The sequence below is a fragment of the Sphingomonas arantia genome (assembly GCF_042682045.1).
Classification (GTDB): Bacteria; Pseudomonadota; Alphaproteobacteria; order Sphingomonadales; family Sphingomonadaceae; genus Sphingomonas_R; species Sphingomonas_R arantia.
On record NZ_JBHUGS010000002.1, the window covers coordinates 1 to 227,860 of the forward strand.

194 protein-coding genes, 1 tRNA gene, 4 pseudogenes, 1 riboswitch and 1 other annotated feature (1 of these 201 cut by a window edge) are annotated in these 227,860 nt (G+C 67.9%); of the genes and pseudogenes, 81 read left to right on the forward strand and 118 right to left on the reverse strand.

Going from position 1 to position 227,860, the window contains the following annotated elements; genetic code table 11:
* Positions 1-6 precede the first annotated feature (6 nt).
* The 4 genes and pseudogenes from ACFSGX_RS05815 to ACFSGX_RS05830 all read left to right on the forward strand — a co-directional run bounded on the left by ACFSGX_RS05815 (position 7) and on the right by ACFSGX_RS05830 (position 3,974).
* Positions 7-83 (forward strand) — tRNA-Met (locus tag ACFSGX_RS05815).
* Between the two features lie 405 nt (positions 84-488).
* Positions 489-1,620, forward strand: a pseudogene (locus tag ACFSGX_RS05820) (IS3 family transposase); the annotation flags it as partial.
* Positions 715-831: a sequence feature (AL1L pseudoknot), on the forward strand. (Overlaps the previous pseudogene by 117 nt.)
* A gap of 3 nt (positions 1,621-1,623) precedes the next feature.
* Positions 1,624-2,196, forward strand: a pseudogene (lgt, locus tag ACFSGX_RS05825) (prolipoprotein diacylglyceryl transferase); the annotation flags it as partial.
* A complete protein-coding gene (locus tag ACFSGX_RS05830; RefSeq protein WP_380928266.1) occupies positions 2,193-3,974 on the forward strand; it encodes a chloride channel protein in 1,782 nt (593 codons plus the stop codon). The pseudogene lgt and the gene ACFSGX_RS05830, both read left to right, overlap by 4 nt.
* Before the next feature lie 24 nt (positions 3,975-3,998).
* Here ACFSGX_RS05830 and ACFSGX_RS05835 read toward each other — a convergent pair whose 3' ends face one another.
* Both ACFSGX_RS05835 and ACFSGX_RS05840 read right to left on the reverse strand, forming a co-directional pair.
* On the reverse strand, positions 3,999-4,994 hold the full coding sequence (locus ACFSGX_RS05835) for a serine hydrolase (RefSeq protein ID WP_380928268.1): 996 nt from the start codon (positions 4,992-4,994) through the stop codon (positions 3,999-4,001).
* 289 nt (positions 4,995-5,283) lie between these two features.
* A complete protein-coding gene (locus tag ACFSGX_RS05840; protein ID WP_380928270.1) occupies positions 5,284-6,585 on the reverse strand; it encodes an SLC13 family permease in 1,302 nt (433 codons plus the stop codon).
* Between the two features lie 94 nt (positions 6,586-6,679).
* Here ACFSGX_RS05840 and ACFSGX_RS05845 point away from each other — a divergent pair, with 94 nt between their 5' ends.
* On the forward strand, positions 6,680-7,588 hold the full coding sequence (locus tag ACFSGX_RS05845) for a hypothetical protein (protein ID WP_380928271.1): 909 nt from the start codon (positions 6,680-6,682) through the stop codon (positions 7,586-7,588).
* 90 nt (positions 7,589-7,678) lie between these two features.
* On the opposite strand, the gene ACFSGX_RS05850 is transcribed toward ACFSGX_RS05845, so the two are convergent.
* The gene (locus ACFSGX_RS05850) at positions 7,679-9,025 is read right to left on the reverse strand and encodes a mechanosensitive ion channel family protein (RefSeq protein WP_380928273.1); all 1,347 of its coding nucleotides are present in this window, start codon (positions 9,023-9,025) and stop codon (positions 7,679-7,681) included.
* 147 nt (positions 9,026-9,172) lie between these two features.
* On the reverse strand, positions 9,173-10,426 hold the full coding sequence (locus tag ACFSGX_RS05855) for a DUF2254 domain-containing protein (RefSeq protein WP_380928274.1): 1,254 nt from the start codon (positions 10,424-10,426) through the stop codon (positions 9,173-9,175).
* Positions 10,427-10,536: 110 nt separating this feature from the next.
* Here ACFSGX_RS05855 and ACFSGX_RS05860 point away from each other — a divergent pair, with 110 nt between their 5' ends.
* Positions 10,537-12,000 (forward strand): phospholipase D-like domain-containing protein, encoded by a 1,464-nt coding sequence (locus ACFSGX_RS05860; RefSeq protein WP_380928276.1) that lies wholly within the window; start codon positions 10,537-10,539, stop codon positions 11,998-12,000.
* A 235-nt stretch (positions 12,001-12,235) separates the two neighbouring features.
* Entirely contained in the window at positions 12,236-12,346 is a 111-nt protein-coding gene (locus ACFSGX_RS05865) for a hypothetical protein (protein ID WP_380929984.1), read from the forward strand.
* Positions 12,347-12,558: 212 nt separating this feature from the next.
* Here the strand turns inward: ACFSGX_RS05865 and ACFSGX_RS05870 are convergent, their stop codons facing one another.
* On the reverse strand, positions 12,559-12,864 hold the full coding sequence (locus ACFSGX_RS05870) for a hypothetical protein (RefSeq protein ID WP_380928278.1): 306 nt from the start codon (positions 12,862-12,864) through the stop codon (positions 12,559-12,561).
* Positions 12,865-12,894: 30 nt separating this feature from the next.
* On the opposite strand from ACFSGX_RS05870, the gene ACFSGX_RS05875 reads away from it, so the two are divergent.
* Positions 12,895-13,863 carry a glutathione S-transferase family protein gene (locus tag ACFSGX_RS05875; protein WP_380928280.1) on the forward strand — a complete coding sequence of 323 codons (969 nt, stop codon included), beginning with the start codon at positions 12,895-12,897 and terminating at the stop codon, positions 13,861-13,863.
* A 145-nt stretch (positions 13,864-14,008) separates the two neighbouring features.
* On the opposite strand, the gene ACFSGX_RS05880 is transcribed toward ACFSGX_RS05875, so the two are convergent.
* The 3 genes from ACFSGX_RS05880 to ACFSGX_RS05890 are packed head-to-tail and all read right to left on the reverse strand — an operon-like array spanning position 14,009 to position 17,981.
* Positions 14,009-16,225 (reverse strand): molybdopterin cofactor-binding domain-containing protein, encoded by a 2,217-nt coding sequence (locus ACFSGX_RS05880; RefSeq protein ID WP_380928282.1) that lies wholly within the window; start codon positions 16,223-16,225, stop codon positions 14,009-14,011.
* Positions 16,222-16,713, reverse strand: coding sequence for a (2Fe-2S)-binding protein (locus ACFSGX_RS05885; RefSeq protein WP_380928283.1), 492 nt, complete (start codon positions 16,711-16,713; stop codon positions 16,222-16,224). Before ACFSGX_RS05885 ends, ACFSGX_RS05880 begins: the two co-directional genes overlap by 4 nt.
* Positions 16,710-17,981, reverse strand: a complete 1,272-nt coding sequence (locus tag ACFSGX_RS05890) for a cytochrome c (protein WP_380928285.1) — start codon at positions 17,979-17,981, stop codon at positions 16,710-16,712. Before ACFSGX_RS05890 ends, ACFSGX_RS05885 begins: the two co-directional genes overlap by 4 nt.
* A gap of 844 nt (positions 17,982-18,825) precedes the next feature.
* On the opposite strand from ACFSGX_RS05890, the gene crtY reads away from it, so the two are divergent.
* Positions 18,826-19,992: a lycopene beta-cyclase CrtY gene (gene crtY, locus ACFSGX_RS05895; RefSeq protein ID WP_380928287.1), complete on the forward strand. Its 1,167-nt coding sequence runs from the start codon at positions 18,826-18,828 to the stop codon at positions 19,990-19,992.
* Here crtY and ACFSGX_RS05900 read toward each other — a convergent pair.
* Positions 19,982-20,116: a DUF1993 family protein gene (locus ACFSGX_RS05900; protein ID WP_380928288.1), complete on the reverse strand. Its 135-nt coding sequence runs from the start codon at positions 20,114-20,116 to the stop codon at positions 19,982-19,984. The two genes, crtY and ACFSGX_RS05900, sit on opposite strands and share 11 nt — an antisense overlap.
* 134 nt (positions 20,117-20,250) lie before the next feature.
* Here ACFSGX_RS05900 and ACFSGX_RS05905 point away from each other — a divergent pair, with 134 nt between their 5' ends.
* The 3 genes and pseudogenes from ACFSGX_RS05905 to ACFSGX_RS05915 form a co-directional block, all read left to right on the forward strand.
* Complete coding sequence (locus ACFSGX_RS05905; protein ID WP_380928290.1) at positions 20,251-20,877, forward strand: LemA family protein; 627 nt, start codon at positions 20,251-20,253, stop codon at positions 20,875-20,877.
* An 11-nt stretch (positions 20,878-20,888) separates the two neighbouring features.
* Positions 20,889-22,619, forward strand: a complete 1,731-nt coding sequence (locus ACFSGX_RS05910) for a M48 family metallopeptidase (protein WP_380928291.1) — start codon at positions 20,889-20,891, stop codon at positions 22,617-22,619.
* 129 nt (positions 22,620-22,748) lie between these two features.
* A pseudogene (locus tag ACFSGX_RS05915) lies at positions 22,749-23,114 on the forward strand (RNA 3'-terminal phosphate cyclase); the annotation flags it as partial.
* A gap of 92 nt (positions 23,115-23,206) precedes the next feature.
* On the opposite strand, the gene ACFSGX_RS05920 reads toward ACFSGX_RS05915, so the two are convergent.
* The gene (locus ACFSGX_RS05920) at positions 23,207-23,530 is read right to left on the reverse strand and encodes a metalloregulator ArsR/SmtB family transcription factor (RefSeq protein ID WP_380928293.1); all 324 of its coding nucleotides are present in this window, start codon (positions 23,528-23,530) and stop codon (positions 23,207-23,209) included.
* Between the two features lie 89 nt (positions 23,531-23,619).
* On the opposite strand from ACFSGX_RS05920, the gene ACFSGX_RS05925 reads away from it, so the two are divergent.
* The gene (locus ACFSGX_RS05925) at positions 23,620-24,582 is read left to right on the forward strand and encodes an acyl-CoA desaturase (RefSeq protein ID WP_380928295.1); all 963 of its coding nucleotides are present in this window, start codon (positions 23,620-23,622) and stop codon (positions 24,580-24,582) included.
* Between the two features lie 4 nt (positions 24,583-24,586).
* Positions 24,587-25,942 (forward strand): SRPBCC family protein, encoded by a 1,356-nt coding sequence (locus ACFSGX_RS05930; RefSeq protein WP_380928297.1) that lies wholly within the window; start codon positions 24,587-24,589, stop codon positions 25,940-25,942.
* 64 nt (positions 25,943-26,006) lie between these two features.
* Here the strand turns inward: ACFSGX_RS05930 and ACFSGX_RS05935 are convergent, their stop codons facing one another.
* The 7 genes from ACFSGX_RS05935 to ACFSGX_RS05965 form a co-directional block, all read right to left on the reverse strand.
* Complete coding sequence (locus ACFSGX_RS05935) at positions 26,007-27,806, reverse strand: OFA family MFS transporter (protein WP_380928299.1); 1,800 nt, start codon at positions 27,804-27,806, stop codon at positions 26,007-26,009.
* Between the two features lie 112 nt (positions 27,807-27,918).
* Entirely contained in the window at positions 27,919-28,254 is a 336-nt protein-coding gene (locus ACFSGX_RS05940) for a TfoX/Sxy family protein (protein WP_380928301.1), read from the reverse strand.
* 173 nt (positions 28,255-28,427) lie between these two features.
* Positions 28,428-28,928, reverse strand: a complete 501-nt coding sequence (locus tag ACFSGX_RS05945; protein WP_380928302.1) for a Rid family hydrolase — start codon at positions 28,926-28,928, stop codon at positions 28,428-28,430.
* 64 nt (positions 28,929-28,992) lie between these two features.
* Positions 28,993-31,560 carry a TonB-dependent receptor plug domain-containing protein gene (locus tag ACFSGX_RS05950; protein WP_380928303.1) on the reverse strand — a complete coding sequence of 856 codons (2,568 nt, stop codon included), beginning with the start codon at positions 31,558-31,560 and terminating at the stop codon, positions 28,993-28,995.
* Between the two features lie 251 nt (positions 31,561-31,811).
* Positions 31,812-33,350, reverse strand: coding sequence for a flavin monoamine oxidase family protein (locus ACFSGX_RS05955; protein ID WP_380928305.1), 1,539 nt, complete (start codon positions 33,348-33,350; stop codon positions 31,812-31,814).
* A gap of 439 nt (positions 33,351-33,789) precedes the next feature.
* On the reverse strand, positions 33,790-35,259 hold the full coding sequence (locus ACFSGX_RS05960; RefSeq protein ID WP_380928306.1) for a nitrilase-related carbon-nitrogen hydrolase: 1,470 nt from the start codon (positions 35,257-35,259) through the stop codon (positions 33,790-33,792).
* Between the two features lie 274 nt (positions 35,260-35,533).
* Entirely contained in the window at positions 35,534-35,668 is a 135-nt protein-coding gene (locus ACFSGX_RS05965) for a hypothetical protein (protein ID WP_380928308.1), read from the reverse strand.
* Positions 35,669-35,788: 120 nt separating this feature from the next.
* On the opposite strand from ACFSGX_RS05965, the gene ACFSGX_RS05970 reads away from it, so the two are divergent.
* The 3 genes from ACFSGX_RS05970 to ACFSGX_RS05980 all read left to right on the forward strand — a co-directional run bounded on the left by ACFSGX_RS05970 (position 35,789) and on the right by ACFSGX_RS05980 (position 37,207).
* Positions 35,789-36,061, forward strand: coding sequence for a PadR family transcriptional regulator (locus ACFSGX_RS05970; protein ID WP_380928309.1), 273 nt, complete (start codon positions 35,789-35,791; stop codon positions 36,059-36,061).
* Entirely contained in the window at positions 36,058-36,699 is a 642-nt protein-coding gene (locus tag ACFSGX_RS05975) for a hypothetical protein (RefSeq protein ID WP_380928311.1), read from the forward strand. The genes ACFSGX_RS05970 and ACFSGX_RS05975 overlap by 4 nt, the downstream gene beginning before the upstream one ends.
* A gap of 118 nt (positions 36,700-36,817) precedes the next feature.
* Positions 36,818-37,207 (forward strand): hypothetical protein, encoded by a 390-nt coding sequence (locus ACFSGX_RS05980; protein ID WP_380928313.1) that lies wholly within the window; start codon positions 36,818-36,820, stop codon positions 37,205-37,207.
* 371 nt (positions 37,208-37,578) lie between these two features.
* Here ACFSGX_RS05980 and ACFSGX_RS05985 read toward each other — a convergent pair whose 3' ends face one another.
* Positions 37,579-39,666, reverse strand: coding sequence for a TonB-dependent siderophore receptor (locus ACFSGX_RS05985; RefSeq protein ID WP_380928315.1), 2,088 nt, complete (start codon positions 39,664-39,666; stop codon positions 37,579-37,581).
* A gap of 526 nt (positions 39,667-40,192) precedes the next feature.
* Between ACFSGX_RS05985 and ACFSGX_RS05990 the strand changes: the two genes are divergently transcribed.
* Complete coding sequence (locus ACFSGX_RS05990) at positions 40,193-40,609, forward strand: hypothetical protein (RefSeq protein ID WP_380928317.1); 417 nt, start codon at positions 40,193-40,195, stop codon at positions 40,607-40,609.
* Positions 40,610-40,641: 32 nt separating this feature from the next.
* Here the strand turns inward: ACFSGX_RS05990 and ACFSGX_RS05995 are convergent, their stop codons facing one another.
* Positions 40,642-41,778, reverse strand: coding sequence for a sensor histidine kinase (locus ACFSGX_RS05995; protein ID WP_380928318.1), 1,137 nt, complete (start codon positions 41,776-41,778; stop codon positions 40,642-40,644).
* A gap of 22 nt (positions 41,779-41,800) precedes the next feature.
* Positions 41,801-43,099: a sigma-54-dependent transcriptional regulator gene (locus ACFSGX_RS06000; RefSeq protein ID WP_380928320.1), complete on the reverse strand. Its 1,299-nt coding sequence runs from the start codon at positions 43,097-43,099 to the stop codon at positions 41,801-41,803.
* 50 nt (positions 43,100-43,149) lie between these two features.
* On the opposite strand from ACFSGX_RS06000, the gene ACFSGX_RS06005 reads away from it, so the two are divergent.
* The 8 genes from ACFSGX_RS06005 to ACFSGX_RS06040 all read left to right on the forward strand — a co-directional run bounded on the left by ACFSGX_RS06005 (position 43,150) and on the right by ACFSGX_RS06040 (position 53,623).
* Positions 43,150-44,433 carry an efflux RND transporter periplasmic adaptor subunit gene (locus ACFSGX_RS06005; RefSeq protein WP_380928322.1) on the forward strand — a complete coding sequence of 428 codons (1,284 nt, stop codon included), beginning with the start codon at positions 43,150-43,152 and terminating at the stop codon, positions 44,431-44,433.
* Between the two features lie 11 nt (positions 44,434-44,444).
* Positions 44,445-45,125 carry an ABC transporter ATP-binding protein gene (locus tag ACFSGX_RS06010; protein ID WP_380928324.1) on the forward strand — a complete coding sequence of 227 codons (681 nt, stop codon included), beginning with the start codon at positions 44,445-44,447 and terminating at the stop codon, positions 45,123-45,125.
* 14 nt (positions 45,126-45,139) lie between these two features.
* A complete protein-coding gene (locus ACFSGX_RS06015; protein WP_380928326.1) occupies positions 45,140-47,563 on the forward strand; it encodes an FtsX-like permease family protein in 2,424 nt (807 codons plus the stop codon).
* Positions 47,556-48,800: a TolC family outer membrane protein gene (locus ACFSGX_RS06020; protein ID WP_380928328.1), complete on the forward strand. Its 1,245-nt coding sequence runs from the start codon at positions 47,556-47,558 to the stop codon at positions 48,798-48,800. Before ACFSGX_RS06015 ends, ACFSGX_RS06020 begins: the two co-directional genes overlap by 8 nt.
* A gap of 110 nt (positions 48,801-48,910) precedes the next feature.
* Complete coding sequence (locus ACFSGX_RS06025; protein WP_380928329.1) at positions 48,911-50,356, forward strand: DUF1593 domain-containing protein; 1,446 nt, start codon at positions 48,911-48,913, stop codon at positions 50,354-50,356.
* Between the two features lie 240 nt (positions 50,357-50,596).
* Positions 50,597-51,808, forward strand: coding sequence for a D-mannonate dehydratase ManD (gene manD / locus ACFSGX_RS06030; protein ID WP_380928330.1), 1,212 nt, complete (start codon positions 50,597-50,599; stop codon positions 51,806-51,808).
* Positions 51,809-51,831: 23 nt separating this feature from the next.
* Complete coding sequence (locus ACFSGX_RS06035) at positions 51,832-53,097, forward strand: MFS transporter (RefSeq protein ID WP_380929985.1); 1,266 nt, start codon at positions 51,832-51,834, stop codon at positions 53,095-53,097.
* 295 nt (positions 53,098-53,392) lie between these two features.
* The gene (locus ACFSGX_RS06040) at positions 53,393-53,623 is read left to right on the forward strand and encodes a hypothetical protein (protein ID WP_380928331.1); all 231 of its coding nucleotides are present in this window, start codon (positions 53,393-53,395) and stop codon (positions 53,621-53,623) included.
* Positions 53,624-53,798: 175 nt separating this feature from the next.
* On the opposite strand, the gene ACFSGX_RS06045 is transcribed toward ACFSGX_RS06040, so the two are convergent.
* Positions 53,799-57,041, reverse strand: coding sequence for a TonB-dependent receptor (locus ACFSGX_RS06045; protein ID WP_380928332.1), 3,243 nt, complete (start codon positions 57,039-57,041; stop codon positions 53,799-53,801).
* Positions 57,042-57,269: 228 nt separating this feature from the next.
* On the opposite strand from ACFSGX_RS06045, the gene ACFSGX_RS06050 reads away from it, so the two are divergent.
* Both ACFSGX_RS06050 and galB read left to right on the forward strand, forming a co-directional pair.
* Positions 57,270-58,025, forward strand: a complete 756-nt coding sequence (locus ACFSGX_RS06050) for a FadR/GntR family transcriptional regulator (protein WP_380928333.1) — start codon at positions 57,270-57,272, stop codon at positions 58,023-58,025.
* A 105-nt stretch (positions 58,026-58,130) separates the two neighbouring features.
* Positions 58,131-60,863 carry a beta-galactosidase GalB gene (gene galB, locus ACFSGX_RS06055; RefSeq protein ID WP_380928335.1) on the forward strand — a complete coding sequence of 911 codons (2,733 nt, stop codon included), beginning with the start codon at positions 58,131-58,133 and terminating at the stop codon, positions 60,861-60,863.
* An 81-nt stretch (positions 60,864-60,944) separates the two neighbouring features.
* Here the strand turns inward: galB and ACFSGX_RS06060 are convergent, their stop codons facing one another.
* Positions 60,945-62,822: an ABC transporter ATP-binding protein gene (locus ACFSGX_RS06060; RefSeq protein ID WP_380928336.1), complete on the reverse strand. Its 1,878-nt coding sequence runs from the start codon at positions 62,820-62,822 to the stop codon at positions 60,945-60,947.
* A gap of 110 nt (positions 62,823-62,932) precedes the next feature.
* Positions 62,933-63,895, reverse strand: coding sequence for a glycerophosphodiester phosphodiesterase family protein (locus ACFSGX_RS06065; protein ID WP_380928337.1), 963 nt, complete (start codon positions 63,893-63,895; stop codon positions 62,933-62,935).
* Between the two features lie 219 nt (positions 63,896-64,114).
* On the opposite strand from ACFSGX_RS06065, the gene ACFSGX_RS06070 reads away from it, so the two are divergent.
* Positions 64,115-66,676, forward strand: coding sequence for a TonB-dependent receptor (locus ACFSGX_RS06070; protein ID WP_380928338.1), 2,562 nt, complete (start codon positions 64,115-64,117; stop codon positions 66,674-66,676).
* A gap of 60 nt (positions 66,677-66,736) precedes the next feature.
* On the opposite strand, the gene ACFSGX_RS06075 is transcribed toward ACFSGX_RS06070, so the two are convergent.
* On the reverse strand, positions 66,737-67,840 hold the full coding sequence (locus ACFSGX_RS06075; protein WP_380928340.1) for an aldo/keto reductase: 1,104 nt from the start codon (positions 67,838-67,840) through the stop codon (positions 66,737-66,739).
* A gap of 95 nt (positions 67,841-67,935) precedes the next feature.
* On the opposite strand from ACFSGX_RS06075, the gene ACFSGX_RS06080 reads away from it, so the two are divergent.
* Complete coding sequence (locus ACFSGX_RS06080; protein WP_380928342.1) at positions 67,936-68,823, forward strand: LysR family transcriptional regulator; 888 nt, start codon at positions 67,936-67,938, stop codon at positions 68,821-68,823.
* 368 nt (positions 68,824-69,191) lie between these two features.
* Here the strand turns inward: ACFSGX_RS06080 and ACFSGX_RS06085 are convergent, their stop codons facing one another.
* On the reverse strand, positions 69,192-69,545 hold the full coding sequence (locus ACFSGX_RS06085; RefSeq protein WP_380928343.1) for a hypothetical protein: 354 nt from the start codon (positions 69,543-69,545) through the stop codon (positions 69,192-69,194).
* 280 nt (positions 69,546-69,825) lie between these two features.
* Here ACFSGX_RS06085 and ACFSGX_RS06090 point away from each other — a divergent pair, with 280 nt between their 5' ends.
* The gene (locus ACFSGX_RS06090) at positions 69,826-71,151 is read left to right on the forward strand and encodes a hypothetical protein (RefSeq protein ID WP_380928344.1); all 1,326 of its coding nucleotides are present in this window, start codon (positions 69,826-69,828) and stop codon (positions 71,149-71,151) included.
* A 39-nt stretch (positions 71,152-71,190) separates the two neighbouring features.
* Here ACFSGX_RS06090 and ACFSGX_RS06095 read toward each other — a convergent pair whose 3' ends face one another.
* From ACFSGX_RS06095 to ACFSGX_RS06110, 4 genes are read right to left on the reverse strand one after another with little or no spacing between them, the layout of a single operon-like run.
* On the reverse strand, positions 71,191-72,126 hold the full coding sequence (locus ACFSGX_RS06095; RefSeq protein ID WP_380928346.1) for a glycosyltransferase family 2 protein: 936 nt from the start codon (positions 72,124-72,126) through the stop codon (positions 71,191-71,193).
* Positions 72,123-73,055: a polysaccharide pyruvyl transferase family protein gene (locus ACFSGX_RS06100; RefSeq protein ID WP_380928347.1), complete on the reverse strand. Its 933-nt coding sequence runs from the start codon at positions 73,053-73,055 to the stop codon at positions 72,123-72,125. The genes ACFSGX_RS06095 and ACFSGX_RS06100 overlap by 4 nt, the downstream gene beginning before the upstream one ends.
* The gene (locus ACFSGX_RS06105) at positions 73,052-74,125 is read right to left on the reverse strand and encodes a glycosyltransferase (RefSeq protein ID WP_380928349.1); all 1,074 of its coding nucleotides are present in this window, start codon (positions 74,123-74,125) and stop codon (positions 73,052-73,054) included. Before ACFSGX_RS06105 ends, ACFSGX_RS06100 begins: the two co-directional genes overlap by 4 nt.
* Positions 74,122-75,051, reverse strand: coding sequence for a galactosyltransferase-related protein (locus tag ACFSGX_RS06110; RefSeq protein ID WP_380928350.1), 930 nt, complete (start codon positions 75,049-75,051; stop codon positions 74,122-74,124). Before ACFSGX_RS06110 ends, ACFSGX_RS06105 begins: the two co-directional genes overlap by 4 nt.
* A 155-nt stretch (positions 75,052-75,206) precedes the next feature.
* On the opposite strand from ACFSGX_RS06110, the gene ACFSGX_RS06115 reads away from it, so the two are divergent.
* Both ACFSGX_RS06115 and ACFSGX_RS06120 read left to right on the forward strand, forming a co-directional pair.
* Entirely contained in the window at positions 75,207-75,788 is a 582-nt protein-coding gene (locus ACFSGX_RS06115) for a class I SAM-dependent methyltransferase (RefSeq protein ID WP_380928352.1), read from the forward strand.
* Between the two features lie 103 nt (positions 75,789-75,891).
* The gene (locus ACFSGX_RS06120; protein WP_380928354.1) at positions 75,892-76,590 is read left to right on the forward strand and encodes a GNAT family N-acetyltransferase; all 699 of its coding nucleotides are present in this window, start codon (positions 75,892-75,894) and stop codon (positions 76,588-76,590) included.
* 79 nt (positions 76,591-76,669) lie between these two features.
* On the opposite strand, the gene ACFSGX_RS06125 is transcribed toward ACFSGX_RS06120, so the two are convergent.
* A complete protein-coding gene (locus ACFSGX_RS06125) occupies positions 76,670-78,199 on the reverse strand; it encodes an amino acid permease (protein ID WP_380928355.1) in 1,530 nt (509 codons plus the stop codon).
* Positions 78,200-78,439: 240 nt separating this feature from the next.
* Here ACFSGX_RS06125 and ACFSGX_RS06130 point away from each other — a divergent pair, with 240 nt between their 5' ends.
* A complete protein-coding gene (locus ACFSGX_RS06130; RefSeq protein ID WP_380928356.1) occupies positions 78,440-79,279 on the forward strand; it encodes a sulfotransferase family protein in 840 nt (279 codons plus the stop codon).
* 99 nt (positions 79,280-79,378) lie between these two features.
* Positions 79,379-80,206 (forward strand): outer membrane protein, encoded by an 828-nt coding sequence (locus tag ACFSGX_RS06135; RefSeq protein ID WP_380928358.1) that lies wholly within the window; start codon positions 79,379-79,381, stop codon positions 80,204-80,206.
* Positions 80,207-80,326: 120 nt separating this feature from the next.
* Here ACFSGX_RS06135 and ACFSGX_RS06140 read toward each other — a convergent pair whose 3' ends face one another.
* From ACFSGX_RS06140 to ACFSGX_RS06150, 3 genes are read right to left on the reverse strand one after another with little or no spacing between them, the layout of a single operon-like run.
* Entirely contained in the window at positions 80,327-81,760 is a 1,434-nt protein-coding gene (locus ACFSGX_RS06140) for a TolC family protein (RefSeq protein ID WP_380928359.1), read from the reverse strand.
* A 2-nt stretch (positions 81,761-81,762) separates the two neighbouring features.
* Positions 81,763-82,845 carry an efflux RND transporter periplasmic adaptor subunit gene (locus ACFSGX_RS06145; protein WP_380928361.1) on the reverse strand — a complete coding sequence of 361 codons (1,083 nt, stop codon included), beginning with the start codon at positions 82,843-82,845 and terminating at the stop codon, positions 81,763-81,765.
* Complete coding sequence (locus ACFSGX_RS06150) at positions 82,829-84,526, reverse strand: ABC transporter transmembrane domain-containing protein (RefSeq protein ID WP_380928363.1); 1,698 nt, start codon at positions 84,524-84,526, stop codon at positions 82,829-82,831. The genes ACFSGX_RS06145 and ACFSGX_RS06150 overlap by 17 nt, the downstream gene beginning before the upstream one ends.
* A gap of 146 nt (positions 84,527-84,672) precedes the next feature.
* Here ACFSGX_RS06150 and ACFSGX_RS06155 point away from each other — a divergent pair, with 146 nt between their 5' ends.
* Entirely contained in the window at positions 84,673-85,593 is a 921-nt protein-coding gene (locus tag ACFSGX_RS06155; RefSeq protein WP_380928365.1) for a hydrogen peroxide-inducible genes activator, read from the forward strand.
* 76 nt (positions 85,594-85,669) lie between these two features.
* On the opposite strand, the gene ACFSGX_RS06160 is transcribed toward ACFSGX_RS06155, so the two are convergent.
* Both ACFSGX_RS06160 and ACFSGX_RS06165 read right to left on the reverse strand, forming a co-directional pair.
* Positions 85,670-88,309 (reverse strand): glycoside hydrolase family 3 protein, encoded by a 2,640-nt coding sequence (locus ACFSGX_RS06160; RefSeq protein ID WP_380928367.1) that lies wholly within the window; start codon positions 88,307-88,309, stop codon positions 85,670-85,672.
* Between the two features lie 187 nt (positions 88,310-88,496).
* A complete protein-coding gene (locus ACFSGX_RS06165) occupies positions 88,497-88,973 on the reverse strand; it encodes a hypothetical protein (RefSeq protein WP_380928369.1) in 477 nt (158 codons plus the stop codon).
* Between the two features lie 68 nt (positions 88,974-89,041).
* Between ACFSGX_RS06165 and ACFSGX_RS06170 the strand changes: the two genes are divergently transcribed.
* The gene (locus ACFSGX_RS06170) at positions 89,042-89,392 is read left to right on the forward strand and encodes an SDR family oxidoreductase (RefSeq protein ID WP_380928370.1); all 351 of its coding nucleotides are present in this window, start codon (positions 89,042-89,044) and stop codon (positions 89,390-89,392) included.
* 29 nt (positions 89,393-89,421) lie between these two features.
* Here ACFSGX_RS06170 and ACFSGX_RS06175 read toward each other — a convergent pair whose 3' ends face one another.
* The 5 genes from ACFSGX_RS06175 to ACFSGX_RS06195 form a co-directional block, all read right to left on the reverse strand.
* The gene (locus ACFSGX_RS06175) at positions 89,422-91,065 is read right to left on the reverse strand and encodes an FAD-dependent oxidoreductase (protein WP_380928372.1); all 1,644 of its coding nucleotides are present in this window, start codon (positions 91,063-91,065) and stop codon (positions 89,422-89,424) included.
* Between the two features lie 55 nt (positions 91,066-91,120).
* Positions 91,121-94,093 (reverse strand): TonB-dependent receptor, encoded by a 2,973-nt coding sequence (locus ACFSGX_RS06180; RefSeq protein WP_380928374.1) that lies wholly within the window; start codon positions 94,091-94,093, stop codon positions 91,121-91,123.
* 78 nt (positions 94,094-94,171) lie between these two features.
* Positions 94,172-95,113, reverse strand: coding sequence for a FecR family protein (locus ACFSGX_RS06185; protein ID WP_380928376.1), 942 nt, complete (start codon positions 95,111-95,113; stop codon positions 94,172-94,174).
* Positions 95,097-95,654, reverse strand: a complete 558-nt coding sequence (locus ACFSGX_RS06190; protein WP_380928377.1) for an RNA polymerase sigma factor — start codon at positions 95,652-95,654, stop codon at positions 95,097-95,099. Before ACFSGX_RS06190 ends, ACFSGX_RS06185 begins: the two co-directional genes overlap by 17 nt.
* 164 nt (positions 95,655-95,818) lie before the next feature.
* Positions 95,819-97,180 (reverse strand): glycoside hydrolase 5 family protein, encoded by a 1,362-nt coding sequence (locus ACFSGX_RS06195; RefSeq protein WP_380928379.1) that lies wholly within the window; start codon positions 97,178-97,180, stop codon positions 95,819-95,821.
* A 178-nt stretch (positions 97,181-97,358) separates the two neighbouring features.
* Between ACFSGX_RS06195 and ACFSGX_RS06200 the strand changes: the two genes are divergently transcribed.
* A complete protein-coding gene (locus ACFSGX_RS06200; protein ID WP_380928380.1) occupies positions 97,359-99,680 on the forward strand; it encodes a GH92 family glycosyl hydrolase in 2,322 nt (773 codons plus the stop codon).
* Positions 99,681-99,802: 122 nt separating this feature from the next.
* Here the strand turns inward: ACFSGX_RS06200 and ACFSGX_RS06205 are convergent, their stop codons facing one another.
* The 8 genes from ACFSGX_RS06205 to ACFSGX_RS06240 form a co-directional block, all read right to left on the reverse strand.
* A complete protein-coding gene (locus ACFSGX_RS06205) occupies positions 99,803-101,287 on the reverse strand; it encodes a CehA/McbA family metallohydrolase (RefSeq protein ID WP_380928382.1) in 1,485 nt (494 codons plus the stop codon).
* A complete protein-coding gene (locus tag ACFSGX_RS06210) occupies positions 101,287-102,387 on the reverse strand; it encodes a Ca2+-dependent phosphoinositide-specific phospholipase C (protein ID WP_380928384.1) in 1,101 nt (366 codons plus the stop codon). The genes ACFSGX_RS06205 and ACFSGX_RS06210 overlap by 1 nt, the downstream gene beginning before the upstream one ends.
* Complete coding sequence (locus ACFSGX_RS06215; protein ID WP_380928386.1) at positions 102,384-105,419, reverse strand: TonB-dependent receptor; 3,036 nt, start codon at positions 105,417-105,419, stop codon at positions 102,384-102,386. Before ACFSGX_RS06215 ends, ACFSGX_RS06210 begins: the two co-directional genes overlap by 4 nt.
* 85 nt (positions 105,420-105,504) lie before the next feature.
* Positions 105,505-106,089 carry an RNA polymerase sigma factor gene (locus ACFSGX_RS06220; protein ID WP_380928388.1) on the reverse strand — a complete coding sequence of 195 codons (585 nt, stop codon included), beginning with the start codon at positions 106,087-106,089 and terminating at the stop codon, positions 105,505-105,507.
* A 144-nt stretch (positions 106,090-106,233) separates the two neighbouring features.
* A complete protein-coding gene (locus ACFSGX_RS06225; RefSeq protein ID WP_380928390.1) occupies positions 106,234-106,611 on the reverse strand; it encodes a hypothetical protein in 378 nt (125 codons plus the stop codon).
* 222 nt (positions 106,612-106,833) lie between these two features.
* Positions 106,834-108,882, reverse strand: coding sequence for an MGH1-like glycoside hydrolase domain-containing protein (locus ACFSGX_RS06230; protein ID WP_380928391.1), 2,049 nt, complete (start codon positions 108,880-108,882; stop codon positions 106,834-106,836).
* A gap of 25 nt (positions 108,883-108,907) precedes the next feature.
* Complete coding sequence (locus ACFSGX_RS06235; protein WP_380928392.1) at positions 108,908-110,290, reverse strand: glycoside hydrolase family 43 protein; 1,383 nt, start codon at positions 110,288-110,290, stop codon at positions 108,908-108,910.
* A gap of 24 nt (positions 110,291-110,314) precedes the next feature.
* The gene (locus tag ACFSGX_RS06240; protein WP_380928394.1) at positions 110,315-113,221 is read right to left on the reverse strand and encodes a TIM-barrel domain-containing protein; all 2,907 of its coding nucleotides are present in this window, start codon (positions 113,219-113,221) and stop codon (positions 110,315-110,317) included.
* Positions 113,222-113,298: 77 nt separating this feature from the next.
* Between ACFSGX_RS06240 and ACFSGX_RS06245 the strand changes: the two genes are divergently transcribed.
* Positions 113,299-114,351, forward strand: a complete 1,053-nt coding sequence (locus tag ACFSGX_RS06245) for a LacI family DNA-binding transcriptional regulator (protein WP_380928396.1) — start codon at positions 113,299-113,301, stop codon at positions 114,349-114,351.
* 13 nt (positions 114,352-114,364) lie between these two features.
* Here ACFSGX_RS06245 and ACFSGX_RS06250 read toward each other — a convergent pair whose 3' ends face one another.
* Entirely contained in the window at positions 114,365-115,126 is a 762-nt protein-coding gene (locus ACFSGX_RS06250; RefSeq protein ID WP_157177442.1) for an ABC transporter permease, read from the reverse strand.
* Positions 115,123-116,052 carry an ABC transporter ATP-binding protein gene (locus ACFSGX_RS06255; RefSeq protein ID WP_380928398.1) on the reverse strand — a complete coding sequence of 310 codons (930 nt, stop codon included), beginning with the start codon at positions 116,050-116,052 and terminating at the stop codon, positions 115,123-115,125. The genes ACFSGX_RS06250 and ACFSGX_RS06255 overlap by 4 nt, the downstream gene beginning before the upstream one ends.
* Before the next feature lie 113 nt (positions 116,053-116,165).
* On the opposite strand from ACFSGX_RS06255, the gene ACFSGX_RS06260 reads away from it, so the two are divergent.
* Both ACFSGX_RS06260 and ACFSGX_RS06265 read left to right on the forward strand, forming a co-directional pair.
* Positions 116,166-116,396: a hypothetical protein gene (locus ACFSGX_RS06260; RefSeq protein WP_380928400.1), complete on the forward strand. Its 231-nt coding sequence runs from the start codon at positions 116,166-116,168 to the stop codon at positions 116,394-116,396.
* A gap of 80 nt (positions 116,397-116,476) precedes the next feature.
* Positions 116,477-116,995, forward strand: coding sequence for a TspO/MBR family protein (locus ACFSGX_RS06265; protein ID WP_380928402.1), 519 nt, complete (start codon positions 116,477-116,479; stop codon positions 116,993-116,995).
* Between the two features lie 33 nt (positions 116,996-117,028).
* Here the strand turns inward: ACFSGX_RS06265 and ACFSGX_RS06270 are convergent, their stop codons facing one another.
* The 5 genes from ACFSGX_RS06270 to ACFSGX_RS06290 all read right to left on the reverse strand — a co-directional run bounded on the left by ACFSGX_RS06270 (position 117,029) and on the right by ACFSGX_RS06290 (position 124,287).
* On the reverse strand, positions 117,029-118,144 hold the full coding sequence (locus ACFSGX_RS06270; protein WP_380928403.1) for an aldose epimerase family protein: 1,116 nt from the start codon (positions 118,142-118,144) through the stop codon (positions 117,029-117,031).
* A gap of 95 nt (positions 118,145-118,239) precedes the next feature.
* Positions 118,240-119,274 carry an NAD-dependent epimerase/dehydratase family protein gene (locus ACFSGX_RS06275; protein WP_380928405.1) on the reverse strand — a complete coding sequence of 345 codons (1,035 nt, stop codon included), beginning with the start codon at positions 119,272-119,274 and terminating at the stop codon, positions 118,240-118,242.
* Positions 119,275-119,343: 69 nt separating this feature from the next.
* Entirely contained in the window at positions 119,344-120,627 is a 1,284-nt protein-coding gene (locus ACFSGX_RS06280) for a family 1 glycosylhydrolase (protein WP_380928407.1), read from the reverse strand.
* 80 nt (positions 120,628-120,707) lie between these two features.
* Positions 120,708-121,799, reverse strand: coding sequence for a sensor histidine kinase (locus tag ACFSGX_RS06285; RefSeq protein WP_380928409.1), 1,092 nt, complete (start codon positions 121,797-121,799; stop codon positions 120,708-120,710).
* A 25-nt stretch (positions 121,800-121,824) separates the two neighbouring features.
* Complete coding sequence (locus tag ACFSGX_RS06290) at positions 121,825-124,287, reverse strand: TonB-dependent receptor (protein ID WP_380928411.1); 2,463 nt, start codon at positions 124,285-124,287, stop codon at positions 121,825-121,827.
* Between the two features lie 465 nt (positions 124,288-124,752).
* On the opposite strand from ACFSGX_RS06290, the gene ACFSGX_RS06295 reads away from it, so the two are divergent.
* The gene (locus ACFSGX_RS06295) at positions 124,753-125,004 is read left to right on the forward strand and encodes a DUF3253 domain-containing protein (RefSeq protein ID WP_380928413.1); all 252 of its coding nucleotides are present in this window, start codon (positions 124,753-124,755) and stop codon (positions 125,002-125,004) included.
* A gap of 13 nt (positions 125,005-125,017) precedes the next feature.
* Here the strand turns inward: ACFSGX_RS06295 and ACFSGX_RS06300 are convergent, their stop codons facing one another.
* Genes ACFSGX_RS06300 through ACFSGX_RS06310 form a run of 3 tightly spaced genes read right to left on the reverse strand, consistent with a single transcriptional unit; the run spans position 125,018 to position 126,479 of the window.
* Complete coding sequence (locus ACFSGX_RS06300) at positions 125,018-125,443, reverse strand: DUF1636 domain-containing protein (protein ID WP_380928415.1); 426 nt, start codon at positions 125,441-125,443, stop codon at positions 125,018-125,020.
* Positions 125,425-126,153 carry a CbtA family protein gene (locus ACFSGX_RS06305; RefSeq protein WP_380928417.1) on the reverse strand — a complete coding sequence of 243 codons (729 nt, stop codon included), beginning with the start codon at positions 126,151-126,153 and terminating at the stop codon, positions 125,425-125,427. Before ACFSGX_RS06305 ends, ACFSGX_RS06300 begins: the two co-directional genes overlap by 19 nt.
* A gap of 11 nt (positions 126,154-126,164) precedes the next feature.
* Positions 126,165-126,479, reverse strand: coding sequence for a CbtB domain-containing protein (locus tag ACFSGX_RS06310; RefSeq protein WP_380928419.1), 315 nt, complete (start codon positions 126,477-126,479; stop codon positions 126,165-126,167).
* Positions 126,480-126,583: 104 nt separating this feature from the next.
* On the opposite strand from ACFSGX_RS06310, the gene ACFSGX_RS06315 reads away from it, so the two are divergent.
* Positions 126,584-127,132, forward strand: a complete 549-nt coding sequence (locus tag ACFSGX_RS06315) for a histidine phosphatase family protein (protein ID WP_380928420.1) — start codon at positions 126,584-126,586, stop codon at positions 127,130-127,132.
* 80 nt (positions 127,133-127,212) lie between these two features.
* On the opposite strand, the gene bluB is transcribed toward ACFSGX_RS06315, so the two are convergent.
* The 7 genes from bluB to cbiE are packed head-to-tail and all read right to left on the reverse strand — an operon-like array spanning position 127,213 to position 132,996.
* Positions 127,213-127,857 carry a 5,6-dimethylbenzimidazole synthase gene (bluB, locus tag ACFSGX_RS06320; RefSeq protein WP_380928421.1) on the reverse strand — a complete coding sequence of 215 codons (645 nt, stop codon included), beginning with the start codon at positions 127,855-127,857 and terminating at the stop codon, positions 127,213-127,215.
* Positions 127,854-128,612, reverse strand: a complete 759-nt coding sequence (cobF, locus tag ACFSGX_RS06325) for a precorrin-6A synthase (deacetylating) (protein WP_380928423.1) — start codon at positions 128,610-128,612, stop codon at positions 127,854-127,856. The genes bluB and cobF overlap by 4 nt, the downstream gene beginning before the upstream one ends.
* Entirely contained in the window at positions 128,609-129,331 is a 723-nt protein-coding gene (gene cobA / locus ACFSGX_RS06330; RefSeq protein WP_380928424.1) for a uroporphyrinogen-III C-methyltransferase, read from the reverse strand. The genes cobF and cobA overlap by 4 nt, the downstream gene beginning before the upstream one ends.
* Positions 129,328-130,641, reverse strand: coding sequence for a cobyrinate a,c-diamide synthase (locus tag ACFSGX_RS06335; RefSeq protein ID WP_380928425.1), 1,314 nt, complete (start codon positions 130,639-130,641; stop codon positions 129,328-129,330). Before ACFSGX_RS06335 ends, cobA begins: the two co-directional genes overlap by 4 nt.
* Positions 130,638-131,432: a precorrin-4 C(11)-methyltransferase gene (gene cobM, locus ACFSGX_RS06340; RefSeq protein ID WP_380928426.1), complete on the reverse strand. Its 795-nt coding sequence runs from the start codon at positions 131,430-131,432 to the stop codon at positions 130,638-130,640. The genes ACFSGX_RS06335 and cobM overlap by 4 nt, the downstream gene beginning before the upstream one ends.
* Positions 131,429-131,785, reverse strand: coding sequence for a cobalamin biosynthesis protein (locus tag ACFSGX_RS06345; protein WP_380928428.1), 357 nt, complete (start codon positions 131,783-131,785; stop codon positions 131,429-131,431). Before ACFSGX_RS06345 ends, cobM begins: the two co-directional genes overlap by 4 nt.
* Before the next feature lie 8 nt (positions 131,786-131,793).
* Entirely contained in the window at positions 131,794-132,996 is a 1,203-nt protein-coding gene (cbiE, locus tag ACFSGX_RS06350) for a precorrin-6y C5,15-methyltransferase (decarboxylating) subunit CbiE (protein ID WP_380928429.1), read from the reverse strand.
* On the opposite strand from cbiE, the gene ACFSGX_RS06355 reads away from it, so the two are divergent.
* Positions 132,995-133,744 (forward strand): cobalt-precorrin-6A reductase, encoded by a 750-nt coding sequence (locus tag ACFSGX_RS06355; RefSeq protein WP_380928431.1) that lies wholly within the window; start codon positions 132,995-132,997, stop codon positions 133,742-133,744. The two genes, cbiE and ACFSGX_RS06355, sit on opposite strands and share 2 nt — an antisense overlap.
* On the opposite strand, the gene cobJ is transcribed toward ACFSGX_RS06355, so the two are convergent.
* The 6 genes and pseudogenes from cobJ to cobW form a co-directional block, all read right to left on the reverse strand.
* Positions 133,720-134,472 carry a precorrin-3B C(17)-methyltransferase gene (cobJ, locus tag ACFSGX_RS06360; protein WP_380928433.1) on the reverse strand — a complete coding sequence of 251 codons (753 nt, stop codon included), beginning with the start codon at positions 134,470-134,472 and terminating at the stop codon, positions 133,720-133,722. The two genes, ACFSGX_RS06355 and cobJ, sit on opposite strands and share 25 nt — an antisense overlap.
* A complete protein-coding gene (cobI, locus tag ACFSGX_RS06365; RefSeq protein ID WP_380928435.1) occupies positions 134,469-135,209 on the reverse strand; it encodes a precorrin-2 C(20)-methyltransferase in 741 nt (246 codons plus the stop codon). Before cobI ends, cobJ begins: the two co-directional genes overlap by 4 nt.
* Positions 135,206-135,835, reverse strand: coding sequence for a precorrin-8X methylmutase (locus tag ACFSGX_RS06370; protein WP_380929986.1), 630 nt, complete (start codon positions 135,833-135,835; stop codon positions 135,206-135,208). Before ACFSGX_RS06370 ends, cobI begins: the two co-directional genes overlap by 4 nt.
* 891 nt (positions 135,836-136,726) lie before the next feature.
* A pseudogene (locus tag ACFSGX_RS06375) lies at positions 136,727-136,945 on the reverse strand (cobalamin biosynthesis protein CobG); the annotation flags it as partial.
* Entirely contained in the window at positions 136,942-140,211 is a 3,270-nt protein-coding gene (gene cobN / locus ACFSGX_RS06380) for a cobaltochelatase subunit CobN (RefSeq protein ID WP_380929988.1), read from the reverse strand. The gene cobN and the pseudogene ACFSGX_RS06375, both read right to left, overlap by 4 nt.
* A 7-nt stretch (positions 140,212-140,218) precedes the next feature.
* Positions 140,219-141,268 (reverse strand): cobalamin biosynthesis protein CobW, encoded by a 1,050-nt coding sequence (gene cobW / locus ACFSGX_RS06385; RefSeq protein WP_380928437.1) that lies wholly within the window; start codon positions 141,266-141,268, stop codon positions 140,219-140,221.
* Between the two features lie 174 nt (positions 141,269-141,442).
* Positions 141,443-141,670: riboswitch (cobalamin riboswitch) on the reverse strand.
* A 269-nt stretch (positions 141,671-141,939) separates the two neighbouring features.
* Between cobW and ACFSGX_RS06390 the strand changes: the two genes are divergently transcribed.
* From ACFSGX_RS06390 to ACFSGX_RS06400, 3 genes are read left to right on the forward strand one after another with little or no spacing between them, the layout of a single operon-like run.
* The gene (locus ACFSGX_RS06390) at positions 141,940-145,221 is read left to right on the forward strand and encodes a TonB-dependent receptor domain-containing protein (RefSeq protein WP_380928439.1); all 3,282 of its coding nucleotides are present in this window, start codon (positions 141,940-141,942) and stop codon (positions 145,219-145,221) included.
* Positions 145,222-145,253: 32 nt separating this feature from the next.
* Positions 145,254-147,392, forward strand: coding sequence for a S9 family peptidase (locus ACFSGX_RS06395; protein ID WP_380928440.1), 2,139 nt, complete (start codon positions 145,254-145,256; stop codon positions 147,390-147,392).
* A 47-nt stretch (positions 147,393-147,439) separates the two neighbouring features.
* Positions 147,440-147,835, forward strand: coding sequence for a DUF4174 domain-containing protein (locus tag ACFSGX_RS06400; RefSeq protein ID WP_380928442.1), 396 nt, complete (start codon positions 147,440-147,442; stop codon positions 147,833-147,835).
* Between the two features lie 28 nt (positions 147,836-147,863).
* Here the strand turns inward: ACFSGX_RS06400 and ACFSGX_RS06405 are convergent, their stop codons facing one another.
* The 3 genes from ACFSGX_RS06405 to ACFSGX_RS06415 all read right to left on the reverse strand — a co-directional run bounded on the left by ACFSGX_RS06405 (position 147,864) and on the right by ACFSGX_RS06415 (position 150,391).
* Positions 147,864-149,177 (reverse strand): metal-dependent hydrolase family protein, encoded by a 1,314-nt coding sequence (locus tag ACFSGX_RS06405; RefSeq protein WP_380928443.1) that lies wholly within the window; start codon positions 149,175-149,177, stop codon positions 147,864-147,866.
* Between the two features lie 97 nt (positions 149,178-149,274).
* Entirely contained in the window at positions 149,275-149,862 is a 588-nt protein-coding gene (locus tag ACFSGX_RS06410; RefSeq protein ID WP_380928445.1) for a hypothetical protein, read from the reverse strand.
* 94 nt (positions 149,863-149,956) lie between these two features.
* Positions 149,957-150,391 carry a hypothetical protein gene (locus ACFSGX_RS06415; RefSeq protein WP_157177470.1) on the reverse strand — a complete coding sequence of 145 codons (435 nt, stop codon included), beginning with the start codon at positions 150,389-150,391 and terminating at the stop codon, positions 149,957-149,959.
* Positions 150,392-150,560: 169 nt separating this feature from the next.
* Between ACFSGX_RS06415 and creD the strand changes: the two genes are divergently transcribed.
* Together creD and ACFSGX_RS06425 are read left to right on the forward strand one after the other, a co-directional pair.
* Positions 150,561-151,928: a cell envelope integrity protein CreD gene (gene creD / locus ACFSGX_RS06420; protein ID WP_380928447.1), complete on the forward strand. Its 1,368-nt coding sequence runs from the start codon at positions 150,561-150,563 to the stop codon at positions 151,926-151,928.
* Entirely contained in the window at positions 151,921-152,325 is a 405-nt protein-coding gene (locus tag ACFSGX_RS06425; protein ID WP_380928448.1) for a hypothetical protein, read from the forward strand. The genes creD and ACFSGX_RS06425 overlap by 8 nt, the downstream gene beginning before the upstream one ends.
* 67 nt (positions 152,326-152,392) lie before the next feature.
* On the opposite strand, the gene ACFSGX_RS06430 is transcribed toward ACFSGX_RS06425, so the two are convergent.
* Entirely contained in the window at positions 152,393-153,334 is a 942-nt protein-coding gene (locus ACFSGX_RS06430) for an aspartyl protease family protein (RefSeq protein ID WP_380928449.1), read from the reverse strand.
* 174 nt (positions 153,335-153,508) lie between these two features.
* Here ACFSGX_RS06430 and ACFSGX_RS06435 point away from each other — a divergent pair, with 174 nt between their 5' ends.
* Positions 153,509-154,378, forward strand: coding sequence for an ABC transporter substrate-binding protein (locus ACFSGX_RS06435; protein ID WP_380928451.1), 870 nt, complete (start codon positions 153,509-153,511; stop codon positions 154,376-154,378).
* A gap of 19 nt (positions 154,379-154,397) precedes the next feature.
* Here the strand turns inward: ACFSGX_RS06435 and ACFSGX_RS06440 are convergent, their stop codons facing one another.
* The 5 genes from ACFSGX_RS06440 to ACFSGX_RS06460 all read right to left on the reverse strand — a co-directional run bounded on the left by ACFSGX_RS06440 (position 154,398) and on the right by ACFSGX_RS06460 (position 159,261).
* Complete coding sequence (locus ACFSGX_RS06440) at positions 154,398-155,168, reverse strand: TylF/MycF/NovP-related O-methyltransferase (protein WP_380928452.1); 771 nt, start codon at positions 155,166-155,168, stop codon at positions 154,398-154,400.
* 76 nt (positions 155,169-155,244) lie between these two features.
* Positions 155,245-156,870: an alpha,alpha-trehalase TreF gene (gene treF / locus ACFSGX_RS06445; RefSeq protein WP_380928454.1), complete on the reverse strand. Its 1,626-nt coding sequence runs from the start codon at positions 156,868-156,870 to the stop codon at positions 155,245-155,247.
* Entirely contained in the window at positions 156,867-158,162 is a 1,296-nt protein-coding gene (locus ACFSGX_RS06450; protein ID WP_380928456.1) for an MFS transporter, read from the reverse strand. The genes treF and ACFSGX_RS06450 overlap by 4 nt, the downstream gene beginning before the upstream one ends.
* Positions 158,163-158,374: 212 nt before the next feature.
* Positions 158,375-158,827: an SMI1/KNR4 family protein gene (locus tag ACFSGX_RS06455; RefSeq protein ID WP_380928458.1), complete on the reverse strand. Its 453-nt coding sequence runs from the start codon at positions 158,825-158,827 to the stop codon at positions 158,375-158,377.
* A 128-nt stretch (positions 158,828-158,955) separates the two neighbouring features.
* Positions 158,956-159,261, reverse strand: a complete 306-nt coding sequence (locus ACFSGX_RS06460) for a BA14K family protein (protein ID WP_380928460.1) — start codon at positions 159,259-159,261, stop codon at positions 158,956-158,958.
* A gap of 200 nt (positions 159,262-159,461) precedes the next feature.
* On the opposite strand from ACFSGX_RS06460, the gene ACFSGX_RS06465 reads away from it, so the two are divergent.
* The 6 genes from ACFSGX_RS06465 (at position 159,462) to ACFSGX_RS06490 (ending at position 164,988) form a co-directional block, all read left to right on the forward strand.
* Entirely contained in the window at positions 159,462-160,190 is a 729-nt protein-coding gene (locus ACFSGX_RS06465; RefSeq protein ID WP_380928462.1) for a response regulator, read from the forward strand.
* Entirely contained in the window at positions 160,190-161,515 is a 1,326-nt protein-coding gene (locus ACFSGX_RS06470) for an ATP-binding protein (protein ID WP_380928464.1), read from the forward strand. The genes ACFSGX_RS06465 and ACFSGX_RS06470 overlap by 1 nt, the downstream gene beginning before the upstream one ends.
* 169 nt (positions 161,516-161,684) lie before the next feature.
* On the forward strand, positions 161,685-161,813 hold the full coding sequence (locus tag ACFSGX_RS06475) for a hypothetical protein (protein ID WP_380928466.1): 129 nt from the start codon (positions 161,685-161,687) through the stop codon (positions 161,811-161,813).
* A 75-nt stretch (positions 161,814-161,888) separates the two neighbouring features.
* On the forward strand, positions 161,889-162,248 hold the full coding sequence (locus ACFSGX_RS06480; RefSeq protein WP_380928468.1) for a hypothetical protein: 360 nt from the start codon (positions 161,889-161,891) through the stop codon (positions 162,246-162,248).
* Positions 162,249-162,330: 82 nt separating this feature from the next.
* Entirely contained in the window at positions 162,331-163,326 is a 996-nt protein-coding gene (gene rsgA, locus ACFSGX_RS06485) for a ribosome small subunit-dependent GTPase A (RefSeq protein WP_380928469.1), read from the forward strand.
* Positions 163,327-163,410: 84 nt separating this feature from the next.
* Positions 163,411-164,988, forward strand: coding sequence for a Na+/H+ antiporter (locus ACFSGX_RS06490; protein WP_380928471.1), 1,578 nt, complete (start codon positions 163,411-163,413; stop codon positions 164,986-164,988).
* A gap of 6 nt (positions 164,989-164,994) precedes the next feature.
* Here ACFSGX_RS06490 and ACFSGX_RS06495 read toward each other — a convergent pair whose 3' ends face one another.
* Both ACFSGX_RS06495 and ACFSGX_RS06500 read right to left on the reverse strand, forming a co-directional pair.
* Positions 164,995-166,833 (reverse strand): putative bifunctional diguanylate cyclase/phosphodiesterase, encoded by a 1,839-nt coding sequence (locus tag ACFSGX_RS06495; RefSeq protein ID WP_380928473.1) that lies wholly within the window; start codon positions 166,831-166,833, stop codon positions 164,995-164,997.
* A gap of 132 nt (positions 166,834-166,965) precedes the next feature.
* A complete protein-coding gene (locus ACFSGX_RS06500) occupies positions 166,966-168,438 on the reverse strand; it encodes a PAS domain S-box protein (protein WP_380928474.1) in 1,473 nt (490 codons plus the stop codon).
* 173 nt (positions 168,439-168,611) lie between these two features.
* Between ACFSGX_RS06500 and ACFSGX_RS06505 the strand changes: the two genes are divergently transcribed.
* Complete coding sequence (locus ACFSGX_RS06505) at positions 168,612-168,881, forward strand: GlsB/YeaQ/YmgE family stress response membrane protein (RefSeq protein ID WP_380928476.1); 270 nt, start codon at positions 168,612-168,614, stop codon at positions 168,879-168,881.
* A gap of 12 nt (positions 168,882-168,893) precedes the next feature.
* Here ACFSGX_RS06505 and ACFSGX_RS06510 read toward each other — a convergent pair whose 3' ends face one another.
* Positions 168,894-169,727, reverse strand: coding sequence for an alpha/beta hydrolase family protein (locus ACFSGX_RS06510; RefSeq protein ID WP_380928478.1), 834 nt, complete (start codon positions 169,725-169,727; stop codon positions 168,894-168,896).
* The gene (locus tag ACFSGX_RS06515; protein WP_380928480.1) at positions 169,727-170,653 is read right to left on the reverse strand and encodes an L-lactate dehydrogenase; all 927 of its coding nucleotides are present in this window, start codon (positions 170,651-170,653) and stop codon (positions 169,727-169,729) included. Before ACFSGX_RS06515 ends, ACFSGX_RS06510 begins: the two co-directional genes overlap by 1 nt.
* A gap of 3 nt (positions 170,654-170,656) precedes the next feature.
* Between ACFSGX_RS06515 and ACFSGX_RS06520 the strand changes: the two genes are divergently transcribed.
* The 3 genes from ACFSGX_RS06520 to ACFSGX_RS06530 all read left to right on the forward strand — a co-directional run bounded on the left by ACFSGX_RS06520 (position 170,657) and on the right by ACFSGX_RS06530 (position 173,401).
* Positions 170,657-170,821, forward strand: coding sequence for a hypothetical protein (locus ACFSGX_RS06520; protein ID WP_380928482.1), 165 nt, complete (start codon positions 170,657-170,659; stop codon positions 170,819-170,821).
* Between the two features lie 64 nt (positions 170,822-170,885).
* Complete coding sequence (locus tag ACFSGX_RS06525) at positions 170,886-172,388, forward strand: MFS transporter (protein ID WP_380928483.1); 1,503 nt, start codon at positions 170,886-170,888, stop codon at positions 172,386-172,388.
* Positions 172,385-173,401, forward strand: coding sequence for a serine hydrolase domain-containing protein (locus ACFSGX_RS06530; RefSeq protein ID WP_380928484.1), 1,017 nt, complete (start codon positions 172,385-172,387; stop codon positions 173,399-173,401). Before ACFSGX_RS06525 ends, ACFSGX_RS06530 begins: the two co-directional genes overlap by 4 nt.
* 13 nt (positions 173,402-173,414) lie before the next feature.
* Here ACFSGX_RS06530 and dacB read toward each other — a convergent pair whose 3' ends face one another.
* The 7 genes from dacB to ACFSGX_RS06565 all read right to left on the reverse strand — a co-directional run bounded on the left by dacB (position 173,415) and on the right by ACFSGX_RS06565 (position 183,202).
* Positions 173,415-174,824 carry a D-alanyl-D-alanine carboxypeptidase/D-alanyl-D-alanine endopeptidase gene (gene dacB, locus ACFSGX_RS06535; RefSeq protein ID WP_380929990.1) on the reverse strand — a complete coding sequence of 470 codons (1,410 nt, stop codon included), beginning with the start codon at positions 174,822-174,824 and terminating at the stop codon, positions 173,415-173,417.
* Positions 174,824-175,708, reverse strand: a complete 885-nt coding sequence (locus ACFSGX_RS06540) for a LysR family transcriptional regulator (RefSeq protein ID WP_380928485.1) — start codon at positions 175,706-175,708, stop codon at positions 174,824-174,826. Before ACFSGX_RS06540 ends, dacB begins: the two co-directional genes overlap by 1 nt.
* On the reverse strand, positions 175,705-176,955 hold the full coding sequence (locus ACFSGX_RS06545; protein ID WP_380928487.1) for a dicarboxylate/amino acid:cation symporter: 1,251 nt from the start codon (positions 176,953-176,955) through the stop codon (positions 175,705-175,707). The genes ACFSGX_RS06540 and ACFSGX_RS06545 overlap by 4 nt, the downstream gene beginning before the upstream one ends.
* A complete protein-coding gene (dgcA, locus tag ACFSGX_RS06550) occupies positions 176,952-177,944 on the reverse strand; it encodes an N-acetyl-D-Glu racemase DgcA (RefSeq protein WP_380928489.1) in 993 nt (330 codons plus the stop codon). Before dgcA ends, ACFSGX_RS06545 begins: the two co-directional genes overlap by 4 nt.
* Positions 177,902-178,939: an N-acetyltransferase DgcN gene (gene dgcN, locus ACFSGX_RS06555; RefSeq protein WP_380928491.1), complete on the reverse strand. Its 1,038-nt coding sequence runs from the start codon at positions 178,937-178,939 to the stop codon at positions 177,902-177,904. Before dgcN ends, dgcA begins: the two co-directional genes overlap by 43 nt.
* Positions 178,940-179,267: 328 nt before the next feature.
* A complete protein-coding gene (locus ACFSGX_RS06560) occupies positions 179,268-180,848 on the reverse strand; it encodes an N-acyl-D-amino-acid deacylase family protein (RefSeq protein ID WP_380928493.1) in 1,581 nt (526 codons plus the stop codon).
* Entirely contained in the window at positions 180,845-183,202 is a 2,358-nt protein-coding gene (locus ACFSGX_RS06565; protein ID WP_380928494.1) for a penicillin acylase family protein, read from the reverse strand. The genes ACFSGX_RS06560 and ACFSGX_RS06565 overlap by 4 nt, the downstream gene beginning before the upstream one ends.
* A 311-nt stretch (positions 183,203-183,513) precedes the next feature.
* Here ACFSGX_RS06565 and ACFSGX_RS06570 point away from each other — a divergent pair, with 311 nt between their 5' ends.
* Positions 183,514-186,474, forward strand: a complete 2,961-nt coding sequence (locus ACFSGX_RS06570; RefSeq protein WP_380928495.1) for a TonB-dependent receptor plug domain-containing protein — start codon at positions 183,514-183,516, stop codon at positions 186,472-186,474.
* Between the two features lie 153 nt (positions 186,475-186,627).
* On the opposite strand, the gene ACFSGX_RS06575 is transcribed toward ACFSGX_RS06570, so the two are convergent.
* From ACFSGX_RS06575 to ACFSGX_RS06585, 3 genes are all read right to left on the reverse strand, one after another.
* On the reverse strand, positions 186,628-187,356 hold the full coding sequence (locus ACFSGX_RS06575; RefSeq protein ID WP_380929992.1) for a GntR family transcriptional regulator: 729 nt from the start codon (positions 187,354-187,356) through the stop codon (positions 186,628-186,630).
* 5 nt (positions 187,357-187,361) lie between these two features.
* Positions 187,362-188,249 carry an N-acetylmuramic acid 6-phosphate etherase gene (locus tag ACFSGX_RS06580; RefSeq protein WP_380928496.1) on the reverse strand — a complete coding sequence of 296 codons (888 nt, stop codon included), beginning with the start codon at positions 188,247-188,249 and terminating at the stop codon, positions 187,362-187,364.
* A gap of 85 nt (positions 188,250-188,334) precedes the next feature.
* Entirely contained in the window at positions 188,335-189,291 is a 957-nt protein-coding gene (locus ACFSGX_RS06585) for a protein phosphatase 2C domain-containing protein (protein ID WP_380928498.1), read from the reverse strand.
* Positions 189,292-189,348: 57 nt separating this feature from the next.
* On the opposite strand from ACFSGX_RS06585, the gene ACFSGX_RS06590 reads away from it, so the two are divergent.
* The 5 genes from ACFSGX_RS06590 to ACFSGX_RS06610 are packed head-to-tail and all read left to right on the forward strand — an operon-like array spanning position 189,349 to position 195,199.
* Complete coding sequence (locus tag ACFSGX_RS06590; RefSeq protein ID WP_380928500.1) at positions 189,349-190,404, forward strand: SIS domain-containing protein; 1,056 nt, start codon at positions 189,349-189,351, stop codon at positions 190,402-190,404.
* Complete coding sequence (gene nagA, locus ACFSGX_RS06595; protein WP_380928502.1) at positions 190,401-191,549, forward strand: N-acetylglucosamine-6-phosphate deacetylase; 1,149 nt, start codon at positions 190,401-190,403, stop codon at positions 191,547-191,549. Before ACFSGX_RS06590 ends, nagA begins: the two co-directional genes overlap by 4 nt.
* Positions 191,546-192,619 carry a beta-N-acetylglucosaminidase domain-containing protein gene (locus ACFSGX_RS06600; RefSeq protein ID WP_380928503.1) on the forward strand — a complete coding sequence of 358 codons (1,074 nt, stop codon included), beginning with the start codon at positions 191,546-191,548 and terminating at the stop codon, positions 192,617-192,619. Before nagA ends, ACFSGX_RS06600 begins: the two co-directional genes overlap by 4 nt.
* A gap of 1 nt (position 192,620) precedes the next feature.
* On the forward strand, positions 192,621-194,336 hold the full coding sequence (dld, locus tag ACFSGX_RS06605; RefSeq protein ID WP_380928505.1) for a D-lactate dehydrogenase: 1,716 nt from the start codon (positions 192,621-192,623) through the stop codon (positions 194,334-194,336).
* Positions 194,333-195,199, forward strand: a complete 867-nt coding sequence (locus ACFSGX_RS06610; RefSeq protein WP_380928507.1) for a glucosamine kinase nucleotide-binding domain-containing protein — start codon at positions 194,333-194,335, stop codon at positions 195,197-195,199. Before dld ends, ACFSGX_RS06610 begins: the two co-directional genes overlap by 4 nt.
* Before the next feature lie 320 nt (positions 195,200-195,519).
* Here ACFSGX_RS06610 and ACFSGX_RS06615 read toward each other — a convergent pair whose 3' ends face one another.
* Positions 195,520-197,832 carry a glycoside hydrolase family 3 C-terminal domain-containing protein gene (locus tag ACFSGX_RS06615; protein WP_380928509.1) on the reverse strand — a complete coding sequence of 771 codons (2,313 nt, stop codon included), beginning with the start codon at positions 197,830-197,832 and terminating at the stop codon, positions 195,520-195,522.
* Positions 197,833-197,915: 83 nt separating this feature from the next.
* Positions 197,916-200,336 (reverse strand): zinc-dependent metalloprotease, encoded by a 2,421-nt coding sequence (locus ACFSGX_RS06620; protein WP_380928511.1) that lies wholly within the window; start codon positions 200,334-200,336, stop codon positions 197,916-197,918.
* A 149-nt stretch (positions 200,337-200,485) separates the two neighbouring features.
* Here ACFSGX_RS06620 and ACFSGX_RS06625 point away from each other — a divergent pair, with 149 nt between their 5' ends.
* On the forward strand, positions 200,486-201,454 hold the full coding sequence (locus tag ACFSGX_RS06625) for a hypothetical protein (protein ID WP_380928513.1): 969 nt from the start codon (positions 200,486-200,488) through the stop codon (positions 201,452-201,454).
* A 6-nt stretch (positions 201,455-201,460) separates the two neighbouring features.
* Here the strand turns inward: ACFSGX_RS06625 and ACFSGX_RS06630 are convergent, their stop codons facing one another.
* Genes ACFSGX_RS06630 through ACFSGX_RS06645 form a run of 4 tightly spaced genes read right to left on the reverse strand, consistent with a single transcriptional unit; the run spans position 201,461 to position 203,254 of the window.
* Complete coding sequence (locus ACFSGX_RS06630) at positions 201,461-201,928, reverse strand: hypothetical protein (protein ID WP_380928515.1); 468 nt, start codon at positions 201,926-201,928, stop codon at positions 201,461-201,463.
* A complete protein-coding gene (locus ACFSGX_RS06635; RefSeq protein WP_380928516.1) occupies positions 201,925-202,566 on the reverse strand; it encodes an HD domain-containing protein in 642 nt (213 codons plus the stop codon). The genes ACFSGX_RS06630 and ACFSGX_RS06635 overlap by 4 nt, the downstream gene beginning before the upstream one ends.
* Positions 202,567-202,597: 31 nt before the next feature.
* On the reverse strand, positions 202,598-202,993 hold the full coding sequence (locus ACFSGX_RS06640; protein WP_380928518.1) for a hypothetical protein: 396 nt from the start codon (positions 202,991-202,993) through the stop codon (positions 202,598-202,600).
* Positions 202,994-202,999: 6 nt separating this feature from the next.
* The gene (locus tag ACFSGX_RS06645; RefSeq protein WP_380928520.1) at positions 203,000-203,254 is read right to left on the reverse strand and encodes a hypothetical protein; all 255 of its coding nucleotides are present in this window, start codon (positions 203,252-203,254) and stop codon (positions 203,000-203,002) included.
* Between the two features lie 99 nt (positions 203,255-203,353).
* Here ACFSGX_RS06645 and ACFSGX_RS06650 point away from each other — a divergent pair, with 99 nt between their 5' ends.
* Complete coding sequence (locus ACFSGX_RS06650; RefSeq protein WP_380928521.1) at positions 203,354-203,758, forward strand: hypothetical protein; 405 nt, start codon at positions 203,354-203,356, stop codon at positions 203,756-203,758.
* Between the two features lie 15 nt (positions 203,759-203,773).
* Here the strand turns inward: ACFSGX_RS06650 and ACFSGX_RS06655 are convergent, their stop codons facing one another.
* Positions 203,774-204,586, reverse strand: coding sequence for a hypothetical protein (locus ACFSGX_RS06655; RefSeq protein WP_380928523.1), 813 nt, complete (start codon positions 204,584-204,586; stop codon positions 203,774-203,776).
* Positions 204,587-204,786: 200 nt separating this feature from the next.
* Between ACFSGX_RS06655 and ACFSGX_RS06660 the strand changes: the two genes are divergently transcribed.
* A complete protein-coding gene (locus ACFSGX_RS06660) occupies positions 204,787-205,482 on the forward strand; it encodes a hypothetical protein (RefSeq protein ID WP_380928524.1) in 696 nt (231 codons plus the stop codon).
* On the forward strand, positions 205,479-206,060 hold the full coding sequence (locus tag ACFSGX_RS06665; RefSeq protein WP_380928525.1) for an SH3 domain-containing protein: 582 nt from the start codon (positions 205,479-205,481) through the stop codon (positions 206,058-206,060). Before ACFSGX_RS06660 ends, ACFSGX_RS06665 begins: the two co-directional genes overlap by 4 nt.
* Before the next feature lie 9 nt (positions 206,061-206,069).
* Here the strand turns inward: ACFSGX_RS06665 and ACFSGX_RS06670 are convergent, their stop codons facing one another.
* A complete protein-coding gene (locus ACFSGX_RS06670; RefSeq protein WP_380928527.1) occupies positions 206,070-206,765 on the reverse strand; it encodes a hypothetical protein in 696 nt (231 codons plus the stop codon).
* 98 nt (positions 206,766-206,863) lie between these two features.
* Here ACFSGX_RS06670 and ACFSGX_RS06675 point away from each other — a divergent pair, with 98 nt between their 5' ends.
* Positions 206,864-207,478 carry a WG repeat-containing protein gene (locus ACFSGX_RS06675; RefSeq protein ID WP_380928529.1) on the forward strand — a complete coding sequence of 205 codons (615 nt, stop codon included), beginning with the start codon at positions 206,864-206,866 and terminating at the stop codon, positions 207,476-207,478.
* Between the two features lie 19 nt (positions 207,479-207,497).
* Here ACFSGX_RS06675 and ACFSGX_RS06680 read toward each other — a convergent pair whose 3' ends face one another.
* From ACFSGX_RS06680 to ACFSGX_RS06690, 3 genes are all read right to left on the reverse strand, one after another.
* Positions 207,498-208,328 carry a hypothetical protein gene (locus tag ACFSGX_RS06680; RefSeq protein ID WP_380928531.1) on the reverse strand — a complete coding sequence of 277 codons (831 nt, stop codon included), beginning with the start codon at positions 208,326-208,328 and terminating at the stop codon, positions 207,498-207,500.
* Entirely contained in the window at positions 208,328-208,732 is a 405-nt protein-coding gene (locus tag ACFSGX_RS06685) for a hypothetical protein (RefSeq protein WP_380928532.1), read from the reverse strand. The genes ACFSGX_RS06680 and ACFSGX_RS06685 overlap by 1 nt, the downstream gene beginning before the upstream one ends.
* An 82-nt stretch (positions 208,733-208,814) precedes the next feature.
* Positions 208,815-209,264 (reverse strand): hypothetical protein, encoded by a 450-nt coding sequence (locus ACFSGX_RS06690; protein ID WP_380928534.1) that lies wholly within the window; start codon positions 209,262-209,264, stop codon positions 208,815-208,817.
* Between the two features lie 277 nt (positions 209,265-209,541).
* On the opposite strand from ACFSGX_RS06690, the gene ACFSGX_RS06695 reads away from it, so the two are divergent.
* A complete protein-coding gene (locus ACFSGX_RS06695; protein ID WP_380928536.1) occupies positions 209,542-209,886 on the forward strand; it encodes a hypothetical protein in 345 nt (114 codons plus the stop codon).
* A 132-nt stretch (positions 209,887-210,018) separates the two neighbouring features.
* Here the strand turns inward: ACFSGX_RS06695 and ACFSGX_RS06700 are convergent, their stop codons facing one another.
* From ACFSGX_RS06700 to radC, 5 genes are all read right to left on the reverse strand, one after another.
* Positions 210,019-210,300, reverse strand: coding sequence for a hypothetical protein (locus ACFSGX_RS06700; protein ID WP_380928538.1), 282 nt, complete (start codon positions 210,298-210,300; stop codon positions 210,019-210,021).
* On the reverse strand, positions 210,300-211,064 hold the full coding sequence (locus ACFSGX_RS17735; RefSeq protein ID WP_465270295.1) for a glycoside hydrolase family 130 protein: 765 nt from the start codon (positions 211,062-211,064) through the stop codon (positions 210,300-210,302). Before ACFSGX_RS17735 ends, ACFSGX_RS06700 begins: the two co-directional genes overlap by 1 nt.
* A 45-nt stretch (positions 211,065-211,109) precedes the next feature.
* Positions 211,110-211,595, reverse strand: coding sequence for a hypothetical protein (locus ACFSGX_RS17740; RefSeq protein ID WP_465270296.1), 486 nt, complete (start codon positions 211,593-211,595; stop codon positions 211,110-211,112).
* A 39-nt stretch (positions 211,596-211,634) separates the two neighbouring features.
* On the reverse strand, positions 211,635-211,841 hold the full coding sequence (locus ACFSGX_RS06710; protein ID WP_380928540.1) for a hypervirulence associated TUDOR domain-containing protein: 207 nt from the start codon (positions 211,839-211,841) through the stop codon (positions 211,635-211,637).
* Between the two features lie 72 nt (positions 211,842-211,913).
* Positions 211,914-212,639 (reverse strand): RadC family protein, encoded by a 726-nt coding sequence (gene radC / locus ACFSGX_RS06715; protein ID WP_380928541.1) that lies wholly within the window; start codon positions 212,637-212,639, stop codon positions 211,914-211,916.
* A 75-nt stretch (positions 212,640-212,714) separates the two neighbouring features.
* Here radC and ACFSGX_RS06720 point away from each other — a divergent pair, with 75 nt between their 5' ends.
* The 8 genes from ACFSGX_RS06720 (at position 212,715) to ACFSGX_RS06755 (ending at position 219,181) form a co-directional block, all read left to right on the forward strand.
* Positions 212,715-215,852, forward strand: a complete 3,138-nt coding sequence (locus tag ACFSGX_RS06720) for an intermembrane phospholipid transport YdbH family protein (protein ID WP_380928543.1) — start codon at positions 212,715-212,717, stop codon at positions 215,850-215,852.
* Complete coding sequence (locus ACFSGX_RS06725; protein ID WP_380928544.1) at positions 215,849-216,055, forward strand: YnbE family lipoprotein; 207 nt, start codon at positions 215,849-215,851, stop codon at positions 216,053-216,055. Before ACFSGX_RS06720 ends, ACFSGX_RS06725 begins: the two co-directional genes overlap by 4 nt.
* A gap of 1 nt (position 216,056) precedes the next feature.
* On the forward strand, positions 216,057-216,443 hold the full coding sequence (locus ACFSGX_RS06730) for a YdbL family probable chaperone protein (protein ID WP_380928545.1): 387 nt from the start codon (positions 216,057-216,059) through the stop codon (positions 216,441-216,443).
* 149 nt (positions 216,444-216,592) lie between these two features.
* The gene (locus tag ACFSGX_RS06735; RefSeq protein WP_157177172.1) at positions 216,593-216,910 is read left to right on the forward strand and encodes an AtpZ/AtpI family protein; all 318 of its coding nucleotides are present in this window, start codon (positions 216,593-216,595) and stop codon (positions 216,908-216,910) included.
* 36 nt (positions 216,911-216,946) lie between these two features.
* Positions 216,947-217,720 (forward strand): F0F1 ATP synthase subunit A, encoded by a 774-nt coding sequence (locus ACFSGX_RS06740; RefSeq protein WP_184075084.1) that lies wholly within the window; start codon positions 216,947-216,949, stop codon positions 217,718-217,720.
* Between the two features lie 43 nt (positions 217,721-217,763).
* Complete coding sequence (locus tag ACFSGX_RS06745; RefSeq protein WP_076069450.1) at positions 217,764-217,991, forward strand: F0F1 ATP synthase subunit C; 228 nt, start codon at positions 217,764-217,766, stop codon at positions 217,989-217,991.
* A 61-nt stretch (positions 217,992-218,052) separates the two neighbouring features.
* Positions 218,053-218,544, forward strand: a complete 492-nt coding sequence (locus ACFSGX_RS06750) for a F0F1 ATP synthase subunit B family protein (RefSeq protein ID WP_380928546.1) — start codon at positions 218,053-218,055, stop codon at positions 218,542-218,544.
* A gap of 16 nt (positions 218,545-218,560) precedes the next feature.
* The gene (locus ACFSGX_RS06755) at positions 218,561-219,181 is read left to right on the forward strand and encodes a F0F1 ATP synthase subunit B family protein (RefSeq protein ID WP_380928548.1); all 621 of its coding nucleotides are present in this window, start codon (positions 218,561-218,563) and stop codon (positions 219,179-219,181) included.
* A gap of 162 nt (positions 219,182-219,343) precedes the next feature.
* Here the strand turns inward: ACFSGX_RS06755 and ACFSGX_RS06760 are convergent, their stop codons facing one another.
* The 4 genes from ACFSGX_RS06760 to paoA all read right to left on the reverse strand — a co-directional run bounded on the left by ACFSGX_RS06760 (position 219,344) and on the right by paoA (position 223,655).
* A complete protein-coding gene (locus ACFSGX_RS06760) occupies positions 219,344-219,583 on the reverse strand; it encodes a hypothetical protein (RefSeq protein WP_380928549.1) in 240 nt (79 codons plus the stop codon).
* A 288-nt stretch (positions 219,584-219,871) separates the two neighbouring features.
* Positions 219,872-222,064, reverse strand: coding sequence for an aldehyde oxidoreductase molybdenum-binding subunit PaoC (paoC, locus tag ACFSGX_RS06765; protein WP_380928551.1), 2,193 nt, complete (start codon positions 222,062-222,064; stop codon positions 219,872-219,874).
* 2 nt (positions 222,065-222,066) lie between these two features.
* A complete protein-coding gene (locus tag ACFSGX_RS06770) occupies positions 222,067-223,017 on the reverse strand; it encodes an FAD binding domain-containing protein (protein ID WP_380928553.1) in 951 nt (316 codons plus the stop codon).
* Positions 223,014-223,655: an aldehyde dehydrogenase iron-sulfur subunit PaoA gene (paoA, locus tag ACFSGX_RS06775; RefSeq protein ID WP_380928554.1), complete on the reverse strand. Its 642-nt coding sequence runs from the start codon at positions 223,653-223,655 to the stop codon at positions 223,014-223,016. The genes ACFSGX_RS06770 and paoA overlap by 4 nt, the downstream gene beginning before the upstream one ends.
* 151 nt (positions 223,656-223,806) lie before the next feature.
* On the opposite strand from paoA, the gene ACFSGX_RS06780 reads away from it, so the two are divergent.
* Complete coding sequence (locus ACFSGX_RS06780) at positions 223,807-224,202, forward strand: potassium channel family protein (RefSeq protein WP_380928556.1); 396 nt, start codon at positions 223,807-223,809, stop codon at positions 224,200-224,202.
* A gap of 1 nt (position 224,203) precedes the next feature.
* On the opposite strand, the gene ACFSGX_RS06785 is transcribed toward ACFSGX_RS06780, so the two are convergent.
* The 4 genes from ACFSGX_RS06785 to ACFSGX_RS06800 all read right to left on the reverse strand — a co-directional run.
* Positions 224,204-225,013: a TrmH family RNA methyltransferase gene (locus ACFSGX_RS06785; protein WP_380928558.1), complete on the reverse strand. Its 810-nt coding sequence runs from the start codon at positions 225,011-225,013 to the stop codon at positions 224,204-224,206.
* Positions 225,006-225,935 (reverse strand): oxygen-dependent tRNA uridine(34) hydroxylase TrhO, encoded by a 930-nt coding sequence (trhO, locus tag ACFSGX_RS06790; RefSeq protein WP_380928560.1) that lies wholly within the window; start codon positions 225,933-225,935, stop codon positions 225,006-225,008. The genes ACFSGX_RS06785 and trhO overlap by 8 nt, the downstream gene beginning before the upstream one ends.
* A gap of 235 nt (positions 225,936-226,170) precedes the next feature.
* A complete protein-coding gene (locus ACFSGX_RS06795; protein ID WP_380928562.1) occupies positions 226,171-226,365 on the reverse strand; it encodes a YbdD/YjiX family protein in 195 nt (64 codons plus the stop codon).
* A protein-coding gene (locus ACFSGX_RS06800) for a carbon starvation CstA family protein (protein WP_380928564.1) crosses the window boundary here: on the reverse strand, positions 226,362-227,860 show its 3' portion. Its footprint extends 553 nt past the window's final position; the window shows 1,499 of its 2,052 coding nt (coding positions 554-2,052); its start codon lies off the right edge, out of view; its stop codon occupies positions 226,362-226,364. The genes ACFSGX_RS06795 and ACFSGX_RS06800 overlap by 4 nt, the downstream gene beginning before the upstream one ends.

The following is a 227,860-nucleotide window of genomic DNA, read 5'->3' on the forward strand; positions in this document are numbered from 1 at the left end:
CCTCATCGCGGGGTGGAGCAGCCCGGTAGCTCGTCAGGCTCATAACCTGAAGGTCACAGGTTCAAATCCTGTCCCCGCAACCAAATATATGGAACAACCCTTGCCGCTAACGCGGCGGGGTGTTTCTACGTTCTGAGCATATCGCAACAGTTTTTCGGACTAGGCTAGGATGTCGGCGCTGGTGGCGCCGTCAGTCGGATCGGTATTAATCGTCATCCTTGTCCACCAAGCCACGGATGGTGGCGACCGCCTCGCCGCGCACGGCCTCGTCGTTCAGCGTCTCGCGCCTCGCGCAGTCGGCCGATCTTCTACTCGAACCTGCGCAGGAGCGCGCGATGGGGGATGACGTCGGCCTTGATCGGCCTCGCCCGCGCGGCAATCTGAACCGCGCCGGGTTTGTCGGAGGCTCTAACTCCTGAGAAGGTGGAGCCATAACAAGCAAGACGACGAACAAGTTTGCGCCCGAAGTCCGCGAGCGGCCGGTACGGATGGTTTTCGATCACGAGCGTAATCGCCCGTCCAGATGGGCGACCGTGGTATCAATTGCCGAGATGATCGGGTGCGTTCCGTAGACGCTGCATGAGTGGGTAAAGAAGGCCGAAGTCGATAGCGGCAAGCGTGGCGGTGTCCTGACCGAGGTGGCCGACAAGGTGGAGGCGCTGGAACGCGAGGTCGGCGAACTGCGGCAAGCCAACGAGATCTGCGCAAGGCGTCGGCATATTTCGCGGAGGCGGAGCCCGACCGCCCGTTCCGGAGATGATCGCTTTCATTGACGATCACCGCGATGCCTATGGGGTCGAGCAGATCTGCCGTGTCCTACCGATCGCCCCATCCACCTACTACGGGCACGTCGCGCAGCGACAGTATCCATCGCGTCTGTCGGCACGGGCGCGTGAAGATCTGATCCTCAAGCCCGAGATCGCTCGCGTGTTCGCGGAGACCTTTGCGGTCTACGACGTGCGGAAGGTATGGCAGCAGATGATGCGGGAGGGCTTGGTGATCGCCCGTTGCACCGTCGAATGGCTGATGCATGAGATGGGCTTGGCAGGCGTGATCCGGGGCAAGCCGGTGCGTACGACCATCAGCGACAAGGCGGCACCGTGCCCGCGCGATCACGTCAATCGCCAGTTCTTCGCGCCGGCGCCGAACAGGCTTTGGGTGTCGGACCTCCCCTATGTCGCGACCTGCGCTGGGTTCGTCTACGTCGCCTTTGTCATCGACACATACGCTAGACGGATCCTAGGCTGGCGCGCCAGCAGGACGGCGCACGCCAGCTTCGTCCTGGATGCGCTCGAACAGGCGCTCCACGATCGCCGTCCGACCCATCGGGGTGGCCTGATCCATCATAGCGACCGTGGGTCGCGATACGTGTCCATCAAGTACACCGAGCCCCCGGCCGAGGCCGGCATCGAGCCATTGGTCGGCAGTGTCGGCGACAGCTACGACAACGCTTTGGCCAAGGCCGAGGTCATCCATCGGCGCGGCCCCTGGCGCAGCTTTGAAGCCGTCGAGTACGGCACACTCGAATGGGTCGACTGGTTCAACCATCTTCGGCTGATCGAGCCCATCGGCAACATCCCGCCCGCCGAAGCCCAAGATCGATATTATGCTGCCGCGGACACCCCCCTTGAGGTTTTCAAGCTATGGGACGGGGGCATGTCGTTTCACGGCGGCGCTGCTGGCGTCTCGATCGCGCTCATCGTCTTTGCGCGCAGGCATGGCCTCGATTGGCTGCGGGTCCACGACTACGTCGCTTGCACCGTGCTGATAGGACTGTTTTTCGGTCGGCTCGCCAATTTCGTCAACGGCGAGCTGTGGGGCAAACCGACCGACGCCCCGTGGGGTATCGTATTTCCGGGTAGCCAAGACGGGATCGCGCGCCATCCCAGCCAGCTCTACGAGGCGGGTCTCGAAGGGCTCGCGCTTTTCGGAATCCTGGCGCTCCTGTTCTGGTGCACCGAGGCGCGCGCCCGTCGAGGAATGCTCGTCGGCACGTTTCTCGTTGGTTACGGCGTTGCCCGGTTCACCGTGGAATTCTTCCGCGAGCCTGATGCTCAGCTTGTCCGGTTCGCTGCGCAGACCGGGCTGCATATGGGGCAGTGGCTGACGATCCCGATGATTGCCGGCGGACTGTACCTGGTGGCAACGGCGCGCGGCCGCATATCACCATCGTCGCTGGCGCCCAGCGCGTCATGACAGTCCCCTGGCCAGGTGCATCGGCGTTCCGTTCGTCGTCGACACGGGCCCGCGTTGTGGCGCGCGATTTCCGTGGCTGGCTGCGCGCGAGCGAGGCGTCGTTCATCGCGCTGGCGATCGTCGTCGGTGCGTTTGCCGGACTGCTCAGCGTCATCGTCGGTGCGCTCGCTCGAACGCTTCAGCATGTCCTCTTCGCCCTCCCGCCCGACACACGGCTCAGCGGGATCGGTCGGCTGGAGTTCTCCAGCCTGATCGTGCTGCCGCTCGGTGGCCTGGTCCTGGCAGGGTTCAGCTACGTCACGCGCGCGCGGAAGCGGCGGCTGGTCGATGCGGTGGAGGCGAATGCGCTGCACGGCGGCCGCATGTCGGTGCCGGACAGTCTTGTGATCTCGGGCCAGACGGTCCTGTCCAACGGTTTCGGGGCGTCGGTCGGCCTGGAGGCGGCCTATGCGCAGATGGGCGGGGCGGCCGCCTCCGTCCTGGGCGGCTGGTTGAAACTGCGTCGCGCCGATCAGCGAACGCTGGTCGGCGCGGGGGCCGGCGCCGCGATTGCCGCGACGTTCGGCGCGCCGCTCGCCGGGGCATTCTATGCGTTCGAGATCGTGATCGGCACCTATTCGCCGACGGCGATCGCGCCCGTCGCCGCGGCGGCGCTTGCCGGTACGCTGGTGGCGCAGGCGTTCGGGGTTCAGCCCTATCTGATCGATGCGGCGTCCCAGACCCTGGTCGAGACACGCCATTATCCGATCTATGCCGGGCTCGGCGCGACCTGCGCGCTGCTGGGGATTGCGCTGATGCGGGCGGTCGGGGTCGTCGAGCGCGCGTCGCGGCGTCGCTGGCTGCCGGAGTGGGCGCGTCCCGCCGTGGGTGGTGCGCTGCTGATCCCGCTCGCGGTGCTGTCCCCGCAAGCCTTGTCCGCGGGCCACGGTGCGCTCCACGCCGATCTGGCAATCGGGGCGTCTATCGGCTTCATCCTGCTGGTCCTGTGCGTCAAGAGTGCCGCGTCGATCGTCTCGCTCGGCTTCGGCTTTCGCGGCGGGCTGTTCTTCGCATCGCTGTTTCTCGGTACGTTGCTCGGCCATCTCTATGCCGACAGTCTCGCGCTCATCGTCGGCCACGTCGTCATCGACCCGCGGAATGCGGCGCTGGTCGGCATGGCCGCGTTCGCCGTGGCGGTGGTCGGCGGGCCGATGACGATGGCGATGCTCGTCCTGCAGTCGACGCATGATTTCTCGCTGACCGGGGCGGTGATCGCGGCCTCGCTGGTGTCGTCGTCGATCGTGCGCGAACTGTTCGGTTATTCCTTCTCGACCTGGCGGCTTCACCTGCGTGGCGAGACGATCAAGAGCGCCCGCGACGTCGGGTGGGTAAAGACGCTGACCGCCGGACGCATGATGCGCAAGGAAACGCACGCGACCCCGACCGCGCTGACGATCGCGGAATTCCGCCGGACATTCCCGCTCGGATCGACCAGCCGGGTCGTGCTGACCGATGGGCAGGGCGCCTATGCCGGGATCGTCGTGGTGTCGACCGCCTATGCCGACGGCCTGGATTCCGCCGCGAATGTCACGACGCTGGCGACGGGCCATGCGCAGGTGCTGACCCCGGAAATGGACATCAGCGCGGTGATGGCGCAGTTCGATGCGACCCATACCGACGAGCTGGCGGTCGTTTCCGACGACGGTCATGTGCTGGGCCTGTTGTCCGAAAGTTATGTCCGAAGGCGCTATGCCGACGAGCTGGAGAAGGCGCAGCGCGAGCTGTTCGGGGAGGGCTGACCGGCCGGCCGGCTGTGGCGCGGGTTAGTCCAGCGCCCGGATCAAGGCGCGCGTGACGTTGCCCATGAACTGCATCCGGGCCGGGATGGGGCGGCGCGTGCTGCCGATCATGACGGCGACCGCATAGGCATGACCGTCCGGCGCCTTCAGCAGGCCGACATCGTTATAGCCGGTCGACAGGTTGCCGAGATCCTGCCCCGTCCCCGTCTTGTGCGCGAAGGTCCAGCCGGGACGAAGCCCGGACTTCAGCCGGAGCGGGCCGGTCTTGCTCGCCGCCATCAGCGTCAGGAGATGGACGGTCGAGCGGTTGCTGAGCAGTTCGCCGCGCTGGAGCAGGGCGAGACCGAGCGTGATGCCGTTCGCCGACGCGCCATCGTAGGGTGCTGCGAGATAGCGGGTCAGCGCCTTGTTGCGCGCCTCGAAGCTCATCTTCGCGCGCGCCTGCAGGAAGCCCCAGCCGCCGGCCCACTCGGGCTTCCACTCAAGACCGGCGGTCTTCGCCTGCAGGATCCGCTCGCCGGGACCGAAGCCGACGCCTTTTATCCCCTTTTGCGCGAGCAGGCGGCGGATCGCCGTGGGACCGCCGACCTTCCAGAGCAGGACGTCGTTGCAGGTGTTGTCGCTGCGCGTCATCGCGCCCTGCAACAGCGCGGCGATCGTCGTGCGATAGCCGTTGGCGCCCACCAGCGGACGGATCGGCTGATGAAAAACGGTGAGATCGGATCGCCGCACGGTCACGACATCGGACAAGGAGAGCGCGCCGCGATCGACCGCGTCCATGACCGCGATCGCCACCCAGAGCTTGCTGACGCTTTGCTGCGGTAGAAGCGCGTCGGCGTTGTAGCCGACGACCCACCCGTCGGTGACATCGCGGACGGCGATGCCGACCCGCCCCTGAAACTTCGACCCAAGCGCCTGCAACGCGTTGAGGATGTCGGCCGGTGGCTGGTTGCGGTGCCGCCCGGGAAGCGGCGCAGGGGTCGCGACGGACAGGGGTATGGGTCGGGGCCGGGCCCGCATGACCGGCGCGGTCTGACGTGGCGGTGGCGGGGTCGTGGCGCAACCGGCCACGCCGACGCTGACAATGAGCGCCAGGAACGCCGCTCGGTTCATCCAGAAATCGCGCAACGCTACACCCTCGCCCAGTCGTCCGGTCTTAGGCCGGGACGCTCGATCCGTACCACCGTCATCCGGTCGGCCCGTCCGATATGGCACCGGACCGGTCGTATCAAGAAGGGTGCCGGATCAGTCGGTTATGCCGATTGACTGTCGAATTGACTGTCCGGCCACGGCCACGCCCACGGCGACATCAGAACGGGAACGCGATGCGCGTGGCGGTGATCGCGACGACCGCGGTGATGAGGTTCAGCGGCAGTCCCACGCGCAGGAAATCGGTGTAGCGATACCGGCCCAACTGGTAGACGATGACGTTGGTCTGATAGCCGAACGGGGTCGCGAAGGAGGCGCTGCCGGCGATCATGACCACGACCAGGAACGGGCGGGGGCTGACCCCGAGGCTCTCCGCCAGTGCCACCGCGACCGGCGTCACCAGCACGGCGACGGTCGCGTTCGACAGCAGCTCGGTCAGCACCATCGTCAGGCCGTAGAGCACGATGAGCGCGGTCAGCGGGCTGACCCCTTCGAGTTGGGCGATCAGCGTCGTGGTGGCGGTGCTTGCCAGTCCGCTCTGCGCCATCGCGATGCCCAGCACGACCATGCCCGCGATCAGGATCAGGATCTGCGGGCGAAGGCCACCATAGGCCTGATCGGCCGAAATGACGCGTAGCAGGATCAGCAGCACGGCCCCCGCGAACGCCGTCGCGGCGATCGGCGCGACGTTGAGCGCGGCCAGCAGGATCGCGCCCACGAACGCCGCGAGCGCCATGGCCGCCTTGGCCGGTTGCAGCGGCCGGCGTTCTGCGAACAGCTCCGCATTGCCGATCGGTCCGTCGGGGATCGCCATGTCGGCATCGGCAAGCGCATCGGCCGGCTCGAGCATCCGCGTGCCCATCAGCTTGCCGCTGAACAGCAACAGGTAGAGGCCGCCGACCAGCGCGACCGGCACACCGACCGGCGTGATCTCGAAAATGCCGAAGCGGCTCTGGCCCGCGATGCGCGCCATGTCGTCGACCAGCAGGTTGGTCGATGTGCCGAGCAGCGTACAGCAGCCGCCGAGGATGGTGATGTACGACAAGGGCATGAGAAAGCGCTTCGCCGGCAACTGCAGGCTCGCCGCGACATCCTTGACGACGGGAGCGGTCAGCACGACGATCGGCGTGCTGTTCAGGACGCTGGAAAAAAGCCCGGCGATCCCGAGCAGCAGCCAGACTCCGGTGGCACCGAGGCGTCGGCACATGGCCACGGCGTTTTCGATCGCGCGATCGAGCAGTCCGGACAGTTCGAGCGCGTAGGAGATGACGAAGAGCGAGGCGAGCGCTATGATCGCCGGACTGGCGAACGCGCCCTGCACATCGACCGGGCGAACCACGCCGGTCATCAGCAACACGGCGGCACCGGTCAGCGCGACGACGTCGGCGCGGACCTTGTCGAGGATCAGCGCGGCAACCACGCAGGCCAGCACGAGCAGGGTGATGATCTGGTCGAGTGTCATAAACGTCTCATCGGCAACCAGAAATCCGGGCTTCCATCGCGGCAGTCATGCCACGCGGTATGGAGCATCGCGAGAATTTTGCTACAGTTCCGGGATGCACGAGCCTTCCCCTCGCACCAGTCGCCTTCTCGTCGCCGGATCGGTCGCCGCGATCGTCCTGCTGGGCGGGGGCGGGTTCCTGCTGGGACGCAGCACGGTGCCGGCGCCTTCACCGGCGGCCGTCAGCCCCACACCTGCGCCCGCTGCGGCACCTGCCGTGCCCGAAACCCCCGCCGTCCGCCTGTTGTCGCGTGGCGACATGATCGCGATCGGCAATGCCGCTGCGGATGCGACGTCCTCGGGAGAGAAGATGCCCGAGCGCGTCGATGCAAGCGAAGGAGCGCGTTTCCAGATCGATCTGCCGTTCGGCTGCGAAGGCCCGGCGGCCGAAGACAGTCGCGACCCGTTTCAATGGCGCTACGATACGGCCTCCTCCTCGCTCAGGATCTCGGTCGCGCCGGCCGTCTTCGATCCGCAGGAATGGCTCGGCAAACCGGTGTCGGGCGACACGGCCGTGACGCCGCCGGCTGCGAACGAGGAGGCGATCGAGGGCTTCTGGGTTGCGCGTCCCTGGTCGTCGCGCGAAACCTGCGTGAGCGGGTCGGCACCGGCCGCATCGGCCACGCCGTTCGGCATCGACGCCGTGACGCTTCCCGGCCAGACGCTCGGGCTCGCGCAGATCTTCACCGCCGAGGATTCGCGGAACGCGCGCCGCGGGGGCAAGCCCTATGAAAGCGTGCGTCGGATGGACGCGGCGGATCTGAAGATCGATCGGGGACTCCGCGTTCGGCTTCGCGGGCGCATCGCCCGGTTTCCCGATGGAGCGACGGTTCGCTGTCGCCAGCCCGCGGGGAGGGAACAGCGCCCGGCCTGTCTGGTGGCCGCGACATTCGACGATGTCGCGATCGAGAACCCCGCGACGGACGAGACAATGGCGACGTGGGCATCGACGAGCCGGACCTGACGTCGCCGACCATGCCAGCAGATCCGCGTGTCGCCTGAGCGGGACGCGGCACCCGCGATTGTCGACCGCGACGTTACTGCATAATCGTCGTTAGTCCGGGCGCGACTCTGTTACCGGGCTTGTCGGCTCGATCGAGGACGTCCGGAAACGGAGGTCGCGCTGGGGCACCGGCATGGTGACGCCGTGTTCCTTAAACAGATCCCAGATACGGAAGAAGACGTCGCTGGTGACATTGCCGACCCCGGATTCGGGACTGTCGATCCAGATGCGCAGGTCGAACTCGACCCCGCTATCGCCGAATTCCTTGATCCAGCATACGGGCGCAGGTTCGCTGAGCACGCGGGGTGAGATGGCCGCCGCCTCGACCGCGAGCCGCTGCGCAAGCCGCAGGTCGCACTCGAACGAGACGCGGAAACCGACATGGACCCGGACGTCGCGGCTGGAGAAGGACCAGTTCTCGACCTCCTCGGTCATCAGCCGTTCGTTCGGAATCAGATGCTCCTTGCCGTCGCGGGTCAGCACCGAAACCGCGCGGACGCCGATCTTGTTGACCCACCCGAAGGTGTCGCCGACCGCGATGACGTCACCGGGTTTGATCGACCGGTCGAGCAGCAGGATGAGGCCGGCGATGAGATTGCCGAGCGTCTTCTGGAGCCCGAAACCGATCGCCAGCCCGAACGCGCCGGAAAACACCGCGAGCGCGGTCAGATCGATGCCGAGCAGATCGATGCCGAGGAAGATGGCGACGGTGACGACCGCGATCTGGGCGAGTTTCTGGAACAGGACGCGTTGCGCGCCATCGAGCAGAATGGACTGCCCGATCCAGCGCAGGACCCAGCCGAGGACCGCGCGCGCCACCACGAACAGCAGCAGGAACAATCCGACGGCATTGACGACGTCGAGCAGCGAGATACGCCGCGCTCCGATCCCAATGCTGGCCCGGTCCAGTCCCGCCATCAATGGAGCGAGGCCCCCAAGCCGGCTTGCAAGAATGATGACGAGCGCCATGGCCGCGATCAGGGTGCTCCGCCCGCTCTGGACCCCCAGCAATCTGGCAACCTCATACGCCAGCGCGGCGACGGCAATGCCGAGACCGGCGGCGAGGAGAAGATCGGCGCCGGGCTCCAGTCCCGGAATGCCGAGAAATGCCGTCAGGGCCAGCGCGGCGACCGCTGAGCGGGTCAGCGCCGTCAGTCGCGGCGCGATGCCCGAAGCATGCTTCGGCGTCAGGACCGGGAGAAGATATCGGCAGGCAAGGCGCGCGGAGACAACGCCCAGCAACAGCGCGGTGCCGAGGATCGCGGCCGCGGCGATCAGATCATGGAAGGGCAGTGCCGACCATCGATCCAGGTAGACCTGCCACCATGCGCCTTGTTCCAACAGGATCTCCGATGCGTGCCATTCAGCGATGCGCCGAAACACCGACGCGGGCTCCAAGCTGCTTAGCGTCTCTTCGACCGGTCAGTCCTCAACTTTGTAACGGTAGCGAAGCCAGAGGAAAGAGACGGAACGCGGGCCTTATCGTAGTTTCGCATCAAGACAGAGAACGTCGCGTTCGAAGCGGTCGGCATTCATGCGGTGTGATCATGCAGGCATGTGGGGCGCTTCCCAGAGCTGATGGCGCAGCCGCAGCAGAGCGTTGCGATCGGCATCGCTGGTCAGCGCGGCTTCCGCCCGCTCAAGTGCGTCGGCGGACGCTGCCTCGCAAGCGGACCGCGCGAAAGGTTCAAGCCCAGTGAGCGTGAGCAGGGATTTTTGCAGGCGGATGCCGACTTCGAGCATGCTGGCCCCGTCGCGGGCGATGGGACGGTACAAATCTTCGATAAGATCGCGGAAGGCGAGCGGTGGTATCGTGACGCGGGCGGGATTCGCGTTCGTCTCGTCCGGGTGGTGGCGCAAAAGCGCCGCCAGGACACGCGTGCCGGCGTCGAGCACGGCAATGGCCGTGCCCGGGTCGTTGACCGCCGGTGACAACGCGCGCGCGGCGATCTCCGCCAGCACAACGAGACCAAAGCGGGGATCCTGATCAAAAGCGCGATTATCGGCGATGGTGAAGGCATCGGCGATCTTGCGGATCTGGCGATCGTCGGCGTCGCTGGAAAGCCACGCGATCGTGCGCGCAGGGTCGATTAGCGCGCCCGGTGACACCGCCACGTTTACGACGGTGCCGATCTCCTCGGCAACCTCGGCCAGATCGCTCAGATCGATGTGCGTGACCCGGCCGATCGCATCGCACCGAATGGGTCTGGCGTCGGCAGGAAACGTCGTGGTTGAAGCATGGAAGCGAAGCGGGACGGTCAGATCCGCGACCGCTTTCAGCGCTGCGGTTTCGACGCGGTTGATCGTGTCGGACACCCGACCGAAATTGGCGACATGCTCGATCCATCGCAGCAGAGTGACCACGATGTAAAGAATGACCAGGATCGTGCCGATGTAGAGGATGACGCGACCGGTTTCGCCGTAGAGATCGGTCGACAGCGCGATGATCCCGACGACGGCGAACAGGAAACTTCCGAGGAAGGTGGACAGGGCGTTCTGCGCCGTGGTGTCGTCGATCAGCAACTGGACGGCACGCGGGGTGATGCTGCTGGTCGCGCCGGAATAAGCCTGGACCATCGCGGTCAGCGAGAAGGTCGTGACCGTCAGCATGCTCGCCGCCAGCACGTTCAAGATGTTGTCGACCGATTTGGCGCCGATCTTGGTCCCGAAATCATAGGACAGGACCGGCCCGACAACCGCACCCGCAAGGGCCAGCGACGCCGCGAAGACGCAGAACAGCGCGGCACGGAACCAGACATGACGCGTCAGCAGACGCACCGCCCACTGCCACCGCGTCACGCAGCACTCGTCAAATGAACGTCGTCGCTTCGTTGTCGGACCATGATCGTCCCTAGCACCGTTGTCACCGAATGCGGCCATCGCAATTGGGGTGGGCGACGGAGAACGGCATGCTCGACGAAGGAAAGAATTGCTGGCGGATCGAGGCGGCGGACCGCTTCGCCCTGGTGATCGACGCGGAGCGCTATTTCGCGGTCGCGCGTGAGGCGATGATGATGGCGCAGCGGCGGATCATGCTGGTGGGGTGGGACTTCGACGCGCGCATCGTGCTCGATCCTGCCGCAACGGACGGTGACGGTCCGGCCAAGGTTGGGCAGTTCTTCCACTGGCTGGTCGAACGCAATCCCGAGCTCGAGATTTTCCTGCTGCGCTGGGACGTCGGGGCGCTCAAGACGCTGCTGCGCGGGACCACGCTGTTCACCGTCTTCAAGCTGGCGACCCACCCCCGCATCCACGTCAAGCTGGACGCGCATCATCCCACCGGGTCCTCGCACCACCAGAAGCTGGTTTCGATCGACGACAGTTTCGCGTTCTGCGGCGGCATCGACATGACCAGTGAGCGCTGGGACACCCGCCAGCATCGCGACTTCGAACCGGGCAGAACCGACCCGCGCGGGAAGGCTTACAAGCCCTGGCATGACGCGACGACCGCCATATCCGGTCCTGCCGCGAAAGCTCTTGGAGAGGCGTGCCGGAACCGTTGGGTCAAGGCCGGCGGCACACCGATCGATCCGGTCGATCTGCCCGGCGACTGCTGGCCCGCCAACCTCGATCCGGTCATGTCCGACGTGCGCGTGGGCATCGCGCGGTCTCAGCCGGTGATGGACGACAAGCAGCCCGTGCGCGAGATCGAGGCGCTGTTCCTCGATCAAATCGCTTCGGCCAAACGATATGTCTATTTCGAGACACAGTATTTCGCGTCGCGCCGGGTCGCCGAAGCGATCGCGCGGCGTCTTGCCGAGGAGGATGGGCCCGAGTTCGTTATCGTGCATCCGCTGACGGCGGAAGGCTGGCTTCAACCGATCGCGATGGATTCTGCGCGGGCGCGGCTCGTCACGGAACTGAAGGCGCGCGACCTTCATGATCGTCTGCGCCTGTACCATCCGCAGACTGGCTCGGGCGAGCCGATCTATGTCCATGCCAAGATCACCATCGTCGACGATCGTCAGCTCCGGGTTGGATCCGCCAATCTGAACAACCGCTCGCTCCGCCTCGATACGGAGTGCGACGTCATTGTCGACGATGCGGAGAACCCGCATCAGAAGCTTCAGGCCGTCATCCGCAACATTCGGAACGATCTGCTGGCGGAGCATCTTGGCGTCTCGATCGACCGCGTCGCCGAGCTGATCGGGCAGACGGGATCGCTGATCCAGGCCATCGAGCGGCTGCGCCGCGACGGCCATTCGCTGGTTCCGTACCGGACGCCGGATCTGTCCCAGGTCAAGGCGTGGCTGGCGGACAACGAGATCCTCGACCCCGAAGGACCGGACGACATGTTCGAGCCGATCGGCAAACGGAGCCTGCTGGAAGGCCTCGGCAAGCATATCGAGCGGACAGGACGCGACGTCCGTTAGAACTGCCAGACGCGTCCACGATGTGCCGGTATCTGCCGCCAATTTGGGCAGGGGCGGAACCGTAGCTTAATTATCGAGTTAGTTTGATATCCACATCGGCAGATCTGAGCGGCGCCACCCCAGTCGCGCGCCCTCTTCATAGATCTATCACATAAATTGGGAGGTTTTTTTGTACGGACTTGCTTTCACTCTGGCAATTGTTGCCCTGATAGCCGCAATTTTGGGTTTCGGCGGCTTGGCTGGATCGCTTGCCAACATCGCCTTGATCATCTTCGTTGTGGCATTGATCGCTACGGTCATCTTCTTTGTTTTGGGTTGGAAAGCAGCAAAGAAGATAGTTGGGTAGTATCGCACCTGACGCAGTCGTTTGATCTTACTCAGTAAGCCATATGAGGCTCGCTTGATAGATCATCTAAAATGCGAATACGGTTTTTCTAAGCATATCAAGGTCGTCCGGTCCATAAGTTAGATTAGTGGTGGAGATGGAATTTGTATAAGATCATAGTCATATCATTGGCGCTCGGCGCGACGGGTCTCGGCGGATGTGCGCGCGAAGCTTCACGGGACGGCCTGCGCGGGGCCGGGTTCGGCGCCGCCGGCGGTGCTGTGGCGGGAGCCTTGATCCCGGGTCTGGGCGTCGGAGAGGGTGCGGCGATTGGTGCTGCAGGGGGTGCCGCGGTTGGCGTCGCAACGTCCGACGGCAATCGTCGCTGGCAGCGCGACCGACGCGGTCGGCAATTCTACGTCAACAACCGCGGGCGCCGTATTTACCGTTGAAGCTGCGTTATCGAGGCCAATGATGGTCGATGGCGTCGCAGAGCACAGCCGGTCATTGGCACGCTGATCCTGAACCCCGTCGCTCATCGTGCCTCATATCCGGATAAGGAGAAGTGCGTGGGAACGATGGTGGACGGCGTCTGGCGATCGGGCAAGCTGACGGACAATGCGGACAGTGGGGCGTTCGCCCGCGCGAATGCGGGATTTCGGGACTGGGTGACCGCCGACGGTGGCCCGGGGCCGGAGGGGCAGGCGGGACGGCCGGCGGCGACGGGCCGCTATCATCTGTATGTCAGCTACGCCTGCCCATGGGCGCATCGCACTTTGGTCGTGCGGACGCTGAAGGGGCTGGAGGACGCGATCGGCGTCTCCGTGGTCGACCCCCTGATGCTGGACGATGGCTGGACGTTTGCGACCGACCACGGCGGCAGCGGCGATCCATTACACGACGCCCAATTCCTGTGGCAGCTTTATGCCCGCGCGCGCCCAGGATATAGCGGCAAGGTTACGGTGCCGGTGCTGTGGGATCGAGAGACGGAGACGATCGTCAGCAACGAGTCCGCCGAGATCATCCGGATGCTGGGCGATGCGTTCGACGCGATCGGCGCAACCAAAGGCGATTTCTACCCGCCCGAGCAGCGCACCGAGATCGATGCAATCAACGCTGATGTGTATGATCACGTGAACAACGGCGTCTACAAGGCAGGCTTCGCGACGACGCAGGGGGCCTATGACGATGCGGTCATCCCGCTGTTCGCGACGCTCGATCGGCTCGAGGCGCTGCTGACGGATCGTCAGTGGTTGGTCGGCGACGCGATGACCGAGGCGGATATTCGGCTGTTTACGACGTTGGTACGGTTCGATCCGGTTTATGTCGGGCATTTCAAATGCAATATCCGGCGGATTGCGGACTATCCGGCACTCGAACGCTATCTGGAGCGGATGCTGGATATCCCGGCCGTGGCCGCGACGGTGCATCTCGATCACATCAAGACACATTATTATGCCAGCCACCGCGACCTCAATCCGTCCGGAATAATTCCGGTCGGCCCAGACCTGCCGTGGGCAGGAATGGTTTCCGGATGAGCGTTGCGACGGTGACGATCGGGTGTTCCAGCCTGCGGTAGCGCGCGGAGTCTAACGCCGTCACCATCGCTTCGGTCACCGACGCCAACTCGGCGTCCTCGAGAGCTTGCTTTCCTAAACGGTCGCAGGCGGATCGACGGTCGCTTCAGGAGGATTGACCGGCGGGCGCCAGCGGCATGCTGCGTCGGCGGAGTCCGGTCGCCAAGGCCAGCGCATTGGCAAGGGCGGCTGCCGCCGGTCCCTGCGCGCATTCGCCGGTGCCCAGAAACGGCATGCCCGGTCGATCGATCACGTCGACCAAGACAGTTCGCGGCACGTCGGCGAAGCGGAGGATCGGGTAGGTGCTCCAGTCATAATCGGTGCGGCGGGTGCCGTCATGGCCGGCGGCCTCATAGGCGGTCCAGCTGATGGACTGGAGGATGCCGCCTTCGACCTGGTTGCGAATCCCGTCGGGATTGACCGCCTCGCCGCTGTCGACCGCGGCGGCGGCACGGTGGACGATCAGCCGGCCCTCGTCAGGGATATGTTCGACATCGAGCGCGATTGCGCAATAGGCACCCTGGTTCTTGTAGCGCGCGAAACCGAAGCCGCGACCGCGGTTCAGCGTCGGGCGATAGGTGTCCCAGCCGAACAGCGCCGCTGCCCGCCGGATGACCGCGGCGGCGCGCGGGTCGTCGAGATGCGCCAGCCGGAAGGCGACCGGATCGCGACCGGCGGCGACCGCCAGTTCGTCCATGAAGCTTTCGAGCGCGAAGATGTTGAGATGTGCGCCTAACCCGCGCAACGCGGAGACGCGCACCGGCATGTGGGGCAGGAAATGGTTCACGACCTGCTGGTTAGCGAACCGGTAGAGCGGGATTGCGTTGCGATCCCCGCCGCCATTGGGTTGCGGGATCGGCTCGGGCTTGGTCGGCCGGAACGGCGGTACCATCTCCAGCCCGGCCAGGAGGTCGCCGGCCTCGGTCGGGCGCGTGCTGTGCGTGTTGCTCCACACCTGGTGCCGCCAGTTGACGATGCGGCCCGACGCGTCCAGGCCCGCGTCGAGCTGGGCCAGCATCATCGGACCGAGCGGTTCCCAGCCATGCTCCTGCTCGCGCGTCCATTGCAGCCGCACCGGCACGCCGGGCATGGCGCGCGCGACGATCGCCGCGTCGCCGGCGACGTCGTCCGCGCCGTTATGGCCGTAACAGCCGGCGCCCTCGCGGTGGACGCAGCGGATGCGATCCGCCGGCATGCCAAGCAGTTCGGCAAGCGCCTGGCGGAGCGGTTCGACGCCCTGGCTGTGCGTCCAGACGGTCAGTGCGTCGTCCTGGAACAGCGCCACGGCGCAGGACGGGCCGATCGCGCCGTGCAGCAGGTACGGCCGGTCGTAGCGCGCCGACATCCGGCGGACGGGCAGGGCACCCGGATCGTCGCGGCGCTCGGACACCACCTGGCTTTCGCGGCGCATCGCGAGCAGGCCGGCGGGCGTCGCCGGTGGCGGCACGGCATCAGGATCGGGCGTCCAGCCGGCCCGGCCGGTCGCGCGCAGCGCCTGTTCGAGCGGCCATTCGCGCGGCCCCACGATGGCGGCGAAGCGACCGCGCCGCACGACGCGCATGACGCCCGGCTGGCGCGCGATGGCGGCATCCTCGCCGGTCGGCCGCGTCCCCGATGCCGGCCCGCGCAGCACGCGGGCGTGCATCATGCCGGGCTGGTGCATGTCCTGGACATAAGCGGCCTGGCCCGACAGCTTTGCCGGCAGATCGATGCGCGGGACGGGCCGACCGATCAGGCGACGGGCCACGACGCGCTTGCGCGGCACGTTCGCGCGCGCCCGGACCGCCAGCGAGACCGACGCGGCGAGATCGGCATAGGCGACGCTGCGTCCCGCGCCGTCGAGCACCGCACCGTTGCGGGTGAACAGGTCGGTCGCCGCGACGCCCCAGCGCTCCGCGGCGACTTGCGCCAGCAGGAGCCGGACATTGGCGGCCGCGTTGGCGATCGCGGTTCCGCTCTGTTCCAGTGTCTGGCTGCCGGCGGTCACGCCTTCGTTCGGAGTCAAATGGGTGTCGGCGGTGACCATCACGACGCGGTCCAGCGCGACGTCGATCTCGTCGGCAGCCAGTTGCGCCATCGCGGTCTTCACGCCGGTGCCGAGCTCCGCCTTGCCCGTGAACACGATGATCCGGCCATCGGGGGCGACCCGGATCCAGGCGTCGAGATCTGGGAACTGCGCCAGCGTGCCGGGCAGGTCGGGCGCGACGGTGGGTGGTCCGCCGCTCCCCTCGCCCCCGCCGGTCTGCGCGCGCGCCGCAGGGGCCAGCGTGAAGCCGACGAGCAGCCCGCCCAGCACGTCGCGACGCGTGGCAACGACACTCATGTGACGGGTTCCGCCGGATCGACGACGCCACCGCCGCGCATGACGGCGGCGCGGCGGACCGCGCGCAGGATACGCATATGCGTGCCGCACCGGCAGAGCGAGGGCGCCATCGCCACACGCATCGCATCCTCGGTCGGGGCCGGCGTGCGGCGCAGCAGCGCTTCGGCCCGGATCATCATGCCCGGGATGCAGTAGCCGCACTGGGCGGCCTGCTCGTGCAGGAATGCCCGCTGCATGATGCCCGGTGCGTCCGCCGACCCGAGCCCCTCCACCGTGACGATCGCGCGCGTCCCGACCGCGCCGACCGGCAGCAGGCAGGCGAAGACCGGCCGGTCGTCGACCAGCACGGTGCACGCCCCGCACTGGCCCAGCCCGCATCCGAACTTGGCGGCATGCAGTCCGAGATCGTCGCGCAGGACATAGAGCAGCGGGGTCGCCGGATCGACATCGGCGCGCGCGACCTTGTCGTTGACGTTCAGTTCGATCACTGCGCTTCCTTCCGCGCCTTGGCCACTTCCGCTTCCAGATCGGGCCAGGCCGGACCGGTCCCGTGACGGGCCTGGAGATAGGCGACGATCTCCGCCACCTGCCGGTCGTCGAGCATGTCGGCATAAGCGGGCATGAACGGTCCACCGGCCGACACGGGCGGGCGCACTCCCTGCAGGATGACCTGGATCGTGTCGCGCGGATTGTCCTCGTGCAGCGGGGTGCCGAGCGGCAGGGCAGGGCGGCCCGCCACCATCATCGCCGCACTCGATTCGTGGCAGACCGCGCAAGCGCCCGTATAGAGCCGCGCGGCCGCGGGATGCCGGCGGGTCGCGAGGGCAATCCGGTCGGGCAGGAGCGGTTCGCGCCGCGCGGCAGGGGCGTCGCGCATCCACCAGGCGTAGTAGATCGCCAGCGCCCGGACATCCGCGGGATCGGCGCGGGCCAGATTGTAGGTCACCGGCCCCATCGGCCCGGCGGCGGCGGCATGGTGGCGGCTGAGCCCGGTCCGCAGATAGGTGTTCATCCGCTCGACGGTCCATGCGCGGACCGCGGGCGAACGCGCGTTGATCGGGGGCGCATACCAGCCGCCGGACCAGCCGCCGTCATAGGCCTTCGCGCCGCGCTTCTCCTGCTGAAGCAGGCCGCGCGGACTGTGGCAGGCGGTGCAATGCGCCAGCGTTTCGCCGATGTAGCGGCCACGGTTCCACGCCGCCGACTGCGTCGCGTCCGGCTGCACCGGACGTGGCCGGTGGAACAGGAGTTTCCAGCCGGCCAGCAGCGGGCGGAAGCCGAGCGGCGGGATCATCTCGTTCGCCGGCGGCGTGGCGCGCACGGCGGGCCGGGTCATTAGAAAAGCATAGAGCGCATCGATGTCCGCGTCGGTGACGGCGGCATAATGGGTGTAGGGGAAGGCGGGGTAGAGGTGGCTGCCGTCGCGGCCGACGCCGTCCCGCATCGCACGACGGAATGCCGCGGGCGACCAGCGGCCGATCCCGGTGTCCGCATCCGGCGTGATGTTGCTGCCGTAGATCGTGCCGAACGCGGTCTTGATCGGATATCCGCCCGCATAGGGTTTTCCAGCTGCGGCCTGGTGACAGCTGACGCAATTGCCGAGCCGGGCGAGGTTCGCGCCGCGCGCCACGACAGCGGGGGCGAATGCGCGGGGATCGGGCCGCGGCGTCTCCGCGATGGCCGGGCGGTAGGCCATCGCGATCGCCAGCGCGACGGCGATCAGCACGATGAGGCCGATCCAGCGCAGGCGCGTCATGCCGGGCGTACCGGCGTGAGGATTGCGTCGCGGGTCGGCATGTCCGGGCGAGAGCGAGCGACCGATGCGCCGGAAAAGCGGTCGGCGGCATCAGGACGGAGCATGTTCATCACGCTCTTCTGTAAGAACATTCTAACGTCGCTCAAGCGCCGGTCTGGCACCCTGCGCTCGAGCCACACTTTGTAATACAAAACGTTCGGAGGTCTGGGCTCAAAGGCACGGCCAAGCACAGGGCGGAGGTGGGTGGCTAACCCGTTTTGTTGCACGGAATCTTGGACTGCGGGTCCCATCAATGAGCAGCGCCGTGCGATCCGTTGTTGGTGCGTGCGGCAGCCATTTATCCCTTTGATCGCTGTCACGATCCGGTTTTGTAGGAGATGATTACGGACTTCGGTCCGCCCCACGACGGCGAAACGTGTATGCGCTGGTTCATGTCGTCCGTGTTGGGTGCGGCCGAATTAATGAATTTCTCGATCGCCGCCGGCCTTCACGGTCCCGGTTCGGCGACCGCGGCATTTGGAACGCCGCTCTTTCCGGAAGAGTTCGCGGCTGCCGGACGTTTTTCTGCTGTTGTGGATGGGGCTTGGGCAGCACTCCCAGGACGAGGATACCGGCGAACGCCGCCGCCATGAAGCCAAGGACGATGGGGTTCAATGACGTGAAAAGCGGTGGTGGCGAGCCCCACTCGGTGCCGTGAGCATACCGGACCCAGTTCTCCAAAACGAACGGCGATCGGGAAGCCGGAAGTATTCCCGCAAACGATGGCGAACTGGGAAAGTGCGTCTGCCCTCAATCGGACCTATGTTGATGCGGCGGTGGCAGCGCGAAGGGGCAAGAATCGTAAATGGACTTTGATATTGTTCTTGTTGGCGGTGGTTTGGCAAACGGCCTGATCGCTCTCAGGCTCTCGCAACGTCGCCCTGACATTTCGGTCGCGATCGTCGAGAGCGGGAGCAGAGTAGGGGGAAACCATATCTGGTCGTCATTCGACGATGACCTATCCCCTGAACAACGGGAGTGGACGGAGCCGCTCATCGCTCACCACTGGCGGGAATATAGTGTCCGTTTCCCAAAAGGGGTTCGTACACTGCAAGCAGGCTACCGAACTGCGACCAGCGGGCTTTTGGCCGATGCCGTCGAGCGGGCGTTACCCGCCGGTCATATCATCACGGACATGAAGGCCGTCGCGTTCGACGCCACCTCTGTGACGCTCGCGGATCAGCGGGTGCTTTGGGCAAAGGCGGTGATCGACGGACGCGGTCTAGCCAGTGAACAGCCACTCGATCTTCGCTGGCAGAAATTCGTCGGTTTGGAGCTGGAGTTGGAGAACGATCATGGTCTGGCCGGGCCGATCGTGATGGATGCGACTGTTGCCCAGCTTGATGGCTATCGGTTCGTCTACACCCTGCCGTTCGGTCCACGCCGCGTCCTTGTCGAGGATACATATTTCAGCGATGTCGCCGATCTGTCGGCCGCGGCCGTGCGCGACCGCGTTCTCGACTATGCGCGTTTGCAGGGCTGGCAGGTGGCGCGTGTCGGTCGCCAGGAATCCGGTATCCTACCTATGGCCCTGGGCGGCGAAGCGGCAGACTTGTGGGCAGCAGCGCCGGAAGGCGTGACGCTATCAGGACTGGCATCCGGGCTTTTTCATCCGGCGACCGGATACAGCTTTCCCGACGCGGTGCGGACGGCCGACGTGATCGCCGGGTTGGATGTGCTCGATGGTCCCTCGATCTACGCGGCGCAACGCGATCATAGCGTGGCGGCGTGGCGGGATCGTGGATTTTACCGCTACCTCAATAGCATGATGTTTCTCGGGGCCGAGCCTGACGAACGATATCGGGTCATCGAACGATTCTACGGTCTCAATCCAGCACTGGTGCGCCGCTTCTATTCCGGTCAGTCTACGCCCTTTGACAAGCTCCGCACGCTGGTTGGAAAGCCGCCAATTCCGATCACCAGGGCGGCACGTATAACTTTGAGCGTTTTGCAACAGCGGTTCAGTCGATAACTCGCGTTACCCTGCCCACTGGGGATCTTGTTTTGGAACAGTCGTTGTTCGCCTTACCGATCTCCACGCCTTGCGTGCGAAGGATCGCGTAGGCCATAATGACGTGAAAGTAGAACCGCGGCAAAGCACGTCACGATCGCCCGGCGGGACTGATCGAGACGGAGGTCACGCGATAGTGGCCCGCCATCGCCGACGATGCGAAACCAAGTCTTAAATCTTCTATGTCATGCCCGAAAGGCTGTCAGAAGAGGATGGAACATGGTGCAGAACGGCTTTGCCGAGGCGACGGATCTTTCGGGCCGGTTGGTCCGCGCGACGAATTTCGCGCTGGATTACTGGTGGATCTGGCCGATTGTGCTGTTCCTCCTGTGGTTGGGACTGAAGCTTCGGTCGCAGCATGCGCTGATCGCGCAGCTCGACGAGCGCGCGGATGCCGCGTTCGGCGATATCGATGCGCTGCTGCTGGAACGTCACGCGCTGGTCGGCAATCTGGCCGAGGTGGTGCGCGCGTTCGCCAGCCGGGAGCATGAGGTGATCCGCGATGTGCTCGACGCGCGCGTCGACGCGTTGGAAGCGGTGGACGGCATGATGCAGGGCGAAACGCATGTCGCGGGCGTGCTGCAGAACCTGTTCTCGGTCAGCGATCAATATCCCGAACTCGCGTCGGGCAAGCATTACGCCGGCCTGCGTACCGATCTGATCCGGATCGAGGAGCGGATCACCGCCGCGCGCAAATTCTTCAATCTGGCGGTCGAGGAGCATCGCGCGGTCAGCCGCGCCTTCCCCGGCAACCTCTTCACCAAGAATGCCGGCCCGGTACGGGAGAAATTCTCGCTGGGCGAACGTCGTGCGGAGTTCATCGAACCCGCCAAAATTACGCTCTGACCGCTCGGACGATGGTGGTTCATGGCTATGTCACGCACGCAGCGGCCAATCGCCGCCGCTTCATGCGGTTGTTCGCGGGCTATCTGTTCGGGTTCGAGCTGGTCGGTGCCTTCGCGCTGACCGCAATACTGGTCTTTGCCGATCCCACGCACTCCATTCTCACCAACCCGGCGGGCTACGCACTGCGGTATGCGCTGCCGATGGCGGCGCTGGCTGCCCTCGTCTTCTGGCGTATCTATCGCGGCCATGCCGCACGGGTCGCGGATCTGCTCGACATGCGGTTCGTCACCCGGATCGAAGAGCCGCGCTTCGTGGCGATCGCCGAGGAGCAATGCACCGCGCTCGGCGTGCGCGTCCCGCGGTTCGGGATCGTGGAGGCGATAGAACCGAACGCCATGTCGTTCGGCGAAGGCCCCGCGCGCGGCCTCATCGCGGTGACGCGCGGGCTGATCGACCGGCTCGACGACGACGAACTCGCCGCGGTCCTCGCGCATGAGGCTTCGCACATCCGCAATGGCGACACCAAGGTACTGGCCGCGAACCATGCGCTGATGCGCACCGCGCTGCTGTTCCAGACGCACAACATCTTCCGGGTCGAGAACTGGCGTCAGCTATGGCTGCCGTTGATCCTGCCACCGATGCTCGTGCTCATGCTGGTCGGCGGGGCAGTCACGATGCTCTCGCTACGCTACGCGCGATGGGCGCGGCGCGGGGTCAAGCTCAGCCGCGATTACATCGCCGATGGCGAATCGGTGCGCGTGACCCATCATCCCGACGCGCTGATCACCGCGTTGGAAAAGGTCGGCGGGCGAGGGGGATTCCGCAACAGCTTCATCGTCGAGCCGCATCTCTTCGACGGCTCCGCCGATCACGAGGGCGGCAGCCATCCGACCATGCGCGACCGCATCGCCGCGATCGACCGGCTTGGCGTGGACCTGCGGGACACCGAGCGGACCCGCCGTGATACCCGCGTCGCTGGCGGCGTGCGGCCGCCCAGCTTTGGTTGCCGGGATGTCGCTGCAAACGGGCGTTTCCATTTCGCGTTCGATGCCGCCGGCCGCCCGCTGGAAGAGCCGCCGACTCCAAACATCAAGTTCCTTTGGCTGATGCTGACCGATCGTCCGGCCTATCACCGCTGGGAACATGCCTGCATCGCGTGGGCGGAATGGCGCGAGGATGATCGTCGCAACATGTTCGGTGTTACGCCGAAGATGATGCTGCCGATCGCGGCAGTCGCGACGTTCCTGCTGGTGCTGCACTGGCCTGTGGACAACGACCCCCGCACGCTTGCGCACGCATTCGATCCGTCGACGACAGTCGCTTGGGTCGAGCGCAACGTCGTTAGCGAGATAAAAAACGACTTTTACGGCTCTGGAACTGTGAACGGCATGCCGGTGGCCGGCGACAAGAACCTATCTGGCCGAATGGCCGATGCGTCGTCGGGTGAAGTCGTGAAGTCGTCTTCGACAACCAGTACGGGCGACCGCGTTGCCGGTCTCGTGCCATTCCTGTTCGCGGCGGTGATTCTGGGTGTCATCTTTATGAGGAAGCAGCGATTTACTGGAATCTTTGGCGTAAAGCCCGAGCGACCTCAAGATCGTGGCTGGCTACCGGTTTCGACAACAGCAGGTGGGGATTCCTCGGGTCCGTTGGACGGGTCGTTGCACGCGTCCGGATCAGTTATGGCTCCGCTTCGACCGCCCGGTGACGTGCCGCGAAAATTCGGTCGGCGGGTCGGCTAAACCATTGTTAGCGGACTAAGCGCGGCGGAGTGAGTCAGCGGACCTCGTTCTCGCGCAACTGACGCCAACTCTTTCCCGAAAGGGAGCGTCGAATGGGAATCTTGCCTTTGGGCGACCCCATGGCCGGATGAGGTTTTCGCCGTGCGTGAGCTTCCCGAGAGTCAGGGGCCGGGTAATATCCTCGTGCTGGAGGCGGTACTCGAGCACGTCACGGAAGTAGTCAGCGGCTTTGGCAAGCTCGGCGTGTCGGCAGAACGCGTTGCGCAGACGGCGGTCGGCCGGATGGCGGGATATCTGGCGTCGGACGCATTCGCGGGTCCGTACCTTGCCGATCAGTTGCTGCTGCCATTCGCACTCGCGGGCGGTGGTGTGTTCACGACGGTGAAACCCAGCCAGCATAGCCTGACTGCGGCCGCGGTGATCGAACGCTTTCTGGGGCGGCGATGTACCTTTACGCAGTTGCCCTCGGGAACTCACATGCTTGAATTGCGATGAGGTCGTCGTGATGAGGCCAATGCGTCGAGTTGAACGATTGGCAGGTCGTGGCGCGCTGCAATGGGAGTCCGGTCGGTCATGGGGGGAACCGGCTATTCGCCGTCCGAGGCCGCCCGTTTGCGCGCCCGGTCGGCGCTTTCCGCCTTCAGGGGGCGCGAGACGGGGCAGACCTCCTGGACATAGGCGTTGAGCGTGTTGGCGAGATTGTCCGCGACCAGCCGGTAGAAGACGAATTGGCCGCGCTTCTCGCTGGCCACCAGTCCGGCGTTCTCCAGCACGGACAGGTGCTGCGACACTGCGGGTTTCGACATCTCGAACCGCGATGCGATTTCGCCCGCGCTCAGTTCGGCGTGGGCCAGATAGGCCAGGATCTTGCGGCGGGGGATGGAGGCGAGCGCCTCGAAAACTTTCTGCATGCCGCTTAATTAAGGGATGAGCTAACCGCTTGACAAGGGCTGCCGTCTTATGAGTATTTAAGCCGTGAGTTAAACACCTGGAGACTGGCATGACCCCCGAGCCCGATCGCTGCGACGTGAACACGCTCGTCGAGCTGCCCGGAAGCAGTCCGGTGGCGGGCGCCGTGCGGTGGGATCCGGTCCATTCGTTGTGGAACGGCACCATGTTGGCGGCGTCGTTGCTGGTCGCGCCATTTGTGTTCAGCTGGGGCGCGCTGGTTGTGTGCGTGCTGATGACCGGCGCGACGCTGCTGCTGGGCCATAGCGTGGGTTTCCACCGCCGGCTGATCCATCGCAGCTTCGACTGTCCGCTCTGGCTGGAGCGGATGCTCGTCTGGGTCGGCACGCTGGTCGGGATGAGCGGGCCGTTATGGATGATCCGCACCCACGACCTGCGCGACTGGGCGCAGCGGCGGAGCGATTGCCACGACTATCTGGCGCACCGCCGCCCGCCGCTCCACGACGCCTGGTGGCAGCTGCATTGCCGGCTGGAGCTGGCGCATCCGCCCGCGTTCGATCTGGGCCGGGCGGGGCGCGACCCGTTCTACCGTTTCCTGGAGGCGACGTGGATGGCGCAGCAATTGCCGGTCGCGGCACTGCTGTTCGCGGCGGGGGGCTGGGGCTGGGTAGTCTGGGGCATCTGCGTGCGTGTCTCGCTGTCGGTGACGGGGCACTGGTTCGTCGGGCATCTGGCGCACCGGACTGGGCCGCAAAGCTGGCTGGTCACCGAGGCGGGCGTGCAGGCACATGACGTGCCGTGGGCGGCGATCGCGACGATGGGCGAGGCCTGGCACAATAATCACCACGCGTTTCCGGGATCGGCGCGGATCGGTCTTTACCCCGGTCAGAGCGATTGGGGGTATGCGTTCCTGCTGCTGCTGGAGAAGGCGGGACTGGTCTGGAATATTGCGTTGCCGGAACATCTGGCGCGCGAGGGTGCGTTGACGCGGGTGGCGCCCGAACATGCGCATGCGAGCGTACCTGCCGCGGTCGCTGTCTTGGGAAGGGGCTGAGCCGATGCTTCGACTTCCGTCCTTCGCCGGTACGATGCGCCCGACCGATTACTCGATCCGCGCGCCGTTGCTGCTGCTGGTGCCGCATCTCGCGGTGTTCCTGATGCTCGTCGGGAGCGGCGGGTCGCTCGTCCCCGATGCGGGCTTCTGGTTGCTGCCGCTTCGGCGGTTCGCGCTGAGCCCCGATCTGCCGGCAAGCCAGGCTGCGCTGGCGTTTGCCGTCTCGCTGGCCTCGGCCGGTGGCCTGGCGCTGCTGTCGTTCCGGCGCGCGAACTGGTCGGGCGGGGGGTATGCGCTCGCGGCGTTGGCGATCGTGCCCGCGGTGCAGATCGCGGCTGTGCTGGTCCTCGCGGTCCTGCCGCGCTTTCCGGGACGGGCGGAGGCGGTGCCGGAGCGCCTGCCGGGGGCGGATGTCGCGCATGTGATCCAGGGCGTGCTCGCGGGTGTCGGGCTGATCGTCGCGGCGGTGCTGATCTCCGCGCTGACGCTCGGCAGCTATGGCTGGAGCCTGTTCGTGGCAACGCCGTTCCTGGTGGGCGTGACCACCGGCTACCTGGCCAACCGGCGGTTGCTGCTGACCGGGCGCAGTACCGCGCGGCTCGTGCTGATCGCGGCGGTGCTGGGGACGGTCGCGCTGGTCGCGCTGGCGCTGGAGGGCCTGGTCTGCATCCTGATGGCGGCGCCGCTCGGCGCGATCGTCGCGGTGGTCGGCGGTGCCGCCGGGCGTGCGGTGGCACGCGCCGCGCACGGCAACAGTCTGCCGCTGGCGAGCGTGGCGCTGCTGCCCGCGCTGTTCATGCTCGAGGCCGCCATGCCCCCCGAAGTGCCGATCGCCAGCCGGCAGTCGGTCGACGTGGCGGCCCCGCGCGATGCGGTCTGGGCGGCGCTCACCGGCGGCGGAGCGATCGCGGGCGGCCCCGGCCTGACCGGTGCGGCGGGCCTCGCCTATCCCGTGCGTGGTCGGCTGCTGGGGCAGGGCGTCGGCGCGGTGCGGCTGGGCGAGTTCTCGACCGGCATCGCGCGCGAGCGGGTGACCGAGTGGGTGCCCGGTCGGCGGCTTGCCTTCACCGTGCTGACCCAGCCGCCCGCGATGGCGGAGATGAGCCCGTATCGCCGCGTCCATTCGCCGCACGTCGATGGTTATTTCGACACCGGCACAACCCGCTTCACGCTGACTCCGCTTCGGGGCGGGGGGACCCGGCTTACCATCGACGCCCGCCATGTCCTGCGCATCGAACCGGGACTTTACTGGGAACCGCTGGCCCGGCTCGCAATCCGGATCAACCTGTCCCGGGTGCTCGACGACCTGAAGCGGAAAGCCGAACAGGTCGCCGCAGCCGGTCGAGTTCGGGTGACGTAGGTTCGTCTGTCAGGAATCGCCGCAGGTTACAGCCGATTATCTCAAGCCTGACAGATACAATCTTCTACCAAGTGGCAAAAAGGGCGGAGGCCTTTGTCGCAGTTGTCCACAGGCCCCAGAGCAGGGGCAGTCCGACCGCGGCCCAGGCGAGCAGGACGGCCAGGCCGCTTCGTCCTGGTGTTACCGCGACGCCTTGGGCGCTCACATCTGCGCCGGCGGAATCACTTGAGACCGGGTCCGGGGTGTCGACCCGCAACCGGGCGGCGACGGGCCTGACGAACATATTTGCAACGAACCCTAAAACAAGAAGACCCGCCAAGACCAGGAATATCGGGGGATAGATCGACGCGCGCGGGGCACCCTCCGCGACGCGGGCGTCCCGCATCGTGGTCACGATCAACGGGCCGAGGACGCCCGCCACCGACCAGGCCGTCAACAACCGACCGTGGATTGCGCCGACGAACCGCGTGCCGAAGGTATCGGCGAGGTAGGCCGGAACAGTCGCAAATCCGCCGCCGTACATCGATGCGATGAGGGCAAAGCTGAGCACGAAGACGGGCAGGGCCGCGTTGCCGGCCGACCAGGGCGCCATCGTTCCATACAGCACCGCCCCCAGCGCGAGCATGATCGCATAAGTGGATTTCCGCCCGAGCCGATCGGAGATCGACGCCCAGAAGAAGCGTCCTCCAATATTGAACAGGCTGATCAACCCGACAAAGCCGGCACCGACTGCGGCGGCAGCGGCCTTCTGGGCGTCATCGAATTGAAGAAACGCCAGGTCCGGCTGGCTTATCAACCGGCCGGCGAAAATCTCCTGAACCATGGGTGAGGCGATGCCGATGATGCCGATCGATGCCGAGACGTTCAGCAGCAATACGGTCCAGATCAGCCAGAATTGCGGTGTCCGGTGGGCGTCCTTGAGATCGACATAGGTCCCGGTGCTCATCGCCGCTCGCGGCGGAGCGGTCCAACCGATCGGCGTCCAGTCCGCAGGCGGGACGCGATAGCCGAACGCACCCGCGAGCATGGCCACGAGGTAGATCGCCGCGAGAACCAGCATGGTTTGCCAAACGCCGACCCCCGCTGCACTTGCAAAATGCTTCATGAGCAGATCGGCAAGGGGCGACCCGACCAAGGCACCACCGCCAAAGCCCATGATCGCCATGCCTGTGGCCATGCCCCGTTTGTCCGGAAACCATTTGATGAGCGTCGAGACCGGCGAAATATACCCGATGCCCAAACCGATTCCGCCAATGAGCCCGGCGCCGAGCCACAGGAGCCACAGTTGGTGGATCGACACCCCGACCGCGCCGATCGCCATTCCGCCCGCCCAGCAACACGCAGCGACCACGCCAGCCTTGCGCGGGCCGACACGTTCGAGCCAGCCGCCCCAGACTGCGGCAGACACGCCGAGAACGACGAAGAAGAGGCTGTACGTCCATGTCAGGTCGCTGACGCGCCAATCGCACGTCGTCGTCGTCATCGCCTGGAGCAACGTCAAGTTCTGGCAGACGATCGGGTTGGTGACGCCGACTGCGCGAGACAGCGGCAGCCAGAATACACTGAACCCGTATGCCATCCCGATGCACAGATGGATCGCAAGCGCGCAGGGGGGGATCAGCCAGCGTTGATAATCGACAGGCGCGATCGTTCTGTTCCGCGCCAACAAGCCACCGCGTTCACTGTGCATAAGTTCCCAAACCCAGACTTTGAGCGACATGCGATGGTGTCGCCTCCGCCAGGAGGAGACTGGCACACACGGCGTCTTCGGCAAAGCGATGCGATCATCGGCGTTGCGAAAGTTTTGATCCGTCGTCGCGCCTGCGGGTGTGAAGGCGGCGATATGGTCGCTCGACAATTCCAAGTCTGCCAGGTCGCTGACACCTCCGGCCGTGGATCCACAGGGACGGGATTGGTCCTCCGCGGTCCGGCCGTGTGCTGCCGGACCGCGGAGGATAACTCCATCGATCGGGCGCCTACGCGCCTGGTTTCAGTTTCCGGGGTTTGGGCATCGGCAGGTCTGCCGCAGTGAAGCGCAGCAGGTCACTCAGCCATTCGGCATCGTCCCAGCGATCGGCCTTGATCAGCAGGTGCAGCTTGGCCGCTGGATATGGAGACGCCTCCGATACCGGCTCGGCATGGAGCCGACCGGATGCCGTCGATTTCACATAAAGCTGATCGTCGCAGATCGACCCGATCATCTTGCCACCGACGTAGACGCCGTACTCCCCGAACATCGGCTTCGTCGACACCGCGCCGGCGCCGGTCGTCTGTTCGAGCAGGTAATCGACCGTGCGTCGCTGCGTTGCCATATGCCGAACCTAACAGACGTGCGTCGTAGCGGGCAATGGACCGACCATCGCCCGTGTCGCCAACCGCAATGAACGAGCATCCGCCTTCGGGAACATCAAGCTGCCGCGGGTGACCGGTTATGAGGCTTCACGATCGGAAAAGGCTTTGACCTCGCAGATGCCGCATATGCCTTTTACTTGGCCGCAGTCGCCTCGATCTCGACCAGATATTGGGGTGCTGCCAATGCGGCGACCTGGACCGTGGAGCGGGCAACGGTGGTCGGGTTTTCCGGCGTCCCGAAATAGAGTTTGAAGGCATCGTTCATTCCGGCGAAATCCATTTTGCCGCCCAGCTTGGGATCACCGGCGACGAAGACGGTCAGTTTGATGACGTCCGCCATGCGAAAGCCCTGGGCCGCGAGCAGCGCTTTGATCTTTTCGAACACGCTGATCGTCTGGGTCCGCGTATCGCCATATTGCGCGATCGTCGCCGGCGTGCCGGCCGGCGGCGGGGCGCCGATCGGTGCTGCGAGTTGTCCGGAAAGATACAGCATCTTCGCGCCGGCGGGGACGGTCACGCCCTGCAGGATGAGGCCGGGCGGGGTCGCCGTATGGCGGACGATCGCCGGTGCCGCGGATGCACCGCCCGACCAGGTCGCCAGCCCGATGCCCATGGCGATAACCGCCCCGGTCACCGACCGGCGGCCGATCCGGGCAGATCGACCACGCGACGGGGCGTTCGCGGACTGATGCGGGAATTCAGAATGCGAAGTTGATGCGTGCATAATAATAGCCTCCGTTGATGCCATAGGGGCTGAACGTCAGCGGCGCGTCAAGCACGTTGCCGCCGTTGACCAGCGTGAAATTGGTGGTGCCGGGGACCAGCGCGACCGTACCGGGCCGCTTGTCGAAGAGGTTGTTCGCGCCGGCGGACAGCTCGATAGCCTTGGTGATCTTGTAGTTCAGCTCGATGTCGGTGATCGCGGCCGTCCCGATGGTCTGCTTGTAGAAGGTGCCGCCATCGGGGCTCGCGAGCGACGAACTCTTGCCGTACACCGTTTCACGCAACGTCGCGGAGAACGGCCCGACGGTGTAGAAGGCCGATCCGACGACCTTGACCAACGGCGAGGCGCTTTCCAAATTGGCGATCGTCGATGCGTTGAACAGCGGCACCGCAGCACTGGTCCCGGTCGTATCGGTGAGGACCGGGCCGCTGTCGATCCGGATCGCCTTGGTCTTGTTGTAGTTCCCGGCGAGCGTCCAGTTGATCCGGCCCGCATCGCCCAGATCCGTCATATAGCTGGCGACGATATCGACGCCACGGGTGCGCGTCGTGGCGCCATTGGCGAAGACGCTGATCCCGGTCTGCGTCACGGTGGGGTCCAGGACGTTGCCGTTGGCGACCACCGCATCGCGCACCAGCGGGAAGTTGCGCGATCCGCCCGCGCTGTACAACGTGCCCGTGCCCAGGATGCGATCGCGGATCCGGACCTGATAGGCGTCGATCGTCACGGTCAGGCGGCTCATCGGACGGATCACGGTACCGACGCTGAAGTTCGTCGATTTCTCCGGTTGCAGATTGTCGAAGCCGAGGATCTTGGCGGCGGCCGAATTGGCTGGAAGCTGGACGATCGCCGCGGTCGGCGAGACGTTCGTCGCCGAGTAATAGCTTTCGGCAAGGGTGGGTGCCCGGAATCCGGTGGCCACCGTGCCGCGCAGCGCAAACATGTCTGAGAAATCGTAGCGGGCGGTGCCCTTGTAGTTCGTCGTCCCGCCGAAATCGGAATAATGCTCGTAACGCGCGGCGGCATCGAGTTTCAGCCCCTCGACCGGCGATGCGGCGACGTCGAGGTACACGGCTTCGTTGTTGCGGCTGTTCGTCGCGGCGTCGCTCGGGCGGAAGCCGGGGAAGGATTGCGCGCCTTCCTTGTAGTAGGAGGTCGGGTCGCCGGCCCCGATCTGGTAGCGGTTGCGGCGATGTTCGTAACCGAATGCGATGTTCAGCGGAGCCGCCATGCCGACGTCGAACCCGCGGCTGAAATCGGCATTGTAGGTCAGTTCGCTTGCCCGGAAGAAGCCGTCGTAGAACTGCGTCGGGGTGACGCCGGTATCGATGTAGAGCGACGCGTTTGCGGTATCGATCGTGTAGATCTGATTCTTGTCTTCCCCGTAGGTCGCGCTGAGGTCGGTCCGGAACCCGGCAAGTTCGGTGCGCAGACCGGCGGTCACGGCATAGTCGTTTTCGCGGATTTTCTCACGCGGGCTGAACCCGTTGGGCGGGTTGTCGCCGTCCGGATCGAAGATGGTCGTGCCGGGTGCGCCGAGCACGCCGGCGGTGCCCAGCACCGCCGAACGGATGATCCGGTCCGGCCGCCGCAGATTCTCGTACGCGCTGGCGATGCGGCGGCTGTAGGTGCCGAAGCTGTAGAACTGCGCCGGCCCCAGATCATATTGCATGTTGTACTGGGCATTGGTCAGGTGCGACCGGGCATCGCCGTTGATCCGGTTGACGTACGGAAAGCCGGGAATGTTCGCATAAAGCGCGCGCTGTGCGGCGGTGAGCGTCGTGCGCAGATTTCCGTCGGTATCGGTCACGTTGCGGTCCAGCCCGCCGACCTGCGTAAAATCATGGAAGCGGTGGAACACGGTCACGTTCAGGAAGCCATCCTCGCCCAGCTTCGTGCCGAGGTTAACCGTGCCGGCATAGGTGCGCCCGCCCGTGTTGTAGTGTTCGCCGGCGGTGGCATAGCCGCTGGCACCTTCGGCGTCGTCCTTCAGGATGATGTTGATGACGCCCGCGATCGCATCCGATCCATATTGCGCGGCGGCACCGTCCTCCAGCACCTCGATCCGCTTGATCGAGCTGGGGGAGATCAGGTCGAGGTCCGCGGTCGCCGCCCCCTGATAGGGGCCGCCCAGAACCGCGAGGTTCGAGGTGCCGTGCCGACGCTTGCCGTTGATGAGCACCAGCGTGTGATTGGGGCTGAGCCCGCGAAGTCGCGCGGAGAGCGTCAGGTTCGCGGTATCGCCACCGAACGCCTGCGCGGTGAAGGACGGTACGAGTTGCGTCAGAACTTGGTTCAGGTTGGGCTGGCCGACATGCTCCAGCATCTCCGCACCGAGGACCTTGATGGGTGCCGCACTTTCCGCGGCGGTCATGCCTGCCACGCGGGTGCCGGTCACGATGATGCCGTCGTCCTCGGTCGGCTGCATGTCCGCCGCCGGGACTTCCAGCATCGCGAGCTCCTGTGCGGAGGCTGCGGACTGACCGACGACCGCCAGCGCAGACGCCAGCGCGATACGCGATATGCAAGTAAAGTGTGTCATGGATTGCCCCCTTTACGGAAGCCGTCCAGAACATCACCTCCCATGGCCCAGCGATCATTGTCGCATGAACCTTATGCCCCAGTTTGAATAATGTTTAAGGGTGATTCGATTTGGTAAATCACTGGATCAAGACTGTTTGATAAAGTACTAGGCTGCAAGCAAAATTGATCAGCGATTGCTAAATATTTGTGCTGTAGCGTCTTGGTTCACGCATGGTGGTTCGACGCGGTCGACGACGTCCTGTGTGCCGGTCAGGCGGCACGATCGGTGCGGGCTCGCGGCTCCGTCAACGCCTGCGCCGCGACACGGCGGAGCAGCGCCGAGACCTGGATCTGCGCTGACTGGATGCCGCCTTCCTGCCAACCGGGTGTCTGGCTGAGCGCCGCACCTGCGAAGTAGACCCGGCCGTCGGCAAGCTGGAACGCGCGGAACGCTTCGGTGTCGATATGGCCTTCCTGATGGCCGTTCGCGCTGCCGGCCTTCCAATCGGGCCAGGGACCGAGGCTGAACGGTACCTTGTGCCAGTTGACCGCGATCCCGTTTGTCAGGTCCTTGCCATGGCCGGGATGCAGACGTTCGATCACGTCGCGCGAAAAGGCGATCTGTTCCGCGATCGGGCGGCGCTCGAACTCGGCCGCCTTCGCCCCCGATGCGTAGCAGCCGAGCAGCATCCCGCGTTCGGAATGCAGGCCGGCCGAGGGATACCAGACCAGCGACGTCGGCCCGCCGACGAACGATATGCCGCCATAGATCTGGTCGCGTTCCCAAAATCGCGGGGCTTCGAACGCGACCTTGTTCGAATGGTCGTACACGACACCCGCAATGGCTTTCTTCACGCGCGGGCTGAAATCGGTGTCGATCTTCGCGAGGACGGGGAAGGGGATCGTGCAGATCATGTAGTCCGCCGCGACCGTTTCCTCCACGCCGCTCGCCGTATCGCGGTAGATCACCGACACGCCGCGGGCGGTATGACGGATCCGCGTCACGACCGCGCCGCGGATCGCCGGGTGCCGCAGGTTGCGATCGAAGCCGGCGTGGATCTGGTCCATGCCGCCGACCGGTTCGAACATCGTCGCCTGCATGTACAGATTGTCTTCGAACAGGGTCATCGGCAGTTGCTGGTTGGCCAGCAACTGGTCGATCGGCATCGCGCTGCCGGGTGCAGCGAACGTCACCCCGGCCCCGGGCGCGGTGCCGAAGCCGGACCGTTCCGTGCCCTTGAACGTCATATCCTGACCAAGATCGCCGTAGGATTTGAGGAACGGCATGAGCCTTTCGCGGTCCGCAACGGTGATCGACTGGTCCAGCGCGCCCTGATTGATCGCCTTGGCCAGCAGCTCCGCAATATGCCCGCGCATGTCGTTGACGGCGGTGCGCATCCGGATCCGGCGGCCGTCGTCACCCATCACATAGGCGGACCGGCTGGAATTGATCTCGACCTCCAGCGGGACGCCGAATTTCTTGGCATAGCCGATCAGGCCCTGGTGAAAGCTCGGGATGCGGGCCGGGCCGGCGTTGAAATAGATGCCATCGGAAAAGCGCGCGGTCTGCGTCGCCTCGCCGTTCATCTCGATCTTGTCGCCATCGCGAACCGTCCAGGCGCGACCTCCCACCCTGTCGCGCGCCTCCAGCAGGGTGACCAGGAAACCGGCCTGTTCGAGCTCATATGCAGCGGTCAATCCCGCGATCCCGGCGCCGAGCACCACAACATGCTTGCCGCGCCCTGCGGTCGGCGTGGCGCCCGTCACCCCCTGCGCGCGGGCGATGCCCGTCAGTCCAAGAGCCTGCATGGCGCAGAATGTGGCGCCATATCCTCCCAACATCCCGATACGACCAAGTAACGCCCTGCGTGTAACCATGTCGATCCCCCCGAACGAGCACCGATCGCGCATATGTCCACGACATGCGCGACACGACGGGACATTGCTGCCACCGGCCCTTCAGGATCATACTCTCCGATTTGCACATCGCTGATGGAGAAGGCAGCAGGCTGCCTGTCGCCCATCAGCCTCGAATGATTTCGTTTCTTGTTTGTAGATGTGCAACTGGTCTGCCGGAAGATGATCCGGAAACCGAGTGCAGCGCAACAGAAAAACGCATAAATCGTAACGCGCGTGAAATTTTGTTTTGGCCGGGCGACTTGTCGTCAGGCGTTCCCGATCACCCGCCGAGAACATCTGGGGCTGGTCGCCTGGTTCGACCGCTCGCCCGATGGTTCCCGGTCGACGATCAGGAATTGGAAATGCGGTCGAGTTCCCGAAACCCATTGCGGGCGACTTGTTTCGAGAACCTGCCCGTGCGGAAAGCCAGCAGAATGGCCCATACAAGGGCACACACCCAGCCGAACACGTCACCGAACAACGCGTAATATGTCGCGTCACCGGGGTCCGCAGGTGCCCGCGCAAGCAAGGTGCCCATGGTGGAGTCGCTTCGACGCTCGGCGATTACACGGCCGTAGCGGTCACTTACGAAGCTGATGCCGTGACGCGCTGCACGAGCGATGGACGATCCGCTCTCGACACCACGAAGGACCGTCATGCGGGCCGTCAGCCAGTCGTCCACGTCGAAGTCGTTTGCCGGCACGAGCATGAGCCGGGCATCCTTGCGAGCATAGTCGCGGCCCAATGTTGGGAAATGCATATCCTTGCAGATTGCGACGCCGATCCCGGTGGTGGGGTCGCGCAGTACGACAGGGCTGGTGCCCGGGGTTATTCCCGCTTCGACACCGGGAACCAGATATTGCTTGAGGTACCAACGGTAGCTCCCGTCCGGTTGGGCGATCAGCGCACGGTTGGTAAGCCGCCCTGCCTCATCGACGATAATGCCGACCACGATCGTGGACCGATGCTGCATCGCATGGGCCGCCAGTGAACGGCCGGCTTGTTCGGCAGCGGCGGCCGGGAGCCGCACGACGGCCTCGGGCAGAAGCACGATCGTGTCCGGCCCGATCACTCGTGTGATCTCTCGGCCGTAAGATTTCCAGAACGCATCCCACCGACGAGGCTGGGTCCGGATTCCGTCCGTCGCGATCAGGGCAAGCTTCGCTCCCGGTGCCGTCGTCGCGTGGTGCAGACGCATGACCCCGAAGAGCAGGCAGGCGCCGACCGCTGCGGCGGCAAGGACGGACGTCGCTCGCAAACCACGCCGGTCCACGTCCGGCGTGCGGGCAAGAAGCACGCCGAGCAGGCTGCCGGCAAGCAGGACGACAAAGGTGACGGCTGGAACGCCACCGAGGCTTGCGACCTGAATGACGGGCAGCGCGTTCATCTGACTATACGCGATACTCCCGGCGCTGCCGTGCGGCGAAAAGTGGATCAGGAGCGTGTCGATCGCCGCCCAGGTGACCGGAACAGCGAGCACGGCTGGAAGGAACGACCTTCTTTCCGCAAAGGTGACCGCGAGGCGGATCGCGCTTGACCAAGCTACGGTTACAAGCGCCAGGATCAGGAGCGCAGCGAGCCAGCCGCCAACTGTCAGGTGGTAGGAGAAGCTGCTGATCCCCCCGATCACGCCGGTCAGCAAGGAGAGCCGGCGTCGCGACGCGACGGGCGCACGCAGGGTCGCGACGATCACAGGGGCGGGTGCCAACCATGCCGCCCACCAGAAGGGGTGCATGGCGTAGCTCATCGCGAGCAGCCCCCCTGAGAGAGCCGCAAGGCCATAGTGGCCAAGCGCCACGCGTCTGATCCCCGGCATCATTCCCCCTCGATGCAGTGGATCATATCGTTCGGGCGGGCCGCTGCAACTTGCATGAGTGACCTTCCCAATTGGGATGACGTAGCGGGAAAGCGGTGGACCAGCGCGCTACCCGACGGTGTATAGCTTTTGGACGATCCCCTCTGGTTCCCGGTAGGTCCGGAAGCCCATCGCCTCATAGTAGCGTAAGCCGGAGGGATTACGTACGCCAGTCTGTTCAGAACCGATGAATACCGGCCTCGCATCGAGTAATCGGCCCGATCTCGTCACCGAACGCCTATGCCGGCGGCGTCCTGACGATCGCGACGTGGACGCCATTGCGGGGGGCCGATTGGATCACGCCAACGCCGATCAGCATGATCGACAACAGCCGGTCGGTGTAACGGCTTCGGTCGGTAGCAGCCTGGGTCAAGATGAACTGGTCCGTCTCCGGCGCACGGTAGTTCGTCGACTGGGAGGCTGTAGGTTGACGGATAGGCCGATTTGCGTCGAGTGAGTGGGGATGCGCCGTAATCGCCGACCGTCGAAGCAAATGTTGGTCCTTCTGACCGCGCTCTCTGCGCGGACCCAGACATGGCGCCATGGCTACGACCTGATGAAGGAAACCGGGCTGCAGTCGGGTACGCTGTACCCGCTCCTCATGCGCATGACAGACCAAGGCCTTGTCGAGGCCGAATGGCGGGAGCCGGAACGACCCGGTCGCCCGCCACGCCACGCCTATCGCCTTACCGCGTCGGGTATCGCCCTCGCGAACACGGCAACGTCAGCCCAGCCTCTCTCGTCCGTCACGGTAGCGATCGCGTGACGGCTGTCCTGTCCCGTGCGGTGATGTCCCTGGCCAACAGATGTCTTGGCCCCGATCGCCGGGAATGGGGCATGGCCATGCAGGCGGAGTTCGACGCGGCGGTCGAAGATGGAAAGCCGTTCGTCTTCGCGATCGGTTGCCTGTTTGCTGCCTGGCGCGAAATGGCGAAGCAGGACGACGGGCGTCTGACGCTCGTGAATTACGCGCTCTCGGTCGGGCTTCTGATCCCAATGGCGGCTCTACAGTTCCACCAGGCGGTGCGGGTCTTGATCTCCCTGGAACACGGGCCGTCCCGCGACATGTTGGATGCTGGCATCGGGCAAAATCCCTATCTGACGTGGTCCCAGAACAGCGCCATGCCGGTCTTGCTTGTCATGTGGCTGTTGCCTGCTGTGGCGCACCTCGGTCTCGCCTGGGTCCTTGTTGAAAGGGACTGGCCACGCGTGGTGAAGTTCGGTGCCATCATCGGGGCGGCGATGATGACGTTGTGGCTGTTCACGGCCGTGCTGATGCTCGATCTGTCGCCCCTGGGTGCGCAAATGACGAGGCTGATCGTCGAGCTTGCGGGCGTTCTCGGAATTGCCCGGTGGCATGCGCGTATCGTTTCAAATGCCTCGCCCGAACAGCTTGCCCGGTAACCGCGAGCCCCGTTTCCAGTGCAGCAAGCGACCAACCGCCCACCCCGGCGATCACCTTGACTGTTAAATCTACATATGTCGTTATGCGCCTCTAAGGATCCTGAAGGGGGGAGCGAAGATGTGGCGCAAGATCATTCCGGGCGTCGTTGCGGCCGGGACTGCAGTGTACCTCGGCTTCCTCATCGTCCCGCACGGGCCCGCTGTGAAAGCCGGCGAAAACGGCACATTCTCGAATGACTGTTGCGGCACCTTCGAGCTTTCCGATGGCAAGATGATATTGAACGGGGAGACAAGCGTTCGCTACACGGTCGCTGCCGATGCGAACGGACCCTATATTCTGCCACGCATCGATGTGGGGACTATGCCTGATCATGGGTTCGCCGTGGATGGGTCGCGTTCAGTGCGGAAGCTGCGCCTCGACAGACTACCCGGCCCGACCCGCATCACACTTTACGAGGGCATCATCCCCTATGTTTTCACGCGGAAGGCGCCGCGTCGTCGCGAGTAAGTCGGCGGGTCTTGGCATCTGGACCACAACAAAATGTAATCGTCGCTGATGCCGGGCGGATCGTATTCATTTACCGGCCGAACGCACCCGATCGAGTAAGTGCCACTCGTTAGCGACGCAATGAACCGCTTATTGGGGTTTTCCTCGCGCGGGCATCGCCTTCACTGCGTCGAGTAGGCCCACAGGCAGCGGTTGTTGCGCACGCACATTCGACAGGGGCCGGAGTGCGCGCGATTGCCGGGATCATGCCTTGGCCAGAGCATAGTCCTGAACCAGCACTTTCTCCAGTACGTCCCATGCCCCGGCGATCTTGCGGATCATGGGAAAAGGTACACGCCGAGGGCAGATGGTCGCGACACGACCGGGGCGTTCTAGAGTTCTAACGACGCCGACATCCGGACCGTGCGGGCGGCGCCCACATAGAGGGTCGTGCCGCCCGTCGCCCAGTATCGCCGGTCGGTCAGATTGTCTCCGTTCACGCGCAGGGTCAGCGTCCGGCCGTCATCGAGGGGGAGGCGGTAGCTCGCGCCGGCGCTGTAGGTGACGAAACCGGGCAGGCGCGCCAGATTGGCCGTGTCGGCGAAGCGGGCGCCAGTGTAGTAGGTGCCGGCATTGACCGCGAAACGATCCCAACCGGATGGGCGATACTGGACGAATGCCGAGCCCGACCAGCGGGGCGCGTTGAGCACGCGCCGGCCGTCGAGCGCGGCGGAACCGGTCCGCTTCTGCACCGCGTCGAGATACTGCCCGGTCAGCGCGACGTCGAAACCGTGCCCGATCGCGCCAAGGATCGATCCCTCGATACCGCGGTGATTGGCGCGTCCGTTGGCGACATAGACGTTGGCTGCATCGGTGTAGGCAAGTGCGCGATCGATATCGAACCATGACAGCGAGGCGGTGACACCGAGGAGCTTCGCCCGCGCGCCGATTTCCCACTGGCGACTGCGGGCGGGGCCCAGCGTTTCGCCGACATTGGCCGTCCCGTCCGGTGCGACGCCGGCGCTTTCGAGGCCCTCGATGTATGAGGCATAGAGGCTGGTCGTAGCGGTCGGATGCAGGATCAGCGCGGCGGTGGGCGTGGCGGCGTGAACCGTATAGTCGGCGTCGCCTGCCTGCGTCCGGTAGCTGACGCCGCGCACGCCGGCGACGATGTCGATGTCTTTGCCGAGCGACATGACGTCCATGACATAGGCGCCCGTATCGGTGACTGTATTGCCCGCATTGACGGTGCGGGTGGCGGGCACGAGGCTCGCCAGGTCGATCGCGACCGGATCGTACAGGTTCTGCGCGAGGGGCGAATAGCGCACTTGCCGCTGATCGCGCCGATATTGCCGCGTCGTGGCCACACCGATCAGGAGATCGTGGTCGACCGGCCCCGTCATGAAGCCCCCCGCCAACTCGGCCCTGACGTAGCGGTTCTGCCAGAACTGATCCGGCGTTCCGGTAAGCGTGAGGCGTCCCGCGCCGGTGGCGAGGTCGATGGTGCCGAGCGTGGCGATAAGCCGGTCGCGGTACGCGTTCGCGATGCCGCCTTCGACCCGGGCCGACCAGCCCGGTGCGAACCGGTAGTCGACGCGGGCGACGGCGTTCAGCCCCTGCGTCGTGAAGGGTGCGCCGTCGGGCGCGTAGCGTTGGCGCGGCGAGGGGACGGCCGGCAGGGTGATGACGCCGCGCACCGCCGCGGGCAGCGTGATGCCACCCGGCTCTTCACCCTTGCGACGATAATATTCGACATCGGCCTGGACCGTCAGATGATCGCCCGCGGTCCAGTCGAATGCACCGCTCAGGACCTGCCGGTCGCCGCCGACGCCGTCGGTGGTCGATCGCGTCCGCGCGGAAAAAGCGTTCAGACGCACGCCGAACTGGCGTTCGTTGCCGAAGCGCCGGCCGATATCGACGCCGCCGCCGAAGCCACCCTCGCTGTCGCCGATGCCGTAGGCGGCCGTCACGTTCCGGGGGCCGGCCCGCTTGGTGACGAGATTAACGACGCCGGACGGGGTAGCGATGCCGTAGTAGAGCGCGGACGCTCCCTTCAACAGTTCCACCCGTTCCTTGTCTTCCAGTGGCATCGGCGCGAAGTTGACGATCGGCAGGCCGCCGTTCAGGCGATAATTGGTCTGGGCATCGATCGCGATCCCGCGCGCCAGGAAGGTGTTGCTGTTGAACGGGCTGGTCGTCTGCTGGGTCACGCCCGGCGTGTTGCGCAGCGCATCGTCGAGGCCAAGCGCGCCCTGGTCGTTCAGGAGGGAGCGGTTGACGACGTTGACCGTCGCGGGGGTATCGAGCACGCCGCGATTGCGGAAGCTGCCCACCTGGACGGTATCGACATCGTAGCCGGATGCCGCGCCCGTCACCACGATCTCCTCGTCGAGCGGGCGTTCGCGAGGCGAGGCCCGTTGTTCCGAGGTGGCCGACGCGACGCTGCCGGCCGCGGCGGCGGCGAGCATGAAAGAGAGCATGGGAACCCTTCGCTAGACTGTGTCGCGACTGCGGCTAGTTCGTTTGCGACTGACTATCAATAGCAGAATGGGGGATTGGAGTTGGTTGTATCCTTGGCGCGTCTCCAGCGGCTGTGGCGTTTGGCGCGGCAGACTGGCCGAGCGGTGCGCGCAGCCGCGCTTCCTGACCGAGACTTATGCGTGTTTGCGGCCTGTTTCCGATCGATCGCTTTAACGGCTGGGGTCGGGATTATGATGACCCGAGTTTCTTGAATGCATCCAGGATCCTGTGTCGATCCCCGCTGGCGGTGCCGAACTGATACCGGAAGACCGCTTGGGCAAAGGGCCCAGCATCGTTTTCGCGCTGGTCGCCTGATATCGCCGGGGGATCCGGCATCGCGTCGAATGGACAGCACGCGGCTTTTCATGTCTATCGTCGTCGACCCCAGAAAGGTGTTTCGGCCGTTGGCCAGACATGCGCAGAAGCACGTCGGACGGGTGCGAACTTGACGAACGCGCTGCGGGCGCGGCCACCTGAGAGACGACGATGGATGAATTTGCGCGCATGATGAATATGGAGGGTGTGCGGCCCCTCGATCAGCCGAAGGAAAAGGCACGCCGGCCGGTCAGGCAGCCCCCCGTGCAAGACGTCGTGGCACCGCCCGAGCCAAGGCCGAGTGGCCACGCCTGGGTCACCGGTCCGCGCGCGCGCATCGCACTCGAGACCGCGCTGGAGCGTCTTGCCAGCGAGATCCGCGATGGACGGCGCGGCTGGGCCACCGGCATTCGTCAGGATGGCACGACTGTCACCCTGCCGGCTGCGTCGGGCGCCGCGTCGCTGCTCGGTATGGCAGACCGGCAATCGCTACGCCTGATGATCGTTGGCGGCGATGGCTGGACCTTCGTCATGCATCCGATGATGGGCGTCGCGACGCTCGACGAGGATCCTGTCGGCTCCGAATGAAGGAGCGGCCGATGCGCTGCTCGAACGGTCAGTCAGAGCGGCACGGAAAGGTCGAATGTCGTCGGGCGACCGGCGCGCAGAATGACGTCCCCGCCATGGCCCTGGGCGACCTGGCGCGCGGCGGCCAGCCCGATGCCGTTGCCGTCGGCCTTGGTGGTGAAGAAGGGCAGGAAGATCGATGCGCGGTGGACGGCGTCGACGCCGGGACCATCGTCGGCGACGTGAAAGGTCAGGCGATCGGTCGATGCCGTCGCGGACAGCCGGACAAGGGGCGGTGGATCGCTCGCAAGCGCCGCTTCGACGCCGTTGTTGAGCAACGCGAGCATCGCCTGCACGATCTGGCCGCGATCGAGCGGTGCGATCAGATCGCCCGGATCGGCGATGTCCAGCCTTGCGCCACCCTGCCACTGGGCGTCGAACAGCCGGGCGAGGTCCGCGAACAGGTCCGCGACGGGAACGGGGGCGAGTGTCGGTTCGGGCAGGCGGGCGACCTGGCGATAGGCTTCGCTGAAGCGGCGCAGGCCATCGGCGCGGCGCGCGAGCGTCCCGAGGATTTCGGGAAGCAGCCGGTCGCGCCGCTCGGGCACCGCCATGACCGCGAGCGCGGTTTCGGCCAGCGAGGCGATCGGCGCCATCGCGTTCATCACTTCATGGCCCAGCACCCGCAACAGGTCACGCGTGGCGCGCGCCTCGGCGGCATGTTCCGCGGCCTCGACGTCGATCAGCGCGACCAGCGTACGCGGCGCTGCGCTGCCCTGGACCGCGACGCGATCGATCCGCCAGCTTCGACCATCATGGCGGAGGCGGGCCACGTCGTCCGACAGGAGCGCGGCCGGTGCGGGAAGAACCAGATCGTCCGTGGCGAACAGCGATCGCGCGGCGCGATTGAGTGCGCGGACGCGGGTTCCCTCGACCGCCAGCAACGCGCCAGGCGCCTGGTCGAGCAGCATCCGCAGCATGACCCCTTCTTCCTCGCGGTCCTCGTCTCCGGCGGCGGGCGCGACGATCGCGGCATTGCGTGGTTCGCTGGCGTTCCACCACAGCAGCGTCGTCAGCCAGACTGCCGACAGGCTGGCGAACAGCGTCGTGCCGTAGAAGCCGTGGCGCAGCGCCCAGACGATCACCGCGCCCGCCGCGATCAGTCCCGCGGCGGCAGCGATCGCGCCCAAGCCACGCGGATCGAGCGCCCGGTTAGAGACCATGGCGGGTCATGCGACGATACAGGGCCTGCCGGCTGAGCCCGAGGGCGGCGGCGGCGTGGCTGACATTGTGATGATGCTGGCGCAGTGCCGCCTCGATCATCACGCGTTCCGATGCGGAGAGCGACACGTCGAGCGGCGCGGCCGGATCGGGGGAGGCGGTGCCGATCGTGCGGACCAGTGCGGGCGCCAGCGCACCCGCATCGATGACGCCATCATCGTCGAGCAACACCGCGCGCTCGACCGCCTGGGCGAGACCGCGGACTTCGTCGGTCCAGCGGGTCGACAGGATCAGCCCTTCGGCCGACGCGGTGAAGGGCGGGACCGGCTTCCCGTGGCGTTCGGCCGCGACGCGGGTAAAATGGCGGGCGAGCAGCAGCGCGTCCTCACCACGCGCGGCGAGGGGCGGCAGCGGCAGGACGATCGTGCCGAGCCGGACGCGCAGACGGGGAGACAGCCGTGCCGCGTCCCCGACGATGCCGATCGTCCGCACCGCGTCCGGCAACCGATCGAGCAGGCGCAGCTGCGCGCCGGTTTCGAGCAGGTCGGGATCGCGCAAGATCAGCGTGGCGGTCGCGCCGTCGATCCGCGACCAGCCGGCCGGGTCGCCGAGATCGACGATCGTTGCCGGTCCGTCGGCATGGGACGAGCCGTCGTGGATCAGCGTGGCGACGAGGCTCCGCCCGCTGCCCGGCGGGCCCTCCACCAGCACGTTCGCCGCGGTCGGCGCGATCCGGCGGATCAGATCGCGCGCGGCCACAATGGGCGGACTGTCGCCAAGCAGACGGTGCGGGGCGGGGACGAAGGCGGCCGGATCGGTGACAGGACGCGCGCGCTTGGCGATGGCCGCCCCGACGCGGGCGATGAGGTCGGCGTTGCGCCACGGCTTCATCACGAAGTCGAGCGCCCCCGCCTGCATCGCGGCGACCGCGATGCGGATGCCGCTGTGCGCAGTGATGACGACCACCGCCGCGGCGGGATCATCCGCGACGATCCGTGCGAGGCAGGCGAAACCCTCCGCACCGCTGGTCTGGCCCTGCGTGAAATTGAGATCGAGCAGGATCGCATTGTAGCGCCGCTGCGCCAGCATCGAGAAGGCGTCCTCCGGCCCAGTCGCGACATCGATCGCATGACCCGCGCAGTCGAACGCCAGCGCGATCGCGCGGGCGACCTCCGGATTGTCGTCGACAAGTAGAATCGTCGCCCGGCTTGACGTGTCATTTCCTGTCCGATCCCGGACAGCCTGTCCGGGGCCGGACAGTGCGGATGCTGTGGTGTTCGGCTTAGTCATTGAAATTGGGCCTTTTCGGCATTTCGGCAGTCCTGCGCGACACTGTCCACATGATGACCGAACAGCCCGTACACGCAACCACCCCTGCCGGCGCCGGCATGGACCGCCGGGTGGCGAAAAAGGTGACGCCCTGGTGGCGGCGCCGGGTGGTGCTGATCGCCGTCGTGGTGGCGATCGCGGGCCTTGCGCTGTGGCGTTTCCTGCCGTCGAGCGGATCGACCGACATCGCATTGGCCGATATCGAGATCGGTGCGGTCGCCCGCGCGCCGTTTGCCGATTACCTGCCCGTGCGGGCCACCGTTGCACCGCGCGTGACCACGCTGGTCGGCGTGCTGTCGGGGGGGCAGGTCGAGACGCTGCTGGTCCAGGACGGCGCGATGGTCGTCGCGGGCCAGCCGCTCGCCACGCTTGCCAACCCCACGCTGAAGCTCGACGTGCTGACGCGCGAGGCGCAGATCGCCGGGCAGCTGGGCGACGTGTCGGGACAGGATCTGGGGATCGAGCGCAACCGGCTGGACCGCGCCGGCCAGATCGCGCAGGCGAATTACGACCTGATCAAGGCCCGCCGCGAACTCGGCATCCGCGAGCAGCTTCACGATCAAGGCTTCGTTTCGGACGCGGGCGTGAAGAGTTTTGCGGAAGAGACCGCGTATCAGCAGAAGCGTCTGGCGCAGCTGCAGTCGGGCGGTGCGGCGGAAGCACGGATCACCGCGACGCAGGCCGCGCGGCTGGCCGATACGCGCGGGCGGCTGTCGGGGAACCTTGCCGCGGTGCGCGCCGGGCTCGACGCGCTGACCGTGCGCGCCCCGACCGGCGGGCGGTTGACGAACTTCACGATCCAGCCGGGGCAGACGCTGAAGCCCGGCGATCCGGCGGGGCAGGTCGACAGCGAGGGATCGTGGAAGCTGGAGGCGGATGTCGACGAATATTATCTCGGTCGCGTGGCGGTGGGGCAGCGCGCCACCGCGGACGGCGCCCGGGTGACGGTCAGCAAGGTGCTGCCGGCGGTCAAGGACGGTCGTTTCCGGGTCGAGCTGACGTTCGACGGTGCGGCGCGCGGTGGCCTCAACCGCGGCCAGACGATCGATATCCGCATCACGCTTGGCAGCACCGCGCCCGCACTGGTGGCACCGGTCGGCGGCTGGCTGGAGGCGGGCGGCGGCGCGTCGGCCTTCGTCCTCGACGCCGACGGCCGCCATGCGCGTCGCCGGGCGGTGAAGGTCGGTCGCCGCAACCCCGAGCAGGTCGAGATTCTGTCCGGCCTCACGTCCGGCGAGCGCATCGTCAATTCCAACACCGCGTCCGTGAAGGGCGACATCCTCAACCTCCGCTGAAGGGCTATGCCATGATCCGCTTAGAGAATATCCAGCGTCGCTACGTTTCCGACGAGGTCGAGACCACGGCGCTCCACGACATCGACCTGCACGTCGCCGCCGGCGAGTTCGTCGCGATCATGGGGCCGTCCGGTTGCGGCAAGTCGACGCTGCTCAACACGCTCGGCACCGTCGACCGCCCGACGGGGGGCCGGTATCTGTTCGGCGATCGCGACCTGGCGGCGCTCGACGAGGCGGCGCTGGCGCGCTTCCGCGGACAGACGCTGGGTTTCGTGTTTCAGAGCTTCAACCTGATCGACGAATTGACGATCGCCGAGAATGTCGAGCTTGGCCTGGCGTATCGCAAGGACAAGGCGGGCGACCGCCGCACGCGGGTCGCCGCGGCGATGGACAAGGTCGGCATCGCCCACCGTGCGCGCCATTATCCGCACCAGCTGTCGGGCGGTCAGCAGCAGCGCGCCGCCATCGCCCGCGCGATCGTCGGCGACCCCAAGCTGATCCTGGCGGACGAGCCGACCGGCAACCTCGACACCGAAAATGGCGCGCAGGTGATGAACATCCTGACCGGTCTGAACCAGGAGGGGGCGACGATCGTCATGGTCACCCACTCGCCCAGCCACGCGGACATCGCGCGGCGCCGGATCGACATGCTCGACGGACGCATCGTCGCCTCCGTCGCCCGCGCCATTTGACGGGAGGACCGATCATGAACCGCTTCGCCCTGCTGACGCTCTACCGCTCGCTGACCCGTCACAAGCTCTACGCCGCACTCAACATCGGCGGGCTGGCGGTGGGGATCGCCGTGTTCCTCGTCCTGGCGCTCTATGTCCGGTTCGAAACCAGTTACGAGAAGTGGCTGCCGCGCCATGACGGCATCTACACCGTGCAGACGGTGTGGAACCTGCCGGAAAGTCCGTTCAACGGCGCCTTTCCCTGGACGATGGGCGGGCTGCTCGATCAGATGCGGGAGGATTTTCCCGGCACGGTCGGGACGCGGTTCCGCGGCGGGGAGGGGTCTGGCAGCGTCTTGCGCGGCGGGATCGCGGTGAGCGAAGACGTGGCGCAGGTCGATCCGTCCTTCTTCGCGGTGTTCGACCTGCCGATGGCGCGCGGCAACGGGCGCGGCGCGTTCCGCACCCCGACGAACGCGATCATCAGCGAGAGCGCGGCGCGAAAGTATTTCGGGTCGAGCGACCCGATCGGCCAGACCCTGACGATCGCGGTGGACAGCGCCGAGACCTACCGCGTCGTCGGCGTGTTCCGCGACGTGCCCAAGAACAGCGACCTCAAATTCTCGATCCTGATCCCCCTGCCGCGGACGCCGCCGTCGGAGAACTGGTTCAACTGGGGAAGCACGTCGGTTCAGACATTCCTGCGCTTCGACACACGGGCCGCGGCGCGGCAGTTCGAACAGAAGCTCGGGGCCTTCGTCGACCGCCGCGGCCTGAAGGAGCTGGGTGAGGACGCGTCGAAAACGCAGCAGCTGGAGCTTCTGCCGATCGACCAGATGCATCTCGAACCCCAGGGCCAGCAGAGCGCCAGTCGCAAGATGACGGTCGTCACGCTCGGCATCGTCGGGCTGCTGACCCTGCTGATCGCGATCATCAATTATGTGAACCTCGCCACCGCCCGCGCCGGGCTGCGCGCGCGCGAGGTGGCGATGCGCAAGGTGCTGGGTGCCGACCGACGCGCGCTGATCAGCCAGTTTCTGGGCGAGGCCATCCTGACCGTCGCCATCGCGGCCATCATCGGCCTGATGCTAGCGGAACTCAGCCTGCCGCTCGTCAATGCAGCCGGCGGATTGTCGATGACGATCCCCTACGCGCTGGTCGCCCCCGCGCTGGTCGTGCTGGTGCTGCTCGTCGGCATCGCCGCCGGCTCGTATCCGGCGATATTGCTGTCACGGTTTCCCGCGGCCGCGGTGCTTGCGTCGGCCCGCGCACCGGGGGGTGGCCGTGCGGGCACCCGCATCCGCGAAGCGCTCGTGGTGTTCCAGTTCGGTCTCGCCATCGCCTTCACCATCGGCACCACCGTGCTGGTCGCGCAGACCCGGTACGTTCGCCAGACCGATCTTGGGTTCAACCGGCAGGGATTGCTGGTGGTCCGCTCGCTGGGCGACAGTCTGATCGATCCTGCACAGAAGCGCGCCGTCGTCGCAGCGATCCGCGCGCTTCCCGGCGTCAGCGACATCGCGGTCGGCAACAGTGCGGTGGGCGGCAGCGGCGAGAACAGCAGTGACAACGTGCCATTGCCCGGGGTGGCCGGCCCCGGCCCATCATTGCGCTGGATCGTCGTCGGTCCGCGCTTCTTCGCTGTCTATGGCAGCCGGCTGCTCGCCGGGCGGCTGTTTGACGACGCGCACGGGGCGGACGATGCGAAGCAGGTCGCGAAAGGCGCAGCACGCAACATCGTCATCAACCGCCGTGCGATCTCGACGCTCGGCTTCCGTTCCGCACAGGATGCGGTCGGCAAGACGGTGGGGGGCGAGCGGCCACGGACGATCATCGGCGTGATCGACGACATGCGCTTCTTCAACCCGCGCGAACCCAACAGCGCGACCTACTACCTCCATTATCGTCAACCCGAGGAGGAGAGCGCACCGGTGGCGTCCATCCGCTACGCCGGCGATCCGCGTGCCGTTCTGGCGGCGGTGCGCGGCGTGTGGCAGCGCATGGTGCCGCAGGTGCCGTTCAACGGCGACACCGCCGACACCCGGCTGAACACGTTCTACGAGGCCGACGACCGCGCGACGCGGCTGTTCGCGATCGGCGCGGGGCTGGCGGTGCTGATCGGCTGCGTCGGGCTGTGGGGGCTGGCGTCGTTCAACACCGCGCGGCGGATCAAGGAGATTGGCATCCGCAAGACGCTGGGCGCCTCGTCCAGCGACATCGTGAAGCTGCTCGTCGGGCAGTTCCTGCGGCCCGTGCTGATCGCCAACCTCGTCGCGTGGCCGCTCGCGTTCGTCGCGATGCGGACCTGGCTTGCCGGGTTCGAGGACCGGATCGCGCTGTCGCCGCTCTACTTCCTGGCGGCGAGCGCCGTCGCGATCGTCATCGCGGTGTTGACCGTGCTGGCCCAGTCGCTGCGCGCCAGCCGCGCCGCCCCGGCCTGGGCACTGCGCCATGAATAGGTGGCTCGTCGGTGCCGCGGCGCTGGTGCTCGCGACGCCAGCCTGCGGAGAGACGCTGCACGATGCGGTCGCGGCGGCCTATGCGACCAACCCGGAACTCGCCGCCGCGCGTGCCCGGCAGGACGCGTTGGGCGAGGCGCCCGAACAGGCCCGCGTCATCGGCCGACCGACGGTCGATGCCGGGGGCGATGCGGGCTACGACCGGTTCAACTCCGGTCGCACGGGCACGGCGAGCATCGGCGCGACGCTGCCCATCTGGACCGGAGGCCGGGCGTCGTCGGCGGTGCGCGCCGCGAACAGCGACGTGGCGGCGGGAGCGGAGGGGCTACGGAATATCGAGGCTGCGATCCTCGAGCGCGTCGTCGGCGCCTATGCGGACCTGCTCTACAATCAGCAGGCGGTGGAGGTGGCGCGGGTGGGGATCGAGCGGCTCGATGCGCAGGTCGCGGAGGCGCGGTCGCGCTTCGGCCTCGGCCAAGCCACCCGCACCGACGTCGCGCAGCTGGAGGCCCAACGCGCGAGCGTCGTCGCCAACCTTGCCGACGCGGAAGGCGCGCTTGCGACCGTGGCCGCGACGTATCGCGCGATCGTCGGGCAGGCGGCCGGCGCGCTTTCCGCCGAGGTTCCACCCCCCGCGGCGTTGCCCGCGACGCTGGATGCAGCGCGCGATGAGGCGCAGGCGGCAAATCCGCTTCTGCTCCAGCAGCGCCGCGTGGCCGATGCCGCGGCGGCGCGGATCGACCGCGAGCGCGCCGAACGCGCGCCGTTCGTGTCGCTGAACGGCGCCTATGGCTATGGCGGACGGATCGCCGATGACCGCATTCGCGGCTATGAGGCTGCGGCCTCGGCCGGGCTGGCGCTGCGCGTGCCGCTGCTGACCGGTGGGCTGGTCCCATCGCGGGTCAGGCAGGCGACGGCGACATACCGCGCCGAACGCTTTCAGACCGACGCCGCCGCGCGGGAAGCGACGCGCGCGGCGGATGCCGCCTGGGCGACGCTGGCGGCTGCGCGTGCGCGGCTGGCGGCGAACGCGGAGGGGCTTGTGGCGGCCGACCTCGCGCTCAAGGGCGTGCGCGCCGAATATAGCTTCGACCTGCGATCGACGATCGATATCCTGGTGGCCGACCAGAGCTTCCGCGCCGCGCAGCTCGCCGTCGCGCGGAACCGAAGCGATGTGCTGATCGCGCAGGCGGCGCTGCTGCGGGCGACGGGGCGGCTGACGGGGAGTGTTTATTAGCCGCGACATGACGACAGACTGCCTCCGATCGATCGGTCCGACCGCTGTTGACGGTGCGGCGCGGTCGCCGATAACGGGGGTCGACGAAAAGCGGACGGAGGGGATAGGCGATGAAGATCCGGTCATGGATCACGGCAAGCCTCACCGCCATCTCAAGTGCGGCAATTGGCCAGCCGACCGTTGCCCAGCCGACCACGCCGCATCCGCGCCTGATCGTGCTGACCGATATCGAGGCCGACCCGGACGATACGCAGTCGTTGATCCGGCTGCTGCTGTACGCGAACGAAATCGACCTGGAGGGGCTGGTGGCGACGACGTCGGTCCACCAGAAGGCACGGCTTGCGCCGGAATCCATCCGCCGGCTGATCGGCGAGTATGAGAAGGTCCGGCCCAATCTGGTGCGGCATGATCCGGGCTTTCCCACGGCGGACACCCTGTCGCGGATGATCGATACGGGTCAGCCGGGTTACGGCATGGCCGCGATCGGGCCGGGCAAGGATACGCCCGGATCGCGGCGGATCATCGCCGCGCTGGATCGGCGCGACGATCGGCCGTTGTGGGTCGCAGGCTGGGGCGGGCCGAACACGCTGGCGCAGGCGCTGCTGACCCTGCGGGCTACGCGGTCGCCGGCGGAGCTGAAGCGGCTGGTCGCCAAGCTGCGCCTCTATACCGTGTCGGACCAGGACGACAGCGGGCCGTGGATCCGTCGCGAATTTCCGGACCTGTTCTATATCGTCAGCCCGGGTGGCTACGGCGCGGCGACATGGAGCGGAATCAATACCGTCGTCGACGGCATCGACAACAGCACGATCTCCAACCCCTGGCTTGCCGCCAACATCCAGCAGGGGCGCGGTCCGCTGGGCGCGGCCTATCCCGATGTCGCGTACGGGATGGAAGGCGATACGCCGACGTTCCTCGGGCTGATCCCGAACGGTTTGAACATGCCCGACCGGCCGGACTGGGGCGGGTGGGGCGGGCGCTACACGTTGCGCATGCCGGCGCGCGCGGAGCTCGATCCGACGGGGTTCAACGGCGGCGTGCCGGTGCCGGCAGAGACCCGGCCGATCTGGACGAACGCCATCGACACCGTCACGCCGGTGGTCGTGAACGCCTATGGCCGGGCGACCAAGCCGATGGAGCGCAGCTACCGGGGGTTTCGCGAGACGTTGTGGCGCTGGCGAGACGATTTCCAGAACGATTTCGCGGCGCGGATGCAGTGGACGTACAGGACGCCGGGCGACGTCAATCACCCGCCGGTGGTCGTGCTGCCCCATTCGGATCGGCTTGCTGTCCGGTCGGGTGCCACCGTCCAGCTGAGCGCGCTCGGCACGCGCGACCAGGATGGCGACAGCCTCAGCTATCGCTGGTTCCAGTATCGCGAGGCGGGGACCTGCGGCGATATTGCGCTGTCGAGCACGGAGAATCTCTATGAGCGCAGCTTTCGGGCGCCTCCGGTCACGCGGACCTGCGACGCGCATTTCGTGCTGGCCGTCACCGATCGCGGCACGCCACCGCTGACCCGGTATCGCCGGGTGATCGTGACCGTCGGGCCGTAGTTGGCAGCCGGGAAGGGCGCTGCGCCATGGGTCGGCATTGACAATTAGGGCACGGGATAGGCAGGGTGGTACTCAGCAGGTGTCAGACAGCAATTTGGATGCTGTCGGCCGGGGTGGAGGGTTCGGCAGGCAGGATGGCGACCGAACCCGCATTGCCGCTTCGCCACCGTCCGGATTCAGAACCGGCTCGCGTTCGCCCGGCCATCGCCAGCGCTCCGTTCGATAGAGATTGAAGAGATCATGCCCAGGATCGTCAACGCCCGCGTCATCGTCACATGCCCGGGGCGCAATTTCGTCACGCTGAAAATCGAGTGCGACGACGGGACGACGGGTGTCGGCGATGCCACGCTCAACGGGCGCGAGCTGTCGGTGGCGAGCTACCTGACCGATCATGTCGTGCCGTGCCTGATCGGGCGCGATGCGCACCGGATCGAGGATGTCTGGCAGTATCTGTACCGAGGGGCTTACTGGCGGCGCGGACCGGTGACGATGACCGCGATCGCGGCGGTCGACACCGCATTGTGGGACATCAAGGGCAAGCTGGCCGGGATGCCGGTCTACCAGTTGCTCGGCGGGGCGAGCCGTGAGGGCGTGATGGTGTATTGCCACGCCAACGGCACGACGATCGACGACACAATCGCGGTGGCGCGGAAATATCAGGCGCAGGGTTACAAGGCGATTCGCATCCAGTGCGGCGTACCCGGCATGGCGTCCACCTACGGCGTGGCGAAGGGCGACCAGCCCTATGAGCCCGCCGATGGCGACCTGCCGACCGAGGCGGTCTGGAACACCAGCCGCTACCTGCGCGTGGTGCCCGAACTGTTCGCCGCGGCGCGCGAAGCGCTGGGCTGGGACGTCCACCTGCTGCACGACATCCATCACCGACTGACGCCGATCGAGGCGGGGCGGCTGGGCAAGGATCTGGAGCCCTATCGCCCGTTCTGGCTGGAGGATGCGACGCCGGCCGAGAACCAGGAGGCGTTCCGTCTGATCCGTCAGCACACCACCGTGCCGCTGGCGGTGGGCGAGATCTTCAATTCGATCCACGATTGCCGAGAGCTGATCCAGAACCAGCTGATCGACTATATCCGCACCACCGTCGTCCATGCCGGCGGCCTCACGCATCTCCGCCGGATCGCGGCGCTGGCGGACCTGTATCAGGTGCGGACCGGCTGCCACGGCGCGACCGACCTGTCGCCGGTCTGCATGGCCGCCGCGCTGCATTTCGGGCTTTCGGTCCCGAACTTCGGGATCCAGGAGCATATGCCCCATACGGCCGAGACGGACGCGGTGTTTCCGCACGCGTACAGCTTCGCGGACGGCATGATGCATCCGGGCGACGCGCCGGGGCTGGGCGTCGACATCGACGAGGCACTGGCCGCGGGTTACGAATATAAGCGTGCCTTCCTGCCGGTGAACCGGCTGGAAGATGGCACGATGTACAATTGGTGAGCATCGCCGCACCGCCCGCCGACATGGTCGAGAAACCGCGTGGCAAGGTGCGGTGGATCGTCTGCGCGCTGCTGTTCGCTGCGGTCGCGCTGAGCTACATCGACCGGCTCGTCCTGCCGACGCTGAAGCCCGAGCTCCAGTCGCGCTACGGCTGGAGCGAGCAGGGCTATGCCAATCTCGCGATCGCGTTCCAGGCCGCCTACGGCATCGCCTATGTGCTGTTCGGGCGGTTCGTCGACCGGGTTGGGGCGAAGATCGGCTACGCGGTCGCGGTGACGCTCTGGACGATCGGTCATGTCGCGCACGCGCTGTTCACCAGTGCCGGCATGATGATCTTCGCGCGGATCCCGCTCGCGATCGGGGAGGCCGGCGCGTTTCCGGCGGCGCTGGCGGCGGCGAACGAGTGGTTTCCGCAACGCGAACGCGCGCTGGCAATCGGGATCTTCAACGCCGGATCGAATGTCGGCGCGATCCTGACGCCTTTGGTGGTGCCGATCATCGCGGTCACGTTCGGGTGGCGGATGGCGTTCATCGCGACGGGCGCGCTGACCGTTATCTGGCTGTTCGCGTGGCTCGCTTTCTACCGCAGCCCGCGGCGGCACCCGCGCGTCACGCCCGAGGAGCTGGCGTGGATCGAGGCCGACCCCGTGCCGGCGGCCCGCCCGGTGCGCTGGCGCACGCTGCTCGGGCTGCGCCAGACGTGGGCCTATATGCTCGGCCGGTTCCTGATCGACCCGGTCTGGTGGACGTTCCTGTTCTGGCTGCCCGACTTCTTCAATCGGCAATATGGCGTGAAGATGCTCGATTTTGGTCCGCCGCTCGTCGCGGTCTACCTGCTGGCGGACGTCGGTTCGATCGGCGGCGGCTGGTTTTCGTCGCACCTGCTGGCGCGCGGGTTCAGCGCGAACCGCGCGCGCAAGACCGCACTGTTCGTCTGCGCGCTGTTCGCGCTGCCGATCATCTTTGCGGCGCAGGCGCCGGGGCTCTGGTGGGCGGTCGCCGCAATCGGCCTCGCCTGTGCGTGCCACCAGGGGTTCTCGGCAAACGTGTACGCCATCCCGGGTGATCTCTTCCCGCGCGGCATGGGCGGGTCGGTCATCGGGCTGGGCGGGCTCGCCGGCGCGCTGGGCGGCATGTTGATGGCGAAGTTCGCGGGCACGATCCTGGCTGGGGTGGGCAGCTACGGACCGATCTTCGCGGTCGCGGGGGTGGCCTATCTGCTGGCGTTGCTCGTCATCCACCTGCTCGTGCCGCGCTATACGCCTGTCGATCCGCACGCGCTTGCCTGACCTGTCCGTTCGGCCGGGATAACCACCGGGTGTTCCGCGGCCGCCGGGCCGGGCGATGACGAGGCGGGCCGTCGACGGTCCCGCGACGCCCGTCCCCGGCGGCAAGCTTCATTTCGAGGCTCTGGCGGACTGCGAGGGACAGCGGCGCTGCTGATTGCCGCATCTCATATCCAGGGCATCACGGTTCGGTTCGACGCCGCGCGTCTGCCGTTGCCGCATGCCTATCTGGCGGTGGATTGCTTCTTCGCTTTGTAGGCTCTGTCGTTGGCTATGGCTAGGCCGATCGCGGGGATGGATGTCGACGCGGCAGCTCCTGATCAGCGGTCTGATCCGGCTGCATCCGCTCGTGATCCTAGGCGCGGTGCTGGGGCTGCTGAGCTACTGTGCCGATCCGTTCGCGGGCGACCGGCAAGGCGCGTCCACGATCCTGATCGGCTTCGCGTTCGTCGCCGCGTTGTTCGCCCTGCCGGCTGCGCCGCTGGCCAATCGGCTGGGCGCCAGTCACTCGCTGAACGCGCCCGCCTGACACTCTTTCAGAAGCACATCGGCAGTCTGGCCTATGCGCTCGTGCTGCGGAAACACGGCATGCGCGCGCTGGCGATGGTTGCGCTGGCCACGCCCTTCGACCCAGCGGACGACGGGCAAAAAAAGGGCCGGTCGCGGACGACCGGCCCATCAGGGGAGGGGAACCGTTTAGAGGGTCAGAAGCGGCCGCGAATACCGACCAGGACCGTTCGGCCGGGGTTGTATTCGTTGAAGGTCGCGTTCGGGAACTGGAAGTAGGAGCTTTGCGCTTCCTTGGTGATGTTGATCACGTTCACGACGACCGTCGGCAACAGGTCGTTGCCCAGAATCTTGCCGAGATCGATGTTGCCGGAGAAGTCGAGCTGCGCATAGTCGCGGCCGATGATGGCGGCGGCGGGCAGGCCGTTCTGGTTGAGACCGGACTGCACCGAACCCTCGTTATAGGTATAGGTCAGCCGGGCGGACAGGCCGTTGCCTTCGTAATAGCCGGTCAGCGTGTAGGTGGTGGGCGCGACGCCGAGCGCCACCGCGGGGGCGCCGGTGCCTTCGCCCTTCTGATCGATCATCGTCAGGTTGCCCTGCACGCCGAACCCTTCGACGCCGATGAAGCGGGTCAAGAAATCGAGCGGCTGGGTGACCTGGAACTCAAGCCCGTTCACCTTCAGCTTGCCGTCGGAGTTGACCTGCTGCTGGATCTGGATCGGCACCTGTTCCGGCGCGACGCCGGCCGGACCCGCGCGGTCGATCAGCGCCTGCTGCTGCGCCTGCGTCAGCGAGGCGAAGGTGATGCCGAACGGTTCGAGCGTGGCGAACGGCACGGTGGTGAGACCGTTGACCGTGAAGCCGGTGATCGATTTGCGGAATGCCGCGAACGCGATCACGCCTTCGCCTCCGGTATAATATTCGAACCCGAGATCGATATTGTCCGAGATATACGGGTTCAGCGCGTTGTTGCCGAGCGTGCCGACATCGGCCGAGGGCGAGGTGAACGACGCACCGGGCAGCAGCTGGTTCGGATCGGGCCGGGTCATGGTGCGCGAGACCGAGGCGCGGGCGACGGCCTTGCGTCCGAAGTTGTAGGCGACGCTCGCCGAGGGCAAGTAGTTGGAATAGAGCCGGTCGGTCTGCGTGAAGTTGACGAGCGTGGGGTAGCAGGAGCCGTCGAGCGCGAACGTCGGGCTGACGCCCGGGCAGGTCACGCCGTTGCGGACGTTGCGCGGATCGGGAATGGTCGTGCGACCGCCGACTTTCTGCAGTGTCCGGACATAGCGGACGCCGCCGTTCAGCCGGACCGTGTCGCCGCCGTCGCCGACGTCGAAATTGCCGTTCGCCTCGATGAAGGTGCCGGTCACCTTTTCGCGGATCAGGCCACCATTGGCGCCGCTGCTGCCCGAGCCGGTCTCGGTCGCGCCGGCGAGCAGGGTGTCATAGTTGGTCGCGGCCTTGAACTTGTCCCAGTCCACCGTGATGTAGCCGTTGCTACCCGGCAGCAGATAACCCGCCAGAGCGGCGGTCGGCACGACCGAACCGGCATAGACCAGCGGCGCGCCACCGGCGCTGAAGCCCGTGCCGTAACCGGCATAGGTCGGGTAGCCCGCGGGGGCGGCGGTGCCGGGCTGGTTGGCGCCATCGCAAAGCGGCTGACGGTTAGGGCCGGGCAGCACGACGCTGGGGTTGTTGCCGCAGACTGCGGCCTGCCACGGATTGGTGTTGTCGAACGGTGTGATCCGGCGCGACGTATCGTCATAGGCGGCGCCGACGCGGACGCTGAACCGCTCGGCATCGCCGAACAGCAGGCTGCCACGGATGCCCTTGGTCTCGGTGGAGCGTTCCTCGCCGTTGAGGTTCAGGCGACCGCCGCCGGCCCAGCCGAACGAAGCGGGATTGTTCAGATCGACGTTGCTCTGGATGTCCGGAATGCCGCCGTCATTGGTGTAGTTCACCGTCACGCCACTGCTCGGCGGCGTGATGACCAGCACGGTCGGGCTTTCGCGGCGGAACTTGCTCTTGGTGTAGTTGAGCTGGAAATCACCCTTGATGGCGTCGTTCAGAATGAACTCGGCACCCGGATTGACGACCCAGTAGTCCTGACGATCGCGGTACGGGCGATATTCCAGGAAGAATTGCGAGTTGGCGTAGGTGCCGCCGGTGACGGTGCAGCCTACGGTGCAGTCGGTGTTGTCGTAGGTCGTGTTGAGCGGGATCACCGCGCCGTTGCGGACCGACCAGGCCATCGACGTGCGCGTGAAGTCGGTCTTGCGATTGGCGTACATGCCGTCGACGTAGAAGTGGAACGCATCGCTCGGCCGCCATTCGAGCGAGACCAGGCCGTTGTAGCGCGTGCGTTCGCCGATCTCGGTCCGCGGGCGGCCGAGGCGGGGGAGCAGGCCGTTGTCGATCTGGTCGATCGTGGCACCCGGGTTTTGCGCGAGCAGGAAGCCCTGGTTGATCGGCGTGCCGGTCACGAGGCCGTTGCCGGCATTGGCCGGGACGGTGCCGGGGATGGTGAAATTGCCGCCGCCGGTCGCGTTCGCCGCACCGCTGACACGCTGGGCGGAGGTCAGGTTCGGGTTGGTCCAGCCGATGGTTTCGAACCCGTCGACCTGAAACCGGTTCTTGACCGCAGCACCGCCAACCAGCACGCCGAAGTCGCCGAACGTGGCACTGGCGAGTGCGTAGCCGCGATAGCCCCATTTGTCGGCGAGGCTGACCTTCGACCCTTGCAGACCGTAGCTGATGTAGGGCTTCGGATTGTCGAACGGGCGTGCGGACCGCAGGTTGACGGTGCCGGCGGCGCCGCCCTCGACCTGGCTGGCGGTGGGCGACTTGCTGACTGTCAGCTGGGTGAAGAGTTCGGTCGGGATCAGGTCGAGATCGACCTCGCGGTTGGTGGACTGCGCATCGAACCGGACCGATGCGATCGCGACGGGGGCACCGTTGAGCAGGACGCGCGTGAAGTTCGTGCCGAGCCCGCGGATCGCGACGTTCGATCCTTCGCCGGTGACTTCGCGGCTGATCGTGACGCCGGGAATGCGGTTGACCGATTCTGCGATGTTCGTGTCGGGAAACTTGCCGATATCCTCGGCGAAGATCGTGTCGGTGAAGCCGATCGAGTTGCGCTTTGCGTTCGTCTGGCTTTCCAGCGAGGCGCGGTAGCCGGTGACGACGATGTCCTGGTTGCCGGTGGCGGAGGGATCGGCCGGGGCCTGCGCGGTTCCGTCGATCGCGGTCGGCGCGGTCTGGCCGGCACCGTCCTGCGTCGCGGCGGGTGGGCTGTCCGCGCTGGAAGACGAGGAGGCGGTTGGCGCGGGCGGTGCGGCCGGGGCCGTCCCGGTCTGCGCCATGGCCGGCCAGGCGGTGGTGGCCATCAAGAGCGTCGACACGGCACCGGCGCGACGCAAACCACTCAGCGACTTCATCTGTAATCCTCCCCAAACGCGGCTGTTCTGCGACGCCGCTGTCCTGATGACAGCGTGCTAGGGGCGGCATGGTCGGCCGGTCAAGATGGTATATGTCGGTCCAATTCATTTTATTTCGGGTGTGATATGTATGGCACGTGGCCTGCACCGATGGTTCGGGGACGATTTGATCTGGCGAGGATCATGCGATTCATGCTTCACGTTCGCGGACGGCGACGAGGGTAGACGATGATCGGCCAGGAAAAGCTTTATCGACGCATCAGTGACGCGATCCTCACCCGGCTTGCCGCCGGAGAGTTTCCGATCGGCAGCCGCCTGCCGACCGAGCGGAAGCTGGCCGATGCCTATGGCGTGAGCCGTGCGTCGGTGCGGGAGGCTGTGGTGGCGCTCGAGATGATCGGCGTGCTCGAACTGCGCAAGGGTTCGGGCATCTATGTCGTTTCGCTCGGTGCGAACGAGGAGGTCGAGACGCTCGATATCGGTGCGTTCGAGCTTCTGGAGGCGCGCCGCGGGATCGAGGCGGAGGTGGCGGCGCTGGCCGCCGTGCGCCGCAGCGACGACGATCTGGCCGAGCTGGAACGGCTGATCGCGGTGATGCGCGAGCCTGATGTGACCGTTAGCGAACAGGCCGATCGCGATTTCCATTTCGCGCTGGCGGGCGCCACCGGCAACCGCGCGATGACGGCGGTCGTGACCGACCTGTGGGCGATGCGGGAGCGCTGCCTGCTGGCGCGGACGATCCACCAGCGTGCCCGTGGCGGCGGGGAGGATCGGCGGGCGGCCGAGCACGATGCGGTGCTGGCCGCGGTGCGCGCGCAGGACGCGGACGGCGCCCGCGTCGCGATGCGCCACCATCTGGAAGCGGTGATCGAGCATCTGCTCGTGATGACCGAGAATGAGGAATTCGAGGCGGTTCGCCGCCGGATCGCCAGCCGGCGTTCGCACATTCTGGGCGCGGATGCCGTGATGAGCGACGCGCGCTAGCTTTCGAAGTTCGCCCGCATCGGATCGGGCGATGGTGGAAAACAATTGCCTTGCCACCCGTTCCTTCTAGATTGGTCTGACAAAAAAGCAGGTAGGGGCAGACCGATGGGATCGTTTCGACGTGGGTGGACCGCAGGGATCGTCGGTTCCCGGTTCGCGACGACGGCCCGTCTCGCGCCGCGCGTCGCCTGGATCGTGACGGTTGCCGCGGTCGCCGCGTCGCCTGCGCAAGCCCAGCGGGCCCGGGTTTCGATCAACGACGGGTGGAAGTTTCACCGCGGTGACCCGGCCGGCGTCGGCGCGGACCTGCGCTACGAAGTGCTGCCCGAACTGAAGCTGCGTCCCGACGGTGCCGATTTCGATGCCGGGGTGATGGACGATTCCGACACGGCGGTGCGCAAAGGCGTGCTGCGCCCGTATATCTTGCCGAGCGGCAACGCCTTCATCCGGGACCCGGCGAAGCGCCATGCCCGACCGACCGGCAATCCCGGTGGCGACGTGTCTTACGTCAAGGACGGTTTTGACGATGCCGGTTGGCAGTCGGTGACGCTGCCCCATGACTGGGCGATCGCCGGTCCGTTCATTGCCGAGGGCCCCTATGGCGGCATGGGCCGGCTGCCGAGCTGGGGGGCCGGCTGGTATCGCCGGAAGCTCGTTGTCCCAGCGACGGATCGCGGTCGATCGGTGTTCCTCGATGTCGACGGTGCCATGTCCTATGCGACGGTGTGGTTGAACGGCAAACTCGTCGGCGGCTGGCCCTACGGGTATAATAGCTGGCGGCTCGATTTGACGCCGTACGTCGTGCCCGGTGGCGACAATCAGCTTGCGATCCGGCTGGACAATCCGATGGAGTCGTCCCGCTGGTATCCGGGCGGCGGCATTTATCGGAACGTGTGGCTGACCACCGCCGATCCGGTTCACGTCGCGCAATGGGGCACGAAGGTCACGACGTCGGACGTCTCCGCACGGCAGGCGCAGGTCGCGCTGGCGTTGACCGTCGAGAACCTCGCGTCCGCCGGGGCCAGCGTCGTCGCCGAGACCGCGATCTTCGCGATCGATGCGGCCGACCGGCGGCTGGGCGGCGCGGTGGCGCGGATCGCGCCCGCGACGGTCGTTATCGGGGCCGGCGGAACCGCCAGCATCAGTGGGACGACGACGATCCGCAACCCGCGGCTGTGGGGGCCGCCGCCGACGCAGGTGCCCAATCGCTATGTCGCGGTCACGACGCTGCGCCGTGGCGGGCGGGTGATCGACACGTACGAGACGCGCTTCGGCGTGCGTGCGCTGACGTTCGATCCCAATCGCGGCGTGATCGTTAACGGCGAGCATGTGATGCTGAACGGCGTCAACCAGCACCATGATCTGGGTGCGCTGGGCGCGGCGTGGAACGACCGCGCGGCCAAGCGCCAGCTCGACATCCTGGCCGACATGGGCGTCAACGCGATCCGCATGGCGCATAATCCGCCCGCGCCCGAACTGCTCGACATGACCGATCGCATGGGCTTCCTCGTGATGGACGAGGTGTTCGACGTGTGGGAGCGGCGCAAGACGCCGTTCGATACGCATCTGATCTTCAAGGACTGGCACGAGCCCGACCTGCGCGCGATGATGCGGCGCGACTTCAACCATCCGTCGGTCATCATGTGGAGCATCGGCAACGAGGTCGGCGAGCAATATGGCGGGCGCGGAGCGGCCGTCGCGCGCGAGGTCATGACGATCGCGCATCAGGAGGACGCCACCCGCCCCGTGATGGGATCGATGAACGTCGCGGCACCGGGATCGGATTTCGCCAGCACGTTCGATGCGATCGCACTGAACTACCAGGGTGCGGGCGTGCGGACGAAGCTGCCGACCTTTGCCGGGTTCCGCGCGAAGCACCCGGACAAAGTCATCTTCAGCTCCGAAAGTGCGGCCGCCTACAGCAGTCGCGGCGACTATCAGTTCCCGGTCCCCGGCGGGATCAGCAACCCGGTCCGGCCGGGCGTGGGCGGCGACGAGACGACGCATCAGGTCAGCGCCTACGAACTGTTCGCGGCCGATTTCGGTGGGACGGCGGACCGGACCTGGGCGGCGCAGGACCAGAACCCAACCGTCGCCGGCGAGTTCGTCTGGACGGGCTTTGATTATCTCGGCGAACCGGCGCCTTATTATAGTTCGCGCAGTTCGTATTTCGGGATCGTCGATCTGGCCGGTTTTCCGAAGGACCGTTTCTGGTTGTACAAGGCGCGGTGGCGGCCGGACGTGAAGTTCGTGCATGTCCTGCCGCACTGGAACTTCGCGGGGCGGGAGGGGCAGGTGACCCCGGTCCACGCCTTCACGTCCGCGGACGAGGCCGAGCTGTTCGTCAACGGCAAGTCGCAGGGGCGGCAGAAACGCGCGCCGTTCGCCTATCGCTTCCGCTGGGACTATGTCCGTTACGAGCCCGGCGATATCAAGGTCGTCACCTGGAAGGACGGCAAGCCCTGGGCGGAGGAGACGGTGCGGACCACCGGCGCGCCGGTGCGGATCGCAGCGGCCGCCGATCGGACGTCGATCGCCGATGACGGCAAGGACCTGGCGTGGGTCAGCGTCGTGCTGAACGATGCGCGTGGCGGGTTCGTGCCGCGCGACCAGCGTATGGTGCGCTTCACGATCGAGGGGCCGGGCGAGATCGTCGCGACCGACAACGGTGACCCGACCGACTTCGTCGCGTTCCCGTCGGCGGCTCGCAAGCTGTTCAACGGCCGCGCCATCGCGATCGTGCGAGCGGTCCCCGGCAAGCGCGGGGCGATCCGCGTGCGGGTGGCGGCCGACGGGCTACCGGACGCAACCGTGCAGATCGCGTCGCAGAAGAAGTGAATCGAGGCAGCCTGCAAGCGGAGGGGTGACAGATCTGCCGCGACGGATTTTCCCCTTCGCCATCCTGTCAGGGCGGGCAAATCAACGGTAGCCGGCCGCCTGCAGCTCGAACAATTCCGCGTAGCGGCCGCCGGCGGCGAGCAGCTCGGTATGCGTTCCGGACGCCTCGACGCGGCCGTTGCCGAGCACCAGGATGCGATCGGCCATACGGACGCTGGAGAAGCGGTGCGAGATCAGGACCGCGGACCGCCCCGCGCTCAGTTCGCGGAACCGCTCGAACACCTCATACTCGGCGCGCGCGTCGAGTGCGGCGGTCGGTTCGTCGAGGATCAGCACCTCGGCATCGCGCATGTAGGCGCGGGCGATCGCCATTTTCTGCCACTCGCCGCCCGACAGGTCGACGCCGTTGCGGAAGCGCTTGCCGATCATCTGGTCGTAGCCGTCCGGCAGCTTGGCGACGACGCCGTCCGCCAGCGCGGCCGTGGCGGCGGCCTCGATCCTCTGGCGATCGCCGCGCGCCTCGATCCGGCCGACCGCGATATTGTCGGCGGCCGGCAGGTTGTAGCGCACAAAATCCTGGAAGATCACGCCGATCGCGGAGCGCAGCGCGTCGAGATCATAGTCGCGCAGGTCGCGGCCATCGAGCAGCACGCGGCCCTCGACGGGATCGTAGAGCCGGGCGAGCAGCTTCACGAGCGTCGTCTTGCCGGCGCCGTTCTCGCCGACCAGTGCCAGCACCTCGCCGGGTGCGAGCGTGAAGGACAGATGGCGCACCGCCCAACGCTCTGCGCCCGGATAGCGGAAGCCGACATCCTCGAACACGAAGCCCTGACGGACGGGGTGCGGGAAGGGGAGGGCGTCCGCCGGTGAGGCGATCCCCGGCACGGTCCGCAGGAAGGAGAACAGGTCGTCGATGTAGAGCGCCTGGCCCGCGGTCGACGAGAAGCCGGTCAGCAGCCCTTCGAGGAGGCCGCGCAGCCGCAGGAACGAGGCGGCGAGGAAGGTGAGGTCGCCGATCGACAGCGATCCACTGACCGCGCGCCAGGCGATATAGGCATAGGCGGCGTAGTAGGCGATCGTCCCGAGGGCGGCGAAACCTGAGCCCCAGAGCGCGCGGCGCAACGCCAGTCGGCGGCTGGCCGCGTAGGTATCACGCGAGATTGTGCGGTAGCGATCGATCAGAAACGCGCTGAGGCCGAAGATCTTGACCTCCTTGGCGGTGTCCGCGCTGGCGGCGACCTGGCGGACATAATCCAGTTCGCGGCGCTGGGGCGTGCGGACGTAGCTGAGCGCGTAGCTGAGTGCGTTGAAGTGCGCTTCGCCGAGGAACGAGGGGACGAGCGCGACGGCGAGCAGGACCATCAGCCAGGGCGCGTAGACCACCAGGCCGGCGGCGAAGCTGGCGACCGTGACGATGTCCTGCGCCTGCCCGAACAGCTGGCCCATCAGCGACATGCGGCCGCTCGCCTGCATCCGCGCGCGGTCCATGCGATCCTGGAACGCGGCGTCCTCGAAGTCGGCGAGGTCGAGCGTGGCCGCGTGTTCCATCAGGCGGACGCTGGCGTCGTTGCTGACCCGGTCCGACAGCAGGCCGTCGACCAGCGAGACCACCCGGCCGAGCAGGTCGGAGGCGACGGCCAGCGCGAACTCCGCCGCTAGGAGGATTTCGAGGCGACCGAGGAGCCCGGAGCTTAGCCACGCGCCGAGGCCCGTCGGGCGATCGACAAGCTGGGTGAGGTGGACGACCTCGTCGATGATCAGCTTGCCCACGAACAGCGTCGCGATCGGCAGCAGCGCGCGGACGAGCCGCACCGCAAGCGTGGTCGCGGTCAGCAGCCGGCTGGTGCGCCACACCATGGCGAGGAACGGCGGCAGGTTCCGCAGCGCGCCCAGCCGCTCGCGCCAGGTGGTGGGCCGGGGCGGCGGGCTGCCGCGGCTGGGTCTGACGCCGTCGGCCATCTAGAGCATCCCCAGCCGCGTGAGGCCGAGCTGTAAAGGCCGGGCAAAGGTCGTGATCCGCATGCCGTCGTCCTTACCCGCCACGGGCGGGGACGCGTAACGGATTCACCCTAGCGGGCAGCCGCCGCCGGGACGCGGGACGCGGTGCCGGCTTCGTAGGCGATCAGGGCCTCGGGATTGTCGGTCTGGATCATCGACACGCCGAGCCGCCGGATACTGCCCCAGACCCGTGCCGGATCGGCGAGCGCCTGATTGTCGCCGCCAAGCTCGGCGATATAGCCGTTGTCGAGCGTGTTGAGCCACAGGCGGATCCGGTTCTTGCGCGCCATTTCGGCCAGTGCCGGCATGATCGCGGGGGACAGCCGCGGCAGTTCGAAGCCGATCGGCTTGCGCGAACCCGACAGCTGGATCCGCGCGACGTCGAGCAACTGCCGTTCGTCGCCCGAGAAGCGCAGGATCGGCATGAACGGCACGAGGTTGAACGGTTGCATCGGGGTGAGCGGCTTCGACTGGTCGCCTGCGGTCGTCTTGACGATCACCCCGTCCTGCGCGCCGGCGCGGATCACCGCGTCGATGACTTCGGCATGGATCGCGTCCTTGATGTCCAGGTTGAGGACGATCCGGCCCTTCGCATGGGCCAGCATCTCGTCCAGCGTGACGATGTGCGCATCGGTGACGGGGGCGGCGGTACCGCCCAGGTCGGCGCGCAGCCGGACCTTGCGCAGCTGCGCCAGGGCCATGGTCGCGACGAGCCCGGTGCCGTCCGTCGTGCGATCGAGTGTCGCATCGTGGATCATCACGAGGCTGCCGTCGACGCCGCGGCGGACGTCGGTCTCCATCACGTCGACGCCGAGCGCGACGCAGTTGTCGAGCGCGGCCAGCGAGTTTTCCGGTGCGCTGGCCAGCTTGTGCGCGGGGGCCGCGGCGTGGCAGCCGCGATGCGCGACCACGACGAGGCCGCCGTTAGGATCGGCGATCTTGCGGTGGATCGCGACGACGCGGTCGGCGGTCCTGGCATTGGCAGCGGCAGGGGCGGCCAGTGCGGCGAGCAGGGCGAGGAGCGGAATGACCATGAGCGGCAGCCTTACCGGAAGCGGGGCGTGAAGCGAACGGTGAACCGACACGTCGTCGGCACGGATCGGCTGTCCGTCAACGGGTCGCGGTTCGGCCCGAACCGGCAAGGCCTGGTTCTGCGGGGTTTGGCGGGACAACGACAGCGGTAATGATCGCATCGCTGGCAAGTATAGTTTCGATCAATTCAAAGATGTCGAGCGGCCCATTGCTCTTGTCCGATGCTGCGGTTAGCAATCGTGCGGCGCGAACGGGGGGCACCGGTGCGGAGCAACTCGGGGTTCGGGCGGGCATTGATGGTGGTGGGTGCGGTGGTCCCGGCCGCTCACGCGGCTTGCCAGGTCCCACCGGATGCACGTCCCGAGGCGGTGATTAGCGACGGCGATGTGGTGGTCATCGGTCGGCGCGGTGCGGTGCAGACCGACCTGCAGCCGGTGGCGACGCTGGACAGCGCGGCAATCGCCGCGAGCGGGGCGACCTCGATCGCTGAACTGCTGCGCCCGCTGCGCGCCGTGACGCAGTCGGGCGACGGGCAGGAACCGATCTTCCTGCTGAATGCGCAGCGCGTGTCGGGATATCAGGATATCGGCAATCTGCCGCCCGAGGCGATCGAGCGGGTCGATGTGCTGCCCGAGCCGGTGGCGCTGCAATATGGCTATCCGCCTACGCGGCGGGTGGTGAACTTCATCACGAAGCGGCGATTCCGGCAGGTGGCGGTGAAGGCCGCGGCCGGCGGCACGACGCGCGGGGGTGGCGGCACCAAAAATGCGCATGTCGACCTGACCCGGCTGGCGAACGACCGGCGCCTGACGCTGTCGTTCGACGCGCGCCACACGGATAATCTGTTGCAGTCGCGGCACAACATCCGGCCGGATCCCGACGTGCCGTTCGATGCCCGCGGCAACGTGACCGGTCTGGGCGGCGAGATCGACCCCGGCCTGTCCGCGCTGGCCGGGCAGGTCGTGACGATCGCGCCCGTGCCGATCGCCCTGCCCGATCTGGCGGGGTTCGCCGCGGCGCCGAACCAGCCGCGGCTGTTCGATATCGCGCCGTTCCGATCGCTGGCACCGGCGAACGACACGATCCACGGCGAGGCGGTGCTGGCCGACCGGATCGGCCCGAAGCTGTCGGGTTCGGTGACGGTGACCGCCGACCATAGCCGCGACGTCACCCTGTTCGGACCCGCCGGCGCCACGCTGTTCGTGCCGGCCGACAATCCCTTTTCGCCCTTCGCCAACGACGTGCTGCTCCAGCGATACCTGGTCGAGGCGTCGCAGCTCCGTCAGCGGGTCGAGACGACGACGTTGCACGCGGGCGGGGTGGTGCGTGGCGCGGTGCGCGGGTGGCAGTGGGATTTGACCGGGACGGTCGATACGCAGCGCCGGGCCGGCGTCATCTTCAAGGGGATCGACGTTGCGGCCGCGAACGCGGCGATCGCGGCGGGTGCCGATCCGTTCCAGCCGTTCGCACCGGCACTGGTCGCCGATCAGCTGATCGACCGGACGGTGCAGACGACGCAGGGGGCGGGGGCCAAGCTGGTCGCGACCGGTCGTCCGCTGCGCGTGCCCGCCGGGCGGGTGACGGTGACCGGGACGGTCGAGACCGAACAGACGCGGACCGAGGGCGAGACGCGCGGCGCCGATCCTTATGCGGTGGCGTTCGGGCGCGGCCGGATCGAGGGGGCGGTGGCGGTCGACGTGCCGCTGGCGTCGCGGCGCGAGGCGTTCCTGCCATGGGCGGGGGAGCTGTCCGCCAACGCGTCGGGCACGGTGCGCCGGGTCGGACGGTTCGGGACGCTGGCGGACGCGACGCTGGGGCTCAACTGGTCGCCGGTCCCGCCGGTGCAGGTCCTCGTCCAGCTCAAGCAGTCGGGCACGGCGCCGACGCTCGACCAGCTTGCGGCGCCGCAGTCGAGCGCGCCGCAGGTATCGCTCTTCGATTTCGCGAACGGCCGGTCGACGCTGGTCACGCTGCTGGTCGGCGGCAACCCGGATCTGCTCGCCGAGCGTCGCCGCGTGCAGTCGATCGGCGCGACGATCAAGCCGTTCGCAGGCCGCGAGCTGCGGATCGGCGCGACGTACGAGACGACCCGGATCGCGAACGGCGTCCAGACGGTCTACGCACTGACGCCCGAGACCGAGGCGGGGCTGCCCGACCTGTTCGTGCGCGATGCCAACGGTGCGCTGTCGTCGGTGGCGTTCCGGCCGACGAACATCTTTCGCGAGCGGCAGCGGACGCTCAACATGACGTTGAGCGCCACCGGCCAGATCGGCCGCGCCAGGCCGCCGGCCACGCCCGGCGGTCCGCCGCCCGACCGGCCCAGCTTTTACGGCGGGCTGGGGCCGACGGTCCGGTTTTCGGACCGCGTAGAGCTGAGGCCGGGCGCGGGTACGCTGGACCTGCTGGCCGGCGATACGCTGTCTGGTTTCATCACGCCGCGGGTGGCGGGTTATGGATATGGCGGGATCAACTATCTGGGCAACGGCGGCACGTTCGATTTCTACTGTACGGGCCGGGCGCGGATCAGCGGGGCGGTGCCCGCGTCGACGCTGCGTTTCGCGCCGCTGTGCAAGGCGAACATGGGCTTCACGCTGAGCGTCCACCATTTCCTGTCGAAGCAGGACTGGGCCCGGAGTCTCGGCCTAAAACTGGACATCACGAACGTGACCGATGCGCGTCAGCGGGTCCGCGACCCCAGCGGGGCGGTGCCGTATCGCTACCAGCCCGACCTGCTCGATCCGCGCGGCCGCGTCGTGACGCTGTCGCTGCGCAAGCTGTTCTGATCCGGCCTCGTTGCTGCGCCTGGATCTCGGCATTGGCGTTCACGGTTCGACGGCACGTCCCTAGCTCCGGATATCCCCGCCACCGAAGACGATCTGGTTGCGTGCGGCCTGTTCGAACAGGCCGTAGAGGAACGGCAGGTTGCCGCCGCTGACCGCGTCGAGCGCGGCACGGTGTTCCGGCGGAAGCTGTAGACCGAGGGCGGCGACGTTGTCAGTGACCTGCTCTGCCCGGCTCACCCCCATCAGGGTCGATGCGACGCCCGGCCGCCCGACGACCCAGGCCAGCGCGACGCGCGCCGGCGTTTCGTCGATCGCCGTGGCGACGCGTTTCAGGACGTCGAGGATCTGCCAGTTGCGATCGGTGAACAGCGTGTCGCCGAACGGGTTGTCGCCATCGAGGCGCTTGTCGTCGGTGGGCCGCGCCGCGTCGCCCTGATTGGCTTGGTTGGGGACGCCGCCCGTGCGCTTCGGACCCGCCTCGACGGTGGCGCGGTCGTACTTGCCGGTCAGCAGGCCGTAGGCGAGCGGGCTCCAGGGAACGAGGCCCATGCCGGCCGAGCGCGCCAGCGGGAGATGCTCCGCCTCGACCCCACGTTCGACGAGTGAGTAGAAATATTGCAGGCCGATCGGGGCCGGATCGCCGCGGACCCGCGCCAGCGTCGCGAGTTCGGCGACATACCAGGCGGGGCTGTTGGAGAGGCCCCAATAGCGGATCTTGCCCGCCGCGACGAGGCCGGTCATCGTCCGCAACAGTTCCTCGGCCGGCGTGACGCCGTCCCAGACATGCACCCAGTACAGGTCGATGAAGTCCGTGCGGAGCCGGCGGAGCGATGCATCGACGGAGGCGAGGACGTGGCGCGCGCCGTGGCCGCCGGCATGATAGCCGCGGCCGGTGGCGAAGCCGGACTTGGTCGCGATGACGATCCGGTCGCGCGCGGATTGCGCGGCGACGAACGCGCCGACCATCTCCTCCGATCGGCCGCCGGCATAGACGTCGGCAGTGTCGATGAAATTGCCGCCGAGGTCCGTATAGCGATCGAACACGGCGCGGCTGCCGGCCTCGTCCAGCCCCCAGCGCGGCGTGCCGAAGGTCATGGTGCCGAGTGCCAGCGGGCTGACGAGCAGGCCGGAGCGGCCGAGCGGGCGATAGGTGTCGAGGTTCATGGCGGCGTCCTGCATGTTGTCGCCATGAGATGGACGAGAAGCGGTGCCGGGATTAGACGGTCTGCGGCGCATGGGTCGCTGAAGGATGTTCAGCAATGGATCGTGATCTGTGGTCTGGGCTGGCGGTATTCGAGGCGATCGTCGAGGCCGGAAGCTTTGCGCGGGCGGCGACGCGGCTCGGGCTGTCGGCGTCCGCGCTCAGCCATGCGATGCGGTCGCTGGAGACCAAGCTCGGCGTCCGGCTGCTCGACCGGACGACGCGGTCGCTGGCGCCGACGCCTGCGGGGGATGAACTGCTGCTGCGGTTGCGCCCGGCGATCGCCTCGGTCGCGGGGGCGCTGGAGGATCTGGACGGTGCCCGCGAGCGGCCGGCGGGGCGGATCCGGGTCAGCGCGCACCGGGTCGCGGCGATCTATGCCGTCCTGCCGCGGCTGGCCGACTTTGCGCGCGCTTTTCCCGACATCGCGGTCGAGCTGGTCGTGGACGACGGGTTCGTCGATATCGTCGCCGACCGCTTCGATTGCGGCGTTCGCCATGCGCAGACGTTGCAGGCCGACATGATATCGGTGCGGATCAGCGCGCCGGTGCCGCTCGTGTTCGTCGCCGCGCCGGCCTATCTCGCCGGGCGCGTGGCACCGGTCGATCCCGACGACCTGGGCGCACATCGTTGTCTATGTTACCGATACACGTCATCCGGCGTCGTCCACCGCTGGGCGTTCGAGCGGGATGGCAGGACGACCGAGCGGGCGGTCCGCGGCGATTTCATCACCAACGATGTCGACGTGATGCGCGATGCCGCGCTGGCGGGGCTGGGCGTGACTTGTCTGCCGCTCCCGCACGCCGCGCTGCAACTGGCGGAAGGCTCGCTGGTCGAGGTGCTGGCGGGCTGGGCGCCCGTCCTGCCCCCGAACCATCTCTATTATCCCAGCCGACGCCAGCCCACGGCCGCTTTCCGGGCATTCGTCGCGGCGATGCGCGTCTGATCGTCGCGAGCGGGACTGAACGGGGCCGGCCTGGTATCGACGGTCAAGCGGTGGGGCCGGGGCCGCTCGCACGGACAGATGGTGCTCGGTCGACGGTTCGCGCGGGAATGGTCTGCATCGCGCGCTCTTCGATATGGAGCCTGGGATCGGGGAACGGAAGATCGACCTTGTCGGTGGGGGTCATGGTCCAGACGCCCTGCACGCGGTAGACGGTGGCCTGCGTCTCCGACGAACCGGCGCGCGACACGACCCGGTACGTGCAGGCGATCTCCCCGTCATGCGTGCCCCTGGCGGCACGATGGTTGGTCCTGCATGACGATGTCGGTTCTCCGAAGCGATCAACTGACCGTCTGAGGTCGTGCGGGTGGCTACCGATCGTTCGTGACGCGACGGAGGACCGCACCGGTGATGCCGAACGGGACGATCACCGCCTGTCCGCGCGCGTCTGCGATCCGGGCCGTCTGGTCGACGGACGGTTGTGCGGGTTGTCGGGACAGGCGCAACATCCATCCCTCGACCTGCCAGCGGCCGGAGGTGATGTGCGGCCTGACCGGTACGCCGGAATTGCCTTCCTCGCGCATCCCGTCGCCCTCCATCCGTTCCTCGAAGCGGCCGTCCGCGTCGAGCCGGAGGGTGACGACGACGCCCTCTTCGCTGCACCGGTACGTGCCCACCAGGGCAGTCGCCGTTGGTGCAGGGCCGTTTTTGTCCTGGCCGGACACGTCCGGAGTACCGCAAAGGTAAGGGGAACGATCAGAACCAGCTGCTGGCGCCACCGCCGAGAGCAGCAGGAGGGTCGTCGAGACCACGAGCAGAGGTCGCATGCCGTCGCAGGATCCGTTTTCGGTTCGCGACGGGCGTACCGGGAACGGTGCTTCCGGTCGAGTGTCGGGCAGGCGTCGCGAACCGGAATCCTTGGTGTCGTGCCAATCCCTGCCGACGGAAAAGTTGCATGCTGGAGGCGAACCGCTGCACCCTGGCCAATCATCGTCGGAGCAAGCAATGCGTATCCTTGTCGGCATGGTCGCCGCCGTCCTGTCCGCGACGCCCGCCTCAGCCAAATTCGATGTGCCGGTGACGCCGGGCACGGACATTCATGCCGCAGTCACGGCGGCAATCGCGGCGCATCCCGGCGAGATTCTCAGGATTGGGAGAGGCAACTACACACTCAGCGGGCCGCTCGACTTCACGCTGGGTGGGGGTGGTCTGGAGGGAGACGGTGTCAGCGAGACGATCATCGCGTTCACCGGGACATCGACCGCGCCCTTGCGGTATCCCGGCAACCGCTGCGCGATCCGGTTCGGTCCAGGGGGAGAGGATTTGCCTTACGGTCGGACGATCGATGGCGCCCTGCTGCGCGGTCTGTCGCTGATCGCGGCGCCCGCCATGTCGCGCGCCGGCGATTGCGGTGTGAAGGTCGAACAGGCGGTCAATGTCCGCATGACGGATGTCGACGTGTCGAACTTCCCGATCCTGATCGACCTGGTTGGCGCCAGCAATGTGTTCCTGACGAACGTGAAGGTGTATCGCGCGAGCACGCCGGCCCCGGCGGGGGGTGCCGTCCCGGGCGACGGGCAGCCGGTTGCCGGTAGCCGCTACCTTCGTGTGCGGGCCGGTTACCGGGCGGGCGATCGCGATTTTCGCACGCGCGGCACGGCCGCCGCGCAGACGACCTATGGGGTTTTCCTCAGCAACGTCGCGCTGACCGGCGCGGGTGTCGGTGATCCCGGTACCGAGGTGGGGATCGAGCTGCTGGCCAGTGACGGGTTCTACATGGCCGGGCCAAATTATGTCGGTCAGGCGATCCACCTGATGGACATCAGGCCGGAGAATGATCAGCCGAGCGTGTATGTCGGCAACGTCACGATCACCGGCGCCCTGTTCGACGGCAATCTGCGTCAGAGCAGCGACGGCATTCGCATTCTGACCAACATGACGGGCAAACCGCGACCGGTCACCAAGGTCGCGATATCGGGGAATGTCGTCACCCATTTCCGCTCCGACGCGGTCCGGCTGGCAAACCCCCTGGCCGATGGGATCAGCATCACGGGGAACGCGATTTTCGGGGGGAACCGGTCCTGCCTGGACCTGACGGCGTCGATGCAGGTGACCGTTTCGGGCAACAGCTTCGGAAGCTGCGGAAGCGCCGGCATCGCGGGTTCCGGAGCGATCCTCTACAGCGAAGGCAACACCGTCGTCGGTGTTGTCGGGAACACGTTCGTCGGGACCGCCGCGGCGACCGACATCGTCGCGCCGACCATGCCGACCAATCTGAAACAGGGGTTCAACGCGACGAGCCTGCGGACGCCGGTCCCGGTCTATCAGTAGATCAGCGACCGGCCCGGTCCTGCGTTCAACGCGTTTCGATCAGGCGGTGGCATCGCGATCACGGCACATGCCGGTGGAGTTCCTGATCCAGTAGTTCACGAACCCGCGTGCCTTGTGGCGAAGGCGGAACCAGTAGAACCATTTGATGCCGGCATGTGTCGTGATCGGGCGGGTTATGTCGAAGCGAACGGCGCAGATGTCGGCAAGGATCGCGCGAACGGCCTGCAGGTCCCGGAAGACATACTTGGCGTAGAGCGCGCCGTCGCCGAAACTGTAACCCGCGAGCAGGCTGTTCTCGTCCGCGACGCGGCGGCGACCGTGATGATGATCGACGACGATCGCGGGATCGTAGAGCAGGACGATCCCTAGCCGGCTTGCCCTGAACAGATAGTCCGTATCCTCGGCGGCGATGAAGGGTGCGCCGGCGCCGAACCGTTCGTCGAACCGCCCGACCGACGTGAGGACCCGGGCATCGAACGCCAGGTTCGCGCCCATGATGAACCCGCCCGGAAAGCCGCCGGAGGGCGCCACCATCGGGTGATCCTCGAGCTTGATCGTCACCGGCAGATCGGCCGGATTGCCAAGCAGGATGCGGCCGCCGATGATCGCGGGGCCAGCCTCGCGGGCGAACGCGGCGACGAGCGCGGCGAAATAGTTCGGGTGAACGGTGCAGTCGTCGTCCGTCATGGCGACGATGCGGCCCCGGTGCGCGGCCAGACCCGTGTTGCGGGCGCGGGCGAGGCCCGGACGCGGTTCGTCGACGATGCGGACCGGGAAGGGCTGGGCCGCTTGCCACTGCCTCAGCCGCGGCAGCGTATCGTCGGTCGAACCATTGTCGACGAGGATCACCTCGATGGCGATCTCGCCGGCGACGTGGGCGGCGGCGCGGGTAACGGAGGCGAGCGTCGCGGCGATCGACGTTGCGCGGTTGCGCGTACAGATCAGCAGGCTGACGTCGACGGTGCCGTCCGTCACGCGACGCGGCCGAACCGACCGGCGAGATCCAGCGCCTGTTCCATGGTCGTGGCGGTCCTCACCAGCGCGGATGATGCCGGCCACGCGTCCAGATAAGCGGCGACCTTGCCGTAATCATTGTCGAGCGCGACGTGCGGGATGCCGAGCAGATCGGCGAGAATGTGGCCGTGGAGCCGGTCCGTCACGACGACGCGGCCCTGCGCGAGAAGCCGGAGGCCGCGATCGACCCGTGCGGTGGCCTGCGCTTCGCGAGCAGCGGGATCGACACCGGGCGGGAGGCCCGGACCGTCTTCGAGCCAGTCGACGACGGTCGCGTCGGTCGTCGGCGGCACGGCATATCCCCGCCGCTCATCGTCGGTGCGCATGAGCATCAGCAGGTCGCAGGTCGCTGCCTCCCGCGCTTGCCGGCCCAGCGCATAGGCTGAGTCCGGGGCGAGGTGCGACGGGCAGGCGAGATGCTGTCGCGCGAAGTCGAGGCTGCGCCGGTCGCGGGCGTAGAGGACGAAATCGGGATGGGCACCGGCCAGCGCGGCGAAGCGGTCGGCCCGCGCGGGATCGCGGAAGTGGATCGATTGGGGCAGTTGTACGATCGGACGATCGCGGATCGTGGACAGGATCTGTTCGCGGAACTGCTGGTGATGGATCCAGATGTCGCCGAGGTTGCCGCCGCCGTGCAGGAACAGCGTGCCGTCGGGACAGGCGCGACGAAAGGCGCCAACGTCGAAATCGTGCCAGGTGGACACGTAGCAGGGGTCGTGTCCGGTCACCTGCCGCAGCATCGTGAGTTCGCCGAGCCAGATCGCGCTGTCGCCGACATTGGCATGGTCCGGGAAATCGACCAACGCGTAACGCGAACCGGGCGCGACATGCGTGCGATAGAGCGCGCCGAGTGCGGCCTGCTGCGCTGCTGTGGGGTCCACCGACGTCATGCGACCTCGACCGACCGGGCGGCGATGACGTCGTGGTACAGGCGCTCGCACCGGTCGAGCCAGCGGTCGCGCGTGAAGAGCGCCTCGACGCGGGCGCGCTGTGGGGCGCGGGGGGTGCGGCGCGCGGCGACGATGGCTTGGGCGAGGGCGGGCACGTCTCCGGGTGGTGCGAATTGCCCGGTTTCGCCGACGATCTCGCGCACGGCGCCCCGGTCGAATGCCGCCACCGGCACGCCGCACGCCATCGCCTCGACCGCGACGAGGCCGAACGGTTCGTCCCAGCACGGCGTGAAGACGAACACCGACGTGCGACCGATCGCCGCGGCGAGGCCGGTGGCGTCCAGATGGCCGCCGTACCGGATGTCGCCGCCCAGCAGCGGTTCGACCGTGGTCGCCCAGTAATCCTGATCTTCGATCGGCCCGAACAGCGTGAGCGGGACCCCCGCCAACCGTGCGGCCTGCGCGGCGAGGTGGGGGCCCTTGTCCAGCGTCATACGTCCGCACCAGACCGCGCTACCGTCGCCCTGCGCCACGAACGGCCAGGCGTCGGCGTCGATGCCGTTGTACAGGATCGACGCTTCGGCCGGCGCGCGGTTCGGCCACCATGCGGAGAGTTGCGCCTGGGACGTCACGGTCAGCCGGTGGCCGGGCACGACGCTGGACTGCACGAACCAGCGCAGCGCGTCGTAGGGCGGGACGTGCAACGAGGTCACCGTCGGAACCGCCGCCGTCCGCTCTGGGGCGAGCGGGAAGCGGTGCAGGCTGTTGTTGTGGACGACGTCGAAGCCACCGGCGGCGATCCGGTCGCATGCGGTGACGTAGGCGGTGTCCAGATAGGCGATCAGCGGTGCGAAGCCGCGATGTTCGGCGCCAGGAAAGGTCCGCTCATAATGTTCGGGCACGACGGCATCAATCGCGAACCGCGGGTCGCTATCCCCCGAGGCGAACAGCAGGACGTCGTGGCCGCGCGCCTGGAGCCCGGCGGCCAGATGCCAGCATTGCGACTCCATTCCACCGGCGAAGGGCTGGGCGATCGGCTGGCGGACGTGACAGAGGACCGCGATCCTCACTCGGCCGCTGCGACTTCCCGGGTTGCCGCCAGACGCGCCTCAAGCAGGCGAATGACGACCGCCGTATTGGCATAGGGCTGGTGGCTCTGCTGGCCGGTCAGCGCCAGGTCGGCGGCGTCCGGCCGGCGCAGGATGCGGATCGGTCGACCCGGCGCCAGATCGATCAGCCCCATCAGGCGGAACGCATGGAGCCAATGGTCCATGGTCCGGTAGCCCCATTTGGTTTCGAACAGTTCGGCATTGCGCACCACGCTGTCGAGATGATGGACCGGCGGCATGTGGTGCGGATGATATTGGTGATAGGCGAGGCCACCCTTGATCCAGGCGATCGGGATCCCGGCCTCGGCAAGCGCCTTGCCGAAATCCGTGTCCTCGCCGCCGTAGCCGACATAGCGCTCGTCAAAGCCGCCTAGGCCGAGGAACGTCGCGCGCCGCATCGCGAAGTTCAGCGACCAGAAGCAGCGATAGTCGTTGCAGATTTCGATGCCCTGCGCCGGCGGGCCGCGACGGTCGGAATGCTTGACGGCAACCTCTGCGAACCGTTCGTAGGACAGCTCGCCGACGGCGGTGTCACCCGGCAGGTACAGGACCTCGCCCATCAGCAGCCCTTCGAACGTGTCGAGGAAGCCGGCATAGTCGGCGATCAGCGTCGGGGTGGGAATGCAATCCATGTCGAGGAAGACGATGATGTCGCCCGTCGCCGCGCGCGCGGCCGCGTTGCGTGCCGCCGCCAGCGGCAGGGTGTCGGCGACGATCTGGATCTGGCGGACGGGGAACGGCGCGTCCGGCAGCACGTAGAGTTCGTCCTGCATGACCGCGATGATCAGCTCCGCCGGCGGCAGCGTCTGGCGCATCAGGCCGTAGACGAGGTTGACGAGATGGTCGGGACGCCCCCTGCCGAGGGTGACGACGGAAACTTTGTTCATGAATGAGCTCTGCCAGAGTAAAGTCGGAGGAGGGGCTGTGGGGGTCTAGCACCTGCTCGGTCATTGGGACCAATGCAAAACCTTCGAACGGGCGCGGAGTTGCCGCGCCTGAAGTCGGGCGGTTCATGACAGGGTGATCGAGGGGGGAGGTAGAGGTGACGAGCGACCATTCCGCCGGCTGGGAGGCCGTCGCCGACGCGTTCGTGGCGATCCGATCGGAGACGGGCGCGGCCTTGGTCGGATCATGGGCAAGGAACACGCTGCCGCCATCGGCCGCGATCCTGGACATTGGCTGCGGATCGGGCGTGCCGATCGCCCGGACGCTGGCGAGCGCTGGTTTCACGGTGTGGGGGATCGATGCGTCGCCGTCGCTCATCGCGGCCTACCGACGCAATCTTCCCGACATGCCTGCTGCCTGCGAACCGGTTCAGACCGGCGACTTCTTCGGCCGGAGCTTTGCCGGTGCCGTGGCGATCGGTCTCGTCTTCCTGCTCGATGCGCATGATCAGCGGATGCTGCTCGGGAACGTGGCAAATGTGCTGGAGCCGGGCGGGCGGTTCCTGTTCAGCGCACCTCGAGAACGATGCGAATGGCGCGATACGCTGACCGGTCGCACATCGGTTTCGCTGGGAGCGGACGCGTATGAGGCACATCTGATAAGCGTCGGTTTGCGGCTGGCGCGCTGCCATATCGATGAGGGCGGTAATAACTATTACGAGGCGGTCAAACGCGTCTGATCTGTCCCCCTATTCCTCCGCGGAGATGCGTTGCAGGCTCCAGTCTCGCCGACAGTCGTTTGATCCGCGATATTAGCGCCAAGGTCGCGTCGAAGTTGCCTTGATGGTGCTGCCCGATCATGGAACGTCGATGACCACTGTTCCGCTTGGCCCGATCGTCCCTGAAGCAACGCGACCGCTGCCGGCGTTCGAGTTGCATCGGGGTAGGGTGGTGACGCTCGAACCGTTGTCCGGCCACCATGCGGGCGGCCTGTGGGATGCGGCGCGATCGGCGGATGTGTCGTGGGCCTATCTCAAATATGGGCCGTTCCCGACCGAGGCAGACCTGGCGGCGCATCTCGGGGAGATCAGCGGTCTGGAGCAGCAACCCTATTTCGCTGTGATCCCGGCATCGAGCGGGAAGCCCGAAGGTTGGGCGTCGTTCTGTGACATCGCGCCGCATGATGCGGCGATCGAGATCGGGAGCATCTGGTTCTCGCCCCGCCTGCAACGCACCCGCGCCGCGACGGAAGCGATTTTCCTGATGATGCAGCACGCGTTTGAGCTGGGTTATCATCGTGTCGTGTGGCGCTGCAACGCACTGAACGCCGCGTCGATGCGGGCCGCGCGGCGGTTTGGCTTCACCCATGAAGGAACGTGGCGCGGTGACGGCATCGTGAAGGGACACCGACGCGATACCGCCTGGTTCTCGATCCTGGAAACCGAGTGGCCCATCCAGCGCGCGCGGTTCGACGCATGGTTGGATGACCGAAACTTCGACGCGAACGGCGTGGCCATCCATTCATTGTCGCGGGAAAGCTGAAATCCTTCATCCCCGATCCCGACGGTCGGTTTCGGGGATGAAGGACGCGGCAGCGACAGGTACCGTTGCGTTGCCGGGTTCAGGGCTGCCTGCCGACCGGTCCAGCCTGTTCGCCCATGTCGGGAGCGTCGTCCTGTGGCTCGCCGCGCTGCAGATTCGAATGGCGCATGCCGTAGGCGAAGTAGAGGACCACGCCGCCGGCCATATACCACAGGAAGAATACCAGCACGCTCCACGGGACCGTCGTGATGAGGTAGAGGCAGGACAGGATGCCGAGGATCGGCACGATCGGATAGAGCGGCACCGAGAAACCGCGGGGCAGATCGGGCGCGGCACGACGGAGATAGATCACCGACAGGCAGACGATCGCGAACGCCGCCAGCGTGCCGACCGACGTCATGTCACCCAGAACGTTGATGTCGAAGAACCCGGCGGCGATCGCGGTGATGACGCCGACCAGGATGGTGTTGATGTAGGGCGTCTTGAATTTCGGATGCACGGTGGCGAACACGCGCGGCAGCAATCCGTCACGCGCCATAGTGTAGAAGATGCGCGTCTGGCCATACATGAGCACCAAGACGACCGAGGTCAGGCCGATGATCGCGCCGACCTTGATGAGCTTGGCAAGCCAGCCCCAGGTCGGACCGAAGCTGTCGACGACGACCGCGACGGGATCGGGCACGTTCAGCGACTGATAGGGGACCAGCAAGGTCATGATCGCCGCGACGAGCATGTAGATCACCGTGCAGACGACGAGCGAGCCGATGATGCCGAACGGCATGTCCTTCTTCGGGTCCTTCGCCTCCTGACCCGCCGTCGAAACCGCCTCGAAACCGATATAGGCGAAGAACACGATCGATGCGGCGCGCATGATCCCGTCGACGCCGAACTTGCCGGGACCCTGGTTGGCCGGGATGAAGGGCGTCCAGTTGCGCGCCACGAGTTCGCCGAAGTTCGACAGCACGATCGCGCCGCCGACCGCGATGAAGGCGATCAGGACAGTCACCTTGATCGCGACGATGATGTTGTTGACCTTCGCCGATTCAGACACGCCGCGGATCAGCAAACCGGCAAGCGCGAGGCAGATCACGAAGGCGGGCAGGTTGAAGATGGTGGTGACCGTTCGGCCATCGACCAGCACCGGGACGCCGTCGCGCATCAGCGTGTAGCCGGCGGGACCGGTGAATTGCGGCGGGATGCGCAGCCCGAAATCGGCGAGCAGGCTGACGACGTAGCCGCCCCAGCCGACGGCGACGACGGACGCGGCCAGGCCGTATTCCAGGAGCAGCAGGGCACCCATCGTCCACGCCACGAACTCGCCAAGCGTCGTGTAGCCATAGGTGTAGGCCGAACCGGAGACCGGCAGCGTCGAGGACAGCTCGGCATAGCAGAGACCGGCAAATGCACAGACGATGCCGGCCACGACGAACGACAGGAGCACCGCCGGGCCGGCGTGGAGCGCCGCGGCGGAACCGGTCCGGACGAAGATGCCCGCCCCGATGATGCAGCCGACCCCGAGCAGCAGCAGGTTCCATTTGCCGAGCGTGCGCTTCAACTCGCTGGTCGCGGTTTCGCGTTGCACCTGCGCGATCGATTTGCGCGCGAACATGCGCTCGACGACCCCCCGTTTAACTTCAGCTGTCATACGTCCCCCTTGGCAATTGTGCCGCCGCTTGTGGGTGCAGCCTAGACACCGGGCGCGATCACGCAATCTTCTTGATTCCAGCAGCGTCCGTCTTTGTCGGCGAAGTGGTGAGCGAGGTCACGGATCTTGTTTCCTGCTGCTCCTTCAGCGCTGCCGGAGCCGGGCGAACGGCACTCGGCGGATACATAGCGTGATGCCGGTCACATGCCGGACATGTTCGGAAATTCGTCAGCAAAGATCGTGCGGCATGTCGCGGTCATGCAGACAGAACAGTTCAGCGCCGCCAAGAATTACCGGTGGCGTCGCCATCTTGCCCGGATGTTCGGCGTGAAGCTGACCGGCGACATCCCGGAGCGACTGATCGCAGCGGGCGTTCCGATACCGCTCAGCGTCAAGCGCCGCCGTCGACTGGCCAGCATCCGATCGAGCGGCGTGCTGTTCATCCATGTGCCGAAGAATGCGGGGACCTCGCTCAGCATGGCGCTGTACGGTCATGCGGTCACGCACGACACGATGCGTTATTACGCGCATGTGGCGCCCGATTTCGTGGCGTCGGCGACCAGCGTGGCGGTCGTCCGCGATCCGGTCGCGCGGTTTGTCTCTGCGTTCCGCTATGCGGCGACCGGGGGCACGCGGCACCGCCGGGTGTCCGAACCGTTTCGGGCGGCATACCAGGCGTTCCGGTCGATCGACGCGGCGCTCGATCACCTCGAACGCCACCGCGACCCGTTCGCTGTCGATCACATCTTCCGCGCGCAATGCTGGTACCTGACGGACGCCGCCGGGCGGCTGGCGGTCGATCATCTCGTGCCGATCGACGATCTCGGCCGGCTCCACGCGCTGTTCGCCGATCGCAAGGTCGCGCCGTTCCCGCGGCTCAATGCCAGCAGAGCGTCGGCGACGATGCTGTCCGATGTGCAGCGCGCGCGGATCCGCCGGCTCTACGCCGAAGACGTCGCGCTGTGGGAGAGCGTTCGGGGTGATCGGCCGCGCGCGGATCGGACCGACGAGGCGTTCGTCGGTGCGTTCGTGGCCAGCTCCTGACCGGTCGCCCGGCCAGCCACCGGTCCAGCCACACTATGTCACGCAACCTGCGCGCGTGCGAACCGCTTCAAGCAGCCTTCGTGTTTGGAGGATTATCATATGAAGATGTTTCGTATCGTGCCCGCATTCGGTCTCGCGCTCGCCGTCGGTTCGCCGGCCATGGCGCAGGTCACCGACAGCTGGACCGGGCCTTATGTCGGCGGCCAGCTCGGCTACGGGTTCCAGCCCAAGGATCGCGGCGAGGCCGTCCTGTTCGACAACAACCTGGACGGGACGTTCGGCGATACCGTGAACACGGCGGCGGGCGCCAACGCGTTCAGCCCGGGCACCTGCGGCGGCAGCGCGGCGACCAACGTGCCGGCCGGTGGCTGCGTCGGCGATCGGAACGGCGTCGATTGGAAGGTTCACGCCGGTTACGACATGCAGTTCGGCAGCATCGTGGTCGGTGTCGTCGGCGATTATGGCCGCGCCACGATTTCGGACAGCGTATCGACGTACAGCACCACGCCGGCGTCCTACACCATGACGCGGCGTTTGCGCGACAATGCCAGCATCCGCGCCCGCGCGGGTTTCGCGCTTGGCGATACGCTGATCTACGGCACCGGCGGCGGCGCATGGGGCAAGGTGCGCAACAGCTTTGCCAGCACGAACGTCGCGAACGTCTTTACCGGCAACGGCAATGACGATGCGTGGGGCTACCGCGTCGGTGGCGGCATCGAACAGCGCGTCGCGCCGAACTTCTCGATCGGTGCGCAGTATCTGTTCACCAGCCTGAAGGACGGCAGCTACAATGTCCGCACGTCGCGCGGTACTTCGCCGGCGAACAATCCGTTCGTTCTGGTGAACACCGACGGCACCGATTTCCGGCGCAGCGGCGACCGGTTCAATTCGCATGTTGCCGCCGTCACGGCGAGCTTCCGCTTCTGATAACAGCGGTTGCAAGGGGGGCCGCTTTCCTGCGGCCCCTCACGATCGACGCGGCGGTCGGATCCGGGTGTTCGCAGGAGAAGATGGCCGAAACCGGCGGCTGTTCCGCCGTCATTTGGGCTAGCGCACCTGGTCGAGCCCCAGCGCCGTGCGATCCGCCGTCGCCGCGGCGAGTTCGCTGCGGGCGGCGGCGATCCGTGCCTGAGCGTCGATCAGGCGGACCCGGGCATCGTTCGCGGTATCCTCACGCTGGTTGACCAGGAAGAAGTCGCTCGACCCAAGTGCGAAGCGCCGCCGCTCCGCCTCCGCCAGCCGATCGGCCAGCACCCGTTCCTGCTCGGCGATCTCGACCAGCCGTTCCGACGCGCCGACGTTGATGTTGATCCCCTCGATCTCCGCCACGATCTGGTCCCGCAGCAGGCGGTCCCGGGCATTGAGGCCTTCGATCTCGGCGCGGGCCTCGGCAACGCGGCCGCGGGCCGCCCGGTTCTGCAACGGGACGGAGAAACGGAAACCGACGACCGCCTCGAGCGGGGTGCGGCTCGGACCGCCAACCCCTTCGCGACCGACATCCTTGCCAAGCTCGCCGCGCAGATCGAGCCGCGGTTTCAACTCGTTTTCGGCCTGGGCAAGGCGCACGACGGACTGGTCGATCCGGGCAAGCACCGTCTGCAGATCGGGTCGGCGTGCCACCGATTCCGACAGGTTCACGGAAATGGGCGTCCCCGCCAGGGCGCTCGCATCCGTCGGTAGTCGCTCCGCACCGACGATGATCGGCTGTCCGTCCTCACCGCGATACAGCAACGACAGGGCATTGGCCGCCGCCGCGAAATCGCCCTCGGCGCGCACGACCAGTGACCGCCGACGGACGAGGTTCTGGTCGTTTTCGGTCAGCAGGATCTGCGGCCGCGCGCCGAGTTCGATCTGGCGCACGATCGCACCGCGGCGGGACTCCGCCAACTCCAGGAAGTTTCGGTAGGCCTGCAACCGCAGCCCGGCCGCGACCCAGTTCTGGTACGCATCGATGGCGCGGCGCTGCACGCCGATCGCAACGGCGCCGGCCTCGAACCGAGCGACGTCGATGTCAGCAAAGGCTAGCGAGCGCCGCGTGCGGCGTTCGTCGATCAGACGGTCGCGCAGCAGCGCATAGAGCGCACCGATCTTCAGCTCGCCCGCGCGGTTGGTGTAGTTCTGATCCTCGTAGACCGGGAAGTCGCCGCGTGACTGGCGGTAATTGCCGTAGGCATAGCCGCCATTGTTGGTGAACGGGCGGGTCACGCGGCTGTCGATGACGCTGCCGTCGTAATAGCCCGTGACGCGGGACCGCGCATCGACATCGAACACCGTATCGAACGCGCCCGTCGCGGACAGCGCCCGGCCCTCGGCCTGGCGGATGCGGGCAAGCTGTTCGATGATCTGCGGGGCCGCACGGGCCGAGGAACGCAGCACCTCGGCCAGCGTCAGCGGGGCGGCGGACCCTTTCTGCACGGCCGGCGCCTGTGCCGATGCGGGGACGGCGGAAAGGGACAGCAAGGCCAGGACGATCGCTCGCATACTCAGTTTGCCTTGTCCGATTTTGGCGCGGTCTTCTCGGCTTCGGCCTGACCGGCGGTGCCGGTGGAACCCAGTCGTCCGGCCTGACCGAAGTCGAGCGGGAAGTCGTTCAGCTGGCGCCACAGTTCGTAGCCCACGGACACGGTCTCGCCCTGGATCCAGCCCTGAACCTTGCCGCCCAGCCGCACGAAGCGCAGGTCGGGCCAGGTCGCCTTGCCGGGCATCGGTTCGACCAGGACCCGGAACAGGCCGGTCGGGCCGGCCGTCGGGTCCAGCGTGCGGACCCGCCCGTCGAACAGGCCGTGGGCGATGACCGGCCATCCGCTGAACTGGATGGCCGGCCAGCCTTCGAATTCAAGCCGGACCGGGCGGCCCGGCTGGACCAGCGGGACGTCGCGGCCGTCGACGAACAGTTCCACCGCCCGTTCGACGCGTTCCGGCGCGACGATCGCGAGGATCGTTCCGGCCGAAACGAGCGCGCCGCCGGTCGCCGCGTTGATGCTCTGGATCCGGCCGTCGCGCGGTGCTCGGACGACCTGCGCCGACTGGCGATTGAGCTGGATGTCGATGCGGTTGAGCTTGGCGCGGGATTCGGCGAGCTTGGCCGCGCCGTCGGCGACCTTGATCTGCGCCTGTTCAAAGTCGCGGCGGGAGGCGAGGCCCTCCGCCAGCAGTTGTCCTGAACGCCCGACGTCGATGCCGGCCACCGCCTGGGACTGGCGCACCGCGGCGATCTCCGCCTCCACCTGCGCGCGTTCGGCGGCGAGGCGCGAGAGGAGGTTAGGATCGACATCGACGACGCGCACGATGGGATCGCCGGCCGCCACATGCTGTCCGTCATGCACGTACCAGCGGTCGACGCGTCCGCCGACCAGCGCGGAGATTTGCTGGGCGCGGTCGTCGGGGTTCAGGGCCGCGACCGATCCTTCGCCCCGCGCGGTCTGAACCCAGGGAACCAGGAACAGGATGACGAAGGAGACCGCGATGCCGACCAGGACCATCCACGCCAGCGCCACCATCGTGCGCGGCGGCCGCTGTCGGGCGAGTGTCTTGAAGTGCGACAGATGGTCAGGACGGTAGGGCATGCAGGTCCTCCCCACGGGCAAGATGGTCCTGAAATTCGGCGAGCGAGGCGAAGCGACGCTGACGCGCCAGGCCCAGATGGAACCAGCCGTCGAGTGCCATGTCCTCCGGCCGCCCGGTGAAGAGCAGCGTGGTGGTACCGTGCGGCTTGAGCATCCGCAGGACGGCCGCCAACCGTGCGGGGGGCAGCAGATCGTATAATTGGCCGAGCACCAGCAACCGCGGCGCGACGAGCAACGCGTTGGCAAGTTTCAGCGCCATCATCGAACCCAGGCTGAGCGGATAGCCGGTCGATGCGAGCGGCGTGTCCAGCCCCTTGGGCAGGCGGGCGACCCGTTCCTGGAGCCCCACGGCCGCCAGCGCTTCCTGCACCTGGACGGCGCTGATCTCGCTGCCGGCGAGGGACAGATATTCGCGGATCGTGACCTCGGCGATCGTCGGGCGGTCGAGCACCAGGACCTGCGACCGCAGCAGATACATATCGAGCCCTTCGAGGTCGGCGCCGCCGATCAGCACGAGGCCGCGTTCGGGGTGGACGTAGCGCTTGAGCAGCAGCGCGAGCTTGCGCTCCGCCGCGGGTTCGGCGGCGACGACCAGCTGCTCGCCCGCCGCCACCGCGAAGTCGAAACGCGTCCCCTCGATCTCGGCATCCATGAGCCGCAGGGCGCCGTCGCCGGGCGCCCCGCGGCCGGCCTCGGTCGGCTGTTCCTGTGGAATGGCGAACAGCAGCGACAATTCCTCGGCACTGGCGACCAGATCGTAGAAGATGTCGAGATAATAGCCGAGCTGCGAGATGCCGTAGAATACGCCGGACAGGATCAGTTCGGCCGCGACCAGTTGCCCGATCGACAGTTCGTTGCGCAGGATCAGGTTGCCGCCCAGCGCGAGCAGCGCGGCGCTGGCGAACGCGTAGATCAGGAGATAGCTGAGCGTTTGGGCGAAGCTGTAGCGGAAGAAGCGGCGATGCGCGTCGACATAGGTCGCGGTCATCGCCTCCGACCGGTCCATGGCGAAGCCGAAGTGGCGGCTCGACTTGTAGAAACCGTTCGAACTGCCGACGCTTTCCAGCCAGCGCGCGGCGTCATGCTTGGCATGGCTCAACGCGACCGATCCGGTGATCGCGCCGCGTTGCCACAGCAGCCAGACCAGCAGGACGGTGACGACGAGCACGACGTTGAAGGCCAGAAAGAACGGGTGGTAGAAGCTTGTGACGACGAGCCCGACGACGCTTTGCAGGACGATGGTGAAGGCGCCGATGACGAGGCCGGGGACCGCCTTCTGCACCACGCCGAGGTCGAAATAGCGGTTGAAGAGGTCGCCCCGGCTGGCGTCGCCGAAAAACGGGTTCTGCGCGTGGACCGCGCGCACCGTTATCTCGGCCACGACGCGGGCGAAGACCCGGCGCTCGAACATCGCCATCAGGTAGACCCGTGCGGCGCTCAGGCCGGCCACGAGGAGCAGCAGGACCAGCAGCACGCCGGACAGCGTCCACAACGGCGCGGGCAGCGCGATATTGGCGACGCTGTTGATCAGCAGCTGGATGGAGATGGGGGTTGCCAGCGACAGCAGGCTGATCGCCAAAGTGTAGACGATCCCCAGGCGGACATAGGCGCTGTCCGGGCCGACAATCTCCGAAAGCCAGGCGGCGGCAGCCCGGAATCCGATGCGTTCGGTAGCTGCCACGTGAACCTCAATCCCTCGCAAGTCTGTCCCTCCTTTCTCCCGGACTGCCGCCTGCGGCACAAGAAGGCCGTAGCTATGCAAGCCATAGGAACCGACTATATGTCGACCGGACGGTTCAGTCGGGTGGTCTAGTGGCGGGAAACGGCATGCCTTCGCTTCGACAGCTTCAGTATCTTGTGACGCTCGCCGATACGGGCTCGTTCGTCCAGGCGGCGCGCCTGATCCGGGTCAGCCAGCCGACGCTCAGCCAGCAGATCAAGGCGCTGGAGGAGCGCTTGGGGGCCCAACTGGTGGATCGGACAATGACCGGGGCGGTCCTAACGCCCGTCGGGCGCAGCATCGTGACGCGGGCGCGCCATGTCCTAGGGCAGGTGCGCGATATCCAGGCGCTTGCCGCGGGATCGGCAGGCGGCATGACCGGCACGCTGCGCCTGGGCACGACGCCGACGCTGGGTCCCTATCTGCTCTCCCCCATCATCGCGGATCTGCACCGCGCCGCGCCCGGCCTGCGGCTCTATGTCCGCGAGGGGATACCGGACCGGCAGGCGCTGGCGCTGTCGCGCGGCGATCTGGACGTCGTGCTTGGTCCGCTTCCGATCGCGGGCGACGATCTGGTGGTGGAGCCGCTGTTCCGCGAACCGCTTCATCTCGTCTCCGCGGTCGACAGCGAGTTTGCCGGCGCCGGCACGGTGGAACGCGCGCGGCTAAGCGGACAGACGCTGCTGTCGCTGGATACGCGGCACCATCTGCATCGGCAGGCCGCGAACATCGCCGCCGATCTCGGCCTGGTCCTGAGCCGTGACTATGAGGGCACGAGCCTCGAAAGCCTGCACCAGATGGTCGCGAGCGGTCTGGGGCTCTCGATCATTCCCGGCCTCTATCTGGCGTCCGACGTCGGCGGATCGGCCGGGCTGGCGGTCCTGAACGTGGCGGGTTGGAACGAGCATCGTTCGGTTGCGCTGGCATGGCGCAAGGCATCCAGCATGGATCAGGCGTTCGGCCTGATCGCCGATCATGTCCGCAGGGCGGCCGCCCGGGCGTGGGACCCGCCCACGTCGCGACGGTAGGGGCGGGGGCCGGATTGGGAGGCTCGTTTGTCGGGTCGTGACCGAAGATCCCGACCCGACGCCCGACCACAAAGGGTTAACGCGGTAGGACCGCTTGCCCGTCCACCTTCAGTTCGGACGCCACGCCCGCAACAGCCGGAAGGCCCGCCCGGCCGCCGGGTTGCCCGCCGCCGACCCAGAGCTTGACCGTTCCGGGCGTCAGACGCCGGACGCCCTTGGCATCGACCAGGCTGAGCGCGCGCGCATCGAGCGTGAAGCTCACGCGCCGCGTCTCGCCCTTCTTCAGGTGGACGCGTTCGAACCGGGCAAGCGACCGGATCGGCGCGTTCTGCGCGCCCGGATGCGCGACGTAGAGCTGCACGACCTCGTCGCCGTCGCGTGCGCCGACATTGCTGACCGCGACCGAGACATCCAACTTGCCGTCCGCGCCGACCCGCGTCGTCGAGAGCGCCGGTGCGGCGTAGGCGAAGCGCGTGTAGCTCAGGCCGTGGCCGAACGGGTATAGCGTCTCACCGGCGAAGTAGCGGTAGGTCCGGCCCTTCATGCTGTAGTCGGTGAAGGCGGGCAACTGGTCGGCCGATTTGTAGAAGGTCACCGGCAGGCGGCCCGCGGGGCTGAAGTCGCCCGCCAGCAGCCCGGCCACCGCATGGCCACCCTCGCCGCCGGGATACCAGGCCTCGACGATCGCCGGCACGCTCTTGTCGGCGCGGTTCACGGCCAGCGCGCTGCCGTTCATCAGCACCAGGACGAGCGGCTTGCCGGTCGCGGTGAGGCGGTCGAGCAGCGCCTGCTGCGGTGCCGGCAAATCCAGGCTGGTGCGATCGCCGCCGGCGAAACCGGGGGCCTGCACCTTCATCTCCTCGCCCTCGATCCGTGCCGACAGGCCGCCGACGAATATCGTCAGGTCAGCGGCCTTTGCCGCCGTGATTGCCTCATCCGCGCCCGAGCCGGGGACGCTCCAGACGAGCTGTTGCGAACTGCGCGCGCCGCGCTGGACGCCTTCGACCCGGATCGGATAGCGGCGGCCCTTCTCCAGCGTGATCGTGCCGGTCAGGATCGACGGTGCGTCGCCCACGCCCCATTCGTCGACCACGAGTTTGTCACCGACGAACACGCGGTAGCCATTCTCGCTGGCGAAGCGGAAGCCGTAGGAACCGCTTGCCTGGGCGACGAGCGTACCCGTCCAGCGCGCCGACGTCTCGCGGTCGCCGCTCCAGTCGAGCCGCGCGTTGGGCACCGTCTCGCTGCGCATTGAGACGCCGGCGAGGTCCGCGCCGGCGAAATATTCGGCCTTCAGCCCCTTGGTCGCGCAGGCCGCATCGACGCACAGCGCGGCGTCCGGCACCGGGACTTCGGCCGGACCGATCAGTCCGGTGCCCTGGGCATAGACGATCTTCGCCTTCGGGTAGCGCGCGCGGATGCCGTCGAGGACGGTGACCGGCTTGGACGGCGTGCCGTAGTAATTGCCGACCAGCGCGTCGATGCTGTCGGCGTTGGGGCCGATCACCGCGATGGTCCGTGGATCGCCCTTGATCGGCAGCAGGCCGCCGTCGTTCTTCAGCAGCACCATCGATTCTTCGGCCATCTTGCGCGACATCGCGTGATGGGCGGGCGTGTCGTAATCCTTCGCGGTGATCTCGGCGAAGGGCAGCTTCGGATCGAACAGCCCGAGCCGGACCCGCGCGACGAACAGCCGCTCCAGCGCGCGATCGACCGTTGCCTGCGGCAGGAGCCCGGTCTTCACCGCGGTGACGATGCTGTCGGCGTCGGTCGTCATCTTGTTGCGATAATCGCCGCAGATCAGGTCCATGCCCGCTTTGATGCCGACCGCGACGCCTTCCGGTGCCGTCTTGGTATAGTGCAGCGCGTCGGGCCGGTAGATGTTCGCCGCGGCCCCGCAATCGGACACGACATAGCCGCCGAACCCCCAGCTCTTTCGGAGGATATCGTCCATCAGCATCGTGCTGGCGCAGCCGGGTACGCCGTTGACGGCGTTGTACACGCACATCACCGACTGCACCTTGCCCTCCGTCACCGTCGCGCGGAACGCGGGCAGGTAGGTATCCTCGAGGTCAAAGGGGCTGGGGTAGACGTCCTCGCGGTGGCGATTGCTTTCCGGGCCGCTGTGGACCGCGAAATGCTTGGATGTCGCGATCACCTTGAAGATGCGCGGGTCATTGCCCTGCAGCCCGGCGATGTAGGCGATGCCGAGCCGGCCGGAGAGATACGGGTCCTCGCCATAGGTTTCCTGGCCGCGGCCCCAGCGCGGATCGCGGAAGATGTTGATATTGGGCGACCAGACGGTCAGGCCACGGTAGAATTCGCTGCCGCCGTCGGGCAGCCGGCGCTCGAGGAACTTGGCGCGGAACTCGGTCGCGACCGTATCGCCGACCTTGGCGAGCAACGTCGTGTCCCAGGTCGCGGCCATGCCGATCGCCTGCGGGAAGACGGTCGCGATGCCGGCGCGTGCGACACCGTGGAGCCCTTCGTTCCACCAGTTATACTCTGGAACCCCGAGGCGCGGGATCGCGGGGGCCGTATGACCGAGCTGCGCCGCCTTTTCCTCCAGCGTCATGCGCGACACGATGTCTTGCGCGCGCACCTCGGGTGTCGCGGCAGCGTCGCCGAGCTTGCCCGGGACGGGTTGAGCGGCCGCCAGCAACGTCACCGTGCTCGACAGCAGCAGAGCCAGTACCAGTTTCAGGCTTTTGCCCATTTCGTCATCCTCCCGACGTTGTTTTTCTGGAGGCTAGCGCAAACCTGGTACCGCTACCAGCCGGAAGGTTGGCCGGTTTGGCTGTTCGGGGCTTTGGTCGTTCGAAACCGATCGTGACATCAATCGCCCGCGCGTGGCGTCTCGCGATACGCGGAGCGGGCCGCAGTCTGCCGACGCCTTCGAACCTTCACGCGGTGCGCGACAGCGCGCCGGCGATGACGACGAACAGCGCCAGTAGGAGCAGCCATCGGAGGGTGGCGCGATGTCTTGGAACGGCGCTCGGTGGAGCTTCGTCCACAAGCCGCCAGCGGGAACCCGGTTGAACATAGATTGCCTCGAGAACCGGGACATCCCGCGCGGCCACGGTGGCGGGCCCGGTTTTCAGTGTGACGACCTTGCGCCCGAAAAGGCCGGGGCGCACCGCGAGGACCCATCCGCGCGCCGCGATCGACCAACCCCAGGCGTCGCTCGGCATGGGGAGGTAGCTGGAGCGGCTGACCGTCGCCACGACGTCGGCCAGACTGGCGTCGGCCGGAACGAGAAAACCTTCTTCGTGCGGCGAGTGAACGTCGTCCGCCATGCAGACGCTGTCCCGTGTCAGGGTCACCCTGATCCGCGCCTCGCCGTCGACGCTCGTGCCTGTCGCTGCTGCCTTCGGGGTCATGTCGGTGCTCCTGGTGCCCGGACTATCGTGCCGCTCTCTATCCATCAATTGATCGTTCCCTCAGGAGCGTGAGGAGGTGCCCGATAGGGCGTGTCGGAAGGGGGCATCGCCTCTGGTCGCTTCGATCGATCACCTCCGACCTCGGCCCGGCGTCCGCTTGTGCAGGGACAGGTTGGCTTTCCCAACTCTCCGTCGTTTTCGGGGCCGCGGCGTTCCTGCCGATGCTGCGTGACAGTGACGCCGCGGCGTTCGTCGTGGTGAACTTGTTGCTCGCCCGGCAGCCGGAGCCGCATATGGTCTGCACGTCGGCGGCGCGGGCGAGCGTGCAGAGCCTGGTCAAGTCGCTCAGCGTCGAACTGGCGCCGTCGATCCGCGTTAACGCGATCCTGCTCGGCACCGCCAACTTCATAGCGGCCTGATCCGCCGGGGAACGTTCGACGGGCCGGTCTTACGGATGGAGTATCTGTCCGACCGTGCGGAGCTCCTGTTCCAGGCGCGGGTAGCTCACGTCCTGAACGGCGACGTTCGTGTCGATCGCGATGGCTGCCGCGATCCCGGCAGATTCGCCGAGAATGGTGAAAACCGGTTCCATGCGGACCGAGCCGTAGGCGATGTGCGATGCGGAGATCGCCGCCGGAACCAGCAGGTTGGTGGCCTGCGACCGTTTCGGCACGAGCGCGTCATAGCTGATTTCGTAGGTGCGGCCCGGGCTGACCTCGATATTGCCTTCGTTCCGGGCAAAGCCGCGCGCGTCGACGTAGCGCCGCACATTGTGCGAATCCATGTTGTAGGAGCCGAGCCCGATCGAGCGGGGCGTGGCCGACAGGCCGCGCAGGTGGTGTTCGGTCATGACGAAGTCCGACACCATCCGGCGCCCTTCGCGCATGTAGATTTCGCGCGGCCAGTTCGCGTTGTCCTTGAACTCGTCGGCGCACAGGCCCCACGGCGCCATGGCGCGGCGCATGTCCGCGGGGACGCGCGGGTCGTTCTGCATGTACCAGAGCAGGCCCTGCTGGTAGGTCCGGTGCTCGTCCAATATCCGCGCGCGGACCGCATAGGATCCGGTCGGATAGGCGTAGTTCCGACCGATATCGTCGAATGAGAAGGCGTCGAAATTGTTCGTGTCGGTCTTCCCGTTCGGGATGGGATCATATTTCCGGAACGTCTCGCGCCAGCCCGCGTCGAAATAGCGGCCGAGCAGTTCATATTGTTTCGGATCGTAGTTGGCCGGCTTTCGGAACGGCACGCGGATTTCCGGGCGCTTCGTCATGCAGAGGCGATAGGTGTAGGCCTGCACCCGCTGATCCGCCGCCCCTTCGACGCCGGCCGGACCGGGCTCGATCCGCGGCAGCAGGCCGCTGGCGGGGCGGCCGGGGACGACATAGGGATCGACGTCGCGGGTGAACTGGTGGTTCACGCTGTTGCGCGGCTGATTGCCGTTCAGCGTCTCGCCGTACTGCGCATTGGCTTCGCGGCCGGTCGCGTAGGACACGCCGGCCATGCCCATCAGGTCGCCTTCGTAGCTCGCGTCGATGAACATCGTGCCGGCGACACGGCGGCCGTCCTCGGCGACCATCTCAATCAGCCGGCCACCGCGCGACGCGACGCCCCGGCGATCGAGCCGCAGCCGGAAATCGAACAGCGGCTTGATCCCGTAGCGCGCCAGCCAGCGCGTGTAGATCGCCTCCGCCACATGCGGTTCGAAGACCCACTGCGTATCGCGGTCGTCGTTCTTCGCGCCGGGATGGGGTTGCGATGCGGCCGTGTCGGTGATGCCGCGGTCCCGGTAATAGGTTTTCACGTCGCGGTAGAATTGCCGCGCGAGACCACCCACCGCGGCATGATCGCCCGCGTCGGCAAAGCCGAGCCCGTTCGTCGACATGCCGCCGATCCAGCCATCGCGGCAGGCCAGCGTCACGCTGTGGTTGCGCCGCCGGACCCCGATCGCGGCGGCGATGCCGGCGGGCGTGCAGCCGTAGATCGCCACTTCGGTACGGACAGGCGCGGTGGGACGCGCGACCGCGGCGCTGCCGGACAGGGCGATCCCGGTCCAGAGCAGGGCGGCGCGGGTCAGGCTGGCTTTCGGGGACATGGTCTTCGCTCCGGAAATGATGCGATCGCGCGGCACGGCGGTTCGCGGCCGATCGTCAGAATGTCGCCGCGACGCCGAAGAAGACACGCCGGTCCTCGCGCCCCGAACTCGACAGGCGCAGCGGCGTCTGCAGATAGGCGCGTTCGACCGATCGGGTGAGGTTGATCCCCTCGACCGTCAGCCGGACGTTCGGGGTCAGGTTCACCTGCGCCGACATGTCGAGTTGTCCGCGGGCGGCGGCGTAGGAGCTGCCGCCCGCCGCGGCGCTGCCCTGGCCGGTCAGCGACGAACTGCGCCAGATATAGGCGACGCGCAGCATGAACGTCTTGTCCTCGTAGAAGCCGATCAGGTTGTAGCTGTTCTTCGACAGCCCGGGCAGCGGGAGCGCGGCCTGCGTCGCTTCGTCGATCAGCGGCGTCTTGCTATCGACGAAGGTGTAGTTCGCCTGGACGCCGAGATTGTCGAACGGGGCGGGCAGGAAGCGCAGCGATTGCTGGTAGGCGAGTTCGAACCCCTTGATTGTGCCCGACGATCCGTTGGTCGGCTGCGTGATCTGGAACTGGCCGTAGGGCTGGCCGGTGCTGGGATCGATCTGCTCGGACAGGCCGACGATCGTCTCGCTCTGCGTCACGTTGATCGTGAAGGAGTTGACCTTTTTGTAGAATGCGGCGGCGGTCAGCGCGCTGGACGGCGCGAAATACCATTCGAGCGTCGCGTCATACTGCGTCGCCTCGAACGGGCGTAGCGTGGGGTTGCCGCGCGATCCGGTCCGCGACACGAGCAGCGGAATGAAGCTGACGCCGACATCGTTCAGGCCGGGCCGGGCGACCACCATTGCGGCGGCAAGCCGGAACGTCAGGTTACGGCGCAGATCGAGCGAGGCGTTGGCGCTCGGCAGCCAATAGTCGAACCGCGCTTTGGCCTGCGTCGGCTGCGTATCGGACAGATAGCCGGACGAGACCCGTTCGAGCGTGACGTAGCGGACGCCGGCGTTGCCGGTCAGCGCTAGGCCCGCGATCTCGCCCGTGAAATTGCCCTTGGCGTAGAAGGCGAGCGTGTCCTGCTCGACATCCTTGATCGAAACGCGGCCGAGCGGAATGTTGTCGGCGCGGGGCAGCGGCAGGCCGAGCGTGTCGCGGGCAACCGTCTTGTCGACCGTGCCACCCAGGATATCGCGCGGAAAGTCGCCGTCGACGCCGGGGTAGAAGCTGCCCTGATCGTTGCCGTAGGTGAGGCCCGGCAGCTCATCGACGGTGATGATGCCGTCGCCGTTCAGATCACCGCGGCCGAGGAGGCTGGCGGCGGTCGGAAGGCTTTGCGGCGATTCCGAGTAGAACTGGATCTTCTCGTACCGGCTGCCGACCTGGATCGATTGCAGCGGCCCGAAATCGGTGAGGATGGTGAAGTCCACCCGCCCGTCATACCCGCTGTTATCGGTGATGTTGTCGCCGTCGAAGACCGAGGCCAGCTGGTACTGCGACGGATCGTTCAGGTCGAAATTGGACGTCAGGTCGAGATCGGGCACCGGATTGCCCTTCGTGAAGTCGATCGTCGCGTTGGCGGTGCGACCGGCGCGGGGCACGACGACATAGGCGAACGACGCGCCCGGTCCGCCGTCCGTGCCGCGTCCCTTGCTGTAGGATGCGTCGGCGCTGACCTTCACGATGTCGCCGTCATATTTGGTCGAGAAGCCGAGGTTCGTGGATCGGAATTCGGTGGGTTCGTCATAGACCAGCGGGCGGACGGTGACGTTGTTGAACGTACCGCTGACCACGGTGCCGTTCTCGTCCGCGACGGCGCCCATGTCGTTGTCGTTGAGCAGGATCTGGTAATTGGCGCTCGACCGTTCGCGCTTCAGCCGGGTGTAGGTGCCGTCGAGGATGATCTCCCACTGATCGGCGGGGCGGTACTGGATCGAACTGTTCAGCGTCAACCGCTGCTCCTGCCGATCGAAGATCCGCGCCATGAAGCGGTTCGGACGGAACAGGCCGGGGTCGTTCACGCCGTCGCCATTGCCGTCGATATTGTTCGTCCGGGTCCAGCCGCCGGTGTCGAACGAATAGCCACGGGTGTGGGTGTTGGAGTAGGCGGCACTGGCCAGGACGCCCAGCGTATCGCTGAAATTCTTCGAGACCAGCGCGGACCCGCGATAGCCGAGATGCTTGGCCTGGTCGGTATAGGCCCCCTGGACGCGACCGCTGACGACGAGGTCGGCCAGATCGAGCGGGCGCTTGGTCTTGAGGTTCACGGTGGCGCCGAGTGCCCCCTCCGGCATGTCGGCGGTCGGCGACTTGGCGACGACGATGCTGGCGATGATTTCCGGGCTGACCGATTCCAGCGAGGCGTTGCCGCCGGCCCCGGGGCCGAGGAACGTGCGGCCGTTGATCTCCAACCGGTTCTGCGAGATGCCGCGCACGGTGAAGTTCGATCCGTCGCCTTCGCGGCGGGTGATCTGGACACCGGTGATGCGGCTCATCGATTCCGCGACATTCTGGTCGGGCAGCTTGCCGATGTCCTGCGCGGTGATGACGTCGACGATGTTGCCGGCCGCGCGTTTCACGTTGATCGATTGCTGCAACGAGGCGCGGATGCCGGTGACGACGATGTCCTGCGCATCGTCGGGTGCGGCCTCCGCGGGCGCGGCGGGTGGTGGCGCGGCCGGCTGTTCCGCGGGCGCGGCGACGGGCTGGTCCGCCGCCGGGGTGTAGGCGGCGTGGGAGATGGCGGGCTGGCGTTTCAGCGTGATCGCGCCGCCGGTCCGGACGGGAACGAGGTCTGTCCCGGCGAGCAGCATACGGAGCGCGGCGGTGACGTCCATCGACCCCTGCACCCGGTTGGTCCTGACGCCGGCGGCGACGGGGGTGGAGACCAGGATCTGGATCCCGGCCTGATGCGCGAAGACGAGGACACCGGTGCTGGCCGATTGCGCGGGCACATCGAAGCGGCGGGTCTGCGCCTCTGCCGTACCGCCGATGCCGCAGATTGCCGCGACACTCGTGCCCAGCAGCCATGAACGTGCCACGCGCATTCCCCATCCCCTTTTATGTTCGGACGCACCTGTTGCCGGCGCTCTCCCTTCTCCAGAGCGCGGTGCCACCGGTTTCCGTCAGTCCGCGGTCGCCTTTTTTCGTGCGATCCGGATTTCGTCGGGCGTCGTCGTCACCGCGACGTCGAGCGAGGTGGCGAGCGTCGCGGCGAAATCGTCCGGCCGGTCGATCCGGAACAGGCCGACCAGCCGTTCCGCCGCCAGATCCGGATCGGTGACGACCAGACGTTGACGATTATACCGGTTGAACTGCGCCACCGCGCTGCCAAGCGTGTCGTTCTCCAGCGATATCTCGCCGCTGCGCCACGCCAGCGCGCGGGTGATCTGTGCAGGGGCGGTGCCGGTTTCGGGGTTCGGTGCGCCGGGCCGGAAATTCGCGAATTGCCCCGCCTCCAGCATCGTCATGGCGCCGCTCGCCTCGCTCGCCCATACCGCGACGACGCCTTCGGTTACGGTGACCTGCACGCCGTGCGCGGTGCGATCGACCGAGAAGGCCGTACCGATCGCGCGGACCTGCGCGAGGCCCGCGTCCACGACGAAAGGACGCTGGCGATCCTTGGCGACCTGGAACCAGGCCTGCCCGCGGTTGAGCGCGATGCGCCTCGTGTCGCGCACGAACTCGACGCGCAGGTCGCTGTCGGTGTTGATCGTCGCGACCGATCCATCGGCCAGCGGAAGCCGGCGGATCTCGCCCCGCGCAGTCGCGACCCGTTCGCCGACCAGGCTGGACCAGCCGATCACGCCGCTGATCGCCGCAGCGATGGCGCCGCCTACGCCGATCAACAGCCGGCGGCGGGTGGGGGGAGCCGGTGCGGGCAGCGCTTCGGCATGCGCGGCCGGTGCGACAGCGCGGTCGACCATGCTGAGCCCCGCCATCGCACGGAGCAGCGCGCCGGGGTGCCGGGGGTCCCGATCGAGCCAGTCCTCGAGTTCCGCTTGGCGGTCCGCGTCGAGCGGATGACGCAGCGCCCAGACGGCCGCTTCCTCAGCGCGATCGGGCATGCGAACCTCCCGCCGCCGCCAGCGAGATGTCGTCATCGGCCGGTGGACCGGTCAGGCTTTTCAGGATCGCGCGCAGGCTGCGGCTCGCCTCATTCTCCACGATGCTCTCCGAAACGCCCAGCCGGCTGGCGATGTCCTTCTGGCTCAGCCCGTCCACGCGGCGCATCATGAAGATGCGCCGTGCCCGTTCGGGCAGCGTCGCGAGCGCGGATTGAACGCGCGCAAGCTCCTGCCGTGCCATCGCGGCGCGTTCGGGAGAGGGGAGATCGCCTTCCAACGTGGCCTCCAATTCGTCCGACAAGGGTTCGATCCTGACGACGCGCGTCCGCTGACGCTGTTGGCGGAGGATGTTCCGGGCCATGGTGAACAGGTAGGCGCGCGGCGTGAGGATGTGGGACACGTCGGAAAGCTGCGCGAGCCGGCAGTAGCATTCCTGCACGACGTCCTCCATGTCCGCCGCCGCAACGACGCGCCGCGCCAGCCAAACGCGGAGTTCGCGTTCGTGCGGCAGGATCTCACGTCCCACCCACTCGGCCAGCACTTCGCGTTTCGTCGCCCGTCTCCCCTCCGATGTGTATGAGCGGTCTGGCGGCGTCTTCCGTCAGGCGGCCGACAGAAAATTCCGTCTTCGGCTATCGTCCGGATGGGGCGGCACGTTCAAGACGCCGCTGCGAACGCCAGGCGTTAGGTATCGGTTCGGTGACGTCAAGCCTGGACGATTGCGGTGGCGTGGGCGCGGATCACCGTCTGTGTTGCGATGTCGCTGTCGAAGACGCCGTACCAGCCCTGTGGTTCGTGGGGCGGGTCGCCCATGTAGGCGAGGTCGCCGCGGCGGAAGCGGTGGTCGGCATGGGCGGCGCGGGCTTCGCCGTTCCAGGCCCAGAAATTGGACCCGGACAGCGGCCCGCCGGCGGCCATGTCGGCCTCGATCGCGGCATAGACCTGGCGGTAGAAGCGGTCCTTGTATGTGGTCGCGATCGACGGGTCATAGGCGTCCTGGCCGTCGCGCGGGTAACCGAACTCCTCGATCACCAGCGGCTTGCCGAGCATGCGCGCGAGGTGGACGTGCGCGGCGATATAGTCCGCGACCCGGGCGGCACCGGCGGCGTAGGTGGCGGCCAGGTTGCCGGCGTCCATCCAGCTCCAGTTGTTCGGCCAGATGTGCGCGGTGAGATAGTCGATCGAGGCCGGGCGGTGCGCGGCCAGCACGATCTCCTCGCGCTCGATCGCCCCTTTCAGCCCTTCCGACCCGGTGGAGACGAGATGATGCGGGTCGAGTGCCTTGATGTAGCGCGCGGTCTCGTCGATCCAGCGGTAGAAAGGCGGCAGGTTGGCGAGCGCCACCTTCTGCGATCCGCCGGGGCGCGGTTCGTTGGCGAGTTGCCACGCCATGATCGTCGGGTCGTCCACATAGCGGACGCCGGTGACGCTGTTGGTGCGGGACACGACCGCGCGGATATAGTCGCGATAGAGCGCCTGCGCCGGCCGGCTGGAATAGAAGGCCGCGTTCCAGTCAGGAAACTCCGGCCACGGATGCGCCGGATCGTTCATGTTGAGGAAGCGCCCGCCATCGACCCAGGACAGATAGGTCATCATGCCGCCCGACCATTCCCAAAAATTGGTGAGGTAGAGGACGGCGGTCATGTCCCGCTTCGCCAGTTCGGACAGCGTCCAGTCGAGACCCGTGAGCAGCGCCTCGTCATAGCGCCCGCTCGCGTCGCGAAATCCTGGCGTGATCGAGTTCTTCAGCGGCGAGAGTTCGGCCGAACCGAGAATGCGCAGGTTGCGGATGCCGAGCGCCTGCAACCGATCGAGTTCGCGCTTCAGTCGGGCGCGGTCGCCATAGGTGGTGTCTGCGCCCAGCCATGCACCGTACCAGATGTTGGCACCGGCGTAGCGATAGGGCCGCCCGTTGCGGCGGAAACCGAGCCCGTCGACCGTGACGAAGCCGGTGGCAGAAGCCGGGCCGACCGGGCGTCGCGCGAGCGGTGGCCGGATGACGCAGCCCACCGTCGCAGTCAGGACGGCGACCCCCGCCAGAAGCGCCGCACGTCGGGTCATCATCATGCTGCGCCCCTCCCTGAACTAGGCACCCGGTTCATGCCCGGATCGCCAGTCGAGGGCCTGGGTATTTCGCTGCGTCCGGATCGTAAAGCCTGATGTTACGGCGATCTCGAACATCCGAAGGGGAGCGGCGGGGTAGGGAGGTTTACAAGCGGGCAGCGGTCGGTGCTTAAGTTGCGCCATGCGCGCTTTCCTGGTCATGGCCCTGCTGGCTCCCGATGTCGTCGTCGCGCAGGCGATGCCGGCGCCGATCGAAGTGGTCGATCCGATGATCGGGACGGGGGGCGAGGGGCACACCTTTCCGGGTGCGACCGCGCCGTTCGGCATGGTGCAGCTGTCCCCTGATACGGACACGGGATGCGAGTTGCGCGCATGCTACGGCCACGCGGCGGGTTATCGGTACGAGGACCCGACGATCCAGGGGTTCAGCCACACGCATTTCTCGGGGGCGGGGCATTCCGATCTGGGCGACATATTGGTCATGCCGCAGTCCGGTGACGAGGTGGCGCTCGACCCGGGCGATCCGAAGCGGCCGGGATCGGGGTACCGGTCACGTTTCGACCATGCGCAAGAGGTGGCGCGTCCGGGCTATTATGCCGTGACGCTGAAAGACAGCGGGGTGCGGGCCGAACTGACCGCGGGGACGCGGGTCGGCGTGCATCGCTATACCTTTCCGGCGGGCAAGGCGGCGCATCTGCTGATCGATCTGCGCTCGTCGCTCTATAACTATCCCGGCAAGACATTGTGGTCCGGGCTACATCTGCGCGCGGACGGCACGCTGACCGGGTTTCGCGAGACGCGTGGCTGGGCACCGGGGCGGAAGCTGTATTTCGCGATGCGCTTCTCCGCGCCGCTGACGGGTCACGCGCTCATCGATCGCGATACTGCGGTTCCGTACAAGGGGTTCCAGGGGCCGGGCCGGGGCAGCGATGCGGTGGCAGAAAAGCTCGGCCGGGCGATCGAGGCGCGGCTGGACTTCGGTGTGCTCGACGGGCCGCTCGAGGTGCGGGTCGCGCTGTCCGGTGTCGACGAGGCTGGCGCGATCGCCAATCTGGGCGCGGAGCCGGGCGGGTTCGATGCGATCCGGGCGGCGACGACCGCCGCGTGGACAAAGGCGCTGGGGACAGTGGAGATCGACGCGCCGGCCGCGATGCGCAAGACGGTGTATACGGCGCTGTACCATGCCCTGCTCGCGCCGAGCGTCTGGAGCGATGCGGATGGTCGCTATCGTGGGCCGGACGATCAGGTGCATGCCGCGCGCGGCTTCACCTTCCGATCCACCTTTTCGCTGTGGGACACGTTCCGGGCGGAGCATCCGTTGCTGACCCTGGTCCAGCCGGAGCAGACCACCACCGACGTCGTGCGGTCGCTGATCGAAAGTCGGCGGTACAGCCCCGACGGTATCCTGCCGGTCTGGCAGTTTGCAGGGCGCGAGACCTGGACGATGATCGGCTACCATGCCGCCCCGGTGATCGCCGACGCGTATCTAAAGGGATTCCGCGATTTCGACGCGGACGCCGCGCTGGACGCGATGGTGGCGAGCGCGAGCTATGCGCCGTACGGCGGGCTCGGCGAATATATGCGGCGCGGCTATGTGCCGATCGACAAGGAGCCGGAGGCCGCGTCCAAGACGGTCGAATATGCCTATGACGACTGGAGCATCGCGCGGATGGCGCGGGCGATGGGGCGGACCGAGATTGCCGACCGGTTCGACAAGCGGGCCGGCAACTGGCGCAACAGTTTCGACGTGAAGAGCGGCTGGTTGCGTGCGCGGCTGTCGACAGGAGCGTTCCGGACGCCGTTCGATCCGACGGCGATCAACTATGGGTCCGACTATACCGAGGGCAATGCCTGGCAATATAGCTGGTTCGTGCCGCAGGATCAGGCGGGTTTGATCCGGGTACTGGGCGGCGATGCCAAGGCGATCGCAAAGCTCGACGCGATGTTCGATTTCGACATGTCGACGGTCGACTACAGCCATGCCGAGGATATCGCCGGGCTGGTCGGCCAGTATATCCACGGCAACGAGCCGAGCCACCATGTCGCCTATCTCTACGATTATGCGGGCGCACCGTGGCGGACGCAGGAGCGGCTGGGCCAGATCGTGGCGTCGCAGTACAAGCCGACGCCGGACGGGCTGGCGGGTAATGACGACCTGGGGCAGATGTCCGCCTGGCTGGTGTTCACGGCGCTCGGCTTCTACCCGGTGGCGCCCGGATCGAACCAGTATGTCATCGGGCGCCCGTTCGTGGACCGGGCGGCGTTGACGCTGCCCAACGGCAAGCGGTTCGTGGTGACCGCGGAAGGGCTGTCCGATGCGAACCGTTATGTGACGGCGGTGACGCTGAACGGTGTGGCGCTCGACCGAAGTTACCTGACGGACGCGGAGATACGGGCCGGCGGCGCGTTGCGCTTCACCATGGGTGCGGTGCCGAACAAAAGCTGGGCGACCAGGCGTGCGGCGCGGCCGTTCTCGATCTCGACCGCCGCGAAGGTCGAGTGATCTGGCGACGACGACGCGTCATCCGATGCTTGCGGCCCTAGCCGTGATGGTGAAGTCCGCAGGGGCCGCCCCGGACGGGCTTCACCGATCGCCGGCCGTGAACGGCTGACTGCGCTGCCCGGTCACCGGGCGACATAGATCGGGTTGCCGATCAGGATGCGTCGGCCGGTGGGGGTTTGGACGTCGGCGCGGAGCCAATGGATCGGGTCCCCCGCCTCGATGGTGAAGGGGATGCGGGCGTCGGGGCCGACGACCCGACCGGGATCGCCCAGCGGTCGGTGTTTGCCGTCGGCGATCAGGTCGACGACGTTGCCCGCGGCGCCAGCGACGTGGATCGTACCGCGGATTGCCTGACCGGCTGCGCGGCGGAGCGTGCCGCCCATGACTGCGGTTGCGTGCGGGCCGGTGGCGGCGGTGATGTCGAGCACGCGGCCGGGGTGTGCGCCCTCCAGATCGATGAAGACGCGGCCCGAGCGGACGCCCGCCAGGATGCCGGCCTGCGACAGGTCTACCGCGTAGACCACGGTCGCGGGTGTGCCGACGGGGGACTGCGCGCCGACAGGGGAGGTGCCGGCGTGACCATCGATCGCGTCGTGATTGTCGCTGCCGCCGATGCCGGTGAGGTGATAGCCGCGATCGAGCAAAGCCTCCCACCATGCGGTGCCGGAGCCGGCACCGTTGTCGAACGCGCCGCCATGATCGGCCGCGATGCCGCCATTGGCGACCTCGATCGCGCCGACCTTTGCGAAGTCCGTGTCTGGGGCGGACCAGCCGCAGCCGAGGCAGGTCTCGCCGGTAGGGATCTCGGGATGGTTGATCGAGACGATCGCCCCTGTGCCGCGCGCGCCGTCGAACATCGCGTTGATGTTCGCGGCACCCGGACCGCCGAGCCGATAGTCCACGAAATCGGTGATGCCGAGCAGATTGAAATGGCCGTCCTGTGTGGTCATCTCGCGCCCCGGAATGACGAGCAGGTCGTCGAAATAGGGTGCGATGTCGGCAAGTTCGGCGACGTGCGAGCGGACATTGTGGTCGGTGACAGTCACGAAATCGAGATGGTGATCGTGTGCGGCCTTCAGCGTGAAATAGACCGGGCAGGGCACCGCATCGTGGCTCGGTTCGCTGCGGCAGAGCGCGTCGCTGTGGCCGGTATGGGTGTGGAAATCGCCGCGGTACCAGCCGGGGCCGGTTTTCAGCGCCGCGGTCGTGATCGCCTGCGCCGCCGGGCCGCGATCGAAATGGACGGTCATCGTGTAGCGCGCGACGGTGCCGGGCCGGATCGCGGCGACCGCGACGCTCAGCCGCCAGCGGCCGGGCGGGAGCGGGCCGGGGAGGTGGGATGCGGTGGCGAAGGTGTTGGCGATGACGATGTGCGGCTTGATCGCGCCGCCCCAGCCGCGTTCGCGCTGCGGATCGTAGACGCCGAGCACGAGGTAGGTGCCGGCGGCATGGTCCGCGCCCGCGACGTCGATCGTTATTTTGGTGACCCCAGGGGGCACGTCGAACGGCAGTTCGCGGTAGGTGCCGCGGTCGGTGTCGTGGAGGACGCCGCTGAGCTTCACGTCGGGCGTGGCGAAAAGTGCCGCGGCCACGAGGGGTGCGAGCATCAGGGCTTTCCCGCGCGGGCGCACTTCGCCGCGACCGGGTCGCAGCGGTATAAGACCCCACCGGGCAGGCTGGTGCGATAGGCGTAGCCGTGCGGGTTGGGGACGCCGTCATAATAGTCGCTGCTGACATATTGCGCGCCGGACGCGATCGCGCTCCGCAAGCGGGTGGGATCGTTGGCGCGCGCTTCCTTCGTGTCGGCGTCGGCGCGGGTGCGGACGAGGAAGCCGGCGCGGACGAGCCGGGCGATGCGGGTTTCCTCGCCGCGTGGATCCTGGATGTTGAAGACCGCGACTTCGGGCGATTGTTCGTCGAAATAGCCGAACATCGCGCGGCCTTTGAGTGAGGGGTGGCCGGCGCGGTAGAGCGCGTAGTGCCGGTCGGCGGCGTCGAGCACGAACAGGAACCGCCCGCGTGCCGCGGCGAGTGTCGGCCAGGCGTGGGCGCGGACGGATTGGGCCAGTGTCGCGTGACCGCCGCGGACGGTGTCGGGCAGGATCAGCCGGTCCGCGCTCATGACGGTGCGGATGTCGGTGTCGAGCGCGTCGAGATCGGCCGCTTCGAACTTGGCATCGTGCAGCCAGGACCCGGCGATTGGCGGAAAGTCGCTGGCGTTGACCAGCACGGTGACGGGCAGGTGGCCCGGGAAACGGTCCGACCAGCGGCGCAGGACCGTCAGGCAGTCGCGGAAGGTGAGGCAGTGGGTTTCGGTGTCGAGTTGCGGAAAGTGCAGGACCTTGGCGCCGGGGGCCATCATCTTCGCGCGGGTTTTGGGGGCGGCCAGTTGGTAGGGGGTGGCGTACAGGCCGCCTTGCGGATCGGGCGCGACGTCGATCTCGATCTGGCGGATGCCGATCGCGAACTGCGCCTCCAGCGGCGGGTGGCCATAGTCCAGCTCGTCCCAATATTGCGGCGCGATCGTGCGGATGCGCGCTTCCTCGTCGGCGGAGGGGTAGCGTTTGTAGCTGTTGTGCGAGCCGAGCAGCTGGACCTGATCGAGGCGCAGCGTGGCGGGCAGGCCTTCGACCTGCCCGGCGTGGGCCAGCGCGGGGGCCAGCAACAGCAGGACCGCCGTCACCAGCTGGACAGCACGGCGCCTCACCACTGGAACGAGGTCGTCAGTTTGAAGAAGCGGCCGGTTTCGACATAGGAGCCGTTGCCGCCGCCGTCCTGCACGCCGAGGTAGCGCGTGGTCTTGCCCATCGTCTTGTAGAAGCTTTCCTTGTTCAGGATGTTCTGGACCTGACCGGACAGCGACCATTTGCCGATGTGGTAGGTGGCGTTGAAGTTCAGTTGCCGGTTGGGCTGGAGATAGGTGTCGAGCTGGTCGTTCAGGCTGAGCAGCTGGCGGCCGACATATTGCCACGCCAGCCGCCCGGAGAAGGCGGGGCGTTCGTAGAACAGCTCGGCATTGTAGATGACGTGCGGCGCGCGGGGCAGGACGGTCGATCCGCGACCGACGATGCCGCTGTCGGCCTTGCTGTCCTGGAGCGTCGCGGACCCCTCCACACCGAACCCGCCGAAGAAGTGCCCGAGTTCGTGGAATTGTTTCCGGGCGTGCGCCTCGATCCCGTACAGGTCGGCGCCGTTGCCGTTCATCGGCATGGTGTAGACGACGTCGCCGACCGTGCTGGTGCCGCTGGTCGAACTCGGCGTGCTGCCGGTCGCGCTGGCGGTGAAGACGAAGTTGGTCAGCCGCTTGTAGAAGCCGGCGGTTTCCAGCACCGCACTGCGATCGGGATACCATTCGATGCCGGCATCGAGGTTGGTGGCGGTGGTCGGCTTCAGATCGGGGTTGGAGCGGTTGACGAAGGCGAGCGCGCCGGTGACGTCGTTGTAGCTGTAGGTTTCGGGACCCGCGACCAGCGAGAAGGCGGGCCGCGCGAAGCTGCGTCGCGCAGCGGCGCGGATGACGAGCCGGTCGCTCGGGCGCCAGGCGAGGTTCAGGCTGGGCAGCAGTTCGTTGTAGCTGTTGCCGTCCGACGTGAAGTGGCCCGTGTCGTCCGGCGACGCGCCACCGGAGTCGGTGACCACCACCCAGTGCGACGCGGTGAAATCGGTATGTTCGAAGCGGAGGCCGGCGACGACCTGCACCGGGCCGAGCAAGGCATCGGCCTGCGCATAGCCGGCGAGCACGGTTTCGGTGCCGAACACGGTGTTCCGTGAGCGATCGTTGGCGGTGTAGTAGCCAGGGTTGGGCGTGCCGTCCGGCGTGAACTGGTCGGTATAAGCGTCGGGCAGGATGCTCTGCTCGAAATATCCCCGGTCGTAGATCCGGAAGGCGGGATAGTTGCCGCCCATGAAGGCGACGTTGCGGCCGGGCAGGGCGGAACCGGTCGGGCCTTGCCCCGCATCGAAATCGGGGCGGCTGCCGTCCGCGGCGGGGATGACGAAATTGTCGCCGTTGTTGCCAAGCAGCCCGCGATCATATTGCGAGCGATCCGAGATGCTGAGGTTGCCGCCCCATTTCAGATGCTTGATCAGCCCGTCCGGCGCGTAGTCCATGTCGAGCTTCAGCTCGTAGAGATTGTCGTCGGATTCGACGTCGCGCGCCTGGAATTTCCAGGCCCGGACCGAATCCGCGCTGAGGACCGCGTCGCGGACCGCCGGGTCGGCGAAGGTCAGGCCGATATGCTTGGGGTCGGACGTGTCGATCAGCACGCTGCCGCGCGGATTGCCGGCGCTGTCGGTAAACAGGCTGGCGTCGCTGTAGAGGCTGCCCTCGACATAGTTGGGACGGCGTTGCTGGCCGTAGCCGTAGGAAGCGCGGAGCGCGGCGGTCAGCGTGTCGGTGACCTTGATATCGGTGCCGGCCTGGATCGTGCCGAGTTGCGAGACCTGGTCGCGGGCCTGGAAATAGCTGCCGGCCAGCGTGCCGAGCGGGGCGTAGTTGCCGTTCGCGTCGTAGGTCGGTGCCTCGCCAAGCAGCTGGAGGATGCCGCCGGTGATGCTGTGCTGCACGTCGATCGACGACACCTTGTAGTGGCCGTAGGTGCCGCGGAGGAAGGCGGAGACGACGTCGCCCTGCACATCGAGCGAGAAGTTGCCGCCGTAGCGCGCGATGTTGGAATCGTAGAGATCGTATTTGATCCCCATCGGGGTGAGGTCGGCGGGGCCGGCGGTGGCCGTCGCCGGGATGTAGGTGACGGCCTCGGTGCTTTCCGCCGCGGAACGGCGCTGTTCGTAATAGGCCGTGGCGTAGAGGCCGATGTCGTCGTTCGCGCCGAACGTGCGGCCGAATTCGATCTGGCCGACGCCGCCGAACGGCTTGAAGCCGAGCTTGTCGGCGCGGTCGTTGTAGTTCGAGCCGGCGGTCAGTTTCAGATAATGGTCGCCATATTGGAAGCCAGTCGGGGTCGAAATGTCGACCGTGCCGCCGATCGCATCGCCATAGTCGGCAGCACCAGGCGTCTTCGACACGCTGGCCGAACGCAGGCCGTAGGGCGCGATCATCTTGAGCGAGAGGGCGCGGGTGGCCGGGTCCGATTCCGCGACGCGCATGCCGTTGATCGAATAGGCGTTGTAGCTTGAATCGATGCCGCGGATCGACACGAACTCGGCCTCGCCGGTCGCCGCTTGGCCCAGACCCATGTCGGCATAGGCGCTGACCCCCGGCAGGACCGCCAGGATGTCGACGATGTTGCCGCCGGGGCGGCGCGCGATCGTTTCGCCCGACATGACGGCGTTGGTGCCGACCTGCTGACGTTTCCAGGCGAGCGCGCGTTCCTCCTCCAGCGGGACTGTTCCGGTGACGACGATGTCGCTGCCGGGGTCGGCGGCGGGCGCGGGCGGATATGGTGTGGTGGCGCGGCTGTCCGTGGTCGTTTGGCCCAGGCCGACCGTATGGCCGTCGTCGCTGCGAACCTGCAGCGGGCTGCCCGCGATCAGCAGTCGGAGGGCGGCCTGTCGCGACAGGACGCCGTGGATGGCGGGCGACCGCGCCTCGCCGATCGCGGGGTGTGGGAAGAGGATCCGCACGCCCGCCTCGCGGCCATAATCGGCGAGCGCATCGGCTAGCGGCTGGCCGGGGATATCGAAACGGCGCGTTTCGGCCGGGCGGACCGTCGCGGCGTGGGCGGCAGAGGTGATCAGGAGCGTCGCGAACAGCGACGTCCCGGCAATCTTCGGGGGCATGGCGCGAACCTCTGCTGGCCGACGGGAGCGTCGTCACCCGCAAAGACGATCAGCGCGGACCCCGCCGCCAAGTCCTACAAAAGTTTCATCTTGGGCTGTCCGAGGCGGGCGGATGAGGAGGCAGTTCTGCCGTGCCGCACGTCGTCGTTTCCGTCCTGCGCGGCTCGGTGGCGTGGGCGAGGAGATGCAGCGCGCGAGCAAGCCGTTTTTCGAGCGTCGAGAGGCTGATGCCGAGTTCGTCCGCGATCTGGCGCGGCGGTTGCCCATCGACCCGGCAGCGTTCGAACGCCGTGCGGCATTTGTCCGGCAAGGTGCCAACCGCGCGAGCAAGATCGTCGAGTTGCTGGCGGTCCTCCGCGATGCGGTGCTGGTCCGGACGGTCGTCAGGCGTATCGAAATTGCCGAGATCCACGAAATGCCGGAAATCGACGATCTTGGCCCGCCGCAGCCGATCGATCGCAAGGTTGCGCATCATCCGCAGCATGTACGTCCGCGGGCTGGCGATTGCGGTCCATGCGTCCGTCGACAACATGCGTTCCAGCACATCCTGCACCAGATCGCGGGCGTCGTCGGACCCGCAACAGAGCCGCTGCGCCGCATTGAGCAGGTCGCGTTCGCACGGCAGGACGTTGTCGATGAACCAGCGGTCGATCGGGCGGACGACGGGCACGCATTCTCACGCTGTGGCCAACGGGAGCGCCTTGGCTATGACGGTCCTGTGTCACGCGGGCGACAATTTGGCGCCCGGAGGGCGGAGGCGGCATGAAATCGGAGCAATCTGGCGCAGCGGATGGGCGGCGTCGGTTGCGTAGGCTTAGGTGCGTTGCGGGCGCCGGGCGTCTCCGATCGAACGCGGTGCGAATGGGACGAGGAACAGCGCCAGGACGAGCACCAGCACGGTCGCGATCAGCCAGTCGCCGCCGAGCCAATCCGCCAAATGCTTGATGGCGAAGGCCAGTGCCGCCGCGAACGGAAGAACTTTGGCCAGGGATGCATGGGTCGTTGCGGCGCGCGTCGCGGATCGGGATGGACGGCGCGCGGTCGGCGTCGCTTCGGATGTGTCGCGATCCGGTGCCGGCTCGACCCGTGCCGGCGCATGATCGGCGGGCACGGCCTCGATCGGTCGACGCGCGGTCGGTCGTGCCTGTGGCGCGGAGACGGTGTCGGTTTCTGCAAAAGCGATATAGGCCATGAGTGTCCGCCCGATCGATCCTGTTGGCCGCGACTGAACGTCACCGGAAGCGGCGCCGAGCGCCGCCACCGGATGAAGAGCTGGGAGAGTATGAGGACGACTCGTCCTGCAAGCCTACCGCCGCAAGTTCTGTACCGCTCGGTATTCCGGCACTGCGAGTCCGTCAACCGGTTTTTGTACCGGCAGGTAGATTAATCGCGGATGACGGTCCGGGCCGTCGAACTAGAAGAGCTTCATCTCGACCAGTCGGACGGACCGGCCCGCGGGCTGGACGATGACTAGGCGCAGCTTCTGCGCCGCGGTCGGGGACCAGCGAACATTGGTGATGCCGTTGGCGACCGGGGCGTCGGCTTGGGCGGGCAGGTCCTCCCACGTCTCGCCGCGGAGGACCTGTAGGCGATAGGCGGGGGGCGCGGCGAACTGCTTGCCGTCCGAGAAGAATGCCAGTTCGGCGCGGGCCAGCGTCGCAGACTGGCCGAGGTCGATCCCGAACCACTGCTCGCCCGCCGTGGTAGCAGGCGACCAGCCGTTGACCAGTTCCGGGAAGAACCAGGTCCGGCCATCGACCGCGTCGTGCAGCGCTTCGGCATCCGCGCCGCTCGATGCGGTCAGTTTCGGGAAGCCCGTGCGCTCGATCTGCATCGCCCGGTTGATGTCGCGCGCGATCGGGGCGTTCTGGGTCCGTTGGAGCGGGATCGTCAGGCGGGTCAGCTTGGCGCTGCGCCCGGCTTCGCGGCCGTCCACGTCGACGCGGAGGCCCGCGCCCTGTCCGTAGTGGCGGCCGTCGGCGTCGTAGGTCACCGACACGAGGTGACCGTGATAGGGAATCCGTTCGGCGCGGAACCAGCGGATCGGCGCGCCGGTGCCAGGCGCGGTCAGCAGCGGATTGATCTCCAGCACGTCGTCCGCGCGGGGGCGGATGCCGACGACGCCGGTCATGATCAGGTCGTTGAACCCCGAATGGAAATAATGGTGGCTGCGGGCCAGCCCGACGATCGGCTTGCCGGTGGCGGGGTCATAATCCTCCTCCAGATCGAGGCGGTCGCCCTGAAAATGCATCTGTGCATATTGGCGGAGCAGGCGGAGGAAGTCGGCGCGGGTGACGACCGACTGATTATAGTGGTCGAGCAGGTTGGCCATGCCGCCCAGCACCTGCGTCGTCTGGAACGGCCAGATGGGGCCGTTCCACTGGCATTCGCGACTGGTGCCTTCGTAGCGATATTGGCGCATATAATGTTCGTAGCTGGGCTCCACCGTGCGCAGTCCCGCGGGACCGGCCAGTTCGTCGGGTTTTAGGATGTGCGTCCAGGCGGCGCTGTAGCGCGCGTCGTCGTCCGGCAGGTCGAACGTCCACGGCACATAGCCGACCAGCTCGCGCCCGCGGATCGGGTTCCAGTATTTTACGTGCGCGTTGGTGACCTGATAGCGGTCGGTGAAGTGCTGGAACTGCGGGTTCCAGAGGCTTTCCTGCACCCGCTGCTTGATGGCGGCGGCGCGGCCGGCATAGTCGGCGGACGCCTTTGCATCGCCGGACAGCGCGGTCATGGCGGACAGCGCGCGGGCGTTGGCGAACATGTAGGCATTGACCGAAGGGCGGAACGCCTCGCCGCCGCGGAACCCGTCCTTGCCGCCCGAGGCGTCGATCGACGAGATGGTATATTCGGTCGCGTCGAGCAGCGGTTCGACCCAGTAGAGGTTCTTCGACCAGTCGAAATGATCGAACCACGCATCGTACAATGTCCGCATGGCGGGGACATGGGCGAGGACCGCGGTCTGGTCTCCGTCGACCAGGTACCGGCTCCAGACGGAGTCAGCCATATAATCGGTAAAGTGGCGGTTGTTGCCGCCCTGATCGTACATATAGTCGATATAGTCCGCCGCGAACCGCCGGTCGTTCAGCCAGCGCAGTTCGTTCAGGTGGAAACCGGTCGCGTCGTTCAGGCTGGCATAGGGCTCACGCTGCCAGCTGACATCGTCCGCGAATTCGGTGGTGATGTAGCCGAGCTTGCCGAGATCGCGCTGATGCGCCCGGACGATCTGCCAGCGATAATAATAGACCTGGTCTAGCATCGGGTCCGACGACTGGAAGAACGGGATGCGGTCCCGGTACCAGGCGGCGTCGTTGCCGAAGCGCTGCTGCGCGATCGCGTCGAGATCGAGATGGGATTCGGCCTTGGGCGCGGCCTGCACCGCGGGCATGGCGGTGACGAGCAGGGCGGCGAGCATGGCGCGGACGAACGATCCGGCGCGTGCGGTCTTGCGGAAAGTCATGCCCACCTCTCGTTGCGTCGCCATCTCAGCGGGTGAACCGCCAGGAGTCGACGTCCATCAGGCTATCGTCGCCCTTGCCGCGGAACACCATGTAAAGATTGTGCAGCCCGGTCGCGCCGGAGACGATGGCTGTCCGCTCCTGCCACCGTGCGGCGGCAGCGGGCGTGCCGGCCCGTACCGTGCCCAGCAGGGGGCCGTCGACGGCGTCGGCGTGCAGTTCGATGGTGGCGTCGGGTTTGGCGTTGGCGACGGTCGCGGTGAAGGTGCGGGCACCCGTCTTGCCGAAATCGACCCCGGCGATCTTGATGTAGCTGCGGTCGGTGGCGCGCGTCACATAGACGCCGGTGCGGTCGTCCTGCGCGGTCGTCACGCCCATCGCCCAGTCATAGGGCCGGTCGCGGTCGCGCTTGACCCGCGAGGTCCAGGCGATCGTCTCCGCCTCGACCCGCTTGTAGGGATCGAGCGTGCCGATCTGCGGCGCGCTGACCTTGTCCCACCAATGGAGGTTGGGGATGGTCCCGTTGGCGTTGTAGTCGAACTTGGCGACCGAGACCGAGCGGCGTTCGTGATGGATCGGCGTCAGCGCGAAATTATGTTCGTAGCTGAACCCGAAGACGTAGGAGCCGCCCTTATAGTCGATGATGCCGGGATGGTTGCCGGTCGCGCGCGTGTCGTGATCCATGATGGGACCTTTATAGGTCCAGGGCCCGGTCGGCTTGGTGCTCATCGCGTAGCCGATCCCTTCGGAACAGCAGGTCGAGGCGAACGCCATGTAATAGCGCCCGTTGCGCTTGTAGAACCACGGGCCTTCCTGATAATCGGTGATGCGCGGTTCGACCTTCGTGATCGGGCCGGCGTAGGATATCATGTCCTTGTTCAGCTTGACGTACCACAGGTCGGGATTGCCCCAGTAGAGATAGGCCTGGCCGTCGTCGTCGATCCACACGGTCGGGTCGATATTGTCGGCGGCGGGCGCGATCAGCGGTTTGCCGAGCGCGTCCTTGAATGGCCCGGCCGGCGTGTCGGCGACCGCCACCGCGATGACGTTCTTGGGTTTCCCCGCGATGCTGATCGGCGCGTAGAGGTAGAATTTGCCGCCGCGTGCGATGACCTGCGGCGCCCAGGCGTCGTTCGTCTGCACCGCCCAGGGAAAGGTCTTGAGCGACGCCACGACACCGCGATCCGTCCAGTTCGCCATGTCGGTCGAACTGTAGAGCCGCCAGTCGAGCATCTTGAACCCGTCGGCATCGTCCTCGTCATGGCTGGTGTAGAGATAGACGACGCCGTCATGGACCAGCGGCGCGGGATCGGCGGTGAAACGGGTCTGGATGATCGGATTGTCGGCGTGGGCCACGGCAAGCGGCGACGCGATGGCGAGCAGGGCCGCCGCGCATGATAGTCGGTTCATTGTCATCCTCTCCGGTCGGCCTGGTCAGAAGCGCACGGTGGTGCGCTGGCCGGAATATGTCACGCGTTTCGGGGTCGGTGTCGCGCCGCCCATCAACGCGACGTTCAACGTGCGTTGCCGGATCATGCCCGGAAAGCGGCCCTGTCGCGCGCCGATCGTCAGCGTGCGGGTCGCCTCGTTCCAGTCGAGATCGTAGGTTGCGCGCTGCCCCTTTTCATAGGCGTAGGTTTCGTTGTCGTCTTCGTAGAGCGTGAAGCGGGCGTCGGCACCGGGGTAGATCCGGATGTCGTAAGGGGCGTCCGGGCGCTCGGTCGCATATTGCAGCACGGGACCCATCGGGACGATCGAACCGGCCCGAACGTAGAGCGGCAGGATGTCGAGCGGCGTTTCGCGGGCGACCGTCTCGCCACCACGATAACGGGCGTTCGTCCAGAAATCGTACCAGTCGGCCCCTTTCGGCAGATAGGTCCGCATCGTCAGGTCGCGCGGTGCGCGGGTCAGAGCCGCGGTCCGCAGCAGGTCGGCGGGCCGGCGCCAAGCGAGGCGCAGCACGCGATTTCCGTCGACCTGATGATAGTCGATGCGGACGGCAAGGCGCTCGCCCTTCTTCAGGACGCGTTTGACGCTGCGGTAGCGTTCGGACCCGGGCAACCAATCGTCGATGACCTGTTCGCCACCGAGGAACAGGCGGAAGCCGTCATTGCCCGCGACGCCGAGTTCATATTCGCCGTCCTCCGGCGCGATCAACGTGCCGGTCCAGCGGGCGGAGAAATGCTGGAGCGACGACAATCCACCCGGGATTTCAACGAGCGGCGGGTCGGGCCAGGTGTGGTCGATCGTCTCGTCGACGACCTTGCCGCGCAACGTCTCAAACGCCTCGCCGTCGAAATATTGCAGCGCGAGGCCGGGCCGGTCGTCCGCGGTACGCAGATATTGCGTGGGGATCGTCGTCGCGGGCGGGGGCAGCAGATTGTACATCGCGCGCGTGACGGGATGGACGAGGAACGCCGGGCCGAACATGAAGCTGTCGTCGATCGTGTCCGTCGCCCGATCGTCCGGAAAGTCCATCATCAGCGGACGCATCAGCGTGTAGCTGTCCGACGTGACCTTCCAGCTGAGCCCGTAGATATAGGGGAGCAGCCGGTAGCGAAGTTGCGTGCTGGCGAGGAGCGAGCCGTAGACGGTGGGATCGAGCGTCTTGAACAGATAGGGTTCGCGTTCGACGTTGGTGCCGTGGATGCGCATGATCGGGTTGAAGGCCGAGAATTGCAGCCAGCGGGCGTAAAGCTCGCGCCACGCGGCGTTCTTCTCGCCGCCGGGAAAGTCCGCGACAAAGAAGCCGCCGGTATCCTGCGTCCAGTAGGGGTTGCCGGTGACGGTCACGTCGACGCCGCCCGCCACCTGCTGCTTCAATGTCTTCCAGCTGGCGTAGATGTCGCCGCTCCACGATGCGGCCGCGGTCCGCTGCGCGCCGGCCCAGCCGGAGCGCGTGAGGGTGAAGACGCGCTTGTCGGATGTCGCGCGCTGCCCGTCATAAGTGCCCTGCGTCGTGACGAGCGAGTAGGGGTTCAGATAGCGGGTGAAGTCGCCGAGTGCGTTGGAGCCGAGTGCCTTGGTGTCGCGGATATTGTCCTGCGCGTTCCACATCGCGCTGCTCACCTCGATCTCGGTCCCGTCCATCCACAACGCGTCGACGCCCTTGTCGAGCAGCCCGGACTTGATGTGCTTGAAGTAGATTTGGCGGCCGAGCGGGCTGTAGGCGTCGTAGACGCGCGCCTTTTTGGAGATCCAGTGGAGCGGTTCGAAGCGCAGCTTGTGCGCGTCGAGTTCATGCGCGAGCGCGGTGTCGTTGCCGACCGACGGCCAGATCGACACCATCAGTTTCAGGTTGAGTGCGTGGACGTCGCGCGCCATGCCGTCCGGGTCGGGATAGCGGACGGGATCCCAGGTCATCCCGCTCCAGCTGCCGTCCTTGTCCGACCCCCAATATTGCCAGTCCTGCACGATGTAATCGAGCGGGAAGCGATCCTTGCGAAACGTCTGAGCGACCTTCAGGAGTTCCGCCTGAGTCTTGTAGCGCTCCTTGCTCATGAACAGGCCGAATGCCTGTTTCGGGTACATCGGCGCCTGTCCGGTCAGCGTGCGATAGGCGGCGACGACCCCGTCGGGCGTGTCGCCGGCCATGACATAATAGTCGACTCCGCCGGGCGCGCTTTCCGCCCAGAGCGAGGCGTCGCCGGCGTCGTCCTTGAACCGCATCTGTGAGTAGGTGTCCCACAGGATGCCGTAGCGGCGTGAGGACATCATGACCGGGATGATGATGCCGACGTTGGTCTGGACGAGCAGCAGGTCCTTCCCGCGGCGGTTGCTGGTGTCGTCGCCGGTGAAGCCGAAGCCGTAGAGCGCCTCGTCGGGGCGCAGGACGAGATCGTTCCGGGCCTCGTAGGTCGGGGCATTGGAGATCGTCGTCAGCTTGAGCGTCTGCGGCGCATCCGGTTTCTCCTCGGTATAGAGCCGGCCGTTTGGATCGAGGAAGCGTGCGGCGCCGGTTGCCCTGGCGATCTCGACGCGCAGCTTTGCGGTCGTGAGGATGAGCGCGGTTGGGGTTTCGCTGACGGTGAACGGCACCGCTGCGGGGGCGGAGGTCACGACAAGGCTGCGCGCGGTCCAGTAGTTGCGGCCGAGCGTGGCGTTCACGCGGACCGTGTCGGGCGCGTAGAAGATGATGTTTTTCGTAACACCGCCAAGCCGGACCTGAACGCCGTTTGCGAGGCGGGTGTAGCCGAACCCGGAGGATGTCGCGCCCGACGCCGCGAGGAGGTGGCCGTTGGCGTCGAGGCCGGTCGGGTCGGCGGCGAGCGCCGGGCCGGCAGCGGCCAAGGCGATGACCGCCGCGGCGCGCCCGAAATGCGCGATCCTGTACGCGATCATCTGCGCCCCTCCCCTTGATTATCGTAAACGTTTACGGGACTGTATTGGCGGCAACCAAGCTGTCAAGGTTTGCGGGCTTGGATCGTCCGGCAGGAGCTGATTTCATCGATATTCGTGCCCTTGCCGCCCACCTGAACCTGTCGATCGGGACGGTGTCGCGTGCGTTGAACGGGCAGGCGGACGTCAGCGCGGCGACGCGGGCCCGGGTGACCGAAGCGGCGCAGGCGCTGGGATATTCGCCGAACCAGGCCGGTCGGTCCTTGCGGCGGAAGCGGACCAGTACCGTGGCATTCATCCTGCCGCTCGCGCCCGACAGCATCATGTTCGGCGATCCGTTCTTCCTGGCGGTGCTGGCCGGCGTTCAGACGGTGATCGAGGCGGGAGGGCTCGAACTCGTCGTCCTGCTCGCGCGGGCGGAGCAGGATGCGCTCGCTGTGCTGCAACGGCACCTCAGCCGCGGGATCGCCGACGCGTGGATCCTTGCCGCGACCGGGCGCGACGATGCACGGATCGCGTTGCTGGCGTCGCGCGGCACGCCGTTCGTCACGCTGGGACGCAGTGGGGTGGTGGCGGACTATCCGAGCATCGACCTCGATTTCGAGGGGATGGTCGACGTCGCGATGGCGCAGTTCCTGGCGGCTGGTCATGAGCGGATCGCGATCATCACGTCGGGGCCGAACGTCAATTTCAGCCATATCGTCATGGCACGATACGAAGCCGCGTTGCGCAACGCCGGTGTGGCTGTGGATCCGGACCTGATCCACGTCGGGCGCGTCAATGTTGCGGAATGTTCAGCGGCAACGACGGCATTTCTTGCACTGGAGCGCAGGCCGACCGCGATCTTCGTCATGAGCGAGGCCGGGCCGGTGGGCGTGTATGCGAGCCTGCGCGCGGCCGGACTGGCGCCCGGCCGGGACATGGCAGTGATCGGGCAGCGGATGACGCCGGCCTGCGCGGCGCTCGATCCGGGGCTCGCCTGCTTCGAGGTCGCGCTTGGCGATCTCGGTGAAGCGCTTGGCCGCGCTTTGTTGGCCGTCATGCTGGGCGCCGGAAATGCCGAACAGCCGGAGCCGCGGCTGTGGCCGATGACGTGGGTGCCGGGTGACAGCGTTGGGCCGCCCGGTGCTTAGCCGATGAGTCGGTTCAGTTCTTGAGCCGCCAGCCGCTCTTGAAGATCCAGGCGATGATGGCGAGGCATGCGACCAGGAAACCCAGCGTCACGGCCAGGCTGATTGCGATGTCGACGTCGCCCTTGCCGAAGAAGCTCCAGCGGAAGCCACTGACGAGGTAGACGACGGGGTTGAACAGGCTGACCGTCCGCCACGGCTGCGGCAGCATGTCGATCGAGTAGAAGCTGCCGCCGAGGAACGTCAGCGGGGTGATGAGCAGCATGGGCACGAAGTTCAGCTGCTCGAAGCTCTTCGCCCAGATGCCGAGGATGAAGCCGAACAGGCTGAACGCGATCGACGTGAGCAGCAGGAACGCGACCATCGCGACGGGATGCAGCACCTGGATGGGGACGAAGAACGCCGAGGTAGCCAGGATGATGACGCCGAGCACGACCGATTTGGTCGCGGCCGCGCCGACATAGCCGAGCACCAGTTCCATCGGCGAGACGGGTGCGGATAGCAGTTCGAAAATCGTGCCGGTGAATTTCGGGAAGTAGATGCCGATCGACGCGTTGCCGACGCTCTGCGTCAGCAGCGACAGCATGATGAGGCCGGGGACGATGAAGCTGCCATAGCCGACGCCGTCGACGGCCTGCATCCGGCTGCCGATCGCGCCGCCGAAGACGATGAAATACAGGCTGGTGGTCAGCACCGGGCCGACGAGGCTCTGCCACAGGGTCCGCAGCGAGCGGGCCATTTCGAAGCGATAGATCGCCCATATGCCGTGCAGGTTCATGCCCGTTCCCCCACGAGATCGACGAAGATGTCTTCGAGACTGGACTTGGATGTCTCCAGATCCTTGAACGCGATGTGCCGGTCGGCCAGTTCGCGCAGCAGCGACGGAATGCCGGTATGCTCCTCGGTCGAATCAAAGACATAGCGCAATGTCTTGCCGTCGTTCAGCAGGTTGAGCTGCCAGCGTTCGAGCCCGGCGGGCACCGCGTCGAGTGGATCGACGAGCGTCAGATCGAGTTCGCGCTTGCCGAGTTTCTGCATCAGCGCGGCCTTGTCGTCGACGAGTAGCAGCTTGCCCCGGTTGATGACGCCGACCCGGTCCGCCATCTCCTCGGCTTCTTCGATATAGTGCGTGGTCAGGATGATCGTCGTGCCGCGTTCGCGCAGGCGGTGAACGAGCTTCCACATGTCGCGCCGCAACGCAACGTCGACGCCCGCGGTGGGTTCGTCGAGGAACAGGATCTCGGGTTCGTGGGCGAGCGCCTTGGCGATCAGCACGCGGCGCTTCATGCCGCCGGACAATTCCATGATCTTGGCGTCGCGCTTGTCCCACAACGACAGGTCGCGCAGCACCTGTTCGACGTAGGCGCTGTGGCCCGAGCGTCCGAACAGGCGGCGGGAGAAAGTGACCGTGGCGAGCACGGTTTCGAACATGTCGACCGACAGTTCCTGCGGCACCAGCCCGATGCGACGGCGCGCGGCCTTGTAGTCGGTCAGCGCGTCGTGCCCGGCGACGTGGATCGTGCCGGTCGACGGCGTGACGATGCCGCAGATGATGCTGATCAGCGTGGTCTTGCCCGCGCCGTTCGGGCCGAGCAGCGCGAAGATCTCGCCCTTGTTGATCGTGAGATCGACGTGGTGGAGCGCGGTGAACCCGCCCTTGTACGTCTTTGACACGCCGGCGACGGCGAGGATCGGTTCTGGCATGGAGTTCCCCCTGGTCGCGGGTAGATAGTGGGGGGTGGGGGTTGGTTAAACCCGTATTCCGTTTCCGGGCGACATGGGGATCGGCCCGGGTTGGCGTACGACGGAGGATGGTCATGACCGGGACGCGGAGGCCCGCGGTGCATTATGTCGGGTTTCGCGGTGACGAATATCGCCGCGCGCTGCGCCTGTTCGGGCCACCGGATTTCATTCACATCGGCTGGGACATGTGGGCGAAGCAGGAGGTCGTGGACGGGGACGTGGCGATCTTCGCACGCGGGACGTTCGAGGACGCGCCGTCGGCCTACAGCTTTCCGAACATCCGGGACGAGGATGGCGGAAAATGACGGCGGGATGACCGGAACCGTCGCCGCCGTCGCTGCGCTTGGTCGTCGGGCCTCTCAGGTCCGCTAGAGGGTGAATGGACATGACCGATATCGCCGCCGCCGCAGACCGGCGAACTGGCCTCTCCCGCCCGGCTGCGTTCGCGGTCGTGGCGGTCGTGCTGGGCGCGAGTGCCGCGCTCGGCAGGCGCAACGCGCCCGATCCGTCGCATCCGGGTATCCGTCGCTGGTACAAGCGGCTCGACAAGCCGGCCTATACGCCGCCCGATGCGGCGTTCGGGGCGGTGTGGCCGGTGCTCGAGACGGGGCTTGCGGTGGGCGGCTATCGGTTGATGCGGCAGCCGGGCGGCGATGCGCGCGATCTGGCGGTCGGTCTGTGGCTGCTCAACACCGCGATGGTTGGTGGCTGGACGGAGCTGTTCTTCCGTCGCAAGGCGCTGGGTGCGAGTACGGCCGCATCGGCCGCGATGGTCGTGACCGGCGTCGGCTATGCCGTGGCGGCATCGAAGGTCGACCGGACGGCGACCGCGACGGCGGTGCCGTTCGTCGCGTGGCTGGCGTTCGCGACGCTGTTGGCGAAGCGGATCCAGGACAAGAACTGACCGAAGACGAACGGTGGCGGCGTGGGTTGCCGGTCAGTTTGCGCCGAAGCGGTAGATCGTCGTCGATCGGAACGTCTTGCCGGGGTCGAGTCGGGTGGAGGGGAAGTTCGGGTGGTTGGGCGCATCGGCGAAACCCTGCGTCTCGATCGCGATGCCGTCGCGCGGGCCGATCGGGCGGCCGAGCGCGTCGACGTCGCGACCGTCGATATAGTCACCGGTGTAGAGCTGGACCGAGGGCTCGGTCGTTTCAACTGTCAGCGTGCGGCCCGATGCCGGATCGCGCATCCAGAGCACCGGGCGGGGTGCGGCACGCATGGCGGGCGCGACGATCCAGGCATGGTTGTACCCGCCGGGGCCGCTCATCGGTGGGCCCTTGTGGTCGATCCGTTCGCCGATCGCATGGTCCGTGCGGAAATCGAGCGGGGTGCCCGCCACGGGAGCCAGGCGCCCGGTGGGGATGCCGACATCGTCGGTCTCCACCCAACGGGTCGCGGCGATGCGCAGCCGTTGCGTGGCGACCGAGCCGCCGCCCGCAAGGTTGAAATAGCTGTGGTTGGTGAGGTTGAGGACGGTCGGCTTCGTCGTGCTGGCGGCATAATCGATGCGCAGCGAGTTGTCGGGGAGCAGACGGTAGGTGATCGTGACGGTCAGCGTGCCGGGGAAGCCCTGGTCCCCGTCCGGGCTGACAAACGTCAGGGCGGCGGCGTCGACCCTGCCCTCGCGAAAGCGCCGGACCTGCCAGATGCGCTGGTCGAAGCCCGGCCCGACACCGCCGTGGAGCGCATGCGGCCCGAGGTTCGGACGCAGCCGGTAGGTTTGCCCGTCGAGCGGAAACCGGGCGTTGGCGATGCGCCCGGCATAGCGGCCGATCGCGGCGCCGAAGCCGTTCTTGGTGTTCTTCGCGCGATATTCGCCGGTGGAGCCGTAGCCCAGCACGACGTTCGCGCTCTTACTTTGTCGATCGGGCACCTCGACCGCAGTGATCGTCGCGCCGAGATCGAGAAAGCGGACCGTCATGCCGGTCGCGTTGCGCAACGTATACTCGTGGACGGTCGGGTCGTCCTCGCGCAGTTGGGCGGTGGCAGGCGAGGCTAACAGCAGCAGGAGCGGAAGGACCGATCGCCCGGGCAGGTTTAGATTAACGGTCATGACCTCTCCTGTGCGCAACCGTTTGCCGGTGTCGGGGGGCAGGTTGTGATGACTGTCCGCCGCACGTCAAGGACTGGCGAGATCTCCAGCGCGTTTCAACCGATTGGGGGGATGACGCCCGCCGCCTGCTGCCGCTCGATCGCGCGGATGACGGCGTCGACCGGGTCGCGATCCTCTTGGAAGCCGGCGAGCCGGATCTTGGTCATGTCGGACACGACATCGGCCTCCGTCCCGAAAACGAAATCGCCGAAGGCCCATCCGACTGCCTTGGCGTAGTCGGGCTGGACGAGGCCAGTCGCGATCTCCCGCCACAGCGGCTCCAGCGACGGCATGTGGGCGGCAAGCTCGAACGGGATCGGTTCGCCGAGCGTGAGCTCGAAATGCAGCGCGACCTTTTCCCAGACGCGGCGCCAGCGGAAGGGCGGGTGGACATAGTTGAACGCCTGGCCCGCCGCCGCGTCGGACGTGGCCGCCCAGAGGCTTGCGCGGGCCAGCGCGTGCGCGTCGGTCACCTGCGCCAGCGTGTCATCGTAGGTATGGCGCGAGCCGGGGAAGCGGAATGCGGCACCGTCAGCGGCGGTGAGTGCGGCATAGGCGCCGATGACGGTTGCGATGTTCATGGCATTGCCGGCGGCATCGCCGACCACGACGTCGGGACGCAGGATCGACCATTCGGGGCCGCCGGCGGCGCGACGGTCCTGCAATTCGCGTTCCTGCGTGAAGTAGAAGTTGGGGCCGATCGGGCGCGGGTTCTCGTCCTCGTAGAAGGGTGTCGTGACCGGACCGAGATGGACGCCGTAGACCTTGGCGCCCTGGTACAGCACCGTGCGTTCGAGCGGCGCGCCGACGGCGTCCAGCCCGTCGAGGAGGTTGCGCAGCATGGCCGAATTGCGCCGGTCCTCCTCCGCCAGTCCGCCGCCGGGTCCGTAGGCCGCGTAGAACAGGTGCGTGACGTCGCGGGCGTCGGCCAAGGCCTCACGGGTCGCGGCGGCATCGCTCAGGTCGGCGACGACATCGCCCTTGCTGCGCGACAGCGCGATGCCGCGCCAGCCGGGGGTGTGTGCGATCTCTTCCAGCAATGCCTTGCCGATGATGCCGCCGGCGCCGGCGACGAGCGCGATCCTGGTCATGATAGCCTCGGGACGATTGTTGGAGACTGGCTGAACGATAGCCGGCGCGAAACTATCCGGTCGTTGTCGCTATTTGGCCGGGGCGTCCTGCTCTGCCGTGTTCACCGCGCGGGCGCGCGTCGTCTGGCGGTGGGTATGGATGTCTTCGGCTTCGTCCGGCATGACCACCGGGACCGTGAGGCACAGGCTCTGCGTCGGCAGCACGTCGCGCCACTGGCCGATCAGCTTCTTGAAGGCCGTGCCGACCGGCCGGATGTTGCGGTCAAGATCGAACAGGCCGAGCGGATTGACGTGACCGTTCTGTTCACGGAGCGCGGTGTCCCAGTCGATCTGGTCGGTGAGCGAGTACCAAGTGAAGCCGACGACCGGCACGCCGTCGTTGCGGACGCGCAGCAGGTTTGCCCATTGTTTCCATAGCCAATCGACGGACTCGGTGCCGAGCGGACCCTGGTTCAGGTTGGTTTCGGTGTGCATCACCGGCAAGCGGTAGCGGTCGTGATATTGCCGAGTGATCTCACTGTAGCCGAAGATCTCGCCCGATGCCTGGGTCGAGCCGTCCGCCGCGACGCGGTGCTCGTTCGTGACGTAATAGTCGTTGCCCATGATGCAGTGCTGTTTCAGGCGGTTGTGCAGGAAGAAGTGATATTCGTCCCGCGTCATGCCGTTATCGAGCAGATATTCGTACATTTCGGAATCAACGCGGCGGCCATAGTTGAGGTCGAGCGACAGGAAGCGTTGCGAGTTCATCAGCTCCGCCGGGCGGATCGCCGCGGGGCTTTCGGCATGGAAATATTCGGAGGACTCGCTCTGGATAAAGATCGCGTCCGGGCGGCGTTTCAGGATCGCCTGCATGGCCAGTACGTTGGCCTTCACCAGATGCTTGAGCGCGGTGACGAAGCCATGGTCGCTGCGGAGTTGCTCGTTCCACCAGCCGTAGCGGCCGGAGAAGGTGGCGCAGACGTACATCTCGTTGACCGGAGTGTAGAGCTGTATCCAGGGGAAGCGGGCGGCGAACGCGGCGGCGTAGTGGAAGAACAGCTCGGGAAAGTCCGGGTTCTGGAAGTTACCGATCCAGTCGGGCACGCCGCAATGGCAGAGGTCGACGATCGGCACGATGTTGCGCTGCTTCAGATCGGCGAACGTCAGGTCGGCGAATTCCCAGTCGTAGCGGTCGGCGGCGAGCCAGGTCTTGTGGATCGGCGGACCGAAGCGGAGATAGCCGATGCCCATGTCCTGGACGAGCGCGAAGTCATCGCGCCAGCGGCGGTAGTGGCCGCAGCTTTCCATCTCGTCGATCCGCGTGCGGCCGCCGTTGATGGTGGGGACGCTGTTCTCGATGCCGGTGGCGAACATGAAGGTGGCGATGACGGTTCCCCTCGATAATCCATCCTGAACGCAGCTGGACGGGATCGGAGCCGTGCGTGCGTGTCGCGTCAGTTCTCGGCTGCGAGGAGATGCGAGGGCAGGGTGAGGGTCGCCGTCGTGACGGTGTCGGAGTGCAGCCGGAAGCTGCCCGATTGTCCGCGGGCGAGCGTGGTGGCGATCTGGAGGCCGAGGCTGGTCGTGGTGTCCGCCCGGAAGTCGGCGGGCAGGCCGTGGCCGTCGTCGCGCACGATCACCTCAAGGCTGCCGTCCGGACCGCGGCCGACCATGATGTCGATCCGACCGGCGCGTTCGGCGGCGAAGCCGTGCTCGACCGCGTTGGCGACCGCCTCCGCGACGATCAGCGCGGTCGGTACGGCGGCGTCGGGTTGCAGGCGCAGATCGACGTCGCCGGCCACGTCGAGCGCGATGTCGCTGCGGCCGCTCGCCTCGACCACGTCGCGACAGAGTTCCGCCAGGAACGGGACGACCGGCTGCGCGGCGCCCGAGGGATCGTAGAGCTGCCGGCTGATCCGACCGATCAGCGCGAGCCGGGCGCTCGCCTCGTTCAGCGCCGCCTTCGCGCCTGGATCGGCGAGCTGGCGCTTCTGCATCGACAGGAGGGCGGCCGCGACCTGCAGGTTGTTCGAGACGCGGTGCTGCAATTCGCGGAACAATAGCTCGCGCGTGTCGGCCAGCGCGCGGTTGGTCTCACGCTCGCGCGCGAGTTGGCGGTTGGCGGCCTGCATCCAGTGGACGAGCGAAAGATCGGTCGCGACCACGAAGACGTAGAAGGCCAGCGCGATCCCGGACTGTTGCGTAATGGTGAACGCGTGGATCGGCGGGATGAAAAAGAACCAGGCAAGCAACCCGCAGATGATCGCGGACACGCCGCCCAGCCGCACGCCGAACACGAAGGATGTGACGATCACAGCCGGGAAGAAGGTGACGTAGGGGAAGCCGGGCGGAAGCAGCGGGTCCGCAACCATGCGGAGCGCCCACGCCGCGGCCACGATGGCGAGGGTCGCGACCGCCCCGAGCAGGGGACGGTCGCGTGCCACGGGGAACCGCTCGATCCAGCGCACCGGTCGGTCAGCGGCGTCTGGCGCGATCGGCGTGTCGTTCATGCCGCCCCCGGTACGACCTTCGGGGGGCGGCGTCATCTTTTCCCTGAAAGGGTGTTTTTCGTCAGAATGCCACGCTGACGGTGCCGAACACCTGCCGGTCGGCCAGCGGGAAGAAGTTGTAGGTGCCCGATGCCGCGCCGATGCTGAGCGTGGATTCGGCGCGCTTGTTGGTCAGGTTGGTGACGTTCAGCGCGACGTTGAGCTTGCGGACGAACATGCCGTCGCGGAGCGGGATGTCGGCCGCGATCCGGCCCGACATCGTGTAGTAGCCACCGACGCTGAGATCGTTGGTGAAGGTGGCATAGCGCTTGCCGAGATAATCGCCGATCAGCTGGATTTCGACGGGCGCGATGTTCAGCGTCGCGACCGTCTTGTTCAGCCATTCGGGGCTGCCCGGCACCTTCTTGCCGGACGTCGGGACGACCGTCAGTGCGGTGCCGGTGACATAGTCGTCCTGGTAGACCGAGCGGTTGTAGGACAGCGCGTTGTAGAGCGAGAAGGTCGATCCGAAGCGCAGCGTGGCGGCGGCATCGATGCCGTCGGTCTTCACGCTGCCGACATTCTGCAGGATGGTGGCGCCGCTGGCGATTGCGGTGATGGTGGTGTTCGGGCTGATCGCGAGCAGGCGGTTGCTGAAATCGACATGGTAGTAGCTGATCTGCCCCTCGATCGACGTCAGCGGGCCGAAATCGACCTGGCGGCGCGTGCGGAGGCCGGCCTCGTAGGTCACGCTGGTTTCGGGCTTGGTATTGTCCTTGAAGAATTCGAACAGCGTCTGACTGCCGAGTGCGAAGGGCGACAGGCCGGCGGCGGCGCTGGTCTGGAACTGGCGGATGTTCTTCTGGACGTTGAAGAACAGCTGCTCGCTGGCGGTCACGTCCCAGATACCGCCGACCTGCGGCAGGAACCAGCGTTCGGTCTTTAGCCGGCCGACGGGCAGTTCGCGCGATCCGGTGAACGAGCCTGGGATCGGCTGCACCGGCACCGCCTGGCGCGCGTCCTGGATCGTACCCTTGAACCCGGCCTGGATCGTGAGCTGCGGCGTGATGTGCCACGCGTCCTGCAGGTGATACTGATATTCCTTTACGCGGATCTGGCTGCCATATTGCGTGATGAGCGGCTCGGCATAGTCTTCGGGGCGGCTGTACGGATCGGACGGGTTGTTGACGTCGAGCCCGTACCAGCGCCGATAGGAGGACGAACGCTGATGTTCGTACCAGCCGCCGATTTCGAGCGCGTGATCGCCGATTTCGGCGCGCAGCGTGCTGATCGCGCCGTAGCGTTCGATGCGATATTCGGTGGTGCGTGTTGCGATGCCCGCGCCGCCGAAGATGGTCGAGAGGCGGGCGAGGTTGGTCGCCGACGTCGGGCTGCTGCCCGCCGCACCGGGGTAGTAGAAGGAGAACAGCAGCGGCAGGCCGGCCGCTGTGATCGGGCCGGCGACGATGCCGACGCCGCTGTTGTGGTGGTAATAGCCCTGGTTCGACCAGGTCACGTCGTCCGACACGTTGAGGTCATATTTCGCGTAGCCGAGATAGTCGCGGCGGATCGCGGCGCTGTAATAGTTGCGGTAGTTGGCGCCGGGCGCGGCGTTGACCGCGGCATATTCGGGCGACTGGTAGTAGGCGACGGCGGACGCGAAGTCCGGGTAGATGAACGGCCGGATGTAGGGGGCGACGCCGCGGTTATCGACGGCGGCGGTGGTGCCGGCGGCCGGCCGCACGACGATCGAGGTCGCGTCCTCGTTCGGTTCCTGCTTGTCGGAGAAGGCGAAGTAGCCGGTGAACGTGCCGGTATCGTCGGCGTGGACGAGCTTGGCGTTCGCCTGCCAACCCTTCTGCTTGCCGTTGAAGTCCCACGCCTTGGCATATTGCCGCACGCCGGAGACATAGAGCCGGGTGTTGCCGCCGATGTCGCCGCTGTCGATCCGGCCGAAGGCGCGGAATGCGTCGTGGCTGCCGATCGTGGTGGCGGCGCGGATGCCGAAATCGGCGGCGGGATCGCTGGAGAAAGTGTCGATCGTGCCGCCCAGGTTGCTGGTCGACGGCGTGCCGAGATCGCCCGCGCCGGTGGCGAGCGTAACGCGACCGACATTTTCCGAGATCACCGCGCGCTGCGGCGAGAGGCCGTTATAGTTGCCGTATTGCTGATCGCCGAGCGGCACGCCGTCGAGCGTATAGCCGAGCTGCTGCTGGTTGAAGCCGTGGATGAACAGCGAGATATTCTGTTCGTTGTTGCCCCATGGATCGGCGGTCAGGAAGGTGACGCCGGGCAGGGTCTGGATCGCCTTCAGCGGGCTGATGCCGGGCAGCACCTTCTGGATTTCGGGGCCCTCCAGCGTCGCGACCGAGCGGGTCACCCGTCCGGTGACGACGATCGCGCCGTCGCTTTCCGGGTCGCCTGCGGCGTCGGCGGTCAACGTCTGCGCCGCCGTATCGGCTGCGGCTGGCACGTCGGCGGCGTAGGCAGTGGTTGAGGATGACGCGAGCATGAGCGCCAGGAACGGACGTTGAAAATTCGACATGAGGCCCCCTGAATTCGTGCTTTATTCGCACTGAACTGAGCGGGGCCTAGCGGGGCGTTCGCGTCAGTTCGGTGACGCGGCGGAGGCGGGACCATGACAGCGTGGGAACTTCTGGGTGGTGCCTTCCGGGCTGTCCATGGTGACGACGTTCTGGTCAGAAACGGCGGCGCAGTTTGTCGAAAACGTGGCGCCGGAACCCGACCCGGAGCGTGTTTTCGGGCAATGCTGCTGCTTTGGAGAACTGTCCGCCTACGGCAGTATCTTGGCGGGCGGCCCCGTGTCGCGGCGAAGGATCGACATCTAGATGTCCATGCCGCGCCTAGTTATGCCGAGAATGGACGATCGGTTCGACCCGAAGAGCATCGTTCGGACGGGGGGATCGTTTGTCACTGCGGCAGGCCCACGGATGTTGCAGCTATCCTGGTGTTGCAGGGCGGTGAGAACGATGGGGGCGAAGCCGTGGCGATGGATGTGCAAGGGGCGACGCTGAGGTTGCTCGCCGCCCGGGCACCTGGTGCGACGGTCTGCCCGAGTGAGGTCGCGCGTGTGTTGGCCAAGGCGGCGGGGGCGGACGTGGCGGGGGACTGGCGCCATTTCATGCCGGCGGTGCATGCGGCGGTCGATGGGCTTGTGGAGGCGGGGGCGGTTCGGCTGAGCCGGAAGGGTCGGCCGATGGCGGTGCGGGCGGGGCCTTACCGGATTGGGCGCGTCGACTGATCTGCTTGGTAAACTACTCGACCAGGCCGCCGGGGGGTGGGGTGCGGGTGATGAAGTGGCCCTTCACACCGGCGGGCCATTGCTTGAAGGGGACCTGGCCCGTCTCGCTTGCGGCGTAGAGGATCGCGTAGTCGAGGATGGCGCGGGCGGCGTCCGCGTCGGGGGCGAACCGGCCGAGGACGTAGCCGACCTTGCCGGGCGCGCGCAGGTGGATGGTGCAGAAGTCCGCGCAGGCGAACAGGCAGGGCATTTCCTGCACCGCGACGCCAGCGAGTGTCGGGTCCTGCGCCTGGGCCTTGCGCAATGCGGCGACCAGTTGGGCACCACCGCGCTGGCCGGTTGCATCGTCGCGCGTGTCGGCGGTGTAGCGGCAGGTGTTGCAGGCGACGATGGCGGGACCGTCGGCGACTGGGACGATCTTCACGAGGCGACCTGCCACGGATGGATTGTCGTTGCCGCCAAACGGGGTTCGACCAGGCGGCCGAACAGGTCGGCGGTGACGAGCCAGAAGACGCCCTGCGTTCCGATCGCGGCAAGACGGAACTGCCAGAGCAGCGTGGCGGGGAAATCGGCCGGGACCTCGTCGATCGTCGGAAGCAGGAGCTGGAGACTTGTGACGGTGGCGATGTAGAGGCCGACTGCGATCAGCAGGCGGTCGAGCGGTTGCTGCGTGGCGATGCGACGGAAGGCCATGAAGGCGGCGGTGGCTACAGCGACCGAGAGTGCCAGCATCGCGAAGAAGGCGCCGGTGCGCATCCGAACGGTTTCATGCAGGCCGACCGCGGGCGGGGTGGGCGGATATTTGATCGCGGGGACAAGCACGATGACGACGAACGCGACGAGGCCGATCATCAGCGCCAGCCCGCGCGGACCGATCCGCCCAACCCGGCCGTGGAGCGCCGCGAACAGGATCGCGAGCAGCCCGCCGAGCGCGGTGCCGTAGAGCATCATCGCGGTGTAGAGGCCGAGGCCCCTCTGCGTCGCGCGGCTGACGAGTTCGGGTTCGGCCATGCCGGGCATCGCGTGCGCGGCCTCGAGCGCAATGGCGGCGTCGATCCGCGGTTCGGCGAACAGCAGCGCGAAGGTGGCGGCGACGAACGCGCCGAGCAGGCCGGCGAGCATCCCTCGCCAGAGCAGATGTCTGGTCATGATCGTGGGCGTCAGTGGCAGGGGAAGCCGAGCAGATGGCGGCCGTCATGCACGAATTCGTGGACATACATGCCCTGGAACAGCGCGAACGCGCCCTGTTCGGTGCTGACGAAGTAGAGCAGGATCAGCGCCACGACGGACGCGAACACGGCCCAAGGGGCGATGTCCGCCAGCGGGATGGCGGGGATGGTGCCGATCGGGCGAGTGTCGTCGAAGACAGCAGTCTTGCTGGCCATGATGTCGTGCTCCTGCCGGGATGACGCGCCCGGTGCGGGGGTGGTGGTGCCGGGCGGGGTCTGGCTTTCGACGGGAGGCCCGTCGATCACAGTGGCGCGACCGCGCCGGAATTGAGACCGGCTTCCCGCCCGGCTCCGGTGGGGTTACCTTGGGGCTTGCCCGGTTGCGCGTCAACCGTAGGGGAAGGGGTTGCATGTCCGTCCGTCTCATCCTGCTGTGTGCCGGCGGCACCGCGTCGGCGCGGGCCGGGGGCTTTGCCGATCCGGACGAGCCGCTCGATGCGGGTGGGCGGGCGAAGGTGGTGGCGATCGAGGGGCTGGCGGCGTCGCGGTGCTGGACGAGCCTGGGAAGGGCGGCGGTCGAGACGGCGGCGCTGGTCGGGCTGGATGCGAACGTCGAGCCGGCGCTGGCCGACATCGATCATGGCGACTGGCGGGGAAAGGGTTTTGCGGCGATCGATCCTGAGGCGTTGATGGGGTGGCTGGCAGCGCCGGAAGCGGGGGCGCCAGGGGGCGAGACACTCGCCGATGTGGTGGCGCGGGTCGGGCCTTGGCTGGACGGGCTGTGTACCGGCGACGGGACGGTGCTGGCGGTGACGCACGCGATGGTGGTGCGGGCGGCGCTGGTGCGGGCGATCGGGCTGTCCGCTGAGTCGACGATGGCGATCGATGTGGGCCCGTTGTCGCACACCTTGCTGTCGTTCAACGGTCGGTGGCGTTTACAGGGGTTGCGGCCGGGTTGAGGTGGTGCCGTCTCGGCTTCGCTCGACGGGTCCCTCGACTTCGCTCGGGATAAGCGGACTGGAATATGGCTCCTGGCCGTTCAGCGGTGGAGGATGCGGTCGGCGAGTGGTTCGCGCGCCTGCCAGCCGCGGCGTTCGAGTTCGGGGGTGTCCGATGGTTCGGCCGGGTAGCCGATGCAGAGCAGGGCGACGAGCGTCCAGTGTGCGGGCACGTCGATCATCGCGGTGACCGTGGCGGGGTCGAGGATCGAGACCCAGCCGACGCCGATGCCGCGGATGCGCGCGGCCAGCCAGAGCGTGTGGATCGCCATGACGGTGGAGTAGCGCAGCGTTTCGGCCATCGTCGCGCGGCCGAGACCGTGGCCGGCGGCGGGGGTTTCGTCCGAGAAGACTGCGAGCAGGTCGGGTGCCTCGCGCAGGCCGTGGAGTTTGAGCGTGGCGTAGTGCGCGCGGCGCTCCGGGTCGGTGATCCGGGCGGCGGCTTCGTTGTTCGCGGCGTCGACGTGGGCGGCGAGCGTGTCGCGGAGTTGCGGCGTGCGGAGCCGGACGAAGCGCCAGGGCTGCGCGTTGCCGACCGAGGGCGCGCGGGCGGCGGCGGCGAGCAGCGCGTCGAGCGTGCCGGGGGGGAGCAGGTTGGTCTGGAAATGGCGGACGTCGCGGCGCCAGTCGAGCAGTTGATTAAACTGTTCGGTGAAGCGGGCGTCGAAGATGGGGGGCTGCGTCATGCGGGGGTGCTGCGGCGGAGGAGGTAGCAGTCCATGATCCAGCCATGTTCGGCACGCAGGGCGGCGCGACGGGCGAGGATCGTGGGGCCGGTTTCGGCGAGTGGGCCGGAGAGCAACGCCTGTTGCGGCATGCCGAGATAGGCGCCCCACCAGATCTGCGTGTTCGCTGGATCGAGCGTGGTGAAGGCGCCTTCGCCGTCGAGCATGACGGCGACCGTGGTGGCGTCGGTGGGCCAGCAGTGCGTTGCCAGTTGCCGCCCGGTGGTGATCAGGACGGGGGCGCCGAGGTCGTTCAACGGGATGGCGTGCGCGGCGGTGAGCGCCTGGAGGCTGGTGATGCCGGGCACGACGGTGACGCGCAGTGCCATGCCGCCGGCCTGCAACCGTGCGGCGATGCGGAGCGTGCTGTCGTAGAGCGAGGGGTCGCCCCAAACGAGGAGGGCCAGCCGACCGCCCTCGGGCAAGTGCGTGGCGATCTGCGCGGTCCAGGCGTCGGCGATCGCGGCGTGCCAGGTGCGGACGCCGGTCAGGTAGCCGGCGTCGGCATCGCGGACGGGGAGGTCGAAGGCGACGACGCGGGTGCTGGGGGTGAGGACCTCGTCACAGAGCGCGCGGCGGAGGTCGTAGAGATCGACGGTGTCGGCGCGCTTGCGGGGGAGGAGGATGAGGTCGGCCGCGCGCATGGCGCTCTCCGCCGCGCGGGTCAGGTGGTCGGGGTTTCCGGTGCCGATGCCGATCAGGTGGAGGTCGATCATGGCGTGTCCATCAGCGGGCCGTAGAGGATCAGCGCGGGCGCGTCCGAGAAGCCGGCGGCGAGGCTGGCGGCGATCGTGGCGACGGTACCGTGGGTCAGCCGCTGGTCCGGGTGGCCGATATTTTCGGCGAGCAGCGCGGGGGTTTCGGGCGGCAGGCCGTGCGCGACGAGATCGGCGGCAAGCGCGGGGAAGGTGCGTTTCGGCATGAACACGACGGTGGTGGCGGCGGGATCGGCGAGTGCCGCCATGTTGCGCGCCTCGGGCAGTGTGCCGGTGACGTCGTGACCGGTGACGAACTGGACGCGGCGGGCGCTTAGCCGGCGGGTGAGCGGGATTGCCGCTGCTGCCGCTGCTGCGAAGGCGGCGCTGATGCCGGGGATGACCTCGAACGTGATGTCGGCGGCGCGGAGGGCGAGGATTTCTTCCTCCAGCCGGCCGAACATGCCGGCATCGCCCGATTTGAGGCGAACGACGCGGCCGCCGGTGAGGGCATGTTCGACGAGCAGGGTCGAGACCGTGTGCTGCGTGGGCGAGGGGCGGCCGGCGCGCTTGCCGACCGCGACAAGGGCCGCGCCGGGGCGGACGTGGGTGAGGACCGGGCCGGCGGACAGATCGTCGAACAGCACGACGTCGGCGCGGACGAGCCGGTCGACCGCCTTCAGCGTGAGCAGTTCGGGGTCGCCGGGGCCGGAGCCGACGAACGAGACGAAGCCGCTCATCGGCCGCTGGCGATCAGGTGGAAGAATGTGCCCGACACGGAGCCCCGCCAGGAGCCGGTGTCGGCGAGGATTTTGCCCTCCGCATCGGTGACATCCGCCAGCGGGGCGTCGGGTTGTTCCAGAATCGTCGAATAATGGAATTCGTGGCCGGCGAGGTGCGTGCCGGTGGCGAGCGATCCGACCGGGGCGAGGAGTGTCGCGCGGCGGTAGCCGAGGTGCATACGGCGCTGGGCGTAGCTGGTGACGAGGCCAAGCAGGCCCACCATGCGGTGCTGGGTGCCCTCCTTGTCGGTGAGCGCTGCCCCCAGTGCCATGTAGCCACCGCATTCGCCGTGGACCGGGCGACCGGCGGCGGCATGGGCGGTGAGGGCGGCGCGGAACCGGTCCGCCGCGGCGAGCCGGCCGGCGTGGAGTTCGGGATAGCCGCCGGGCAGCCAGACGAGGTCGGCGCCGGGGTCGGGTGCTTCGTCGGCGAGCGGGGAGAAGGGCAGGATCTCGGCCCCCGCCGCGCACCAGCCGTCGAGCAGGTGCGGGTAGGTGAAGGAAAAGGCGGCGTCGCGGGCGAGAGCGATGCGTTGCGCCGGGGGGTCGATGTGGTGGGGTGTGGCGGGCGGGGCGTCGGTCGCGGCGGCGGCGGCGCGGATCGCGGCGAGGTCGACATGGTCGCGCAGGAAGTCGGCGTAGGCGGCGATCTTGGCCTCGAGGTCGGGATGTTCGAGCGCCTGAACGAGGCCGAGATGGCGTTCGGGGAGGCTGAGGTCGGCGCGGCGCGGGAGCGCGCCGAACACGGGGAGGCCGACCGCGTCCATGCCGGCGCGGGCGAACCGATCGTGCCGCGGGCTGGCGACGCGGTTGAGGATGACGCCGGCGATCCGGACGCTCGGGTCGTAGCGCGCGAAGCCGAGTGCGGTGGCGGCGGCGGACTGCGCCTGGCCGGACACGTCGATGACGAGGACGACGGGCCAGCCCATGCGGCGGGCGATGTCCGCACTGGCGCCGTTGCCGCTGGCGCCGGGGCGGGCGACGCCGTCGAACAGGCCCATCGATCCTTCGGCCAGCACGAGGTCCGCATCGGTGGCATGCGTGGCGAGGCCGTCGAGCAGCGCGGGCGCCATCGACCAGCTGTCGAGATTGTACGAAGGCCGGCCGCTGGCGGCGTGGTGGAAGGCGGGGTCGATATAGTCGGGGCCGCTCTTGTAGGGTTGCACCGCGACGCCGGCATCGCGAAGTGCGCGGAGAAGGCCGAGCATCACCGTGGTCTTGCCGGTGCCCGATGCGGGGGCGGCGATCATGAGGCCGGGGGTGGTCATGCGGCGTCGTCCGATGGGCCCGCGAAGGGGGAGTCCGTGGTTTGCGGACGGAAGCGGCGGTCATAGCCGATGGCGTAGAGGCTGCTCTCGTCGAAATCCTCGGCCGCCAGCACGCGGCCGACGAGGATGAGGCCGGTGCGGCCGGGGCCGTCTTCGGCGGCGGCGACGATGGTGGCGAGCGTGGCGTGGACGAGCCGTTGCTCCGGCCAGCTGGCGCGCCAGACGATCGCGACGGGGCAGTCCGGGCCGTAATGGGGGGTCAGGTCTGCAACGACGTCGGCCAGCCGGTGGATCGACAAATGGATGGCGAGCGTCGCGCCGGTCGCGGCGAAGGCGGTGAGCGTTTCGGCGGGCGGCATGGCGCTGGCGCGACCGGGGGTGCGGGTGAGGACGACCGACTGGGCGAGGCCGGGGAGCGTCAGTTCGGCCTCCAGCGCGGCGGCGGCGGCGGCGAAGGCGGGGACGCCGGGGGTGATGTCGAACGGGATGCCGAGCGCGCGGAGCCGGCGGAGCTGTTCGCCCATCGCGGACCAGATCGACAGGTCGCCCGAATGGAGCCGGGCGATGTCGTGGCCGGCGGCGTGGGCGGCGGCGATCTCCGCGATGATCTCGTCGAGCGAGAGCGGGGCGGTGTTCACGATGCGGGCGCCGGGTAGGCAATGGTCGAGCAGCGCGGGCGGCACGAGCGAGCCGGCGTAGAGGCAGACGGGCGAGGCGGCGATCAGGTCACGACCGCGGAGGGTGAGCAGGTCGGGCGCGCCGGGGCCGGCGCCGATGAAGTGGACGGTCATGCGGTCTTTCCTTGGGCGATGGCGCAGGTCGCCATGCGATCGGGGCTGATGCGGCGCGGGACGAGGAGCTGCGCGTCGGGGCCGGCGGCGGCGAGAGCGGAGGCCTCCGCGACGCTGCCGGTGTCGCGGGCGGCGCGGCTGGCGGGGGAATTGGTTTGTGTTTCGGCGGCGGACAGCGCGGTCGGTGAGACGGGTATTAGGGGGAGGCCGAGCTCCTCCGCAAGCGAGGTGAGGGTGGCAAGCTTGTCCGCGGGGGCGGCGAGGGCGGTGGGCGTCGTCTCGCATGCGGCGAGCGCGGCATGGAGCGAGGCTGGGGTGGCGCCGCTGCGGTAGCCGAAGCCTGCGACGATCATCGCGACGATTATAACGTGACGCTCCACTGGACGACCGGGTAGCTGGCGCGCCAGCCGCGGCGGGTGCCGATCGGGGCGGCCTCCGCCAGTTCGATGCGGAGCAGAGTGCCGCCCTTGATGGGGTGCCAGCGGGCGAGCAGCGCCTCGGATTCGAGCGTGACGGCGTTGGTGACGAGCCGGGTGGGGTGGGGGAGGTTGGTCAGCGTGATCAGCAGGGTTTCAGACAAGCCGCCGCCGACGAAGACCGCGGCGGGGGGTGGTTGATCGGCGAGGATGATCGGGGCGGCGCCTTCGACGACGGTCAGGCGATCGACGCCGAGCCGGGCGGCGTTGGTGCGGGCGCGGGCGGCGCGGATGGGGTCGCGTTCGAAGGCGATCGCGCGGGTGGTGGGGTGGGCAAGCAGCCATTCGATCGCGATCGAGCCGGAGCCTGCGCCGACGTCCCAGAGCAGTTCGCCGGGGCGGGGGGCGAGTGCGGAGAGGGTGAGCGCGCGGATGGGGCGCTTGGTGAGTTGGCCGTCATGGGCGAACCAGTCGTCGGCGAGGCCGGAGGCTTGCGGTATGACTTCCCCGTTGCCGGCGATCGCGAGGCCGATGGCGACCGGGTGGGCGATGTCTGTGAAGGCGAAGTTTTGCGCCTGGGTTTGGCGGATGCGTTCGTTCGGGCCGCCGAGTGATTCCAGGACGGTAACGGTCGAGGGGCCGAAGCCTTCGCCTGTCACATACGCGGCGAGTGCGGCTGCGGCGGGACCGTCGCGGACCAGCACGATCGCTCGGACGCCGGGGGCGAGCAGCGTGCGGAGGCGGGTGAAGGGCGCGGCGTGGAGGCCGAGGCAGGCGGTGTCCTCCAGCCGCCAGCCGAGCCGGGCGGCGGCGTGGGCGAAGGTGGAGGGTGCGGGGTGCGCGATCCATTCGTCGGGCTCGAGGTGGCGGGCCAGCGTGCCGCCTGCGCCGAACCAGAAGGGGTCACCCGAGGCTAGCATGACCACGCGCTCGCATCGCCGGGCGAGGAGGGCGGTGATGCCCTGTTCGAACGGAATAGGCCACGGTTCGGTGGGGCAGGTCAGGTCGGGCAGGAGGGCGAGGTGGCGGGGGGCGCCGACGACGCGTTCGGCTTGCGACAGCGCGGCGCGGCTTGCTTCGGATAGCCCCGCGGGTCCATCCTCGCCGATGCCGACGATGGTCAGCCAGGGGTCTTGACGCTCAACCATGCCGAACATTCTTATCCTGGGCGGGACGAGCGAGGCCAGCGCGCTCGCGGGAGCTGTCGCGGCGGCGGGGCTGCGCGCGACGTTGAGCTATGCCGGGCGCACCGCGCATCCGCGGGCGCAGCCGGTGGCGGTGCGGGTCGCTGGGTTTGGCGGGGTCGCGGGGCTGGCAGACTATCTGCGGGCGGAGGCGGTGACGCATCTGATCGATGCGACCCATCCGTTCGCGGCGCGGATGAGCGCGAATGCGGTTGCCGCGTGTGCGGAGACGGGCGTGCCGTTGGTGGCGTTGACGCGGCCGGCCTGGGTGCCCGTCGCGGGTGATCGTTGGACGCGGGTGGCCGATATCGACGCGGCGGTGGCGGCGCTGGACGGGGCGGCGCGGCGCGTGATGCTGGCGCTGGGGCGGATGCATGTTGGTGCGTTCGCGGCCCGGCCGCAGCATCGGTATCTGCTGCGCTTCGTCGATCGGCCGCAGGTGGCGCCTGCCTTGCCGCTGCATGATCTGGTGGTGGACCGCGGGCCGTTCACGGAGGCGGGCGATACCGCGTTGATGCGCGCGCACGGGACCGAGCTGGTGGTGTGCAAGAATGCCGGCGGGGACGGCGCGTCGGCCAAGCTGGCGGCGGCGCGGGCGCTGGGCGTGCCGGTAGTGATGATCGACCGGCCGTGGTTGCCGCCGCGCGTCGCGGTGGAGAGCGTCGCCGAGGTGCTGGACTGGCTGGGTCATGCGGCCGACCGGGGGGTGTAGAGGTAGGGCGCGGCGCCGGGGCGGTCGATCGTGCGGGTGCGGCTGGACCCGATGATGACGACGGTGCGCATGTCGGCCATGTCGCCGCGCGCGTCGGGCAGGGGGACGATGCGGAGCTGTTCTTCGGGGGTCGAGACGGCGCGGCCGAACAGGACAAGGCGGGCGTCTCCGCAGGTTTCGCGCAGAACCGCGAGGGCGGCGTCGAGCGTGTCGGGGCGGGCGTTGGAGCGCGGGTTGTAGAAGGCGATCGCGAAGTCGGCCTCCGCCGCGAGCGCGATGCGGCGGGCGATGAGGGGCCAGGGCTTTAGATTGTCGGACAGGTTGATCGTGCAGAAGTCGTGGCCGAGCGGGGCGCCGGCGCGCGCGCTGGCGGCGAGCATCGCGGTAATGCCGGGCAGGACGCGGATGTCGAGTAGGCGCCACTCCGGGGGGCCGGCCTCGACGACCTCGAACACCGCCGATGCCATCGCGAACACGCCGGGGTCGCCGGACGAGACGATGACGACGTGCGCGCCCTCGCTGGCGAGGCGGAGGGCGTACGCGGCGCGGTCGCGCTCGACGCGGTTATCGGATGGGTGGAGTGTCAGGCCAGCGCGCGGGGCGACGCGCGCGACATAGGGGACGTAGCCGATTACGTCGGTCGCCTGCGCCAGCGCGGCGGTGACCTCGGGCGTGATCAGGTTCGGGTCGCCGGGGCCGAGGCCGGCGATCGAGAGCGTGCCGGTCATGGCCGCCGGCCCTGGCCGTGGATCAGCAGGATCGCGAAATAGGGGGCGGTGTCGCCCGCGTCTTCCAGCCGCAGCACGCGCTGTTCGGGCATGGCGGCATGTTCGACGAGCCAGGCCTCGCCGGTCCGCCCGGCGGTGGCGACGGCGCGGCGGAGTTTGGCCATGTGGCGGCCGATCTTCATGACGACGAGCGCATCGGTGTCGCGGATGCGGCGGGTGAGTTCGTCCTCGGGCATGGTTGCGGTGGCGATGGTCAGCACGTCGTCGCCCCAGCTGATCGGCAGGTCGGTGGCGGTCCAGGCGCCCGACATGCCAGTGATGCCGGGCACGACCGCGACGGGGACGTGGCCCTTCAGCCGGCTGTGGAGGTGCATGAACGAGCCGTAGAAGAACGGGTCGCCCTCGCACAGCACGACGACGTCCTGGCCCGCCATCGCGAGCGTCGCGATGTGGCGGGTGCAGCCTGCGTAGAAGGCGCTCAGTCGTTCATTGTAGGCCGGATCGGTGACGGCGATCTCGGTCGTGACGGGGTAGTCCATTGGATATTCGACCACGTCGGCGTGAAGCATCCCTTCGACCAGTCGTCGGGCGTGGCCCGATCTGCCCCTCTTGCGGAAGAAGGCGAGGTGGCGCGCGCCGCGGACGAGGCGGTCGGCGCGGACGCTCATGAGGTCCGCGGCACCGGGACCGAGGCCGACACCGTGGACCGTTCCGATCGGAGGAGGCAGGTCGGTCATTCGGCGCGGCTGGCGAGCGCGTTGACCGCGGCGACGGTGATCGCGCTGCCGCCAGGACGCCCCTGGACAATCGTGCAGGGGACAGGCTGTTCCGCCCAGAGCGCGTCCTTCGATTCCACCGCGCCGACGAAGCCGACCGGGCAGCCGATGATCGCGGCGGGGCGCGGGCAGGCGGGGTCGGCGAGCATGTCGAGCAGGTGGAACAGCGCGGTCGGCGCGTTGCCGATCGCGACCACCGCGCCGGCCAGATGCGGCCGCCAATGTTCGAGCGCGGCGGCGGAGCGGGTGGTGCCCAGGCTGGCGGCGAGGGCGGGCACGTCGGGCAGGTTGAGTGTGCAGATGACGGGATTGTCGGCGGGCAGGCGGGCGCGGGTGATGCCCTCGCTCACCATCCGCGCGTCGCACAGGATGGGCGCGCCGGCGATGAGCGCGGCGCGGGCGGCGGCGGCGAAACCGGGGGAGAAGCGGATGCGGGACGCGAGTTCGACCAGCCCGGCGGCGTGGATCATACGGACCGCGACGGGCTCCTCGTCGGGGGAGAAGCGCGCGAGGTCCGCCTCGGACCGGATGATGGCGAAGGAGCGGCGGTAGATTGCGGCCCCGTCGGTTTCGTAGACATGCGGCATGCGGGGGCTTTCGAAACGGGCGAGGAGCGCGTCTGGGGTGAGGTCGGTGAGCGTGGGGGCGTCGCCGGCGCGAGCGTGGTGCGAAAGGTCGAAGCGGCCGTCGCGACCGGTGAGGACCGTGTCGGCGGGGCGGGCGCGGGCGCAGCCCTTGGCGCAACCGGAGACGTGGAGGGTGCCTTTGACCAGCGGGGCGAGGCGGAGCGCGAGCGGGCGGGTGGCGACGGTCCCTTGCGGGCAGGCGGGGGCGCCGACGCAGGCGTCTATGCCGCGGAGCGGGTCGGCGTGGGCGTGGTGGTTTGCGACGGGGCCTTCGACGGTCAGGAGCCGCCAGGGGGTGATGCGGATTGCGGCGACGGCTTCGTCGAAGAGGATATCCGCAAGCGTGGTGGCGGCGATGCGGCCAAACGGGAGCGCTATGACGGTGCCGAGTGCGTTTGGGCCGGGGCGGAGTGTTTCGGTCGCGCGGGCGGGATGGTGCGTGCCGGTCGCCCAGTCGGCGAGTGGGGCGGTGTGTTTCGCCATGCGGCCGGACGCTGCGCCGCCGGTTGCGAGGAACCAGTCGGCGAGCGCGTGGACGGCCTCGACTTCCCGGCCCGGGGCGAGGGGGGCGCCGGTGGGGCGGGCGTCGGCGCGGAGGATGAGGGTGCCGTCGTTGCTGCGTTCAATGCGGATGTCGGCGGGGTCTTCGGTCAGCGTGGCGGTGGGGCCGGCGTCGATGGCGATGCCGAACTTGCCCGGAAGCGGGGGGAGGTCGGCCGACTGGAGCGCGAGCGCGATGCGGTGGGTGTCGTCGCCGGGCTGCCAGTCGGGGGCGATCAGTATGGCTGGGCCGGTGTCCTCGGTGGGATTGGGGGGGACGAGGCCGGCAGCGATGAGGGGCACGAGCGCGGGTCGCCAGTCGCGGCCGACGCCGCGGATCTGGATGGCGGCGCGGTTGGTGATGTCGAGTTCGCCGTTGCCGTGTGCGAGCGCAACGTCGCAGAGCGCTTGAGCCTGCGCGCGGGTGAGGCGGGCGAGGGGTGGGCGGACGCGGATGAGGAGGCCGTCGCCGGCCGCCATCGGGCGCCACGGGGTGGGGCACCAGCCGCGGATCTGGGCGGCTTCGGTCATGCGGCGGGCGCCAGCGATGCGACGATCGCGTTGCGGCGGGTGGGCCAGAGACCGCTGTGGTGGAGGGCGGCGAAGCGCGCTTCCATCGCCGCCAGCGCGGCGGGGTTGGCGGTGGCGAGGAAGGCGCGGACCGCGTCGTCGCCGAGCGTCGCGTCGTGGTAGAGGTCGATCAGTTCGGGCGAGACGACGTGGGCAAGGTGCGCGAAGCTGCCGAGATGGTCGAGCGTGGCGGCGATCTCTGCCGCGCCGCGGTAGCCGTGGCGCATCATGCCCGCGATCCAGGCGGGTTGCGTCGCGCGGCCGCGGACGACGCGCGCGATTTCCTCACGCAGCGGACGCGCGCGGGGGCGGTCGGGGTCGCGCGCGTCGAGATGGTAGAGCGCGGCGTTGCCGCCGGTGATGGCCTGTGCGGCGGCGAAGCCGGCCTCGTGCGCGGCATAGTCGGCGGCGAGCAGCAGGTCGGTTTCAGGGAGGTCCTGCGGGTGGACGAAGGCGTCGGCGGCGGCAACCCGGTCGCGCAGGCCGGTGGGGTCCGCGCGGCTGGTCTCTTCGCCGGCGTCGTCGAAGGCGTGCGAGGAGGCGGAGAGCCACGCCTCGCCCGCGGTCGTGCGGGCGGCGTCGGTGTAGGTGTCGGCGGCGTCGCCCATGCCGAGCCCGTAGCGGCCGGGGGCGGGGCCGTAGACGCGCGCGGCGGGGGTGCGGCCGGCGAACGGGTTCCAGTCGGCGGGCTCGTCGCGGGCGCAGAGCGCGCGGACCGCTTGGCCGAACATGGCGCAGAGCGTGGGGAAGCTGTCGCGGAACAGGCCGGAGATGCGCAGCGTGACGTCGATCCGCGGGCGATCCATGAGGGCGAGCGGCAGGATCTCGACCCCGGTCACGCGGTCCGACCCGTGATCCCAGACGGGGGCGGCGCCAAGCAGGTGGAGCGCCATGGCGAATTCCTCGCCCGCGGTGCGCATGGTGGCGGAGCCCCAGAGATCGACGACGAGGCCGCGCGGGTAGTCGCCCTGGTCCTGGAGATGCTGGCGGACCAGTTCGTCGGCGAGGCGCTGGCCCTGGAGATGGGCCGAGCGCGAGGGGATGGCGCGCGGATCGATGGTGTAGAGGTTGCGGCCGGTGGGCAGGACGTCCGATCGCCCGCGCCAGGGTGAGCCAGCCGGGCCGGGGGGGACGCGGTGGCCGGCGAGACCGGCGAGGAGCCCGTCGCGTTCCGCCGTGCCGCAGTCCGCGCGGCCGTAGATATGGAGCCCGTCGCCGAACCGGCTGGCCTTCACGTCGCAGACGAAGGCATCGATCCGGGTCACGGCGTCGGCCGGGCTGGCGGCACCGGCAAGGTCAAGTTCGGCGGTGAGGTCGAGCGCGGCCGCTTCCTCGGCGATGTCGCCCTGCAAGCGGTCGCGGCGGGCGGGGTCGAGCCCGTCGGCGGTCGAGAATTCGTCGAGCAACGCCTCGAGCCGGCCGAGGCCCGCGCCGGGGCCGGCGGCGATCTGTGGCGGGGGGAGGTGGCCGAGCGTGACCGCACCGATCCGGCGCTTGGCTTGTGCCGCCTCGCCCGGATCGTTGACGATGAAGGGGTAGAGGATGGGGAGCGGGCCGACGAGCGCCTCGGGCCAGCAGTCGTCGGACAGTGCGACCGATTTGCCAGGGAGCCATTCGAGTGTGCCGTGCGCGCCAACGTGGACGAGCGCGTCGGTCGCTTGCGCGCGGAGCCAGAGGTAGAAGGCGACGAAGGCGTGACGGGGGGTGCGGGCGAGGTCGTGATAGTCGTCGCCGCGGGTTTCGGGGGTGCCGCGTTCGGGTTGGAGCGCGACGAGGATGTTGCCGCGGCGGACGGCGGGGAAGCGGATCGCTTCGTCGGTGACGGCGGGGTCGGTTTTGGGGTCTCCCCAGGCGGTGTGGAGATCGTCGCGGAGGATTGCGGGGAGGGTGGCTAGGGCAGCCTTGTAGGCGGTGAGGGGCCAGGCGATTGTGTCCTGCGCCAGTGCTTCAGCGAGCAGTTTGCCGTTCGCGACCGTGTAGCCAGCTTCCAGGAGGTCGGTGAGGATCGCGTCTGCCGAAGCGAGCGCGTCGAGGCCGACGGCGTGGGCCATTTGCCACGCCTTGCCGGGATAGGTCGACAGGACGAGTGCCACGCGGCGGTCGGCGGCGGGGGTGGTGCCGAGGCGGACCCAGCCGTGGACGCGGTCCGCGATGGCGGCAATGCGTGTGGGGTCGGCGCGGTGGGCGCGGCGGGTGTATTCGAGCGCGGGGTCGGGGGTGGCGGCGTCCTTGAAGCTGGCGACGCCGGCGAAGAGGCGACCGTCGACCTCCGGCAGGACGACGTGCATGGCGAGGTCTGCCGCCGAGAGCCCGCGGGTGGCGTCGGCCCAGGCGCGGCGATCGGAGGTGGCAATCGCGACCTGGAAGACGGGGACGCCGGCGACGTCGAGCGGGGTGGCGTTGTCGGGCCCGCGCGCGGAGAAGGCGGTGGCGTTGACGATCGCGGCGGGGGCGAGGGCGGCGATCCAGCGGCGGAGCCACGCGGCAGGCTCGCCCTTCAGCGAGGGGGCGAAGAGCGCCACGACATCGTAGCCGCGCGCGACGAAGGTCGCGTGGAGCGCGGCGATCGGATCGGTATCGGCGGCGAGCAGGTAGGACCGGTAGAAGGTCAGTATGATCCGCGGGCGCGTGCTGGCGACCAGCATGGCGGCGGGGCAGGTGATGCCGGTGGCGGGCGCCCAGCCACCGACCGGGGCGACCGCGATCGCGGCCGGGCCAGGGGCGGCGGTGAGGCCGGCGGCTTGGGCCAGTTCGGTCAGCGCGGCGCGGGCGGCGAGTGCGCCGCCGGTGTCGCAGAGCATCGCCAGCCGCCGGACGGTGGCGGCGGGGACGGTCGAGACCGCCTCTAGCGGCGCGTCGGTCCGGCCGTCCGCGGCGAGCACGACGAGCGCGATGCCGCGGTTGCGGGCAAGGGCGGCGACCTGTTGCAACCCGTAGGGCCAGTAGGACCGGCCGCCGATCAGCCGGATCAGGATTGCCTTCGCGTGGGCCAGCGTGCGTTCGAGATAGGTGTCGACCGACAGCGGGTGCGCCAGATCGGCGAGGTTGGCGAGCCGCAGCGACGGCAGCGTCGTGCCGTCCGCGCCTGCCGCGTGCCAGCCGGCCGCGAATGCCCCGAGGTCGCTGTCCGAGAAGGACAGCATGACGAGGTCGGCCGCACTGTGACCGAGGTCGCGCGGGGTGGCGCTTTCCTCGATCCCGTGATTTTCGCGGAAGATGACGTGCATGGTGGCGTCAGCCGGCCAGCGCCGCTCCGATGACGGCGGGGTCGATGCGGTCATGTTCGGCGACGACCACCAGTCGGGTCACGCGCGCCTCGTCCGCGCGCCAGGGGCGGTCATACTGGACGCGGACGCGCGCGCCGACCGCCTGGACGAGCAGCCGCATCGGCTTGCCCCGGACGGCGGCATAACCCTTCACCCGCAGCACGTCGGCGCTGCGGGCGAGCGCCTCGATCCGCGTGACGAGCGTGGCGGGATCGTCGATCTCGCCGCTTTCGTGGACGAGGCTGTCGAAATCGTCATGCTCGTGCTCCTCCTCGCCGTCGTGGTGCGAGGGGCGGGCAGCAATGTCGTCTTCGGCCGCGGCGTCGAGGCCGAGGATCACCGACGCATCGATCACGCCGTCGACCAGTTCGACGACCGGCACGGGGCGGGGCGCGGTGGCGGCGATCGTCGCGCGGGCGGCGGCGAGGCCTTCGGCACCGGCCAGGTCGCCCTTGGTCAGCAGGACGAGATCGGCGCAGGCGAGCTGATCCTCGAACACCTCGGCCAGCGGCGTTTCATGGTCGATGCCGGGATCGGCGGCGCGCTGAGCGTCGAGTGCGGCGACATCGGTGGCGAAACGGCCGGCGGCGACCGCCTCCGCATCGGCCAGCGCGATGACGCCGTCGACCGTGATGCGCGAGCGGATCGCGGGCCAGTCGAACGCCTTCAGCAGCGGCTTGGGCAGCGCCAGACCGGAGGTTTCGATGACGATGTGGTCGGGGCGTGGATCGAGCGCGAGGAGATGTTCGACGGTCGGAATGAAATCGTCCGCGACGGTGCAGCAGATGCAGCCATTGGCCAGTTCGACGACGTTTTCGGCAGGGCAATCGGGGATCGCGCAGCCCTTCAGGATATCGCCGTCGATGCCGAGCGTGCCGAATTCGTTGACGACGATCGCCAGACGCCGGCCGCCGGCGTTGCGGATCAGGTGGCTGATGAGCGTCGTCTTGCCGGCGCCGAGGAAGCCGGTGACGATCGTGACGGGGACCTTGCCCAAAGTGGGTGATAGAGCGGCCATGATGTTCCTTCGCCAAGCGCGCGACAACCGGCGGTCGGGGCCGTGATACGGCCGGCACGGGACATCGGACGGCGCTTGAGAAGACGCCCGTGCCACGCACCGATGCGGCCCCGGCCGCATGGACTTCGTCGCTCAGACGGAACACCGTGCCGCGGCCATCCCCTGGACCAAGGCAAGAGCGACCACACGCCGGCAGGTCTCCTGGCTCACGGGTCGTCGCTCGGGTCACGGCCTTCCCGGATCGGACGTATGCCCTCTCCAGTGGCCGACCGCCGGCGGACCGGCAGGTCATGTGTCCTTCGCTCGCCGCTTACAGTTGCAGGGACAGCCGCGGATTTGGGGCCGAGACCCCGCACCGCATTCCCTTTCAAGCCCTTTCGGGCACCGGTGCGATCGACGGAACCGATCAACGGCTCCGCATACGGACTTAGCCGAGCGGCGCCGCGATGCCAATATGATTGCGGTTAAGTGCCGGGGGGGTGCCCGAGCCGGTACCAGTGAGCGAGAGCGGCGTCGCCGCTGATCGGCTGTTGCGTCGCAGCATCGGGCCGCGCCGCGCGAAAGCGAATGTGATGCGGTAGTGCAACAAGTTGAATGTTTCATGACACCCGATTGACGTGACCGATAATTGCAGGAAGTTTGTGTGCAGTGCACCATTCGGGGGATTGGCAATGTTCGACGTTACACAGCGACAGCTCAGAAACGCGACCGCACCGTTCGCGCTGGCGATCGGGCTCTGCTGGGCGTCGTCCGGCATCGCGCAGACCGCGGCCGACCCGGCGCCGGCGGAGGCGACATCGGGGGAGGAGGTCGTCGTGACCGGATCGCGGCTGGCGTCGAACCCGAATTCGGTTTCCGCATCGCCGGTCGTCAGCATCAGCGCCGACGAACTGCGCAAGACGGGGCAGAACGACATTGCCGAAACGTTGCGCGAGATCCCTGCGCTGATTTCGTCGCAGACCGTTGCGGACTCGATCGATCGCGGCAGCGGCGGCGTCGGTCAGGCGACGCTCGACCTGCGCGGGCTGGGCGCGAACCGGACGCTGGTGCTGGTGAACGGCCGGCGTCACGTCTCGGGCGTCACCGGCACGCAGGCGGTGGATATCGCGACGATCCCGAGCCAGTTGATCGACAGCGTCGAGGTGCTGACCGGCGGCGCATCCGCGGTGTACGGCGCGGATGCGGTGACCGGCGTCGTGAACTTCAAGCTGAAGGACGATTATGACGGCATGTCGCTGCGGTCGCAGATGGGCGTGTCCGACAAGGGTGACGGGCGGACGTTCGTGGTCGAGGGACTGGTCGGTCGGAACTTCGCCGAGGGGCGCGGCAACATCACCTTTTCGGGGTCCTACGCCAATGATCAGGAAATCCAATATGGCGACCGTTCGGCGACGCGCGACAACGGCAAGGCGAATGCCGGGCTGAGTTACGGCAACCCGGCGCTGCGTTTCCAGTCTGGCGACATCAGTGCCGCGACGCCGAATTTCCAGCGTTTCTACAGCCTGGCCAACGGATCCTATCCGACCGGATCGTCGATCCCGGACGCGGCGGATTTCGCGGCGGACTATGCCGCGGCGTTCGGGGCCGCGCCGACGCTGACCGCGGCGGAACAGGCGTTGATCGGCCGGACGGACGGCGCGCCGACGCTGGCGATCGGGCGTTATCCGACGTTCGCGATCAGTTCGAACGCAGGGCTGATCTTCCGCAACGATTTCGCGCCGTTCAATGCGGACGTGGACGGCAACGGCGTCGCGGATTGCAGCCAGTCCTATATCGGCACCGCGTTCGGCGGCTGTTACGTGTCGACCGAGGGCGGCGGCGTGCGGCCGTTCCAGGACGGCGTCATTTCGACGTCGACCAACCAATATGGCGGCGACGGGGCCGTCGAGACCGCGAACGCCGCATCGTTGATCCCACGGTCGCGGCGCTACAATGCGAACCTGCTCGGCAAGTTCGAGATCGCGCCCGCCGCGATCCTGTTCGGCGAGGCGAAATATGCGCGGACCGAGACGTTCTCGCAGAACCCGTACAACACTTTCTACGACACGCTGACGATCGCGCCCGACAATCCGTATATTCCGGACGCGCTGCGGGCCGATGCAGACGAGGCAGGCGGGCTGCTGGTGTCGCGCGACTTCCTTGATCTGGGGCCGGCGTCGCAGCGCAACAATCGCGACACCTACCGCGTCGTGGGCGGCGTGCGCGGTGCGCTGACTCCGCATCTGAGCTACGAGGTCAGCGGCAATTACGGCCGGACGGACCAGAAGCAGATCAATTCGAACGGCGTACTGACCGACCGGTTGTTCGCGGCGCTGGATGTCGTCACCGGGCCGAACGGCACGCCGATCTGCCGGTCCGACATCAGCGCGGTGGCCCCACCGACCAGCCCGTTCCCGGCGGCGGACCCGGGCTTCTACTCGTTCACGCCGGGCGACGGCACCTGCAAGCCGGCGAACATCCTGAACGGCGTCAATTCGCTGAGCGCGGACGCGGTGAACTTCATCACGCAGCGGACCGTCAACCGGTCGCGGCTGGAACAGATCGTCGCCAGTGCGCAGCTGACCGCGGACACCGGCGCGTTCCTGACCTTGCCGGGCGGGGAGCCGGTGCGCGTGTTCGCGGGCGGCGAGTATCGCCAGGAACGCAGCCGGTCGACGTTCGACCCGCTGGTGCTCGGCCTGTTGCCGAGCGGTTCGGCCGCGGGGGCGGAGGGGACGTTCGTCGGCGACGTGTCCGACAACCAGTCACTGACGTTCGACCCGACGTCGCGCACGCTGAACGCGGGCGGGAAGTTCGACGTGTACGAGGCGTTCGGCGAGGTCGCGATCCCGTTGCTCACCAAGGTCCGGTTCGCCGACGAACTGCGGATCGGCGGGGCGGCGCGTTTCTCGCGTTATTCCACGGTGGGCAATACCTTCACCTGGAACGTCAACGGGATCTATGCGCCGATCCGCGACGTGAAGATCCGCGGCAGTTACGCCAAGGCGGTGCGCGCGCCGAACATCTTCGAGCTGTTCTCGCCCGCGCAAGGGGCCGTGTTCCGGCCGGCCGACCCGTGCGAGCAGTCGACGCTCGACTCGCTGGTCGCGGCCGGTGTTTCGACGGCGCAGAACCGGATCGCCAACTGCCGTGCGGACGGTCTGCCGGCGGGGTATAGCGATCCGCTGACTGCGCGCTTCTCCGGCACGTCGGGCGGCAATCCGGACCTGCGCGAGGAAACCGCGACGACCTGGACCGCGGGCATGGTGGTGCAGCCGCGCTTCATCCCCGGCCTGACGCTGAGCGCCGATTACTACAACATCCGGATCGACAACGCGATCGCGGCGGTCTCCGCGCAGGACATCGTCAACAGTTGCTACGACAACAGCAGCCTGGACAACCAATATTGCGGGCTGTTCACGCGCAACCGCAACCCCGCGTCGCCAACCTATCTGGGGTTGAACTTCCTGGAACAGACGCAGCTGAATTTCGGGCGGATCGAAACCGCGGGCGTCGACATGTCGGCGGCGTACAGCCACCGGTTCGGCAATACGCGGATCGGGCTGAACGTCACGGCGACCTGGGTGGACAAGATCGACCGGTTCTTCGACCCAAGCGATCCGTCGCTGGTGAACCCCGGGCTGGGCGAGCTGGGCGCGCCGGAATGGGCGGGCGTCGGTTCCGCCACGATCGGGCACGGTGCGGTCTCGCTGAGCTACCGCCTGCAATATATCGGCAAGCAGTCGCTGGCGCCGGTGTCGATCGAAACGCGCGACCAGCAGTTCGGCGATGCCGGGATCGCTGACGAAAAATTCATCCACGACGTGACCGCGACGGTTGATCTGGGGCGCGAACGCAGCGTCTATGTCGGGGTGAACAACCTGACCGACACGAAGCCGTATATCACCAACGTCGCCTATCCGGTGTCGGCGGCCGGGCGGTTCTTCTTCGTCGGCCTGAACACGCGTTTCTGATGGAGAGCAATGTGTACGAACGGACCCGGACGATGACACGGTGGATGCTGTCGACCGGGGCGGCGCTTGTTCTGGCGGGCGCGGGGCAAGCGCAAACGCCGTCGACTGACGGTGCGGCACCCCCGCGGGTCGCCAAGCGGCCGTTCGAGGTGACGTCGCCAAACGGCGCGCGGCGCGACGATTATTACTGGCTGCGCGACGACACGCGGAAGAACCCGGAGATGCTCGCCTATCTCAAGGCGGAAAACGCCTATGCCGATGCGCAGCTCGCCGCGCTGAAGCCGTTGGAAAAGACGCTGTACGACGAGACGGTCGCGCATGTGAAACAGGATGACGGGACCGTCCCGTATCTGAAGAACGGCTACTGGTACGCGTCGCGTTTTGCCGCGGGGGCGGACTATCCGGTGATCGAGCGGCGCAAGGGGAAGGTCACCGCGCCAGCCGAGCGGCTGTTCGATCAGCCGGTGATGGCCAAGGGGCACAGCTTCTTCTCGCTGAGCGGGTGGCAGGTCAGCCCGGACAACCGCCGCGTCGCGTGGGCGGAGGACGTCGTGGGGCGCCGCCAATATGTGCTGAAGGTCAAGGACATCGCGACCGGGCGCGAGACGGCCGATACGGTCACCAACATCGAACCGAACCTGGTGTGGGCGGACGACAAGACGATCCTGTATATCGAGAAGGACCCGGTGACGCTGCGCGGATACCGCGTAAAGGCGCATGTGCTGGGCACGCCGGCGGCGCGCGACACGCTGATCTACGAGGAGAAGGACGACACGTTCAACATGGGGATCGGCCGGACAACGGACGATCGGTTCGCGTGCATCACGCTCAACAGTACGGTCAGCAACGAGCAGCGCTGCGCGCCGATCGGTGGTGCGGCTCCGCTGTCGCCCGCCGCGTTCCGCCTGCTGGCCCCGCGAGCACGCGAGTTCAAATATACCGCCGACCATCTCGGCACGCGGTGGATCGTCCGGACGAACCGGGACGCGAAGAATTTTAAGCTGGTCACCGTCGCCGACGCCGATCTGGCCAAGGGGGTAGCCGCGTGGCGCGACCTGACGCCAGCCAGCGACACGGTGTTCATCGAGGATTTCAAGCCGTTCGAAGGCTATGTCGCGATCGACCAGCGCGAGGGCGGAAACCGCATGATCCGGCTGCTCGACGATGCCGGCAAGTCGCAGGCGGTGACGGCGGACGAGCCGGCCTACACGATGGAACTGGCGGTGAACGAGGAGCCCGCGACGCCGTGGGTGCGCTACACCTATGGTTCGCTCGTCACGCCGACCACGACCTATGAGGTCAATGCGAAGACCGGCGAGCGCCGCGTGCTGAAGGTCGCGCCGGTGCCGGGGTATGATCCGGCGCGGTACGTGACGGAACGGGTGTGGGCGCCGGCGCGGGATGGGACGCGGATCCCGGTGTCGCTGGTCTACAAGCGCGGCACCAAGCGCGACGGGACCGCACCGTTGTTCCAATATGCCTATGGCAGCTACGGCTTCTCCACCGACCCGGCGGTCGATCCGGGGCGGATCGGGTTGCTCGACCGCGGCTTCGTCTATGCGATCGCCCATATCCGCGGGGGGCAGGAGATGGGGCGCGGCTGGTACGATGCCGGCCATCTGCTGAACAAGAAGAACAGCTTCACCGACTTTATCGACGTGACGCGCTATCTGGTCGCGCAGAAATATGCGGCGAAGGACCGGGTCGCGGCGATGGGCGGGAGTGCGGGCGGCTTGCTGATGGGTGGTGTCGCGAACATGGCGCCGACCGACTATAAGCTGATCATCGCGCAGGTGCCGTTCGTGGATGTGGTGACCACGATGCTGGACGCGTCGATCCCGCTGACCACGTTCGAATATGACGAGTGGGGCAATCCGGCGCAGAAGCCCTATTACGACTATATGCTGAGCTATTCGCCGTACGACAATGTTCGCGCGGAGGCATATCCAGCGATGTATGTCGGGACCGGATTGTGGGACAGCCAGGTCCAATATTACGAACCGACAAAATGGGTCGCCAAGTTGCGCGAGATGAAGACGGATCGGAACCCGCTGCTCTTCCGCGTCAACATGGAGGCCGGGCACGGCGGCAAGACGGGCCGGTTCGAACGGTTCCGCCAGAACGCCGAATGGCAGGCGTTCATGCTGCAACAGCTTGGTGTGGCGAAGTAGCCGGCACGGCGCGGATACGATCCGGGAGGCAACGCGTTTCATCCGGCATGAATCCGCTTGTCCTGCTTGCCGCGCTGCCCCTGATGGCGATGGCGCCGATGACCATCGCCGCGATGCAGTGGGAGCGGCGCGTGTTGCTGGTCGGTGCGTCGGCGGCGGATGATGCGATGCTGGCCGAGCAGCGCCGCGTCGTCGCGCGCTGGAAGGCGGAGGGCGAGGCGCGTGATCTGAGCGTCGTCGAGGTGGTCGGCGAACGGGTCGTGGGTGCAGCGGATCGGGCGGCTTCGTTGCGTCGTCGCTATGGGTTGCCGGCGAGCGGGTTCGGCGCGGTCCTGATCGGCAAGGACGGTGGCGTGAAGCTGCGGAGTTCGCGTCCGCTGTCCTCGGCGGTGCTGGCGAAGACGATCGACGCGATGCCGATGCGGCGGTCCGGCGGACGCTAAGCTGGGGCGTCCGCCGGCATTTTAGGCGTCAGGTGCCAGGCATGGCGCGCTTTGTGACCGTGCCGCGATGCATGACGAAATCGACATGCTCGAGCCGGGTGATGTCCTGCAACGGGGAGCCGGTGACGGCGATGATGTCAGCGGTCTTGCCGGGGGCGAGCGTGCCGATGTCGTCGCGGCCGAGCAGATCGGCGGCGCCGACGGTCGCGGCGGCGATCGCCTGCGCCGGGGTGAGGCCGTTGCGGACGAGGAGCGCGAACTCGGTCGCGTTGTCACCGTGTTTCGACACGCCGGTGTCGGTGCCGAACGCGACCTTCACCCCGGCGGCATAGGCGCGGCGGTGGCTGTCGGCCATTGCGGCGGCGGCGGCCTCCGCCTTCACGATGGTGGCGGGGGGCAGTGCGCCGCCGCGGGCCTGGGCGAGTGCCGCGACGGGCGCGATCTCGGTCGGGACGAGCCAGGCGCCCTTGGTCTTGAACAGCCGGATCGTGTCCGCATCGAGGAAGGTGCCGTGTTCGATCGAGTCGACGCCGGCGTCCAGCGCGGCGCGCGTACCCTCGATCGCGTGGCTGTGTGCGGCGACCTTGCGGCCGAGCGTGTGCGCGGTGTCGATGATCGCGCGCATCTCCTCCGGCGTCATGGCGCGGCCGAGCCCGCCGCTGACGTTGGACAACACGCCGCCGGTCGCGGCGAATTTGATGACGCGCGCGCCAAGTGCGACCTGTGCGCGCACCGCGCGGCGGCAGTCGTCGGGGCCGTCGCAGAGGTTCACCTCCTTGCTATGGACCATGTCGGCGAACTCCTCGGCCAGGCCGTTGCCACCGTCGCCGTGACCGCCGGTGACCGAGATCATTTCGCCCGCATTGGTGATGGTGGGACCCTCGACCGTCCCGGCGTCGATCGCGTCGCGCAGCGCCCGGATACCGCGCGGGTCGCCGCCGAGATCGCGGACCGAGGTGAAGCCGGCGTTCAGCGTCGTCTTCGCGTTGGCGACCGCGGTCATCTCGTCGTCGAACCGGTCACGATTGAGCGCTTCCAGCCGGGCGCGCAGCGGGTCGCCGCCGATGCCCCAGAGGTGGACGTGCATGTCGACCATGCCGGGCATGACGAACGCGTTGCGCAGATCGACCAGCGTCGCGCCCTGTTCCGGTGCCACGAAGCCGTTGCGCAGTTCGGCGACCTTGCCGTCGCGCACGATGATCGTCGTGTTGCCGCGCGGCGCCTGGCCTGGGCGGTCGAGCAACGTGCCGGCGTGGATGTAGGTGATGGCAGCGGGCTTGGGCTGCGCGAGCGCCGGTGCTGCGACAGTCGCGGCGAGCGCGATGAGAAGTGCCTTGATCATGGATGGTCCCCTTTGCCCGCCATGCTTGCCCAAGCGCGGTCTGGCCGCAAGCCGTGGCGGCACGATTGTCGGTTTGTTGGGCCGAAGGGGGCCGGGCTCAGGTCGTGGAAGCGACGACCCGCGGGACGGCAGACGGGTCGGGCTGGACCATCGCGACCCGGGCGAGCGAGGCGCGGAGTGCCGGGGTGTCGTCCTCGCGGGTCAGCTTGATTCCGACGAGGGTGGCCGTGATCCGCAGGACCGTTGTGGTGCCGGCCTCCGCGTCGATCGGCAGGACCGCGGTGCGCTTGCCCTGAGCGATGGCGACGCAATCATGGTGGCCGGGGGCGACGGGCAGGACGGCGAAGCGCGGGCTCTTGAGTTGCGTCAGGACCGTGCCGTCGACCTTGATATCCACGCCGACCAGCATGCCGACACTGCTTTCGCGCACGACGAGCAGGCGGGCGGTGCCGGGGCCGAGCGTCTGTTCGGCGAGCGCCGCGCGGCGGGTGGCGTCGTCGGCCAGCACGACCTTGCGGTTGTTGCTGAACAGCAGATAGACGAATCCCACCGACATGCCGAAAATCGCGCCGATAAACGCCGGGCTGGTCGTGCTCCGGGCGCCGCCGGTGATGGCGGTCAGCAGGAACGACGTGGCGCCGGACACGAGGACGACGATCAGCACGAACTTGACGGTGCGGTTCATGGGCGACCTCCAGAAAGGTGCGTTCCGGTGCCGCGCCGGCGCTGTTGTCGGACGTGGACGGCGGCACCGGGCGCCGCCGTCCACGCAAGGGCGATCAGAGGTTCGACTGGAGCCATTCGATGACGGTGCGCGGCGAATGGCCGGCATAGGGCACGGTGTAGTGGAACGTGCCGTTCGTCAGCGTTTCGGACTCTTCGGCGCCGTTCGACACGACGACGCTCTTGATCTTGGACTGGACGGCCTGCTTGCCGTCGTCGCTCTGGCAGACCCGCTTTAGCGCATCGGTGGCGTTGGCCATGTAGGCCCAGGGGTTCTGATTGTTGTCGTCGGCGAGCAGTTGCGAATAGGAAGAGTAATCGACCGAGAAACGGATGCTGGTGCCGCAGGCCGCATTCGTCTGCGCCGCCAGTTCGGCGACCTTCGTCCGGTCGTTGGCGAATGCTTCCTTCAGCTTCAGGCTCTGCGCCAGGACCGGCGTGGTGCCGGCCAGCGCCAGTGCAGCGAGCGTCGTGATCATAAAGGTCCGCATGCTATCCCCTTCCGATTGTTCGACAGTATTGCCTGTCGTATCGGTCAACCAGGTGACGGTCCAGCCGTTCCCGCAGTGTTATTCGTCGTCGGATAGTAATGTTTGACGGATGGCGGGGCCGAACCAATAAGGCGGTACGCGAAAACGACCGACCGCCGGGGGGTGACGAATGATTGGGACGACCGCAGCGCAACCGAGGCCCCGCACGCCGGCGCGCAAGCTGACGATGACGATCCTGATGGGTCTGTTGCTGGCGGTGCCGTTGTTCGCGACATATCTGCTCGTCTACGATCGCGAGGGGCAATCGCAGACCGCGCGCATGTCGATCGTCGAGGGGTGGGGCGGGCCGCAGACGATTGCGGGGCCGTATCTGGTCATCCCGTTCAGCCGGGCGGTGGTGCGCGAGACGACCGACAACGGCCGCACCGTGCGGCGGACCGAGCGGCAGGAGGAGCTGCTGTTCGTGGCGCCGACGCGCGTGGCGTTCCGCTCGCGGATCGCGGCGGAACGGCGGCGGCGTTCGATCTACGAGGCGGTGGTGTACCGGACGCATGTGTCGATCGGCGGGGCATTCCGCCTGCCGGACTTCGCCGCGCTGAACATCCTGGCCGACAGCGTGCGGATGGCCGAGGCGGAGATCCGCGTCGGGATCAGCAACGCCAAGGGGCTGGCCGGATCGCGCCCGGCGATCCGCGCGAACGGGCGGCCGCTGCCGCTGATCCCCGGATCGAGCCTGAACGTGACGGCGAATAGCGGGTTTACCGCGCGCGGGCCGCTGGCCGGCGGGGTGGGTGCGGATGGCGCGCTGGCGTTCGATGTCGCGTTCGACCTGCGCGGCAGCGATGCGCTGTCGTTCCTGCCTTCGGCCGAGCAGACGACGATCGAGGCGCAGTCGGACTGGCCGCACCCGTCGTTCAGCGGGGCGTTCCTGCCCAACCGGGCGGCGGGCGCGGGGGCGTTCCCAGCAACCTGGCAGATCGGCAATCTGGCGCTGAACCGTCCGGTCGTGACGATCGGCGAGCAGGCGATGGGGACGGCGGATGCGGTGACGATCGGGCTGCTCGACCCGATCAACCTGTATTCGCAGGTCAACCGCGCGACGAAATACGGGTTCATGTTCATCGGCTTCACGTTCCTGGCGTTGCTGATGTTCGACATCATCGGCGGAGCGCCGGTGCCGGGGGTGGCGTATCTGCTGATTGGTGCGGGATTGGTGCTGTTCTTCGTCCTGTTGCTGGCGCTGTCGGAGGTGATCGGGTTCCTGGGCGCATATGTGGTCGCGGCGGCGGCGATCGTCGCGCTGATCGGCAGTTATTCCGCCGCGATCCTGCACAGCTGGCGGCGCGCCGGGGTGGTCGCGGCGCTGCTCGGCGGATTGTATGCGGTGCTGTACGTGCTGCTGAGCCTGGAGGCGTATTCGCTGCTGATCGGGTCGGTGCTGCTGTTCGGTGCGCTGGCCGGCGTGATGTATGCGACGCGGCGGGTCGACTGGAGCGGGGTGGCGCTGGGCCGCGGCGAGGCGGGGGCGGTTGCTTAGTGGCGGCGTCGGGCGCGGGCTGGTCGGGCTGGCGCTGTCGGCGTCGGCTTGCGGTCTAATGCTGGCGGGGTGCGATGGGTCGCCGCCGCCGGCGGTGGCGGTCGCTCCGGTGTCGCCGAAACGGATGTCGCTGCGCGCGCTGGCCGGTGCGTGGCGGGTGACGGCGGTGCATGTCGACACCGCGGGCGTCCATGCTCTGGACGAGGACGATCCGGCCGACATGGGCGCGGTCCTCGATATCGGTGTCGACCGGCTGGCATGGCGACCGCGCAAGGGCGGGTTCTTCAGCGATGTCTGTACGGGCCCGGCGCTGGCGGCGGACGGAACGGTGACCTGTCGCGAAGGCGCGTTCGGGCCGCCCGATCTGCGGCTGGCGGTGGTGGGTGAGCGGATCTAGTTCGGCTGGTACGATGGTGCGCGGCTGGTGCTGGAACGGGTGCGCTGATGCGTGGTGGCCGCCGTCCCTAGCGTGGCAGCTTGAGGACGATGGTGCGGTTGGCGAAGTCGATGTCGACGGCTCGGAACAGGCGAAGCGTTTCCATGCCGAGCAGTAGCGCAGGGCGGTCCGAGAGGCCGAAGCGGCGGAACGGCGCGACCTCCGCCACCGCGACCGAGACGCCGAGCAGGCTGACGCCGCCGATCTCGACCCGGTCGAGCAGATAGGCGTTGGCCGGGATCGCGACGCCGCTGGCCGCGATCAGCGTCATGGTGCCAAGCGACGGCGGCGGCTTGCGTGCGATCCGGAGCAGCGCGAGGTTCGCGACCGTGACGGGGGAGCCGGTGTCGATGACCACCGCGATCCGGCGGCCGCGCCAGCGGGCGTCGGTGACGATCAGCTGGCCGTAGAGCGATTTCGCGACGATCACGATCTCGTCGCGGCGCGCCGATGGGCGGCGGCGCTTGCCGGACGGGGCCAGCGTCATGGTGTCGGTGACGAAATCGATCGCGACCTTCTGACCCTGCAGCGCGTCGATGCCGAGCATGCCGATCGCACCCAGATTGGCGCGCGCGAAGACCGGTGCCTCGATCGGCAGGCTGTCGAGCTTGCCGACGCGCAGGCCGGGGAGCAAAGCGGTCGGTGCCAGCGTCGTGCCGGCCATCGTCAGGACGCGGCGGACCGGCCCCGGCGTCAGGCGGAGCCGGCGGACGAGTTCGCCCGACACCACCGTGCGTTCCGCGCCGGTATCGATGATGAACGGCCATGGCGCGCCGCCGCCGATCGAAACCGGGACGGTCATGCGCAGGTCGAGCGCGGTGATCGCCAGCGGATCGACAGGGGCGGGTGCCGCTGGATCGAGTGCGGCGGGATCGGGCGCAGCCGGGGGCAGGGCGGATGCCGCGGTCGGGCGATCCGTCGTCTGTAGCGCTTGGGCGGGCGCGGCGAACAGCGCGGCGCCGATCAGCATCCTCTTCCACATTATCCGGTGAAGATGCGCCCGCGTGGGCCGGTCCGCAAGTCGGGCGGCGGACGGTTCGGGGGGCTGGGTGACGGCGGGACGTCATCTTTTCGGCGGGGTGTGGTCGCGGCCTTTCGGGAGGGGCGCGTTGACTATGGTTCGGCAAGTCGCCACCGATGCGGCATGAAACTTCGCATCGCCCTGGAATGGTATCTGAACCCCGATCACCTGCCGCTGATCGCCGCGCGGGATCGCCTGCGCGGCGACGGGCTGGACGTCGAACTGGTGGTGCCCGACGATCATTATGACGGGTTCGTCGCGCTGGCGGACGGCGCGGTCGAGCTGGTGGTCAACGAGCCGCTCCATCTGGTCGAGCAGCGCGACCTGCGGCTGGTGTCGCATGGCTGTTTCTTCGCGACCGACGGCGGCGTGCTGATGCAGCGCGACGCGCTCGACCGGCTTGCGGCGGGGGAGGGCGTGCGGATCGCGTCGCCGGTGTCGAACCCGACGACCGACCAGCTGTGCCGCGATATCCTGGCGGGCTGGCTGACGCAGCGCGGACTGGCCGTCGACGGCGGGCGGATCGTGATCGAGCCGGCGGGTTTCGCGCATGTCGACAATCTGGTCGCGGGCTATGACGGCGCGTGGCTCGCCTTTGCCAATGTGGAGGGGGTGTCGGCGCGGGTCCGAGGGCTCGACACCGAGATGGTCACCACGGCGGAGGCGGGCATTCCGAACTTTTCCGCGCTGGAACTGATCGGGGCGGCGGATGCATCGGCGGAGGTGCGGGAGGCGATCGCGATGCTGGTCGCGGCGCTGGACGTCGTCACACCGGAGCTGCGCGACGATCCGGCGATGGCGCGCGCGCTGTGGTACGGCGCGAGCGGGGAGGCACCCGGCGCGGAGGGCGATGCGATCGTCGATGCGTCGCTGCCGCGGTTCCTGGCACCGGTGCGGCCGGACGTGGGGATGTGGCGGCCGATGTGGCGCTACCTGCACGCGCGCGGCGGCGACGTGGTGGACGAGGCGACGTTCGAGGCGATGTTCGCCTGACCGCGCGCGTTCGCCCGGGTCAGTCGGGCATGTTCGGATGGCGCATGATCATCGCCGTGCCGAGCCGGTCGTTCAGTGGCCAGGCCACGATGCCGCGTTGGGCGAAGAAGTCGTCCACCGCCTCGGCCGCCATCGGATAGCGTTTCGACCGATAGTCATGGACCAGGATGATGCCGCCATCGACCATGCGGGGCCAGAACATCGCGAGCGCCGATCGGATGGGGTCGGCCAGATCCATGTCGATATGGACGAAGCGGAACCGCTTATGTTCGAGACCGACGAACGTGTCCGGAAAAAAGCCGACGCGAAATGCCAGCCCGGCGTCGTTGCCGTTCGAGATCCGCGCGCGGACGATATCCAGGCTGGTATCGCGGAACGCGGATTTTTCGAGCGGCTGCGCCAGCCGGTCGTCGCCGAGATCACGCTGGTCGAACCCTTCGAACGTGTCGAAACAGTAGAGCGTGCTGCCGGCGGCCATGCGCGGCCAGATGACCGAGGCGGTCATGCCGCGATAGGTGCCGAGTTCGGCATAGTCGCCGGCCGGCAGCTTCGCGACCAGATCGAGCGCGATGTGGAAGTTGACGATGCGGTTGCCGTCGCGGATCGCCTTGCCCGCCTCCGCCGAGCGGGCGGCGTTGTAGGCACGCACGGCGGGAAGCGACGGGAGCAGCGGATGGCCGGGCGCAAGGTCCGTGTCGATCGTGCCGCGCGGGGACACGAGACTGATCGCGGACGACCGGGCGCGGCCCAATCGCCGGCGGATCGCGCCAAGGGTCGAACGTCCGATCATCGTGTCGCCTCCGTCAGCCGGTCCGTTCGACGATAGCGCGCTGTCGCGGCTTTGCCCACCGCTACGCAGGGACGGGCTATTTCGGCTTCGCGGTTGCCCGAGCCGGGTTGGCGCAGGTGGTGGCTTCCGCGCCGGCCACCGCGGGGCGATCGAGCAGGGCGCGGGTGACGCCGTTGGTCCAGCCGAAGCCGTCCTGCACAGGATATTCGCCGCCGCCGCCGGCCTTGCCGCTTTCGACGTCGTATTTCTCCACCATGCGGCCGGTGCAGGCATAGAAGCCCGACACGGTCGCGATCCAGCGGCGCGCAATCCGGTCGGCGAGTGCGGTCTTGCCGTAGCGGTCGAGGCCACCGACTGCGATCCAGACGAGCGGCGCCCAGCCATTGGGCTCGTCCCACTGCTGACCGGTGCGGACGGTCGTGGTGCGCAGGCCGCCGGTGCCGAGCAGCCGGGTTTCGACGAGGTTCGCAGTGGCGGTCGCCTGGTCCGACGTCGCGAGGCCGGCGAACAGCGGGTAGAGCATCGCGGCGCTGACCGACGGGGTCGGGCGGTGCGTACTGCGGTCCCAGTCGACGAAGCGGCGTTCGGGTGTGGACCAGAGATATTTCGCGATCGCGTCCTTGCGGGCGGCGGCGCGGCTTGCGTAGTCGGTGGCGCACGCGGTGTCGCCGGCCGCGGTGCAGCGCCGGGCGATCGCGGTTTCGAGCGTCCAGAGCAGGCTGTTGAGATCGACGGGTACGATGTCGAGCGTGTGGATGGTGGCGAGCGTGCGGCCGTCGCGCAGCCAGCGAGAACTATAGTCCCAGCCGCTTTCGGCACCGGCGCGCAGGTCGCGGTTGACCGGGCGGCCGGCGGCGGCGGTCGTGGCGACATCCTCCGCATAGGATTCGTCGCGCGGGGTGTCGCGCGCGTCCCAGTAGCGGTTGAGCAGGCTGCCGTCCGGCATCCGCACGACATGCTGGCAGGCGCCCGACGCGTCGATGCAGGTCGTGCCGGCCATCCAGTAGGCATGTTCGGCCTTCAGCGCGGCCAGGCGGCGCGCGTCGGTCGCGGAATCGCGGGCGGTGGACAGGTCCATCATCAGCGCGAGGAACGGTGGCTGCGACCGGCTGAGATAATAGGTCCGCGTGCCGTTCGGGACGTGGCCGTAGCGTTCGACGAGCGAGACGAAGTTGGCGAGCATCGATTCAATAAGCGCGGTTTCGCCGTCGGCTTTCAGGCCCAGCATCGTGAAGTAGCTGTCCCAGTAATACATCTCCTGATAGCGGCCGCCGGCGACGACATAGGCCTGCGGGAGCGGGATCAGCGAGCTGCCGGTCGGGACGGCCATGGGTGGCTTGGCGAGGACGGGCCAGAGCGCCTTGATATGGTCGCGCATGGTCAGTTTGCGCTGGGCGCTTTCGGTCGCGGTGCGGAAGTGGCGCGCGACGAAGGCGGCGAGCGCGGTGCGGCCTTGCGGGTTTTCGGTGCGGTAGGCGGCCAGGATCGCGGGCGGCGGGTCGCGCGGGATCATGTCGGCGAAGGTCTTGCTGTCCGGGAAGACGCGGGCGAGTTCGACGACGCGGTAGAGCGGGCCGTAAATATCCTCGGGTGTGCCGGCGGTGCGGGCGACCTCGGTGACGCGGGCGGCGGGCGTCGTCTGGGCGGATAGGCTGGTGGCCAGCGCGATCGGGATGAGGGCGAGGGCGGCGAGCGTCTTCATGTCGTGCGCTTATAGGCGGGCCGGGCGTTCATCGCCAGGATGGCGACGCAGCCGAGCAACGGCAGGCCGATCGTGGCGAGCAGGAATGAAGTTGAGGGCGCGCAGCTCGTGCAGTGCCAGTCATGGCCGGCGATCGCGCTGGCGAACAGGAGGTTGCCGATGCCGGTGGCGCCCTTCACCACCGCGAGGAACAGGCCCATGGGAAGCGCCTCGGCCGTGCTGCCGGCCGCCATGCCGGTCCGGATGCTGGTGGCGAGCAGCGCCCAGATCGCGATGTTCATGCCGGCCTGCGCGATGCCGATCAGCGCGAGGGGGACGGGGCCGGCTTGTGGCAGTGTCACCAGCAGAAGCATGGCGACGATAATGAGCGCGTTCGCGACGGTCAGCGTCGACTGCGGCGGAAGCGCGCGGCCGAGCATGATCCAGGCGGGGAGCGAGCCGGCCTGCGCGACGGTGATGACGAGCAGCGCCGAGCCGCCCCAGCCGGCGTCGCCGTGGACCGCGACGCCGAAGAACGGGAGCGCGCGCGCGAACATCGGGACGAGCGCGACCTGCACCCCGACCAGCGCGAGCAGGCGGCGATAGGCGGGCGTGTGCCAGAGCGCGGACAGCATGGCGGCCGGGCCGATGCGGCGGGTGGCGGTCCGTGGCGCGGGGATGCCGCGCGTGGCCCAAGTCGCGGCCATCAGCGTCGCGATGTAGAGCGCGCCGCCGACCAGCGCGCAGCCGGCGAATGCGGCGCGCTGGTCGCCCGGATCGGCGATCGACAGGATGTGGACGGACGCCAGGCCGACGATGGCTGTGCCGGCGGCGCTGAAGATCATGCGCAGGCCGGACACGCTGGTGGCGTCGCGCGGGCCGATCGCGACGCGGACAAGCAGCGTGTTGTGGCCGATGTCGCAGAGCGAATAGCCGACCCGGCACAGGATGACCGCCGCAACGATCGCGGGCCCGTCCAGCCGAGCGGCGAAGATCAGCCAGAAGCCGATCCCGCCCAGCGGTGCGCCGACCAGGATCAGCCGGGCGAGCGCATCGGGCCGGCCACCGCGATCGGCGAAATAGGCGACGACGACGTCCGCGCCCGCCGCCGCGAACATCAGCGCGGCCAGCAGGCCACCCGCGACGAGCGGATCGAACCCGGCGAACCGGACGAGGTAGAACAGCAGGAAACTTTCGAATGCCGACCAGACGACCGACTTGCCGAGATTGCCGCCGGAATAGGCCAGCCGGATGCCGAACGACGTTGCTGCAACGCTGGTCGGCGCGGGGGCTTGCAGGGTGGAGGTCCGCATGCTGGACGGCGGTAGGCGCGGTGTTTTGCAGTTATGCGACATGACGCGGATATGCCGGGCCGGTCGCTGGTGAGGCTGCGCGAGAATGGCGGGATGTCGGCACGGTGCTGGATCGTCGATGCGTTGCCTGACATCGAAGAGCAGGTCGATTGCTTCCTGCGAGGCGAGACCGTGCGGCCGCCGTGGGCGATCCCGTTCGCCCGCCTTGCGGGTCAGGGCGGGGTGAGGCCGATCCGACGGAGGAGGGACGCGAAGTCGGGCGCGACGGGGGTGATGCCGTCTTCGCCGTCCAGTTCATGGTCGATGAACACGATCGACGGCGCGGCCGGATCGGCGCGATAGTCGAACGCGAACAGATTGCCGCCGGTGTCGTCCGCGAACGGCAGCAGGCCGGCGGGATAGCGCGGCATCATGTGATCGATGGCGAATGCGATGGCATAGCTCCGCTCGGCCTTTTCCAGCCGATCGAGCGGGGCCACCAGCAGCAGGATGAATGTCGGGAAGGACGGGTCACGCACGAGGTCCTCGTCCAGCGCTTCCCCCTGATGCGCCGTCGCGAGCGCCCAGTAGCCGGCCGGCAAAGGACCGCCGGCAAACGCCTCGAGCCGGTCGCGGTCCTGCTCGGTCGGGGCGGGCAGCTTGGTCCGCAGATAGGGTTCCCACATGCGATACTCCTCCAGCGGTCTTCGGCCGGGGACCGTTATCGCCGGGGGTCGTGGTTCGTTGCAAGCGGTAGAAGTGCCGTGACGACGGTCGCCGGTCGGGATGACCGTCCGGCGACCGTGTTGTCCGCTCAGCCGCGGCAGCGCTGGCGGGGTTTGCCGCGGCCGGGGGCGAAGGTGTCGGTCCGCTTGTCGTAGGACGCGTAGCGCCGCATGCACGCGGTCTGGTGCGCGCTGTTGCCGCGCCCGCTGTTGCGCGCCTGGGTGGCCTTGCCGCCGCGCGAGGACTGGTTGCGATCGTTGCGCGATCCGGCGTTGTCGTTGCCGCGCGTCTGGGTCGTGCGGCCGTTGTCGCGGTCCGGCGCGCGCTGCGCGAGGGTGGGGGCGGCGAGCAGCATCATCGCTGCCGCGGCCAGAGTGGTGGTGATGGTTCGCATTTTCGCAAAGTCCTTATTCGGTGTCACCGGGCGGCCCGTGGCGGGGGCATGTGTCCGCGGGATGTCCGGCGTTGCAGGCGGTGCAGACATGTCGGGCGTGGCAGACACATGGTGGCAATACCGATCGCTATGATAGCGGGGGAACAGCGGCGTATGGCGCGGCGGCTTGACCAGTGGGGACGCGCGTGCGGACGGAGACGATGACAGACCCGGACGGCGGCGCGGGAGCCGATGCGCAGAGCGTCATCCTGATCGTCGACGACGATGCGGAGATCCGCACGTTGCTGGCTGAGCATCTGGCGTCGCGCGGATACCGGGCGCGGACCTGCAAGGACGCGGGCGAGATGGACGCGGCGCTCGCGCGCGAGACGGTCGATCTGGTCCTGCTGGACGTTATGATGCCGGGTGAGGACGGGCTGTCGGCATGTCGCCGGCTGGCGGATCGCGGCGGGCCGCCGGTCGTGCTGCTGAGCGCGCTCGGCCGCGAGCATGACCGGATCAAGGGGCTGGAAACCGGGGCGAGCCATTATCTGGCCAAGCCGTGCAGCGCGCGCGAGGTGCTGGCGACGGTGCGGGCCGCGTTGCGATCGCGCGGCGGGGCGTCGGGGGCGGTCGGCGAGGCCTATGTCTTCGATGCGTGGCGGATCGACATCGCCGCGCATGAGCTGACCGATCCGGACGGCGTGCTGGTACAGCTGACCGACGGCGAGTTCGCGTTGCTGCGCGCGATGGTCGAGCGGCCGCGGCGGGTGCTGTCGCGCGACCAGCTGCTGCAATTCGCGCGCGGGCCGGACAGCGAGGCGTTCGACCGGGCGGTGGACGTGCAGGTCAGCCGGCTGCGCCGCAAGCTGCGCTGTCCGGGTGACGAGCTGATTCGCACCGTGAAGAACGAGGGGTATCTGTTCGTCCCCCATGTCCGGCGGGGGTGATGGCGGAGCGCCGGATCACGACGCCGCTGTACCTGCGGATGTTCACGATCGTGCTGGCGTGCGTCGGCGCGGTGCAGCTGCTGAACGTCGCGTTCGTCGTGCTGATCGGGCCGCCATTGCCGCGCATCTACACCGTCGAGCAGGTGGCCGAGGCGCTGCGCCGCGGCGGGGATCCGGCGGGTCAGATCGTCGTGACGCCGGCGGCCACGGCGCGCAACGAGGACAATGCGCGTACCGTGACGCTGCGTAAGGCGATTGCGCGACAGCTGACGGTGCCGATCGAGCGGGTGCGGATCGCGGGCGTGCCGAGCCCGCGGCCGGACGGGCCGCTGTTCGGCGCGCGGCGGATGCGGCGGCCGGACGTGCGGCAGGAGATCCTGCTCGGCGGGTTCAGCGTGTCGGTGCGGCGCGGCGACGGCAGCTGGCTGTCCGCGCAGCCGGTGCGGACCGGGTTCGAACGGTGGCGGATCGGTGCGCTGGCGCTGATCGTCGCATCGCTGCTGGCGGCGATCGGCTTTGCCTGGCTGCTGACGCGGTGGGTGGCGCGGCCGATCACGCTGTTCGCGGAGGCGGCCGAGCGGCTGGGCCAGGACCCGCGCGGCGCGCCGGTGCCGCTGGAGGGGCCGCCCGAGATTGCGCATGCGGCCAAGGCGTTCAACGAGATGCAGCGCCGGCTGAAGGGTTATGTCGAGGATCGGACGATCATGATCGGCGCGGTGGCGCACGACCTGCGCACGCCGCTGATGCGCCTGGCGTTGCAGATGGAGCGGTTGCCGGCGCAGTATCGCCCGGCCTGCGAGCGGGCGATTGCGGAGATGGACGCGATGATCTCCGCGGCGACGGACTATGTCCGCGACGTCAGCGAGCCGAGCGCGCGGCGGCGGCTGGACCTGCGATCGCTGGCCGAGGCGGTGGTGGACGATTTCGTCGATGGCGGCGGGGATGTGACGATCGTGCCGGGACCGAAGCTGGTCGTGGAAGGCGATCCGATCTCGTTGCGCGCGGTGCTGAACAACCTGATCGGCAATGCGCTGCGTTATGCGCAGGATGCCACGGTCGAGCTGGCCGAGGTGGAGGGTGCCACTGAGATCCGGGTGCGGGACCACGGGCCGGGCATTCCGGCGGAGGACCTGGAACGGGTGTTCGAACCGTTTTTCCGCGGCGAACGATCGCGCAACCGCGAGACGGGGGGCGTCGGGCTGGGTCTGGCGAGCGTCCGTGGCATCGTGCGTGCGCATGGTGGCGAAGTGACGGTGTTGAACCATCCCGACGGCGGCGTGATCGCGACCGTCATGTTGCCTGCGCGGCGCGACCGGCCGGCATAGTTCCGGCGCCTAGTTTTTCGGCGGGCGCGCAGGCCTCGGGTGCAATCTGGCAGACATGCGGGCGCGGCAATCGGGGGCTTCCTTAACGACGGATTTATCTATGCCGTGCGCCCAGTCCAATTGTGATCACCGTCATTCGCCGGGAAAGGCGCAAGTCGACGATGCGGGCGTGAAGCGCGCGCGGTGCCGGATCTGCGGACTGAAGCTGCGCCGCGGGGTGGGGACGCGGACGTGGATCATCGCGGACAGCATCGGCGCGCCGGTCCGACCGGACGAGCGGCGGGCCGAGTTCGGGTAGCGCGCGACCCGGATCGGCCCTAGGCGAGCCCGGAGACGCCCGCGGATAGTGCGGCGTTCGGAACGGAGGATCGCGGTGGTCGTGGCGGCAAAGGCGTGGGACGGCGGCATCGTCAGGATCTGGCTGGAAAAGCGCGTCGTCGCGGCGCGGGCGGAGCAGGTTTCGGCCGAACGCGGCGGGCGGACGCAGCAGGACGATTGCGACAAGGCGACCGCCGAGGAAATGGTCTGCACGCTGCTGAAGGGCAAGCACGCGGTGGACGATCAACAGGCGTTCGCGGTCGAACTGCGGGCGTTGCTGGAGCGCGACGACTATGTCTGGCGCGGCGTGTATGACGACACACGGTTCGACCGGCATGTCCGGACGTTCGTGCGCAAGCTGATCCGCATGGCCAAGACGAACGACGGGTTCGAGAATGTCGCGCACTATCAGTGAGGGCAGGTGCTTTCGTGCGGCGCTTGGCCCATATCGGCACGTGACCGCCGGCCGGTCGCGGTGAAGGATATATGCGCGCGTTATGGAAACTACCGACGAGACGCTGGAAGAGCTTGGCTGGAACGCGCATTTCGTGGCGCAGGTTTCGGACGATGAGGCCGAATATTGCCATCCGGTTCGGGTGATGTCGGTGCATCGCGGCAAGATCGCGGTGGCGGGGGCGGGATCGCGCGGGTTCGTGGCGCCGTCGATCCCGGGGGCCGCGCCGGGCGACGATCATCCGACAGTGGGCGACTGGTTGCTGATCGACGGCGCGTCACAGCTGCCGCTCCGCGTGCTGGGGCGGATGAACCTGTTCAAGCGGCGCGCGCCGGGCGATCCGCGCAAGGAGCAGATGATCGCGGCGAATGTCGACACGGTGTTCATCGTCGCATCGTGCAACCAGGATTTCAGTGTGGCGCGGCTGGAACGCTATCTGGTGCTGGCGCGCGAGGTGGGGGTGCATCCGGTGGTGGTGCTGACCAAGACCGACCTGACCGACGACGTCGACGGGTTCGTGGCGGCGGCGCGGGCGATCGAGCCGGGATTGCTGGTCGAGCCGGTCGACGGGCGCGATTCGGCGAGCGTCGCGCGGCTGGCGACGTGGTGCGGGCCGGGCAAGACGGTCGCGTTCCTCGGATCGTCCGGGGTGGGCAAGTCCACGCTGGTCAACACGCTGCGCGGGTCGGACAGCATCGCGACGCAGGCGATCCGCGCGCATGACGGCACCGGCCGACACACCACGACGGTGCGGGAGATGCACCGGCTGGCGCTGGGTGGCTGGCTGCTCGACCTGCCGGGGATGCGCGAGTTGCAGCTGACCGAAGCGGCGGGCGGCATCGCCGAGGTGTTCGACGATTTCGCGCTGTTGGCGCAGGACTGCCGCTTCTCGGACTGTTCGCACGGGACGGAGCCGGGTTGCGCGGTCCGTGCGGCGATCGCGGAGGGCACGCTGACCATCGAGCGGTTCGAGCGCTGGCGGAAGCTGGAAGCGGCCGAAGCGGTGGTCGTGCGCCCGGCGAAGCGGCGGTCGCGCTAGCGGCGGCTGGCCGGAGCGGGAAGGGTTGCCCGCGGTGCCCGTGCATGCAAGGCGGAGGCTTCGGCGGACGATCGGGACGATGACATGCACCCGGTAGAGAATTTCGAGCTGATCATCGCGATGTTCCTGGCGGTGCTGGCGCTGCATTATGTCGCGCGGCGGCTGGCGCTGCCGCCCGCGGTGGCCCTGCTGACCGGCGGTGGCGCGCTGGCGTTCGTGCCGGGGTTGCCGACGGTGGCGATCGACCCGGAACTGGTGCTGGTCATCTTCCTGCCGCCGTTGTTGATGGACGGGGCGTGGTTGTTGGCGTCGTTCCGGCGGCATATTGCGGGCATCCTGTCGCTGGCGGTGGGGGCGGTGTTCTTCACGACCGCGATCGTGGCGGTGGTCGCCAAGCTGCTGATGCCGGCATTGCCATGGGCGGCGTGCGCGGCGCTGGGGGCGATCGTGTCGCCACCCGATGCGGTATCGGCGCGTGCGGTGTTGCAGCGGGTGAAGCTGCCGCGCCGGCTGTCGACGTTGCTGGAGGGCGAGAGCCTGTTGAACGATGCCGCCGGGCTGGTGCTGTTCCGGTTCGCGGTGGCCGCGATGCTGACCGGCAGTTTCAGCCTGAGCGAGGCGGCGGGCAGCTTCGTCCTGCTCGTCGTGGGCGGGATCGCGGTCGGCGGGGGAATCGGGGCGCTGTGGGTGTTGCTGCTGCGCCGGCTGGGCGACGATCAGCTGATGATCGTGGCGACGGTGCTGGTGTGCTGGTCCGCCTATATCGCGGGCGAGATGCTGCATGTGTCGGGGGTGATCGCGACGGTGGCGGCCGGACTGACGTGCGGCTGGTACCAGCATGTCGTGTTCGCGGCGAGCGTGCGGTTGCGCGCGCATGCGTTCTGGCAGGTGCTGGTGTTCCTGATGGAGGCCGCGGTGTTCATGCTGATCGGTTTCTCGCTGCGCGGCGTGCTCGACCGCGTCGGCGGCATGGGCGTGGTGTTCGACACGATGGCGGGGCCGGTGCTGCTGATCGTGCTGGCGGTGATCGTCGCGCGGTTCCTGTGGGTGTTCGGGGTGGACGGCGCGCTGATCCTGCTGCGCCGGTTCGGCTGGATCGGGGTCCGGCCGCTGGGGGCGGGATCCGCGCTGATCATGAGCTGGGCGGGGATGCGCGGCGTGGTGACGCTGGCCGTCGCCCTGTCGCTGCCCGACACGATGCCGGGGCGCGACATGATGCTGGTGACGGCGTTCGCGGTGATCCTGGTCACCGTGCTGTTGCAGGGGACGTCGCTCGGCCTCGTCATCCGGTTGGCGGGCAAGGACGATGTCGATCCGGCCGCGCCGCCGCTCGACCTGGAGGCGGCGGAGAACGCGGTGTACCGGGCGCAGCTGGCGGCGGTCGAGGGGCTGGCCTTTACCGAGGACGGCCGCGAACTGCACCCGCAACTGCTGCGTCGGTATCGGAGGCGGGCGACGGCGTCCGACAATTTCGAGGGCACGGCGGAGGAGCGCACGGCGGCGATCGACAGCCATTTCGATACGGTCATCGCCGCGGTCGATGCGGGTCGGGCGGCACTGGTCCGGATGCACCGGGATGGACAGATCGACGACGAGATCCTGCACGATCTGGAGCGCGACCTGGACCTGGAGGAACTGGCGGCGTCGGCGGCCAAGGGCTGAGCCCGGTTAGCGGCGGCGCCCGGCGGCGGGGAGCAGCTTTTTCGGCGAGGGCCCTTTTCGGGCAGGTTGCGAACAATCGAGCAGCAACGTCGTGACGGTCGCGCGATCCACCGCGCGCGAGAAGAGATAGCCCTGGCCCAGGACGCAGCCCATCGATTTCAGGAGCTGCGCCTGTTCCTCGGTCTCGATCCCTTCGGCGACGACGCGGATGTCGAGCTGCCCGGCGATGCGGATCAGCCCTTCGACGATCGCCATGCTGCCGTCGCCGGGGTGGAGGCGATCGACGAAGCTCTTGTCGATCTTGATGATGTCGACGGGCACGGTCAGGAGGTGGGTGAGCGAGGCGAAGCCTGTGCCGAAATCGTCGAGCGCCACGCGCAGGCCCTTCGACCGGAGCGCCTTGATGGCGCGTTCGGTGACATGGTCGCCCTGGCCCATATAGACCGACTCGGTGACTTCGAGGATCACGTGCTTCAGCGGGACGGAGTGGGCGCGGAACGCCGATTCGAGTACATGATCGACGCGGCCATGGATGTCGGCGGACGACACGTTGATGCCGACATGCTGGAACGGGATGCCGAGATCGAGCCAGCCGCGCACGTCGGCCGCGACCAGCGCCATCATCCGCGCGGTCAGTTCGGTGGCGATGTGGACGTCGGTGGTCGCTTCATGGAACAGCGCCGCCGGGACGATCCGGTCGTCGACCCGCATACGGCACAGCGCCTCCAGCCCGACGATCTCCAGCGTGTCGAGCCGGACGATCGGCTGGTAATAGGCCTCGATCCGTTGCTCGCGCAGCGCCAGGTCGACATCCTGGATTGCGGTAAGCCGGCGCGTAATGCTGGTGCCGAGGCCCGGCCAGAACCGCACGAAGGCGCCGCGACAGCTTTCCTTGGCGTGGTACAGCGCGAAGTCGGCATTCTGGTGGACCTGCTGCGGCGTCGGATCGTCCGCGGCGACCAGCGCGCCGCCGATCGTGCCGCGCGGCACGACGATGTTGCCGCGGCAATCGGCGGGGCGGACCAGGACGGCCAGGATCCGCTCCGCCGTTTGGGCCAGGTCGGAGAGCGCGTCCGGCGATTGGAGTATGACGGCGAATTCGTCGCCGCCGAGCCGGAAGGCGCGGTCCGGGTGGACCGCCTCGGAGATCCGCTTGCTGGCGATCTGCAACATGCAGTCGCCGGTGGCATGGCCGAAGATGTCGTTGGCGATCTTCAGATTGTCGAGGTCGATGACGAGCAGGCCCCAGGCGCCGGGCACGTCGCAACGCAGATGGCGCAGGGCGGCGTCGAATGCCGCGCGGTTGTTGAGGTTCGTCAGTGCATCGGTGAAGGCGCGGCGTTCATGTTCGACGACCCGCTGGTGCCGTTCGATCGCGATAGCGCTGAGATGCAGGCAGTGCGCGACGACGTCCTGTTCCGCATCGGTCGGCCCGCGGCGGTCGCGATAGTAGAGTGTGAAGGTTCCGATCGCGTCGCCCAGTCCGTTCAGGATGGGGCTGGACCAGCAGGCCAGCAGGCCGAGCGGAAGCGACAGATGTCGGTAGCGGTGCCAGTGCGGATCGGTCGCGATGTCGATCGTGGTGACGCCGGTGCGGAGATACGCGGCCGCGCCGCACGAGCCGGAGTCGAGACCGACCGCGACACCGTCGAACTGGCGTGGGTAGTCGTCCGGAAGGCTGGGCGCGGCGAGCGGGTGAAGCGTGTCGTCGCCATCGACGGTCATGACCGAGCAGACCACGCCGGGCAGCAGGCGTTCGACCTCGACGCAGAGCCGCACCGCGGTGCGTTCCAGCGTCTTACCCTTCGCGATCATCTCCAGGATGACGTTCTGGAGTTCGATCAAGGATCCCACGAGATTAAAGCCACTATCAAACAGCCGGCCGGCTTATTTGCCTGCGGCCGAGTCAGTAGCGCCTTTTCGTTGACGAAACCTTAGCATGGGTTGGTGTACCGACGTCGCCCGTCCGGCCCGGGTTCAGGCGCCGACGCCGCGTTCGTGCGCCCAGACGATCGCGGCGCTGCGTCGCTTGACGCCGATCTTGGCATAGAGCCGCGCGACGTGGTTGCGCACCGTGTTGCGTGAGAGGCCGAGTTTGTCGGCGATCGCGGCGTCGTCGAGATCCTGGCAGATCAGGTCGAGGACCTCGCGCTCGCGCTTGCTGAGGTCGGTCGGCGGGGCGGCGGCGGCCGTCCCGCGCGGGTTCCGGAGCGTGGCGAGCTTGTCCATGATCGAGCGGCTGAGCCAGTTGGCGTCCTTCATCACCGCCTCGATCGCCTCGACCAGTTCGAGTTCGCCGCGGCGGCGGGTGGAGATGTCCTGGTAAAGCCACAGGACGCAGGGCGCGCCGTCCACACTGATCCGTTCGGCGGAGACAAGGCAGTCCGCCGTCGCGCCGTTGCGGTGCAGCAGCCGGACGTCGTGCGCGCGGAAGCCGCCATGGTCGCGGATCCCCTGTTCCAGCGTGCGGCGTTGCGCGGCGTCGTTCCAGAGGTGGAGGTCGTCGGCGACGCGGCCGATGACGGACGGCGCGTCGTAGCCGGTCAGCGCGGTGAAGGCAGTGTTGACCTGCGTGATGCGGTTGTCGTCGCCCTGCGTCACGACCATCGCGACCGGGGCCATTTCGAAGACCGAGACGAAGTGGCGTTCGCTGGCCTGGAGCGCGCGTTCCGCCTTTCGCCGCGGTTCGAGATCGGCGAAGGTGAACAGCAGGCAGTCCTCGTTCGCGACCTCGATCGGTTGGCCGGCCAGGACTACAAGCGTGCGGTCTCCGCCGGCGAGCGGGAGTTCCGCCTCGAGCTGCGGCACGGTGCGGCCGTTGGCGACGCGGTCCTTCACGTACGCCTTGCGGTCGACCTGGTCGAGGAAGTCGAAATCGAACAGCGTCTTGCCGACGATCTGGTCGTGGTCGTAGCCGGACAGATCGAGGAAGCCCTGGTTCACCAGGACGTAGCGCTGGTCCGCGACGCGAATGATGAGCGCGGGGGCGGGGTTGGCGTGGAACATCGCCTCGAACCGGTCCTCCGCATCGAACCGTTCGGTGACGTCGTTGATGACGAGGCCGAGGCAGTCGGGTTCGCCGCCGTCCTGGTCCATGACGATATCGCGGACCTGGTGGACCCAGCGCGGTTCGTCCGCGCCGACGGGTGACACCTCGACGATCAGGTCGGGGAAGCTCTCCCCCGCGAGAAGGCGGGTCAGCGGATAGTCGCGGCGGTGGAGCTTGTGGTGATCGCGGTAGCGCAGCGCGAAGCGGGTGGCGTAGTCGTCGACCGTCGCGCCGAGCTCGGCGAGTTCCTTCACGCCGTGCATGCGGAGTGCGGCAGGGTTGGCGCTCAGGATCGTGCCGGTCGGGTCCATCAGGATGACGCCCTCCAGCAGGCCGGTCATCAACTGCTCCAGATGGTGGAGCGTGAGCGCGTGGAGCGGCTTTGGCTGGGGTTTGGTCATGGAGACCAAGCGCGGGACGGGGGGCGGGGTTCCGTACCCACGCGAGACGGATGTACCAATCGAGTTGGTGTCTCGGTACTAACCGCCAAATTCCGTTCGTCGAACGAAACTGAACTTCCCGGCGTCACGGTCTGTTGATGCTGCTGTACCAATACCCAAACAGGAGCAAAACCATGAACCTCATCATTCTTCTCATCGTCGGCGGCATCATCGGCTGGGTCGCCAGCATGATCATGCGGACCGATGGCCAGCAGGGCATCTTCCTCAACATCGTCGTCGGGATCGTCGGCGCGGTGCTCGCCGGCTTCATCATCACGCCGTTCTTCGGCGGTGCATCGATCATGGACGGCGCGCTGAACATCCAGTCGATCCTCATCTCGCTGGTCGGCGCGGTGATCCTGCTGGCGATCGTCAACATGTTCCGTCGCGGTTCGGTCCGCTGATCGGACGATCCGTCAGAACGTGATCGACAGCAGCCAGCTGAGCACCAGGCGTTGTAACGCGATACGGTGATCCGAGTAGCTGTGATCGGTCTGAAGATGCGATCGGGACATGGTCCCGGTCGCATTTTTCATGGCGGCGGCCAGCGCGTCGCTGCCGGGGGTGAAACCGTCGTCCGACGTGCAGAGCAGGAGCGGGCGGTCTTCGAGTGCGGGGGCGTAGTTTTTGAGGTGGAGATCGTCTGCGTGCGAGGCGGCTTCTGTTGCGAGCGCCTGCGGCGATGTGTGTGCGAGGATTTGCAGTCCTCTGCTGGTGCCGACAGTTTCATCCACGACCTCTACCGCTTTCTCCTCGGGCAGTTCGCCGAAGGCGCTGCCGAGGTCGGCGGCGGAGATCAGCGCGACGGCGCGGATGGTCGGGCGGTTGGCGGCGACGTGCGCGGCGATGAAGCCGCCCATGCTGTGGCCGATGACGACGAGCCTGTCCCGGTCGATGCGCAGCGCGGTCGCGTCGCGGAGCCAGTCGTGGACGGTCAGCGCATCGGCGATGCAGTTGGCAAACGAGAAGGCGCCGGGGCTGCCCCAGGACCCGCGATAGTGGAAGGTCAGGACGTTCCAGCCGGCGCGGCGGAGCGACTGGGCGAGGTCGACATTCTGTTCGTTGCCGGGCAGGCCGTGGAGCAGCAGGACGGTCGGATGCGGGCCGCGGCCGGCGGCGGTGTAGAGCAGTGCGTTGAGCGTTTCGCCGCCGCTCGCGATCGCCTGCGCCAGCGTTTCGGCGGGGTGGTCCGCGTCCTGCGACGGGTCCTGCGTCAGGGCGTGTTCGACCGCGACGGCGACGGCGTTCATCAATCGATCCCGGCGAGCGTTTTGCGCAGCGTGTCGGCCGAGGCGAGGAGCGCGGTGCGTTCGTTGGCGGAGAGGTCCGGCGTCAGGACGCGCAGCACGCCGGCCGCGCCGATCAGGCAGGGGAGGCTGAGATAGACGTCGTCGATGCCGTACTGGCCGGTGACACGGGTCGCGATCGGGAGCACGACGCGCTCGTCACGCTGGACCGCTTCGCAGATCCGCACGATCGCGCTGGCGACGCCGAACGAGGTGTAGCCCTTGCCGTGGTTGATCGCGTAGCCGGCGCGCATAACGTCGTTGGCGATCGCGGCACGATCGAAGGGTTGTTCCCCGAGAAACTGCTCGAGCGTGAGACCGCCGATCCGGACGGTGGAATAGGCCACGACCTCGCTGTCGCCATGTTCGCCGAGCACCATGGCATCGACCGCGCCGGGTGCGACGCCGAGCTGTTCGGCGATGCGCTTACGGAAGCGGTTGCTGTCGAGCAGCGTGCCTGTGCCGATCACCCGTTCCGGCGGCAGGCCGGATGCGTCCTGTGCGACCTGCGTCATGGCGTCGACCGGGTTGGACGATACGACCAACACGCCGTCGAAGCCGGCGGCCATGGCGTCGGCGATGCAGGCGCGGACGATCGCGGCGCTTTTGCTGGCGATCGAAGTGCGGGTTTCGTCGCCGTGCGTCGCGGCGCCGGCGGTGAGAACGAGGATGTCGGCGGACCGCGTATCGGCATAGTCGCCGGCCCAGATCCGCGCGGGGCGGGCGATGGCGTTGGCGTCCGCGATGTCGGTCGCCTCGGCCACGGCGCGGTCGGCGTCCTTGTCGATGATCACGATTTCGGTGAACAGGCCGCTGAGCATCAGCGCGTAGGCGGCGGTGGCACCGACATTGCCGGCACCGACGATGGCGACGCGGGACGAAACGGACATGCGATGATCCTTGGGTTTTGCGGGCGGCGCGAACGGATGGGCCCCGCTTATGGTGCCGAACTACTACACGCGAACAATCGGCATGCGGCGAAGGTTCATGCCGCCACGCGGGTCGAGTGCTTCCGCGGCCGGCATGCCGCGACGTTGTCGGGGCATAACCGCGGGTGATCGGTCGCTTGACTGGCGGGCGGGATGCCCCGACGCTCCCGGTCTTGCGATCTGCGGAGCAGCCATGACCGATCTTGCCGCGAGCGCGGTTCATTCCGACGAGAGCGCGAAGCCCGCGACCGACCGGCGCGGCATGTTGCTGTACGGGTTGCTCGGGTTCGCCGCGGGGCTGCCATTCTACATGTTCTCAACCGTGCTGGTGCTGCGGTTGCAGGCGCATGGCGTGGCGCTGACGGTGCTCGGGTTCTTTGCCTGGGTGCAGTTGCTGCCGACGCTGAAGTTCGTGTGGGCGCCGTTGCTGGACCGGTACGATATCCCCGGGTTCGGGCGGTACTGGGGCAAGCGGCGCGGCTGGATCATGCTGGCGCAGCTCGGCATCTTCAGCGCGATGATCGCGATGGCGGCGACGTCGGACGATGCGAACCTGGCGGTGACGGCGTTGTTCGCGGTGCTGCTCGCATTCTGGACAACGACGCTGGAGGTGGCGGCCGATGCCTGGCGGATCGAGCTGTATCCCTCGCAGGAGCAGCAGGGTCCGATCGTCGCGGCGAACCTGTGGGGATATCGCAGTGCGATGGTGGCGGCGGGGAGCGGCGCGTTGCTGATCGCGGCGGTCGGCGGCTGGGCGCTGTCCTATCTGCTGATCGCGGCGGCGGCGTTGCTGCCGTTCCCGATCCTGGTCGCGATGCGCGCGGATGGCGGCGGGACCGGGGGGCGGGCGACGGCGCTGACGACCGGGTTGGTCGCGAGTGCGGTGATCTTGGGGGCGGCGCTTGCGGTGACCGCGGGGGTCGGCTGGGTGTTGCTGGCGATCGCGGCGCGGGCGGGGATCGACGCGGGCAGCAACGTGACGCCGTGGGTGCTCGGGCTGTGCATGCTGCCGTTCGTGGCGATGGCGATCGCGCTGCCGCGGATCCGGCGGTCGACGTCGGACTCGGCGCTGCGGACGTCGACGGTGCTGGGGCCTTATGTCGATTTCTTCTGGCGCTACGGCTACGCGGCGGTCCTGCTGATGATATTCGTGTCGCTGTACCGGATGGGCGACGTGCTGGCGCTGAACCTGTCGAAACCGATGATCAAGGGGCTGGGCTATTCATTGACGCAGATCGGGCGGGCGGACAGCCTGGTCGCGCTCGCGGCGAGCGTGCTGGGCGTCGGGCTGGGCGGGCTGATGGCGGCGAGGCGTCCGATGGCGTGGGCGCTGGCGGTGGGCGCGGTGGTCGCGGCGATCGGCAATTTCGGGTTCGTCTGGCTGGCGCATCAGCGGGTGGACGAGGGGTTGTTGTATCTGGCGACCGCGGCGGACCAGTTCGGCAACGGGTTCGCAGGGGCGGTGTTCGTCGTCTATCTCTCGCTGCTGGTGAACCCGCGTTATCCGGGGGCGCAATATGCATTCCTGACCGGGTTCGCGTTCCTGCTGCCGCGGCTGCTGGCCGGGGCGGGCGGCGCGATGGTGGGGGCGATCGGCTATGACGGGTTCTTCCTGCTGTCGGGCATCGTGAGCCTGGCGGCGCTCCTGTTCGTGCCGGCGCTGTCGCAGGTCAGGGCGCGGAGCGAAGCGGCATGATGCGCGATCTTGAAGTGGTAGCCGATGCGGCGTTCGGCGCGGCCGCCGCGCACGTTGCGGACGGGCGGATCCCGGGCGCGGTGCTGGGGATCGTCACGGCCGACGGCGCGCGCGCGGTGCGGGTGGCCGGACTGGCGCAGCGCATGCCGGCGGCGGAGGTGCTGACCGCGGGCCACTGGTTCGACCTGGCGTCGGTCAGCAAGGTGATCGCGACGACGACGTTCGTGCTGCGGCTGGCGGACGAGGGGCGGATCGACCTGGACCGGCCGCTGACCGATGCGATCCCGGACCTGCGGCAATATGATGTGGCGGGGGCGGCGGAGCGGCGGCTGACGTTCCGCGACTGTCTGGTCCACCGGACGTTCCTGCCGGCGGTGGAGCCGATCTACACCTATGGCGACGATCCCGTGCGGCTGCGGGCGTTCGTGTTGCAGCGGGAATGGCGGCATGGGCCGCCGGTCTATTCGGACATCAATTTCATCCTGCTGGGCATCGCGGTGGAGCGGCTGACGGGCGCGGGGCTGGATGCGTTGCCGCTGGGCGCGGGCCTGAGCTGGGGGCCGCCGCCGGGGCCGGCGGTCGCGACCGAGTTTTGCCAGTGGCGCGGTCGCGTGTTGTCGGGCGAGGTGCATGACGAGAATTGCGCCGCGATGGGCAGGCGGACGGGGCATGCCGGGCTGTTCGGGACGGTCGATGGCGTGCTCGGCTACGCGCGAGGGCTACTCGACGGGAGCGGGGCGACGCCGGGGATGCTCGCGCAGATGCGGACGCCGATCGAGGGGCACCGGACCGCGGGGTGGGAGATCCGCTATCCGGGTTGGTCCGGCGGGCAAAGCTGTTCGGCAACGACGATCGGCCATACCGGGTTCACCGGGACCGGCTTGTGGGTGGATTTCGATCGCGGGGTGGCCTGGACCTTGCTGACCAACCGGGTGCATCCGACACGGCATTTCGACAGCGGGATCTTTGCGCTGCGACAGGTGACCGGGGATGCGCTGGTTGCTGCTTTTTAGGTTTGGATGGGGGTTAGTTGGCGGCAGCTAACGCCAGCAGCGCTTGATCGACCGCGGCCGTCGCCGAGGCGTTGCTGGGCATGTCGTTGGCGAGGGCGGAGAAGGTGAGCGTGCGGCCGCGGGCGGTGGTGAGGAAGCCGGAGAGCGCGCTCGCGGCGTTGAGGGTGCCGGTCTTGGCGGTGATCCTGCCCTCCAGCGCGGTGCCGCGGAAGCGGCGGGCGAGGGTGCCGTCGGTGCCGCCGATCGGGAGGGTGGTGCGCCAGGCCGGGCCCCAGGGCTGGGTCTGCGTCCAGCGGAGGAAGCGGACCGCGGCGCGCGGGGTGAGGCGGTTGTAGCTCGACATGCCCGAGCCGTCGGCGAAGTCGTAGGTCCAGCGTGGGACGTTTGCGGTGTCGATCTGCCTGGCAACCGTGGCGCGGCCGTCGGCGACCGAACCGGTGCCGGTGACCGCCCCGACACGCCGGAGCAGGAGTTCGGCGTGGAGGTTTTGGCTGACCTTGTTGGTGGTGCGCAGGTCGTCTGCGAGCGGTGGTGGGGTCAGGCGGGCGAGGATTGGTCGGGCGGGGGCGTGCGGGGCGGGGGCAGTGCCGCGGGTTGCGGGATCGTCGATTGGGGAGAGCGGGCGGTGGCGCGTGGCGATGGTGCCGGTGACGCGGACGCCGAGCGTGCGGAGCAGGGCTGCGAGTTGCCAGGCGGCGCGGTGGGCGGGGTCGTCGAGGCCGACGGTGAGCGTTTCGGGCGGGCTGCCCGCCGGGATCGTGCCGGTGATGCGGAGCGTGTCGTCGCCGGGGGCGCGGGTGACAGACAGCGCCGCGACGGTGCCGGCGGTCGTCGCGCGGTTGACGATGCGGTAGTAGCCGTCTCCGGTGATCGTCGGGGCCGCGCCGGGGGTGGCGGGGGCGACGGTGACGGTCAGGACATTGTCGTCGATGGTGAGCGCGGAGACGGCGGTGCCCGAGCGGGAGGGCATGTTGTTCCAGCTCATGCCGAGCGGCCAGCGTTCGTCGGGGAACGCGCTGTCGTCTCCCACCACGTCGTGGACGATACGGGTCTTTGCCGCGACCGCGCGGGCCAGGTCGATCAGGCAGTCGGTGATGCAGTCCGCGGCGCTGGACAGGCGGGCGTCGCCGTGGCCGGTGAGCACGACGCCGCGGCCCTCCAGCCGGACGGTCGCGCCGCCGGCGGTGTCCGGGCCTTGCGTGTCGAGCAGCGCGAAGGCGGCGGCGGTGGTGAAGAGCTTGGTGTTGGAGGCGGGGACGAAGCGGTCGTCGGGACGGATCGCGACGATCTCGCGGCCGGTGTCGTCCACCGCGACGAGGCCGATGCGGGTGCCGGGGCCGGCGGTGGCGAGCGCCTGGGCGACCGGGTCGGGCGGGCTGGCGGCGGCGAGCAGGACCGAGGCGAGCGCGAGCAGGAGGCGCATCACGGCGCCTCGATCACGTCGCTGAGCAGCGCGAGGAATTCGCTGGCCAGTGCGCTGGGTGGGCGGTCGAGCAGGTGCATGGCGTGGACGTCGAAGGTGAGCGGGGGCTTGAGCGAGCGGACGGAGAGGCCGGGGGCGATCGACGCGTCGGCGGTGAAGCTGTCGACGACGGTCAGCCCGACGCCGGCGCGGACGAGCGCGGCGGCGATGTAGAAGGTGCGGGCCGACGCGACCTCGTCCAGGTCGAGCGCGAGCCTTTCGAGTTCGGTGCTGAACAGCTGGCCGATCGGGCCGCTGGCAGCGAGAGTGATGAACGGGCGGCCGACGAGCTGCGCCAGTTCGAGCCGGGCCGGGGCGTCGGGCATGTCCTCCTCGCGGTAGAGCACGACCAGTTCGCCCTCGCCCAGCCAGACCTGACCGAGCGGGGCGCCGCGCGGAACCTCCGCGGCGATCGCGATGTCGGTTTCGCGTTCGTAGAGCTTGCGGAGGAGGTCGTCGTGATGGACCGTCTGGAGGTCGAACCGGACGTCGGGGCGGATCTTGAGGAAGCGCGATACGGCGGTAGGCAGCGCGCCGAGTGCGAGGCTGGGTAGTGCGGAGATGCGCAGCGTGGTGCCCGCGCCGGCGCGCAGGTTGCGTCCCGCCTCGCGCAGTGCGCGGACGCGTTCCTGGATATTGGCGACATCGCCGAAAAGGGCGTGCGCGTCCTCGGTGGGGACGAGGCGGCTGTTGGTGCGCTGGAACAGTTCGAAGCCGAGGAGGGTCTCGGCATGGCGCAGCGTTTTCGACACCGAGGGTTGCGAGATGTGGAGCGCGCGGGCGGCGGCGCTGACCGATCCGTTGACGTAGACCGCGTGGAAGATTTCGATGTGGCGCAGGTTCATGGCCGGATTGTGCCCCTGTAGCGTGCTTCGTCGAGGCCGTGTTCGGCACGCGCGACGAGCGTGGCGACGGTCAGGTTGGCCGAGGCGGACGGGACGGTGCGGGTCATGTCGAGCAGCCGGTCGAACGGCAGGACGAGGCCGACGACGAGTGCGGTCTGTTCCGCGCCGACGCCGACCGCAGACAGCATCGCGGCGAGCATGAAGAGGGAGGCGGAGGGAACCGGCGCGGTGCCGAACGCGGCGAGCGCGCCGGTCAGCAGCATGATCCCGAGCATGCCGGCGTCGGGGACGATGCCGAGCGCCTGTAACGCGAACTGGCCCAGCAGGCCGACATACATGGCGGTGCCGTCCTTCCCGATGCTGGCGCCGAGCGGGAGGACGGTCGAGGCGATCGGCCGCGCGATGCCGAGATTGTCCTGCGCGACGCGGAGCGCCACGGGCAGCGTGGCGGAGGAGGAGGCGGTCGAGAAAGCGACGATGAGCGCATCGACGATGCCGCGGAAGAAGCGCGCGACCGGCAGCCGCGCGACGGCGACGATCAACAGCGCGTGGACGACGAGCATCTGGACGAGCGAGGCGAGCACGACGCAGAGCGCCAGCCAGCCGACATTGACGAACACCGCCATGCCACCGCCCGCGACCGCGCCGGCGATCAGCGCGAGCACGCCGAACGGGGTCGCCTCCATCACGATGCGGACGATCTGCAGCAGGACGGCGGCGGCGGACTGGAGCAGCGCCACGACGGGCTTGCCCGCGTCGCCCGACACCACGCTGCCGACGCCGAGCAGGATCGCGACGAAGATGATGGCGAGCATGTCACCCTTGGCCAGCGCATCGACGATGTTGGCCGGGACGATGCCGAGCAGCTGGTCGGCCGGCGACACGGGCGGCCCCAGGACATGCGGGGCGATACCGGCCAGCGCGATGCCGTCGCCGGGGCGCAGGACGAGGCCGAACGCCATGCCGATCGAGACGGCCAGAAGCGTGGTGAACGCGAACCAGCCGACGGTGCGCCCGCCGATGCTGCCCAGCCGGCGCGGATCGCCGAGCGAGGAGATGCCGGCCGCGATGGTGATGAGCACGACGGGCACGACGAGCATCTTGATCAGCCGCACGAATAGGTCGCCGACCAGCCGGATCGCGGCGGCCCCGGCGGGCCAGAGCAGGCCGAGCGCGACGCCGATGAGGAGCCCGGCGACGACCCGTTTCCACAACGGGATCGCGAACCAGGCCCGGAGCAGCCTCAAGCCGGAGTGCCCCAGAAGCCGGGCGCGGGCGGGGAGAGCATACCGGTGTGATCGCTGACGCCGCCGCGGCGATCCTCCGCCAGCCAAAGCGGGCCGTCGAGATCGACGAACGTGGCACGGCCGGCGAGCAGCAGCGCAGGTGCGATGCCGAGCGACGAACAGACCATGCAACCGACCATCACGCCGAACCCCTTTCGCTCCGCCGTATCGGCAAGCATCAGCGCTTCGGTCAAGCCGCCGGTCTTGTCGAGCTTCACGTTGACGACGCTGTAGCGGCCGGCGAGCGCATCGAGATCGGCAGCGGTGTGGAGCGATTCATCGGCGCAGATCGGGACGCGTGAGGCGAACCCGGTGAGCGCGCCGTCCGCGTCGGCGGGGAGTGGCTGTTCGAGCAGGTCGACGCGGTAATCGACGAGCAGGTCCTGGAGGCCGGTGACCTCGTCGATCGACCAGCTTTCGTTCGGGTCGACGATCAGGCGCGGGGCGGGGGCGGCGGCGCGGACCGCGGCGATCTGGGCGGCGGCATGATCGCGGTCGACCTTGATCTTCAGAAGCGGGACGTCGGCGACGCGGGCGGCGGCGGAGGCCATCGCGGCGGGCGCGTCGAGGCCGATGGTGATCGCGGATGCGACCGGAGTGGGTTCGGACAGGCCGGCCAGTGCGGCGACCGTGGTGCCGGCCAGTTGCGCGTCGAGATCCCACAACGCGCCGTCGACCGCGTTGCGCGCGGCGCCCGGCGGCATGATACGGAGCAGTTCGGCGCGGCCGGCGCCACGTTGCAGGAGCGGCGTGACCGTGTCGATCGCGGCGAGCGCGGCCTCGATCGTCTCGTCGTAGCGCGCATAGGGGACCGCCTCGCCGCGCCCGACCAGCGTGCCCTGCGCGATGGTGACGGTGATCACGTCGGCCGCGGTTTTCACCCCGCGCGAGATGCGGAACGGGGTGGTCAGGCCGAAACGGTCGTGGCGGGCGTCGAGGCGTCGCAGCATGTCAGCATCCAGTCGATGATCGGATCCGCCCCGAACCGGTAGGGATCGGTGCAGGGCAGGCCGTGGGTGTCCGCGACTGACGAGCATAGCCGCCGTGCGTCGGCTTCGTCGAGCGCGACCGTGTTCAGCGCGATGCCGACCGCCTGAACGTGCGGGCTGGTAAGCCGCGCGACGGACAGGTTGGCGGCGAGACAGTCGGTGATCGAAGGGAGCTGATAGTGCGGCAGGCCGCGCATATGGGCACGCGACGGATCATGGCAGAGGAGGAGCGCGCGGGGTTGGGCGCCATGGAGCAGCCCGGTCGAGACACCGGCGAAGGACGGGTGGAAGAGCGATCCCTGCCCCTCGATCAGGTCCCACCCGGCGTCGTGGCGAGCGGGGGTGAGCTGTTCGATCGCGCCCGAGATAAAGTCTGCGACGACCGCGTCGACGGGCACGCCGGCGCCGGCGATCATGATGCCGGTCTGGCCGGTGGCGCGGAAGTCCGCGGCGATGCCGCGGGCGTGCATGGCGTCGCGCAGGGCGAGCGTGGCGTACATCTTGCCCACGGAGCAGTCGGTGCCGACGGTGAGCAGGCGGTTGCCGGCACGGGGGAGGCCGTTGCCGATGGGGAGGTCGGCGGGCGGATCGCGGACGTCGAACAGTGTCACGCCTGCGTCGGCGGCGGCGCGGACGAGGCGCGGTTCGTCGCGCAGCCGCTGGTGGAGGCCGGATGCGACGCTAAGCCCGGCGGAGATCGCGGCCAGTGCGTCGTGGATCAGCGCGTCGTCCATTTTTCCACCGGCGTTGGCGATTCCGAGGACGAGCGTGCGGGCACCTGCGGCCCGCGCGGCGGCGGCGTCCATGCGCGGCAGGTCGAGCGTCAGTGGGCAGTCGTCGTGCCGCCATTCGCCGAGGCAGTCCTTGGGCCGGAAAGCGGCGAGCCCGCGCGAGGTCTTGATTCCGACCGCGTCGCTGGAATGGCCGAGATACAGGAGGAAGGGACCGGGGATCATCGCGCACCTGCGTCGGAGGGGGTGGTGTCCGGCATAGGGTGTGGGGGTGGTGGTGCGCGCATCATGCTCGTGCGGCGGGGCATAGCGTGGGGTTATGCCGGGTCAGAGGGGCTGACCCTCTCCCGACCCGTCAATGCCGAGCGAAGTCGAGGCACGCTCCCCCGAGCGTAGCCGAGGGGCTATGTTGGCTTCTCGACTTCGCTCGGGATGGGCGGGTTTTAGGAGACTTTATCATTCTCTACCCTCGTTTGGTTCGAGCTTGTCGAGAACGTTGCGCGGCGTTCTCGACAGGCTCGAACCGAACGGGGGTGGGGCGGGTTTTTAGCCGTTACGATGCCGGGCAGTTGGCCGGTTTCGGACGGAGCAGGACGCGGCCCGCGGCGGTGCCGGTTGTAGCGCCGTCCTGGAGGGCGAGCTTGCCGTTGATGAGGAGCGCCTTCACGCCGACGCTGGGGACGCGGGGATGGACATAGTCGGCGCGGGGGGCGTAGCGGGTCGGGTCGAAGACCACGACGTCGGCGTAGTAGCCGGCGCGGAGGTAGCCGCGGTGGTCGATGCGGTACATGTCCGCGGTGAGGCCGGTCGAGCGGCGGATGAAATTGCGCAGGGTGATGACCTTTCGCTCGCGGACATAGGTCTGGTACTTGCGCGGGAAGGTCGCGTACTGGCGCGGGTGGCCGTCGGAGCCGTCGGAGCTGGTGACGATCCACGGCTGCTGCATCAGCAGGTCGACGTCGCGGTCGGCCATGTTGAAGCTGGCGACGCCGACGCCGGCCGGTTCGGTGCCGTCCTTGTTCGCGACGCGCATGATGCGGATCGCGGCGTCGATGGGGTCGACGTTCCACGCGGTTGCCATCTGGCCGAGCGTCTTGCCGGTCCAGGGCATGTTCTCGCTGGTCAGCAGGATCGATTCCTTGCCGCCGCGTCGGCGGAGATTCTCGACCATCTCGGCCTTGATCCGGGCGAGCGTGGCGGGGTCGTCGAACCGGGCGATCAGTTTCCTGTAGCCGCCGTCGCTGGCCCAGCGCGGGAGGAGCGAGGCGTCGACGCTGGAGCCGGAGGCGAGCCAGGGATATTGATCGGCGGTGACGTCCTGCCCCGCCGCACGCGCGGCGGCGATGGTGGCGATCAGTTGCGGCGCCTGGCCCTGGAGATCGACGCCGAGTGCCTTCAGGTGGGCGAAGTGGACGGGCATCTTCGCCTGCCGGCCGATCTCGATCGCTTCCTTGGTCGAGGCGATGAGGCCGATCGTGTAGTTCGATTCGTCGCGCTGGTGCGTGTCGTACAGGCCGCCGCGGCTGCCCGCCTCGCGTGCGACGGCGATGACCTCGTCGGTCTTGGCGTAGCTTTGCGGAGCGTAGAACAGGCCGGTCGAGAGGCCGTAAGCGCCTTCGCACATCGCCTTGGCGGCCAGCGCCTTTTCCTGTGCGAGTTCGGGGGCGGTGGGGGGGCGGTCGTCCTGCCCCAGCACGCGGCCGCGGATGGCGCCGAAGCCGACGAAGGGGACGAGGTTGGTGCCGACGCCCGCTGCGGTGAGCTTCCGCGCATCCTCTGCCACGTCGGGCGTGCCGCCGCCGTCGACGCCCATAACGATGGTCGAGACGCCTTGCGCGAGCCAGGGGAGGTTGAGGCGTTGCTTCGCGTCGGGGGAGCGGATGTAGGTGTCCGGATGGGTGTGCGCGTCGATGAAGCCCGGGGCGACGATCTGGCCCTTCGCATCGATCACCTTGGCGGCCGCCGTGCGGCGGGTGGGGCCGACATAGACGATGCGGTCGCCGCTAATCTCGACATCGCCGGTGATCGGGGCGGCGTCTGCGCCCGAATAGAGCGTACCGCCGCGGATCACGACATCGACTTGCGGCGCGGTGGGCGGGGCGAGGGCCAGGGCGGTGAGCAGGAGGGCGTTCATCGGCGGGTTCCCTTGCGTTGGCGCGGTCCGCCGAGCGTGGCGCGGGCGGCGCGGTGGGCGTCGACCGCGGCGTGGCTGAACAGCATGGGCAGCATGCGGCCGGCGATCCACGGCGCGTATTGGTCGCGGTAGTGGGCGGAGCGCGGGTCGTTGGACTGGCCGGGCAGGTTGATGAAGAGCGAGTTGTCCCACGCGCCGACATCGACGACCTGCGCGTAGCTCGCCCCGCCGCCGACGCCCCAGCCGGGGCCGTTGCCCAGCCAGCGCGCGCCGACGGTGAAGCTGTCGCCGCCCGACCCTTCGCCCTCGATCGGCGGGAAGGCGGCGGCGATGGCGGGCACGCGCGACAGCGGATGGGCGATGCGGACCTTGTGAAGTGTGCCCCAGCGCCATTTGGCCGGATCGGGGCCGAGCAGGTCCTGCGCGGTGGCCCAGGCGGAAGCGAGCGCGGCATCGAACAACGCGTCGCGCGCGGCGACCGGATCGGGGCCGAGCCGGGTGTCGGGGTGAGCGAGAAAGCCGAGCAGGATGGTGGGGGCGATGTCCTTCACGAGCGGCTTCGCGCGGTCCGGCACGATCAGCGCGAGCATGCGGGTGCCGAGGTCGCGCCACAGGATCTGGAACAGGGCGGCTTGGGCGCTGTCGGCGGCGAGGGTGCCGTCCCAGTTGCGCAGCAGGTCGGCGGCGGGGGAGGGGCGCGCGGGCAGGAGCGTGACGAGCTGGCGGCCGGGGGTGGAGACCATGTCGTGCTGGAGCGCGACGCTGTCGGTCAGGCCGTGGCTGTCCTGCCGCGACAGCACGCTGGCGATGCGGTCGTAGCGGTAGGTGTCGCGGAACGAGAAGGCGGGGATGCGGTCGCGCGGCCAGCCGGGGGGCAGATTGTCCTGATTGGCGGACGCGAACCAGCCCTTGGCCGGGTTGTATGCGCTGGGCAGATCGGTGTGGTTGCGCAGGCCGGTCCAGTCGTAGCGGCCGTCGCCGGGGACGGGGAGCAGGCCGTCGCCGGTGCGGCGGATGGGGGCGAAGCCGATCGCCTGCCAGCCGGTGTTGCCGTCCGTGTCGGCATAATGGAAGTTGGTGGGCGACGGGTGGATGCGGAATGCCTGCTGCAGCGACGCCCAGTCCTGCGCCAGGTTGATCGCGATCATGGCGAACGATCCCGCGCCGCCGGGCTGCATCGCGACCGAGGCGAGCACGGTGGCGCGGTGGTTCGCCGGATCGTGCATCACGACGGGGCCCATCGCCGCATAGCGCAGCGGGACGATGCGGGGCGGGCCGTCCTTGACCGGGATGCCGTCCTCGACCTGCACAAAACGGGCCCAGCCACCGCCGTGGCGGTAGCGTTCGGGGTCCTGCGGATCGAGGTCGAGGACGAACAGATCCTCCTGATCGATATGGAAATTGGTGCGGCCGAAGGCGAAGCGGTCGGTGTGACCCTGCATGATGCCGGGCAGGCCGGGCGCGCCGCCGCCGATCACGTCGAGGCCGGGTGCGGTCAGGTGCGCGACATGGCGCGGGCCGAAGCCGCCGATGCCGAGATGCGGATCGTTGGCCAGGATCGGTCGGCCGGTGGCGGAGCGGGCGGGCGCGATCGTCCAGGCATTGCTGCCGGCGTTGGCGCGTTCGGCCTGCGCATCGATCGGCTCGGTCGGGGTGCCGGGACCGAACGGGAGGCCGCCCTGGCGCAGCACGCCGAGATCGGCGGGGGAGACCTTGGAATAGTTCAGGCCGGGCGGGACGTGCATCGGCCAGGCGGGGCGAAGCGGGGCGACGACCGCGTCGAGATGGAGCAGGCCGAGCGCGGCGAGTTGCGCGCGGCGGACCTCGTCGTCCGCGTTACCGATCGAGGCGCCGCGGGCAAGGACGAGTTCGCGGACGTCCCACTTCATCGGTGCGACGTCGAGGATGCGATATTCGAGCGGGAGGAGTGCCGGGTCGGCGGCGAGTTCGTCGATGCGCGCGTTGATGCCGGCCACATAGGCGCGCGCACAGGCCAGCACGTCGGCGGGGATGCGCGCGAGTTCGGCGTCGAGATCGCCGCGGTAGTGGAACAGCCGCGCGACCGCATCGAACCGCGCGAAGTCCGCGCCGTAGACCTCCGCCATCCGCCCCAGTTCGCGGCGGTGGCCGAGGTCGATCTGGAACAGCCGGTCGCGCGCGACGACATAACCCTGCCCGAAGAAGGCGTCCGGGATCGACGCGGCGCGGATGTGCGGCACGCCGTAAATGTCGTCGACGATCTCGATCGGGGCATCGAGGCCGGGGAGTGTCGCGCGTGCAGGCGCCGCGGAGAGCGTGCCGGCCAGCGCCACCGTGGCGGCGGACCCGCACAGGAATGCGCGACGGTCGATCATGGGCATTTCCCCTGCTGTGGACCCGCGGGAGGCCAGGTGCGCGGTGTCGCGACCGCGATATGTCGGATCGCGTTCTGGACCATAAGCGCGGCGATGGCGAGGCGGCCATAATCGCGGGCTATGGTTTGATGCAGCGATCGATGCGGGGAAGCCCTTGACGCCCGTCCTCCCCACCGCGCAGGTTCGGGTTTCCGGCACGATCGGCGGCATGTTCCCAAAGGAACAGGATGACCGGATCGGCAGGAACGCAGGGGGCGACAGCAGCGGGCGCGGTAACGGCCGGCTGGTACACGGGCGTATCGGGGGAAATCATGACAGTTTTCGGAACAGAGCGGCGCTATTCGGCATGTCGGGCGAGCACGCTGGCGGGTTTTTCCAGCCTGGCGACGCTGGCGATCGCGGTCTGTTTCGCGGCACCTGTAGCCGCGCAGACCGGCCCGGCCCCCGAAGCGCAGGTCGAACCGGCAGCGCCGGTGACGACCACGGCACCGGATCCGTCGAGCGATGAGGTCACGGTCACCGGGACGCGCGTGGCGCGCGACGGTTATTCCGCGCCGACGCCGCTCAACATCCTGACCCAGGCCGAAATCCAGAATTCGTCGCCGACGAACAACATCGCCGATTTCGTCAACCAGATCCCGTCCGTCGCGGGCAGCACGCGGCCGTCCAATTCGCGGCTCGCGATCAGTTCGGGACTGTCGGGGATCAACGCGCTGAACCTGCGCGCGCTGGGTGAGATCCGGACGCTGGTGCTGCTCGACGGGCGGCGGTCGGTCGGATCGACGGTGACCGGGCTGGTCGACGTCAACACATTCCCGCAGGCGCTGATCAAGAGCGTGGAGATCGTGACCGGCGGCGCATCGGCGGCCTATGGGTCGGACGCGGTGGCGGGTGTCGTGAACTTCGTGCTCGACAAGAAGTATGAGGGGCTGAAGCTGTCGGCCGACACCGGCATGACGGAGCGCGGCGACGGGTTCAACACGTCGGTCAACATCGCGGCGGGCAAGTCCTTTGCCGAGGGGCGTGGACACATCCTGCTGAGCGGCGAAATCGCACGGCGCGACGGCATTTTCCAGGTGGATCGCGACTGGAACCAGGGCGGGTTCCGGACGATCGCAAACCCGGCCTACACCAACACGAACGGCCTGCCGCAGAACCTGGTGCGCAGCAACACGGGCACCGCCAACGCGTTGCCCGGCGGGATCATCGTCAATTCGGCGGGGGGCACCGCGAACCGGCTGCGCGGCATCTATTTCGGCCAGGGCGGGTCGGTGAACCAGTTCAACTACGGCACGGTCAACACCGCGACGCTGACCGGGGCGACCGCGCCGTCGCTGACCACCGGGGGCGACTGGGCGCTGGCGGACAACAACCGCAACATCGGGCTGGACGCGGACGACGACCGGCGCGGTGCGTTCGGGCGGGTCAGCTACGAACTGGCGCCGTGGATCGAGGTGTTCGCCGAAGGATCGTACAACTGGCAGAAGTCGCTGTTCAACGCCGGGCCGCAACTGTCGACGACGACCGTCCTGCAACGCGACAACGCGTATCTGATCAACGCGCTGGGGGCGGCGCAACTGGCGGGCATCACGTCGGTGACGTTGGGTACGACCGCGGTCGACCTGCCGTACCGCAAGAACAACAACCAGCGCGACGTGCAGCGTTATGCGATCGGCGCGGAGGGCGATTTCCAGCTGTTCGGCAAGAAGGCGATCTGGAACGCGTACGGCCAATATGGCGAGACCAACACGCACGAACAGCTGCGCGACATCCAGAACGTCGCGCGGGTGAACAATGCCAACGACGCGGTGTTCGCGCCGGCCGGCAACGCGCTGGGCGTGCCGGCGGGCACGATCGTGTGCCGGTCGAGCCTGACCGCGCCGACCAACGGATGCGCGCCGCTGAACCGGCTGGGCACCGGCGTGGCGAGCCAGGCGGCGATCGATTATGTGCTGGGCGATCCGTATCGCGACCAGAAGCTGCAGCAGACGGTGGCCGGCGTGAACCTGTCAGTGACGCCGTTCGCGACCTGGGCCGGCGACGTCAGCGTCGCGGTGGGCGGCGAGTACCGGAAGGAAGAAGTGTCGGGTTATGTGCCGACCGAGTTCCAGACGGGCTGGTCGGTGGGCAATTTCCTGCCGACGTTCGGGCAGTACAACGTCAAGGAAGCCTATCTCGAAACGGTCGTGCCGCTGGGCGCGGGGATCGAGTTCAACGGGGCGGTGCGCGGCACGGACTACTCGACGTCGGGCTATGTCACGACGTGGAAGGTGGGTGCCACGTGGCAGCCGATCCCGGACATCCGGTTCCGCGCCACGCGGTCGCGCGACATCCGCGCGCCGAACCTGAGCGAGCTGTTCCAGGCCGGCACGTCGCGCACCAACACGCTGACCGACAACCGGACGCAGCCGGCGCGGACGGGCGTGACGTTCCGCGAGACGACGACGGGCAATCTGGATCTGCGGCCGGAGAAGGCCAATTCGACGAACATCGGCGTCGTGCTGCAACCGCGATTCCTGCCCGGTTTCTCGATGTCGGTCGACGCGTATGAGATCAAGCTGCGCGATGCGATCGGGCAGTATTTCGCGCAGGACATCATCGATCGCTGTGCCGAGGGGCGGCAGGAATTCTGCGCCGCGTTCGGCCCCGATCCGACGGGCGACCGCGAGCTGTTCTTCCGCGCGAGCCCGTTCAATTTCAGCAAGGTGACCAACCGCGGCATCGATTTCGACGCGACGTACCGCGTGCCGCTGGACCGGATGTTCGCGGACAGCGACGCGACGCTGACGATGCGCGGGATGGCGACGCGCTACATCGACAATATCGTGGACAGCGGCGTTGCGATCCCGGTCGATCTCGTCGGGCAGAACGGCAATGGCGGGACGCCGAAGTGGTTGTATCGCGTTTCGGCGACGGTCGACCTGCCGACCTTCTCGATCACCGCGACGGGGCGCGGGATCAGTAAGGGCACCTATGCCAACACCTATATCGAATGCCAGACCGACTGCCCGGTCGGGCGGACGGCGGCTGAAGTGGCGCAGTTCCCGACGATCGACGACAACAGCGCGCCGGGGCTGTTCTATGCAGACCTCAACCTGAGCGCGAAGGTGGACCTGGCGGGGAAGGGCGACGGACAGCTGTTCCTCAACGTGACCAACTTGTTCGATCGCGATCCGCTGTTGTTGCCGGAGGGCGGGTTGTCGGCGAACTCGACCTACAGCGACCTGTTGGGGCGGGCGTTCCGGGTGGGGATCCGGATGGCGACGCGGTGAGGGGTTTGGGGGCTTGAACTCCGACCCCCGTTCGGTTCGAGCTTGTCGAGAACGTTGCGCGGCGTTCTCGACAGGCTCGAACCGAACGGGGTTGGGGTCGGGGTTTGTGAGCTTCTCGGCTTCGCTCGGGATGGGCGGGTCTTAAAGCCTTCCTCAAATCTCGTTCAGCTCCGTGACGAATTCGTAGCGGTCGCCGCGGTAGACGGAGCGGGTGAATTCGACGGTGCGGCCGTCGGGGATGCGGGTGCTGCGTTCGATGCGCAGGACTGCGCTGGTCGGTTCGATGCACAGGATGCCCGCCTCGGTCTGCGTCGCAAGCGAGGCGCGGACGCGTTGCGTGCCGGAGGTGGGGCGGAAGCCGTGCGTTTCGAGCGCCTGGTAAAGCGAGTCCTGGAGCGCGTCGAGATCGGGCATATAGTCCGCGGGGATGACGGCATGTTCGATTGCGAGCGGTTCGCCGCCGACGAGCCGGACGCGGCCGAGCCGGGCGACGCGGGCGGTGGCGGGTACTGCGAGGGCGGCGGCCTCTTCCTCCGTCGGGCGGGCGTAGGAGCGGTAGATCCAGACGACGCCGGGTTCCTCGCCGCGGGACCGGATGTCGTCGCTGAGGCTGTTGAGCCGGGCACCGCGCGCTTCGATGCGGCGCGCGACGAAGGTGCCGGAGCCCTGCTTGCGGATCAGCACGCCTTCGTCGATCAGCTGCTTGATCCCCTTGCGCACCGTGACGCGCGACAGGCCGGCGATCTCGCTCAGGTCGCGTTCGGAGGGAAGCGCGCTGCCCGGATCGATGCCGCCGCCGCTGATATGGTCGCGCAGGCTGCGCGCGAGTTGCAGGTAAAGCGGTGTGCCCTCGCCTTCGCGGGTCCAGGCGATTTCGCGCATCGTCGTCATGCCCGGTCCAATCCCTGGAGCGCCGTGCGGAGGTTGCCGCCATGATCGTCGAGCAGTCGTGTCGCGTCGTCGACCGACCGGCCGAGCGCGACCAGGACGCCGCGGCGGATATCATGGCCGGCCGCTTCGAGCGCGTGCGTCGCGACGTCGTCGTCCACCCCGGCGATATCACGGACCATGAGACGGCCGCGTTCGAGGAGCTTGGCGTTGGAGATCCGCATGGCGACCATGCGGCCTTCATAGACCAGCCCCAGCCGGATCATGATGGCGGTGGACAGGAGGTTGAGCATCGCCTTCTGCGCGGTGCCGGCCTTCATCCGGGTCGATCCGGCGACGATCTCGCTGCCGGTGACCGCGATCAGTGCATGGTCGGCGCTGGCGGTGAGCGCGGTGCCTGGGTTGTTCGCGACGGCGATGGTGAGGGCGCCGGCGGCGCGCGCCCGATCGATCGCGGCGACGGTGTAGGGTGTGCGCCCGCTGGCGGCGACGCCGATCACGACGTCCGATGCACCGATCGCGCAACCGTCGATGTCGCCGGCGGCGGCGGCGATGTCGTCCTCCGCACCTTCATAGGCCTGGGTCAGCGCGCCCGTGCCGCCGGCCATCAGGAAGATCATGCGGTCCATCGGCCAGCCGAAGGTGGGATAAAGCTCGGTCCCGTCCTGCACCGCCAGCCGGCCGGACGTGCCCGCCCCGACGAAGACGAGCCGCCCCGTCGCGCCGAGCCGGAGGGCGGCCGCGTCGGCGGCGTTGGCGATCGTCGCCGTCTGCGACTGAACGGCGGCGATGGCGGCCAGCTGTCCCTCCAACATCGCCGCCACGGCGAGTTCGGTCGGCCAGAGGTCGAGGCCGCGGTAGCGAGGGTCAGGCGCTTCGGTATTCACGATCGTCCGATCCTCTGTTTCGTTGGTTTGGCATCGTGCCGGTTGGCGCCGGGTTGGTTTGCCACGTGGTTCGAGCCTTTCCGATCTACGCGTATCTGTCAAATTTCGGTATTATATTGGTAACATTCTCGGGACTACGCCACGTGCAGACGAGGAGGCTGGCGTCGTCATGCATCTTGACCCGTGTGTAGCGGTCGTCCCGATCGACCTGCCGCTCGCGGTGGCGGAGTTGGTCGAGCCAGCCCGTGGCGTCGGCGGGTGAGGCGATGGCGAGAAGGTTGGCCGGGGTTGCCGTGTCGAACAGTTCGATCGGGCGGAGGAAGCCATCGCTGGCGATCGCGAAACGCTGACCGGGGCGGAGCGGTAAGGTGGTCTGCCAGAGATGATCGGCCGCCGCCGGTTCGGTGCCCAGCGCCCAGTAGCCGCCGTTGCGGTTCAGCATCCGGCGGTTCTCGCGCAGGACGGGCAACAGCAGCGCCCTGAGCGCGTCGGGCGCGATGTCGGGGTTGGCGGTGCGGATCGCCCTGACGGTTTCGAGTGTACGGGCTTCGATGGCGCCGAGCGGGGATTGGCCGTACAGGCGGGCGGTGCCGCTGTCGTCGACCGCGGCGACACGGCAATCGGCCAATGTGGTGATTTCCGCCCGGTTGTTCAGGACGCGGACCATGGCGAAGGCGGCGGACGGCAGTTCGTGCGGCTCGTCGGCGATGCGACGCTGCGCGGACGCCAACGCCAACGCGGTGGCGCAACGGATGATGACCGTGTGAAGCAGGTCGCGGGTCGGTTGTGCGGGATCTTCGCTCAGGCCTTCGACGATGAAGTCGTTGGCGGTCTGCGCCAGCCAAGCGGCGTCGCTTGGACTTTCCAGCAGGGCGGCACCGACGCCGGTCGCGCCATCGATGACCCAAGCGGCATTGCCGTGATGTCCGACGACATCCTCGTTCACCGGGCCGGGTCCGTCGCAGATCGTCAGATCGACCGTCAGCATCGTCATGCCCTTCGAAAGCCCCATCGCGATCGACGTATCATAACCGATCGGCATGACAAAACCATTCTAATGCCACTTGTCTTGATCTGAGAACTGGTCTGTAGTCGTCCCATGATTTCGAGCGAGACAGGCAGCGTGACGCAGATGACGCGCGAGGCGCGGGAAGCGCCGCAGCGCTGCGTCGAGCAGCTGCGGCTGAACGCGGTGCTGATGCGCGGGGCCGGGCGACGGTTGCGCGAGCTTGCGCCGCCGTTCGCCGCGACGCTGGCGCGGGGCAGTTCGGATCAGGCGGCGGCGTTCGCCAAGTTCCTGCTCGAAACGCATGGGCAGATGCCGACGCTAAGCCATGCGCCGTCGATCGGGTCGTTGTATCGCGCGACATCGCCACGGTTTCGCGGAGTGCCGCTGATCGCGATCTCGCAGTCCGGGCGGAGTCCCGACCTGCTCGCGGCGGCGGAGGACGCGCGCGCGCAGGGGGCGATCATCGTCGCGGTGGTGAATGATGCCGCGTCGCCGCTGGCCGAACTGGCGGAGATCGTGATCCCGGTGCATGCCGGGGCCGAGACGAGCGTTGCGGCGACGAAGAGCTTCGTCTGCACTCTGGTGGCGCTGACGCATCTGGTCGCGGAATGGAGCGAGGATGCGGCGTTGCTGGCGGCGCTGAAGACGACGGGTGACGTGCTGGCCGCGGCGGCGGAGGCGGACTGGAGCGCGGCGCTCGAGCCGCTGCGCGCGGCGAGCGAGATGCTGGTGATCGGGCGCGGGCCGACTTTGCCGATCGCGGGCGAGGCGGCGCTGAAGCTGAAGGAGACGTCCGGGCTGCATGCCGAGGCGTTCAGCATCGCAGAGGTGGCGCATGGGCCGATGACGCTGGTTGGGCGCGGCGATCCGGTGCTGGCGCTGGCGCCGCTCGACGTCGCGCGGACGGGGCTGGCGGAGCGGCTGGCGGACTTCGCGGCGCGCGGGGCGACGGTGATCGCGGCGGGGCATGCGGAGGATGTCACGGCGGCGCAGCTTGTGCTGCCGTCGCGAACCGACGTGCATCCGGTGCTGGGCGCGATCGCGCAGATCCAGAGTTTCTATGGGCTGGCGAACGCGTTATCGCTGGCAAGGGGGCATGACCCGGACAGCCCGCCGCATCTGAACAAGGTGACCCGGACGCTATGATGCAGGCTCTTGTCGGTGCGCGGATCGTCCTGGCGGATCGGGTGGTCGAGGAACAGGCGCTGGTGCTGGACGGCGCGCGGATCGCGGGTCTGGTGTCGGTCGATGCGTTGCCGGCGGGGTGCGCGGTGCAGGCGCTCGATGGCGGCTGGTTGCTGCCGGGCTTCATCGATACGCAGGTGAACGGCGGCGGCGACGTACTGTTCAACGACCAGCCGAGCGTGGCGGGTATCCGGACGATCGCGGCGGCGCATCGCCGGTTCGGGACGACCGGGATATTGCCGACGCTGATCAGCGATTATCCGGATGTCGTTGATGCGGCGATCGCGGCGGGCGAGGCGGCGTTGGCCGAGCGGGTGCCGGGCGTATTGGGTCTGCATATCGAAGGGCCGCATCTGAACGCAGCGCGCAAGGGGATCCACGACGCCGCGCGGTTCGCTGTGATCGATGCGGAGGCGGTGGCGCGGCTGTTGTCCCCGACGCGCGGCCGGCGGATCGTGACGCTGGCGCCGGAGTTGGCGGCAGCCGGGACGGTACGGACGCTGGCAGATGCGGGGGTGCTGGTCTGTGCGGGGCATAGCGTGGCGGATTATGACCAGACGCGGGCTGCGCTGGACGAAGGGCTGGCCGGGTTCACGCATCTGTTCAACGCGATGACGCAGTTTGCGAGCCGCGCGCCGGGGATGGTCGGCGCGGCACTGGAGGATCGGACCAGCCATTTCGGGCTCATCGTCGATGGGCTGCATGTCCACCCCGCCGCGTTGCGCGTCGCGTTGCTGGCGCGGGGGATCGCGGGCGCGATGCTGGTGACCGACGCGATGCCGCCGGTGGGCGGGACGCGCGACGCGTTCACGCTGATGGGGCAGGCGATCCGGGTGGTCGACGGGACCTGTAGCGGGCCGGACGGGACGCTGGCGGGATCCGCGCTGACGATGATCGATGCGCTGTGCAATGCGATGGATATGCTGGGGCGCGACATCGTCGACGCGTCACGGATGGCGAGCGGCAATCCGGCGCGGTTCCTGCGAATCGACGGCGAGACCGGGACGATCGCGGCGGGGCTGCGCGCCGACCTGGTCCATATCGATGCGGAGCGGCAGGTGTGCGCGACGTGGATCGCGGGCGATCCGATGGACCACCGCGCATGACGGGGCGTGCGCCCGAACTTGGGATGATCGAGGGGCGGTTCGGGCGGGTCTGGACCGCGGCGGAGCGAAGCCATGTCGTCGCGACGTTGGCCGGGGCGGGGTATGCGTTCTACCATTATGGTCCGAAGGGCGATCAGGCGCTGCGGCGGACGTGGCGGGTCGGGCATGATGCGGCGGAGACCACGACGCTGGCCCGGTTGTCGGCCGAGGTGCGCGCGGCGGGGATGCGGTTCGGCATGGCGATCACGCCGGTCGGAGCGACGCATCCGTTCGATTCGGCGGTGCGTGGCGACCTGACGCGGCGGATCGCGGACCTCGACGCGATCGGGATCGACGATCTGGCGGTGCTGTTCGACGATCTGCGCGGCGACATGCCTGAACTGGCGGCGCGGCAGCTGGAGGTCGTGAACTTCTGCGCAGGATGCACGCGCGCGACGCGGGTCTATACTTGCCCGACCTATTATTCGGACGATCCGGTGCTGGACGTCGTGTTCGGGGTGCGGCCTCGCGACTATCTGCGCGACCTTGGACGTGGGCTGGACCCGGCGGTACAGGTGTACTGGACCGGCGAGGAGGTGTGTTCGCGCGAGATTGGCAGCGGGCATCTGGCGCGCGTGGCGGGCGAGCTTGGGCGGCCGGTGTGCTTGTGGGACAATTATCCGGTCAACGACGGGGCGCGGATGTCGCGGTTCCTGCACCTGCGGGCGTTCAGCGGGCGGCCGGCGGGGATTGCGGCGCAGCTGTCGGGGCATGCGATCAACCCGGCGATCCAAGCGCACCTCGGGTGTCTGCCGGCGCTGACGTTGCCGATGTTGTACGCGCAAGGCGACGACTATGCCTATGGCGCGGCATTCGGGGCGGCGGCGCGGGCGTTGCTGGGCGATGGGTTTGCGGAACTGTTGCAGCAGGACCTGCCTGCGTTGCAGGATGTCGGGCTTGAACGGCTGGGTACGCGGCGCGATCGGTTGCGGGTGCGTTATGCGGGGATCGATCATCCGGCGGCACGCGAGATCGTGCGGTGGTTGGACGGCGACGACCTGATGACCGACGACGAAGTGCAGACGCAGTAAGGTGACTGGCTCGACCCTCCGCGAGACGCAGCTTGTGATCGCGCTGCGTGGGCTGGTCGGGCGGCGGCATGTGCTGACGAAGGACCGGGCGACGGCGCGGTACCGGAAGGGATACCGGACCGGCGACGGGGCGGTGATCGCGGTGGTGCGGCCGGGAAGCCTGGTCGAGCTGTGGCGCGTGGCGCAGGCGTGCGTGGCGGCGGACGTGTCGATCATCGTGCAGGCGGCGAATACCGGGCTGACGGGGGGATCGACGCCGGATGGCGGGGACTATCCGGGCGGGCTGGTGCTGATCAGCACGACGCGGCTGGCCGGGCTGCATGTGATCCGCGGGGGTGAGCAGGTCGTCGCGCTGCCGGGGACGACGCTGTACGGGCTGGAACAGGCGTTGCGGCCGTACGGGCGGGAGCCGCATTCGGTGATCGGGTCATCGTGCCTGGGCGCGTCGGTGATCGGGGGGGTGTGCAACAATTCGGGCGGGGCGCTGATCCGGCGGGGGCCGGCTTTTACGCAGCTGGCGCTGTTCGGTCAGGTGGGGCCGGACGGGGTCTTGCGGCTGGTGAACCATCTCGGCATCGGGCTGGGCGACGCGCCCGAGACGATCCTCGGGCGGCTCGATGCGGGGCAGTTCGACGCGGCGGATGTGGCGGCGGCGGACGATCGCTGGGCGCATGATCACAGCTATGCCGCGCATGTCCGCGAGATCGACAGCGCTGCGCCGGCGCGGTTCAATGCCGATCCGCGGTGTCTGTTCGAGGCGGCGGGGAGTGCCGGCAAGCTGATCGTGTTCGCGGTGCGGCTGGACACGTTTGTGCGAGAAGAGGGCACGACGAGCTTCTACATCGGGACGAACGACCCGGACCGGCTGACCGATCTGCGCCGGACGATGCTGCGCGAGTTTGATACCTTGCCGATCGCGGGCGAGTATATGGACCGGACGACGTTCGACGTGGCGGACCGTTATGGTCGCGATATGTTCGTGGCGATCGAGCGGCTTGGGACGGACCGGTTGCCGGCGTTGTTTGCGGCCAAGGCGCGGGTCGATCGGCTGCGCGAAGGGCTGAGCGACCGGGTGTTGCAATGGGCGGGGCGGTTCCTGCCCGACCACCTGCCGCCGCGGATGCGGGCGTATCGCCAGCGGTTCGGGCATCACCTGATCCTGAAGGTGCCGCGCGAGCAGGTCGGGCCGGCGCGGGCGTTGCTGGCGCGGCTGTTCCCGGGCGATGCGGTGGCGGATCATTTCGTCTGTACGGAGGCGGAGGGTGCGAAGGCGTTCCTGCACCGCTTCGTTGCGGCGGGGGCGGCGGTGCGGTATCGCGCGGTGCACGGCGCGGAGGTCGAGGATATCGTGGCGCTGGACGTGGCGTTGCCGCGTAATACGCGCGAGTGGGTGGAGACCTTGCCCGCGGAGCTGCAGGGCCAGGTGGTCCATGCGCTGTATTACGGGCACTTCTTCTGCCACGTGTTCCACCAGGATTATGTCGTGCGGAAGGGGACCGATGCCCTGGCGTTCGAGCATGCGCTGTGGGCGCTGCTCGATGCGCGCGGGGCGCAATATCCGGCCGAGCATAATGTCGGGCATCTGTATGTCGCGCGGCCGGCATTGGCCGATTTCTATCGCGGGATCGATCCGCGCAACCAGTTGAACCCCGGTATCGGCCAGACGGCGCGTGGGCGCGGCTGGCAGGATGCGGCCAGCGAGGGAGATCCGGCATGACCTATCATCTCGGCATCGATGCGGGGGGCAGCAATTGCCGGGCGCGGCTGATCGATGCGGACGGGCGCGTGATCGGGCAGGGGCGCGCGGGGGCGGCGAATGCCGGGATCGGGATCGAGGCGCTGTACGCGACGCTGATGGCGACGGCGGGGCAGGCGATCGACGAGGCGGGATTGTCGGAGGTGGAGCGCGCCACGATCCGCGCGGGGATGGGGATTGCCGGGATTACGCGGTTGGGGATGCGGGCGGCGCTGGAGGCGCGCGACTTCGGCTTTGCGTCGGTCGTGTTCGCGACGGATGCGCAGATCGCGAATCTGGGCGCGCATGGCGGGCAGGACGGGGCGATCCTGATTATCGGGACGGGGAGTGCGGCGAAGCTGCGGATCGATGGGGAGGATTTCACGATCGGCGGCTACGGCTTTCCGATTTCGGACGAGGGGAGTGCGGCGGCGCTGGGGCTGAGCGCGATGCGGCATGCCCTGCGGGCGCTCGACGGGCGGACGCGCAAGACGCCGTTGAGCGCGGCGGTGACGGAGCAGTTCGAGCATGACACGGCGCGGGCGATCGCCTGGATGGATCAGGCGACGCCGCGCGACTACGGCATGTTCGCCCCGCTGGTGATGGATTATGCCGAGGCGAACGACCCGATCGCGCGGTCGATCGTGGAACAGGCGGCGAGCCATATCGAACGGTTCATCGAGACGATCTTCGAACGCGGGGTTGCGCGGTGTACGCTGGTGGGTGGCCTGGCGCCGCGGATGAGCCCTTGGTTGCGCGCGCGGACTGTGGCGCGGTTGAGTGCGCCGCTTGGCGATACGCTGGATGGTGCGCTGCGGTTGGCTGGGTATTCGGGGGCTGCTTAGGATTCTGATGTCTGGCGGGGATTGATACGGCGGGCGGGACTCATCCTTCGATACGGGTCTTCGGCTTCGCTCAACCCTACTCAGAATAAGCGGTTCTTTTTGTGAATTCTTACGGTTCCGTTTGGTTCGAGCTTGTCGAGAACTGCGCGGAGTTCTCGACAGGCTCGAACCAAACGGGGTTGGGGGGTGGATAGGGCTTGGGTTAGCTTACCCTGCCGCACCGCACCGCACCGCATCGCACCGCACCCTCAGATTCATCGACGTGCTGTTTCATCTAGGCCCCGGCCGTCGCCGGGGCACTGTCTTCTGTGATGAACGGGTTATTTGCCGCCCTTGTCCAGCGTTTGCGCGGCGAGGCGGACCGTCGTGGTCTGGACCACGTCGTTTGCCGACGTCGCGAGCATGACCTTGTAGTCGCCCGCCGCGATGCGCCAGCCGTGGGTGGTGGTGTCGTAGGTGGCGAGCAGGCGGGGGTCGATGGTGAGCGAGACCGTTTCGCTCGCGCCGGGGGCGAGCGCGACCTTCTGGAAGCCGCCGAGGCGCTTGGGGGCCTCCCAGCCGGCACCGGCGACGTAGAGCTGCGCGACGGTCTTGCCGGCCACCGCGCCGGTGTTGCGGACCTGGAAGCTGGCCTTGACGGTCTTGCCGTCCGCGGCGGCGGTCAGGCCGTTCATGGCGAAGCTAGTGTAGGACAGGCCGTAGCCGAACGGGAACAGCGGCTTCGCGCCGGTCCGGTCGAACCATTTGTAGCCGATCGCCGCACCCTCAATGTCGTAATTGCCCATCGGGTGGGAGTCGCGGTCGAGCTTCGGGTCGCCCTCCAGCTTCGGGCGCGGGAGTTGCGCGACGGAGGCGGGGAAGGTGGCGGGGAGGTGGCCGGACGGGTTGACCTCGCCGGTCAGGACGCGGGCGATCGCCTCGCCGCCGGCGGTGCCGGGATACCAGGCCTCCAGCACCGCGCCGACGTTCGACAGCCAGGGCATGAGGACGGGGCCACCGGTTTCGAGCACGACGACCGTCTTGCGGTTCGCGCGCGCGACGGCGGCGATCAGCGCGTCCTGCTTGTCCGGCAGGTTGAGGTCCGGCACGTCGAGCGATTCACCGGTCCACTGTTCGCCGAACACGATCACGACATCGGCCTTGCGCGCCGCAGCGGTGGCCGCCGCGACGTCCTTGCCGTCGAGATAGGTGACGGTAGCGCTGGTGCGCGCCTGCAACGCCTTCATCGGGGAGGAGGCGTGGTAGAGCTTGGGACCGGGGAAGCCGCTGGGGTAGGCGTCCGGCACGACGAGGCCGTTGGTGGGCGCGTTGTACGAATAGACTTGGGACGAACCGCCGCCCGACAGCACGCCGAGATCGGCATGCGCACCGATCAGCAGGATCGAGCGCGCGGTCTTCGCCAGCGGCAGCAGGCCGGGCGTGTTCTTGAGAAGGACGATGCCTTCCTCGGCATCGGTGCGCGTGACCGCGGCGTGGGCGGCATAGTCGATCGTCGTCGCGCGGTCGCCCTTGACCGGCGTGTCGAGCGCGCCGACCGAGACCATGCCCCAGAGCACACGGCGCGCCATGTCGTTGGCGCGGGCTTCAGTCACATGGCCGTTATTGACCGCTTCGCGCAGCGCGTCGGCAAAATAGGGGCTGCGGTCGAACGCCCAGCCGGATTGCTGGTCGAGCCCGGCGTTGGCAGCGGCGCTGGTCGAGTGGGTCGCGCCCCAGTCGGACATGACATAGCCCTTGAAGCCCCAGTCGGTCTTCAGCACGGTGTTGAGCAACCAGTCGTTTTCGCAGGCGTAGGCGCCGTTGACGCGGTTGTAGGCGCACATGACGGAGCCGGGCTGGCCGACCTCGTTGGCGATCTGGAACGCGAGCAGGTCGGACTGGCGCGCGGCCTGTTCGCCGATGCGGTGGTCCATCGTGAAGCGGTTGGTTTCCTGCCCGTTGAAGGCATAATGCTTCATCGTCGACACGACGTGCTGCGACTGGATGCCCTTGATCTCGTGCCCGGTGATGACGCCGGCGAGCAGCGGATCCTCCCCGCCATATTCGAAATTGCGGCCGTTGCGCGGTTCGCGGAGCAGGTTCATCCCGCCCGCGAGCATGATGTTGAAGCCCGACAGATATGCCTCGTTCCCGATCATCGCGCCGCCGGCTTCGGCGACCTCCGGGTTCCAGGTGGCGGCGGTGGCAATGCCCGCCGGCAGCGAGGTGCGCAGCCGCGGCGTCGGCCCGCGCTGGCTGGCGACGCCGACACCGGCGTCGGTCTGCCACTGATTGGGGATGCCGAGCCGCGGGATGCCGGGGACGATGCCGGCCGATCCGGGCAGGCCGTCCTTGGGATAGGCCCAGTTCTTGGTCGGCGTTTTGAGCCAGTCGGCGCTGGTCGCGAAATAGCCGAAGGTGAGCTGGAGCTTCTCGTCGAGCGTCATCTCCTTCAGCAGCAGATCGACGCGCGCGTCCGGGGTCAAAGTGGCGTTCATCCAGGGGCGCGTGGCAGGGCCCTCGGTCCGCGCCGCAGCGGCGGTGGGGGCGTTATTGGTGGTCTGCGCACCGGCCGCGGAGGCGACGGCGAGGCAGGCGAGGGCGGCGCCGGCGAGCGTGGTGCGGGCCAAGGCGCGGCGAGGTGCGTCGGTCATCAATAGTCTCCCCCTGAGATGCCATTTATTGCTTGTCGCGGTCTCTCTATCGCCTGCGACGGTTGCCGCCAAGACCGGCGGTATCAGATCGGCATGCCGGGCGGGATCGCGGGCACGGTGCGGCCGCCCTTGCCGATTTCGCGCGTGAGGGCGTCGTCGTCGCGCAGGGTGGCGGCGATGCTGTGCGACCAGGCGGCGTCTTCGCCGGTGCCCTTGGCGGCGGCGAACCGATCGGCGAGGGACGTGAGGCGGCCGTCGAGGATGGCGGCGACGTCGATCGAGGTGGCGGGATCGCGCGCAGTGCGGGCCATCGTCATGATCGTGCGGTGCGCGACGCGGCGGCCGACCGCGGTGCGGCGATCGTCGATCGCGGCGCGGGTGAGGCGGTCGAGCAGGTCGTCGAGGCCGAGCAGCGCGGGGTCGCGATCGTGCTGAAGCCGGACGCGAGTCAGTCGGCTGGGGGCGAGCAGCGTTTCGAGCGTGACCTGCGCCGCGACGTCGGCGGCGACCAGCGGGTCGAACACCGCGGCACCGGCATTGCCGAACACCTCCGTATCGAACTGCGGATCGGCGCGGCCGTTGACGCCGGACGAGAGCATGAGCGCGAGGCGGCCGGGGATGGCGAGTTCGCGTTCGGACAGGGTGGCGAGCAGCGCGTCGAGGGCCGCGGACTGCTTGTCGGCCGCGGCGGGGGTGGGTTCGGGCCTGCCGCCGCCAGCGACGGCGTAGCTGTAGTCGACGCCGCCGATCAGCTTGCCGACCGCGGCGACCTCGTACCGGTGAAGCAGCCAGACGGGCACGAACTTGCGGCGGAGGTTGGCGAGCGGTTCGCCTGCGCGGAGCACACCGGGGCCGAAGTTCGCGAGCGCGACGCGGCGGACGGCCATCATCTGGGTGAGGTCTGGCGCTTCGTCCGCGCCCTCGGTCCAGAGATTGTCGTTGGGGACGGCGAGGTCGCTGGAGCGGCCGTCGATGTCGGTCAGGAAGCGCAGGTTCGATGCGGCGGCGGCCTTCCGCGCTGCCTCCGCGTCCGCATCGACGCCGGGCTTGGGTTGGCCGTAGAGCCAGTCGACGACGTACTTGTCCCAGGTGCCGATGCCGCTGGCGTAGGCGTCGGACAGGTCGATCCGGCCGTCCTTCAACGTCATGCGCGCGAAGGGATAGTCCATGACCGAGGTGCGGTCCTGCGTGCTGGCGGCGAAATTGTGGACGAAGCCGATCGCGTGGCCGACCTCATGCGCGCCCAACTGGCGGATCCGGTCGAGCGAGACGCGGATCGGGTCGTTCGGGCCGTTGGTGCCGGTCTGGTTCGCGCCGACGAGCGCTTCGAACAGGATGATGTCCTGGCGCAGGCGCAACCCTTCGAGCACGACATTGCCCTTGATGATCTCGCCCGTGCGCGGGTCGATGACGCCGCCGCCATAGGACCAGCTGCGCGTCTGGCGCTCCGTCCAGTTGACGATGTTGTAGCGGACGTCCTGCGCGTCCACGCCGGGCGGCAGGATGCGGACCTGGAACGCGTCGATATAGCCCGCCGCGTCGAACGCCTGGTTCCACCACGCGACGCCTTCGGCCAGCGCGGTGCGGATCGGTTCCGGTGCGCTGTTGTCGATGTAGAAGACGATCGGCTTGCGGACGCGCGAGCGGGCGGCGGCGGGGTCGAGTTTCGCCAGCCGGAAGTGGTTGGCGTGTTGCAGCAGGATATCGTCGCCGAGCGGCGTGCCGAAATCATAAACCTGGGTCGCATGCGCGCCGGAGCGGATGTCGAACCGCCGCGGCACGAAACCCGGCGCGGGCAGCCGGACGAGCGAGTGGTGGACGGTGAAGCTGACCTGGCGACCGTCGGGGGCGATGGTGTCGACCTCGTCCCCCGGACTGTCGGAGGCGTAGGTCTGGACCGCCTCAAGTTCGATATTGTCGGGGAAGACTCGGACCGAGGCGGGGTCGGCGGCGCTGAGCGGGTCGACCAGCTTGAAGCCCTTGGCCTGTTCGTTCAGCGCGCCGGCGATGTTAAGGACGTCGTGGGTGAGGAGCGGGGCGATGTCGATCGTGACGCCGCCGGCGGGTGTGGTCGCGACGATGTCGACGAGTTCGATCAGGCTGGTCGGAAAGCTTTCGCGCACGCCGCGCGCGATGTCGGGGCCGCCGGCCGCGGTGTAGCGCGGGTTTTCGAACATGACCGCGACCTTTCGACCGAGCCGGCGGAACGCGAGGAGCTGCGTCGGCGAGAGCATGCCGTGGTCGAGCCGGATCGGGGCGGAGCCGAGCCCGGTCTTGAGCGTCGCGGAATAGAGGAAGCGGCCCATCGTGCCGTCCGCGGCGGGCGCGGGGAGGGTGATCAGGATGCGGCCGGTCGTCTGGTCGACGGTGGTGGGGAGGAGCGCGCCGTCCGGGCTGGATCTGACGACGGTGGGCTGCGCGGCGACTGGCGTGGCGGTCAGGGCCGCGGCTGCGAGCGCCAGGGCGGCGGTGCCGTCCCGCCATGGGCGTGCGAATGTCGTCATGGCCTGTGTCCCCCCGTGCGCATGGAGGAGACACGGTACAGGCTTGGGACGTCGAAGGTAGCGATTATTGCGCGGCGGGACATCGAGCGGATGCGGCCTGGCGCGCGAGAGGAATGCGGGCGGTGGCGTGACGGGCGGAGAGTGACGGGGTGGCTGACGCCGGGTCCGGCGAGATTGGCGTTGGAGCGCCGGCCGGATCGGCGTGGGTGGCGCCGATGCTGGGCGGGGCGCAGTGGCGGGCGGCTGTACGGCGGCGCGGCACGCTGGTATCCGCTGAGCCCGGCACCACAGGGGTGGGAGGCGGCATGGACGTGGGCGAACAGCCGGCACGGGATGCGGCGACGGAAGACACGGCGCGACGTTATGCGGTCGAGCCGGAGCGGATGTACGACATCGCGCTGACGAACGTCGTCGCGGGGCTGGCGGCGATGCCGGTGGCGGATCGCCCGGCCGAATGGGCAGAGCGGTTGCTGGTCGCGTTGTGGAACGCATCGGTCGAGATCCCGGACAATCCGGCGTTCCAGGGACCGGACTATTTCACCTATGTCCGGTTCCAGCTTCCCGCGCCGGGGCAGGCGTTCCAGGCCAATTGTCTGGCGCGGCAGGCGGAACGGCTGGTCGCGACGACGTGCGGCGCAGCGTTCTTCGCGACGCAGGATGCCACCGAGCCGGTCTATGTCCTGAGCGTCGGGACGATCGAGTCGATGTTGCTGTACGACGACCACCGCGGCGATCCGATCGATCTGGCGGAGATGGCGGGGCGTGACGTGGCGGGGACCGAGACGATCCCGGCCGGCGGACAGGTGATGATCGGATCGCCGTCGCGCGACTTCCTGACGGCGGCGCAGGCCAGGGGGCTGTACCGCCATCTGGTCGATGGCTGGAAGGTGGCGGAGCCGCGCGTCGCACTGCTGATCACGCCGCAGGCCGTGCCGACGCGCAACCTGGTGATCCAGACGATGCGCGAAAATCTGCCGGCGGACGAGGAATTGGTGCGGATGCGGTGCCGCATGCTGAGCTGGTACCTGCCGCCCAGCCGGTCGATCGTGCTGCGGCCGGAGATGATGGCGCTGTCCGACATGACGCCGCTTGCCGAGTATTGCACGAGCGGCGGCTGAGCCGGTTCAGGGTTCCGTTTCCGGCGGGCACGGCGTGGCGTGCGGTGCCCAGGTCTTGAACTGGACCTTCCTCCCGTAGCTGACGCTGCACTGGTGGAAGCCGTGTTCCGTCATCAGCGCGTTCACGAGGAAGCCGCCGAACGTCGCGAGCAGGATCGCGAGACCGGCGCAGCCGAGCCAGACGGACATGAACACCGTGTCGGCGATGCGCTTCGGTTTCTTGCGCGCGCGCGTGCGTTTCTGTGGAGGCGGGGCGATCCACATCGTCGGCGTGGCCGTCAGGACGAAGAAGATTCCGAAGAAGGGGACGCCGAAGATGATGCTTTCGGTATCCACCGGTCCGGCGGCGGCACGGACGGCGCGGAGGAAATCGAGCAGTTCGCGGATGCCGAACCAGATCACCGTGAGGCCGCCCAGCACGAAGACAAGCTGGAACGCCCATCGCTGGAGCTTGAGCTTGCGGTTCGCGGTCATGGCGGTTCGGGCAGGCGGCGCAGCGTGGCGCGGAGATTGTCACGGGCCGCAGCCTCGAACCGGGCGTGGCCCCAGTCGGACAGGAACAGGCGCGGGCGTTCGAGAAACGTTGTGAGGATGCGGGCGCGGGCGGCGCGGAACAGATCGTCCGGGACATGCGCATATTCGTGGCGGATGTCGGTTTCGTAGCCGTCGAACCGGTCCTGCGGTGCCGCCAGGATAGAGAGGTCCATATCGAGGAAGAGCGCAGCGTCGGACCGGATGGAGGCGTCCGCGTCCGGCAGCAAGTGGCGGGCGGTGGCGCGGGTGAGCATCGCGGCGCGTGCCAGTGTGGCAGGGTCGAGGCGGCCGGACAGCTCGGTTTCGAGCAGCTGCGCGCTGCGTTCCTCGTTGTCGGGGGCGCGCGGATCGTAGATCGCATCGTGGTACAGGATCGCCCACAGCACCGCGTCCTCGTCGTGCAGGAGCGGCCGGACCTCGATCAGCAGCGTCAGCAGTGTCTGGATATGCGCCCAGTCATGATAGGCGCGTAGCGGCGCGTCGTGACGTGCGCGCAGCTGGACGAGCAAGGTGTCGGGCACGCGGGCGGCGAGATCCGCGGGGATCGGGATGCCCCAGGCCGGGTGGTCGGTGTGCATTGAGGTCCCTCTTCAAGCGCGGCGGCGCGGATCAGCCGAGCAGATGGATTGCGCCGGCACTGAGGACCGTCCAAGTCGCGATGACGAGGATCGTGCCCCGCCATCCTGAACCGGGCAAGCTGATATCCGGCACATCGTCGTCGGGCTCGCCGATGTCGCGCGGGCGTCCGGCCAGTGCGAAGACGATACGGCGCGCGAGCCAGATCAGCGGTGAACCGAGCTGGCCTATATGGTCGTCGATGACCTCCGCGATGGAGACCAGCGGCGCGCGCTCATAACAGGAGAGCAGCCGCGCGCCGATCCGTGGGAGGAACCAGACCGACGTGTCGCGCCCCATGCGGAAGGTCGCCGCGATCCGACGGGTACCGCGCCGATCGCGGCGGCGGAGGATGCGTGCGACGCCGGCGGGGGTTTCACTGCGGGACATGCGCGATCAGCGATCGGTTGCGAGGCGCTGGAGGATATGTGGATCGCCACGGTAGCGGATCTTGAGCCGGCGTTCGTCGGCGTCGAGCGTGTCGCAGCGGAGCGTGCGGATCGCGTGTTCGATCTGCCGGGCGCGGGCCGGGTCGTAGGGTTCTTCGCCCGACCAGTGGTTGCACGCCGTGCGGCGGTCGATCAGCGCGCGGACCGCGGGTGGGTCGGTGACGGGCGTGGCAGCGGCGGCGATCGCAAGGAAGACGAGCATGGTTTGTCCCGAACCCGGTTGGCCCGGTGGCGAACCTAGCTTGAACGGCGACGATTGCCAGCATAGCGTCGGCCGGTCGAGATGATCGGGGGACCGACGATGCCGTGTCATGGAGCCCATGCCGTCTTTGCGGTGATTACGCTCGCCGCAGTCCAGCCGGCCGCGGCGGCACCCGCCGTGGCGGTCCGGATCGGGGGCGACGCGGAACTGGATGCCTGTCCGTCGCTGGGCGCGGTCGTGGGGCTCGATCCGAAGGGCGACAATTTCCTGTCGGTGCGCAGCGGCCCTGGCGGCACGCCGTATCGCGAGACGGACCGGATCGGGACGGGTCGGCGGGTCGCGATCTGCGCCGACCGTGGCGCGTGGCTCGGGATCGTCTACCCGCAGGGCGATGGGCCGGTGAATTGCGGGGTCGCGACCCCAGTGCCGCGGCCGAGCGCGTATCGCGGGCCGTGCCGCTCGGGCTGGGTCCATAGGCGCCATGTCCGCGTGATCGCGGGCTAGGCGTCGATCGCCCGGTCAGCGTGTGGGCGGGGCAAAGCGAATCGGGGGCGTTTCGGGGAAGTACAGCCCGTAATATTCGCCGGCGCGCTGTTCGGGGTGGCTGGTGAAATCCACGTAGGGTGCCGCGCAGTGCGGGCAGCGGAACGGGTTGCGGTAGGCGAAGGCGGTGCCGTCCGGCGCGGCCGGCAGTGACGCCTCCAGCGCGGCGAGCGCGGTCGGATCGGGATCGGCGAGCGCGACCGGCGCACCGGGGAGGGAAGCCGCGACGGTCAGCGTGTGGCGGCCGGAAGCGGAGTAGAAATAACCGAGATCCGCGAAACCGGCATGGAACGAGCGGACGACGAACGAGCGGCCGCACGCGTCGCATTCGCAGGACAACAGGATGTTGCCGGGAGTGACGAGGCCGGCGAAGTGCAGGCCGCGTGCGAACAGGCCACGCCCGGTCAGCGTCGGCGCAGTGGCACCGGGCAGGAAGAATGGCTGGAAGCGCATCGCGACCTCATCGTCGGCGATCGCCGCTCCGGATGCGTGATCGGGCCGTGCGGTGACGACGGCATCGGCCTGGCAGCCGAGGTTCGGATGAACGCGGACGCTGAGATGCAGCCAGCCGCTGTCCGCGGGCAGATGATGGCGGTGGACCGTTCCGGCATCGTCGACGAATTCGATCGTCGCCGGCGCGTCGAGCGCGACGTCCGGGTGCAGGTCGCAGGGGATGTCTGTGGTGTGGACGGTGGCCACCGTGCGGCCGTTGACCCGGACGGTCAGGCGCGGCGTGTCGACCGGTGCTGCTGTTTTCGGGGCGCTGCGGAACAGGTCGCGGAGGTTCATTGCGGTCCCCTTCGGACGATGGGCGTCTGGAACAATCAGTCCGTTGCAATCGGTTGGTAGCGGGGCGGTGTCTGTGGCACCAGTCCGGTTGCGGAGCCGTGGCGTTCAGCGGCGACGGTCTAGAGGTCAGCGTGGACGGGCGCATACGGAACCGGTTTGGGGCGCGGCGCAAGCGAAACGGTCTGTCCCGGCTTGGTTCGGTGGCTCTGCTGGTGGTCGTGCCGGTCGCGATCCTGCTGTTCTGCCTGGCGCTGCCGCTGTTCCTGCCGTGGTTGGGCTGGACCATGAGGCGGGACGAGCGGCGCAAGCGGGAACGCGTGGCGGCGTGGCCATGTGGGTGGTGCGTGGCGCCGCTCGGGGTGGCGGCGCTGGACCGCGGGGACGCGGTGCAGGCGGCGTGGCGGGTGGCGACGCCGGCGGACGACGCGCTTGTGGGGCGGCGGCACCCGCATAGTCTCGATGCCTGTTGCCCGCGTTGTGGTGCTGGTCACGGCTATGACGGCGGGACGGGCGGTTTCGTCATGGTGGATGCGCGCGAGGTCGCGGCACTGAGCGGTTCGCCCAATGCGGCGCGGGGTGGGGTGGCGATGGCCTGGCCTTGGCAACCATGGCTGGCCGCGTCTTGCCGCATCGTGGTTGGGCGGCATTCGGGGCCGCCGATCGTCGTCGCGGTGCCGCCGTCCGTCGATGTCGGGGCGATCGCGGAGGCACTGCTGCGCTTGCCCGATCTGGATTTGGCGGGCGGGTGGCGGTTGACCGTCGGGCCGGTCGAGATCGCGTTCCGCCGACGGGACGGTATGCCCGCGATCCGGCGATCGGGTCCTGCGTTGCGGGTCGAGCAACTGGGGTCGGGTGATGCGGTTGCGTTGGAACGGGCGGAGGATTTGCGGGCATGATGGGGTTGATGCTGGTCCTTGCGGCCGCCGCGGTTCCAGCGAGTGCGGCGCGGTGCGCGATCGATGGCTGGTCGAGCGATACCGACCCGACGGGGCTGCGCGTACGGGCGGGGCCGGCGTCGGGCGCGCGCGAGATCGGACGGCTGCCGCCCGCGATCCGCGGAGACGACAGATATGCCCCGTCGTTTCATATCGTCGATATGCAGGATGGATGGGTGAACATCGCCGGTGCGGACGATCTGGATGCGCCGACGCCGCGGCCGGTGTTCGGCGGCACCGGCTGGGTCCATGGATCGCGTGTCACGTTCACGGTCCAGGCGACCGTCGGGCGGGCTGCAGCGCGGGTCGGCGCGCCGGTGGTTGTGGCGCTTGATACGGACCTGGGCGATGCGGGCGAGCGAACGCAGCCGATCCTGGCGTGCAGCGGCGGGTGGGGTCGGCTGCGCTACCGCGTTCCGGAAGGCGCGAAGGCGACGATCGGCGCGCGGACCGGGAAGGCCTGGTTCGGCGCGGTTTGCGGCAACCAGCATACGTCTTGCGATTCGCTGGTCGAGGCGGACAGCGTGCCGGGGCGGTAGCGCCGCCGGTCAGGCGAGCCGCCCCCCCGTGACGCGTTTCAGCCAGCGGGCGAACGCCCGGATCGCAAGGAACAGGATGCCGCCGACGAGCAGCCACGGCAGCGACGCGGCCAGCGCATAGACCAGCGCGACGACGCTGGCAGTCAGCGTTTCGCCGGCCGCACCCAGCGCGCCGCCGACCTGCGCGAAGAAGCCGCTCGTGCCGTCATACTGGATGCGGATCGCCGATGTCTGGAGTCGTTGCTGAATGTTCGCCAGCGCGGCCTGGTTGGTGGCGCCACCCTTCTGCGCGACCTTGGCCTGCGCCTCGGTGCGCTGAACGGACAGATCCTCCGCCTCGAAATCGCGCGAGACGAGTTTGCCGCCAAGCGCGCTGACCGGAGCGAGGAGCGCCTGGTCGAACGCCCGCGTGTCCGCACTGGCGACCGCGAAACGGAGCGAACCCGAGGATGCGCCCTGACCCATGCCGACGCTGCGGTGCATTTCGAGCATGCGGCAGCGCGCGGGGCCGAGCCGGTCGCACAGCGCGATGTGGCGATCCTGCGCCTGCCCGACCGCGGTGCCGGGCAAGGCGAAGCGATAGTCGAAGCCGTAGGCGATCGTCGATGCGGCGTCCGGTTCCGCCACGCCGCCGCCGCCGCTGTCGCCGCCGCTGCATCCGGCAAGGGTCATCGCGACGATCATGATCGGCAGACGGATCAGCACGAGAACGCTTCCTTCCAAAGGGCTTACCGCGGCGATCGACAGGATCCGGTGAGGCCCGATGTTGCAACGGCCGTGCCGCGCGTGCAACCTGTTAGGCGATGATGATGCAGGCTTTGCCGTCAGGTCATGGGACGCCACGGTGCGGGCTCTTCGCCGGGGCGGCGCTGCTGCTGGCGGCGCTGCCGTCCGGGGTTTGGGCGCAGGGCGGTGGCGGGTCACCGTCCTTTCCGCTGGCATGTGCCTTCATCGATCGCGGTGGCGAATTGCAGAACGCGGATTATTGCGGGGCCGAAACGGCCGAGGGGATGGTCGTCGCACCGGCGGTGAGTGGCGCGCTGGGCTATCGCGGCGGGCTGGCGTCGTTCGCGGTAACCGGCCGGGGCTGGTATTATCGCCGGCGGGACGGTGTGACGCGCGAGATGGTGACGTTCGACAACGGGCCGGACGAGTTCGTCGAGGGGCTGGCGCGCGCAAAGGTCGACGGCAAGCTGGCCTATGTCGACCGGCGGCTGCGTATCCGGGTGCGGACCCGGTATGATTGGGGCGACCGGTTCGCGAACGGGCGCGCGGCCGTGTGCGTCGGATGTGTGGCGACGATGGTCGACGGCGGCGAGCACCGCATGATGACCGGCGGCCGGTGGGGCGTGATCGACCGGCGCGGGCGCGAGGTGGTGGCCGTGAACCGTTCCGAGCGGCCGTCCGGCACGGAGTAGCGGACGGCGGTCGACACCGTTATTCGGGTGCGCAGGCCCAGGTGAAGGTGCCGAACCCGCTCTTGATCCCCGGCGCCGCACGGCGGGGGAAGCGGAGCGTGCGGGGTGGATGGACGTTGTCCGAGATGCCGATCGTGACGAAGCGGCCGCTGGGCAGGAAATAGCTGTTCGGCTGCACCATCCATTCAATGCGGTGCGACCCGCCGGACCAGGTCAGCAACGTGCCGCAATGGCCGCTCGGCTGGACCGAGAGGATGAGGCGGCCGTCGAGCGTGCCCTGACCGATCAGACCGGCGCGCAGTTTCTTAAGCGCGGCCGCGTGGGCGGCGATGGTGCCGGCCGGATAGCCGGTCGCGCTGGTGGCGGTGGAGAGGGTGGTCGCGAGCCGCTGGTAGAAATCGCGTGAGGCCGTGTTGGCGCGCGCGGCGAAATGCGCGGCGGTCTGCCGTGCCGCCTGCGCGCCGAGCAGGAACGCCGCATGGTCGGCGGGGGCGGTGCCGCCCGACACCGGGTGGCCGTAGGGATCGAACCGGGTCACGGCGAGCATTGCGTGCGGGAAGACGAACAGCGTGCCGGTCACGGGGCGACCGTTCGCGGCCTGACCGAGGAACAGGCTGTAGTCGAGGCTGCGCTGCACGCGGAGCATACCGATGCCGTCCGCCGCGCCGCCGCGGCACGGGCCGATCCAGCTGGTGACGCCGGCCTCGAGATCGTGCGGTACCATGATGCGGCAGGGGGCGGCGGTCCGGGGTGGGGCGGGTGCTGCCGACGTGCCGGGCGTGGCCGACGTGCCGGTCATCGCGATCAGGACGATCCGCGCGATAATGCTGCGGCATGTCGGTGCGGCCATCATTGCCTCCAAGGTCGGCGGTGGCATTGCGGGCAGTAGAGCGTGAGGCGGGGGCGGCCGGCGCGGTCGAGCCAGCCTAGCGCGAAGCGATCGACCTGCCACCGGCCGCGGCTGCCGTCGGCGAAGCGGACCGCGCCGCGCGCCACGCAACCGGATTCGGACAGCGTGTAATGCACGTCGCGGCGGTCGGCCGACTTGGCGCCGCGGAAGAACGAACGGACATCCGCCAAGGTCGGGCGGAAATCCGCGCAGGGCGGCTCGCCTGTTGTTTTCCAGAGGGTTGCGCCCTGTTCTTCGATCCGGATTTCAGCGACCGCCGGCAGCTGCGCGGGGCAGAGCGGCGGTTCAAACTCGCTACCGGATGTGCAGGCGGTGGCGGCGAGCAGTGCGACGAGACCGATCATCGGCGGCTAAGCGGCCGGGGGCGCGGCCGGAGCCTCGCCAAGGGAGCGGGGTCGAGCGTCCTGTCGTTCGGGCGCTCCGCCTTCAAAGGAAGATATCGACATAGTCGGTCAGTCCGTCGCAGCGCTCCATCTCCTGCATCCGCCAGTAGCGCCGAACGCCAGTCTGGCGGAAGTGAAAGACGCCGTCGCGGATGCAGCGGCGGCCGGGATCGGGCGTGTCGGCGATGACGATGCGGCCGCGGAAGGTGAAGCTGCGCGCGTCGATGGCCAGCACGTCGCCCTCGATCGTCAGCAGGCCGGGCTCGCCGATCGCCCGGTGCATACCCTTCAGATGGACGAAGCCGTTGGCCAGCCGCACGTCGAGCTGGCCGCGTCCCGGCGTTTCGAACGAGATGTAGTGCAGCGTCACGCCGCTGTTCGTATACAGCCGCTGCAACGCCGCGCTGTCGTTGACGACCGTGCCGGACGGCGTGCCCGCGCCCGTCGTCGCCATCATCAGAAGCAGCAGGCAGGTCCGGGCGAAGGGGCGCATGGATGCTCCAATATTATGTCGCGTCGCGTCGATATGGGATCGAACCCCATCGGCGGTGCGATTGCAACGGCGCAGGTGGCCGGTCAGCGTCGTCGCATGATTGTCCGGACCGGCACCCATCGACTGATCGGGTGGGTGACGGCGGTGATCTATGCACTTCGGCCGCTGTCGTGCAGCCTGGTGCTGAGCCGCTATGCGCGCACCGACGACGTGCCATGGGCCATGTTCGACGCGCACGGGATCGGCGCCATGACCGGTATGATCGGGGCATTGATCTGTGCCGGTCCGGTACTGGCGCTGGTGCGGGCGCTGTGCCGGCCGGCCGGGGGAGGGTGTCAGGCCGGTTGCGAAGCATGGCCTGACGGTCGGATCGGCGCTGGTGGCGATTGGGATCGGTGCGCCGAGCTTCACGCAGATCGAGTCTATGGCGGGGTTGCCGGCGAGCGTCATGTGGCCGGTGATCGCGTCGGTCTTGGCCTGGGCGATGCTGGTTGCGACGTTGTGGCTGTTCTGCCTTGGGTCGGATGCGGGGCGGCCGGCGATGATGCGGGTCCGGCGGCGCGCGATCGGCGTAGCGGTGCTGGTGACCGTGCCGAAGCTGATAATTTTGACGTGGGTGTAACCCGTTAGGGGATGCTATTGAGGAAGGATCTGATCTCGCTGGCTGTACTTAGATCGATCGCCGGGTGGGCCAGCGCGGTCTTAAGGGCGGCGCGGTAGGTCGCGCGTTCGACCGGGTCCGCTGTTCCGTTGATCAGGCGGTCCAGCATCCAGGCCGTCGGAGGCGTCGGTCGGTCGGCGAACGATCGCAGTAGGGCCGCTTCGTATCCGCGGCGATGATGACGCTCGACAAAATGGACGAGCGGGCCCGGTTGCCGACATCGAGGTGCGGGTGCCGCGTGAGGAAGGTCAGTATCGCCTCGACGCCGTCCAGTCCGACGGCGCGGGCCTGCCACGCCTCCATCTTGGCATCGAGCGCGACGGTCAGGTCGTCGTCCTGCGGAATCGCCTCCAGTTCGGCGAGGAGACCGGCCATCAGTTCATCGTGGCGAGCAGATCATCGATGGCGACGGTGGCGAAGGTCGCGAAATTGTCCGCGACGCCGTAGGGGAGCAGCAGGGTTCGGTCATGGACCAGTGCGCCGCAGCTGTAGACGACGTTGGGCACGTAGCCGTCGCGTTCCTTGGGACTCGGGTGGACGAGCGGGAGGCTCATGCGGCCGATGACGCGGGTGGGGTCGTCGCGGTCGAGCAGGCAGGCGCCGATGCAGTAGGTCCGCACGGTGCCGACGCCGTGGGTCAGGACGAGCCAGCCTTCGTCCAGTTCGATGGGCGACCCGCAATTGCCCATCTGGATGAATTCCCAGGGATATTGCGGGGTGATGATCTTCTCACCGCCCTCCCACTGATACAGGTCGTCGGAGGTCAGCAGCCAGATGTTCGCATTGTCCTGCCGCCCCAGCATGACGTAGCGGCCGGCGATCTTGCGCGGGAACAGCGCCATGCCCTTCGCCGTGCCGGCCGAGCCGCTCAACGGGCGGATCTCGAACATTTCGGAGCCGTCGCTGCTGAGCATTTCGGAGTGGGCCGACGCGCCGCTGAACGCTGTATAGGTGCCGAGGATCTGGACGCTGCCGTCGTCGTCGGTGAAGCGGACGAGGCGGAGGTCCTCGATCCCCTGGCGTTGCGCCGGGGTGATCGGGAACAGCACGCGTTCGGACGGGTCGGTGCCATCGGGCCAGCGGAAGCGGACCGCGCCGTCCGCGTTGTCCCCGTCGATCGATTCGATAAGCGGCGACACCACGGTGGGGCTGGGCGGATCGACGACGAGCTCGCCGCCCGGCGTCTAGGTGCCGGTGCGGAACGTGACCGACGAAACATGCCCCTCGCCGATCCCGCGCAGCGACAGGATGAAGCGGATTGTGCCGTCCGCGAGGCCGGACTGGTCGGGGTGGAGGATGACGCTGGGGTTGAACAAGGCAGCCGCCTCGAACGAATATTCCTCGCTGAAATAGGCGCCGATCAGCAGTGCGGTGTCGCGTGGGATGGTGGCGCGATCCAGGGTCAGGCCGGACATTTCCTCGAACCGGCGGAACAGGACGGCCTCGACGCCCGTGTGGCGGCTCTTGAGCGAGGCCATCACGCGGTTCAGTTCGATCCGGAGCTGATCCTCGTCCAGCGTCAGGATGTGATCGACGATCCGCTGCGCGCGGGAACGGGACGGGTCCGTGAACCCGTCCGGATCGCCGACATCGAACGGGCGCAGGACGGTGCGGGACGGATCGGGATGCAGTTGCACCTCCGAATGGGTCATGATGTCCGTGCCGCTCATGCGATGCTCCCGAACGACTGGGGGATCGTTGTCGCCCTGTCAGTCCTTGTGGAGCGCGTCCGGCTTGTGTGCGGCCTGCGCGCCCGTGTCGGTTTCGACGATGAACTGCGGATCGTCCTTGGTCGCGGCGACTTTGTGGCCCTTGATCTTGGTCTCGCTCGTGACCTTTTTCACGACCTTGCCATGCGCCTCGCCGCCTGGACTGTTCCAGCTGACCTTGTCGCCCTTTTTCGGTTCGTCCGTCATGATCGTCTCCTCTGTCCGCCAAACCCGCGGGCGGAGGCGGAGTTGCCTGTACGTCGCCGCTTTTGTGGCGAGTCAGATCAGCCCGAGCGCCTTGAAGCTGGCGTGGCCGGTGTTGCCGATAATGATGTGATCGTGGACCGCCAGGCCGAGCGGGCGGCAGGCGTCGACGATGTCGCGGGTGAGCGCGATGTCGGCACGGCTGGGCTTCGGATCTCCGCTCGGGTGATTGTGGACGAGGATGATCGCGGCGGAATTGAGTTCGAGTGCGCGCTTCACGACCTCACGCACATGAACCGCGGCCTGGTCGATCGACCCTTCGGACACGAGTTCGTCGCGGATCAACTTGTTGCGCGTGTCGAGATGCAGGACGCGGACGCGTTCCGTGGCGCGGTGTGCCATGTCGGCGTGGAGATAGTCGAGCAGCGCCTGCCAGTTGGACAGGACGGGGCGGTTAGCGATCGGCGAGCGGAGCAAGCGGAGCGCGGACGCCTCGGCGATCTTGATCGCGGCGACCGCGCCCTCGCTGAGGCCGTCGACCTTCGACAAGGTCACCGGATCGGCGCCGAGCAGTGCGCCGATGCTGCCGAATTCGGCGAGCAAGGTACGGGCGAGCGGCTTGGTGTCGCGGCGCGGGATGGCGAGCGCGAGAAGATATTCGACCAGTTCATGATCGAGGAACGCCTCCGGCCCGCCTTCGAGCAGGCGGCTGCGCAGGCGGGCGCGGTGGCCGGAGGCATCGTCGGCAGGAGCGATCATCGCACCGGTGTAGCGCGGGATCACGGGGTTGGCATCCGTCATTCGGTCCGTGGAAAAAGCGCGGGTACGGCATGTTTCGAGTGGAACCGTTCATCGTCCGGCGGGTAACCCCGGGGAATGGACGCAGTACCCGCCCGCCGACGCAGCCGCGTCCGAATCGCCGTGGCGGCGGCGTCGGGTGTAGCGACGCTGGCGGTGGTCGGGCTCTGGACGCAGCGCAGCGAAGTCGCGACGCATTATATCGACGCCGAACTGGCGCGACGCGGGGTGCGGGCGACCTACGACATCACGCGGTTCGGGGTCGGCAGCCAGCGGCTGGAGAATGTCGTGATCGGCGATCCGGCGCGACCGGACCTGACCGCGACGCGCGCCGACGTGACGATTGGATATGGTTGGTCCGGGGCCTATCTGGCGGCGGTTTCGGCGAGCGGCGTGCGGCTGCGCGGCAAGCTGGTGGATGGGCGCGTGACGCTGGGCGAGGTGGACCGATTACTGCCCGCGCCGACGGGGGCGCCGTTCAGCCTGCCCGACCTGCGCGTGGCGTTGTCCGATGCGTCGCTGCGGCTGGAGACGGCGGGTGGCGTCGTCGGGCTGGCGGTGGACGGATCGGGGCGGCTGTCGGACGGTTTCAGCGGGCGGATGGCGGTGGCGGCGCCCGACCTGCGGTTCGGCGGATGCCGGATGCGGGGCGGGCGCGGGACGGTCGACCTGGCGATCGCCGAGCGCCGGCCGTTGCTCGACGGGCCGGTGGCGGCGGACGCGGTGACGTGCGGCGATCGGCTGGCGCTGACCCGCCCGGCTGCGACGATCGACCTGGCGTTGAGCGCGGCGCTGGACCGCTGGACCGGGGGCGCGTTCGTCGATGTGGCGGGGGTGCGGTCGGGCGCGAACCGGGTGGCACGGCTGAAGGGGAAGGCCGGGTTCGACGGCACTGCGGCGGGCACGCAGGGCACGATCGCTGTGTCGGCGCAGGACGGCGTGACGACGGGGCTGACCGCGCGGCGGATCCGGTTCGATGGGAAGTACCGGACCGGGCTGGCGTTGCAGCTGACGGGCGATGCGAAGATGACCGGAGCGGCGGTTGATGGCGCGACGCGTGGCGCGATCGTGAGCGCCGGGCGGTCGGCGGGCGGGACCCCGCTGGCGCCCGTGGTGGCGGCGATGAGCGCGGCGGCAGCGCGGGCGGTGTCGGCGTTCCAGGCAAGCGGTGCGGTCGATTTCGCGCAGGGGCGGCAGGGGGCGCAGCTGCGGATCGGCGAGTTGGCGGCGACGTCGGACAGCGGCGCGCGGCTGACGATTGCGGACGGTACGGGGCTGACCGTCGATACGGTGCGGGGCGGGACCCGGATCGATGGGCGGCTGGCGCTGGCGGGTGGTGGGCTGCCGACGGTCGATTCGACGCTGCGTCAGGCGGGGATCGATGCGCCGATCACGGGGAGCATGCGGATCGCGCCCTATCGTGTGGCGGGCGCGGCGCTGAGCCTGACGCCGGTGCGGTTCAGCGTCGCGCCGGGTGCGACGCGGTTCAATACGGTCGCGACGCTGGACGGGCCGGTCGCGAGCGGGACGATGAGCGGGCTGGTGATGCCGGTTGCAGGGCGGCTGGGGCGCGGCGGGTCGTTCGTGGTCAACTCGGGGTGCGTGCCGGTGACGTTCGATCGGCTGGTGCTGTCCGGGCTGTCGGTGGGGCGGACGCGGCTGACCGCATGTCCGGCGGGGATGGGCATGCTGTTTCGCGGGGCGAACGGGCGGATCGGCGGCGGCGGGCGGGTCGCGCAGCCGGTGCTGGTGGGCACGCTGGGCGGATCGCCGGTGCGGATCGGGGCGGCGGCGCTGGCATTCGACATCGCCGGGCCGGACTTCGTCGCGGACGGGGTGTCCGTGGGGCTGGGGCCGGTGGACGACCGGACGCTGCGGATCGATGCGGAGCGGATGGCGGGGAATTTCGTCACCGGTGGCGTGGGCGGACGGTTTGCCGGGCTGTCGGGGCAGATCATGGCGGTTCCGCTGCGGCTGAGCGATGCGGTGGGCGACTGGCGCTTGATCGGGGGTGCGCTGGCGATGGACGGCGACACCGTGACGGTTTCGGACACGCTGGCAGATCCGCGCTTCAAGCCATTGGTATCGCCTGATTTCAAGCTGACGTTGGCGGACAATCGCGTGGTGGCCGGTGGGCGGTTGCAGACGCCGGCGGCGGGCGTCGCGGTGACGGACGTTGCGATCCGGCACGACCTTAACACGGGTGCCGGCACGGCGCGGCTGGCGGTGCCGGGCATCACATTCGGGCCGACGTTGCAGCCTGAGCAGCTGACCCGGCTGACGCTGGGCGTCGTGGCGAATGTGAAGGGGACGGTGACCGGGCAGGGCGACATCGCCTGGACGCGGACCGGCGTGACGAGCACGGGGACGTTCGGCACCGAAGCGCTGGACCTGGCCGCGGCGTTCGGGCCGGTAACGGGCCTGAAGACGCGGGTGACGTTCGACGACCTGCTTGCCCTGCGGAGCGCGCCTGGGCAGGTGGCGACGGTCGCGGAGATCAACCCCGGCATCGCGGTGACCGACGGGGTCGTGCGGTACAGCCTGCTGCCCGACCAACGCGTGCAGGTGGAGGGCGGCCGGTGGCCGTTCTCCGGCGGGGAGCTGACGCTCGATCGGACTTTGCTCGATTTCGGCGGGACGACGGAACGACGCATGACGTTCCGCATCACGGGCATGGACGCCGCGCTGTTCGTCCAGCAGTTCGGGTTCGACAATATCGCGGTGACGGGGACGTTCGACGGGGTGATGCCGATGATCTTCGACGATCGCGGCGGGCGGATCGCGGGCGGGCGGCTGGCGGTGCGGCCGGGGGGCGGGACGCTGGCCTATGTCGGCGAGGTATCGAACGCGAAGCTCGGGATGTTCGGATCGCTGGCGTTCGATGCGTTGAAGTGGATGAAATATCGCGACCTGACGATCCTGCTCGACGGCTCGCTGGACGGCGAATTGATTAGCAAGGTGGTGTTCGACGGGACGAACCAGACGCCGCGCGAGGCGATCCGCAAGAACGGGTTGCTGTCGGCCTTCTCCAACCTGCCGTTCCGGTTCAATATCGTGATCAAGGCGCCGTTCCGGGGGTTGCTGAACAGTGCGCAATCGCTGAACGATCCGCGCGGCCTGATCCGGCGGGCGTTGCCGTCCAGCGACGGGACGCCCGTAGAAACCCTCCCGGGGTCCGGCCCCGTTCAGCCCAAGGAAAGCGAACCCGTGCGATGAACCAAGGCATGATGACGGGAGGACGTTCGACAGGGATCGGCCTGGCAGGTGCAACGATGTTGCTGCTGGGTGGCTGTATTTCGGTCAAGGCGCCGGACAAGCCGATCGAAATCAACCTGAACGTCAATATCCGACAGGAGGTGGTGGTCAGCCTTCGCAAGGACGTGCAGAATCTCGACCAGCAATATCCGGGAGTATTCTGACATGACGCGACGGATGAAATGGTTGGCGGCCGGTGGCCTGGTGATCCTGTTGGGCAGCGCGCAGGTCGCGATGGCGCAGGGCGACGACGGGGTCGTTGCGGCGGCGCGGGCGAGCGGCGAAGTCGGCGAGCAGGCGGACGGCTATCTCGGTTTCGTGACGTCGCCGTCGGGTGCGGTGAAATCGGCGGTCGATGCGGTGAACATCAAGCGGCGGGCGATCTATACCGACATCGCGGCGCGGCAGAAGGCGACCGTGCAGGAAGTGGCGACGGCACGCGGGTGCGACCAGCTGGCCAAGCGCGTGGCGCCAGGCCAGAAGTACAGCATCGGCGGCAGCTGGCAGACGCGCGGCGACGGGCCGATCGCGTTGCCGGCGGTGTGCGGCTGAAGCCACAAGTAGCGCGGGTTCGGGTCGCGGCGCGCGCGCCGGGGCGGGCCTGTGTTGACTTGGTTCCGTCGCTTTCCTAAAGGGACCGGGCCTTGGCGGGGCTGCTCGCCGACATCGTCGTGCGCGCTTCTTAGGGGGAGGGTGACGACGTGGCGGCAGGCGATCCCGGGCAGGACCCGACCGGCGGGGACGACCGGCTGACGTCGCTCGACGAGCGACTGAAGCAGGCGCGTCACGCCGAATCGATCAGGACCGGCAAGACCGAGCGGCCTTCCACCAAGGGATATTCCCAGGGAAACCGCGTGCTTGCCGAGTTGATCGCGGGGCCTTCCGGCGGCGCGTTGGTCGGGTGGTTGTTGGACCGCTGGCTGAACACCGCGCCCTGGGGCCTGTTGGTGCTGATGGTCCTCGGGATCGGCGTCGCCTTCAGAAACATCATACGGATTTCGAACGAGCGTCCGGAGTAGTTTCCGGGCGCTCGTCGCATGAACAGGGATTGAGACGTGGCGGCAGAAGGCGGCAAGATCGATCCGATGCACCAGTTCACGGTCGAGCCGCTGTTCGGCACGATCAACTGGCATTTTCCGTTCACCAATTCCGCATTGTGGATGGTGATCACCCTGGTGTGCCTGTGGGTGTTCATGCTGGGCGGCATGAAGCGCGAACTGGTGCCCGGCCGCTGGCAGGCCGCGGTCGAGGGCGTGACGGGCTTCATCAACGGCATGATCGCGACGAACGTCGGGCCGGAAGGAAAGCGGTTCGTGCCGCTGGTCTTCACGCTGTTCATGTTCATTCTGCTCTCGAACATCCTCGGTCTGCTGCCGATCGGCATCACCGGCGCGCATCCGTTCACGTCGACCAGCCACTTCACGGTGACCGGCGTGCTAGCGCTGCTGGCGTTCGGAACGGTGCTCGTCGTCGGGTTCGCGCGGCACGGGTTCCACTTCTTCTCGCTGTTCATCCCGTCGGGCACGCCCAAGCTGATGATCCCGCTGATGTTCGTGATCGAACTGATCTCCTTCATGGTGCGGCCGTTCAGCCTGGCGTTGCGACTGTTCGTGGCGATGACCGCGGGGCACATTCTACTGAAGGTGCTGGCCGGGTTCATCATCAATTCGAGCGGTGCCGGGCTTGGCTGGGGTATCCTGGTCGGCGGTCCGAGTTTTGTCCTGATGGTCGGCATTTCGGCGCTGGAACTTCTGGTCTGCGTGATACAGGCCTATGTGTTCGCGCTGCTGACGTCGTTGTACCTGAACGACGCCGTCAATCTTCACTGAGTTTCGTTTCACCTTCTAACTGTTTCAACAAAGGGAATTTATCATGGATCCAGTCGCCGCAAAGCTGCTCGGTGCCGGTCTTGCTGCCATCGGCGTGGGCCTTGCCGCCCTCGGTGTCGGTAACGTCTTCGCCGCGTTCCTGTCGGGCGCGCTGCGCAATCCGTCGGCCGCCGACGGCCAGCAGGGTCGCCTGTTCATCGGTTTCGCCGCAGCCGAGCTGCTCGGCCTGCTGGCGTTCGTGATCGCGATGGTCCTGGTTTACGCCGTCTGATCGCATGACCGGCAAGGGCGTACGCGACGTGCGTACGCCCGCGCCCTGACAGGATACCCAGATGCCACAGATCGCACAGATCTCAGCGACCTACGCATCGCAGATCTTCTGGATGCTCGTGATCTTCGCGATCATCTATTTTGCGATCGGCAACGGCATGGTGCCCAAGATCGAGGCTACGGTGGACGCGCGCGATCGCAAGATCGCGGACGATCTCGCCGCCGCCCACGCCGCCCGCGCCGCCGCCGATGCGACCGAAGCCGCGTATCGCGCGCGGATGGACGCGGCCCGTAACGGCGCCCGCGTCGAAACGGAAAAGGCGAAGGCCGATGCGCTGCTCGCCGCCGAAGGCCGGGTGAAGGCCGCGGATGCTGAACTGGCGACGCAGTCCGATGCCGCCGAAGCGGACCTGCGCGCCGTCACCGATCGCGCGCTGAGCGGGATCGAGAGCGTTGCGGCGGAAGCGGCACGCGACATCGTGTTCCGCCTTTCGGGTGCGCAGGTTGCGCCCGAGGATGCCGAACGTGCGGCACGGTCCGCGCTGGCCGCATGATTTTCAAGGACGCCCTATGAGCATCGAAGCACCCGCAACGGTGACCCGCAACCTGGAACATCCGACCCAGACGGAAGGGCTGGAGCCGACGCATGTCGGCGCGACGTTCAGCCAGGGCACGGAAGTGGCGCACGCCGATCCGACCGCGCTCGGCATGAACGGCACGGCCTGGGTCGCGCTGGCGATGATCGTGCTGATCGTCATCATGTTGTGGAAGAAGGTGCCCGCCGCGATCGGCGGCGCGCTCGACCGCAAGATCGTCGGCATCCGCGCACAGCTCGACGAGGCGCGGCAGCTGCGCGCCGATGCCGAGAAGCTGAAGCTGGAATATGAGGCGCGGGCAGCCGCGGCGGCGTCCGAGGCGGATGCGATCGTGGCGCAGGCGCATGTCGATGCACGCGATATCGTCGAGAAGGCACAGGCCGATGCCGAGACGCTGATCGAGCGGCGCCGTCGGATGGCCGAGGACCGGATCGACGCGGCCGAACGTGCGGCGGTGGCCGAAGTGCGGGCGAAGACGGCGACGGTCGCGGCGTCCGCGGCGGCGATGCTGATCTCCGAACGGCACGATGCCGGGGTGGACAAGGCGCTGGTCGATCAGACGATCTCCGGGCTGGGGAGTGCTCGGTTGAACTGATCGGTTCAGTCTGAGTGGATTTCGGAAGGCGGTCTCTACGGAGGCCGCCTTTTTCGTTTGTGCCCGGACTAACGGGGCCGCGCTTTTCATGCGGGGCGCGAAGGGTTTGCGGTACCCTTACAAAACGGCCGGGGATGTACGAACATCCCCGGCCGAAGCATTTTACATCCAGGAGCGGCCATCGGCAGCTGCGCAGCCGTAAGGAGGAAGCTGGCCGGTGAAGCGGGCCTGGAGCTTGTGGCAGCCCCAGCTGCGGATCGGGCCGGGCATTTTGCCGTTCAATGCGATGCCAACTTCGTCATAAGGGCTGTCCGCGAAGGCGACGTAGCGATACCAGCGGAAACCGAACATCACGGTGGCGGCGACGAGCACGACGCACAGGACCTGGACCAACTTCTTCATTGCGACCTCAAAATCGTTTCGGGTCGGGTCCGATTGCAGGTCGGTCGTCTTAAGGCAACAACGAACGTGTGCCGTAGGGGAAACTTGGGCGGATCGGTGTTTGGTGAACTAGCTGCGGCACCCCTTGTGGCTCTGGACCCCTGCCTACGCGGGGGTACGCGGCTCCTCGCGCCCACGCGTCAACCAGTCATCTAGAACCCTGTTCATCAACCGACCGGGAAAGCTAGTGCCGCTCTGCGCCAGGTATCAGTCTAGGCCCGGCCGGAACATTGCCCGGCCGGTTTCGGGTTAGGCCATGCCCTTGATGACCTTGTCGAGCGTCAGCGGATAGTCGCGGATGCGGACGCCGCAGGCGTTGTAGACCGCGTTGGCGATCGCCGCGCCGGCGCCGCAGATGCCGAGTTCGCCGACGCCCTTGGCCTTCATCGGTGAGGATTTCTCGTCGAGTTCGCTCAGGAAGAACACGTCCTGCTTCGGAATGTCCGCATGTACGGGCACATGATACTCGGCCATGTCGTGATTGACGAAATAGCCGAAGCGCGGATCGGGCACGGCGTCTTCCATCAGGGCCGCGCCGACGCCCATCGCCATTGCACCGATGACCTGGTTGCGGGCGGATTTCGGATTGAGGATGCGGCCGGCGGCGAAGGCACCGCCCATGCGACGGACGCGGATCTCGCCGGTCGCCATGTCGACGCCGACCTCGGCGAAGTGCGAGCCGAACGTGGCCTGGGCGTACTTCTTCGACAGATCGCCGAACTCGATTTTGTCGGTGACGACGGTGCCGGTGGGGCCGGCGGCCTCGCCAAGGCTGACCGAGCGGTTGCCAGAAGTGATCTTGCCGTCCGCGAAGGTGGCATCCGCGTTGAAGCCGGCCTTCTGCGCCAGCTGCGTGCGGAGCGTCATGCAGGCGGCGTAGACGCCAGCGGTGGAGCTGTTCGCGCCCCACTGTCCACCGGAGCCGGCCGAAGCGGGGAAGCGGCTATCGCCCAGCTTGACGACGACGCCCTCGAGCGGGACGCCCATCATCTCGGCCGCGGTCTGCGCGATGATCGTGTAGGTGCCGGTGCCGATGTCGGTCATGTCGGTTTCGACGGTCACGAGACCCTTCGAATCGACGCCGACGCGCGCGCCGGAGTCCATTGTGACGTTGTCGCGGAACGCGGACGCCATCCCCATGCCGACCAGCCACTGGCCGTCGCGGACCTGGCCGGGCTTTGGATTACGCTTCGACCAGCCGAAGCGGTCCGCGCCGACCTTGAGCGCCTCGACCAGCTTGCGACTGGAGAAGGGGCGGGACTCGCCCTTTTCGGGGTCGAACTGCGTATCGTTGACGATGCGGAGCTGGACCGGGTCCATGTTCAGCTTTTCGGCCAGTTCGTCCATCGCCGCTTCGAGTGCGAGCAGACCGACCGCCTCACCCGGCGCGCGCATCGCGTTGCCCTCGCCGAGGTTGAGCACGGCGAGACGGTGCGACGTCATACGGTTTTCGCCGCGATAGAGCAGCCGTGTCGCGTTTGCCGCGGTCTCGGGCGAGCCGCCTTCGAGATCGCCGGACCAGACTTCGTGCGCGATCGCATCGATCCGGCCGTCCTTGCCGGCGCCGATGCGCAGGCGCTGGATCGTGGCGGGGCGGTGCGTCGTGTTGTTCATGATCTGCGGACGAGCCAGCGTCACCTTGACCGGCCGGCCGACGGCGCGGGCGCCGAGGGCCGCCATCACGGCGTCAGAGCGGACCCAGAGCTTTCCACCGAAGCCGCCGCCGATGAACGGTGAATCGACGCGGACATTTTCGCGCGGGATCATGAGCGTGGTCGCCATGTCGCCGACCGCCCAGTCGATCATCTGGTTGGAGGTCCAGAGCGTCAGCTTGTCGCCGGTCCACGATGCGATCGTGGCGTGCGGCTCCATCATTGCGTGGCTCTGATCCGGCGTCGTGTAGGTCGAGTCTACCTTGACCGCGGATCGCGCAAACGCACCGGCGAAGTCGCCAACCGCGGTGTCGGGGTTGCCACCCTTCGGCTTTATCGCGCTGTCCTTTTGCGCGGCGAGGTCGGCCTTCGGCGTCCCCTGCGCATATTGGACACGGACCATCTTGGCGGCGTCGCGGGCCTGCTCGAACGTCTCGGCCACGACCAGTGCGACGGCCTGGTCGTAATGTTCGACCATGGGGCCGGCCAACATATGGGCGGTGTGGTTCTTGGCCTTGGCGAGCTTGCCGGCGTTTTCGTAGGTCACGACCTTCAGAACGCCGGGGGCGGCGAGTGCGTCGCGGCTGTCGATCGAAACGATCCGGCCGGTCGCGATGGCCGAGCCGACGATCCAGCCATAGGCGGCGTTCGGGGCCATGCCGTTACGCTCATAGGCGTAGGGCGCGGTGCCGGTGACCTTGGCCGGGCCGTCGATACGGTCGTGCGAGCGGCCGATGACCTTTTGCTGGTCGATCGGATTGAGGGCGGTTGCGGGGGTGTCGAACTTCATGGTCAGGCTTTCGCTTCCGTAAAGACAGCGGCGAGCGTCCGTTGGACGAGCGGCACCTTGAAGGCGTTCTGGGCGGTCGGCTTGGCACCGGCGAACGCGGCGGTCGCGACGGCGGCGGCCCCCTGCGATGCGCGGGCGTCGGCAGCCTCGACGCGCCACGGCTTGTGGGCGACGCCGCCAAAGGCGAAGCGGCCGCTGCCGTCGGGCTGAAGCACCGTCGCGATCGAGATCGTCGCGAAGGCATAGGATGCGCGGTCGCGGACCTTACGGTAAATCTGCGTGCCCCCGATCGGCTTGGGCAGCGTGACGGCGGTGATGAACTCGCCGGGTTGCAGGCTCGTTTCGATGTTCGGCGTGGTGCCGGGCAGACGGTGGAAGTCCGCGATCGGGATCATGCGCTTGGCGCCGTCCGGGTTGACGGTCTCGACGGTCGCGTCGAGTACGCGCATTGCGACGGCCATGTCGGACGGGTGGGTCGCGATGCACTGGTCGCTGACGCCGATGACCGCGAGCGACCGGCTGTAGCCACCAATCGCCGCGCAGCCGGAGCCGGGCTGGCGTTTATTGCAGGGCTTGGTCGTGTCGTAGAAATAGGGGCAGCGCGTGCGTTGCAGCAGGTTGCCGGCGGTCGTCGCCTTGTTGCGGAGCTGACCCGAGGCACCCGAGACGAGCGCGCGGGACAGGACGGCATAGTCACGCCGCACGGTGCGGTCCGCGGCGAGATCGGTGTTGCGGACGAGCGCGCCGATGCGCAGGCCGCCGTCACGGGTCTTCTCGACCTTGTCGAGGCCGAGATGGTTGACGTCGATCAGATGCGCCGGTGTTTCGATCTGCAGCTTCATCAGGTCGAGCAGGTTGGTGCCGCCTGCGATGAACTTGGCATTCGGGTTGGCGGCGATGGCGGCGGCGGCGGCTATCGCGCTGTCCGCCCGCTCATAGGTAAAGGGCTTCATGCGCGTTCCCCCGCGACATCGCGAATTGCTGTGACGATGTTCGAATATGCGGCGCAGCGGCAGATGTTGCCGGACATGCGCTCGCGGATTTCATCCTCGGTCGGCGCGATGCCGGCGGCGAGATCGGCGGTGACGTGGCTCGGAATACCGTCCTTGATCTCGCCAAGCGTTGCGACCGCGGAGCAGATCTGGCCCGGGGTGCAGTAGCCGCACTGGTATCCGTCATGCGTCACGAACGCGGCCTGCATCGGGTGCAGGTTGCCGGGCTGGCCAAGCCCCTCGATCGTGGTGACCGAGTCGCCGTCATGCATCACGGCGAGCGTCAGACAGCTGTTGATGCGGCGACCCTCGACGATGACGGTGCAGGCACCGCATTGACCGTGGTCGCAGCCCTTCTTCGTGCCGGTCAGGTCAAGATGCTCGCGCAGTGCATCGAGCAGGGTGGTGCGCGGATCGACGTCGATCTTGCGCGTCTTGCCGTTGATCTTGAGCGACACCGGCAGCGTCGCGGCGGGTGCGCGCTGGGCGGGGGCCGATGCGGCCTGCGCACCGAGCGGGGTGGAAACGACGGCCGCGGTCGCAACCCCGCCGGCAATCAAGCTACGACGCGTCACGTCGAGTGGGTCATTGGCATGCATGGAGTATCCCCGTGCGGCAGAACTATTGGTCTTCTACCGATCGTTACGAAATACGCGCGGGCCAGCGAATTCGATCCTTTTGCGAGTGATTTGCAGTCGGTTGCGTGCCGATCAACTGTTAGTCTAAGCGCGGGCAACAGGGGGAAAGATCATGGCGGGCCGGCGATATGCGATCCGGGTGAAGGGGATCGCGACCAATGCGATCGACGATGTCGCGGGGCTGTTGACGCTCTACATCGGCTGCATCTTCGTTGCGGCGGCGGTGTTTACGGAAGCGGAGGGCAAGCCGTTCCGGGAGGCGTTGTGGTGGGCGTTCGTGACGGCGATGACGATCGGGTATGGCGACATCTATCCGGTGACGACGACGGGGCGCATCGCTGGGATCGCGCTGATGCATATCGTACCGCTGTTCATCATCCCGCTGATCACGGCGCGGATGGCGTCGCGGCTGATCGTGGACAGCGACGCGTTCACCCACACCGAGCAGGAGGAGATCAAGGCGCTGCTCCGCCGGGTGGATGCGAAGCTGGACGAGCGGGCGGACTGACCTAGTCGGGCGCGACCTGCGTCAGGTGGTGGAGGACGATGCCGCTGGTGGTCGCGACGTTCAGGCTGTCGACGCCGGGCGCCATCGGGATCGACAGCGGACGCGCGCGGGCGAGGAGGGCGGGGTCGAGGCCGGGTCCCTCCGCCCCGAGCAGCACGGCGGTGCGGGCCGCGGGTCGGTGGCGGGCGAGCGTGGCTGGCGCTGACGGGGTGAGCGCGACGGGGTCGAACCCGTGGTGTTCGAGGAGGGCGATCGGGTCTGTGCCACGCGGGAGTTTCGCGAACGGCACGGTCAGCGCGGCGCCGACCGAGACGCGGATCGCCTTGCGGTAGAGCGGGTCGCAGCAGTCCGAATCGAGCAGGATCGCGGGCACGCCGAACGCCGCGGCGTTGCGGAAGATGCCGCCGAGATTGTCGTGGTTGGCGATGGCGGAGAGCAGCAGGATGGTCGCAGGCCCCTCGGTGCGGGCAAGCAATGTGTCGGCGTCGGGCGTGTCGATGCGGCGTCCGACGGCCAGGATGCCGCGGTGGATCGCGAAGCCGGCAATCGCGTCCATCACCGGTTGGGCGGCGGCGTAGACCGGCACGTCGTACGGTACGCGGGCGAGGAGGTCGGCAAGCGATGCGGTTCGGTGGGCGGCGATCAGGAGCGACACGGGGCGGTAGGCGGCGGATGCGAGCAGCATGTTGAGGACGACCTTGCCCTCCGCCACGAAAAGCGCGTCGCGGCCGACCAGATCGCGGTCGCGGATGTCGCGATAGGGCTCGATCCGCGGGTCGGCCGGGTCGGTGATCGTGACGATGTTAGTCATGCCGCCCGCCGACGTTCTGTGCGCCGACATGCGGTTCCCCGCGCGCCTCGGCCAGCGCAACCTGGCGGTGGCGTTCGGCATAGCCGGCGCGCTGGTCGGCATCGCGCGCGTTGTGGCAGGCGGGGCAGGCCTGCCCCTCGACGAACAGCGGCGAGGCGCGGTCGGCGGGGGAGACGGGACGGCGGCAGGCGCGGCACAGGCCGTGCGTGCCGGGGGCGAGGCCGTGGCCGACCGCGACGCGTTCGTCGAACACGAAGCATTCGCCCTGCCACAGGCTTTCGGCGGCGGGGACGGTTTCGAGATATTTGAGGATGCCGCCGTCGAGATGGTGGACGTCGTCGAGCCCCTCGGACTTGAGGAAGGCGGTCGCCTTTTCGCAGCGGATGCCGCCGGTGCAGAACATCGCGATCCGGGTGTCGGGCGCGATGCTCTCGCGGTTGGCGCGGAACCAGGCGGGGAAGTCGCGGAAGCTCTGCGTCTTCGGATCGACCGCGTTGGCGAAGGTGCCGATCGCGACCTCGTAGTCGTTGCGCGTGTCGATGACGAGCGTCGCGGGGTCGGCGATCAGCGCGTTCCAGTCGGACGGCGCGACATAGTGGCCGACGCCCTCCAGCGGGTCGATCGCGGGTTCGCCCATGGTGACGATCTCGCGTTTGATGCGGACCTTCATGCGGTGGAACGGCATGGTGGCGGCATCGCTGTATTTGACCGTGATGTCGGCGCAGCCCGGGAGGGTGCGGATGTGGTCGAGGACCGCCGCGATCCCGTTCGCGGGACCGGCGATGGTGCCGTTGATCCCTTCCTGCGCGAGGAGGAGCGTGCCTTTGACCTCGTTCGTGGTGCATGTGGTGAGGAGGGGGTCGCGCAGGGCTTGCGGGTCGGGGAAGCGGGTGAAGCGGTAGAGGGCGGCGACCTGGATCATGGTGCGGGCCCTTAGCAGGGCGGGCCTGTGTCGTCATCTTCGCGGGGGGGGGGCGTTTTGGCTTTAGGTTGCGCTCGACCGGAGGGAGATCCCGGTTTTCGCCGGGATGACGTGTTTGAGGCGAGGTCTGACTGCTCCTGGTCTTGAGCGTTCCCCGGCGGAAGCCGGGGCCTTGGCGCAAGCGCTTCACCTAGGCCCCGGCCTTCGCCGGGGAACGGTAGGCGCTAGGCTAAGCTCAGCAACATCGTCCGCCGCCGGCGCTGCCGTAGCGGGCGTCCTGGCGGTTGCGGAAGAAGGTACATTCGGACATCGGCTCGCGGTCGGGGTGGTGGGCGGCCATGTGCGCGCGGTAGGCGTCGTAGCTCGGCACGCCGACCATCAGCCGGGCGGTGTCGCGGAGCGCCTTTATGACCCGGGCGAAGCGGCTCATTCCGCGGGCGCCAGGGCGGGGAGCTCGGACACGGTCGGGTGATACACCCGGCGTGCGGCGATGCAGGTGCGGATGCCGTAAAACAGAATCGCGGCGACGACCGCGAGGAAGATCGCGCAGAGGCCGGCGTCGATGCGGTCGTTCATCACGATCCGGCTCATGTCGCCGATCGACTTGGCGGGGGCCAGCACCTCGCCGCGGGACAGCGCGTCACCGTATTTGGCGGCGTGGGACAGGAACCCGACCTTCGGATCCGCGGAGAACAGCTTCAGCAGGCCGGCGGCGGTGGTGCAGAGGATCAGCCACGCCGCCGGGACGATCGTGACCCAGGCGAAGCGGTGCTGCTTCATGCGGAACAGGACGACCGTGGCGAGCGTCAGCGCGATGGCGGCGAGCATCTGGTTCGAGATGCCGAACAGCGGCCAGAGCGTGTTCACGCCGCCGAGCGGATCGGTGACGCCCTGGTACAGGAAGAAGCCCCACGCCGCGACGCAGAGCGCGGTGGCGACGAGGCCGGGTGCGACCGCGGAGGTATCGCGGAATCGCGGGACCATAAGCCCGAGCAGGTCCTGCAGCATGAAGCGGCCCGCGCGGGTGCCGGCGTCGACCGCGGTCAGGATGAACAGCGCCTCGAACAGGATCGCGAAATGGTACCAGAAGGCCATCATCGCCTTGCCGCCGATCACGTGGCTGAAGATCTGCGCCATCGCGACCGCGAGCGTCGGGGCGCCACCGGTGCGCGAGATGATGCTCGCCTCGCCCACGTCGCGCGCGGTCTGGGTGAGCGTCGCCGCGTCGATCGGGAAGCCCATCGCGGTGACCGCGGCGGCGGCGCTCATGGCGTCGGGGCCGAGCACCGCGGCCGGGCTGTTCATCGCGAAATAGATGCCGGGATCGAGGATCGAGGCGCCGACCAGCGCCATGATCGCGACGAAGCTTTCCATCAGCATCGCACCGTAGCCGATGAACGGGGCGTCGGCTTCGCTGGCGATCAGTTTGGGCGTCGTGCCGCTGGCGATCAGCGCGTGGAAGCCGGAGACCGCACCACAGGCGATCGTGATGAACAGGAACGGGAAGAGCGAGCCCGACCAGACCGGGCCGCCGCCGCCCGCGAACACGGTGACCGCAGGCATGCGGAGCGGCGGGGCCATGATCGCGATGCCGATCGCCAGTGCCGCAATCGCGCCGATCTTGAGGAATGTCGACAGATAGTCGCGGGGGGCGAGCAGCAGCCAGACCGGCAGGACGGAGGCGACCGCGCCGTAGCCGATCAGGATCCAGCAAAGCTGGACGGGCGTGTAGGTGAACAGCGGTGCCAGCGTGGGCGAGGCGGCGACGTTGGCGCCGAACACGATCGCGGCGAACAGCCCGATCATGCCGAGCGCCGACACCTCGCCCACCCGGCCGGGGCGGATCCAGCGTGTGTAGGCGCCCATCAACATGGCGAGCGGGATGGTGGCGGCGACGGTGAACAACCCCCACGGGCTTTCGGCGA

Bases quoted from the DNA above. Each gene is read 5' to 3' on its own strand.
- ACFSGX_RS05830 (WP_380928266.1), top strand. From the start codon at position 2,193: ATGACAGTCCCCTGGCCAGGTGCATCGGCGTTCCGTTCGTCGTCGACA.
- ACFSGX_RS05835 (WP_380928268.1), bottom strand. From the start codon at position 4,994: ATGCGGGCCCGGCCCCGACCCATACCCCTGTCCGTCGCGACCCCTGCG.
- ACFSGX_RS05840 (WP_380928270.1), bottom strand. From the start codon at position 6,585: ATGACACTCGACCAGATCATCACCCTGCTCGTGCTGGCCTGCGTGGTT.
- ACFSGX_RS05845 (WP_380928271.1), top strand. From the start codon at position 6,680: ATGCACGAGCCTTCCCCTCGCACCAGTCGCCTTCTCGTCGCCGGATCG.
- ACFSGX_RS05860 (WP_380928276.1), top strand. From the start codon at position 10,537: ATGCTCGACGAAGGAAAGAATTGCTGGCGGATCGAGGCGGCGGACCGC.
- ACFSGX_RS05870 (WP_380928278.1), bottom strand. From the start codon at position 12,864: ATGAGCGACGGGGTTCAGGATCAGCGTGCCAATGACCGGCTGTGCTCT.
- ACFSGX_RS05880 (WP_380928282.1), bottom strand. From the start codon at position 16,225: ATGAGTGTCGTTGCCACGCGTCGCGACGTGCTGGGCGGGCTGCTCGTC.
- ACFSGX_RS05890 (WP_380928285.1), bottom strand. From the start codon at position 17,981: ATGACGCGCCTGCGCTGGATCGGCCTCATCGTGCTGATCGCCGTCGCG.
- crtY (WP_380928287.1), top strand. From the start codon at position 18,826: ATGGACTTTGATATTGTTCTTGTTGGCGGTGGTTTGGCAAACGGCCTG.
- ACFSGX_RS05905 (WP_380928290.1), top strand. From the start codon at position 20,251: ATGGTGCAGAACGGCTTTGCCGAGGCGACGGATCTTTCGGGCCGGTTG.
- ACFSGX_RS05910 (WP_380928291.1), top strand. From the start codon at position 20,889: ATGGTGGTTCATGGCTATGTCACGCACGCAGCGGCCAATCGCCGCCGC.
- ACFSGX_RS05920 (WP_380928293.1), bottom strand. From the start codon at position 23,530: ATGCAGAAAGTTTTCGAGGCGCTCGCCTCCATCCCCCGCCGCAAGATC.
- ACFSGX_RS05925 (WP_380928295.1), top strand. From the start codon at position 23,620: ATGACCCCCGAGCCCGATCGCTGCGACGTGAACACGCTCGTCGAGCTG.
- ACFSGX_RS05930 (WP_380928297.1), top strand. From the start codon at position 24,587: ATGCTTCGACTTCCGTCCTTCGCCGGTACGATGCGCCCGACCGATTAC.
- ACFSGX_RS05940 (WP_380928301.1), bottom strand. From the start codon at position 28,254: ATGGCAACGCAGCGACGCACGGTCGATTACCTGCTCGAACAGACGACC.
- ACFSGX_RS05950 (WP_380928303.1), bottom strand. From the start codon at position 31,560: ATGACACACTTTACTTGCATATCGCGTATCGCGCTGGCGTCTGCGCTG.
- ACFSGX_RS05955 (WP_380928305.1), bottom strand. From the start codon at position 33,350: ATGCAGGCTCTTGGACTGACGGGCATCGCCCGCGCGCAGGGGGTGACG.
- ACFSGX_RS05960 (WP_380928306.1), bottom strand. From the start codon at position 35,259: ATGATGCCGGGGATCAGACGCGTGGCGCTTGGCCACTATGGCCTTGCG.
- ACFSGX_RS05970 (WP_380928309.1), top strand. From the start codon at position 35,789: ATGTTGGTCCTTCTGACCGCGCTCTCTGCGCGGACCCAGACATGGCGC.
- ACFSGX_RS05980 (WP_380928313.1), top strand. From the start codon at position 36,818: ATGTGGCGCAAGATCATTCCGGGCGTCGTTGCGGCCGGGACTGCAGTG.
- ACFSGX_RS05985 (WP_380928315.1), bottom strand. From the start codon at position 39,666: ATGCTCTCTTTCATGCTCGCCGCCGCCGCGGCCGGCAGCGTCGCGTCG.
- ACFSGX_RS05990 (WP_380928317.1), top strand. From the start codon at position 40,193: ATGGATGAATTTGCGCGCATGATGAATATGGAGGGTGTGCGGCCCCTC.
- ACFSGX_RS06000 (WP_380928320.1), bottom strand. From the start codon at position 43,099: ATGACTAAGCCGAACACCACAGCATCCGCACTGTCCGGCCCCGGACAG.
- ACFSGX_RS06005 (WP_380928322.1), top strand. From the start codon at position 43,150: ATGATGACCGAACAGCCCGTACACGCAACCACCCCTGCCGGCGCCGGC.
- ACFSGX_RS06010 (WP_380928324.1), top strand. From the start codon at position 44,445: ATGATCCGCTTAGAGAATATCCAGCGTCGCTACGTTTCCGACGAGGTC.
- ACFSGX_RS06015 (WP_380928326.1), top strand. From the start codon at position 45,140: ATGAACCGCTTCGCCCTGCTGACGCTCTACCGCTCGCTGACCCGTCAC.
- ACFSGX_RS06020 (WP_380928328.1), top strand. From the start codon at position 47,556: ATGAATAGGTGGCTCGTCGGTGCCGCGGCGCTGGTGCTCGCGACGCCA.
- ACFSGX_RS06025 (WP_380928329.1), top strand. From the start codon at position 48,911: ATGAAGATCCGGTCATGGATCACGGCAAGCCTCACCGCCATCTCAAGT.
- manD (WP_380928330.1), top strand. From the start codon at position 50,597: ATGCCCAGGATCGTCAACGCCCGCGTCATCGTCACATGCCCGGGGCGC.
- ACFSGX_RS06035 (WP_380929985.1), top strand. From the start codon at position 51,832: ATGGTCGAGAAACCGCGTGGCAAGGTGCGGTGGATCGTCTGCGCGCTG.
- ACFSGX_RS06040 (WP_380928331.1), top strand. From the start codon at position 53,393: ATGTCGACGCGGCAGCTCCTGATCAGCGGTCTGATCCGGCTGCATCCG.
- ACFSGX_RS06045 (WP_380928332.1), bottom strand. From the start codon at position 57,041: ATGAAGTCGCTGAGTGGTTTGCGTCGCGCCGGTGCCGTGTCGACGCTC.
- ACFSGX_RS06050 (WP_380928333.1), top strand. From the start codon at position 57,270: ATGATCGGCCAGGAAAAGCTTTATCGACGCATCAGTGACGCGATCCTC.
- galB (WP_380928335.1), top strand. From the start codon at position 58,131: ATGGGATCGTTTCGACGTGGGTGGACCGCAGGGATCGTCGGTTCCCGG.
- ACFSGX_RS06060 (WP_380928336.1), bottom strand. From the start codon at position 62,822: ATGGCCGACGGCGTCAGACCCAGCCGCGGCAGCCCGCCGCCCCGGCCC.
- ACFSGX_RS06065 (WP_380928337.1), bottom strand. From the start codon at position 63,895: ATGGTCATTCCGCTCCTCGCCCTGCTCGCCGCACTGGCCGCCCCTGCC.
- ACFSGX_RS06070 (WP_380928338.1), top strand. From the start codon at position 64,115: ATGCTGCGGTTAGCAATCGTGCGGCGCGAACGGGGGGCACCGGTGCGG.
- ACFSGX_RS06075 (WP_380928340.1), bottom strand. From the start codon at position 67,840: ATGAACCTCGACACCTATCGCCCGCTCGGCCGCTCCGGCCTGCTCGTC.
- ACFSGX_RS06080 (WP_380928342.1), top strand. From the start codon at position 67,936: ATGGATCGTGATCTGTGGTCTGGGCTGGCGGTATTCGAGGCGATCGTC.
- ACFSGX_RS06090 (WP_380928344.1), top strand. From the start codon at position 69,826: ATGCGTATCCTTGTCGGCATGGTCGCCGCCGTCCTGTCCGCGACGCCC.
- ACFSGX_RS06100 (WP_380928347.1), bottom strand. From the start codon at position 73,055: ATGACGTCGGTGGACCCCACAGCAGCGCAGCAGGCCGCACTCGGCGCG.
- ACFSGX_RS06110 (WP_380928350.1), bottom strand. From the start codon at position 75,051: ATGAACAAAGTTTCCGTCGTCACCCTCGGCAGGGGGCGTCCCGACCAT.
- ACFSGX_RS06120 (WP_380928354.1), top strand. From the start codon at position 75,892: ATGGTGCTGCCCGATCATGGAACGTCGATGACCACTGTTCCGCTTGGC.
- ACFSGX_RS06125 (WP_380928355.1), bottom strand. From the start codon at position 78,199: ATGTTCGCGCGCAAATCGATCGCGCAGGTGCAACGCGAAACCGCGACC.
- ACFSGX_RS06130 (WP_380928356.1), top strand. From the start codon at position 78,440: ATGCCGGACATGTTCGGAAATTCGTCAGCAAAGATCGTGCGGCATGTC.
- ACFSGX_RS06135 (WP_380928358.1), top strand. From the start codon at position 79,379: ATGAAGATGTTTCGTATCGTGCCCGCATTCGGTCTCGCGCTCGCCGTC.
- ACFSGX_RS06140 (WP_380928359.1), bottom strand. From the start codon at position 81,760: ATGCGAGCGATCGTCCTGGCCTTGCTGTCCCTTTCCGCCGTCCCCGCA.
- ACFSGX_RS06145 (WP_380928361.1), bottom strand. From the start codon at position 82,845: ATGCCCTACCGTCCTGACCATCTGTCGCACTTCAAGACACTCGCCCGA.
- ACFSGX_RS06155 (WP_380928365.1), top strand. From the start codon at position 84,673: ATGCCTTCGCTTCGACAGCTTCAGTATCTTGTGACGCTCGCCGATACG.
- ACFSGX_RS06160 (WP_380928367.1), bottom strand. From the start codon at position 88,309: ATGGGCAAAAGCCTGAAACTGGTACTGGCTCTGCTGCTGTCGAGCACG.
- ACFSGX_RS06165 (WP_380928369.1), bottom strand. From the start codon at position 88,973: ATGACCCCGAAGGCAGCAGCGACAGGCACGAGCGTCGACGGCGAGGCG.
- ACFSGX_RS06175 (WP_380928372.1), bottom strand. From the start codon at position 91,065: ATGTCCCCGAAAGCCAGCCTGACCCGCGCCGCCCTGCTCTGGACCGGG.
- ACFSGX_RS06180 (WP_380928374.1), bottom strand. From the start codon at position 94,093: ATGCGCGTGGCACGTTCATGGCTGCTGGGCACGAGTGTCGCGGCAATC.
- ACFSGX_RS06185 (WP_380928376.1), bottom strand. From the start codon at position 95,113: ATGCCCGATCGCGCTGAGGAAGCGGCCGTCTGGGCGCTGCGTCATCCG.
- ACFSGX_RS06195 (WP_380928379.1), bottom strand. From the start codon at position 97,180: ATGATGATGACCCGACGTGCGGCGCTTCTGGCGGGGGTCGCCGTCCTG.
- ACFSGX_RS06200 (WP_380928380.1), top strand. From the start codon at position 97,359: ATGCGCGCTTTCCTGGTCATGGCCCTGCTGGCTCCCGATGTCGTCGTC.
- ACFSGX_RS06205 (WP_380928382.1), bottom strand. From the start codon at position 101,287: ATGCTCGCACCCCTCGTGGCCGCGGCACTTTTCGCCACGCCCGACGTG.
- ACFSGX_RS06215 (WP_380928386.1), bottom strand. From the start codon at position 105,419: ATGCCCCCGAAGATTGCCGGGACGTCGCTGTTCGCGACGCTCCTGATC.
- ACFSGX_RS06225 (WP_380928390.1), bottom strand. From the start codon at position 106,611: ATGGCCTATATCGCTTTTGCAGAAACCGACACCGTCTCCGCGCCACAG.
- ACFSGX_RS06230 (WP_380928391.1), bottom strand. From the start codon at position 108,882: ATGACTTTCCGCAAGACCGCACGCGCCGGATCGTTCGTCCGCGCCATG.
- ACFSGX_RS06235 (WP_380928392.1), bottom strand. From the start codon at position 110,290: ATGAACCGACTATCATGCGCGGCGGCCCTGCTCGCCATCGCGTCGCCG.
- ACFSGX_RS06240 (WP_380928394.1), bottom strand. From the start codon at position 113,221: ATGATCGCGTACAGGATCGCGCATTTCGGGCGCGCCGCGGCGGTCATC.
- ACFSGX_RS06250 (WP_157177442.1), bottom strand. From the start codon at position 115,126: ATGAACCTGCACGGCATATGGGCGATCTATCGCTTCGAAATGGCCCGC.
- ACFSGX_RS06255 (WP_380928398.1), bottom strand. From the start codon at position 116,052: ATGCCAGAACCGATCCTCGCCGTCGCCGGCGTGTCAAAGACGTACAAG.
- ACFSGX_RS06260 (WP_380928400.1), top strand. From the start codon at position 116,166: ATGACCGGGACGCGGAGGCCCGCGGTGCATTATGTCGGGTTTCGCGGT.
- ACFSGX_RS06265 (WP_380928402.1), top strand. From the start codon at position 116,477: ATGACCGATATCGCCGCCGCCGCAGACCGGCGAACTGGCCTCTCCCGC.
- ACFSGX_RS06270 (WP_380928403.1), bottom strand. From the start codon at position 118,144: ATGACCGTTAATCTAAACCTGCCCGGGCGATCGGTCCTTCCGCTCCTG.
- ACFSGX_RS06275 (WP_380928405.1), bottom strand. From the start codon at position 119,274: ATGACCAGGATCGCGCTCGTCGCCGGCGCCGGCGGCATCATCGGCAAG.
- ACFSGX_RS06280 (WP_380928407.1), bottom strand. From the start codon at position 120,627: ATGTTCGCCACCGGCATCGAGAACAGCGTCCCCACCATCAACGGCGGC.
- ACFSGX_RS06285 (WP_380928409.1), bottom strand. From the start codon at position 121,799: ATGACGCCGCCCCCCGAAGGTCGTACCGGGGGCGGCATGAACGACACG.
- ACFSGX_RS06290 (WP_380928411.1), bottom strand. From the start codon at position 124,287: ATGTCGAATTTTCAACGTCCGTTCCTGGCGCTCATGCTCGCGTCATCC.
- ACFSGX_RS06295 (WP_380928413.1), top strand. From the start codon at position 124,753: ATGGATGTGCAAGGGGCGACGCTGAGGTTGCTCGCCGCCCGGGCACCT.
- ACFSGX_RS06305 (WP_380928417.1), bottom strand. From the start codon at position 126,153: ATGACCAGACATCTGCTCTGGCGAGGGATGCTCGCCGGCCTGCTCGGC.
- ACFSGX_RS06315 (WP_380928420.1), top strand. From the start codon at position 126,584: ATGTCCGTCCGTCTCATCCTGCTGTGTGCCGGCGGCACCGCGTCGGCG.
- bluB (WP_380928421.1), bottom strand. From the start codon at position 127,857: ATGACGCAGCCCCCCATCTTCGACGCCCGCTTCACCGAACAGTTTAAT.
- cobF (WP_380928423.1), bottom strand. From the start codon at position 128,612: ATGATCGACCTCCACCTGATCGGCATCGGCACCGGAAACCCCGACCAC.
- cobA (WP_380928424.1), bottom strand. From the start codon at position 129,331: ATGAGCGGCTTCGTCTCGTTCGTCGGCTCCGGCCCCGGCGACCCCGAA.
- ACFSGX_RS06335 (WP_380928425.1), bottom strand. From the start codon at position 130,641: ATGACCACCCCCGGCCTCATGATCGCCGCCCCCGCATCGGGCACCGGC.
- cobM (WP_380928426.1), bottom strand. From the start codon at position 131,432: ATGACCGTCCACTTCATCGGCGCCGGCCCCGGCGCGCCCGACCTGCTC.
- ACFSGX_RS06345 (WP_380928428.1), bottom strand. From the start codon at position 131,785: ATGATCGTCGCAGGCTTCGGCTACCGCAGCGGCGCCACCCCAGCCTCG.
- ACFSGX_RS06355 (WP_380928431.1), top strand. From the start codon at position 132,995: ATGCCGAACATTCTTATCCTGGGCGGGACGAGCGAGGCCAGCGCGCTC.
- cbiE (WP_380928429.1), bottom strand. From the start codon at position 132,996: ATGGTTGAGCGTCAAGACCCCTGGCTGACCATCGTCGGCATCGGCGAG.
- cobJ (WP_380928433.1), bottom strand. From the start codon at position 134,472: ATGACCGGCACGCTCTCGATCGCCGGCCTCGGCCCCGGCGACCCGAAC.
- cobI (WP_380928435.1), bottom strand. From the start codon at position 135,209: ATGACCGACCTGCCTCCTCCGATCGGAACGGTCCACGGTGTCGGCCTC.
- ACFSGX_RS06370 (WP_380929986.1), bottom strand. From the start codon at position 135,835: ATGCCGCATGTCTACGAAACCGACGGGGCCGCAATCTACCGCCGCTCC.
- cobN (WP_380929988.1), bottom strand. From the start codon at position 140,211: ATGCACGTCATCTTCCGCGAAAATCACGGGATCGAGGAAAGCGCCACC.
- cobW (WP_380928437.1), bottom strand. From the start codon at position 141,268: ATGGCCGCTCTATCACCCACTTTGGGCAAGGTCCCCGTCACGATCGTC.
- ACFSGX_RS06390 (WP_380928439.1), top strand. From the start codon at position 141,940: ATGTTCGACGTTACACAGCGACAGCTCAGAAACGCGACCGCACCGTTC.
- ACFSGX_RS06395 (WP_380928440.1), top strand. From the start codon at position 145,254: ATGACACGGTGGATGCTGTCGACCGGGGCGGCGCTTGTTCTGGCGGGC.
- ACFSGX_RS06400 (WP_380928442.1), top strand. From the start codon at position 147,440: ATGAATCCGCTTGTCCTGCTTGCCGCGCTGCCCCTGATGGCGATGGCG.
- ACFSGX_RS06405 (WP_380928443.1), bottom strand. From the start codon at position 149,177: ATGATCAAGGCACTTCTCATCGCGCTCGCCGCGACTGTCGCAGCACCG.
- ACFSGX_RS06410 (WP_380928445.1), bottom strand. From the start codon at position 149,862: ATGAACCGCACCGTCAAGTTCGTGCTGATCGTCGTCCTCGTGTCCGGC.
- ACFSGX_RS06415 (WP_157177470.1), bottom strand. From the start codon at position 150,391: ATGCGGACCTTTATGATCACGACGCTCGCTGCACTGGCGCTGGCCGGC.
- creD (WP_380928447.1), top strand. From the start codon at position 150,561: ATGATTGGGACGACCGCAGCGCAACCGAGGCCCCGCACGCCGGCGCGC.
- ACFSGX_RS06430 (WP_380928449.1), bottom strand. From the start codon at position 153,334: ATGCTGATCGGCGCCGCGCTGTTCGCCGCGCCCGCCCAAGCGCTACAG.
- ACFSGX_RS06435 (WP_380928451.1), top strand. From the start codon at position 153,509: ATGAAACTTCGCATCGCCCTGGAATGGTATCTGAACCCCGATCACCTG.
- ACFSGX_RS06440 (WP_380928452.1), bottom strand. From the start codon at position 155,168: ATGATCGGACGTTCGACCCTTGGCGCGATCCGCCGGCGATTGGGCCGC.
- treF (WP_380928454.1), bottom strand. From the start codon at position 156,870: ATGAAGACGCTCGCCGCCCTCGCCCTCATCCCGATCGCGCTGGCCACC.
- ACFSGX_RS06450 (WP_380928456.1), bottom strand. From the start codon at position 158,162: ATGCGGACCTCCACCCTGCAAGCCCCCGCGCCGACCAGCGTTGCAGCA.
- ACFSGX_RS06455 (WP_380928458.1), bottom strand. From the start codon at position 158,827: ATGTGGGAACCCTATCTGCGGACCAAGCTGCCCGCCCCGACCGAGCAG.
- ACFSGX_RS06460 (WP_380928460.1), bottom strand. From the start codon at position 159,261: ATGCGAACCATCACCACCACTCTGGCCGCGGCAGCGATGATGCTGCTC.
- ACFSGX_RS06465 (WP_380928462.1), top strand. From the start codon at position 159,462: ATGACAGACCCGGACGGCGGCGCGGGAGCCGATGCGCAGAGCGTCATC.
- ACFSGX_RS06470 (WP_380928464.1), top strand. From the start codon at position 160,190: ATGGCGGAGCGCCGGATCACGACGCCGCTGTACCTGCGGATGTTCACG.
- rsgA (WP_380928469.1), top strand. From the start codon at position 162,331: ATGGAAACTACCGACGAGACGCTGGAAGAGCTTGGCTGGAACGCGCAT.
- ACFSGX_RS06490 (WP_380928471.1), top strand. From the start codon at position 163,411: ATGCACCCGGTAGAGAATTTCGAGCTGATCATCGCGATGTTCCTGGCG.
- ACFSGX_RS06500 (WP_380928474.1), bottom strand. From the start codon at position 168,438: ATGACCAAACCCCAGCCAAAGCCGCTCCACGCGCTCACGCTCCACCAT.
- ACFSGX_RS06505 (WP_380928476.1), top strand. From the start codon at position 168,612: ATGAACCTCATCATTCTTCTCATCGTCGGCGGCATCATCGGCTGGGTC.
- ACFSGX_RS06510 (WP_380928478.1), bottom strand. From the start codon at position 169,727: ATGAACGCCGTCGCCGTCGCGGTCGAACACGCCCTGACGCAGGACCCG.
- ACFSGX_RS06515 (WP_380928480.1), bottom strand. From the start codon at position 170,653: ATGTCCGTTTCGTCCCGCGTCGCCATCGTCGGTGCCGGCAATGTCGGT.
- ACFSGX_RS06520 (WP_380928482.1), top strand. From the start codon at position 170,657: ATGATCCTTGGGTTTTGCGGGCGGCGCGAACGGATGGGCCCCGCTTAT.
- ACFSGX_RS06525 (WP_380928483.1), top strand. From the start codon at position 170,886: ATGACCGATCTTGCCGCGAGCGCGGTTCATTCCGACGAGAGCGCGAAG.
- ACFSGX_RS06530 (WP_380928484.1), top strand. From the start codon at position 172,385: ATGATGCGCGATCTTGAAGTGGTAGCCGATGCGGCGTTCGGCGCGGCC.
- dacB (WP_380929990.1), bottom strand. From the start codon at position 174,824: ATGCGCCTCCTGCTCGCGCTCGCCTCGGTCCTGCTCGCCGCCGCCAGC.
- ACFSGX_RS06540 (WP_380928485.1), bottom strand. From the start codon at position 175,708: ATGAACCTGCGCCACATCGAAATCTTCCACGCGGTCTACGTCAACGGA.
- dgcA (WP_380928489.1), bottom strand. From the start codon at position 177,944: ATGCTGCGACGCCTCGACGCCCGCCACGACCGTTTCGGCCTGACCACC.
- dgcN (WP_380928491.1), bottom strand. From the start codon at position 178,939: ATGATCCCCGGTCCCTTCCTCCTGTATCTCGGCCATTCCAGCGACGCG.
- ACFSGX_RS06560 (WP_380928493.1), bottom strand. From the start codon at position 180,848: ATGAACGCCCTCCTGCTCACCGCCCTGGCCCTCGCCCCGCCCACCGCG.
- ACFSGX_RS06565 (WP_380928494.1), bottom strand. From the start codon at position 183,202: ATGATCGACCGTCGCGCATTCCTGTGCGGGTCCGCCGCCACGGTGGCG.
- ACFSGX_RS06570 (WP_380928495.1), top strand. From the start codon at position 183,514: ATGACAGTTTTCGGAACAGAGCGGCGCTATTCGGCATGTCGGGCGAGC.
- ACFSGX_RS06575 (WP_380929992.1), bottom strand. From the start codon at position 187,356: ATGCGCGAAATCGCCTGGACCCGCGAAGGCGAGGGCACACCGCTTTAC.
- ACFSGX_RS06585 (WP_380928498.1), bottom strand. From the start codon at position 189,291: ATGCCGATCGGTTATGATACGTCGATCGCGATGGGGCTTTCGAAGGGC.
- ACFSGX_RS06590 (WP_380928500.1), top strand. From the start codon at position 189,349: ATGATTTCGAGCGAGACAGGCAGCGTGACGCAGATGACGCGCGAGGCG.
- nagA (WP_380928502.1), top strand. From the start codon at position 190,401: ATGATGCAGGCTCTTGTCGGTGCGCGGATCGTCCTGGCGGATCGGGTG.
- ACFSGX_RS06600 (WP_380928503.1), top strand. From the start codon at position 191,546: ATGACGGGGCGTGCGCCCGAACTTGGGATGATCGAGGGGCGGTTCGGG.
- ACFSGX_RS06610 (WP_380928507.1), top strand. From the start codon at position 194,333: ATGACCTATCATCTCGGCATCGATGCGGGGGGCAGCAATTGCCGGGCG.
- ACFSGX_RS06615 (WP_380928509.1), bottom strand. From the start codon at position 197,832: ATGACCGACGCACCTCGCCGCGCCTTGGCCCGCACCACGCTCGCCGGC.
- ACFSGX_RS06620 (WP_380928511.1), bottom strand. From the start codon at position 200,336: ATGACGACATTCGCACGCCCATGGCGGGACGGCACCGCCGCCCTGGCG.
- ACFSGX_RS06630 (WP_380928515.1), bottom strand. From the start codon at position 201,928: ATGACCGCGAACCGCAAGCTCAAGCTCCAGCGATGGGCGTTCCAGCTT.
- ACFSGX_RS06635 (WP_380928516.1), bottom strand. From the start codon at position 202,566: ATGCACACCGACCACCCGGCCTGGGGCATCCCGATCCCCGCGGATCTC.
- ACFSGX_RS06640 (WP_380928518.1), bottom strand. From the start codon at position 202,993: ATGTCCCGCAGTGAAACCCCCGCCGGCGTCGCACGCATCCTCCGCCGC.
- ACFSGX_RS06645 (WP_380928520.1), bottom strand. From the start codon at position 203,254: ATGCTCGTCTTCCTTGCGATCGCCGCCGCTGCCACGCCCGTCACCGAC.
- ACFSGX_RS06650 (WP_380928521.1), top strand. From the start codon at position 203,354: ATGCCGTGTCATGGAGCCCATGCCGTCTTTGCGGTGATTACGCTCGCC.
- ACFSGX_RS06655 (WP_380928523.1), bottom strand. From the start codon at position 204,586: ATGAACCTCCGCGACCTGTTCCGCAGCGCCCCGAAAACAGCAGCACCG.
- ACFSGX_RS06665 (WP_380928525.1), top strand. From the start codon at position 205,479: ATGATGGGGTTGATGCTGGTCCTTGCGGCCGCCGCGGTTCCAGCGAGT.
- ACFSGX_RS06675 (WP_380928529.1), top strand. From the start codon at position 206,864: ATGATGATGCAGGCTTTGCCGTCAGGTCATGGGACGCCACGGTGCGGG.
- ACFSGX_RS06680 (WP_380928531.1), bottom strand. From the start codon at position 208,328: ATGGCCGCACCGACATGCCGCAGCATTATCGCGCGGATCGTCCTGATC.
- ACFSGX_RS06685 (WP_380928532.1), bottom strand. From the start codon at position 208,732: ATGATCGGTCTCGTCGCACTGCTCGCCGCCACCGCCTGCACATCCGGT.
- ACFSGX_RS06690 (WP_380928534.1), bottom strand. From the start codon at position 209,264: ATGCGCCCCTTCGCCCGGACCTGCCTGCTGCTTCTGATGATGGCGACG.
- ACFSGX_RS06700 (WP_380928538.1), bottom strand. From the start codon at position 210,300: ATGGCCGGTCTCCTCGCCGAACTGGAGGCGATTCCGCAGGACGACGAC.
- ACFSGX_RS17740 (WP_465270296.1), bottom strand. From the start codon at position 211,595: ATGAGCGGCACGGACATCATGACCCATTCGGAGGTGCAACTGCATCCC.
- ACFSGX_RS06710 (WP_380928540.1), bottom strand. From the start codon at position 211,841: ATGACGGACGAACCGAAAAAGGGCGACAAGGTCAGCTGGAACAGTCCA.
- radC (WP_380928541.1), bottom strand. From the start codon at position 212,639: ATGACGGATGCCAACCCCGTGATCCCGCGCTACACCGGTGCGATGATC.
- ACFSGX_RS06720 (WP_380928543.1), top strand. From the start codon at position 212,715: ATGGACGCAGTACCCGCCCGCCGACGCAGCCGCGTCCGAATCGCCGTG.
- ACFSGX_RS06725 (WP_380928544.1), top strand. From the start codon at position 215,849: ATGAACCAAGGCATGATGACGGGAGGACGTTCGACAGGGATCGGCCTG.
- ACFSGX_RS06730 (WP_380928545.1), top strand. From the start codon at position 216,057: ATGACGCGACGGATGAAATGGTTGGCGGCCGGTGGCCTGGTGATCCTG.
- ACFSGX_RS06745 (WP_076069450.1), top strand. From the start codon at position 217,764: ATGGATCCAGTCGCCGCAAAGCTGCTCGGTGCCGGTCTTGCTGCCATC.
- ACFSGX_RS06750 (WP_380928546.1), top strand. From the start codon at position 218,053: ATGCCACAGATCGCACAGATCTCAGCGACCTACGCATCGCAGATCTTC.
- ACFSGX_RS06755 (WP_380928548.1), top strand. From the start codon at position 218,561: ATGAGCATCGAAGCACCCGCAACGGTGACCCGCAACCTGGAACATCCG.
- ACFSGX_RS06760 (WP_380928549.1), bottom strand. From the start codon at position 219,583: ATGAAGAAGTTGGTCCAGGTCCTGTGCGTCGTGCTCGTCGCCGCCACC.
- paoC (WP_380928551.1), bottom strand. From the start codon at position 222,064: ATGAAGTTCGACACCCCCGCAACCGCCCTCAATCCGATCGACCAGCAA.
- ACFSGX_RS06770 (WP_380928553.1), bottom strand. From the start codon at position 223,017: ATGAAGCCCTTTACCTATGAGCGGGCGGACAGCGCGATAGCCGCCGCC.
- paoA (WP_380928554.1), bottom strand. From the start codon at position 223,655: ATGCATGCCAATGACCCACTCGACGTGACGCGTCGTAGCTTGATTGCC.
- ACFSGX_RS06780 (WP_380928556.1), top strand. From the start codon at position 223,807: ATGGCGGGCCGGCGATATGCGATCCGGGTGAAGGGGATCGCGACCAAT.
- ACFSGX_RS06785 (WP_380928558.1), bottom strand. From the start codon at position 225,013: ATGACTAACATCGTCACGATCACCGACCCGGCCGACCCGCGGATCGAG.
- trhO (WP_380928560.1), bottom strand. From the start codon at position 225,935: ATGATCCAGGTCGCCGCCCTCTACCGCTTCACCCGCTTCCCCGACCCG.
- ACFSGX_RS06795 (WP_380928562.1), bottom strand. From the start codon at position 226,365: ATGAGCCGCTTCGCCCGGGTCATAAAGGCGCTCCGCGACACCGCCCGG.